The sequence below is a fragment of the Salinivibrio sp. EAGSL genome (assembly GCF_013366455.1).
In the GTDB taxonomy this organism is placed as follows: Bacteria; Pseudomonadota; Gammaproteobacteria; order Enterobacterales; family Vibrionaceae; genus Salinivibrio; species Salinivibrio costicola.
The window spans coordinates 56,688-225,198 of the sequence record NZ_JABWMG010000001.1 but is presented as its reverse complement, the minus strand read 5'-3'; the positions used below and the strand labels follow the sequence as shown (position 1 = coordinate 225,198).

136 protein-coding genes, 3 tRNA genes and 4 pseudogenes (1 of these 143 running past the window's edge) are annotated in these 168,511 nt (G+C 48.7%); 80 read left to right on the top strand and 63 right to left on the bottom strand.

Features of this window, described 5'->3' with window-relative positions:
- Positions 1–253: 253 nt before the first annotated feature.
- Complete coding sequence (locus tag HLG76_RS01010; protein WP_175992910.1) at positions 254–2,155, bottom strand: bifunctional UDP-sugar hydrolase/5'-nucleotidase; 1,902 nt, start codon at positions 2,153–2,155, stop codon at positions 254–256.
- A 315-nt stretch (positions 2,156–2,470) separates the two neighbouring features.
- Here HLG76_RS01010 and HLG76_RS01005 point away from each other — a divergent pair, with 315 nt between their 5' ends.
- A complete protein-coding gene (locus HLG76_RS01005; RefSeq protein WP_175992909.1) occupies positions 2,471–4,207 on the top strand; it encodes a methyl-accepting chemotaxis protein in 1,737 nt (578 codons plus the stop codon).
- A gap of 251 nt (positions 4,208–4,458) precedes the next feature.
- Here the strand turns inward: HLG76_RS01005 and HLG76_RS01000 are convergent, their stop codons facing one another.
- The 4 genes from HLG76_RS01000 to HLG76_RS00985 form a co-directional block, all read right to left on the bottom strand.
- A complete protein-coding gene (locus HLG76_RS01000; RefSeq protein ID WP_025744670.1) occupies positions 4,459–5,355 on the bottom strand; it encodes a DMT family transporter in 897 nt (298 codons plus the stop codon).
- Between the two features lie 169 nt (positions 5,356–5,524).
- A complete protein-coding gene (locus HLG76_RS00995; RefSeq protein ID WP_175992908.1) occupies positions 5,525–6,007 on the bottom strand; it encodes a DUF2780 domain-containing protein in 483 nt (160 codons plus the stop codon).
- 103 nt (positions 6,008–6,110) lie between these two features.
- On the bottom strand, positions 6,111–7,715 hold the full coding sequence (locus HLG76_RS00990; protein ID WP_077669059.1) for an ABC-F family ATPase: 1,605 nt from the start codon (positions 7,713–7,715) through the stop codon (positions 6,111–6,113).
- Between the two features lie 186 nt (positions 7,716–7,901).
- Positions 7,902–9,389: a carboxypeptidase M32 gene (locus HLG76_RS00985; protein ID WP_175992907.1), complete on the bottom strand. Its 1,488-nt coding sequence runs from the start codon at positions 9,387–9,389 to the stop codon at positions 7,902–7,904.
- A 110-nt stretch (positions 9,390–9,499) separates the two neighbouring features.
- Here HLG76_RS00985 and HLG76_RS00980 point away from each other — a divergent pair, with 110 nt between their 5' ends.
- Positions 9,500–10,069, top strand: coding sequence for a gamma-glutamylcyclotransferase family protein (locus HLG76_RS00980; RefSeq protein WP_077460591.1), 570 nt, complete (start codon positions 9,500–9,502; stop codon positions 10,067–10,069).
- Positions 10,070–10,168: 99 nt separating this feature from the next.
- Here HLG76_RS00980 and HLG76_RS00975 read toward each other — a convergent pair whose 3' ends face one another.
- Both HLG76_RS00975 and HLG76_RS00970 read right to left on the bottom strand, forming a co-directional pair.
- Positions 10,169–11,182, bottom strand: coding sequence for an outer membrane beta-barrel protein (locus HLG76_RS00975; RefSeq protein ID WP_077577205.1), 1,014 nt, complete (start codon positions 11,180–11,182; stop codon positions 10,169–10,171).
- 314 nt (positions 11,183–11,496) lie between these two features.
- Complete coding sequence (locus HLG76_RS00970) at positions 11,497–12,198, bottom strand: DUF2786 domain-containing protein (RefSeq protein ID WP_175992906.1); 702 nt, start codon at positions 12,196–12,198, stop codon at positions 11,497–11,499.
- A 229-nt stretch (positions 12,199–12,427) separates the two neighbouring features.
- Here HLG76_RS00970 and HLG76_RS00965 point away from each other — a divergent pair, with 229 nt between their 5' ends.
- Together HLG76_RS00965 and HLG76_RS00960 are read left to right on the top strand one after the other, a co-directional pair.
- Entirely contained in the window at positions 12,428–14,794 is a 2,367-nt protein-coding gene (locus HLG76_RS00965; RefSeq protein WP_175992949.1) for a DNA polymerase II, read from the top strand.
- 99 nt (positions 14,795–14,893) lie between these two features.
- On the top strand, positions 14,894–15,157 hold the full coding sequence (locus HLG76_RS00960; RefSeq protein ID WP_077679058.1) for a DUF1289 domain-containing protein: 264 nt from the start codon (positions 14,894–14,896) through the stop codon (positions 15,155–15,157).
- A 227-nt stretch (positions 15,158–15,384) separates the two neighbouring features.
- On the opposite strand, the gene HLG76_RS00955 is transcribed toward HLG76_RS00960, so the two are convergent.
- The 4 genes from HLG76_RS00955 to HLG76_RS00940 all read right to left on the bottom strand — a co-directional run bounded on the left by HLG76_RS00955 (position 15,385) and on the right by HLG76_RS00940 (position 19,128).
- Complete coding sequence (locus tag HLG76_RS00955; RefSeq protein ID WP_077660710.1) at positions 15,385–16,110, bottom strand: complement resistance protein TraT; 726 nt, start codon at positions 16,108–16,110, stop codon at positions 15,385–15,387.
- A gap of 223 nt (positions 16,111–16,333) precedes the next feature.
- Positions 16,334–16,615, bottom strand: coding sequence for a 50S ribosomal protein L25 (gene rplY / locus HLG76_RS00950; RefSeq protein WP_021023262.1), 282 nt, complete (start codon positions 16,613–16,615; stop codon positions 16,334–16,336).
- A gap of 140 nt (positions 16,616–16,755) precedes the next feature.
- On the bottom strand, positions 16,756–18,555 hold the full coding sequence (locus tag HLG76_RS00945) for a DEAD/DEAH box helicase (protein WP_175992948.1): 1,800 nt from the start codon (positions 18,553–18,555) through the stop codon (positions 16,756–16,758).
- 111 nt (positions 18,556–18,666) lie between these two features.
- Positions 18,667–19,128: a GNAT family N-acetyltransferase gene (locus HLG76_RS00940; RefSeq protein WP_077575970.1), complete on the bottom strand. Its 462-nt coding sequence runs from the start codon at positions 19,126–19,128 to the stop codon at positions 18,667–18,669.
- A 286-nt stretch (positions 19,129–19,414) separates the two neighbouring features.
- On the opposite strand from HLG76_RS00940, the gene rsuA reads away from it, so the two are divergent.
- The 7 genes from rsuA to HLG76_RS00905 all read left to right on the top strand — a co-directional run bounded on the left by rsuA (position 19,415) and on the right by HLG76_RS00905 (position 28,106).
- Positions 19,415–20,107: a 16S rRNA pseudouridine(516) synthase RsuA gene (gene rsuA, locus HLG76_RS00935; RefSeq protein WP_077460585.1), complete on the top strand. Its 693-nt coding sequence runs from the start codon at positions 19,415–19,417 to the stop codon at positions 20,105–20,107.
- A gap of 260 nt (positions 20,108–20,367) precedes the next feature.
- Positions 20,368–21,576 carry a Bcr/CflA family multidrug efflux MFS transporter gene (locus tag HLG76_RS00930; protein ID WP_077460584.1) on the top strand — a complete coding sequence of 403 codons (1,209 nt, stop codon included), beginning with the start codon at positions 20,368–20,370 and terminating at the stop codon, positions 21,574–21,576.
- Positions 21,573–22,238, top strand: coding sequence for a DUF2913 family protein (locus HLG76_RS00925; RefSeq protein WP_077575971.1), 666 nt, complete (start codon positions 21,573–21,575; stop codon positions 22,236–22,238). Before HLG76_RS00930 ends, HLG76_RS00925 begins: the two co-directional genes overlap by 4 nt.
- An 88-nt stretch (positions 22,239–22,326) precedes the next feature.
- Positions 22,327–23,703, top strand: coding sequence for an MATE family efflux transporter (locus HLG76_RS00920; protein ID WP_021023256.1), 1,377 nt, complete (start codon positions 22,327–22,329; stop codon positions 23,701–23,703).
- Between the two features lie 147 nt (positions 23,704–23,850).
- The gene (locus tag HLG76_RS00915) at positions 23,851–24,522 is read left to right on the top strand and encodes an ABC transporter ATP-binding protein (RefSeq protein ID WP_021023255.1); all 672 of its coding nucleotides are present in this window, start codon (positions 23,851–23,853) and stop codon (positions 24,520–24,522) included.
- Positions 24,503–26,977, top strand: a complete 2,475-nt coding sequence (locus HLG76_RS00910) for an ABC transporter permease (RefSeq protein WP_175992905.1) — start codon at positions 24,503–24,505, stop codon at positions 26,975–26,977. Before HLG76_RS00915 ends, HLG76_RS00910 begins: the two co-directional genes overlap by 20 nt.
- Positions 26,978–26,987: 10 nt before the next feature.
- On the top strand, positions 26,988–28,106 hold the full coding sequence (locus tag HLG76_RS00905; protein WP_175992904.1) for a lipocalin-like domain-containing protein: 1,119 nt from the start codon (positions 26,988–26,990) through the stop codon (positions 28,104–28,106).
- Here the strand turns inward: HLG76_RS00905 and cra are convergent.
- On the bottom strand, positions 28,103–29,116 hold the full coding sequence (gene cra / locus HLG76_RS00900) for a catabolite repressor/activator (RefSeq protein WP_077460580.1): 1,014 nt from the start codon (positions 29,114–29,116) through the stop codon (positions 28,103–28,105). The genes HLG76_RS00905 and cra overlap by 4 nt on opposite strands.
- A gap of 483 nt (positions 29,117–29,599) precedes the next feature.
- Here cra and fruB point away from each other — a divergent pair, with 483 nt between their 5' ends.
- From fruB to fruA, 3 genes are read left to right on the top strand one after another with little or no spacing between them, the layout of a single operon-like run.
- Entirely contained in the window at positions 29,600–30,790 is a 1,191-nt protein-coding gene (fruB, locus tag HLG76_RS00895) for a fused PTS fructose transporter subunit IIA/HPr protein (protein WP_021023251.1), read from the top strand.
- On the top strand, positions 30,787–31,743 hold the full coding sequence (pfkB, locus tag HLG76_RS00890) for a 1-phosphofructokinase (protein WP_077679051.1): 957 nt from the start codon (positions 30,787–30,789) through the stop codon (positions 31,741–31,743). The genes fruB and pfkB overlap by 4 nt, the downstream gene beginning before the upstream one ends.
- A gap of 27 nt (positions 31,744–31,770) precedes the next feature.
- Complete coding sequence (gene fruA, locus HLG76_RS00885) at positions 31,771–33,507, top strand: PTS fructose transporter subunit IIBC (protein WP_175992903.1); 1,737 nt, start codon at positions 31,771–31,773, stop codon at positions 33,505–33,507.
- 71 nt (positions 33,508–33,578) lie between these two features.
- On the opposite strand, the gene HLG76_RS00880 is transcribed toward fruA, so the two are convergent.
- The 4 genes from HLG76_RS00880 to HLG76_RS00865 form a co-directional block, all read right to left on the bottom strand.
- Positions 33,579–35,027: a glyceraldehyde-3-phosphate dehydrogenase gene (locus HLG76_RS00880; protein WP_175992902.1), complete on the bottom strand. Its 1,449-nt coding sequence runs from the start codon at positions 35,025–35,027 to the stop codon at positions 33,579–33,581.
- 410 nt (positions 35,028–35,437) lie between these two features.
- Positions 35,438–36,124, bottom strand: coding sequence for a DUF3334 family protein (locus tag HLG76_RS00875; RefSeq protein ID WP_077575979.1), 687 nt, complete (start codon positions 36,122–36,124; stop codon positions 35,438–35,440).
- 128 nt (positions 36,125–36,252) lie between these two features.
- The gene (locus HLG76_RS00870) at positions 36,253–37,743 is read right to left on the bottom strand and encodes a response regulator (protein ID WP_175992901.1); all 1,491 of its coding nucleotides are present in this window, start codon (positions 37,741–37,743) and stop codon (positions 36,253–36,255) included.
- A complete protein-coding gene (locus tag HLG76_RS00865; RefSeq protein WP_175992900.1) occupies positions 37,740–39,437 on the bottom strand; it encodes a histidine kinase dimerization/phospho-acceptor domain-containing protein in 1,698 nt (565 codons plus the stop codon). Before HLG76_RS00865 ends, HLG76_RS00870 begins: the two co-directional genes overlap by 4 nt.
- Before the next feature lie 436 nt (positions 39,438–39,873).
- On the opposite strand from HLG76_RS00865, the gene HLG76_RS00860 reads away from it, so the two are divergent.
- The 3 genes from HLG76_RS00860 (at position 39,874) to nagK (ending at position 42,032) form a co-directional block, all read left to right on the top strand.
- Positions 39,874–40,218, top strand: a complete 345-nt coding sequence (locus HLG76_RS00860; protein WP_021023245.1) for a DUF3802 family protein — start codon at positions 39,874–39,876, stop codon at positions 40,216–40,218.
- A gap of 30 nt (positions 40,219–40,248) precedes the next feature.
- Complete coding sequence (locus tag HLG76_RS00855; RefSeq protein WP_254877575.1) at positions 40,249–40,992, top strand: tRNA-uridine aminocarboxypropyltransferase; 744 nt, start codon at positions 40,249–40,251, stop codon at positions 40,990–40,992.
- 137 nt (positions 40,993–41,129) lie between these two features.
- Positions 41,130–42,032, top strand: a complete 903-nt coding sequence (gene nagK, locus HLG76_RS00850) for an N-acetylglucosamine kinase (RefSeq protein ID WP_175992899.1) — start codon at positions 41,130–41,132, stop codon at positions 42,030–42,032.
- A 98-nt stretch (positions 42,033–42,130) separates the two neighbouring features.
- On the opposite strand, the gene HLG76_RS00845 is transcribed toward nagK, so the two are convergent.
- The 4 genes from HLG76_RS00845 to HLG76_RS00830 form a co-directional block, all read right to left on the bottom strand.
- On the bottom strand, positions 42,131–43,210 hold the full coding sequence (locus HLG76_RS00845; protein WP_077669071.1) for a ketoacyl-ACP synthase III: 1,080 nt from the start codon (positions 43,208–43,210) through the stop codon (positions 42,131–42,133).
- A gap of 121 nt (positions 43,211–43,331) precedes the next feature.
- Positions 43,332–44,702 (bottom strand): DASS family sodium-coupled anion symporter, encoded by a 1,371-nt coding sequence (locus HLG76_RS00840; RefSeq protein ID WP_021023242.1) that lies wholly within the window; start codon positions 44,700–44,702, stop codon positions 43,332–43,334.
- A gap of 250 nt (positions 44,703–44,952) precedes the next feature.
- Positions 44,953–45,546 (bottom strand): ElyC/SanA/YdcF family protein, encoded by a 594-nt coding sequence (locus tag HLG76_RS00835; RefSeq protein WP_338012826.1) that lies wholly within the window; start codon positions 45,544–45,546, stop codon positions 44,953–44,955.
- Positions 45,547–45,732: 186 nt separating this feature from the next.
- A complete protein-coding gene (locus HLG76_RS00830; protein ID WP_021023240.1) occupies positions 45,733–47,424 on the bottom strand; it encodes an NAD-dependent malic enzyme in 1,692 nt (563 codons plus the stop codon).
- A gap of 373 nt (positions 47,425–47,797) precedes the next feature.
- On the opposite strand from HLG76_RS00830, the gene HLG76_RS00825 reads away from it, so the two are divergent.
- Positions 47,798–48,535, top strand: coding sequence for an ABC transporter substrate-binding protein (locus HLG76_RS00825; RefSeq protein WP_021023239.1), 738 nt, complete (start codon positions 47,798–47,800; stop codon positions 48,533–48,535).
- A 71-nt stretch (positions 48,536–48,606) separates the two neighbouring features.
- Here HLG76_RS00825 and HLG76_RS00820 read toward each other — a convergent pair whose 3' ends face one another.
- The 3 genes from HLG76_RS00820 to HLG76_RS00810 all read right to left on the bottom strand — a co-directional run bounded on the left by HLG76_RS00820 (position 48,607) and on the right by HLG76_RS00810 (position 51,897).
- Positions 48,607–49,089, bottom strand: coding sequence for a YajQ family cyclic di-GMP-binding protein (locus HLG76_RS00820; protein ID WP_021023238.1), 483 nt, complete (start codon positions 49,087–49,089; stop codon positions 48,607–48,609).
- Between the two features lie 53 nt (positions 49,090–49,142).
- On the bottom strand, positions 49,143–50,198 hold the full coding sequence (locus tag HLG76_RS00815) for a 3-deoxy-7-phosphoheptulonate synthase (RefSeq protein WP_021023237.1): 1,056 nt from the start codon (positions 50,196–50,198) through the stop codon (positions 49,143–49,145).
- Positions 50,199–50,427: 229 nt separating this feature from the next.
- Entirely contained in the window at positions 50,428–51,897 is a 1,470-nt protein-coding gene (locus HLG76_RS00810) for a YdiU family protein (protein WP_077460568.1), read from the bottom strand.
- A 158-nt stretch (positions 51,898–52,055) separates the two neighbouring features.
- On the opposite strand from HLG76_RS00810, the gene HLG76_RS00805 reads away from it, so the two are divergent.
- Positions 52,056–52,895, top strand: a complete 840-nt coding sequence (locus HLG76_RS00805; protein ID WP_077669076.1) for a S1 RNA-binding domain-containing protein — start codon at positions 52,056–52,058, stop codon at positions 52,893–52,895.
- A 191-nt stretch (positions 52,896–53,086) separates the two neighbouring features.
- Here the strand turns inward: HLG76_RS00805 and HLG76_RS00800 are convergent, their stop codons facing one another.
- The 3 genes from HLG76_RS00800 to HLG76_RS00790 are packed head-to-tail and all read right to left on the bottom strand — an operon-like array spanning position 53,087 to position 58,750.
- Positions 53,087–55,723 (bottom strand): PqiB family protein, encoded by a 2,637-nt coding sequence (locus HLG76_RS00800; protein ID WP_175992898.1) that lies wholly within the window; start codon positions 55,721–55,723, stop codon positions 53,087–53,089.
- Positions 55,686–56,945: a paraquat-inducible protein A gene (locus HLG76_RS00795; protein WP_158075496.1), complete on the bottom strand. Its 1,260-nt coding sequence runs from the start codon at positions 56,943–56,945 to the stop codon at positions 55,686–55,688. Before HLG76_RS00795 ends, HLG76_RS00800 begins: the two co-directional genes overlap by 38 nt.
- 2 nt (positions 56,946–56,947) lie before the next feature.
- Positions 56,948–58,750: an ABC transporter ATP-binding protein gene (locus HLG76_RS00790; RefSeq protein ID WP_077669078.1), complete on the bottom strand. Its 1,803-nt coding sequence runs from the start codon at positions 58,748–58,750 to the stop codon at positions 56,948–56,950.
- 76 nt (positions 58,751–58,826) lie between these two features.
- Between HLG76_RS00790 and HLG76_RS00785 the strand changes: the two genes are divergently transcribed.
- The 4 genes from HLG76_RS00785 (at position 58,827) to HLG76_RS00770 (ending at position 62,900) form a co-directional block, all read left to right on the top strand.
- Entirely contained in the window at positions 58,827–59,285 is a 459-nt protein-coding gene (locus HLG76_RS00785) for a GAF domain-containing protein (protein WP_077575989.1), read from the top strand.
- Positions 59,286–59,399: 114 nt separating this feature from the next.
- A complete protein-coding gene (gene proQ, locus HLG76_RS00780) occupies positions 59,400–60,056 on the top strand; it encodes an RNA chaperone ProQ (RefSeq protein WP_021023230.1) in 657 nt (218 codons plus the stop codon).
- 17 nt (positions 60,057–60,073) lie between these two features.
- A complete protein-coding gene (gene prc, locus HLG76_RS00775; protein WP_175992897.1) occupies positions 60,074–62,116 on the top strand; it encodes a carboxy terminal-processing peptidase in 2,043 nt (680 codons plus the stop codon).
- A gap of 127 nt (positions 62,117–62,243) precedes the next feature.
- Positions 62,244–62,900 carry a hypothetical protein gene (locus HLG76_RS00770; protein WP_077460561.1) on the top strand — a complete coding sequence of 219 codons (657 nt, stop codon included), beginning with the start codon at positions 62,244–62,246 and terminating at the stop codon, positions 62,898–62,900.
- 70 nt (positions 62,901–62,970) lie between these two features.
- Here the strand turns inward: HLG76_RS00770 and pncB are convergent, their stop codons facing one another.
- Positions 62,971–64,143: a nicotinate phosphoribosyltransferase gene (gene pncB / locus HLG76_RS00765; RefSeq protein ID WP_077669081.1), complete on the bottom strand. Its 1,173-nt coding sequence runs from the start codon at positions 64,141–64,143 to the stop codon at positions 62,971–62,973.
- A gap of 363 nt (positions 64,144–64,506) precedes the next feature.
- Here pncB and pepN point away from each other — a divergent pair, with 363 nt between their 5' ends.
- The 9 genes and pseudogenes from pepN to rmf all read left to right on the top strand — a co-directional run bounded on the left by pepN (position 64,507) and on the right by rmf (position 79,532).
- Positions 64,507–67,116 (top strand): aminopeptidase N, encoded by a 2,610-nt coding sequence (gene pepN, locus HLG76_RS00760; RefSeq protein ID WP_175992896.1) that lies wholly within the window; start codon positions 64,507–64,509, stop codon positions 67,114–67,116.
- 107 nt (positions 67,117–67,223) lie between these two features.
- Positions 67,224–67,442 carry a DUF2835 domain-containing protein gene (locus HLG76_RS00755; protein WP_021023225.1) on the top strand — a complete coding sequence of 73 codons (219 nt, stop codon included), beginning with the start codon at positions 67,224–67,226 and terminating at the stop codon, positions 67,440–67,442.
- A gap of 205 nt (positions 67,443–67,647) precedes the next feature.
- Positions 67,648–72,467: pseudogene (locus HLG76_RS00750) on the top strand (NAD-glutamate dehydrogenase).
- A 66-nt stretch (positions 72,468–72,533) separates the two neighbouring features.
- Positions 72,534–73,547 (top strand): quinone-dependent dihydroorotate dehydrogenase, encoded by a 1,014-nt coding sequence (gene pyrD, locus HLG76_RS00745; protein WP_077460557.1) that lies wholly within the window; start codon positions 72,534–72,536, stop codon positions 73,545–73,547.
- A 139-nt stretch (positions 73,548–73,686) separates the two neighbouring features.
- Positions 73,687–74,241, top strand: coding sequence for a cell division protein ZapC (locus HLG76_RS00740; protein WP_021023222.1), 555 nt, complete (start codon positions 73,687–73,689; stop codon positions 74,239–74,241).
- Between the two features lie 648 nt (positions 74,242–74,889).
- Positions 74,890–77,021 (top strand): annotated as a pseudogene (gene rlmKL / locus HLG76_RS00735) (bifunctional 23S rRNA (guanine(2069)-N(7))-methyltransferase RlmK/23S rRNA (guanine(2445)-N(2))-methyltransferase RlmL).
- Positions 77,018–77,272, top strand: coding sequence for a glutaredoxin family protein (locus tag HLG76_RS00730; RefSeq protein WP_077460555.1), 255 nt, complete (start codon positions 77,018–77,020; stop codon positions 77,270–77,272). The pseudogene rlmKL and the gene HLG76_RS00730 overlap by 4 nt, the downstream one beginning before the upstream one ends.
- The gene (locus HLG76_RS00725; protein ID WP_175992895.1) at positions 77,259–79,181 is read left to right on the top strand and encodes an ABC transporter ATP-binding protein; all 1,923 of its coding nucleotides are present in this window, start codon (positions 77,259–77,261) and stop codon (positions 79,179–79,181) included. Before HLG76_RS00730 ends, HLG76_RS00725 begins: the two co-directional genes overlap by 14 nt.
- A 180-nt stretch (positions 79,182–79,361) precedes the next feature.
- A complete protein-coding gene (rmf, locus tag HLG76_RS00720; RefSeq protein WP_077460554.1) occupies positions 79,362–79,532 on the top strand; it encodes a ribosome modulation factor in 171 nt (56 codons plus the stop codon).
- 223 nt (positions 79,533–79,755) lie between these two features.
- On the opposite strand, the gene fabA is transcribed toward rmf, so the two are convergent.
- Together fabA and HLG76_RS00710 are read right to left on the bottom strand one after the other, a co-directional pair.
- On the bottom strand, positions 79,756–80,274 hold the full coding sequence (gene fabA / locus HLG76_RS00715; RefSeq protein WP_108742866.1) for a bifunctional 3-hydroxydecanoyl-ACP dehydratase/trans-2-decenoyl-ACP isomerase: 519 nt from the start codon (positions 80,272–80,274) through the stop codon (positions 79,756–79,758).
- 65 nt (positions 80,275–80,339) lie between these two features.
- Positions 80,340–81,995 (bottom strand): Lon protease family protein, encoded by a 1,656-nt coding sequence (locus HLG76_RS00710; RefSeq protein ID WP_077679761.1) that lies wholly within the window; start codon positions 81,993–81,995, stop codon positions 80,340–80,342.
- A gap of 187 nt (positions 81,996–82,182) precedes the next feature.
- Between HLG76_RS00710 and matP the strand changes: the two genes are divergently transcribed.
- Complete coding sequence (gene matP / locus HLG76_RS00705) at positions 82,183–82,632, top strand: macrodomain Ter protein MatP (protein ID WP_077460551.1); 450 nt, start codon at positions 82,183–82,185, stop codon at positions 82,630–82,632.
- Between the two features lie 29 nt (positions 82,633–82,661).
- Positions 82,662–82,952, top strand: coding sequence for a DUF3634 family protein (locus tag HLG76_RS00700; RefSeq protein ID WP_021023215.1), 291 nt, complete (start codon positions 82,662–82,664; stop codon positions 82,950–82,952).
- A 285-nt stretch (positions 82,953–83,237) separates the two neighbouring features.
- On the opposite strand, the gene HLG76_RS00695 is transcribed toward HLG76_RS00700, so the two are convergent.
- Both HLG76_RS00695 and HLG76_RS00690 read right to left on the bottom strand, forming a co-directional pair.
- Complete coding sequence (locus HLG76_RS00695) at positions 83,238–85,349, bottom strand: ATP-binding protein (RefSeq protein ID WP_077679631.1); 2,112 nt, start codon at positions 85,347–85,349, stop codon at positions 83,238–83,240.
- A 5-nt stretch (positions 85,350–85,354) separates the two neighbouring features.
- Positions 85,355–86,545 (bottom strand): FIST signal transduction protein, encoded by a 1,191-nt coding sequence (locus tag HLG76_RS00690; protein WP_077679630.1) that lies wholly within the window; start codon positions 86,543–86,545, stop codon positions 85,355–85,357.
- 168 nt (positions 86,546–86,713) lie between these two features.
- Between HLG76_RS00690 and HLG76_RS00685 the strand changes: the two genes are divergently transcribed.
- Positions 86,714–87,250, top strand: coding sequence for a hypothetical protein (locus tag HLG76_RS00685; protein ID WP_158009949.1), 537 nt, complete (start codon positions 86,714–86,716; stop codon positions 87,248–87,250).
- Positions 87,251–87,337: 87 nt separating this feature from the next.
- On the opposite strand, the gene HLG76_RS00680 is transcribed toward HLG76_RS00685, so the two are convergent.
- On the bottom strand, positions 87,338–87,757 hold the full coding sequence (locus HLG76_RS00680; protein WP_175992839.1) for a hypothetical protein: 420 nt from the start codon (positions 87,755–87,757) through the stop codon (positions 87,338–87,340).
- Between the two features lie 277 nt (positions 87,758–88,034).
- On the opposite strand from HLG76_RS00680, the gene ccoN reads away from it, so the two are divergent.
- The 11 genes from ccoN (at position 88,035) to ttcA (ending at position 98,093) form a co-directional block, all read left to right on the top strand.
- Positions 88,035–89,462 carry a cytochrome-c oxidase, cbb3-type subunit I gene (gene ccoN, locus HLG76_RS00675; RefSeq protein WP_077460527.1) on the top strand — a complete coding sequence of 476 codons (1,428 nt, stop codon included), beginning with the start codon at positions 88,035–88,037 and terminating at the stop codon, positions 89,460–89,462.
- Between the two features lie 13 nt (positions 89,463–89,475).
- Positions 89,476–90,087, top strand: coding sequence for a cytochrome-c oxidase, cbb3-type subunit II (gene ccoO, locus HLG76_RS00670; RefSeq protein WP_077460526.1), 612 nt, complete (start codon positions 89,476–89,478; stop codon positions 90,085–90,087).
- A 12-nt stretch (positions 90,088–90,099) separates the two neighbouring features.
- Positions 90,100–90,282: a CcoQ/FixQ family Cbb3-type cytochrome c oxidase assembly chaperone gene (locus HLG76_RS00665; protein WP_077460525.1), complete on the top strand. Its 183-nt coding sequence runs from the start codon at positions 90,100–90,102 to the stop codon at positions 90,280–90,282.
- A complete protein-coding gene (ccoP, locus tag HLG76_RS00660) occupies positions 90,282–91,262 on the top strand; it encodes a cytochrome-c oxidase, cbb3-type subunit III (protein WP_077647425.1) in 981 nt (326 codons plus the stop codon). Before HLG76_RS00665 ends, ccoP begins: the two co-directional genes overlap by 1 nt.
- Positions 91,263–91,327: 65 nt before the next feature.
- Positions 91,328–91,813, top strand: coding sequence for a FixH family protein (locus HLG76_RS00655; protein ID WP_021023206.1), 486 nt, complete (start codon positions 91,328–91,330; stop codon positions 91,811–91,813).
- Positions 91,814–91,815: 2 nt separating this feature from the next.
- Positions 91,816–94,188: a heavy metal translocating P-type ATPase gene (locus tag HLG76_RS00650; RefSeq protein WP_077679627.1), complete on the top strand. Its 2,373-nt coding sequence runs from the start codon at positions 91,816–91,818 to the stop codon at positions 94,186–94,188.
- 10 nt (positions 94,189–94,198) lie between these two features.
- Positions 94,199–94,411 (top strand): cbb3-type cytochrome oxidase assembly protein CcoS, encoded by a 213-nt coding sequence (gene ccoS / locus HLG76_RS00645; protein ID WP_077661177.1) that lies wholly within the window; start codon positions 94,199–94,201, stop codon positions 94,409–94,411.
- Entirely contained in the window at positions 94,398–95,072 is a 675-nt protein-coding gene (locus tag HLG76_RS00640) for a sulfite exporter TauE/SafE family protein (RefSeq protein ID WP_077576005.1), read from the top strand. The genes ccoS and HLG76_RS00640 overlap by 14 nt, the downstream gene beginning before the upstream one ends.
- Positions 95,073–95,136: 64 nt before the next feature.
- Positions 95,137–95,886 carry an FNR family transcription factor gene (locus HLG76_RS00635; RefSeq protein WP_077460521.1) on the top strand — a complete coding sequence of 250 codons (750 nt, stop codon included), beginning with the start codon at positions 95,137–95,139 and terminating at the stop codon, positions 95,884–95,886.
- 148 nt (positions 95,887–96,034) lie between these two features.
- The gene (gene uspE / locus HLG76_RS00630) at positions 96,035–96,982 is read left to right on the top strand and encodes a universal stress protein UspE (protein WP_021023201.1); all 948 of its coding nucleotides are present in this window, start codon (positions 96,035–96,037) and stop codon (positions 96,980–96,982) included.
- A gap of 181 nt (positions 96,983–97,163) precedes the next feature.
- Positions 97,164–98,093, top strand: coding sequence for a tRNA 2-thiocytidine(32) synthetase TtcA (gene ttcA / locus HLG76_RS00625; RefSeq protein ID WP_021023200.1), 930 nt, complete (start codon positions 97,164–97,166; stop codon positions 98,091–98,093).
- A 121-nt stretch (positions 98,094–98,214) separates the two neighbouring features.
- Here the strand turns inward: ttcA and HLG76_RS00620 are convergent, their stop codons facing one another.
- Complete coding sequence (locus HLG76_RS00620) at positions 98,215–98,865, bottom strand: DUF2987 domain-containing protein (protein WP_175992894.1); 651 nt, start codon at positions 98,863–98,865, stop codon at positions 98,215–98,217.
- A gap of 29 nt (positions 98,866–98,894) precedes the next feature.
- Complete coding sequence (locus HLG76_RS00615; protein WP_077661173.1) at positions 98,895–99,719, bottom strand: hypothetical protein; 825 nt, start codon at positions 99,717–99,719, stop codon at positions 98,895–98,897.
- Between the two features lie 272 nt (positions 99,720–99,991).
- Here HLG76_RS00615 and potA point away from each other — a divergent pair, with 272 nt between their 5' ends.
- From potA to HLG76_RS00595, 4 genes and pseudogenes are all read left to right on the top strand, one after another.
- Positions 99,992–101,107 (top strand): spermidine/putrescine ABC transporter ATP-binding protein PotA, encoded by a 1,116-nt coding sequence (potA, locus tag HLG76_RS00610; protein ID WP_025744391.1) that lies wholly within the window; start codon positions 99,992–99,994, stop codon positions 101,105–101,107.
- Positions 101,094–101,947 (top strand): annotated as a pseudogene (potB, locus tag HLG76_RS00605) (spermidine/putrescine ABC transporter permease PotB). Before potA ends, potB begins: the two are co-directional and overlap by 14 nt.
- Positions 101,944–102,714 carry a spermidine/putrescine ABC transporter permease PotC gene (potC, locus tag HLG76_RS00600; RefSeq protein WP_077460517.1) on the top strand — a complete coding sequence of 257 codons (771 nt, stop codon included), beginning with the start codon at positions 101,944–101,946 and terminating at the stop codon, positions 102,712–102,714. The pseudogene potB and the gene potC overlap by 4 nt, the downstream one beginning before the upstream one ends.
- A gap of 62 nt (positions 102,715–102,776) precedes the next feature.
- Positions 102,777–103,820, top strand: coding sequence for an extracellular solute-binding protein (locus HLG76_RS00595; protein WP_077679624.1), 1,044 nt, complete (start codon positions 102,777–102,779; stop codon positions 103,818–103,820).
- Between the two features lie 45 nt (positions 103,821–103,865).
- Here the strand turns inward: HLG76_RS00595 and cobB are convergent, their stop codons facing one another.
- Positions 103,866–104,582, bottom strand: a complete 717-nt coding sequence (gene cobB / locus HLG76_RS00590; RefSeq protein ID WP_021023193.1) for a Sir2 family NAD+-dependent deacetylase — start codon at positions 104,580–104,582, stop codon at positions 103,866–103,868.
- A 132-nt stretch (positions 104,583–104,714) separates the two neighbouring features.
- Between cobB and HLG76_RS00585 the strand changes: the two are divergent.
- A pseudogene (locus tag HLG76_RS00585) lies at positions 104,715–105,478 on the top strand (DUF3581 family protein).
- A 105-nt stretch (positions 105,479–105,583) separates the two neighbouring features.
- Here the strand turns inward: HLG76_RS00585 and HLG76_RS00580 are convergent.
- On the bottom strand, positions 105,584–106,486 hold the full coding sequence (locus HLG76_RS00580; RefSeq protein WP_077460515.1) for a LysR family transcriptional regulator: 903 nt from the start codon (positions 106,484–106,486) through the stop codon (positions 105,584–105,586).
- Positions 106,487–106,664: 178 nt separating this feature from the next.
- On the opposite strand from HLG76_RS00580, the gene HLG76_RS00575 reads away from it, so the two are divergent.
- Both HLG76_RS00575 and dld read left to right on the top strand, forming a co-directional pair.
- Positions 106,665–108,356: an L-lactate permease gene (locus HLG76_RS00575; protein WP_175992893.1), complete on the top strand. Its 1,692-nt coding sequence runs from the start codon at positions 106,665–106,667 to the stop codon at positions 108,354–108,356.
- 99 nt (positions 108,357–108,455) lie between these two features.
- The gene (dld, locus tag HLG76_RS00570) at positions 108,456–110,267 is read left to right on the top strand and encodes a D-lactate dehydrogenase (RefSeq protein ID WP_175992892.1); all 1,812 of its coding nucleotides are present in this window, start codon (positions 108,456–108,458) and stop codon (positions 110,265–110,267) included.
- Positions 110,268–110,297: 30 nt separating this feature from the next.
- Here dld and HLG76_RS00565 read toward each other — a convergent pair whose 3' ends face one another.
- The 3 genes from HLG76_RS00565 to hrpA form a co-directional block, all read right to left on the bottom strand.
- Complete coding sequence (locus HLG76_RS00565) at positions 110,298–111,152, bottom strand: DNA ligase (RefSeq protein ID WP_077576011.1); 855 nt, start codon at positions 111,150–111,152, stop codon at positions 110,298–110,300.
- Positions 111,153–111,298: 146 nt separating this feature from the next.
- Positions 111,299–111,934 carry a murein L,D-transpeptidase catalytic domain family protein gene (locus HLG76_RS00560; RefSeq protein WP_254877531.1) on the bottom strand — a complete coding sequence of 212 codons (636 nt, stop codon included), beginning with the start codon at positions 111,932–111,934 and terminating at the stop codon, positions 111,299–111,301.
- A 181-nt stretch (positions 111,935–112,115) separates the two neighbouring features.
- Positions 112,116–115,952, bottom strand: coding sequence for an ATP-dependent RNA helicase HrpA (gene hrpA / locus HLG76_RS00555; protein ID WP_254877591.1), 3,837 nt, complete (start codon positions 115,950–115,952; stop codon positions 112,116–112,118).
- Between the two features lie 228 nt (positions 115,953–116,180).
- Between hrpA and HLG76_RS00550 the strand changes: the two genes are divergently transcribed.
- Entirely contained in the window at positions 116,181–116,645 is a 465-nt protein-coding gene (locus HLG76_RS00550; RefSeq protein WP_021023185.1) for a TerB family tellurite resistance protein, read from the top strand.
- A gap of 13 nt (positions 116,646–116,658) precedes the next feature.
- On the opposite strand, the gene btuD is transcribed toward HLG76_RS00550, so the two are convergent.
- The 6 genes from btuD to pheS form a co-directional block, all read right to left on the bottom strand.
- A complete protein-coding gene (gene btuD, locus HLG76_RS00545; RefSeq protein ID WP_021023184.1) occupies positions 116,659–117,462 on the bottom strand; it encodes a vitamin B12 ABC transporter ATP-binding protein BtuD in 804 nt (267 codons plus the stop codon).
- The gene (gene btuC, locus HLG76_RS00540) at positions 117,462–118,460 is read right to left on the bottom strand and encodes a vitamin B12 ABC transporter permease BtuC (RefSeq protein ID WP_254877528.1); all 999 of its coding nucleotides are present in this window, start codon (positions 118,458–118,460) and stop codon (positions 117,462–117,464) included. The genes btuD and btuC overlap by 1 nt, the downstream gene beginning before the upstream one ends.
- Positions 118,461–118,549: 89 nt before the next feature.
- A complete protein-coding gene (locus tag HLG76_RS00535; RefSeq protein WP_175992890.1) occupies positions 118,550–119,581 on the bottom strand; it encodes a succinylglutamate desuccinylase in 1,032 nt (343 codons plus the stop codon).
- Between the two features lie 170 nt (positions 119,582–119,751).
- Complete coding sequence (gene ihfA / locus HLG76_RS00530) at positions 119,752–120,048, bottom strand: integration host factor subunit alpha (RefSeq protein WP_077460508.1); 297 nt, start codon at positions 120,046–120,048, stop codon at positions 119,752–119,754.
- 403 nt (positions 120,049–120,451) lie between these two features.
- Positions 120,452–122,854: a phenylalanine--tRNA ligase subunit beta gene (pheT, locus tag HLG76_RS00525; protein ID WP_175992889.1), complete on the bottom strand. Its 2,403-nt coding sequence runs from the start codon at positions 122,852–122,854 to the stop codon at positions 120,452–120,454.
- Positions 122,855–122,873: 19 nt separating this feature from the next.
- Positions 122,874–123,857, bottom strand: a complete 984-nt coding sequence (gene pheS, locus HLG76_RS00520) for a phenylalanine--tRNA ligase subunit alpha (RefSeq protein WP_025744396.1) — start codon at positions 123,855–123,857, stop codon at positions 122,874–122,876.
- 310 nt (positions 123,858–124,167) lie between these two features.
- Between pheS and HLG76_RS00515 the strand changes: the two genes are divergently transcribed.
- Both HLG76_RS00515 and HLG76_RS00510 read left to right on the top strand, forming a co-directional pair.
- A complete protein-coding gene (locus HLG76_RS00515; protein ID WP_077460506.1) occupies positions 124,168–125,196 on the top strand; it encodes a lipoate--protein ligase in 1,029 nt (342 codons plus the stop codon).
- A gap of 322 nt (positions 125,197–125,518) precedes the next feature.
- A complete protein-coding gene (locus tag HLG76_RS00510; RefSeq protein WP_175992888.1) occupies positions 125,519–126,907 on the top strand; it encodes a peptide MFS transporter in 1,389 nt (462 codons plus the stop codon).
- A 196-nt stretch (positions 126,908–127,103) separates the two neighbouring features.
- Here the strand turns inward: HLG76_RS00510 and rplT are convergent, their stop codons facing one another.
- From rplT to thrS, 4 genes are all read right to left on the bottom strand, one after another.
- On the bottom strand, positions 127,104–127,457 hold the full coding sequence (rplT, locus tag HLG76_RS00505) for a 50S ribosomal protein L20 (RefSeq protein WP_025673305.1): 354 nt from the start codon (positions 127,455–127,457) through the stop codon (positions 127,104–127,106).
- 36 nt (positions 127,458–127,493) lie between these two features.
- The gene (gene rpmI, locus HLG76_RS00500; protein ID WP_025673304.1) at positions 127,494–127,688 is read right to left on the bottom strand and encodes a 50S ribosomal protein L35; all 195 of its coding nucleotides are present in this window, start codon (positions 127,686–127,688) and stop codon (positions 127,494–127,496) included.
- A 95-nt stretch (positions 127,689–127,783) separates the two neighbouring features.
- Complete coding sequence (gene infC, locus HLG76_RS00495; RefSeq protein WP_077460504.1) at positions 127,784–128,329, bottom strand: translation initiation factor IF-3; 546 nt, start codon at positions 128,327–128,329, stop codon at positions 127,784–127,786.
- Positions 128,330–128,332: 3 nt separating this feature from the next.
- Positions 128,333–130,261: a threonine--tRNA ligase gene (gene thrS, locus HLG76_RS00490; RefSeq protein WP_077576016.1), complete on the bottom strand. Its 1,929-nt coding sequence runs from the start codon at positions 130,259–130,261 to the stop codon at positions 128,333–128,335.
- 252 nt (positions 130,262–130,513) lie between these two features.
- On the opposite strand from thrS, the gene hutC reads away from it, so the two are divergent.
- From hutC to HLG76_RS00425, 13 genes are all read left to right on the top strand, one after another.
- Positions 130,514–131,218 (top strand): histidine utilization repressor, encoded by a 705-nt coding sequence (hutC, locus tag HLG76_RS00485; RefSeq protein ID WP_025744397.1) that lies wholly within the window; start codon positions 130,514–130,516, stop codon positions 131,216–131,218.
- Positions 131,219–131,337: 119 nt separating this feature from the next.
- A complete protein-coding gene (gene hutI / locus HLG76_RS00480) occupies positions 131,338–132,588 on the top strand; it encodes an imidazolonepropionase (RefSeq protein ID WP_175992887.1) in 1,251 nt (416 codons plus the stop codon).
- Entirely contained in the window at positions 132,585–133,637 is a 1,053-nt protein-coding gene (gene hutG / locus HLG76_RS00475; RefSeq protein ID WP_175992886.1) for a formimidoylglutamase, read from the top strand. The genes hutI and hutG overlap by 4 nt, the downstream gene beginning before the upstream one ends.
- Positions 133,638–133,639: 2 nt before the next feature.
- Positions 133,640–135,328 (top strand): urocanate hydratase, encoded by a 1,689-nt coding sequence (gene hutU / locus HLG76_RS00470; RefSeq protein ID WP_077576018.1) that lies wholly within the window; start codon positions 133,640–133,642, stop codon positions 135,326–135,328.
- 10 nt (positions 135,329–135,338) lie between these two features.
- Positions 135,339–136,871 (top strand): histidine ammonia-lyase, encoded by a 1,533-nt coding sequence (hutH, locus tag HLG76_RS00465; RefSeq protein ID WP_021023668.1) that lies wholly within the window; start codon positions 135,339–135,341, stop codon positions 136,869–136,871.
- Between the two features lie 136 nt (positions 136,872–137,007).
- Positions 137,008–137,877 (top strand): fructosamine kinase family protein, encoded by an 870-nt coding sequence (locus tag HLG76_RS00460; protein ID WP_175992885.1) that lies wholly within the window; start codon positions 137,008–137,010, stop codon positions 137,875–137,877.
- A gap of 35 nt (positions 137,878–137,912) precedes the next feature.
- Positions 137,913–138,566: a hexitol phosphatase HxpB gene (gene hxpB, locus HLG76_RS00455; protein WP_175992884.1), complete on the top strand. Its 654-nt coding sequence runs from the start codon at positions 137,913–137,915 to the stop codon at positions 138,564–138,566.
- A 136-nt stretch (positions 138,567–138,702) separates the two neighbouring features.
- Positions 138,703–138,906 (top strand): CPXCG motif-containing cysteine-rich protein, encoded by a 204-nt coding sequence (locus tag HLG76_RS00450; protein ID WP_021023665.1) that lies wholly within the window; start codon positions 138,703–138,705, stop codon positions 138,904–138,906.
- Positions 138,907–139,166: 260 nt separating this feature from the next.
- Positions 139,167–140,537 (top strand): MATE family efflux transporter, encoded by a 1,371-nt coding sequence (locus HLG76_RS00445; RefSeq protein ID WP_175992883.1) that lies wholly within the window; start codon positions 139,167–139,169, stop codon positions 140,535–140,537.
- Positions 140,538–140,651: 114 nt separating this feature from the next.
- On the top strand, positions 140,652–141,656 hold the full coding sequence (locus HLG76_RS00440) for a DUF3080 domain-containing protein (RefSeq protein ID WP_175992882.1): 1,005 nt from the start codon (positions 140,652–140,654) through the stop codon (positions 141,654–141,656).
- A gap of 147 nt (positions 141,657–141,803) precedes the next feature.
- Positions 141,804–141,880 (top strand) — tRNA-Val (locus HLG76_RS00435).
- Between the two features lie 64 nt (positions 141,881–141,944).
- Positions 141,945–142,021, top strand: a tRNA-Val gene (locus tag HLG76_RS00430).
- A gap of 13 nt (positions 142,022–142,034) precedes the next feature.
- Positions 142,035–142,111 (top strand) — tRNA-Val (locus tag HLG76_RS00425).
- 136 nt (positions 142,112–142,247) lie between these two features.
- Here the strand turns inward: HLG76_RS00425 and HLG76_RS00420 are convergent.
- The 3 genes from HLG76_RS00420 to HLG76_RS00410 all read right to left on the bottom strand — a co-directional run bounded on the left by HLG76_RS00420 (position 142,248) and on the right by HLG76_RS00410 (position 145,493).
- Positions 142,248–143,072, bottom strand: a complete 825-nt coding sequence (locus tag HLG76_RS00420; RefSeq protein ID WP_175992881.1) for a Cof-type HAD-IIB family hydrolase — start codon at positions 143,070–143,072, stop codon at positions 142,248–142,250.
- Between the two features lie 60 nt (positions 143,073–143,132).
- A complete protein-coding gene (locus tag HLG76_RS00415; protein ID WP_077676792.1) occupies positions 143,133–143,606 on the bottom strand; it encodes an NYN domain-containing protein in 474 nt (157 codons plus the stop codon).
- Positions 143,607–143,744: 138 nt separating this feature from the next.
- Complete coding sequence (locus tag HLG76_RS00410) at positions 143,745–145,493, bottom strand: formate--tetrahydrofolate ligase (protein WP_175992880.1); 1,749 nt, start codon at positions 145,491–145,493, stop codon at positions 143,745–143,747.
- A 220-nt stretch (positions 145,494–145,713) separates the two neighbouring features.
- On the opposite strand from HLG76_RS00410, the gene HLG76_RS00405 reads away from it, so the two are divergent.
- Positions 145,714–147,054 (top strand): AarF/ABC1/UbiB kinase family protein, encoded by a 1,341-nt coding sequence (locus tag HLG76_RS00405; RefSeq protein ID WP_175992879.1) that lies wholly within the window; start codon positions 145,714–145,716, stop codon positions 147,052–147,054.
- Between the two features lie 32 nt (positions 147,055–147,086).
- On the opposite strand, the gene HLG76_RS00400 is transcribed toward HLG76_RS00405, so the two are convergent.
- On the bottom strand, positions 147,087–148,028 hold the full coding sequence (locus HLG76_RS00400; RefSeq protein WP_175992878.1) for a Gfo/Idh/MocA family protein: 942 nt from the start codon (positions 148,026–148,028) through the stop codon (positions 147,087–147,089).
- 135 nt (positions 148,029–148,163) lie between these two features.
- On the opposite strand from HLG76_RS00400, the gene HLG76_RS00395 reads away from it, so the two are divergent.
- Positions 148,164–148,496, top strand: coding sequence for a DUF3392 domain-containing protein (locus tag HLG76_RS00395; RefSeq protein ID WP_021024518.1), 333 nt, complete (start codon positions 148,164–148,166; stop codon positions 148,494–148,496).
- 140 nt (positions 148,497–148,636) lie between these two features.
- Positions 148,637–149,908 carry a DASH family cryptochrome gene (locus HLG76_RS00390; protein ID WP_077461161.1) on the top strand — a complete coding sequence of 424 codons (1,272 nt, stop codon included), beginning with the start codon at positions 148,637–148,639 and terminating at the stop codon, positions 149,906–149,908.
- 74 nt (positions 149,909–149,982) lie between these two features.
- Here HLG76_RS00390 and HLG76_RS00385 read toward each other — a convergent pair whose 3' ends face one another.
- The 3 genes from HLG76_RS00385 to HLG76_RS00375 form a co-directional block, all read right to left on the bottom strand.
- Positions 149,983–150,630, bottom strand: coding sequence for a triacylglycerol lipase (locus tag HLG76_RS00385; RefSeq protein ID WP_175992877.1), 648 nt, complete (start codon positions 150,628–150,630; stop codon positions 149,983–149,985).
- Positions 150,631–150,708: 78 nt separating this feature from the next.
- Entirely contained in the window at positions 150,709–152,079 is a 1,371-nt protein-coding gene (locus HLG76_RS00380) for a YjiH family protein (RefSeq protein ID WP_241827346.1), read from the bottom strand.
- Between the two features lie 347 nt (positions 152,080–152,426).
- Positions 152,427–153,269, bottom strand: a complete 843-nt coding sequence (locus tag HLG76_RS00375; protein WP_021024514.1) for a hypothetical protein — start codon at positions 153,267–153,269, stop codon at positions 152,427–152,429.
- A 202-nt stretch (positions 153,270–153,471) separates the two neighbouring features.
- Between HLG76_RS00375 and HLG76_RS00370 the strand changes: the two genes are divergently transcribed.
- The gene (locus HLG76_RS00370; protein WP_021024513.1) at positions 153,472–153,807 is read left to right on the top strand and encodes an HI1450 family dsDNA-mimic protein; all 336 of its coding nucleotides are present in this window, start codon (positions 153,472–153,474) and stop codon (positions 153,805–153,807) included.
- Between the two features lie 111 nt (positions 153,808–153,918).
- On the opposite strand, the gene emrD is transcribed toward HLG76_RS00370, so the two are convergent.
- The 5 genes from emrD to HLG76_RS00345 all read right to left on the bottom strand — a co-directional run bounded on the left by emrD (position 153,919) and on the right by HLG76_RS00345 (position 158,472).
- On the bottom strand, positions 153,919–155,130 hold the full coding sequence (emrD, locus tag HLG76_RS00365; RefSeq protein WP_021023755.1) for a multidrug efflux MFS transporter EmrD: 1,212 nt from the start codon (positions 155,128–155,130) through the stop codon (positions 153,919–153,921).
- A 191-nt stretch (positions 155,131–155,321) separates the two neighbouring features.
- Positions 155,322–155,783, bottom strand: a complete 462-nt coding sequence (locus HLG76_RS00360; protein WP_175992876.1) for an isoprenylcysteine carboxylmethyltransferase family protein — start codon at positions 155,781–155,783, stop codon at positions 155,322–155,324.
- Positions 155,784–155,888: 105 nt separating this feature from the next.
- Positions 155,889–156,494, bottom strand: coding sequence for a GTP cyclohydrolase II (gene ribA / locus HLG76_RS00355; RefSeq protein WP_021023753.1), 606 nt, complete (start codon positions 156,492–156,494; stop codon positions 155,889–155,891).
- A 141-nt stretch (positions 156,495–156,635) separates the two neighbouring features.
- Positions 156,636–157,193, bottom strand: coding sequence for a sugar O-acetyltransferase (locus HLG76_RS00350; protein ID WP_077670086.1), 558 nt, complete (start codon positions 157,191–157,193; stop codon positions 156,636–156,638).
- A 4-nt stretch (positions 157,194–157,197) separates the two neighbouring features.
- A complete protein-coding gene (locus tag HLG76_RS00345) occupies positions 157,198–158,472 on the bottom strand; it encodes a patatin family protein (RefSeq protein ID WP_236719571.1) in 1,275 nt (424 codons plus the stop codon).
- A 798-nt stretch (positions 158,473–159,270) separates the two neighbouring features.
- On the opposite strand from HLG76_RS00345, the gene HLG76_RS00340 reads away from it, so the two are divergent.
- The 5 genes from HLG76_RS00340 to HLG76_RS00320 all read left to right on the top strand — a co-directional run bounded on the left by HLG76_RS00340 (position 159,271) and on the right by HLG76_RS00320 (position 164,474).
- Positions 159,271–160,758 (top strand): sodium-dependent transporter, encoded by a 1,488-nt coding sequence (locus HLG76_RS00340; RefSeq protein WP_175992875.1) that lies wholly within the window; start codon positions 159,271–159,273, stop codon positions 160,756–160,758.
- Positions 160,755–160,856, top strand: a complete 102-nt coding sequence (locus HLG76_RS00335; protein ID WP_021023748.1) for a MetS family NSS transporter small subunit — start codon at positions 160,755–160,757, stop codon at positions 160,854–160,856. The genes HLG76_RS00340 and HLG76_RS00335 overlap by 4 nt, the downstream gene beginning before the upstream one ends.
- Positions 160,857–161,051: 195 nt before the next feature.
- On the top strand, positions 161,052–161,771 hold the full coding sequence (locus HLG76_RS00330) for a response regulator (RefSeq protein ID WP_021023747.1): 720 nt from the start codon (positions 161,052–161,054) through the stop codon (positions 161,769–161,771).
- Positions 161,761–163,209 (top strand): ATP-binding protein, encoded by a 1,449-nt coding sequence (locus HLG76_RS00325; RefSeq protein ID WP_175992874.1) that lies wholly within the window; start codon positions 161,761–161,763, stop codon positions 163,207–163,209. Before HLG76_RS00330 ends, HLG76_RS00325 begins: the two co-directional genes overlap by 11 nt.
- Entirely contained in the window at positions 163,209–164,474 is a 1,266-nt protein-coding gene (locus HLG76_RS00320; RefSeq protein WP_077576033.1) for an ABC transporter substrate-binding protein, read from the top strand. Before HLG76_RS00325 ends, HLG76_RS00320 begins: the two co-directional genes overlap by 1 nt.
- Positions 164,475–164,502: 28 nt before the next feature.
- Here HLG76_RS00320 and HLG76_RS00315 read toward each other — a convergent pair whose 3' ends face one another.
- Together HLG76_RS00315 and HLG76_RS00310 are read right to left on the bottom strand one after the other, a co-directional pair.
- A complete protein-coding gene (locus HLG76_RS00315) occupies positions 164,503–165,243 on the bottom strand; it encodes a DeoR/GlpR family DNA-binding transcription regulator (protein ID WP_077646747.1) in 741 nt (246 codons plus the stop codon).
- A 46-nt stretch (positions 165,244–165,289) separates the two neighbouring features.
- On the bottom strand, positions 165,290–166,057 hold the full coding sequence (locus HLG76_RS00310; protein ID WP_175992873.1) for a glycerophosphodiester phosphodiesterase family protein: 768 nt from the start codon (positions 166,055–166,057) through the stop codon (positions 165,290–165,292).
- A gap of 277 nt (positions 166,058–166,334) precedes the next feature.
- Here HLG76_RS00310 and ugpB point away from each other — a divergent pair, with 277 nt between their 5' ends.
- Positions 166,335–167,639, top strand: coding sequence for a sn-glycerol-3-phosphate ABC transporter substrate-binding protein UgpB (gene ugpB / locus HLG76_RS00305; RefSeq protein WP_175992872.1), 1,305 nt, complete (start codon positions 166,335–166,337; stop codon positions 167,637–167,639).
- 57 nt (positions 167,640–167,696) lie between these two features.
- Positions 167,697–168,511, top strand: partial view of a sn-glycerol-3-phosphate ABC transporter permease UgpA gene (gene ugpA, locus HLG76_RS00300; RefSeq protein WP_175992871.1) — the 5' portion only. It continues 67 nt past the right edge of the window; the window shows 815 of its 882 coding nt (coding positions 1–815); the start codon lies at positions 167,697–167,699; its stop codon lies off the right edge, out of view.

Here is a 168,511-nt window from a genome sequence, read left to right as displayed (position 1 = left end):
TCGGAACAGCCACTTTTGGCCCGATGATACCATTGGCGTAGGTGACACAAGCCCCGGCACGGTGTTGGATATGTGCAAATTGCCAACGGGCGCCTGTCACGATCAGGGGTTAATAGTTGGCTCCGATGTCGGATGGCGCCAGTTGCACTGCGCCAGTTGCACTGCGCACGGCTTATATCGTGATAATTCTTGATCATGGGCTGGGGTGTATGCGGCCGGCGTGTTACCGACCGCATAAGCTATACCTGCGAGCCTAGTTCAGCGCGTTGATAATGACGATTTCTCGTTCAAGGTTTTCTTTCTCTGTGCCTGTTGCCGTAGCGAGTTTTGCTTCACGAACGGCCAGTGCTTCGGCTTTTTCTTCTTTGGTGTTAAAATGTAAGCCTTTTACGTTGATCGCCGCAACGTTGGTATAACGCCCGTCGTCGCTACTTGGTACATCAATTTGCTTGCTGTTGACCAAATCTTTAATGATATTGCGTGTGTTAGTGTCAATATCTAGACCTTTTAACTGCCAGCGAGCCATAGGTTTGCCGGTATAAACGCCACCTTTTTCCTCTGTTAGATAGCGAATAGTCATATTTCTGATGGTACCTTCTTCTTCACCATAAGCTTGTTCTGAGTCGAACAGCACCGGAAAATCTTTTCCTTCTAACGCGCCACCTGCTTTGGTCAGGTGCCCCATTCGATAACTATTCATCCCGAGGTTTATCTCGGTTGTATTGGTAATTGGCTGTCCATCAGCAAAGGCTAAATCTGTTATGCGTTTTCCTGCCGGTTGAGTAAGATCAATGGTATAGGTGACTCCCGCAAAAAAGTCATTGGTTGAGTATTTCGATGCGCGACGTTCAGGGTTAAAGCTATAGGTGACATCACCCGGTTTGACTGAGTTGAAATAGTCAGCGGACCATTCCATATATTTGCGTAGATCTGCCCCGGTCATTTGATAGACAGTAATTTCGCCGCCAGCATATTGATAGTTATAGGCGATATCTTTTGCTTTAATCGGACCGACGTTTAGCTCGGCATTGTCATTATCAATTTGCAGAGCAATCACGTTGGCTTTTGGTGCATAGAAAAAACTGGCTTCTTGGAACAGTGCACTAATGCCAGTATCTTGAATGTGAACTTGCGGGATCCCTCGGATCTCATTCTGGGGGACCAAATCCACCCCTCTTAATTCCGCGACTTCGCGGTTTGCCATCGCACGAAGGCGTTGGTGGTAAGGCTGGTACAAGGTTTCCATTTCTGGATCTGACGCTGTGCCTTTAATTTTATAAGTAAAACTATCTTTGTTAACCAATGTGTATTGACCGTTTTTTTCCTCAAACGAGAGATCAATACGAGATAGAGCACGACCGTATTTATCCGGCTCAGTCACGATCACACCATTAACAACTGCTTTATCAATGCGAGTATGCATATGGCCGGCGACAATCGCATCAAGTTCTGGATTGGCATTGGCAATATCTGTGACCCCGGTATTCGCAATGTCGTTTTCATTATCCAGGCCCATGTGGGCGACTAAGATAAGAGCGTCGACATCATTTTTGAGTGTCTCGACCACTTTTTTAACTTCCAGTGAAGGGTTGGTAAAGGTCACGCCTTCGAGTCGCCCGGTGCCTTCGGCAAAGACTTGTGTCATCGGTGTATCCATACCAATTACACCCACTTTGATGCCATTTCGCTCGATGATGGTATGAGCGGGTAAAAAAGGGTTGCCGTCAGGTCGTTTAATATTGCCGCCGAGTGATTGTCCCTCAAATTGATCGAGCGAGCGCTGCAAAACATCCAAGCCAAAATCAAACTCGTGGTTACCCATGACCCATACATCATAATCCATTTGGTTAAAACCAAGCATCATTGGACTTGTCGCTTCACCCTTAAACGTCTCGACAAAGTTACCTTGAATGGTGTCACCCGCATCGACCATGATGACGTTTTTGTTGGTGCTACGAATATCCGCTACCTTGGTCGCGATCTGGCTCAAACTGCCACGCATATTGAGTTTGTCTGCCGCGTAATCCCATGGCATGAAATGGCCATGTAAATCTGATGTGCCAAGGATAGTGACATTATGCATATCCCCATCAGCGGCAAGAGTGGGGAACGAGAGTGAGAGCATGATCAGACTAGCGAGTGCGTTTTTTTTCATCAGAGAGTACCTGTTTAAAAAGTTAGGCGAACCTTAAGGGAAATGAGCACTACATAGAGTGACTAGAGTCATGCTTTTGGATTGTTAATATCAGTGTGTTACATTTTTATGAGATGTTGCACGCTTTCAACAATATCAGGGATAGAACAATGCCTGTGACAACGAAGATCATGCTTTAATTTTATATTAATCAGATGCTTGAGGTTTTTTTGTCTTTTTCTTTTATTTTTCAAAGCCGATGAAATGATTCTGTCCTACGCTGAAATTGAACAATTTTAAGTAGATATAAATGTGATAGAGGCGGTAGGAATGGGTATGAACATCAATAACACCATGAAATTAGTATTTTTTATTATTGGTGCAGGCATTGTGGTGAGTTTTTTTACGATCGTTCAGCTTAATGGCTTGATGAATAAAGTCGATGAAATGGCCCAGATCCGATACGAGTCTTATCAAACGGCCGATGAATTAAGACAAAGCTCTGATGACTTAACGCGTCTGGGTAGAACTTACACAGTTACCGGCAATGAAAAGTATGAAAAAATGTATAACGATATTCTAGCCATTCGTAACGGTGAGAAACCTCGGCCTGTTAACTATCATACGATCTACTGGGACTTAGTGTTAGAACATGGTCAAAAACCTAAACCAGATGGCCAAGCTATTTCGTTAAATCAACGGATGAGAGATTTAGGCTTTACCGAGAAAGAGTTTGATTTACTCAAAAAGGCTCAGGCCAATTCTGATGGGCTGGTGAATATGGAAGTCAAAGCCATGAACGCGGTTAAAGGACTATATCCGGACAGCAGCGGTAATTATACCGTTCGAGGAGAGCCCGACAAACAAATGGCGATTGAGCTATTGCATAGCTCGCAGTATCACCAAGAAAAAGCAAAAATCATGAAACCCATCGAAAGCTTTTTTATTGCGTTGGAACAGCGAACGGATGCACAGTTCAACGAGGCAGCATCTAGTGTCAAAAAAACGGTGCTCATCGGCAATATCTCGTTAGCAGTGGTGATCGTAATTGCGATTTTGGGATACATCATCACGAAACGAACGGTTGTTAATCCAATCGATAGGATGGCATCCACGCTAAAAAAAGTAGATGATAATTCAGATCTTACGTTGCGAGTCGACGATAGTAAAAAGAATGAAATTGGAACCATTGGTAATACTGTTAATAAAGTTATCGGAAGTTACTCATCGACGATTAATAAAATTAATGACGTTAATCATATGATCGCTCAGATTACGGATAGTTTGGTCGATATTACCAGTAAAAATGCCAAAATATCTAACCAGCAAAACCAAGAGCTCGAGATGGGTGCCACGGCCATGGAAGAAATGACCTCCGCCCTTGCCACGGTGGCGGAGAACACCTCCATGGCAGAAAAGTACGCAGGTAGTACTGAGAAAGAAACCACCACTAGTAAAGATGTGTTCGATAAAACCATGGTCGAGTTTGGCAGTTTAGAAACTGAATTCAAAAAGACATCAGAGGTGATCCAAGAGCTTGCCGATGAATCCACTAATGTGGGTAATGTGCTTGATGTGATTAAAGGCATTGCAGAGCAAACTAACCTCTTAGCGCTAAACGCAGCCATCGAAGCGGCGCGAGCAGGCGATCAAGGTCGTGGCTTTGCGGTTGTGGCCGACGAGGTGAGATCTTTAGCGCAACGGACACAAAAATCTGCTGGAGAGATTGAAGAAATGATCGGTGGTTTGCAAGGTAAGGCGGAACAATCAACACAGACTATTCGTGTTAACGCAGATAAGATTGCATCGACACGTGACAATATGACCACCGCAAACGAATCGCTTGGCACGATCAAAGAATCTGCGATAGAAATCCATCGACTGAATTCATCGATTGCATCGGCCACGGAAGAACAGCTTTCTGTCAGTGATGAAATCTCGAGCAATTTATCAAACATAAAAACCTTATCAAGCGATATGCATGAAGCGATTGATCAACTGGGCCCGATTGTGTCTGATTTAAAAGATAACGTTGACGCATTGAACGGTGCTATTCAGGATATTCGTACCTAATTGACAGGCGATGACTGTTAACCGGATTGCTCGAGTGAGCAATCCGGTTTTGTCCAAACGCTCATACGTTCTCTCATTGCAATGAGATCTACCGACAAACACTGACACACTCGTACATTCTCACGACAGCCTTTTTTCTACTTGGTGATTATAGTCAGCCTTCTTTAACGCGTTTTTGCCTGATCAGCAAACCAAAACTGGCCTCAAATGAGGCCAGTTTTGCTCGTATTAAACCTTTGAATGTGCAAGTGTTATACGATACGTCGCCGAAAGATGCGATGACCAACGGCATTGAATAATGCGCCTGCCACAATTAATCCACCACCGAGATAGGTCCAAATTGAGGGCACTTCATTAAAGATCCATACCCCAAGCAAGGTTGAGAACACAATTTGTATATAGGCATAAGCAGACGCTTCACCGGCTTGTTGGGTTTGCATGGCTTTGGTGAGTCCATACTGGCCAACCTGGGTAAATACACCGACTAAAACCAATAGCAATGTGAGCGATAAACTTGGCATCACGAACTGTGGCCACATCAGCACGGTCGCGACGGGTAGGGCAACCATGGGAAAGTACAAAATAATTACCGAGCTGTCTTCGGTGCGGCTGAGTTTACGCACAATCACATAAGCCATTGAGCTGCCTAATGCCCCCAGAAGCGCAATAATCACGCTAAACGTGGGCAAGGCCTCCGCAATATTACCGTTAAGGTTAGGTTGCACCATCACGTAAAGCCCGATTAAACAAAGCGCAATACACACCAACGTGGCGCCTTGTAATCGCTCTTTGAGTAACACCAACCCAAGCACAGCAGTAAACACCGGGTGAGTGTATTGCAAAACAGTGGCTTCGGCTAAGGGTAAAGTCGTGACCGCATAATACACACACATCAGCGCGGCTGTACCGAGTACACCACGCAGCAACAGGAGTTGCTTATTGTTACCCCATACCGACAGGCCTTTACGTTTTACATCGGTGTAGCTGATGATGAGCGACACCAGTGCTCGGGCGGCGACAATCTCAAATACCGGGATACCATTGACAGCCACGTATTTCACACAGGCGGACATCAAGGCAAAGCCAAGCGCAGACAGAAGCATAAAGCGGATCCCAACTGGGATCGCAGAGAAAGAGAAGGCAGGCATAATCATACAAACTTAAACAACAGGGCGACTATGATAACGCGTCTCGGTGCGCTTTGCTTGATGATTCGATAAATAAACGCGCGTCAGCGATTGCCGCGCGTTGTCGTTGTTTAAACTGCCGAGGCATGCGGCGACGGAGTGATTTAATCGGTGTTTAAGTAACGTCGCGCTATGGCCAAAGTTGGGTTAGCGAGCTTAGCAATCCATCGCTCGCACCTTGTTGGCCCAAATAGTCGAGCACAACCGGCACAAACTGCTTTAACGTGGTCGCGTCGATACCAAGTTTTTCTGCTGCACGATACACATCACCCATTGAACCGATGCCACCCGCACTCGCATTGTCTCCGAGTAATGACGAAAGCGACGATAAATCAGGGCGTAAACTTGCAAGCTCTTGTTGATCGCTGCCGGTGAGGCCATTCGCTGCCATGGTGAGTAAGGCCCCGGCGCCACCTGTTGCTTGAGCTGGGCTCACATCCACTTGTTCAGTGATCGATTTAACGAGCGGAGATTGGCTCACCTCATCACCGGCAAATTGGGTTGCCATTTGCGTCATCACATCAGTGGTTTTATCGCCCTGGCCGAAAAGGGCATAGCTCGGAGTGGTAAGAAGAAGACTGGAAAGCGTTAACAGTGTGGCCGCGTATTTCATGATCCCTCGCTTGTTATAAAGAATAAGCACGTTACTCTAGGTATAGCGGGACTTGCCGCTGAATGGAAGCCAATCAGCGGCAAATTCAGGCTCAGTCTTATGATCAAGCCACCGCACGTACTTTTTCTAAGTGGGCGAGATACTCATCGTAACTGCCGTTAAAGTGGATCAATTGCTGGTCTTTGATCTCAATGATATCGGTCGCCAATGAGGAAACAAATTCACGGTCGTGGCTGACAAAAATCAAAGTGCCTGGGAATTGCTCTAGGCCTTTATTGAGTGATTCGATGGCTTCCATATCCATGTGGTTGGTGGGTTCATCCATCACAATCACATTGATATCTTGCATCATCAGCTTGCCGAACATCAGACGGTTTTTCTCGCCCCCTGAGCAGCTTTTGGCTTTTTTGTTCACATCATCTGCTGAGAACAACAAGCGACCCAAAATGCCACGAACAATCAAATCATCATGCTTGGCCGTACGCCATTGCGACATCCACTCAAACACGGTGAGATCGTTATCAAACTCGGCACTGTTATCTTGCGCACAGTAACCAATGGATGCGTTTTCTGACCATTTAATTGTGCCTTCGCTTTGCGCAAGCTCGCCCACTAAACAACGCAACAGGGTGGTTTTACCCACACCATTTTCGCCAATAATCGCCAGGCGCGATCCTGCTTCAAGTAAAAAGTGACCGTTTTTAAATAAAGGTGTCTCGTCAAAGGTATGACCAACCTCGCGTAATTCGACCGCTTGACGGTGGAGCTTTTTGCTTTCGGTAAATTGAATGTAAGGGTGCACGCGACTGGACGCTTTGACTTCATCAAGCTGGATCTTTTCCATGCGTTTGGCGCGTGAACTGGCTTGCTTAGCTTTAGAGGCATTAGCACCAAAGCGATTTACGAAGTCTTGCAGCTCACTGAGCTCCGCTTCTTTTTTCGCGTTGCTCGACAACAGTTGCTCGCGTGCTAAGCTAGATGCGGCGACAAAGTCATCGTAGTTGCCTGGATATACACGTAGCTCGCCAAAGTCGATATCGGCCATGTGGGTGCACGTGGCGTTCAAGAAGTGACGATCGTGAGAAATGATAATCATGGTGCACTGGCGCTGTTGCAGCTCACCGGCCAACCAGTTGATGGTATGAATATCCAAGTTGTTGGTCGGTTCATCCAACAGCAAAATATCAGGATTCGCAAACAAAGCCTGGGCAAGCAGCACCCGTAATTTCCAACCCGGTGCCACTTGCGACATCAGGCCAAAGTGCAGCTCTTCTTCAATCCCCGCTTGCAGCAGAATATCGCCAGCACGGCTCTCGGCGGTATAACCGTCCATTTCCGCGAACTGGCTTTCTAGCTCTGCGACGGCCATGCCATCTTCTTCGCTCATTTCCGGCAAAGAATAAATGCGCTCACGCTCTTGTTTGATTTCCCACAGCTTGCGATCGCCCATCATCACCGCATCAATCACTGAGTATTGCTCATAGGCAAATTGATCTTGGCTAAGCTCGCCCAAGGTTTGTCCTGGCGTGATGGACACATTGCCTGCGGTAGGCGTGAGCGCGCCACTCATGATTTTCATCAAGGTGGATTTGCCACAGCCGTTGGCTCCGATCAATCCGTAGCGGTTACCGTTACCAAATTTGGCAGAGATGTTTTCGAATAGCGGCTCGGCACCAAACTGCATGGTGATATTGGCGATTGAAATCAAAAGACGTTCCTAGCGAATGTGCTCAACCAGGGCGTGTAGTCATGCCAACAAAGCATCTGACTCACGGCCAAGCGAGGAGGGTGTAAAGATAAATATGACTGAGCGCGCATTGTACAGAAGTGTGATTGAATTAACAGATTAACCTGAAAAAACCAAGGCCAATATCGCTGGCCTTGGGGACACGGATTACAAATACCGCCCTTGAATATACTCGCGGAAGTGGGCGGGGTTGAGGGTTTCGCCGGTGGCATCCTTGAGTATGTTATCGGTTGAGGTAGTGCTGGCGCGTTGCCAGATATGTTGGGATAACCAATCAAAAATGGGCGACAGGTTACCGCTGGCGATAATGCCATCCACATCCAGTTGCTGGCGCATTGCTTGCATCAATTGCGCGGCATACAGGGCACCCAAGGTATAGGTGGGGAAGTAGCCAAAGCTGCCATCGGTCCAGTGAATGTCTTGCATGCAGCCGTTTTTATAGTTGCCGGCGGTGCTGAGGCCAAGGTATTGCTGCATGGCGTTGTCCCAACGCTCAGGAATATGATCAACTTCCATGTTGCCACTGATCAGATCGCGCTCGATGTCATAGCGCAGCATGATGTGTGCCGGATAGGTGACCTCGTCGGCATCGACACGAATATAACCGGGCGCGACTTGCGTTAACACGCGGTGGAAATTCTCGACATGAAAGGCGGGATCGTTTTGGCGGTTAAAGGCAGATTTAGCATGCTGACAAATCAAGGTAGCAAATGCTTCACTGCGGGCCAGCTGCATTTCAAAAAACAGGCTTTGGCTTTCGTGCACGCCCATCGAGCGCGCTTGGCCCACTGGTAAGCCTGCCAGGTCCTTAGGCAACCCTTGTTCATAGCGCGCATGGCCGGTTTCGTGGATCACGCCCATTAATGCCGAGGTAAAATCTTGCTCGTCGTAGCGGGTGGTAATGCGCACATCAGTGGGCACGCCGCCACAAAATGGGTGGGTGCTGACATCGAGACGACCCTGTGCAAAGTTAAAGCCCAACTGCTGCATCACCTGCTCACCCAAGGCTTTTTGTTGTGCTTGGGTAAATGGCCCTTTGGGCATAAGGGGCGGCTGTTGCGCTTGCTTGTCGACTACCGCCTGGATGGTCTCCGGTAGCCATGCTTTAAGCGCACCAAATACCTCATCGACACGATCAGCGGTCATTCCTGGCTCGTAGAGGTCGAGCAGGGCATCGTAAGGCGCACAACCGTTTTGGTCCGCACGAATATGGGCTTCTTCGCGCGTCAAGGCCACCACTTCTTTTAAATTTTTGGCAAAGCCTGCCCAATCGTTATCTTGACGTTGTTGGCGCCAAGCATGCTCGCATTTGGCACCCGCTAAAGATTTGGCTTTGACCAAGGTGTCAGGCAATACGCTGGCTTGCTGCCACTCGCGCTTCATCTCTGCCACGCTCGCTTTTTGCGTCGGTGTCAGTTGCTCCAATTTATCGTCCAGCTCTGCTAACCAGTCACTAAGCTCAGGTTGGGTGCTTTGTTGATGGCAATAAAGCGCGAGCTCTGCCATCGCGTCGGCACGGGCTTGATTCCCTCCATCTGGCATCATGGTGGCTTGATCCCAACCGCAGATTGCGGCAAGGTGCTGAAAATGTGACAGCCGTTTGAAGTGGGCTTCGAGCTTATTGAGTGGTTCCATGATGACTTCCTTGTTAACAACATTGCCGGATATTCTGGCAATTTGTATGAAAAAAGCAAGGCAGCCACTACCGTTCTGTCAGGTTATGCAATAAAGGAGTTTGCAACGTCATGTATCTATTTGGGTACGGGAGTTTAATGAATCCGGCGTCACGGGCGCTGACCGGTGAATCTGGATGGACGTGCCCGGTTACCGTGACCGGGCTAAGTCGTCATTGGAGCAATGTCAGTGAGGCGTTTATTTCGCCTTTGGTGGTGTTACAAGGTGAAGGTCAATGTAATGGGGTGCTGGTCAGCATCGATCCACAGTCATTGCCCGACTTTGATCGCCGAGAGGCAGGCTATCAGCGGTTACAGTTAGCTGAATCAAACATCACTCTGCCCGAAGACGTGACGCTTGATGGCCCCGTGTACGTATATGTTGCCGATACGCAGCGTACCCCAGACGTAGACAAGCCGATTGCCCAATCCTATGTCGATACGGTCATGGCAGGCTGTTTACGCTACTCAGCGGATTTTGCCCGCGCGTTTTTAACCACCACTCAGGGATGGGAAGGCGCTTATCATAACGATCGCGCCGAGCCAAGGTATCCACGGGTGGCAGGAGTGAGCGATCAAGATAGAGTAGACATCGATCGGTTGATGCAGGCGCACTTGACCGCTTTTACAGCGCGCGGTTAATCTGTCATTGATTGTTCATGACAAGAAAAGGCCACCGACAATGCGGTGGCCTTTGCGTATTTATATTTGCATATTTATATGATGCGATCGTCGATGTGATTAATTCACTTCCACATAAACGAACTCTGGCGAAGTGACTTCCACGCGGCGGTTTTTCGCACGACCGTCGGCAGTCTCGTTACTGGCGGTTGGCGCTGACTCGCCTTTGCCCATCACGGTTAAGCGCTCAGCCGCAATGCCCGCGTCTAAGAAGACATCCGCAACGACTTGTGCACGCTCTTCAGAGAGTGTTTGGTTATAAGCGGCAGGCCCTTGGCTGTCGGTATGACCCACAATCGTCGCTGTGGCTTCTTCATGCTTAAGCAACCGGTCAACTAATGGCTGCAAGGAGGCGACCGCTTGCTCAGATAACGTTGCCTTATCAAAGCCGAACATTTCGGTTTCGCCGGCCTCTGAGAGAACAATTGATTGCGGCTCGGCAACCGGCTCTGGCTCTTGAACGGGCTCTGGCTCTGCCATAACTGGCTCTTCAACCATTGCTTCAGTCATTGGCTCACTGGCGGTGCGGCCAAAGTGATAGGTCATCCCGACGGTGACGAGGTTATTATCAACGCTTGAGAAATAGCCATCATCCATATCATTGATGTGTTGGTATTCTAGGCGAAGGTTGAGTTTATCGGTGGCTTGGTGATCAACACCGATCGCGCCCATCAACGACACATCGTCGCGATCACCGGCATTGCTGTTAAAGTTCCACATCGCGCCGCCCACTTTCCCGTACAGTGCGGTATCGGGCTTAACGTGATACGACAATTTGGGGGCAAGTGTCAGCGCGGTGAGATCGCCCGATGCTTTACCAAAGGTATCGAATTCAGTGTCAAAGCGACCTAAATAATCATAGGTGCCTTCAAGCGCAAACCAGTCATTGAAATCATAACCAGTAATGATACCCGCCCCGAGCTCTTGATCACCACAGTCGGTGTCAGACACACAGCTATCTTCTAAAAACGACGGCCCAATACGACCCCCCATGTAAAGACCACTGTCTTGCTGTGCATAAGCTGCGGGTGCGACGGCCAGTAAGAGGCCGAGACCTGTCACGACTTTTTTCATGCCACTCTCCTAATTAAGGATATGAAGTATCTTATTTTACGCATTGTGAATGCTTGTTATTGAGTCACCTTAGACCATGCGATCGCAACTGCCAGCGAGTTGGGCAGACGGAACATAGATAATGTGACATGGATCCTAGGCTAGACCTGAGAAGCGTGTAACACAATAGGCGACAAGCGATTTGACCATGATTTGACGTATTTAACACAAGTGTCTTATTGGTGGGAAAATGCTGACAGAGGCCGGACAAATCGCCGGCCGTTTTCACGTGATGAGAGAGTATTAAAGGGGCGTTGGTTATTACAGAATTGTGGTTATGATTTTGTGTTACCTGTTAGGCGCTTTTGTGGGCCTTGACCGCTTACAGGGCGACTAACTGAAATTTCGCGGCCCTTTTTCATGCCACGTTCGTAGTCATCGGTCATTGCCGCCATGGCGTCTTTGAGTTGCTGCTTAAATGTCTCTCGGTCAATGTTGGCGAACTCTTTATCAATATAGCTTTTGATCTTATCGTCGCTGTCTCGGGCATCAAGCTGTGGCAATTTGTCGAGCGCCCCCTCAAGCCAGCCCGTCGTGAAGGACTGAACACGGCGGGTGACTTGTTGGGTGCTGGTGCCTGAGCCTGCGAAGCTGTGACGAAACTGGCCAATATGCTCATTCATATCGCGATACACCACATCAAATGCAAACGCCGCGAAAATAGCCCGGTCGGCATCACCGATAAATTCAGCCTGCTTGAGCCCTTTGTGGTTGACCAATACACACTCGACGCCAAAGCGACTATTGATGCCGCGGATAATTTTTAAGATCGATTGGTTAATAGACGCTGGCAATAGCTTCTCAGAGCGCGTTTTACCCATACTGATGAAGTCAATGTCGTCCTGATCGAGACCATGCTTCCGCATCAGCCGCTCGGCCATTTTAATCGCTTGCGCCGCCTCGTTGACATTGGCGGAATTGCTGAGCTCTAGACATTTAGCAATTTTTTTGAGCGCTTTGCTTTTCGGATCTGACATTCATACTTCCCGATAACGAACAAACGCGCATTGTATCGCGTCCGCAAGCGACAACAAAGGCGAGATTATAATGGGCGTCTCGGCGGAGCACGTTGTTTGGCGGTCACGCGTGTAAAAAGAGGGCCAAAACTGTTTATCTATACAGTAATTAGCCACGTTTGTTACACTGTCCTTATCATTCACACGATCCATATCGATAACGCCTGTGACTTCATCGACTGCGCCCTATATGCAGCAAGGGTTTGTGATCACGCGCCAGCAGCGTGATTGGGGCCATACCTCAACCATTGTTTTATGGCTTTCCACGCCAGAAGGCCCGATCAAACTCTGTATTGACGATCAGCACAGTGTGTTTTTTGTGCCGTTGGAAGAAAAAGCGCGGGTGGAGGCGCTATTACCTGCTATCGATCCCAATGCCTATTGCAAACCGGTACCGCTAACAACCTTCCAACATACGCCTGTTGCAGCCTGTTATTTCACCAGTGTTAAACGTGCCCGAGAAGGCCAGAAGGTGATAACGGGGGCCGCTATTGCGCTTTATGAAGGGGATTTACGCTTGGCCGATCGTTATCTGATGGAGCGCTATATTTGTGGCAGCTTGTTGTTTACCGGTCAGGCCCGTCAACGTCAGGGCTACCTAGAAGTGACGCAAGGCAAAGCGAAGCAAGCAGACTATACGCCCACGCTTCATCATGTCTCGTTGGATATCGAGTGTTCACAAAAAGGTCAGCTTTATTCGGTGGGGTTAGACAGTGAAAAAGACAGTCGCGTGATCATGGTCGGTGCGCCTCAGAACGATGCCCCGGCGTGGATAGAGTGGGTGGATAACGAAGAGGCTTTATTGGTCGCCCTGGAGCGTTGGTTCGCACAATACGATCCAGACGTAGTGGTGGGCTGGAATGTGATTGATTTTGACTTTCGCCTATTGGTTAAACGCGCGCAACGCTACCAGCGTGATTTACGCCTTGGTCGCGGCGGGGAACGCGCTTTTTGGCGTGATGGTGGTAGCAATAAGCCGGGCTTTATCAGTTTAGCCGGGCGGGTGGTGATTGATGGGATTGATGCGCTAAAAACCGCGACGTATGGGTTCCGATCTTGGGCGCTAGAGGCGGTTGCACAAACGTTATTAGGCGAGGGGAAAGCGATTGATGATCCGCATGATCGTATGGCCTCGATTAATCGCATGTTTCATCAGGATAAAATCGCGCTTGCGACTTATAATTTACAAGATTGCCGTTTGGTTAACCGAATCTTTGATCACACTCACTTACTCGACTTTTTAATCGAGCGCTCGCGCTTAACCGGGGTAGAGCTCGATCGCGTGGGCGGCTCGGTAGCGGCATTCACTAACTTATTTTTACCGCGTTTGCATCGTTCCGGTTATGTCGCGCCTAATCTAGCCAGCGAAGGGTGGATCGCGAGCCCTGGTGGTTATGTGATGGACTCCAAACCCGGCTTATATCACTCAGTGCTGGTGTTGGATTTTAAATCGCTGTATCCCTCGATTATTCGTACCTTTCTTATTGATCCGCTTGGACTTATCGAGGGGTTAAAAGCACAAGAGGCCGGTCAGGAAGCCGACACGGTCCCTGGGTTTCGAGGCGGTGTTTTTCATCGAGAAAAGCACTACTTACCGGCATTGATTGATGAGTTGTGGCAAGCGCGTGATCGGGCGAAAAAAGCCGGTGAAAAAGCGTTTTCGCAGGCAATTAAAATTATCATGAATTCCTTCTATGGCGTGTTGGGCTCATCGGGGTGCCGTTTTTTTGATCATCGCTTGGCATCATCGATTACCATGCGCGGGCATGAGATTATGAAGACCACTCGTGAGTTGATTGAAGCACAAGGCTTTGAGGTGATCTACGGTGACACAGACTCTACCTTTGTGTCATTGGGGGGAGAAAAAGCAAGCGAGGACGCCGATGCCATCGGGCGAAAGCTTGTTAGCCATGTGAATCAGTGGTGGTCTCAACACTTGCAGGAAACCTATGGTCTCGAATCCTTGCTGGAAATTGAATACGAAACCCATTATCAACGCTTTTTAATGCCCACCATTCGTGGGCAAGAAACCGGGAGTAAAAAGCGTTATGCAGGACGGATCGTCAATCCTGATACCGGCGAGTCTCATTTGGTCTTTAAAGGGTTAGAAACGGTAAGGACGGATTGGACACCATTGGCGCAACAGTTCCAGCAACAGCTTTATCAACGTGTGTTTGATGGTGATGATGTCGATGCTTTTATTCGCGATGTGGTCGCCTGTACGCAACAAGGGGAGCGTGATGCCGAGCTGGTGTATCGTAAACGGTTACGACGCCCGATTGCGGAGTATCAGAAAAATGTGCCACCGCACGTGCGTGCCGCGCGGCTGGCTGACAGTGAAAATCAAAAACGTGGCCGCCCTGAACAGTACCAACGGGGGGGGTGGATTGAGTATGTGATCACGGTTAATGGGCCTGAGCCGTGTATGTATCGGTGTAGCCCGATGGATTATCAACATTATATTGATAAACAGCTTAAACCGATTGCTGATGGCATCCTGCCGTTTATTGGTAAAGAGTTCGACACCTTGGCGCTACCGCAATTGGGGTTGTTCTAAGCACGCTTGATCGTTTGTCTTGTTCGGGCAGTTTTTAACGCGCGACTTGCAATTGTGTCTGCCACCCGCTTGAATGAAAGAATCAGCAGGGAGGATGACGTGGAACAGCTCGATTTCTTCGAGGTGCCGAGTCCGTGCAAAGGCATCTGTCAGGTCAATAACAAAGGTTACTGCAAAGGGTGCTTTCGCAGTCGCGATGAGCGCTTTTATTGGTATGACTTTACCAACGAGCAAAAGCGCAATGTGGTTCGCTTATGCCACCAGCGTTATTTGCGCATTATGCGTGCCAAACGCCAACAGACACAGGAAACCGCCTTAGAGCCGGAAACTCTTCCACATCAGCCTTCGCTGTTTGATGAATGACGATTTAGCAGAAATAGCTTTAGCTTGTGCGAATATCCGAATCTCGTGTTACCAATACACTCGCTTTTATATGATTACCTAGTTATTTAATTGACAGTGATATTACTTACTGGAATAAAAGCGACGGAGATTGTAATCGTTGGTAAGAGGATAGTGTAGGAGTTGCTTTGAGTTGCGTTACGTCAATAAAGAACGAGCGCTCTTCATTGAAGAACGCTCGTGCTAAATTATAAAAGACCACTAATTGATTGTGTTAGTCCTTTTTTCAGTTCTGGTTCTGCTTCAGCGAACTCTAGGTTGACTTTATTGGCAGTAGAAAGCACTCGTGTTTGATAACGTTTCCACTGCGTTTTCTCCGTAGATTTTACTACCTTCTTGCTGCTTGAGCCTTGCGCAAGTTGAGAATCAAGAGCCTCAGTAACTACGACACCATCAGATGCGCGCTCAGAAATCTGTAGGTCAGTGATCATTGAGTAATAGACATCTTCGACCATTGCATCAGCGACTAGGCCAATAGCCGCGCCCGCCAGTGATGCTGCGCCTCGACCTGAACCGCCACCAAATTGAGCTCCTGCTAAAGCACCACCAACAGCGCTACCAAAACCTTGAGATAAAAAGTTTTCACTTTCACGCAGGTCAGCTTTACCGACTTGTAAAATATTTGCCTGAATCATGTAATGGGCTTTGCTTGGATCTTCTAAAACCTTATATCCACGGCTTTCAATTTTTGTTTTGATATCAGATTTTATATCAAGGTTGGGCTTGTCTGAGGTATTTCTAATTTGTAGGAATACTGTGCGTTTTGATGGAGCAACTGGATCGAGAAAGACGGTATCGCTCATTTTTGTCTGTACGTCAAGATTACGCTTTTTAACAAGCGTATTTGTTGCGGAGCACCCAGTAAGTACGAGTGTCAATGACATTAATGCGGCAAGAAAGATATTTTTTTTCATGGTGATAGATAGTGTTTATATAAAAAGGGACACTATCCTAATCAACTTATTAGGCAAATTGGAATCTTTCTATTACATTTGCTTTCTGTTTGGTGATCGAGGTCATGTATTTTTGACACCAAAATGACATATCTGTTTTTTTTGAAAATGTCATGGTGGTTAAAATATAAAAAAGGCGCCCCTGAGGACGCCTGATCTCATTCCATCTTTATCGACACAGCGATTAGATGCGGATGAAGTCCATGTGTTCAACTTTTGGCTTGAACGGGTGACGTTGGATGTCTTGTGGCTTCACTTTTACTTCTTGGCCATCAATAACCAGGATGATGCCTTCGTAGAATTCAGGCTTATCCATTTGGTTAACCACAACAGGGTGGTTCAGTGCGATAGATACAGGCTCTTGGTTGCCACCGTAAACAATCGCAGGGAATTTTTTCTGATGACGTAGGCGGCGGCTCGCACCTTTACCCTTTTCTGTACGTACTTCAGCTTCGAATTTAAACATAATTAATAACTCTCTTTAGAGTGAAAAAATAGCACTGAGCGTAGCGACCTAACTCAGTACCCAAAAACGAGCGCGGATAGTAGCACTGGTTGCGCGCGAAAACAAGCGTCATCGGTGCGCAGAAGGCCTGCTTGCGCGTGTTAGTCGGCTTCTGCAAAGGCTTGCCCACGACTTTGTGCCAACATCGCCTGCAATCTGTCTTGGCTAATAAAACTATCGACATCAAAGATCTTCTGGCGCAGATGCCAAAAACGGCCTTGTTTGCGTGCAATGACAAAATCAGGCGGACGAAATCGATGTTGTGACGCTGTCACTTTAGTGGGCGCGGTATCGGTGAAGGGACGATGGCGATCGACTAAATGTGGGCGAACAAACCGCGCTAAAAAGTCGTGTTTCTGTTTCTTGGTCGCAAGTGGCCAGACTTCATGTAAATCGTTGCCATCGTTGGTGTGATAGGTCACTTTTAATTGCGGTTTTTGGTAGCGGTTTTTGCCCGCTGTGAGGGTCATATCGGCACACGCCACCACAAGTGCGTCTTTGAGTTTGAGTGCCTCACGCAGTTTTTTATCTGGATCGATTAACGGTGCGTCGCATTGGTGGCAGCGGCGGGCGGCAATATCGTTATCGGCGCCGCATTCATCGCAAAATTTAGCGCGAAACCGATAGCCGCAGATTTCACGCTCCCCGGTCTCGTCTTCAAAATACCCTTGGCATTGGCGACCGTAATGCTCAAGTAAAAAGCCATTGTCATCCAGTTTGCCCCAAAAGCTATTGTTAAACCCGCACGCAGGGCAAGGAATGGTGACTAACTCGCTGTCGCTATCGGGTTTAGGCATACCAATTTCGGGCTGATACAGGTCGTAAACATTGCCGGCATAATCAAGGATAAGACAGTCTTTTTTTCCGGGCGCTAATCGCAATCCACGACCGGCTATTTGCTGATAAAGGCTCACTGATTCCGTGGGACGTAATATTGCAATTAAGTCCACATGAGGGGCATCAAACCCCGTGGTGAGAACGGAGACATTGACCAAGTATTTCAGTGCTTTTTGTTTAAACGCCTCAATAAGACGATCTCGTTCAAGGCCAGGGGTGTCGCCGATGATCAGCGCGGCGCTGTCTTTAGGAAGATAGGTGATGATTTCTTTGGCATGGTTGACAGTCGCAGCGAAAATCATCACCCCTTGGCGCGGGCGCGCATACTCAAGGATTTGTTCGACAATTTGCGGGGTGGCACGCGGGGCATTGGCGACGACCTTATCGAGATCCGCTTCACGGTAGTAGCCGCTGGCAGTGCGTGAGACTTGTGAAAAATCATAGCTAAGAAGCGGTGCATCCAAAACATGGGCCGGGGTTAAAAACCCTTCATCCAAAAGATGGCTGATGGGCAGTTCGAAGACGCAATCGCGAAAAAAACGGGTGTCAGTGGTGCGGACTTTACCACTAGTGTGGTACTGATAAATCCAATCTTGTCCTAACCGATATGGCGTAGCGGTTAACCCGAGTACTTTTAGACCGGAATTGACATGTTGTAGGTGCTGAATAACACGACGATAACTGCTGTCTTCGTTGTCAGGAACGCGGTGGCACTCGTCGATCACCAGCAGCGAGAATTGGTCGGCAAAGGCGTCGAGGTTGCGCACGACCGATTGTACCGAGGCGAACACGACCTTTTCATTTGATTCCTTGCGTCCTAAACCAGCGGAGAAAATACCGCCGGTGAGCCCATAGCCTTCATACTTGGCGTGGTTCTGCTCGACAAGCTCTTTAACATGCGCCAAGACCAGAACTCGGCCTTTGGCAATACGCGCTAATTCAGCGATTACCAAACTTTTCCCGGCGCCCGTGGGCAGAACTGCAACGGCAGGCGATGTATGACGGCGAAAATAGTGCAGGACGGCTTTAACAGCGTCAGACTGGTACGGACGTAAGGTATACATAATCAAAAAACGGCCTAAGTGAGACCGTTTAGTTTACTGACTTGTTCGCTCAGGTACAGACTATTTATACCCAACCGATAAATTTATCCCTAACCGATAAATCACGGTCCATTATAGCCGTTTCGTGAAAATACAATGCTGACGGCGTGGTTGGTAATCAAACTGCTCGTAAAACAGGCGAGCGCCTTTGTTACCAATGTTCATTTCTAAAATCACGGCCACACACTGCCTTGTTTTGGCTTGCTTTTCTACCTCAGGGATCACTTGCGAACCCACGCCTTGACGGCGCCAGGTTTGCTGAATGAAAAACTGATCGATCACACCGACGCTGCCGCCATTTTCGACACTAAAACTATAGGCTAAGACGATAAACCCGATCGTATCCGTTCTTCCTTCGTGCTCAACATCAATCAGAAATACATCGCCACGCTCGGGTTGTGACAATAGTGTGTTAAAGGTAGAAACCACCGGCTCGCGATCAAACGGCAAGGCCTCATGCTCATGTTGTTCGCGCGAAAGTGTGAGTAAGGTTTCCAGTGTATCGACGTCAGGGCGGCGAAGAGAGACAATCATGGTGTTTCCTTTTTATCACTGATTGGTCAAGACGACCGTATCATACTCGCCAAGCCGGTAGGCTCAATCTCGGTGCGTTTTTCGATTAGCACGATGTGACAGACTCGGCGTCTCAACAAAAAGCGTTTGGTAGTGCTTGCATTATGACTAACGCATGTCACTGACAATGAGAGTGAGTGTATCTTATTGCTTTCAGTTTTGCCGCCAAATCTAGTAAAACTTGATCTGTGTCTTCGTGGCGATGTGACGTATAATCGCCGCAAACATAGGTGTAATGAATGGTAATATGCGGATAGATAAATTTTTATGTGAAACCCTAGGGGTAACACGAAAGCAAGCTGGCCGAGTGCTGAAAAGTGAAAGCGTCACCATCGATGGTGAGATCGTAAAATCTGGCGCCATCAAAGTCGGTAAAACCGCGGATGTGCAATTTGAGGGACGATCGTTAACCTTGTCTGGCCCACGCTACTTTATGATGCATAAACCTGCGGGCGTGGTGTGTTCACACGAAGATGCCTTTAATCCCACGATATTTGTTTTGCTCGATGAAGTGAACGCAGAAAAGCTGCATATAGCGGGTCGCCTGGATGCAGACACAACAGGCTTATTGTTACTGACCGACGACGGCCAATGGTCTCACCGTATCACGTCACCCAAGCATCAGTGCACAAAAACGTACCGGGTGTGGTTAGCCGATCCGATCAGTGAAGATACGGCGAGTCAGTTTGAGCAGGGTGTGATGTTACGCAGTGAGCAGCAAGCGACATTGCCCGCTAAGCTCGAGCAGGTGGGTGAGTATGAAGCCTTATTGACGATTCAAGAGGGTAAATATCATCAAGTGAAACGTATGTTTGCCGCAGTCGGTAACAAAGTAGACGCTTTGCATCGCGAATCTGTGGGTGCGCTTGAGCTCGATGACACGCTCGAGCCTGGCGAATATCGCCCTCTCACCGATGAAGAAATTGCCTTGTTGGCATAATCTTGTTGGCATAATTAAGTGTGACACCTTAGATCCCACCTAGGGCAACGATCGACCCGAAAGCACAGTTCTCGCTGTGCTTTTTCAATGTGAGCGAAGTAATTTTTTAAGCGGGTTTTGAACATTGATTTTAAAGACTGGTGTTAAAGATTGGTGATGAAAAGAAAGACATTCTTTCCCACTACGCAATAATAAATTGTTACACTTTGAACAAGCTCACGTTATTTCCCTTTTTCCTGTCTTTCACGTTAAGGAGTGTTATGTCGCAATCATCGGCTGTTACGTCGTCCCCAGCGCAGTTAAGTTGGCTGTTAATCCTGGTGCTTGGGGCCATTGCTGCATTGACCCCATTGGCGATCGATATGTATTTGCCCGCCATGCCGGCCATTGCCGCGGATTTAAACGCGCCCAGTAGCGCGGTAAAGTCGACGCTGGTGGCCTATACCGCTGGCTTTGCGATTGGACAGCTTTTCCACGGCCCAATTTCGGACAGTTATGGTCGTAAACCTGTGATGCTTGGTGGCGTTGCGCTCTTTTTTATCTGCGCTGTGGTCAGTGCGATGGCCCAAGATATTGATGTATTAATGATTGCGCGTACCACACAAGGCTTTGCCGGTGCAGCGGCGGCGGTGATCATTCAAGCCTTGGTGCGCGATATGTTCGAGCGCGAAGAGTTTGCGCGTACCATGTCGTTTATTACGTTGGTGATGACGATTGCACCTTTGGCAGCGCCAATGATTGGCGGTTATCTGCTGACTTGGTTTGACTGGCGTGCGATTTTTTGGGTCCTGGCAGGATGGGCCTGCTTTGTGACCTTGTGCATTATTTTTCGGATCCCCGAAACGTTACCGCGAGAAAACCGTCCGCCCATGCGGATTGGTGCCTCGTTGCGTAACTATGCCCGCATGCTAAAAACTCCCTTTGCGGTAGGGATGATCTTTTGTTCTGGGTTCTCGTTTGCTGGGATGTTCTCGTTTTTAACCGCGGGCTCGTTCGTCTATATCGACTACTATGGCGTCAGCGCCCAGATGTTTGGCTATCTTTTTGCGCTTAATATCGTTTGCTTGATTGTGATGACGTTTATCAATGGGCGCTTGGTCCGCAAAATGGGATCACATTGGATGCTGCGGCTCGGGTTGGGTATCCAGCTGGTGGCGGGCATTGCCATTGCTGTTTTTCAATGGTTAGACATGGGGCTTTGGGGCACGGTGATCCCGGTGATGACGTATGTCGGTGTGATTTCAACCATCGGCAGTAATAGTATGGCGTGCTTGCTGGCGTGCTATCCACAAATGGCAGGTACTGCATCATCTCTGGCGGGTACCATGCGTTTTGGTATTGGATCTCTAGTCGGTGCAGGCGTTGCCGTGGTCTCTGATGGAACACCTTGGGGGATGATTGGCGCCATCGCGATTTGTGCGATACTCTCTGCCGTTTTCTACTGGACGCTAGCACGTAAAGAACCATGAGTTATGTCATCACCATTCAAACCGTTATGGCTGCGGCCTTCGATGAGTTAGCTGCCGCCATCGATGCTAAAAAAGTGGCTGATGCGCCAGCCGCTCGCGAGGTGTTTTTAGGTCGTTGGGTGGCGCAAGCGGTTAAGAAACAGCGTTTTCACCACAGCGTAAAAGCGGATTTGCAACGTTGGACGCAGCGTGCCCGTAGTGCCGGCACTCAAGCCGGATTAGAGGCCGAATTTCGACACATTCAGCAACTCTATACGCAGTGGTTTCCGGTCGATGAGCCGGCAAGCCCGGTCCAGCATGCCCAATTACAACAGATGATTGATAGTGCCCGCGAGGCGGGTTGGATGCTGCACACCCAGACGCCGATTGATCGAAAGGTCAAGATTGTCTCTGAAGGACAGCATTCACTGGTGGTATGTCCTGAGGCAACTCAGGCGGCATTCAATGCAGAAGGGCACTTAGCTCATCCTCTTAGCATTTATGTGCGTGGACCAGAAATTGATGTAATGAATTGGGCGCATCAAGCCAAACTGGCACCCACGAAAGTCACGGCCTATAAGTCGATCGTTAAATATCATGCTGAATATCGACTTTGGCCCGACAATCATGCGGATTGCTTAATGGTGATGCCGCGGCAATCTATGGTGAAAGAATACCGCTGATGAGCATTGAGAAACCGTCTGAGGGCGGTTTTTTCTTGTTTGAAAGCCACGTAAACTAGGCGCGTTGCCTTATCGGTTGGAGTCTGTTGTGAGCGCTGTTTCTCGTCCTTTTTTTGATGTGGTGTTTTTAAAACGCTTACTGTTAATTGCCATTCCCATTGCCCTCCAAACCATGATGTTTTCCAGCCGCAGTTTGGTCGACATCCTGATGGTCGGTCAGTTAAGTGAGGCTGATGTCGCTGCGATTGGGATTGCAGGGAAAGCAATGTTTGTTTCCACCCTGTTAATTTTTGGGGCGATGACCGGTGGCTCTATGTTGGTCGCGCAATACTGGGGCGCGGGCGACAGGCAAGGGTTTCGAGAAAAAATTGCGCTGACCGTGACCCTAACTAATGCCACTGCGGCGTTAAGTGCCTTTGTTTTTTGGGTCTATGCGGACGTCATTATTGGCTTTGCCAGTGATAACCCAACGGTGATTGCCTTGGGGCAAGACTACTTGCAGATCGCGGGGTTATCGCTGTTTTGCTTGGCCAGTGTGTCAGGGCTGGCGGCGGGGCTGCGTGCCATGCATAAACCGGGGATCAGCACTTTTTTTAGTGGCGTGGGGATCAGTGTGAATATCCTACTCAACTGGGTGTTTATCTTTGGTCACTTCGGCGCGCCAGAGCTCGGATCAAAAGGGGCCGCAGTGGCAACGGTTCTCAGTGGTATTGTGGAAGTTGTCGCCTTGTATACCTATTTGTACCGTCGCCAACACCTTGTTGCCTTTTCCCTTGCTGAATGGCGCACGTCGCTCTCACTGGTGGCAGTAAAACGCTTTTTGGCGCTTTCTTTGCCGACTGCGTTTAACTTTTTAATGTGGTCGTCCGGCTTGTTCATTTACCACGCCATTATTGGTCATGTGAACGAAGCAGGGCTAGCCGCGATAGCGGTGATCACTCCGGTTGAGTCGTTATCGCTCTCTTTTCTGATTGGCACAGCCAATGCTGCCGCTGTGTTAGTGGGGAACAACCTGGGTGCTAAACAAACCGACACCGCCTATCATCAAGCATGGCAAGTGGCGGTGTTTAATTTGATTGCAGGCGTCTTTATTGCCGCAGTGATGCTGCTGATTAAACCTTGGGTCTTGGGGTTTTTCCCCGCATTGACTGGTGAAACGGCACAAATTACTGAATATTTCTATTGGGCAATGTGTGCGCTGATTGTGGTTAAAACCATCCCAATGGCGATGATCGTCGGTGTGCTGCGTGCCGGTGGTGATGTGCGCTACTGTCTGGGGCAAGACTTTGTTGCGCAGTGGTTGATCGGTATTCCCGTGGTGCTCGCTGCTGCCGTGGTGTTTGAATGGCCGGTTTATTGGGTCTATGCGTTATTGGCGACAGAAGAAGTCGTCAAATGGGTCGGCTCTGTCATTCGGGTTAAATCGGGCGTATGGCTAAACTATCTTGTCGATGATGCCCGTTGATTGAAAAGAAGACGCAATGGGAAGCTGTCTACCTAGTTTTGCCCTTTTCTCAGCCTCTTAATTGGGGTACATTGCCAAATTAGTCAAACAGTGTGACCTAGTTCTCGTTTATTGCTGTTTTAAAACACTATGAGGGTGTGCATTGGCATGTTAGCAATTAAAGCGCTGTGCAAGGGATATCAGGACGGGGGCGATTTTCATCCTGTGCTTCAAGGCGCGGCGATGTCGCTGTCTTCCACCAGCCAGCTTGCGCTGATGGGAGAGAGCGGCTCAGGCAAGAGTACCTTACTGAACTTAATTGCTGGGTTGGATAAACCCGACAGCGGTGAGATCTGGCTGGATGATACCCCTTTACACGCGTTAACCGAACGAGCGCGTACTCAGTTCCGTCGTCAGAACATTGGTCTTATCTTTCAGCAGTTCAACTTGCTTCCTACGCTATCGATTGCCGACAACATCCGCTTTTGTCGCCAGTTAAAAGGGCTCAAAGACGATGCGAATTTATGGCGGCAAATTGTCTCTCAGCTTGATTTAATGCCGCTATTAAATCGATACCCGGAAGAAGTGTCAGGCGGGCAGCAACAGCGTGCCGCGATCGCCCGTGCTTTATACATGGCCCCCAAATTATTGTTGGCCGACGAACCTACCGGTAGCTTGGACGAGCGCAACGCGGATGCGGTCATGCGTTTGCTAACCACGTTGACACGTCAGCAAGGCTCGAGCCTTTTATTGGTCACGCACAGTGATACGGTTGCCAGCTACTTACAGGGCAGCATTGGGCTGCAAGGAGGCGTGCTCAGTGTTCGGGCCCGTCGCTAATGCACTATGGGGGCACTATCGCCGCCATCCTTTTCAGATTTTGCTGGTATGGCTAGGGCTAACCCTTGGGGTCGCTCTGCTTGTTGGCGTGTTATCGATTAACCAACACGCCCAGCAAAGCTATCGGGAAGGTGCCAAGCTGTTTAGTAATCCTTATCCGTTTAGCATTCATCACACCCAGCGGACCCAACGTGTGCCGCAGGCGTTTTATATTGATTTACGCCGGGCAGGCTTAACGCAGTGTGTTCCTGTTGATCGCTTGCAAGTCGTGACACCGTCACTTGATGATCTCAATCTTATGGGCGTTGATACCATTGCCATGTTGCCGCTGTTAGCTGAACGTGGCGGTGATAACGGGCGTGCAAACAAGGGGATATCACCGGTCAATGCAATCACGCCGCCTTATCCGGTTTATGTTGGTGAGGCGATGGCGAACCATAAAGGCTGGAAAGATGGGCAAATGATTGATCTGCTTGATTATCCAGCTATTGGCCCCTTGCGAGTACTCGACAACGATGCCCTGAGTATGGGGACGTATTTAGTTGCCGATATGGCGTTGCTACGTACCTTGTCCTCACACGCCGGTATCGCCGACATCCTGTGTGGGTCTTTAACGCAAGCGGAGCGCCAGCAGATTCGCAATGTGTTACCACCTGCACTGACATTGACCAAAACACAGGCCACACAGTTAGGGCCGCTCACCCGTGCTTTCCATCTTAATTTACTTGCCATGGGATTACTGGCTTTTGTGGTGGGCCTGTTTATTTTCTATCAAGCGATTTCGCTTTCAATGACACAACGGCAACCGCTGGTGGGGGCGCTACGCCAACTCGGTGTTGATGGACGTCAACTCTCTGGGGTTATGCTTGCTGAGATTCTCGTATGGGTTGTGCTTGGCGTGATGAGTGGCAATGTGTTGGGCTTGATGCTAGCCAATCAATTACTCCCTGCCGTCGCTACCACCTTGTCTGACTTGTATGGCGCTGATATTGACTTGGTGATGCATTGGCAATGGCAATGGGGATTGGCGAGTCTGTTGCTCGCGATCTTAGGGGCGATGATGGCATCAGCCTGGCCGCTGGTGCGCTTACTTAACACATCGCCGGGGCGCTTATCCCAAAGAATGACACTAATTCGAGGGACACACCAAGAGTATGCGGTGCAAGCGATCATCGCGATACTATTGGGCGTAACAGCTTGGGGCGTGTCTTACTGGGAAAGTAGCCAATGGCAAGGCTTTACGCTGATCGCATTAACCATGTTAAGTGCCGCCCTAGCGTTGCCCTATGCCTGTGGCTGGTTGTTTCATACCTTGGCGCGCGGCTATGCGGGCGCACGTTGGCGTTGGTTCTTTACCGATGCGGCGGCCAGTTTAAGCTACCGAGGTGTTGCCGCGATGGCCTTTATGCTTGCTGTTTCTGCGCATATAGGTATGGAAACCATGGTGGGGAGCTTTCGCACCAGCACCGAAACTTGGCTGCAGCAACGGTTAGCCGCGGATGTGTATGTTCGACCCGGCAATGCTTTGCTACCCAGAATCGAATCCTGGCTTGAACAACAAGAAGACGTGTCGCAATTTTGGGCCACTTATCGACGTGAGTTGGTCGCGCCCCAAGGACGCCTTGAGGTGTTATCGGTTGGTGATCGAGCGCTAGAAAAGCAATCGTTAGCCGTCAAATCGGCCCAACCCCAATATTGGTCACAATTACACCAGCAACGTGCGGTACTGTTAAGTGAATCACTCGCCGCTAAATTTGACGTAAGTGTTGGTGAGATGGTTAATCTGCCCGCACCGATGGGCGAACGCTGGCACGTGGCAGGGATCTATTACGATTACGGTAATCCTTACGGACAGTTGGTGGTTTCAACGCATGGTGAGGCGGGCAAATGGCTAGCTCAAGGACGTCCATCGTTGGCGGTAGTACTCGATAAAGAAGCCCCAAGTGATCATTTTGTTGATCAAATGAATACACGGTTTAGCCTGAGCAATGGTCAGGTGCAAAATCAAGCCGACATTATGCGTTATGCCATGCGCATTTTTGATCGAACGTTTACTGTCACCGAAAGCTTGTGTGTGTTGATGTTGATCGTGGCGATTAGCGGCTTGTTTTTCGCAACGTTAGCCACGGAGCTATCGCGGCAACGCCAGTACAGCTTGTTGCGTTATTTGGGCCTATCAGGGCGAGAGCTCATTGCTCTTGGGGGCGGGCAATTGGTGATCCTTGGGTTAGTCAGTGCCCTTATCGCGATCCCGCTTGGCTTGGTGTTAGCGAGCATGTTAATTCATGTTGTTCTCAAAGCGTCCTTTGGTTGGACAATGACTATGAATTTTTTCCCAATGACGTATGCAACGACCATTAGCCTTTCAATGCTCGCCTTGATGGTGGCCGGGGCGTGGCCGGTTTACCGTATGCTTAAGCGGACAGCCGCCGCGTCGTTACGTGATGCGCAATAGGAGAGTCGCCGTGAGATCAAGTCAGCGAAAGTTAAGCCCTATTGGCCGTGTAGTGTTTGGCTTAATCGGAGTGATGGTGTTGGGGGTCTTGATTGGGTTGGGAAAACAGTCTTCATCGTCGACCGACTTAGCGGATGGCTTTGATGTGTTTGGCCAACAAGATGGCTTTGCCGCTGTTACGCCTGATTATACACCTCTTTATCCGCAGGATATGGCCTCTCATCCTGCATTTGCCACGGAATGGTGGTATTTGACAGCCACACTGACGGATAATGCGGGACAAGAATACGGTGTGCAATGGACCCTATTTCGCCGTGCGCTGAGTCCTCGCCACCAAACAGGATGGGCAAACCAGCAGCTTTATATGGCGCATGTTGCTATTACGCGTGCCGATCAACAGTGGGAAGCCGAACGTTTTGCCCGTGGTGGTATTGGTCAGACTGGCGTGACACTGTCACCATTTCAGGCTTGGCTGGATGATTGGCAATGGCAGGGGGGCGAGCAACCTTTACCGGCGCAAGTTCGTGCATCATGGTCCGATAAGGATGCAACATTGGGGTTCGCACTCCAGGTGGCTGACGGTGGCTTGCGCGTGAAACAGGGCGAGCAAGGATACAGTATTCGCCATGCCAATGAGCCGTCAGCGTCTTATTACTTTTCTCTGCCACAATTGATCATTGAAGGTCAGCTTATCATCGACGGTGAGACAATACCCGTTTCGGGAAAAGGGTGGTTCGATAAAGAATGGTCTAGCGGTGCGATGGCATCGGATCAAAGCGGATGGGATTGGTTCGGGCTTAATTTAGACGATGGTCGCGCGTTAATGGTCACCCAAATCCGAGGCAGTCAGCCCTTTATGTTTGGCTCATTAACGTATCCAAATGGGCGCATTGTGGCCTTAGCGCAATCGGATATTCGGATGTTACCTATTAGCCATGCCAAAATGCGCGAGGGGATCAGTTTGCCGATAGCCTGGCAGATACAAGTACCAGACGAAGGGATTAACATCACTACGCAGCCACTCAATGCGCAAAGTTGGATGGCGCTGAGTGTGCCGTATTGGGAAGGGCCAGTGCGCGTGCAAGGAAGCGCAACAGGCCGCGGGTTTATGGAAGCGACGGGCTATTAATTGAGGCCAACCCAGGCCTGGGTTTGATGTGGGCGCCATATTGGCTGACGCTCGACGGTAATCACGCCAGGCTGGTTATCGCCTTGAGCGGCAGACACCGCAAGGCTTAAGGCAGCATCACTGATCGCTTCAAATTGCTGCGGCAAAGACTGCACACCAAAAGGCAGAAAGTCTAAAATACGGCTATCACCAAAAGTGGCGAAATACAGGGCTGTGGGGGCGATACCGGTCTGACGAATCGCATCCAGCACACCCTCGCAAAGGGTAAACGATGTCGTTAAAAGCGCATCGGGTAAATCCCCAGCGTCTATCCATTCGGTCATTAATCGCTGTCCTTCTGAACGGCTAAAGGCATTGCCATAGCGTACTTGTCCCTCGACGTGCTGTGCGTGTAATGCCTGAAAAAAACCTTGCTCACGATCTTGAGATATCGCCAGAGCCGGTACTGCACCGATTAACCCAGCTTGATAGACATCGGTTGGGCTGATCAAGCGATCCGTCAGCTGATAAGCCCCTTTCGCATCGTCCGTTAAAACGTTGGCAAATTGTGTGGCATCTAAGCCACGGTCAATCGCGATAATCGGGGTGCCTTGCTGCTGTAGTTTCGGATAAAAGGCATTATCGGCCGGTAAACAAGAGGCCACAATTAAGGCATCAATCTTTCTGGATACTAGCGTCTGTGCAACCGTTTTTTCTCGCTCAGGATCGTCGTCTGATCCCGTAATAATCACCTGATAACCCTGATCATGCGCCTTGCGTTCAAAGAGTTTGGCTAACGTTGCATAGCTGGTATTAGCAAGATCTGGAACCACTAAGCCCAGTGTATGGGTCGTGCCTGCTCGTAATGCCGTCGCTGCGCGGTTAGGTTGATAATTATGTTGCTCGACCACCGCCATCACGCGTTGACGTGTTTGCTCGCTGATCCGGTAACGGTCGGCTTTACCATTAATCACATAACTGGCTGTTGTGCGTGACACCCCAGCAAGGCGGGCTATTTCATCTAGCTTCATAAACGAATCCTTAGTGCGCCGATCGTTATTGATGGCTTTGTGAATGCGATCAAAGTTTGCACATACCCGATCAATAATAGGCTTGCATTATAAGCTAAAACGATTCAGCCTTAAAGCTGAAAGGTTTCAGCTTTGGATGTAAATCGCGTCACCATCACACGAATGTTATTTATTGCGTCGTGTTTCGATAATCGTGGCTAGAATGAATCGACAGTAACGATGAGATTCATTTCATCGATAACGCGGGTAATTGCCGCCAAAAGCTGAAACGATTCAGCCAAATGGTATAGCGAAAGACTGTACACAAAAAAACATTATTAGGGTCTGAAGTAACGTGAATGAAGACCAATCCCTGATCCCGATATACCGTCATGACAGCGTGGTCTGGCGTGACAAAAACGATTAACCCGTGCACTTGGCACTGACCCTTTGCACTTGGCATTGCCCCTTTGCACTTGGCATTGATATAAGAGGAAAGCCCTCATGCTGGCACTTAACGCACAAGATATTCATATGCAGCAACATGCTGCCTCCAAGCAAGACGCGATTAAAGCCATTGCCGGTTTGCTGACGCAAAAAGGACTGGTAGAGGCCGGCTATCAAGACGGCATGTTAGCGCGAGAAGCACAAACCAGTACCTATTTGGGCAGTGGGATTGCCATTCCACACGGCACAACCGATACCCGTGATCAGGTTAAACAAACGGGGGTGCAGGTTTTTCATTTCCCTGATGGTGTGGATTGGGGAGACGGAAATCTTGCTTATGTGGCCATTGGTATTGCCGCTAAGTCTGATGAGCACCTTAGTATTCTACGCCAGTTAACCCGTGTGCTATCTCAAGAGGGCGTTGAGGAAGCATTGCAAAAGGTTGAGCGTGCTGAAGAGGTCGTTGCGATCCTCAATGGTGAAACAACCGGCGCACAAAGCCTAACCTTTAAACCAGAGATGATACTGAGCGGCTTTCCAGCTTCAGACATGACTACCCTCCAAGCGGTGGGAGCCGGCCTGCTCAAAAACCATCATTGTATCAATCACGAGGGCGTGAGCCAGTTAGTGGCAGGCAATCCTATTCATTTGGGTCAAGGGCATTGGCTGCTTGGGGTTAATCAAGGCGTTGAACAAACAGGCGTATCCGTTGTGATGCCAGCAACGTCATTGACGCATCACGCGCAGTCTGTCAATGCACTTTGGTGCATAGCAGCGAATAATGCGGCCCATCTTCCTGTCTTGAAAACCTTAACGCAGTGGAAAGCCGACGATCAATTGGCGACCTGTATTGATCTCTCGCCACAGGCGCTGGTTAACGCATGCAGTCCCCAGACGTCAACAGGGGCATCGCCAGCGGCGGCGTCGACCGATGAACGTCAAAAAGCGACCGATAAAGCGATTCAAGAAGGTGAAAACGGTACATTTACCATCACCAATACGCATGGTTTGCATGCACGTCCAGGGGCAATGTTGGTCAACACTGCGAAAAAATTTGATGCGGATATTCAAGTTGCCAATGCGTCGACCCAATCAGACTCGGTCAATGCGAAGAGCTTGATGAAAGTGATTGCCTTAGGGGTAAAACATGGCCATCAGTTGCACTTTACCGCGCAAGGTTCGGATGCAGCGCAGGCGATTTCTGCACTCGGGAATGCCATTAAAGACGGATTAGGAGAACACGCATGAGTGCCATCTTAACCGTCACCTTTAATCCAGCTCTCGATATGACAGGAAGTGTCGGGGTATTGCAACCGGGTGATGTCAACTTGGTGCAAAACTATACCCTGCATCCTGCAGGAAAAGGCGTCAATGTTGCACGTGTGTTAAGCGATTTAGGGGCCACTGTGTCGGTCTCTGGCTTTCTCGGTGCAGACAATCAAGACCCATTTTCCCAGCTTTTTGCTGAACAGGGCGTTGCCGATCACTTTTTGCGCGTGCCAGGGGTAAGCCGTACCAATGTCAAGCTGGTAGAAAATACAGGCCGGGTAACGGATTTAAATTTTCCCGGCATGGCGGTAGACCCGACCCATATTGATGCGTTGACCGAGACCTTGCACGCACTGGCACCAAGCCATGAATGGATCGTATTGGCGGGCAGTTTACCGCCAGGTGTCACCACTGAACAGCTGGTGATGTGGATTAGCACCTTGCGAGAAGCGGGCAAAAAAGTGGTCGTCGACACCAGTCAACACGCGCTTCGTGCTGCCATTGATGCAACGCCTTGGTTGGTTAAGCCCAATGAAGCGGAGTTAGCACAGTGTCTTAATGAATCTATCAGTAATGAGCAATCTGTTTTATTAGCGCGTGGTGAACAGCTCTTTAACCAAGGGATCGCTAACGTGGTCATTTCGCGTGGGGTCGATGGGGTATTGTGGCGCGATCATCAAGGCTGGTTAAAAGCCGTAGCGCCGGCCCAGCAGGTGGTGAGTACCGTTGGTGCGGGGGACTCCTTGGTCGCGGGTCTGGTCTCTGGCTGTCAAGCTGGGCTGAGTAAAGAAACGGCACTTCGCCAAGCCGTTGCCATATCGGCGCTTGCCGTCACTCAAGTGGGAGTGGGGGTGAGCAATCATGAAAACGTGAATCAATTATCCGAACAAATCAGCGTGTCGCCTGTTGAGTTGTCAGTGCATGCGCAATAAAACCAATCCATAAGTGGGGTAGAAGGTATGAATCTGGTCATTGTTACGGCATGCCCTAGTGGTGTCGCCAATACCGTTATTGCGGCGGGGCTTCTCGAGCAAGCCGTCGATGCAAAAGGATGGACGGCACAAATAGAGTGTCAGTCGAGTGTCCAATCGACAAAAGTATTGTCAGCCGCAGAGATAGAACACGCCGATCGCGTGCTGCTCGTTGGCGATCCGAAAGAGACGGCGCGCTTTAATGGTAAACCTGTTTACCAGGCAAGCCTTGATGAAGTCATGGTGGACGCACAGGCCGTGTTGACGGCGGTATCGAATCAGGCCCAGCCTTATGAGGCTTCCGTATCCAGTGAAAGTGGTGACAAACAGCCGGTTCGTATTGTCGGGATCACGGCTTGTCCGACGGGCGTTGCCCATACCTTCATGGCCGCTGAAGCGATTGAAGAAGCCGCGAAGGCGAAAGGGTATCAGGTTAAGATCGAGACACGTGGCTCGGTGGGGGCGAAAAATAACTTAACTGATCAAGACATTGAACAAGCGGATCTTGTCTTTATCGCGGCGGATATTGAGGTCGATCTCAGTCGCTTTGCCGGTAAACGTTTATATAAAACCAGTACTGGGAGCGCGTTGAAAAAAGCGGCACAAAGTTTGGATGATGCTTTGGCGAACGCCCATGTTCACCAAGCCGGACAAACTAATACCGCGAATAGCACTGCAAACCAAGGTGAACGGAGTGGCGTTTATAAACACCTTATGACCGGGGTGTCACACATGTTGCCTTTGGTTGTGGCCGGGGGGTTAGCCATTGCGCTCTCGTTTGTGTTTGGTATTGAGGCGTTTAAAGAAGAAGGGACGCTTGCAGCGGCCTTAATGGAAATTGGCGGTGGTAGCGCGTTTGCGCTGATGGTCCCGGTACTGGCGGGCTTTATTGCCTTTTCTATCGCGGATCGTCCGGGCCTGGCACCCGGGCTTATCGGTGGTATGCTTGCAGCCTCAACAGGCGCGGGCTTCTTAGGGGGTATTCTGGCTGGTTTTATTGCCGGTTACAGCGCTAAGTTCGTTGCGGACAAAGTCAGCTTACCGGCTTCAATGGAGGCGCTCAAACCCATATTGGTGATCCCGTTATTGGCCAGTTTATTTACCGGTTTGGTGATGATCTATGTGGTAGGTGGCCCCGTTTCGGTGGCGATGGAAAGTCTAACAACCTTCTTGCAAAGCATGAATTCAACCAATGCCGTCATCTTAGGCGTGTTACTCGGCGCCATGATGTGCTTTGATCTCGGTGGCCCGGTGAATAAAGCCGCGTATACGTTTGGCGTTGGATTGATTGAAAGTGGTACCTACATGCCAATGGCTGCCATTATGGCTGCAGGCATGGTGCCGGCATTAGGAATGGGTTTATCGACTTTCCTTGCCAAACGCAAGTTTAACGATGCCGAACAAGAAGCAGGTAAAGCGTCATTCGTTTTAGGACTGTGCTTTATTTCAGAAGGCGCGATTCCGTTTGCAGCGAAAGACCCGATGCGTGTTATTCCATCGTGTATTGCCGGTGGCGCATTAACGGGGGCGATCTCAATGTTGATTGGCGCGAAATTAATGGCGCCGCACGGTGGCTTGTTTGTCTTGCTCATCCCAAATGCGATTAGCCCTGTCTTGCTTTATCTCGCCGCCATTACGGCCGGTACCTTGGTGACAGGTTTAGTCTATGCGTTGATTAAGCCGGTGAGCCAAGCATCACCATTAACGGCAACCCAGTCGTCTTAGTCAGACCTAAAACGCGCACGTAAAAAAGGCCCTTGATGGGCCTTTTGTTGTTTATGATAACGCTGTGTTGTTTATGATAACGATTCCGGCTGAGGGACCACAGGATAGCGAACTCCCATCATTTGCTCCATACAATGGATGACCTGACAGCTGTATCCAAACTCGTTGTCATACCAAATGTACAGTACGCAGCGGTTACCCTCGGCAATCGTCGCCTGGCTATCTACCACGCCGGCAAAGCGAGACCCAATCAAATCACTCGAGACGAGTTCGGTGGATTGGGTATAATCGATTTGGCCTGAAAGCGGCGAGTAGAGCGCGACGTCTTGCAGGTACGCGTTGATTTCATCTTTGCTGGTGGCGTGATTGAGGTTGAGGTTTGCAATCGCCATCGAGACATTCGGGGTTGGGACACGCACTGAGTTGCCAGTGAGTTTTCCTTTTAGTGCCGGCAATGCTTTTGCTACCGCGCTTGCTGCGCCCGTCGACGTCAGTACCATGTTGAGTGATGCTGAACGACCACGTCGATCGCCTTTGTGGTAGTTGTCTATTAAGTTTTGATCATTGGTAAACGAATGGACGGTTTCAATATGACCACTATCAATGCCAAATTTATCCTGCATGGCTTTGAGCACTGGGGTAATCGCATTGGTGGTGCAACTGGCGGCGGAGATAATTTTGTCATCGTGACCAATGACATCATGATTGACACCGAACACCACATTTTTAAGCGCGCCCTTACCTGGGGCGGTTAGCAAGACTTTGTCTGTCCCTTTGCTATCAAGATGCTGACCGAGTCCTTCTTCATCACGCCACATCCCCGTATTATCGACCACTAAGGCATGGTGAATGCCATACTGGGTATAGTCGACCTCAGTTGGGTTATTGGCATAAATGACTTGAATGAAATTACCATTGGCGATCAGAGCATTACGGGTCTCATCCACAGTAATGCTGCCATTAAATGGACCGTGCACCGAATCACGACGCAATAAGCTGGCGCGTTTTTCCAAATCGCCTTCTTTGCCACCACGGACCACTATCGCACGTAAACGTAATGGATAGCCTGGCCCACTTTTCTCAACCAGTAGACGTGCGAGTAACCGGCCAATACGGCCAAAACCATAAAGCACCACATCTTTGGGCTCGACGCTGTTGCCAGTGCCGATTAAGTGATTCAATTGGCTATGAAGAAAATCAGTAATCCCATGCTCACTGTCATGTGATTGCCAGTACGTCCACGCCAGCTGGCCAATATCAATTTTACTCGGGGCCAGGTCGAGTTCGGCCATCGCTTCGATTAAAGGGAGGGTTTGGCTCGGGGCTAATGTGTCGCCAGTGTAACGACGTGCGACGCGGTGAGCTTTAATAATATCAATGGTACTAGCGTTGATAAGCTGACGGCCAAAGAGTTGAATCTCTACGCCTTTTTGGCGATAGAGCTGGCTCAACAGCGGATACATGGTTTCAGAGTGAGTTTGACTGGTTTGCCAGTCGAGTAGGTAGTGTTCTGGACTCATGAATCGACCTTTTCACGAATGATTGTGGGTGGGCAGGGTGCCCAGTAGGGTAATGGACTGATCATTGCCAGCCTTATTATTTTGTTGCGCAGTCTAAATGACCCAGAATTATTCACCTACTAAAAATAAGTCCTAAAATTCAACCACTCATATACGATTAAGAACGATAAGAACGAGTAATAGAGCGGGAAGGTTGTGATCAATGTTGTAACTTATATGAAACAAAAGCGATAAATTCAATATTATTGTGAGCGGGAAAAGATGAAATGTTATTTTGTTTTTTGTCGAAAATTAAGTGGGTAAAACACAAAAAAGTCGCGAACAAGCAACAATAATGGCTACTTGTTCACGAATTGAGGCGTAACTCGCTGATTTTTAAGTTCGATGTTAATTTATATGGGCGTTCGTGCTTAGATCCCGAGTTCATCTAACAAGTCGTTACTGCCATTGTCTTTCTTTTCATTTTTATCGTTAGATTTTCCTTCCAGCTGACGCACGGTTTCTGCCTCTAAAATAGAATCCGGGTCGACTTCTTCGCCTTCTTCAAAATCTTGCAGCTGAATGAATTCAGTGCGTTCCATCGCGAGTTCTAGATAAAAAATATGATTATTTTCGGTGGTAAAGCTGACCCGGCGCGCTTGAGGTTTATCAATATTGCTGTCGACAGACACGGAGATATTTTTGTTCACCGCCATCATCTTCGGCTGGTTTTGCGTGATAGACGTCTGAATTGAGCGCTTAATCTTGCCTGTGAAGTCACCGATGATTTGGTTCATCAGTTCGCCAAGTACATCACCGACTTCATCCGCTGTATGTTGAGTGGCAAGCTCTTCTTCGGGGATCCCCATATGCTGCATATAGTTGCGATAAATCTCTAACGCCGCTTGTGAGGAGAAGTTAATCACGACGAGTCCCGAAAAGCCGCCATCAAATAATACAAAGCACCCGATATCCGGCTTAAGACTGGTTTTGACTATTTTTTGCACCATTGCGGCATGATGCACGGGAGAGTCCGTGGCTTTGGTTAACACTGCTGTGGCAGATTGACATAGTTTGAGCAGGATGTCCTCGGAGGTGACAACTTTGGTTTTTCTCATTATTCACTACCGTTTTGGTTGCTGATACTTACCTTGAGTGTGGCACCGGAACGCGAGGTTTGTACACCGATTTTCTAGATATTCGGATAAGGGATCACACCGATTCACTATTTTTGATGTTGGACACATTAAGTCTCAAGCGTGTCGAGCGCACGAGTCAGACGTATGATCGCCGTTTGCATCTGCGCTAACGCTTTGACAAGTGCTTGTGTGTCCTGTGTGTTGGCAGCATGTTCGGCGTCAAGGCACGCTTGATGCAATTCTGTTGCGCCAATACTGCCTGTCGCGGACTTCTGTTTATGTGCTGTGTCTTTGATATCTTGCCAATCTGTAAACGGCGGCGCTAACTGGCTCAGCGTGTTGATGCTCGGTAAACTGCGCCGGCGAAATATCGCAATGATATCAAGATAAGCGTGTTTCTGGCCGGCGTAGAGTCGTTCGATAACACTTAAATCTAAAACGGTTGGCGAGCTCTCGTGTTGCACAGAGAGGGTAGACGTTTCCTCTTGCGCCTTGTCGGTGGTTGAATGGGAACCTTGGTGAAGCCAGTGACTTAAGCGGCTTTCGAGCTGCTCTAAGTCAATGGGCTTGGTGATATAATCATCCATACCCGCTGCAAAACAACGTGCGTCTTCACCACTGAGTGCATTGGCAGTAATAGCGATAATAGGGACGTATCCCGTGGATGACTGCTGCTCTCTCAATGCGGCTGCGAGTGCATAACCATCTTTATTGGGCATATGGCAGTCTGTTAAGACCAGATCAAAGCGCGTGCTTTGGTAAGCCTGCAATGCTTGTTCACCATCATCAACCATCACAACGTGATAACCGAGATAATGGAGTTGTTGTGTCAAAACGCGTTGATTAGTGGGGTTGTCTTCGGCAACCAGTATATGTCCACGTATCGATTTGCCATGGCGCTCTCTTGCTTGCATATCGGGGATAATATTTAGCTCGAGAGATTCCCCCAACATGCTAACCTCTGGGCTGTCTAAGCCTAAACACACACGGATCCCATGCACTAAGCGGCGATAAGTGAGCGGTGAGGCAAAAAGCTCGACCAGGTATTTGTTAGGATGGGTATTCAGTGACAGCTTCTCTCGTAGCGCAATGATGTGTTTCACCCCAAGCGCATCAAAACGCGTCTCGTCACTTGTATCTTGAGTGATCAAGAGAACATGTCTGGCAGCGACAAGCGCAGGCGTGCTTGACGCCTCCTTTTGTAGGATAAGCGTCTCGTTTGGATTAGCTGTCGCATGTGCAATACCTAAATGATTGAGATAGAGGTTGATGGCGTGTTTTAGCTCGCCGTCGGGTAAATCAAGGTAAATAAACAGTGTGTCGATATCGTCACGACTAAGTGGCGCAGGATGAGGTGCACCCAATCTGTCAGTGGTGTAACTTAAGCGAACTTGAAATTCGGTTCCTTTATCCTGTTCACTCTCAACCGTTATCTCACCATCGAGTAAATCGATAATATTTTTACAAATCGCCAACCCGAGTCCGGACCCACCATACTCACGCGTTGTGGATGATTCCGCTTGGTTAAAGGGTTGAAATATGGTGTCTAATTTGTCGGGGCTGATGCCTATACCATTATCCGCTATTGTGACGTTCAATCCTGTTTTTCCGGTGTGCCTGTGTCGAACGGTGTGATTTTGACATCGACTTTTCCCAGCTTGTCACGGTGACTGCCAGAAAACTTAATTGCATTGCCCACAAGGTTATAAAGGACCTGTTTAAGCCGGTTAGGATCGCCAATCAGTGAGTCAGGCAGTTCAGGATCAATAAATAGTGACAATGTCACATTTTGTTTTTTGGCATTGTGGCTCACCGTGTCCATCACTTGATCAACCGTTTCAGAGAGAGAAAAGGTAACCTGCTCCAGCTGCAGTTTTCCTGATTCGGTGCGGGAGAAATCAAGAATATCGTTAATAATCGAAAGCAATGAAAGGGCTGATTCTCTTACTGTGCTCAGCAACCCGTGTTGGGATTGGGTTAGCGAAGAGCGACGCAGTAGATCCAACATCCCGATGACCCCGTTCATGGGGGTGCGTATTTCATGGCTCATGGTGGCAAGAAACTGCGCTTTAACCCGAGATGCACTTTCAGCTCGTTCCTTTTCTGCTATCAACTGCTCACGTGCTTGGTTGCGCGAGATAATGTGGGCTCGGAATATCACTAAGCTCTGCGCAATCTTTCCGACTTCATCGGTTCTATCTTGAAAATGACTAGACGGTGGTGTCATGTCACCCGCGACCAGTCGCTGCATCGAATCTGCCAGCGCGGCGATTGGCTGAGTAAAAGACTGATAAATATAAAAATACATGCCGCTACTGACAAACAAAATAAATAACAATAAATAGCCAAGATTCAATTGATTGGAATGAAGAATAGATTGTAAGTCGGTCATTGAGCGGGTAACTTCATTACCTGTGCCTTGTGCAAAACGGGAAAGTGCATTCTCTAGCGCATGATACTCATGATCGCTGAGCGTGCGCACTGCCTTCATGGCAGCGACTTTCGCGTTCGGTTGGTAATTGTTAAAAATGGCAATACCGCTGCGCTTAAAGCTAGTAAAATGATTGTTTAATCGCGCAATTTTTTTTAGTGAGGCAGGGTCATTAAGCTCGAACTGTGTTAATGACAAATATTGCTCAAAGGTAACCATATCTTCCATAAAGTATTGACGGCTACTCGTGCGACCTTCTAAATACTGATTTAGCTCGGTAAGCATATCGCCGTTTTCATCGACGAGCTCGTCAAGGTATTGTAATACCGCTAAGTTGTCAGGTTGCTTTAACTCCTGGGTGGCTTTGAGTTCGGCAACGAGGTTATCAATTGGGCGAGCGACATCAATGGATAATCGCATCAATTGCTTGCGTGCCCATTGCTCAGCCACCGGATCAAACTCGGTTAATACTTTTTGATGTGCGATGCGTTGAAAGCGTTCGTAGAGTTGACTGACTTTTTCGAGTTGTTGTTTTTCATCGGGTTTGATGGTTTTTAGTTCTTTTAGCGCGTTTTCAAAGTCTTGTTGATTCTCTAGAAACACTGATAGCGATTCGTGCCGTCCCATGACATATTTAAGCATGCTAGCATTCATGTCGCTCACCGAACGTAGCATCTGCATCGTAATAATGGCGCTGGGAATTTCGTGATGGGTAGCGCGCTCTACATCACGATTGACACGCTCTTGCATGATATAGCTTGAAACCGATAATCCGAGCACCATCAGCGTGATAAACGTCATGATTAATCCGATTTTGCTGACAATGCTCTTACTAAATGGGCGCGGACGGTTTACCTTCATGGTTTTTTCCTACATCCTTGTGAGCGATTGATTCGGGCGTATCCGTGAAAACAGCTCAGTGTGTGGTTTATTTTCATCACTGCAAACCAAAGCTATACTGCAAAGAAGAGTGGGTCAGCAGTTTGCATGAGTAAAGTGTGGCATGGATAAGCAAGAAAGGCTTACCGTTCACAGTTTTGCCACTGTATGTACACGAGCAATAAGCCAGTACGTGTTATTGCGCATGCTATCTTATACTATAAGGCGTGTGGAATCGTATGTAAGGTGCATCGAATAGTACAAGATGCATCGAATCGTATAAAGTGCATGGAAACAGTATAAAGCACGTGATGTGCTGTGAAGCGTGACTCGCTTTCTAATTTCGTCCTCTGGGGGCGCACATCGCGGATGTTCGCGATACAATAGCGATATATGAACAGTCTAAGGACAAGTAACCATGGTAGTAGATTCAGACGGGTATCAGGCACTGATCGAGCACTTTGCGTTCAATCTCACCGTCTTTGAGCAACCCGGTGAAGCCATTGGCGATGAAACCATTGCAGATATCGTGCACGATCTCGTCGCCTCTAACATCATGACCATTTGTGAGCAGAACCCTGGGCTCTCATCCGCGTTAAGGTTTACCATACTCCGTGAAGCCGATCGTGTGGTTGAAGATATGGAAGAAGTCTTAGCCGGGCGATGGGAGCAACCTGTCACGGCGGAGCAAGTGGGCTTTTTAGAAGAGTATGTGGCGCTAGTCAAAAATTTATTTGATGGCGCCATGGTTGAATTTCGTTAGTACTCAGCCACTAATAACCTAGATACTTTGATGTCAAAAATAGCGATGTCAAAAATAGAGCAGAATCACGCGATTCAGCGCCTTTATAAAGCACGCCTCTCGCGTGCTACCCGCCCTTATCTAGCCCGTGGTGCCGGGGTTGATCGTTGTCAGCAGTGCATGCTAGTTCGTCATTATTGTATCTGCGCCCACCGAACGGCTCACAAGACACACGCCGCTTTTATGCTGCTGATGTATGACGATGAGGTCTTGAAGCCAAGCAATACCGGCCGGCTGATTGCTGACTGTATCGCCGATACCTATGCGTTTATTTGGTCACGAACAGAGCCGGACCCTGAGATGTTAGCGATTCTGTCCCATCCCGATTATCAACCTTTTGTGGTTTTCCCGTCTCAATACACGACGCCTGAGCGTGTCGTGAGTGTCCCGACTGTGGGCGTGTCAGGTAAACGTCCGCTGTTGATTATTATCGATGGGACCTGGCGAGAAGCGAAAAAGATTTTCAGAAAGAGCCCTTGGCTTGATCGTTTTCCGGTTTTAAGTATTCAACCTCAGGCATTATCACGCTATCAAGTGCGTGATGCTCACGGCGAGAATCAGCTTGCAACAGCAGAAGTGGCTGCAGAGGCACTGATCGCAAATCAAGAGCAAATGGCAGCCGCATATTTGAATCAATGGTTTGATGTATTTAGCGAGCGCTATATGGCAGGTAAACGACAAAAGGCGTTGCCAGAGCGAGACGCGTTGTCCCTGCTGCTTCATCGTCAGGCTTAATGTGAAAGACACAAAAATGCCGATGGCTAACGTTTGGTTAAAAAACTACGAAACTTGGCCAGAATCACGGACTTGAGGCTATTTTTGGTGGATAATCTGGTTATATAACGACAAACAAACACGAAGGTGACTTAGCCATGTATTACGGCTTTGATGTGGGCGGCACAAAAATTGAGTTCGGCGCGTTTGACAAACAACTCAATCGTATTGCGACCGAACGTCATCCAACCCCCACGCAGGATTATGCGGCGTTGGTTGAAACCATCGTCCAATTGGTAGAAAAATACGATGTTAAATGGGGAGAGCAGGGAACCATTGGTATTGGTATTCCTGGCTCACAAGCAGAAGATGGAACGGTTTTAACCGTCAATGTGCCTGCAGCCAATGGACAATCGCTACGTGCAGATTTAGAAGCACGCCTTGGTAGAGAAGTCCGTATCAGTAATGATGCTAACTGTTTCGCGTTATCGGAAGCCTGGGATGAGCAAGCGCAGTCGGCGAAAACAGTCTTGGGTTTAATTCTTGGCACTGGCTTTGGTGGTGGTTTAGTCATTAACGGTAAGGTGATTAATGGTAAAAACCAGATGGCTGGCGAGGTTGGTCATATGCGGATGCCGATTGATGCTTGGTTGCGTCTTGGTGATCACCCACCGATGTTTGATTGTGGATGTGGCAACAAAGGATGCTTAGATAATTACCTATCAGGGCGCGGATTCGAACAATTGTATGGCCACTTTTATCAGCCTCTATCAGCGATTGAGATTATCGAAAACTACCGAGCGGGTGAATCCGATGCAGTGGCATTTGTAGCGTGCTTTTTTGATGTGTTGGCAATGTCTTTAGGCGGTATTTTAACTGCGTTCGATCCTGACATGGTTGTGCTTGGCGGCGGCTTATCTAATTTTGATGAGCTTTATGACGCCATTTCCGAGCGCTTACCTCAGCATTTACTGTCAGCGGCAAATGCGCCTGATATAGTCAAAGCACAGCATGGCGATGCGGGTGGAGTGCGTGGCGCGGCATTCTTGCATCTGACTTAATGGCTCAATGAAACTAACCTAATGCCTCAATGAAACCCTGCTAAGAAAAAGCCGACATCTTGATTGTCGGCTTTTTGACTCTTAGCCTTCGCGCGTCGCTACTTGTTCGACTTTTGACAGTGATTAATTGCGTCGTCTAATAGCTCGAGTGCCGTTTTATCGGTGGGTGGTAGGTCTGCATTTGATTGCGCGATAGGTGTGGTTCGCTCACCCCAGCGAATCAGTCCTGCGCCCCAGGTAAGCCCAGCGCCAAATGCCGCGGTGAGCAATTGACTGTGCGGCTTGACGACGCCTTGTTCTACCGCTTCGCACAAGGCGATAGGAATTGTTGCGGCAGACGTATTACCGTAATGCTGGATATTGATAAATGCTTTATCCAGTTCAATACCGGCATGCTCACACAAGGTTTCAATAATCCGTTTATTCGCCTGATGAGGAACAACAAGATCGATATCGTCGGCGTTAAGTTGATTGCGGGCAAGCACTTGATTTGCCGCAGAGCCCATACCTTTCACCGCGCGTTTAAAAATATCGCGACCGATAAAGTCAAACGAAAAATGCCCATTGTCGGGATCAAAACGATCCATAGCGGTGCCAAATGCCGGGATGGCTAATACGTCTCTTCCTGCTGAATCACATCCGAGTTGCGCATCCAACAAGCCTACTTCTTGATCGCTTTTGCTCACCACGACTGCCCCCGCTCCGTCACCGAATAACACGGCGGTATCGCGTTTGCTCCAATCCAAGTACCAAGTAAGGTGTTCTGCACCAATAATCAGTGCGTGCTGGTAATGGCCAGCTTGCAACATTTTGGTAGCCGTTTCTAATCCATAAAGGAATCCAGTACAGGCGGCATTCATATCGAAAGCGGCTGCACGTAGGGCGCCAATATTTCCTTGAACCTTTGAAGCGATGTTAGGAATTAAGGTATCTGGCGAGCATGTCGCGACAATCAATAAGTCTAACTGGCTCGCGTCGATACCTGCAGCCGCCAGGGCTCGATGGGCAGCAACGGTTGCTAAGTCCGAGGTTTCTACATGACTCACTCGACGCGCCTCGATGCCAGTGCGCGAGCGGATCCATTCATCATTGGTTTCTAAAATGGTGCTGAGGTCATCATTACTCAACACAGCAGGCGGGAGACATTTACCCCAGCCAGTAATTTCTGCAAATGCCATAGTCGTTTACGGGTTATTAAGCGTTGCGCTAGTGTAAACCTGAAACTCAATTGAAACAATTTTGATAGACGAGAAGACGCGAAAAACACTACCTGGCGCAAATGCCAGGTAGTGAGCGAGATTACCAGAATAAACGGGTAAAAATGGCAAGAACCACAATACAAACAAGGTTTAAGTACATACCAACCCGCATCATATCACGTTGTTCAATATGCCCAGATCCAAACACAATGGCGTTAGGAGGGGTGGCAACGGGAAGCATAAAGGCACAGGATGCTGCAATGGCAATTAACGCCGATAGTGCCACGGGGGACACGCCTAAGGCTTCTGCAATGGTCGCGAAGACGGGAACTAACAGTGCGGCGCTGGCGGTGTTACTGGCAAACTCTGTGAGGAATATAACAAACGCGACGACACCAAGCATGGTAAAGAACAACCCGGAGCCGGTCAGCGCGCTACTGAGGTGATTCGCCAAGAATACACTGGTGCCTGTTTCTTTGAGTACGTTGCTTAAGCAAATACCGCCACCGAACAATAATAGAACGCCCCAATCTGCGGTTTTTTCCACTTCCTTCCACTTTACCACTCGGGCAGCACCCAGTAATACGATCGCAGACAGCGCGACGATCGAGTCAAATTTACTGAGACCACCGAGCATGGCATTTAAGGGTTTACTGAAGATCCACGCCGACACCGTAAGCGCAAAGATAGCAATGGTTATTAAACGTGGCGTGGTCCACTCAAAACCGCGTTTGTCGGCATCAAAGCTGTAGTTAAGATTCGGTTTGGTTAAAAAATACAACACAACAACAGCCACTGGCAGTAGGATAAGCGTGACAGGCAGTCCGAGCTTCATCCAGTCTGCGAAACTCAACCCAGCTTCTGCAGCGGCGATGGCATTTGGTGGGCTACCGACAATGGTCGCGATGCCACCGATACTGGCACAGTAAGCAATCCCTAACAGAACGAAAACATAGGTGCCATGATCTTTTTGATTATTCACCTTATGTAAGATACCGAGTACCAAAGGAAGCATCATTGCTGTCGTGGCTGTATTACTGATCCACATCGATAGACCGGCGGTGACACCAAAGAGCATCATGACTGCCACTGACATTTTTCCTTGGGCGATGGTTAATACTTTATTGGCAATCGCTTGATCGAGCCCTTGAGCTTGCAATGCCGCCGCTAATGCAAACCCACCTAGAAACAGAAAGATAATAGGATTAGCAAAGTTTGACAACGCCGCCGGTGTTTCAAACACACCGAGACCCACTGCCATGATCGGCACCAATATCGCTGTCATGCTGACATGGATGGCTTCGGTGAGCCAAAGCACGGCGATAAAGACCAGTAAGCTGAGGCCAGTTGTTACGTCGGCGGCAAAAGGTAAGCTGTGATATAAAACGAAAAACAACGCAATATCAGCCAATAAAATCCAGGCTTTTCGATCGAGCTTCCAGGAGTGTAAATAAAGGGATTGCAGGTTCATAGGGCGTCCTTTTACAAACGTTATCAGGTATTGTACTCATTTATAATATTTGTGTGATTCGCTTGATAACGGGGATTTATAAGCAAAAACAAGGCATAACAGTTTACCAAGCGATGGCTAATATACGCTTTATTGGTCAGGGTGTTAATCGATTGCAGGCAGGTTTTTAAACAAATGATTAAAACAATGTAAAAATTGTGATTCGGGCAGCATCGATGGCAGAACGCTTGGTCATAACGTCAGAAGGGAGTTATCGGTTTGAGAGGCCATCTATCGGTGCTTTAGGTCCGGTAAATTTTGGTTTCACATTGAGAATAAAACTGTCTAGTACCGCTTTAGTGCGTGCCAGTATTTCTCTGGCGCGGATCTTGGTACCGGCCCAGCCTCTGGGGCTTGGTACCGCGTAACAGATGGCATCAATATCGTTTACATCCGCAAGAAACAGCGCACGTTCACAATGAAATTGCTGCGTGATGACGGTAAAACGAGCAAGACTAAAAACCGTCTTGGCGCGAACAACGGAATCGAGTGTCCGAAAGCCGGCATAGTCAAGATGGATCGCCTCTTCCGCGATGCCCCTCTCGCGTAAATCTCGTTTCATCGTCCAGGGTTCGTTATACGACCGATGAGCGTTGTCGCCGCTAAGAAGCAGGTGGTCAATCTTTCCTGCATGATAAAGCGCCTCAGCCGCTTCAATGCGATAGGTGTAATAAGGATTTGAGGTTTTGCCGATATATTTACTGGTGCCGAGTACGAGCCCCACTTGTCTTTTGGGCAAGACATCGACATCTTTATAGACACGCCCTTTGGCGTTAAGCGTGATTGCGATATCGCTAGCCGCCATGAGAATAACAGTAAGGGCTGTGAGTATAGCCGATGTGATTATCGCCTGACGAACGAGGCGCCGGAGAGCCATGGTGCGTTGTATCCCTTTTTTGACGGACAGCACTCGATAATAGCGGGTGCGGCAAGTAGATGGAATGGTAGCAAAAAAAGCGCCTGAGTAGGCGCTTTTTCTGTCAGTCTTTGGTTAAAATGAGGTGCGTTTGTAAGCGCGGTATTCAGGTGACCAAAAACTCTCCTCGATGCGCTTTTTCAGTGCCTCATCAGAGAGCTCGGCGGCGACGCCTTCAACAATCGCTTCTTTAGCCACCTCAAACGCAATGCGTTTTGATACTTGGGTAATATCCTCCAACGGTGGGAGCAGGGCGCCGATCCCTCGCTTCGCCAGAGGAGAGCATTCGGATAGTGCTCGCGATGAGGCCATTAGCATGCCATCGGTAACACGAGAAGCCCCGACGGCTAATACGCCAAGCCCGATGCCTGGAAAAATATAGCTGTTGTTACACTGTGCGATGGGGAAGGTTTTGCCATTATCTAAACGGACGGGCTCAAATGGACTTCCTGTGGCAACTAGCGCTTGACCATCGGTCCAACGCAAAATATCAAATGGCGTCGCCTCGACCCGGCTCGTGGGGTTAGATAAAGGAAAAATAATAGGGCGTGGACAGGTGGCATGCATTTGTTTAATGACATCTTCAGTGAATAACCCTGGTGCCCCCGATACGCCGACGAGCACGGTGGGTTTCGCGTTTCGAACCACGTCTAATAGTGAGATGTTGCTATCTTCTAGCTGCCACTCCGCTAGTGCCTCGCTTTTTTGTACCAGCTTTTGTTGGAAGTCGAGCAAGTTTGGCATTGCATCGACTAATAGACCCCAGCGATCGACCATATACACGCGTGAGCGAGCTTGTGCATCTGAAATGCCCTCCGCGACCATTTGTGCAATGATAGCTTCTGCAATACCACAACCGGCAGAGCCCGCGCCTAAAAAGGTGATCCGCTGTTCAGACAACTTGGTGCCAGCCGCTTTACACGCGGAAATTAATGAGCCCACGGTGACTGCTGCCGTCCCTTGGATATCATCATTAAAGCAGCACACCTTGTCTTTATAGCGTTCTAGGATTGGCATGGCATTTTTTTGCGCGAAATCTTCAAATTGGATCAATGCTTCAGGCCAGCGGCGCTGTACTGCTTGGATGAACTCTTCAATAAATGCATCGTACTCTTGGCCGCTAATCCGAGTGTGGCGCCATCCCATATACATGGGATCGGAGAGCCGTTGTGGGTTATTAGTTCCTACATCCAGAACAATGGGAAGCGTATAAGCCGGACTGATCCCACCGCACGCGGTATAGAGCGATAGCTTTCCGATAGGGATGCCCATGCCACCGATCCCTTGGTCGCCTAATCCCAGAATCCGTTCTCCATCGGTGACCACTATCACTTTGACATTGTGACGAGACGCATTGTTTAAAACATCATCAATACGATCGCGATTTGGATAAGAAATAAATAACCCGCGTCCGCGGCGATAAATATTGGAAAAGTTCTCACACGCCGCCCCAACCGTGGGGGTATAGATGATAGGCATCATTTCGGTGATGTGGTTCGATACCAGTCGGTAAAACAGCGTTTCGTTGGTATCTTGAATATTTCTAAGATAGATATGCTTATCGATATCGTTTTCGAAGCGTTGGTATTGCTGATAGGCGCGCTCGGTTTGTTCTTCAATGCTTTCTATCGCGTCTGGCAATAATCCTTCAAGGTTAAAGAACTTACGCTCTTCAACACTGAATGCGCTGCCTTTGTTTAATAGTGGCGTTTCTAGCAGAGCTGGCCCCGCGTAGGGGATATAAAGAGGACGTTTTTGATTATTCATGAATGATCAGACTCGATGGTTCTTTTCGTTGGGTCGATGACGAATGTTGGGCGTTATCATGTGCCTTCGTGGCGTTTTTATGTCCTTTGCCGAACGCTTTTTGTGCGTTAGGTAGCGATAGCCCCAGGCGATTTGCAATAAAGGGTAAAGTTTAGGCATGAATGGTGACCTAATTCAACTTTTTTACCTCAATGTGCGGTGTGGGTATTAGCAAAGTTGCGCAAGAGAAGAGCGAGGGGTCTACACTTTGCCTGTAGGCCACAACGCAGTGCGGTTTAAACTTGCTACTCGGTGACCGACAGCAATTGATTGAAAGCTAATAATAAAGATGTTGGCTGTACACATTTAATGGAAGGTAAAAAGAGGTAGTCCAATGAAGTCACTTATTGCCGCCAGCTTGCTGGTTTTTTCGACCACGACTCTCGCTGCTAATTTAAGCGATTTAGATTATATTACAGAGGTGTATCCCCCGTTCAATTATGAAGAGCGTGGTGAGTTAAAAGGGATTGCCGTTGATTTTCTAGAGGCTGCGACTAAGGCGGCGGGTGAGCCAATTAGCCGTGATCAAGTGAAATTGCAACCGTGGGCGCGTGGTTATGCGACCGCGTTGTCTGAACCCAATACGGTCCTTTTTTCAACCACACGCACCGCAGAGCGTGAAGATAAGTTTAAATGGGTTGGGCCCATTACCGATACCAAAGTGGTGGTTTGGGCGCCAAAAAGCAAAGAGATAACAATCAATAACGCGAGTGACTTTGCTGACTACAAAGTTGGCGTGGTACGAGATGATGTGGGTCAACACCTATTAGAAACGATGGGCGTTGGCAAGAAATCAATTCGTTTATCCCCGAAACCGGACTTGTTGGCAAAACAATTAGCCGCTGGGCGGATAGATATGTGGGCTTATGAAGAAAATGTGAGTGCGTATATCATGAGCCAGAGTAATATCGATACCAGCCAGTTTGAGGTGGTGCATGTGTTAAATGAATCACAGCTTTATTACAGTCTAAGTAACAATACACCAGACAGCTATGTTGAAAAACTGCAAGCAGGCGTTGACCAGGCGATCATGGATGGCACGCTCGATGAGATAAAAAATAACTACAAGTAGCGCGGGGCATCACAAAGAATAAAAACGGGCGCTTCAGGCGCCCGCTTTTAGATAGTTCGAGGCTTAAACCGTTAGTCGCGGAAGTTCTCAAACTGAAAAGGTTGCTCAAAATCACTGTCTTTGATCAATTGAATTACAGCCTGTAAATCGTCGCGTTTCTTACCGGTAACACGGACTTGCTCACCTTGAATTTGCGTCTGGACCTTCATCTTGGCATCTTTGATCGCTTTGGTGATCTTTTTCGCTACTGGCGTCTCAATGCCATTTTTGAACTTCACCTGTTGTGAAAAGCTCTTGCCGGAATGGACCATTTCCTGAATATCCATCGCGCGTGCATCAACGCCACGCTTGGCCAAGTTGCTGCGAAGCATATCCATCATTTGATTCACTTGAAAGTCAGCCTCAGCAATCACTTTTACCGCTTCTTTATCCAAGTCAAAATTGGCTTCCACACCACGAAAATCAAACCGTGTTGCCAGTTCACGATTGGCATTATCAACGGCATTTTTGAGTTCCACTTTGTCAATTTCAGACACAATATCAAATGAAGGCATAGTCTCATCCTAGTTAGGGGCATGCTCTGGACATGCCCATGTTCAATCAATGGTTATGTATTTTTTCGCGCCATGACAGCGTTGGCAAGTTGAGCCAAAACCTTTTCGGTATCTTCCCAGCCGAGACAAGGATCGGTAATCGACTGACCATAGGTGCGTGAATCGGCACTCCCCATTGCTTGATTACCTTCTTGTAAAAAACTCTCAGCCATAATGCCAGCGATCGCTTGCTCGCCACCATGGATTTGCGCGGCAATGTCTGCACACACCTCTAATTGACGACGGTGCTGCTTTTGGCAATTACCATGGCTAAAATCAACCACAAGCTTGGTAGGTAAGCCAAAACCTGCCAGCGTGTTCGCGGCTGCCTGTACATCATGCGCGTGATAATTCGGCTGGTGTCCGCCGCGCAAAATAACATGGCCGTCAGGGTTGCCGGCAGTGCGATAGATTGTCATGGCGCCATGTTTGTCCGGCGAGCAGAACAAATGCGATTCACGGCTCGCACGAATCGCGTCGACGGCAATAGTAATATTACCGTCGGTGCCATTTTTAAACCCAACAGGGCTTGAGAGCGCTGACGCCATCTCGCGATGAATTTGGGATTCGGTCGTTCGAGCGCCGATCGCGCCCCAGCTAATTAGGTCAGCAATATACTGACCGGTAATCATATCGAGAAACTCGGTCGCCGTCGGTAAACCCATTTTATTGATATCGAGCAGTAACTCACGCGCGGTGAATAGCCCCGCACGAATGTCGCCGCTACCGTCGAGGTGGGGATCGTTGATCAAGCCTTTCCAACCGACAACGGTGCGCGGCTTTTCAAAATAGGTGCGCATCACCACCAATAATTGATCTGTGTATTGATCGGCTAGGGTTTTGAGCTTTGCTGCGTAATCACGGGCCGCGGCTGGATCGTGAATCGAGCAAGGGCCGACGATCACGAGTAGTCTAGGGTCTCGGCCATTGAGAATATCGCTAATCGCACGTCGTGCGGTGGTTATGTGGTGAGCAACACTGTCAGTAACGGGGTGGGCAGCTTCCACCTCTGCAGGCGTAGGCATGGTATCGACCACACGGGTTCGAAGCTCGTCGGTTTTCAGTGGCATAGAGGACAGCCTTCCTCACATTTTTATCTGTTGCGAAGCCAGTAAGATAGCAAAAAAAGCGGCCTGTGAAAGCATCAATGTGATATCTGTTGGATTTTTTCTTCCAGAGCGGCAAGGTGTCACGCCTACCAACAGGTTACGCGTGACGATGATTGACGGATTGAATGAAGGTTATTATGTTACCCTGTCACTCAATCCCTTGATCAATCTGTGTGTTTAATACTCAGCACTAGGATGAACAACTCAAGGTGAGATCTTTGTCTTCTTCCGCGGGCCGTTGTGCGAGATGGGCCAATGCCGGATGTGCATCAAAGGGAGCGGCTAATACAGTGATAAGATCGTGCGTAGGTTGCATGTTACCTTGTTCTGCGGCATCAATGGCTTGCTGAGCCAGAGAGTTACGCAAAATAAATCCAGGGTTTGTTGCTCGCATACGGTTTAGTCGTTCAAGCGAATCAAGATGATGGATACGTTGATGGTAATCGCTTAGCCATTCACTCAAGCTGTCGGTATCGGCAATCATGTCTGAAAACTGACTGAGGCTTGGTGCGGTGAGTAGGGCGTCGTTTTCAATCTCGCTGAGCCGGCGAAAGAAAAGGGTATAATCGACACCTTCGCTCTCAAGCAATGAAAAGAGCGCATTAAATAAATGGCTATCACCCTGCTGTGCGTCCGATAAGCCCAATTTATCACGCATTGCTTTGCTGTATGCCACTTGCAAATGATGTTCATAGCCGCCAAGAATGTCGTTGATCACCGCGCTGTCGAGAAGTGGCGTGAATGCGTAACCCAATGCGGAGAGGTTCCAAAGTCCAATGGCGGGTTGTTGGTTGAAGGCGTAGCGTCCGGTGTGATCCGTATGATTGCAAATATTGCTGGGATTGAAATCATCTAAAAATGCGTAGGGGCCATAGTCAAAGGTTTGGCCCAGGATCGACATATTGTCGGTATTCATCACGCCATGGTTAAAACCAACGGCTTGCCATTGAGCGATCATTCCAGCGGTGCGCTCGACAATTTCTTGCAGCAATGCCGCATACGGTTGCTCGGCTTTGGCAAGTTCAGGGAAATGACGCGCAATTACATAGTCGGCCAGTGTACGCAGCGCGTCATGTTGTTGGCTAAAAAATAAATACTCAAAATGACCAAAACGGACATGGCTTTCTGTCACCCGCAATAACGTTGCTGCGGTTTCCATTCGCTCACGCATGACGGGCGTGTCGCTCGTGGCCATGGCGAGGGCGTGCGTGGTTGGGATGCCAAGTCCGCGCATTGCTGCACTGGCTAAGTATTCACGGAGCGTTGATCGTAACACGGCCCGACCATCACCATGGCGACTATAAGGTGTTTTACCGGCCCCTTTTAGATGCCAATCCCACAGTGTGCCGCTGTTATCACGCCACTCGCCCAGTAATACGCCACGCCCATCACCGAGCGCTGGATTGTATTGACCAAACTGGTGCCCCGTGTATTTCATGGCAAAAGGCGTGCGGCCGGCCAAGGGTTGCTCTGCCGATAATAACGCGCGAAAGGTATCGCTTTTGATGTCTGCATCGGTTAAGCCGAGTTTTTCCGCCAAGGTGGCGTCATAGGTTAAAATTCGCCCGTTATCTAGCGGCGTTGGTGTAACGGACTTACCGAATGCGCTGCCCAACTGGCTAAAACTAAACCGAATGTGTTCGCCATTAAATACTGCCATGTTTCCCCCTTATTTGCTTTAGCCAGCCTAACAGGGTTACGACGACTAACAAGAGACAGAAAGTAAGGGTATTTTTTCTGCGACGCGTCGGATCAACAACGCATCTTACGTGCAAATTGCGTATACTTGGGGGCATTATTTTTTATCGTGTTGAGACAATGATTAAACTAGGCCAATTTAATACGCTTACTGTGGTCAAACAGGTAGACTTTGGGGTGTTTCTGGATGGAGATGACTACGGCAATATTCTCCTCCCCAAGCGTTATGTACCGCAGAATACTCAGCTTGGCGACGACCTTGATGTGTTTATTTATTTCGATTCTGAAGATGACATCATAGCGACCACCGAAACGCCTTATGTGCAAGTGGGTGAGTTTGCATCCTTGCGTTGTGTTGGGGTGAACTCAGTGGGCGCGTTTGTTGACTGGGGGTTGAGTAAAGACTTGCTGGTGCCATTTAGTGAGCAACGCACGCGTATGGAAGAGGGCAAACCGTATGTTGTGCGCGTTTATACCGACAATGCATCAGGGCGCATTGTGGCGAGTCGTAAATTTAATAAGTTTATTAGCGACGCACAGCCCAAAATGCAACAGGGAGATAAAGTCACGGTACTGATCACGGATAACACCGATCTGGGCTATAAGTGTGTGGTCGACAATCAACACTGGGGACTGATTTATCGCGCTGAAGCGTTTGGTAAGTTGTTTATTGGCAAAAAACTCAGCGCCTACGTCAAACATGTACGCGACGATGGCAAAATGGATTTATCGCTACAAAAACCAGGTAAAGCCCGGGTCGATGAGTTAGGCGATAAAATCTTACGTACGCTGGAAAACAAAGACGGCTTCTTACCGCTGAATGATAAAAGTTCGCCTGATGCTATTTTTGCTTTGTTTCGTACGAGCAAGGCAACCTTTAAAAAGACACTGGGTGGCTTGTATAAGCAGCGACAAATCCGGATCGAACACGATGGCATTTACTTAACTAAGTTCGATTAACATGACAAAAAAATGCCCGGTACGTCCTGTTCCGGGCTTAGGGAAAAGGCTCATTGGAGCCCGATGCCAATTTAACTTTGTTTATTATAGTGTAGTTTGTCATTAGTGATTTTCCAGCGCATGAAGAAAATAATGCGGGCGTGGAAATGAAGATAAAAGGGTATCGCGACAGACGCGCGATACCCTGGGGATCATGGCTTGGGAATCCTTGTCCGCCACGCTTTCCATGCGGTTTTTCCTTCATCATGGAGTAAAAAATGCTGTTGATCCTGAGCGATAGGCTGAAGCGGCTTTTCCTCAGGGGTTGAGAAAGCAATCCCGCCTTTTAGCAAACTATCAATGGTTCCGCTTTTTAAATCGGCACCGGTTAATCCTATCGAGACATCCACGCCTGATTGATTCCAAAATACAGAGTTCTCGCGTACTAAATAGGCATAGTCGGGAGCAATGTGTAACTCGAATAAAACGCGATCAGCGAGTTCACCCAGTGTTATTTTAGCGACAGTGCCTACTTCTATTTCTCGATACAACACAGGCGTACCTCGGGTCACTGAATGGCGCGCATCGCTTTCTAATATCAAAGTGAGTCCTTGCGGATACTTTGGCGTCTCATGCAGGACAAACTGCTGGGAAAACTCACCTTGGCCGGGCTCGACGGAGATATAAGTTCCAAATAAAGAGTCTAAGTTTTCGGTCTTGGTCAGACTTAGTACAGGTTGCGTCAACCAAAAGTAACTCCCTTGACGCGCCAATGCGCGTTTATATTTCGGGTAGACCCTTGCCTGTATACGCACCTTCTCCTGGCTGAAATCTGGCGACATGTCGATCACTTCACCCACATCGACGCCTTGATAGCGAATCGCACTGCCTACTTTTACCCCATTGGCTTGGTCGACTGTCAGCATAATATCAACACCATATTGGGCTGCGTCTTGTTTGGAAGGGTAGAGCTTCCACTCTCCGTTGCGTTGATTACTGATCCCCGGCATGTCGCCAAACGCGATGCCACCATTGAGTAGCGAACGGACCGAGCCTGTATTAATTTCAACGCCACGTAAATTGGCTTTGATATCCAGTCCGGATTGGTTCCAAAACACTGTATTGCGATGAATTAAGTGCTTGTAGCGGTTATTGATAGCGATGGCGATGGTGACGCTCTGACCGTTTAATTGGTAACCCTCCACTTGACCGACAATAAAGTTACGATACATCACGGGGCTACCTTCACTGATACTGGGTAAGCGGTCAGCGACAAGCGTAAAGCGCGTTTGGCCTTGTGCGCTTTGGTTGGCATGTTTTGCTTGAATGGATGACGTGTAAAGCGGATAGGTATCGTTGGCGCCTTTCGCCCCCTCGCTGGTGAAGCTAAGCGCCGGATCGGCAATTTGTTCCATTGCAGGCACAACCACGTCGAGCCCTTTACCCGTTAGCTCACCAGTAATGCCGCCAAGGATGAAAAATTGCGATGCTTGTTTTACGAGGTGACGATATTGCGGGTCGATCACCACATCTATCGTAACATTGTCACTTTCATTGAAGCCGATATGGTCAATAAAGCCGACCTCTATGCCGCGGTGTAACACTTTTGTATGTTGAGAGAGCCCATAGGCATCGTCTGCGGTCAGGGTGACGGTTAAGGCATTGTCTTGTTGTTTACGTTGTTGATGGCGGTTGGCAGCGGTGAATAGATGGTCCGATGTAACGGAATCTGCGTCCGCAGAACCTGGCTCAATCGATAAATAATTGCCAAGTACGAGGTTACCGATGTTTTTCAAGCCATCAAAGCCAATTTGTGGTTGCTCGATTTTTATACGCGTGTCTTTGTTCAGTAGCCAGGTCATACTGGGATCGAGTTTGGCGGTGGCGATAGGACCAGGATAATTGTCTGTGATCTCAATACGCGTAATTTCACCCACTTCTAATCCTTGGTAGGTGATCCGTGTGCCTCGGCCCGGCAGACCGTGATCAGCGGGTAAAGAGATGTTTAATGTTTGCCCCCGCGCGGCATGCGCGAGACTCGAATACAATTGAAATGGCTGATTCGCATCCGAACGAGGGCTGTTATCGGGAGAGTCGAACGCAATGCCTCCCGCAATTAAACTTGCCACGCTATCTAATTCGAGTTCAACGCCAGAAGCATCGATTCGTGTTTTAAGCCCACTGACCGACCAGAAACGTGTCTGCTCTTTTAGTAAGTGTGCGAATTGGGGTTCAATCAACGCCGAGAGCGTCACGCCTTGCGCGTCACTGTCGAGCCGATAGCTATAAACCTCGCCGACTTGAATTTTACGGTAATAAAGGGGAGAGCCGACATTAAGAGAACCCAGGGTCGGTGCTCGCAGTTTCACCGTCGTCCCCGCCTTTTCGGCCATATCTGTCGGTGGCTCGTCGCGTGCGGTAAATGTCAGGCGAGGCTCACCTTTTCCTGGCTGCAAAGCAATGTAGTTACCGGATACTAAGGTTTCTAAGCCACTGATCCCAGTGATGGAGGCGCGAGGCTTGACCAGCCAAAATTCTGTCCCGGAAGTTAAAAGCTGTGTGGCTTCTGGATAGATATTGGCATCGACATAAATACCATCAAGATCGTCAGCCAAGGTAATATTGCGCACCTTGCCGACCTCCAGCCCTTGATAGCGGATAATGGTCCGCCCAGCCTCTAATCCTTGTGCATCACTAAAAAGAATCTGGATCCGTTGCCCGGCTTCATTGATTGACTGAAACACCAACCATGCGGCTAAACCTAGCGCCAGTATAGGGAGTATCCATAGTGGAGACAGGCCATAGGTGGTTTTAATTATCGGTGAGGGTAGGTCTTGTTTGTCGCTCATGATGATCCCATATCAAACGCGTATCAAGAAATTCGGTGGCGAGCATGGTTAATACCACGACAATGCCAAACGCGATGGCGCCCGGCCCGGGGGTAAAGTCCATAATGCGACCACGATCAATTAATGCCACCATAAATGCAATGACGAATAAGTCCATCATTGACCATTTTCCGATCCACTTAACCCCACGATATAGCCACATATGCTGACGAGGTGTAATGGCAGTGCGGCGCCGAAAACTGATTAGTATTAATCCTAGCCCCAAGATCTTGGCCACTGGAACGATGATGCTGGCGGTGAAAATGATCACGGCAATACCAGGCATGCCATTATTGATTAAGCTCGCCACCCCAGAGAAGATGGTGTCTTCAAGCCGAATACCGTTAGAAAATAAAATTGAGATCGGATACACGTTGGCTGGAAACAAAAAAATACTGGCTGTGATCAAACATGCCCATGTCTTTTGCTCACTGCGAATGACACGCCGATAAAGAGGCTGGTGGCAGCGCTGGCACGCGCCTTGGTCTGCGGTCTGTGTTAAGCCACAGTGACCACAACGAATGAGTGTGGACGTGTTATCCGATGGTGTCGCAGCTAAAGAAAATGTATCCCAGTATCTTTGTGTATTCACTCTGACCAGCAGCACAGAGAGCAAGATCTGGATAACCGCGTAACAGGCGAGGCCGATGGAGAAATGCAGGGAGGCATAGTCTTGAATTTTAAAACAAGCGATGGCCAAACTGACCATCAAAACATCCGCCATGACCCAATGACGACTATGGTCAACTACCTTGACCGCAAGACGAAAGCACCGAATCGCTTGACGTCGTCGTGCAAGGTGTAAAGTGAGTAAAGCGCTGGTAAAGATAAGTGGCCCTAGAGAGGCACAAATCACCACGAGCGCAGCCACAAAAGGAAAGTCGGACCAAAGGCGTACAGCACCAGTCAATACGGAGGCGTTGATCGTTGAGCCTAATAAATCTATCGATAGCAAAGGTTGGAGATGGGCTGGCAAGAAAAGGATAAGTATCGTCAAGGTTAACGCGATTTCACTATTAAATGATAAGCGTCGACCCTGTGCGAGTTTGGTCGCGCAGCGTGGGCAAATGGCAAGATGGTCATAACCCGTTTGACAGCCTTGTAGCACCCGATCACAACCCGGGCACCTTATCTGACTTGGATAAGATGCCGACAGGGTGTTGTCTGGTGGTTGCGTTCTCACGATTATTTCCCTGCTACCTGTTGGAGTTGTCCATATAAGGTTTGATAAACACCGGGTGCATTCACCAGTTCGGTGTGTGTCCCTTGTTGACTGACCTGACCTTCATCGAGCACATAAATCAGATCGGCTTCTTTAACCGCTGACAGCCGATGTGCAACAATCAGTGTCGTACGACCAGCTAAAAAGGTTTGCATTGCTTGATGCAGTGCGCGTTCAGTGGCGGTATCGAGTGCCGAAGTGGCTTCATCTAAAATCACCAGTTTAGGGTCGCCGAGCAGCATACGCGCAATTGCAACACGCTGGCGCTGACCGCCTGATAAGCGCACCCCTTGGCGTCCCAGTGGGGTCTCTAAGCCTTGAGTCAGCTGATTCACGACATCGCCCAGCTGTGCGCGCTCCAACGCTTGCCAGAGCGTCGCATCATCAAACTTACGCCCCAGACTTAAATTATTTCTTAAAGTATCATTAAACAGTATGGGCTGTTGCAATACCACGGCAATTTGATGACGAAGCGCATCCATATTGATGTCATGAATGGAATGGCCATTAAAGCGAATATCACCCTGTTCTACAGGGTAGAGCCCTAACAACAGCTGAATGAGGGTTGATTTACCGCCCCCACTTGCGCCGACGAGGGCCACGCGTTGTCCGGCTGGGATCTGCATGGTGAGACCATCGAGAACCGCTTTGTCATCATCATACGCAAAGTGAAGATTATCTATCTCAACATCGATTGCTTGCGGGTTCTCCCTCCCTGAAACGAGCTCGCCTGGATCGATCCCCTCTGGACGCCGAGTTTCTTCGGGTAATTGCAAGACCTCGTTAATCCGAGTCATCGCTGCTTTGGCGCTATACCACGCAAACTGGATCCCGAGTAGCTCTTGAACTGGCCCGAGCATAAACCATAGATAGCCAAACACGGCAAACATCAAGCCGATAGAAAGATCACTAAAAAAGACCATGCCCATCGCGACCGCGCGAAAGAGTTCAAAGCCGACTAAAAACATTAAGAACGAAAGACGACCCGCCGCCTCAGATTGCCACGCGTATTTATCGGCGCTCACTTTAATATCATTTGCACTGTCATCAAGTTGCTTTAAATAGGTCCGCTCTCGGTTAGCGGCGCGAAGTTGATATAATCCGTCTAGGGTATCGACCAGTCGCTGTTGGAACTGTTCAAAGGCTCGGTTTTCGCGCGTTTTAAGGTGTTTTACGCGTTGGCCGAGGGCACGACTCAGCGCCACCACAATGGGATTAATCAATAAGATAAACAAGCCTAATCGCCAGTCAATCCAAAGCAAAACCACCGCTGTCCCGGTGACAGTGAGGATCCCGATAATAAATTTACTCAGCGTGGTCCCGATAAACTTATCGATGGTTTCCACATCGGTGACAAGGTGAGAAGTCAGTCCGCCACTGCCACGAAGTTCGTACTCTCGCATGCTGATACGGCCGAGTTTTGCAATCAGGTGCTGACGGATTTTATAGGTGATGGCTTTACCCACCAGCGTAAATTGGCGACCTTGTAAGATGTTCAACCCTTGGCTGATGGTGCGCATCAATACCACGATCACTAAGACGGCAGCGATATAGTACGCAGCCTGTTGCCAGCTTTGTGGCAGTATTGTGTTAAGTACCGACAGCCCCCAATCGGGTTTGTCGAGTAGCACCTCGTCGACCAACAATGGCATCAATAGCGGAATTGGCACACTGATGAGCGTGGCAGCAATGGCGACCACGTTTGCCCAGATTAGCCGCGTTCGATGAGGTCGTGCTTGGTCAAGAAGCCAGCGCCAAGTGATCATAAATCAAGATACTCAATTGAAATGTCTTTAGATTCTTTCTATTGTAATGGTCTTGTTGATTGAGATGCAGTGATTTATGGAAAACAAAGCGGATTTTTATCGTTTGTTAACGCAACAAGCGGTGGCTTTATGTGAAGGTGAGCCTAACCTTATCGCTAAGCTTGCTAATGTGAGCGCCTTGCTAAATAGCCAACTTGACGATATCAACTGGGTGGGATTTTATCTTGATGACGGTGACGAGTTAGTGCTTGGACCATTTCAAGGCCAACCCGCGTGTGTTCGTATTCCTTTTGATAAAGGTGTATGCGGTGCGGCTTATCGACAAGATATTGTCATGCGAGTTGAAGATGTCCATGCTTTTGAAGGACATATCGCCTGTGATGCCGCCAGTAACGCTGAAATTGTTCTGCCAGTGCACGTCAACGGACAACGGCATGCGGTACTCGATATTGATAGTCCAAGTATCGGTCGATTTGACCAAGAAGATGAGCATGGGCTGGCTACCTTGGTCAAAGAAATGCAAAAACACTTATGATTTCGCCAATCTTGGTAGTTTTTTAATATCAGGTATCTATAATACGCACCACTTTCATACTTAAATACACGTAGATACGCTGCTGCAGTTTGCTGCAGCAGGCCAGGAAAAAACATGGAAAATACTGAAAAGCTCGCGAACAGCAAAGAAGTCATTGCCTATATTGCTGAACGTTTCCCTAAATGTTTTACTGTTGAAGGCGAAGCCAAGCCATTAAAAATTGGTATTTTTCAAGATCTTGCGACTCGTCTTGACGGCGATCCCAAGGTAAGCAAAACCCAATTGCGCGCCGCGCTTCGTCAGTACACGTCTTCCTGGCGTTATCTGCACAGCGTGAAACCCGGTGCGTCACGCGTCGATTTAGATGGCAATGCGTGCGGCGAGTTAGAGCAAGAGCATATTGATCATGCGGCTCAGGCTCTAGCAGAAAGCAAAGCACGGGCCGCTGAGCGTCGTAAGCAACAACAGGCGAAAAAAGCGGAGTCTCAGGCGAAAAACGGTGAAAAAGCGCCAGCCAAAGGCAAAAAAGCGGCAGCGCAATCGGCAAAAGGCCGTACAAGTAAACCAAAGCCCGCTAAAATGACTAAGAAAGAGAGTGAGCCACGTCGCGAACTCAGCGCCAACGACGTTGTCGTAGGCAAAGACGTAAATGTGAACATGGGCAATGGTAATTTACCTGCGACCATTGTTGAAATTAATAAGGATGAGGTGCGGGTTCGCCTAACTAACGGATTAACCATGTTAGTAAAAGCGGAGCACCTCAGCGCCTAAAGGAGACTCCTCGACGCATGTTTTGTCGACGCCGCGTTTCGGCGATTGCTGCCAGCCTCATGCTGGCAGCATCTGCCCAGGCCGTAGAGGCCGATTTTCAACTCAGTGAGTTACCTTCACTCTCTGCAGAACCTCAACACGAAACCGCTTCTAAGCGGGTAACATCTCGTTTTACCCGATCGCACTACAAGCAGTTTACGCTCGATGACGCGTTCTCAGCGGCTATTTTTAAACGCTACCTTGAAACGCTCGACTACAACCGTGTCTTTTTGACTCAGGATGATGTCGACACGCTATCGCGTTGGGAAGATCGTTTAGATGACCAATTAAAGGCGGGTGAAACAGAAGCCGCGTATGCGATTTATAACCGGGTTCTCAAAAAGCGCTTTGAACGCTATCAGTACGCTTTAAAAGTACTCGATAAACCGTTTGATTTTTCCACAGATGAGAGCATGGTACTGGATCGTACTGAGCGACCATGGGCGGCAAATCAAGCGGAGCTTGATGCGATTTGGGACAAGCGAGTCAAAAATGACGCATTGAACTTACGCCTCACGGGGAAAGAGGATGATGCGATCCGCGACACCCTAGGGAAACGGTATAACAGTGCGTTAAAACGCCTCACACAAAGCCATAGTGAAGATGTGTTTCAAGTCTACATGAACGCCTTCGCCCGTGAGGTTGATCCGCATACGAGCTACTTATCTCCCCGTAATGCCGAACAATTTCAATCGGAAATGAACCTGTCTCTTGAAGGGATTGGTGCCGTTTTACAGGTCAAAAACGAATATACCGTCATTCGTTCTCTGGTTGCTGGTGGCCCTGCGTCCAAGTCAAAACAGTTGTCACCAGGTGACCGCATTATTGGTGTTGGCCAGGAAGACGAATCGGTTGTCGACGTTATTGGCTGGCGTCTGGATGACGTGGTGGAACTGATCAAAGGCCCGAAAGGGAGCGAGGTTCAACTCAAAATTCTTCCTGAAGGCGCTAATGCTAAAAGTTACAACGTCACGTTAACCCGCGATAAAATTCGTCTTGAAGATCGTGCGGTGAAGTCGGAAGTGATCGCGCGCGGCGAAGATAAAATTGGTGTACTCACGGTACCGGGGTTTTATGTCGGCTTAGCCGATGATACCAAAAAAGAATTGGCAAACTTACAAGAGAAAGATGTCAGTGGCATCGTTGTCGATTTACGTAATAACGGTGGCGGGGCGCTGAGTGAAGCAACGGCGCTCAGTGGTTTGTTCATCGACAAAGGCCCGATTGTGCAAGTAAGAGACAGCTACGGTCGAGTGAAAGTCAACGCCGACAGTGATGGCAAAAGCTATTACGATGGTCCAATGACCGTGCTGATAAATCGCTATAGTGCCTCTGCGTCGGAAATTTTTGCCGCTGCCATGCAGGATTATGATCGAGCGGTAGTGATTGGCGAACAATCGTTTGGTAAAGGAACAGTGCAACAGCATCGTTCGCTCAACCATATTTACGATTTGTTCGATAACCCACTGGGTTACGTGCAATATACAATCCAAAAGTTTTATCGCATCAGTGGCGGCAGTACCCAAAATAAAGGTGTCGTACCTGACATTGCGTTTCCATCGCCTGTATCGCCTGATGAAACCGGTGAAAGTATGGAAGACAATGCATTGCCTTGGGATCGTATTGAAAAAGCGGATTATCAGGCACAGTCTTTGCCTGAATCAGTGATTGATACCCTCGCGCAACGTCATCAAGCAAGGATTGCTGACGATCGAGAGTTCGGTTTTATTCGTCAAGATATCGCGCGCTATCAAAAAGAGAAGGACGACAATACCTTGTCTTTAAATGAGAAAGTACGACGTCAAGAGATGGATGACGAAGATGCAGACCGCTTAGCGCGTTTAAATGCACGTCAAGAAGCCATGGGTGAGCCTCGCTTCAAGTCACTCGATGATGTACCTAAAGAGTATGAAGAGCCCGATGCCTACCTAGACGAAGCCGCCAGTATTACGCGAGATCTGGTTAATCTCACGACATCGCTTAACAAGTCATCTCTTAACGAGTCATCTCTTAACGAGTAGTGCGCCCGAAAAAGACACGACTGTGATCACTACAAGCCTGGGTCATCCGACCTGGGCTTTTTTTCACTCAAAATGAGAACTAGGTCTAATCTTAGTAATAAGGCATCACCATCAGTAGGGGGAAGGTATGCGTTATTTCTACGGGATCACACTTGCCATGTTTATGGCATGGCCAGTGCATAGCGAGGATTTAGGGCGCTTTGACGTTCCTTTGCTGCTGGGGCAATGGTACTGGTTTAGTGAAGCAAGCGAAACATCAACCCCTCATCCTTATAAAGCAATTAATATCTCCTTTAACTCCCACTATGAATTTCGTATCGATATGTTACGTCGTAACGGAAAGCTGGAAACAGCGGCCGGCCAATATAGCGTTACTCAGCAAACACTGAGGCTTTATGATGAGAATGGCACGGATCAGGTACATGCTTATCAACTGAATCATCACCAGTTGCAATTACAGGGGGCTATCTTTACGAAGTTGCTTCCAGACAACCTGAGTGGTTTGTGGCGTTCAAACAGTATTGAAGGTGATGATGTTAGCGAAGACGTAGACGGTGTGTCGCTAAAGTTGCGTCCAGACTTTTTGTTTGCGATGCAAGTAAGAGGCGATAGTGGCCGTTCAGTGACCCATCGAGGCGTCTATTTGGTCGAGGGGGATCACTTAATGTTGATTTACAAAGAAGGGCGTCACTCGTCGCAATACCAACTGGCCGCTGATACTTTGCGATTAACCAATGATGTATTTGGTATGGAAGCGGTATTACAACGGCAACGCCAAGAATAGCAGTGTCAAGAATCGTTTAGCCCGTAAAAGTTGGTTATCGTCATGGCATTTTACGGGCCCAATCCGTGATTCACGGCGACAAATTAAATGCGGCCTTTAGCGCCGATAAATGCGCCTCGTCCTTACAAATCGCCTTGTTCGGTTCATCCGATATTTTGGCTACGGGTTTGCCTTGGCAGCTGGTCAGCTTGATCACCACATTTAGTGTTTTCACATTGGGTAGATCACAAGTCAGTTGTGTGCCAATCCCAAACGACGTACTCGCCTTACCCGCAAAGTGTTGATAAATATGAATGGCTTTAGCCAGTGTCAAGCTATCTGAAAAAACGAGTGTTTTATCTTTGGGATCGATATGGTGGTGGCGATAGTGCGCAATGGCTTTTTCGCCCCAGATGATGGGATCGCCGCTGTCGTGACGTAAGCCACTGAATGCCTGAGATAGAGACGCATCAAGATCGCGCAAAAAGGCATCCATATTGATACAGTCGGTAAGGGCGATCCCAAGACTATTCGGATACTCGCGTAGCCATACATTAAGCGCGAGCTGTTGAGAATCTGCTAGATCGCCCGCCAGTTGTTGGTGGGCTTGAAACCACTCATGCGCTTGTGTGCCAACCGGAGGAAGCCCTAGCTGCTTTGCTAACCAGCAATTCGAGGTCCCCTTTAGCGGTGGATAAACGGCGTGTAAACGCGTGACGATAGCCTGATGGACATCGCGCGAAAAACGACGGCGTGTACCAAAATCAACCAGATGAAAGTCATCCGAGTAGCCATCGGCCGGTAAGTGTGCCAGTTTGTCGTCAAGGCGCGCTAAGGCATCCGCGACTCCCAATTCTGGATAGCAAGCGCGATTGCGTAGCTCACAGATAATCGCAAGCAGTGGCACTTCCCACAGAATAACGTCACACCATGGCCCATCGATATGCACAGCAAGTTGCCCCTCTTCAATGGACACCGTCACCTGTTGAGGGTTGAGCTGGAAGTGCGAGAGGTAGGCGAGAAAATCAGCCTGATACAAATCTAACGAGGAGAGATAATCAATCTCGTCCGCTTGGAAACGGAGTGTCCCCATGTGGTGAATATGGTCGATAAGCTGTTCGCGCAGATAGGCAAGGTTTTCATCACTGCGGCAATAAAAGTCCGCACTGACATGAACGTCAGGGTAATGATGAAAGACAGCCTGCTGCATATTCAGTTTATAAGCATCAGTATCCAAAAGCGATGTGATGATCGGATTGTGCATGCGTGAGGAACGCCTTACGGGTTACAAAACGAAATTGGCTTCATAGTACCGTAATTTTCAAAAAATTTAACCGTCGTCACATTATATTTCCGCATGGATTGGCAGGCTTCGTTGACATTTTGTTGCGCTTTTAACCACTACCGTTTGTTTTTAGTACAGCGATGTGTCTTTGTCTGTCTCCCATTGAGCGGGCGTTAATCCTTTGTCGCCATCGCGTTAAATGTAAACGCAAACATTTGATAACAAACTGTTAAACCTATAGTCATCTTTGCTCAGCCGCGGTATGGTATGGCATGCACATCGTCCTAAAGGCGAATGAATACAATTCGTTGGCTGAGGTACACCCGATAAAAAGGAAATAACATGTCTCAACAACCTACCGCCAAATACCGTGATGACTACCGCGCACCGGACTTTACTATCACGGATATCAATCTTGAGTTCGATCTTGATCCGAATAAGACCCTGGTGACAGCAGTCAGTCAGGTAAAACGTCTTAATGAACGCGCGACGGATCTCGTACTCGATGGTGATGATCTGACTCTGGTGCGCCTGGATATTAATGGTGACACCTGGACGGCATACAGCGAAGAAGCGGGTAAATTGATTATTCGCGATGTCCCCGCCGCCTTTACTTTGACCATTCAAACCCAGCTAGATCCGGAGAATAACTCTGCGTTAGAAGGGTTATACATTTCTGGCGGTGCGTACTGTACCCAGTGTGAAGCAGAAGGCTTCCGTCGTATCACCTACTACTTAGACCGTCCTGATGTACTGGCGCGATTTACCACCAAAGTGATTGCGGATAAAGCGGCGTACCCTTATTTGCTTAGTAACGGTAATAAAATGGCGGCGGGTGATCTTGATGACGGCCGTCACTGGGTTGAATGGCATGATCCTCATGCCAAACCAAGCTATCTATTCGCCTTAGTGGGCGGTGATTTTGATGTCTTGCGAGACACGTTTGAAACGCGCTCAGGGCGCAATGTCGTGTTAGAAATATTCGTCGATAAAGGCAATTTAGATCGTGCCGACCACGCCATGGTGTCACTGAAAAACGCCATGAAGTGGGACGAAGAGCGATTTGACTTAGAATACGATCTCGATATCTACATGATTGTTGCCGTCGACTTTTTCAATATGGGCGCGATGGAGAACAAAGGCCTAAATATCTTTAACTCCAAGTATGTGCTTGCCAATGCAGAGACGGCAACCGATACCGATTATCTGGGTATTGAAGCGGTGATTGGCCACGAATACTTCCACAATTGGACAGGCAACCGTGTTACCTGTCGGGATTGGTTTCAACTTAGCCTCAAAGAAGGGTTAACGGTTTTCCGTGATCAAGAGTTCTCCTCTGACTTGGGGTCACGCTCCGTCAACCGCATCAGCAATGCACGCATCGTGCGTGGCCCGCAATTTGCTGAAGATGCAAGCCCTATGTCTCATCCAATCCGCCCTGAAAAGGTGATTGAGATGAATAACTTCTACACCCTAACTGTGTACGAAAAGGGTAGTGAAGTCATTCGTATGATGCACACCATTCTCGGTGAATCTGCTTTCCAAAAAGGGATGAAGCTGTATTTTGAACGCCATGATGGTACCGCATCGACCTGTGATGATTTCGTCCAAGCGATGGAAGAGGCATCAGGCATTGATCTTACCCAGTTCCGTCTGTGGTATAGCCAGTCAGGTACACCGGTGCTGACCGTTTCATCCACCTATGATGCGGCTACCAAGCAACTGGCGCTGCATGTGGCACAGCACACGCCGGCGACGGCTGATCAGCAAGAAAAGCAGCCGCTGTATATTCCGCTTGATATCGAAATGTACCGTCAAGATGGCAGTGTGATTGAGTTACAGCGTCACGGAGAGTCGGTTTCTAACGTATTGGCGGTCACACAAGCAGAGCAAACCTATCTGTTTGATCATGTCGATGAGCAACCGGTCCTATCGCTACTACGCGAATTCTCAGCACCGGTTAAACTCGAATATGATTATCAGGACGATGAGTTGGCGTTCTTATTGCAGCACGCTCGGAATGACTTTGCGCGCTGGGATGCGGGCCAAAGCTTACTGGCTAAGCATATCAAAGCGAATGTAGCGCGTGTGCAAGATGACCAACCGATCGATGTGCCCTTATCCGTAGTTGATGCCTTCCGTGGTGTGTTGCTGAGTGACAATACCGATCCTGCCTTGATTGCTGAAGTGCTCAATTTACCTTCAGAGACAGAGGTAGCAGGTTGGTTTGAAACGGTCGACGTGGATGCTATTCACCAAGTGATGGCAGCGTTTAAACAGCAGTTTGCTGATCATATGGTGGATGAGCTTGCCGCTGTGTATCGTCAGTATGCACAAACGGATTATCAAATCACACACAAAGCGATGGGTGAGCGTGCCTTGCGTAATGCCTGTTTGAGTTACTTGGCCCATACAGAAAATGGCAATGGCTATGTTGAGCAGCATTATCAAGAAGCGCACAATATGACAGATACCATGGCAGCCCTGAGCGCAGCAAACAGTGCACAATTGCCTTGCCGAGAGCCGCTGATGAAAGGCTTCAGTGATCAGTGGCAGCATGATGGGTTGGTAATGGATAAATGGTTTATGCTGCAAGGCGCCAATCCAGCCGATAATGCGTTAGAGCAAGTAAAAGCGCAAATGTCGCACCCAGCATTTACGTTGAAAAACCCTAACCGTATACGGAGTTTAATTGGTGCATTTTGTAATCGTAACCCGGCACGTTTTCATGCTAAAGATGGTGCAGGGTATCGATTCTTAAAAGAGATCTTGGTGACGTTAAACCAGTCTAACCCGCAAGTGGCGTCGCGCTTGATTGATCCACTATTGAAACTGGCGTATTACGACTCAGCGCGTCAACAGCAAATGCGTAATGTACTGCAAGAGCTCGCCGATATGGATAACTTGGCGAACGATTTGTATGAAAAAGTGGAAAAAACACTTGAGCAGTAACCAATAAGTTGGGATAAAATCAAGACGTACGACAAGTGAACCTCAAAAGCCGCCTGGTTGGGCGGCTTTTTAACGAATAAACTTATGAGCGGATTAAAAAGTGAACCATGGAGTACTTTTTTAGCGTCTATATTGCCTATTCTGAGTATCAGCATTACTACAGTGGTGCAGCTGCGAATGTGGTTGTGACCACGGACCAAGGGCTGCGCTTACAAATCCCGGCGTCTCGCTTTCGACCTTTTCTTTCACAGCTTGGCATTAGGGGGCGTTTTAAACTGACGACGGACGCGCACCACCGCTTTCAATCGTTAATGCGCGTTGCTTAATAGGCGTTGGTTAAAGCCTCATCCAATCTCTAATTAAATAGCCACACCAGTCACATTCTCGCGAAAATCGCGTAAATCCAGCCGTTTATCTATAACGTTTTTGCTATCCAAGCCTTACACTAGACAGTGCGTTTGTTAACGCAATGTTTACCTCTGATGACGACTCACAATGATAATGTTCTAAAAAGGACAACGGAGTGCCAGAATGACCTCGCGTGACCCTATAGTACCAGTGTTACTTGAGAAGGTTTATCAACTCATCGCTGATAAACTCGATGATCCTCAACAACCACTTGTCGATGCGTTAGCCAAAAGGATATTGGGTCAAGTATCTGATGACGATTTGCAGGAACGCAATGAGTCAGATCTTTATGGTGCAGTAATGAGCTTATGGCACCATCTCAACACGTTTGAACAAGATAAAGTCTTTGTTAAAGTTTTTAACCCAAGCCTGAGCGGAAATGGATGGCAATCAACCCATACGATTGTTGAAATCCTCGCCCCAGATGCCCCCTTCCTTGTCGATTCTGTGCGTATGGCCCTTAATCGCTTAGGTATCACAACGCACTTGATGCTGAATAGCCCGATCAAAGCGCGCAAGAATGAGCAGGGGGATGTGGTCAGCATTGGCAGTGAGGACGGCCAATTCCAAAGCACGTTCCATATTGAAATCGACAAGATGTCAGATGACTCAGAGATGGCAGCACTTGAATCTGAGCTCTCTGAAACCTTGACCGATGTCGTAATGGTGGTGAACGACTGGAAGCCAATGCGCGCGCAAATGCTTGAGCTATTAGCATCATTAAAAGAGACTCAATTACCGATTGATGATGAGCGCCGCCAAGAAGCTGTCGAGTTCCTAAGTTGGATCACGGACAATAACTTTACCTTTATGGGCTACAAGTGCTTTGACCTGGTTCCGGTTGAAGGCGATTACGAGCTTCGCGCGAGCAGTGACTGTGACGCACTAGGTTTAGCTAAAAAGCACAAATCCCCCCAGGCTCTGCGTTTATCCGAAATGCCTGAGTCAGCCCGAGCAGAAGCGCTGAAAAAAGAGCTGTTAGTGCTTACCAAAAGTAATGCGAAATCTCGGGTTCACCGTCCGGCTTATGTCGATTATATCGGGATCAAAAAGTTTGATAGCAACGGTAATGTGATCGGCGAGCACCGGTTTACTGGGCTCTATGCATCGTCTGCTTATAACCAGTCGACCGCTAGCATTCCGGTGCTGCGTAATAAAGTACGCCGTATCCTTGATAACAGCGGTTTTTATCGCGAATCACACGCGTGGAAAGCGTTGGCTAATATCCTAGAAAACTACCCGCGTGATGAACTGTTCCAAGCGACAGAAGACGAAATGCGCAATGTGGGAATGGGCGTGGTACAAATGCAAGACCGCGACATGCTCCGTGTATTTGTGCGTCGTGATCCGTTTGGTCGTTTTTTCTCGTGCATGGTGTATATCACCCGAGAGCGCTATAACACCGAGTTCCGTCGTCAAACCCAGCGTATTTTTCAGCAATACTTTGGATCAGATCAGACGGTTGAATTTACCACTTTTTTCTCGGAAAGCCCGCTGGCGCGGACGCATTATATTGTCCGAGTGGAAAATAATAACTTCGATATTGATGTGAAAAAAATCGAACAAAACCTCACAGAGGCAGCGTCATCGTGGGATGATCGTTTACAAGAAGCCGTGATTGCTAATTTTGGTGAAAATCGTGGTACACCGATCGCGAAACGGTATTTGCGTGCGTTTCCGCGTTCCTACAAAGAAGCGATGTTACCAGGGTCAGCAGTGGCGGATATTGAGCGCCTAGAAGGGCTCAGTGATGACAATAAACTCGATATGTTGCTCTACAGGCCGCAAGAAGTTAGCCATCAATCTAATGCCATTAGCCTAAAGCTTTTCCAAAAGGGGGAGCCGATCCATTTATCGGATGTGATGCCGATGCTAGAAAATCTAGGGCTGCGTGTGATCGGCGAATCGCCTTATGAGGTTGAAACCAGCCAGGGGGATGTGTATTGGATTCTCGACTTCTCTATGTTGCACAGTGCGGGAGCAGCGTTTGATCTTGGTAATGCGCGTGATCGTTTCCAACATGCATTTGCCGACATTTGGCATGGCCGCTTGGATAATGACGGTTTTAACCGCTTGGTATTAAACGCGGGGTTATCCGGACGAGAAGTCACGATTCTACGCGCCTATGCTCGGTATATGCGCCAGATTGGCTTTCCTTTCAGTCAGGCGTATATCGAGGATACATTAGCTTCGCACCCGCATCTTGCTGGGTTCTTGGTCAGGTTGTTTAATCGACGCTTTGACCCTGCGGGTAAGCAAAACAAGCGAGAACGAGATGCGATTATTCACGAGATTGAAGAGGCACTCGACAATGTTGAAAGTTTGGATGATGACCGTATTATTCGTCGATACATGGAAATCATGCTCGCGACCATGCGCACAAACTTTTTCCAGAAAGATCCGGACAATGGCCAAGACAAACCCTATCTATCGCTAAAACTGCAAGCATCGGATATTCCGGATATGCCTAAGCCGGTTCCCGCGTTTGAGATCTTTGTTTACTCCCCCGATGTAGAAGGGGTGCACTTACGCGGTGGTAAAGTCGCGCGTGGTGGACTTCGTTGGTCCGATCGCCAAGAAGACTTCCGTACCGAAGTCTTAGGCTTGGTGAAAGCGCAGCAGGTCAAAAACACCGTGATTGTGCCAGTCGGGGCGAAAGGGGGCTTTGTCTGCAAGCGTCAACATCAGTTAACTGAGCGGGATGCGATCATTGCTGAGGGTAAGCGATGCTATCGAATCTTTATCCAAGGGTTACTTGATATTACCGATAACATTGTCGAAGGCACCTTGACGCCGCCTGACCATGTGATCCGTCATGACGACGATGACGCCTATTTAGTCGTCGCGGCAGATAAGGGAACGGCAACTTTCTCTGATTTAGCGAACAGTGTCTCAGCGCAATATAACTTTTGGCTGGGAGATGCTTTTGCGTCCGGTGGCTCGAATGGGTATGACCACAAAAAATGGGGATTACGGCCGCAGGTGCTTGGGAATCGGTAAAACGCCACTTCCGTGAAATTGATATTAACTGTCAAACCACGGACTTTACCTGTGTCGGCATTGGCGATATGGGCGGCGATGTGTTTGGTAATGGCATGCTGCTTTCCAAGCATATTCGCTTAGTCGCAGCGTTTAACCACATGCATATCTTTATTGATCCCGATCCAGATGCCGCGAAAAGCTGGGAAGAGCGCCAACGTCTCTTCAATTTGCCGCGGTCAACTTGGGAAGACTACGATACTCAGTTGATAGCCAAAGGTGGGGGGGTGTTTTCTCGCCGCGCGAAATCAATCACCTTAACGCCGGAGATACAAAAGCTGCTCGGCACCCGTAAGCAGACGATGGCGCCTAACGATCTGATTAAACAGATCGTAAAAGCCAAGGTTGATCTGCTTTGGAATGGCGGTATCGGCACCTATGTTAAGTCATCGAGCGAAACCCATACCTCGGTAGGTGACCGTGCTAATGATGGTTTGCGTGTCAACGGCAATGAAGTGGGTGCTCGTATCATTGGTGAGGGCGGTAACCTTGGCATGACCCAATTAGGGCGAATTGAGTATGCGCTTAACGGCGGTCGAGTGAATACCGATTTTATTGATAATGTCGGTGGTGTCGATTGCTCGGATAACGAGGTCAACATCAAGATCCTGCTTAATGGGCTGGTGGCGGCCGGTGATCTGACCATGAAAAAGCGCAATGAGTTGCTGGAGCGAATGGAAGACGAAGTGTCTGACATCGTGCTCGAGGATGCTTATAGTCAAAGTGAGTCGATCTCTGTCACCCATAACCAGCAGGCCGCTTTGTTAAAAGAGCAGATTCGGTTTATTCACTATTTAGAGAAAGAGGGTAAGCTCGATCGGGCGCTTGAATATCTGCCAGACGATGAAACCTTGTCTGAACGTAACTTGCGTGGCACCGGTTTAACGCGCCCAGAAATTGCTGTATTGGTTGCCTACGGTAAAATGGTTCTCAAAGAGCAGCTGGTTGTTGATGATGTCACGCAAGATGCTCACTTCGGACAGCTACTCCCTAGTTACTTCCCTAAAGAGTTACAACGTCACTATAGAGGCGAGATGGAATCTCATCCACTGCGTGGTGAGATCATTGCCACCGCACTGGCGAATCAAATGTCGAATGACATGGGTTTTAACTTTGTGACCCGCATGCAAGATGAGACCGGCGCCAGTGTGAGTGATATTGCTAAGTCTTATGCCATTGCCAGAGAGGTGTTTGGTTTTGAGCAGCTATTTGATGATGTGCGCGAGCTCGATAATCATGTGAGCGCCAAAGTGCAGTATGACATCATATTCCGCTGTCGCCGAATGTTACGCCGTGCAACCCGTTGGATGTTACGTAACAAACGCAAAGGAGAGAGTATTGAGGCTCAAGTTGGCTTTTATCGTCCCGCATTGCAAAACTTGGTGGATCACCTCGATCAGTATTTGGTTGAGGGTGAGATCACCGAGCATGATCAACAAGCGGAGGCATTGATAAAAGCGGGTGTACCTGATGCGCTTGCGAACAAGGTTTGTCGCCTGACGAGCGTGTTCTCGGGATTAGATCTTGCCCAAGTGTCAGAACAACTCGACAAGCCATTCGAGCTAGTGGCGCGCTTGTACTATGTACTGGGTGATCGTTTATCACTGCACTGGTTCTTGAAGCAAATCAATAACCAGCCGGTTGATAACCACTGGCAAGCGCTTGCCCGCGCCTCGTTCCGTGAAGATCTTGACTGGCAACAGCGCTTATTGACCGCTCGCATCGTTTCAGAGATGGATTCACAACACGATGCCGAGACAGGGTTAACGCAGTGGATGGATGATCATGCTGTAATCCTGAGCCGTTGGCAAAGCATTGTCGATGAGTTCAAAGTCGGTTCTATGCATGAGTTTGCCAAGTTCTCTGTCGCGCTGCGTGAATTGTCGTTACTAAATTTAAATTGAATTAGTGCGCCAATAACGCAATAATCTAGCCCCGTTTATAACGGGGCTTTTTTATTAGGAGGGATAATGCTATACCGCCTCGCCAGACCGGCTATCTTTCAGTTAGATCCAGAAAAAGCACACGACTTAACCATCAAAACGCTTTCCCGTTTCCATCACACACCGCTTCGCTTTTTATACTCTCAGCATCTTCCTCCTCGCCCAGTGACTGTCATGGGACTGCATTTTACCAATCCAGTAGGCTTAGCCGCAGGGTTAGATAAAAATGGTGAGTGTATAGAAGCGTTTGGCGCCATGGGGTTTGGCTTTGTGGAAGTGGGGACGGTTACCCCACGCGCCCAACCAGGTAATGATAAACCGCGCCTCTTTCGCCTTAAAGCGGCGGAAGGAATTATTAACCGAATGGGGTTTAACAATCATGGTGTTGAGGCCCTGATTGAAAACGTGAAACAGGCGAAAAATTTTACGGGTGTGCTCGGTATTAATATCGGTAAAAATAAAGATACACCCATTGAGCAGGGCACCGATGACTACATTGCCTGCATGCAAAAAGTATATCCGTATGCTGATTATATTGCGGTTAACATTTCCTCACCGAACACTCCCGGGTTACGAAGTTTGCAATATGGCAACATATTTGACGAGTTGCTCAGTGCGTTAAAAAAGGAACAAGGTCAATTAGCCGAAACACACGGCAAATATGTCCCCCTTGCAGTGAAGATTGCACCTGATTTAAGTTGTGATGAGATCCAACACGTCGCTGATAGTTTGGTTCGCCATAACATTGATGGCGTGATTGCGACCAATACGACGTTAGAGCGTTCGCTGGTGGATGGGATGCCGCACTACCGTGAAGCTGGTGGATTAAGTGGCCGGCCGGTACAGTTGAAAAGTACGGAAGTGATTCGTCAACTTCATCGCGCACTCAATGGAGCAATGCCGATCATTGGCGTTGGCGGTATTGACTCAGTGACAGCGGCACGTGAAAAGTTGGAGGCTGGAGCTGATTTAGTGCAACTCTATTCAGGACTTATTTATCAAGGTCCAGGCTTAGTGAAGCAAATCGTTCGTCATATTTAATTTAAAAAATAAAGTCTTAAGGCGAAAAGGGGGAGGGTTTCTTCCCCTTTTTTTTTGCCCTCAACCCATTACACTTCAGTCAATGGCAGTCTTGATATCGCCAGACCCCCAGTTTTTGAGTCTTCGCGGGAGCTGAAGTATGTTAAAACCTAACAATGCATGGAGATGGTATTTCGATGATGCATCGACATCACTGATGCTCGATTTGGGTGATGACATGGTTTTTCGCGTGGCGATCAATGCCAAACATCTCATCCCTGATGCGTTCTCGACATCACCATTTTCAGTTGAGGACGCATCGCTTTTTCAGTATCTGACAGATCCTCTGTCATTACTGTCACTGTCCGGGCCGCGCAGGGCAGAGCTTGCTTTGAACGCAGTGGCAGCCCATCGCTTCCACAAACCTGTGCTACCCAAAAGTTGGTTTTTTGAGACGCAACAAGAAACGATCGCCGCACCCGAGTGGGGGCAGATTGTCGAACTCACGAGCCAAACCGGGGACAGGGCGCCATTTATTATTATAGAAAACGCCGGTTCAGCCTCGCTATGCATGCTCGCTCGCGAAGCCGATTTTGAACTGAGCGCAAATAAAACCATGGCGTTTTGTGGTGCGATTAAAGTAATGAACGACCGGCTATCGCAATCTAAACACCAAACTAATAGCCAAAAAGGTCGCTTTGCGTTAGTGGGCTGAGTGGCTTTCACTCAGCTCACGTTTTCTTTTATCCAACCTTTCCCCTAGATTTGACGTCACTATTCCCACTTCTTTTTGCGCGATTAATGTTTCTGATACCAAACAGGTGCGTCTAAAACCTGTGATCTCTCTTCACGTTTGAGCAAAAAACGTGCACCAATAATGTCTAAAATTGGGTATTTTCGTCGCGTTTTTATCCGCTTTAACGGCAAATCTTTACCGCTTTTTCCTGTTTTACAGCAACAATTCTTTCCTTAACTGCCGCCTGGTATATACCAGTTTTTTAGGGTCTAACCTAATTCCTAGTGGGAAATAATCGAATTCTACACGCCTATCAACCCGCCATAACTCGCCTCTCAAGGCAAAGTGAATGCTTACACGTTATATTTTCTAACGCTTCATGCTAGACGTGGCGCGCCTTGATTAGGTCGTGTTTCCACCAGGAAACGTAGTCAGTCAGGGTTTGCTGAGATAGGATTCCTGAGGGAAACAATAATCATCGAATGATTGATTCTTTACAGAAACACTGGGGTGGCGATTAATTCACCATTCAACGGAGATTGTTTCGCCTTGGGTCAACGGGGCGGGTCAGATTGATGTATAATCGGCGCCATTATGACAACCACGCCCAGAGGGTGTAGAGACTCAATGAAACACTATCTCGCTATAACCGCTCGAGGTCTCGAGCATTTGTTGGCTCAGGAGCTTGAACAGCTTGGTGCATCCAGCCTTAAGCAAGTCCATGCCGGTGTAAAATTTAAAGCCGACGATTCCACGCTTTATCAATGTTGTTTGTGGAGTCGGGTTGCATCCCGTTTTGTGCTGGTGCTGGGTGAGTTCGCGGTTCGCGATGATATGGATTTATACCTTGGCGCTACGGCGATTAATTGGCCGGATCATTTCCATTCCAGCCAGCGGATAGCGGTTGACTTTAACGGTACTAACCAAGAGATTCGCAATAGCCAATATGGTGCCCTAAAAGTCAAAGATGCGATTGTCGATAAATTTGAAAAAGCCAATCTGCCACGGCCAAGTATTGATCGTGAGCAACCAGACTTACGCATTCACATGCGCTTGTCGAAAGATAAAGGTGTGCTCGGTATTGATATGGTTGGCAGTGGTTTGCACCAACGAGGATATCGTACTCAGGCAGGGGCGGCTCCTTTACGCGAAACCCATGCAGCAGCGTTAGTGTTACGCAGTGGGTGGCAAAGCGGGCAACCTATGATGGATATCATGTGTGGTTCCGGAACGCTTCTGATTGAAGGGGCGATGATTGCCGCGAATGTCGCTCCTGGGCTTAAGCGCAAACGTTGGGGCTTTGAATCACTGCTTGGTTTTGATGACGAGGCTTTTAAAACGATCAAAGCAGAGGCGAGCGTTAAAGCTAAACGCGGGGTGAGCCAATGCCAAACGCGTTTTTATGGGACAGACAATGATGCACGTATGATTGAGACGGCCGGGCAAACGCCCGACGCGCGGGTGTCGCAGAATTGATCGAATTTAATGTCGCAGATGCCACTGAGGTGGTCCCGCCAGAAGACTTCACCGGAGGGCATATTATCTCAAACCCCCCTTACGGTGAGCGTTTAGGCACGACGCCTGGACTGATTGCGTTGTACACGCAGCTGGGTGACCATCTTAAGCTCGCGTTTGCAGGTAACACTGTCTCTTTATATTCCGGCTCGGACGAGCTGCTTAGTTGTCTGCGGATGCGTGCCGATGACAAGTTTGCACTGCGCAATGGCGCCCTTGATTGTGTAATGAAAACGTATGCCATTACCGCACGTGGCGTGAAAGAGGCAGGAGATGCAGCCCCGACGGTTGACGTTGCTCCTGACTTTGCTAATCGGCTCCGTAAAAACATGACAAAATTGGATAAATGGGCGAAAAAAGAGGCCATCGAGTGTTATCGACTCTATGATGCTGACCTGCCGGATTACAAAGCCGCGATTGATCGCTATCGCGACTTTTTAGTGATCCAAGAATATGCGGCACCTAAGACGATCGCCCCAGAAAAGGCACGTCGGCGATTGCTGGATATGGTGCGTGCTGCCATTGCTGTCACAGGTGTTGATGCGAATAAAGTTGTGCTCAAAACGCGTGAGAAGCAAAAAGGTAATAATCAATACCAAAAGCTGTCAGGTGCCGCGCATACTATGACCGTACAGGAATACGGTGTAACACTTGAGGTTAATCTTTATGACTACCTCGATACCGGCTTGTTTCTCGATCATCGCTACACACGTCGACTAATTGGCGAGAAAGCGGCTGGAAAAGATGTACTTAACCTGTTTGCTTATACGGGAAGTGCATCGGTACATGCAGCGGTCGGTGGTGCACGGTCAACTACCACCGTGGATATGTCGAAAACGTATCTTGCGTGGGCTGAGCGCAATATGAAGCTTAACGGAATGGTCGGGCGTCAGCATCAGTTTGAACAGGCCGACTGCTTGCAGTGGATAGAGCAATCGGACCAACAATTTGATCTTATTTTTGTTGATCCACCGACTTTCTCTAACTCGAAGCGGATGCAGACAACCTTTGACGTGCAACGCGATCACATCGATTTACTATTGGCTCTCAAAGCACGGTTGCGTCAAGGGGGCGAAATTATTTTCTCTAATAACAAACGCCACTTTAAGATGGATCTTGAGCGATTGGCCGATGCCGGACTTAATGCAGAAAATATGAGTAAGCGTTCGATCCCAGAAGACTTTGCACGTAATCCCCATATTCACAATTGTTGGATTATTCAGCATCAGGACGTGGTTGCATGACACTCGTGTTATTCAGTACCGAAGGCTGTCATCTGTGTGAGCAAGCCTGGTCACTTTATCAATCACTCGGTTATCAAACGCCACTTGCAACCCAAGATATTGCCTTTGACGATACGCTCTTTGAGCGTTACGGCGTCACTATTCCGGTGATTGCAATTCGCAATCAAGCAGGAGAGGTGAGCGCAGAGTTAGGCTGGCCGTTTGATCACATACAACTACAAGCTTGGTTATCGCAACATGGCATTAATTAAAATTACCGCTGCGCAGTTAGCGTATGGCGACAATCCATTGTTAGACAAAACAGACTTCATTCTTCAGCCTGGAGAGCGTGTTTGTTTGGTTGGACGTAATGGCGCAGGCAAGTCTACGTTGATGAAGGTCATCGACGGACAAGTGCAACTTGATGATGGCACTATTCAAAGTCAATCCGAGCTTAAAGTCTCACGACTGGAGCAAGATCCACCTCGAGATAGCCCAGGTTCCGTGTTTGACTATGTCGCGGAAGGGCTTGCCGATGCGGGCGATAAGCTTAAGCAATACCATCAACTGATCGCAACGATCGAAACCGATCCTAGCGATCGAAACATCGCCGAGCTGGCAAAGGTACAAGAAGCGCTAGATCATGCCGATGCATGGCGCTTTGATAACCAAATTATGGTGGTTCTTGGTGCCCTTGGGCTGGATGGTAATACCGCGCTCAACGCGTTGTCAGGTGGCTGGCAGCGCAAGGCAGCATTAGCCCGGGCTCTGGTTTGCGAGCCCGATGTATTGCTCCTCGACGAGCCGACTAACCATCTTGATGTATCGACCATTCTGTGGTTAGAGCAATTTTTGAAAGACTTTCGGGGCGCGATCGTATTTATCTCACACGATCGTTCGTTCATCGGCGCCATGGCAACACGCATTGTCGACTTAGATCGCGGTAAGCTGACATCCTGGCCGGGGAATTATCAAGCCTACCTTGATGGTAAAGAAGAGGCACTACGGGTTGAAGCTGAGCAAAACGCTGAGTTTGATAAAAAACTGGCCCAAGAAGAATCATGGATTCGTCAAGGTATTAAAGCACGTCGTACTCGTAATGAGGGAAGGGTGCGAGAACTGAAAGCGTTACGTCAAGAGCGCGCTAACCGCGTAGAGTTACAAGGTAACGCCAACTTGCAACTGGATGATGCAACGCGTTCAGGAAAAATTGTTTTTGAAGCTGAAAACGTGACATTCACTTATCAAGATGAACCGTTAATTAAACCGCTGAGCTTTACGGTGATGCGTGGTGATCGCATCGCGCTTATCGGCCCCAACGGATGCGGAAAAAGCACACTGCTAAAACTGATGCTCGAGACGCTGACGCCCGACAGTGGCTCTTTACATGTTGGCACCAAGCTGGATGTGGCCTACTTTGACCAATACCGCGAAAAACTCGATCCGGAAAAGACCGTGATTGATAACTTGGCGGGCGGGAAAACAGAAGTGGAAGTCGGTGGGCGTAAGCGCCACGTGATGGGGTATCTGCAAGATTTCTTGTTCCATCCACGACGTGCACAAACCCCGGTAAAAGCCCTATCGGGAGGAGAGAAAAATCGCTTACTGTTAGCCAAACTGTTCCTCAAGCCTGCGAATCTCTTAGTGCTTGATGAGCCAACAAACGATTTGGATATTGAGACGTTAGAGCTGCTAGAAGACTTACTCTCTCAGTTCCAAGGAACCTTGTTGTTAGTCAGTCACGATCGACAGTTTGTTGATAATACGGTGACCCACAGTTGGATATTTGAAGGGGACGGCACGATCAATAAGTTTGTGGGCGGCTATCACGATGCGCAGCAACAACGTGAACAGTACCTCAAAGCGATTACCCCAAATGATAAATGTACTCCATCAAACCGTCACGCTGATACGGAACAAAAGACGGCAAAACCGAAAAGTAAACCGCGGAAGCTTTCGTACAAATTACAGCGTGAATTGGAAGGTTTACCTGCGCAGCTTGAAGCATTAGAAAACGAAATTGAAGTCTTGCAATCAGAGATGAATGATCCTGATTTTTTCTCGAAAAGTCAGGAGATTACTCAGCCTAAACTTACCCGATTGGCAGAGGCGGAACACGAGCTTGAGCAAGCGTTTGAACGTTGGGAAGCCTTGGAGGCAATGCAACAAGAGAGTGAGTGACGGTGTCACTTTTGGGGGGAGATGACTCACAGTTTGTCTTTTACAGCAGCGATAGTGCTTGATTAAAAAATGTTCATGATCGAAGCTGTAGTTGATGCTTCATAAAAACGTCATGGACGGGAGCATTCTTGCGAATAGCAAGCGCAGCATTGAACAAGATGGAATGAAGAGGGCGACCCTATGAAAAGACAGAAGCGAGATCGTTTGGAACGCGCACAGTCAAAAGGCTTTCAAGCGGGAGTAAACGGTCGATCGTCTGAGATATGTCCTTACCAACAAACTGATGCAAGAAGCTACTGGCTTGGCGGGTGGCGCGAAGGCAGAACAAGTAAATCAGAGATGATGAAGTAGTCCATTTCCGTAATATGTTTGGCCTTATCATTAGATAAGGCCTTTTTAATACCCACCTAACGCACTATAACTTTATATGTATAATCCTATTTCATTAATTACCTATATGAAAATTCTGAAAATCATTATCACGTTAACGTAAGTCTCGAAAGGGAAAGGGAAAATTAACGGGGGAGAACAAATAAAAGTAAAGCCGGCGAAGGCACCGGCTTTACTGAAACGCTTAGAATGCCGATGTGTCTTGGAATAGACCGACTTTTAAATCTTTAGCGACGTAAATCTCTTTATCATCGACAAAGACATGGCCATCACCAACACCCATTACCAGTTTGCGATTAATTACACGCTTCATATGAATCTCATAACGAACGCGTTTAGCAGTAGGGAGAACTTGGCCTGTGAATTTTACTTCGCCAACCCCGAGGGCTCGGCCTTTGCCTTCGCCACCGATCCAGCCTAAGAAAAAGCCAACCAGCTGCCACATCGCATCCAAACCCAGACAACCAGGCATAACAGGGTCACCAGGGAAATGACAATCGAAAAACCATAGATCGGGATTGATATCCAATTCAGCGACAATTATGCCTTTATCAAAGTCACCGCCTTGATCGGTAATGTTGGTGATACGGTCCATCATCAACATGTTAGGGGCAGGAAGCTGTGGACGTCCTGGACCAAAAAGCTCACCTTGGCTCGATGCGAGTAGATCATCGCGATTATAGGAATTTTGGCGTTTCATTATATCTAAACTGCTCCTTATTCAATTGCGAGCAGTTTAGCGTACACGTGTACGCCAAACAACTCGGATCAGTACTGGCCAAACCAGTTTTTTATGCGTTTAAACAAACTGTTGCAGCTTTGTTTTTCATCAGTATGAAAATGATTTATTCGATTAGATATTTTTCTTAGTAATGTCTCGTCTTCTTCTCCTGAGAATGGGAGACCCGTCACAAGAGGTAGAGCCTGCTCGACATCATCTACCGCCCAAATATGAAACTGTCCGGCTTTTATGGCTTCAACGACATCATTGCGTAAACAAAGGGATGATAGATTCGTTTTCGGCAACACCACACCTTGCTGGCCAGTTAATCCTCGGTGTGCGCAAACTTGATAGTATCCCTCAATTTTTTCGTTGATTCCGCCAACGGCCTGAACGCGGCCAAATTGATCGACGGCTCCCGTTATCGCAATGGCTTGATTAATCGGTTGTTGAGAAAGGGCGCTGACAAAAGCACACAGTTCGGCCAATGACGCACTGTCTCCATCGACCTCGCTATAAGATTGCTCAAACACAATGGATGCCGAGTAAGGCAAGGGATCATCAAGATTTAGAGCCACGCTCACAAAGGCTTGCATAATCATCATTCCTTTGGCGTGAATATTGCCGGCTAATTCCGCTTTGCGCTCAACATCGGCAATATCACCGTCGCCAGAGTGAACCACACATGATATCCGAGCTGGCTCGCCGTAACTCAATGGATGACCGGGCACCTCAATCACAGTGAGACCATTGATTTGACCAATATGTTCACCGCGAGTATCAATAAAAACTTGTCCTTTGTGTATGTCTTCAATGGCACGCTCTGGCAAATACGCAGCTCGCTGATAACGGCGCGTAATGGCCGCATCAATCGCATTGCCGTCTAATACCTCATCGACCGTCATCAGTGATTCAGCCAATAATTGATGATACCAAATAGGACAAAGTGGCATACGTAACTGATCTTCACTTTCTCGTGCACCCGCTTGGAGTAAACGCACCAGCGCGGAGTCGGAGACACTTAAAGCGGTCAGTGTGGTGACAATACCTTTTAACCAAGAAAAGTAGGGCGTGATATTACTTGCGTTGAGCTCAATGTCTTGTTCATACTCAGCATAAGCAGATAAGCCATCGTAAAGGTCAGGCTCGTTGGTTTCAAAATCGGCCAGCCACTGCCTATCGCCAACCAATACCAGTCGAACATCAAGGCTTTCATCGGGTAATTCGGTTATTTGATCGGGACGCGCTGTTTGCCAAGCCAGATTACCTGTCGATAAAAATTGCTTCAGACGCACCCAAACACGAGGTTGTTGCAAAATATCGGCAACTTTTAAAATTAAAACGCCACCGTTGGCTTGATGGAGTAAGCCCGATTTTTTTTGTGACGCTGTCACATTTTTATTATTATCATAAGCAAACCCGAATAGCGTCGACTCTGTAACGGCCTCACCAATTAAAACAGGCGAACTCGGGCATTTTGCGACTAGCTCATCCCGATATGCATTAAGATAGTGTGGAAGATCAGCAGACATGACGGTCAGGCAACGTGTCGGGCACGAAGATGACATCAACCACTGCAGAGCCTGGGTTAAACGTGACTGCAGCGACAGTAGCGTGGCGGCCTCTAAATACTCAAACTGTGCGATGTCTGGGGAAAACTGAGAATAATGTGGTTTGGCATCACGCCAATCAACTTCATGCATGTCTATGATTACTGACTAAGATTAGAATGGTTAAAGCATAAAGGATAACACACTACGGTAATAAAATGGCGCCATAACGAAGGGATAAATAACCAACGGGTAGGGTGCGTATCTAGGTGTGTGATAATTGAACAGGCAGCGAGTTAGTGTTACGCTGTCACTCATTGGCGTGACTGAAGCTTGGCATATGAAATATCAACAACTCGAAAACCTTGAAGCAGGCTGGAAATGGGCCTATTTGGTAAAAAAATGGAAAGATGGTGACGCTGTCACAAAATACATCGACGCAGACGAGGCAAATACTGCCGTTAATGCGTTGCTGGCCCTTGAGCATGAACCCACGCGAGTTGAACAGTGGATTGACAAGCACATGGCGCCATCATTAGATAAAAAACTCAAACAAGCCATTCGTGCCAAGCGAAAACGCCACTTTAATGCTGAGCAAGAGCAAACGCGTAAAAAGTCGATCGATTTAGACTATCGCGTATGGGAAAAGCTGTCGCAAAAGGCCCATGAGCTTGATGCGACCTTGTCTGACACGATTGAATATTTGTTGTCTGAGGCTAACCGCTCAGAAAGTGCCAATAAGCAAGTGGATACGCTAAAGCAAGATCTTAGCAACTTGCTGGATATGTAAAACCTTTTATCAATAAGTGAGCATGCAGTATGGGCTACTTTTTACTGATTTCTTTTGCCATATTTCTCGCATTTATGTTGATCGACCGGCCATTGCTGGTGATAGCATTTAAGGATGGCCAATTAGTGCGTCATAAAGGCAAAGTACCGAAAGGTTTTTTACATGATTGCCAAGATATCGCTAAACGTCATCCGTTTACGGGGACAGTAAAGGTATATAGCAATCGGTTTAAGCCCGCAAAAGTCGTGCTGTCGCGCAGTATTGATCATCGTACTCAGCAACGAATTAAAAATGTGTTCCCGCATCAGTCATTCAAATAATTACAATGCACACATTGAGCATTGAGGCAATACGGCCTGAATGGCTCAAACCAGACATGACTAAAAAATGACTCATTTACACTCCCAACATAAGTACGCATTATATAGATTATGTTAAATATAGTATTAGATAAGGTTTCTATGTGGGGTCATGCTATCGCGCACTGCTCTTTTTGGTTGCCATTGAACGTAATTAGCTATTTACCATAAAATAGCTAATTACTACTTCCTTTAATCGTCATTATTCCAACATGTTTGGTCTAATTCGATTCAACTCAGCGGTAATTAGTGATCAGAAAGCGTTAACGGCTGATGCGTGTAAAGCACCGCACTCAGACTCGCTGCTCGCACTGGCTTAGTGACAAAGTCGTTCATGCCAGCCCGAACACAGCGTTGCTTGTCCTCGTCCATGGCATTGGCAGTTAAAGCAATAATCGGCTGCTTAAAGCCAGATGCGCGTAACGCTTTTGTTGCGGCAATGCCATCCATGACTGGCATCGACATATCCATTAAAACAATATCAAATTCAGTCTGCTTTACATGCTCTAGCGCTTCTTCGCCGTTTGATGCAAGCACCACAGTGTGGCCTTGCTTTTCTAACATCAAACGCACAACCATCTGATTGGCGCGGCTATCTTCAGCGACTAAAATCACCATAGGTTGCACATTGCCTGCCGGTATCGCCGGCGTTGGCTGATGTTTTTCGGCATCTTGTGGGGTCGCAACAATAGGCAAGCGAACACAAAAGTCTGTGCCTTGGCCAAGCTCACTGTCTACATCGATACGTCCACCCATCATCTCAACCAGTTTTTTACAGATGGATAAACCAAGGCCTGTTCCACCAAACCGACGAGTAATGCTGCCGTCTGCTTGGGTAAAGGGATCGAAAATGCGTCCAATCTGGCTTTCATCAATGCCAATTCCCGTGTCTTTTACCCTCAGGATCAGTACATCACCATCCGTATTAAGTGACACTGTCACACCACCTTGGTCGGTGAACTTTAACGCGTTGGCTATTAGGTTAAGTAAAATCTGAGTAAAGCGATTCTCATCCATATAAAGCGTATCAGGGACAGAGGGAGACACTGATGCGGATAAATGGATACGTTTTTTATCGGCACGATCAATGAGCTGTTGATAAACGTTAGTGACACAGTCACTTGGCTTCATCAACGAGGGAGAGAGGGAAAAGCGATTTGACTCAATTTTAGATAAATCAAGCACATCACTGATTAATGTCAATAGCAGTTGAGCGGATTTATCCATCTGCCCTACCCACTCTTTTTGCTCTAAGGTTAGCCGCGAATGTTGTAGTGCATCAATCAAGCCCAATACCGCATTTAGCGGCGTCCGTATTTCGTGGCTCATTACAGCAAGAAACTGTGATTTGGCATTATTGGCCAGTTCAGCCTGACGACGCGCTTGTTGCAGCTCGACAACGCGACGCTTGGTGGCGGTAATATCTTTGGCGGTGCCGCGATAGCCTGACAATTGCCCTTTTTTATTGTAGCAAGGTCGGCCAGAGAGGCTCACCCAGTAGTCATGCGCACGAGATGCAATATGCCACTCAATGTCACTAAAAGATTCTTCGCGGGATATAAGCTGTTCAAGCTGTGCTTTTAGTTCTTTATCTGATTTTATTTTCGCCAGCAATGCCTCGGCATCAATATGGATATCTGTATTAGGCGAAGATAGATACGTGAGCTGAAACGCATTATCAAGCTCCCAAAACCAGTCACTTGCTGTTTGTGCAAAATCCTGGAAGCGTTGACGACTTGCATTAAGCTCCTGGGTTCGGCTACTGACAAGCGCATGCAAGCGGTGTCGATAGTCGATATCCATAATGGTCCGCTCGATCAATGGACGAAATCGATCGACGACCTGCTGAGCTTCGTTATTGAACGAATCACGACGATGTGAAAATAAAATCAGCATGACTTCGCTGTCATTGACCGTTAAGCCGCTGATCAGTGCTGTACCTTGAAGATAACTGGCATATTGATGGGTTAAGCAGTGAAGCTCTTTGATCATGCCTGGCTTATAAATAGCAACCGTCTCTCCTTTTACACAACGGTGAAACACGTCCCCTGTTTGCCACGTTACCGTTTCTAGCAATCGCTCCGTAGACACTAAACAGCGAAACGCATCTTCCGTTTCACGATTGCGACTCAGCGCGACCGCACTATCAAAACTCACATAGCGATGAATAACGTCGAGCAATGACGCAAAGATATCTGTCTTCGATGTGGCTTCTGTCATAGCAGAAATGGCAGACAGAATTGCATCGTTCTCTTCTCTTAGCCGTTTTTCTCTGGCCTCAACGCGGCTGAGTTCAAATAAGGTTTCTTGCAACGATTCAGAGTCTGAACGTTCAGAAGCCGATAAGCGTTTCGACATCTTGATTAATCCTTATGAAATAGCACAGCCGAGATCATTAAGTTACCGTGAGATAACTCTCCCCCTTTAAAGAGCCCTTGCTCGCCAAACGTAAAGGGGCATACAAAAGGAGCGTTATACAAGGCCGTATTAATATTCTCAGCCACTTGGTCAAGGCGATCTTTTACATGCAACATGCATCCAGCGCAGTAGATCGCTAATCCACCCAGAGGCTCAGGCTGACACAGTGCATGATCATTTGCTGACTCCACTACTCGACTGGCTCGCGAAATGAGCCCCTCGCTGGTTCCCGACATAAAATAGACAGTTTGGCCAACCTCAAGCTGAGAAAATAACTCCATATGACCTTGCGCATTAATAAATGTCGGATGCGACAATGTGTAGTATGGCAAACCATGTATTGTGCCGGTTTGAGTGCCTAGCGGATAAAGCGTGGATTGAGAGAAAAGCGAATCTGTAGGATCAAGAGTCAATCCAGTTTCTGACTCGTACCAGCGTTTATACACTTCGGCAGCAGGTTGATGATTTAAGCTCACCAATGCGCGACCACGCACATCCGTCACCGTCGCATGCCTTTGAGTCGGCGCGTAGCCAGAATGGAACGAGTAACTGACCCGAGCTGAGGGATAAAAAACGCTGATCGCGATGCCGGACGTTGCTGTTTCCTTGTGATCGAAAATAGCCCAGTTTCCACCGACTGTTTCTGCCGCTGCCGAACCACCGATGACGGGAACAGATACGCCTAGCTCTTCTCGGATTGCCGATAAGGTTGCCTCTTCTTCACCAGGCGTGCTGTGCAACGCAATCAATTTGGGTAACTCGCCGCATCGCCCACTTTCTTCAATCGCTTGAGTCAGTGCCATACGCGCCGAGTCGCGCACATGGCGGTGTGCTTGATGGGAGACCAAGGCTGAGCCATAACTCCCTTTATCATCACTGCATGCCCAGATAGCTGCCGCAGGACCGCTGGTACATCCATTTTGGGTCATCACGCCATAACACGTAGAACAGCCGATGAGTGGTACGCCCGGAAAAAGACGATATAAGGTACGTTGAAGCGCTTGAACGTCATAATGCTCAGTAAAGTAGATCATCAAAAGCTTAGGCGTACTGATACGCGTTTTGATGGTGCGCGCCAATGCATAGGCGGCTTGTACTGCGTCATCAGCTTGAGTTCGTGCCGTTGCTATCTTCATGTCACCGTTACGTTGATAGGAATATGAGTGTATGACAGTGCTAATGATACATGTATCAAGCGATCAATTCATTGTTCTCGGTGGCTGAAATAGATTCTAAACTGACGTATCCTATACGCCCTTTATATCAATTGAGCGTTGAACATGGATTGTCGACCCGTTGCGCTATTGGGTGGCGCGAGCACTTTAGGCGCCACGATTGCTTATCAACTTGCCGCTCAAGGCTATACCCCCATTATTATCGATCACAATCAGGCCTCTGCACTTGATATCGTTGCTCATGAACCTAGAGTTCGATTTAAATCAGTTCCGGCGCTTACCGTCGACGCTCTTACCGCTGCCTTATCGCAAAGTGTATCTCAACTTGCACCGCTAACTGGCGTAGTTCAGGTTGCCAAAGACGGTGAACGGTACATGCGACTGTTGGGGTATCCAGTTTTAGATCAATTTTGTCAAGCTGACGCGGCTTGTGTCATGATTTCTCCACATGGGGGGCTAATAAAGCCCCGTCTCGATGACATACCGGACACAAACTTCTTGCAACGGATTAACAGTGTCACTTTCTGGTTGGATCACAATTTTAACAGTGGTGATGAAACATTATCAGTGCGTGAAAAGTGCGAAGTTTTATCACCACTGGTTTGCTTTCTTTTAGGGGAAGAATCAAAACGCATTAATAATCAAGTTTTTAGCGTTAAACTGTAACTGTGTAAATATAAAAACCATCATAAATAAGCATTTTCTTTAGTAATAAAGCACTGCATCGATAAATACGATATAAACCGCACTTATTTATCCTTTTTCTGGGTAATTAAATTTAAATTGATACCGATCAAAGACAACGTTAAATATACCCATATCGGTAGGGAGATCGTGACGAGACCATTGCCAATTAGTCCGGTATCCTTCCCCTTCTTGAACCTGCTTTATGCTGAGCTCAGGTGATTGCTTCCCCTTTTGATCCCAGTACGCGGAGTGAGGTTTACTCTCTGAAACTAAAGAAAAATATATAGTGTCATTCTTCCTTACCCATTCATACGCGACTTTTTCTTGAGATTGTGATGTGCCACAAAAACCAGTCGCATCCTTACAATCTATAATTGTCAGTCCTTGCGTATAAATGACCGTGCGCCAAAAGAAGGCGATCACTAAAAGTGTAAGCATAACGATAATTTGCGCTAATCGCCCGCGAGTGAGTTTTTCTGCTGCCATGTGTGGCTTTCTCCATGTTACAGAGGTCAAAGTTTTATCAGAAAGGGAGGTAAGCCTCACGAAGTGTGTGGGTTAGCCCCTGTTTTTTAACCAGTATCTACAGTATGATTCTGGTCGAAAATGCCATTTTTACAAAGAAATAGCAACGGAGTGTATAAAGCGGTTAAAAACCGTACGCAGCCGAGCGATTTAGTAAAAAAGGTATGTTAATAGACGAAGCGGAGGCTTCGTCCGTATCAAACGTGAGTGTAGTTAACCAAAAGTGGAAGCATGCAATATGAGCCAAGTTAAGCAGCTTGAACAAGACTACAACTACCGCGTTGTCCGCCAATTTACTCTAACAACCATTTTGTGGGGTATTGTGGGCATGGCGGTAGGTGTACTTATTGCCGCTCAGTTAGTGTGGCCTGCACTGAACTTTGATGTTCCGTATTTGACGTACAGCCGTTTGCGTCCACTGCATACTAACGCAGTGATTTTCGCATTCGGCACCAGTGCGCTGTTTGCAACGTCGTATTATGTTGCACAACGTACTTGTCAAACACGGTTATTCGGAGGGAAGTTAGCAGAGTTCACCTTCTGGGGTTGGCAAGCCATTATCCTTTCAGCAGCTATCTCGCTGCCAATGGGATACACCACCTCCAAAGAGTACGCTGAACTAGAGTGGCCAATCGATATCGCCATTGCGGTGGTATGGGTGGCATACGCTATCGTGTTCTTTGGCACATTAATTAAGCGTAAAACCTCGCACATTTACGTTGCGAACTGGTTCTTCGGTGCCTTTATTCTGACCATTGCTGTCTTGCATATCGTTAACAGCATGGCAATCCCAGTTTCACCGATGAAGTCTTACTCCATTTATGCCGGTGCAGTCGATGCAATGGTACAGTGGTGGTATGGACATAATGCGGTCGGGTTTCTATTGACTGCTGGCTTCCTGGGTATGATGTATTATTTCGTTCCCAAGCAAGCTGGTCGTCCTGTTTATTCCTACCGTTTGTCTATTGTCCACTTCTGGGCGCTGATCTCACTGTATATCTGGGCGGGACCTCACCACCTTCATTATACGGCTTTGCCTGACTGGACTCAGTCGCTGGGTATGGTGATGTCGCTGATCTTATTTGCGCCTTCTTGGGGCGGTATGATTAACGGTATTATGACCCTCTCTGGCGCATGGCATAAACTACGTTATGACCCGATTCTGCGTTTCTTAATCGTGTCCCTGTCCTTCTATGGTATGTCGACGTTTGAAGGGCCGATGATGTCAATCAAAACGGTGAATGCGCTATCGCACTATACCGATTGGACGATTGGCCACGTACACTCTGGTGCGCTCGGCTGGGTTGCGATGGTGTCAATCGGCTCTATCTACCACTTGATTCCAAAACTGTTTGGTCAAGAGCGTATGTACTCCGTTTCACTGGTAAACGTACACTTCTGGCTAGCCACCATTGGTACCGTACTTTACATCGTCGCGATGTGGATTTCTGGTGTCATGCAAGGCTTGATGTGGCGCGCAGTGAACACGGATGGCACATTGACGTACAGCTTTGTGGAGTCATTAGAAGCCTCCTACCCGTTCTATTTTGTCCGCTTTATCGGTGGTGCAATTTTCCTATCAGGCATGTTCTTGATGGCTTACAACGCATATAAAACGATTCGTGCGCCGGAAGCTAGCTTGAAATCGCTTGAGCCTGCGGTGTAAGGAGGACGATTAAATGAGTTCAAATCGCCACGAGATAGTAGAAAAAAACACAGGCTTGCTCGCGATCTTAATCATTGTCGCCATTAGTTTTGGCGCCTTAGTGGAAATCACACCACTGATTTATCAAGAGCAAACCACTGAACCGGTTGATAACCTTCGTCCGTATACAGCCTTAGAGATGGAAGGACGTGATATTTACATCCGTGAAGGCTGTAATGTTTGTCACAGCCAAATGGTTCGTCCATTCCGGGCCGAAACTGAGCGCTATGGTCACTACGGCGTTGCAGGTGAAAGCGTGTGGGAGCATCCATTCTTATGGGGTTCTAAACGTACAGGTCCTGATCTCTCCCGTGTTGGGGATCGGTATTCTGACGAATGGCACCGCGTTCACTTGATTAACCCACGTGACGTCGTGCCTGAATCGAATATGCCTGGTTTCCCATGGCTAGCAGAAAATACGCTAGACGGAGAGACAACGGCTGCGAAGCTTGAAGTGTTCCGCGATCAATTTGGTGTGCCATACACCGATGAAGATATTAAGAACGCAGAAGCCGCGGTTAAAGGCAAAACGGAGATAGAAGCGTTGATTGCTTATCTTCAGTCACTAGGTCACGCAATGAAGTAATAAGGAGGGCCTATGGATATCGGCACCTTTCATAGTATTTGGACCGTGGTCCTATTTGTTAGCTTCATTGGGATCGTTGTTTGGGCTTATAGCAAACGTCGCAAAAAACACTTTGATGAAGCGGCTAACCTGATTTTCGACGAAGAAGAAAAGGGTCAGGATAAGCCCAATAACAAGACAGGAGATAATCGCTAATGAGTACGTTTTGGAGTATCTTCGTAACAGTCATCGTACTCGGCACGATTGCTGGCTGTGCTGCCCTTATCATTTGGACGACCAAAGATAAAATGGGCGTCGCAGAGGGCGATGACATGGGTCACGACTACGATGGTATTCGTGAGCTGAATAACCCACTTCCCAAGTGGTGGTCATACATGTTTTGGGCCACATTGGTATTTGGTTTGGGGTACCTCATCCTTTACCCGGGGTTAGGTAACTTTGCTGGTGTATTAGGTTGGAAGAGCTCTTACCAAAATGTTAGCAACGTTGATGAATCACGCGAGTTAATGGCGAAGGCACAAGAAGCTCAGCACATTAACCAATACGCGATGGAACTCGACGCTGCAGACAAAGTGTTTGGTGAGGCATTCCGTCAACTCGCTTATCAAGAAGATGGCAAGTCACTGCGTCCGATAACACAAATTGCGCGCAATGAAGAAGCCTTAAAGGTTGGCCAACGTTTGTTTAGCCAAAACTGTGCTGCTTGCCATGGGTCGGATGCACGAGGTCAAGCCGGCTTCCCTAACCTAACGGACGATGCTTGGCTATACGGTGGTGAACCTGAAACCATCAAAGCCACTTTGCTCCACGGCCGAAAAGGCAATATGCCAGCTTGGCTAGATACCATGGGTGAAGAGGGTGTCCAAGAAGTTGCCGCTTACGCGTTAAGTTTGTCAGGCCGTAAAGTCGACCCGCAAATGGCTGCAAAAGGTAAAACCCGATTTGTGGTATGTGCCGCTTGTCATGGAACAGATGGTAAAGGTAACCCTGCTTTCGGTGCGCCGGACTTAACCGACAACATCTGGCTATACGGTGGCTCACGTCGAGCGGTGGAACAAACCATTCGTGGTGGCCGTCAAGGTGTTATGCCCGCATGGGAAGCGCATCTTGGCGAAGAAAAAATTCAGATACTCTCTGCCTATGTATGGCGTTTGAGTAATCCTGAAGTAGAATAGAGACTTACGTATAAACTGGCCCCTGCTTGCAGGGGCTTCCTAATGCTCATCCCAAGGAGCTTCAGATGATAACCCCCTGGTACAAGCAGTTTTGGCCTTGGTTCCTTATCGCCCTACCAGCGACTGTCGTCGTCGCGAGTCTATCTACCTTTGCGTTATTTCAAAAAAATGCGGTTTCTCTTGTTGCGGAAGACTATTACAAGAAAGGAAAAGCCATTAACCTTGATTTATCGAAGTTGAAAGTCGCAGACCAACTTGGTATTTCAGCGCAACTGTCAGCGACTGAAGACGCAATTGCCATCGCACTTGATAAAGGGCAACTTGACACATTTCCGACGCTGAAAGTTCACATACAACATCGTACCTTAGAGCGTAAGGACGTGAATGTCATGGTAAACCCAAATCAAGCTGGTATTTATCATATCGATTTGGCCGAGCCTATGTCCGGCCCTTGGTTTATAGAACTGGCGTCGTTTGACAAACAGTGGAAGGTCAACGGTCGTATTAATTTCCCTCTCTCGAATACCCTGACGTTAAGCGGTAAACAATAACCATGACTACTCCCTGTTATCACTGTGGTGATCCTGTTTTAACAGGCGACACCTTCCAAGTCGTGATCTTCGATAAACCTCGCCTTATGTGTTGCCCTGGCTGCCAGGCTGTGGCAACCACTATCGTAGACAGTGGTTTGAGCTCTTATTATCAGTATCGTACCGAGAACGCGGATAAAGCAGAGTTGGTGCCAGAAGAGCTTAAATCACTGACTTTGTATGATAACCAAGATATACAACAAGAGTTTGTTCGTGATGTTGCCGATCAAAAAGAAGTCCCTCTTTCATTAGATGGCGTTTCTTGCGCGGCCTGTGCATGGCTGATTGAAAAACAATTGCAGAGAACCAAGGGGGTTACCCATATTCAAGTTAACACCACCACCAACCGTGCCCTGGTTCGTTGGGATGATAGCGAAACATCACTGAGCACAATACTCACACGCATTCATCATCTTGGGTATAAAGCAGCCCCTTTTGAAGCGGATAAGCAAGAGCAGCAATACCATCGTAATATGAAACAATATCTCTATCGGTTAGGGATTGCTGGCCTCGCGACAATGCAGGTGATGATGTTAGCGGTGGCAATGTATTTCGAAGTGTTTGGCGATATGGATGAAACCTTTCGCAACTACTTCCGCTGGATTAGTCTTATCTTTGCCACCCCTGTTCTACTTTATTCCGCCTTACCTTTTTACACTAATGCATGGCGTAATCTAAAAGCCAGAACGCTCGGTATGGATGTCCCCGTTTCGATTGCCCTACTCTTTGCCTATTTCTCGAGCTTATACGCAACGGTAACAGGTAAAGGTGAGGTCTTTTTTGAATCGGTGGCAATGTTCACCTTCTTCTTATTGTTGGGGCGCTTTTTAGAAATGCGCGCCAGGCGTACAGCGGCAGCAGCCAGTGCCAATTTATTGAAATTGGTGCCGAAGATGGCACGTCACCTTACTGGTGAAACCGTTCCGGCCAACAGCTTAAAGGTCGATGATCACGTTCGGGTGTTACCGGGAGAGCCTTTTCCCGCCGATGGGCGAATCCTGTCAGGCAAAACATCAGTAGACGAAGCCATGTTGACCGGAGAGTCGTTGCCACAAACCAAACAAAGCGGTGATACCGTGTATGCCGGCACCATGAATGTTGAGGGCAATGTTGACATCACCGTCATTAATAACCATAAAGAATCGCTCGTCGCGCACATTGTTCGCCTACAAGATGAAGCACAGATGGCAAAGCCCAAAGTCGCTGTTTTGGCGGACCAAATTGCGCGTTATTTTGTCGCTGCTATTCTCATTATTTCTGCATCGACGTGGCTCTATTGGCACTTTTCTCGACCTGATGATGCTTTTTGGATCATGCTGTCGGTGCTCGTTGCAACCTGCCCCTGTGCGCTGTCGTTAGCGACACCTACCGCGTTGACCTGCTCGACGTCAACATTTGGTCAACTCGGCATTATGTTGCGTCGAGGACATGTCTTAGAAACGTTAACCAAAGTGAACCGATTAGTGGTCGATAAAACCGGCACATTAACCGAAGGCACCGTGCAGATCAGTACGATTGAGATCAACAGCGACACGTTGACAGAGCAACAGGTGATCAATATTGCCGCTAGCCTGGAAGCGTTCGCCAATCACCCGATAGCGAACGCATTTCAGGCTCGGGCCACGGAAAAAGTCAACGTCGGCGCTGCCGATAATCATATCGGGCAAGGCGTGAGTGGTACTATCGATGGCCAATATTGGCGCATTGGTAAAGCCAGTTTCGCGTTATCAGACGGGGCTGAAAGCTACCAATCGTATCCGGTCATACTCAGCTGCGATAACAAACCGGTCGCGGCATTCTCGCTTATCGACCCCATCCGGCCCAGTAGTGCCAGATTACTTGCCGCGTTCAAGGACGCGGGCATCCAAACGACAATGTTAACCGGCGATCAGTCACGCAATGTCAAACAAGTCGCTGATGAGCTCGGTATAGACTCTGTTGTATCTGGCGTGTCTCCTCAAGGCAAACTGTCATATCTTCAAAGCCTTGATAGTCGTACAATTACCTTGATGATCGGTGATGGTGTTAATGATGCGCCCGTTTTAGCGGGTGCTCATTTATCCGTTGCCATGGGAGGCGGAACCGATATCGCGAAGTCATCCGCCGATATGGTACTTCTTGGTGATGATTTAGAAAAACTGCTAACTGCAAGACGTCTTGCTCAACAAACGCGACGGATCATTCGAGAAAACTTAGCCTGGGCATTGGGCTACAACGTGACCATTTTGCCTTTGGCTGTCATGGGCTTTGTCGCGCCATATGTTGCTGTGGTCGGAATGTCTGCTAGCTCCATTATTGTGGTGTCTAACTCGCTGCGCCTGCTCAATAAAAAATAAGGATAGCGTTATGGCTAGTTTGTACATCTTGATTCCGATTGCGATCATGCTGGTGTGTGTCGCCGGCGTCGTCTTTATTTGGGCGGTAAAATCCGATCAGTTTGAAGATCTTGAGCGTCAAGGCTCTTCTATTCTTTTCGATGAAGAAGAACCAGAGAAAAAGCCCACTCCTCAGTCAAATGACGCTGATAACACTGACTCTTCACATCATGACAAACGTTGATTTTATCGGTGCATTAGGGATTGGCTTGCTCGGCGCTGGCCACTGCCTCGGTATGTGTGGCGGTGTCGCAGCGGCCATGTCCTTCGGGGTGCCTGCTGAGCGTGCCAAATGGCCCTATATTCTTTTGTACAATTTAGGCCGGATAACCTCTTATATCGTAGCGGGCACACTCATTGGGGGCGCAGTTGCCTCGTTGCTCGCGCTCTCTGACCTCACTCACCACCTTGCCGTATTGCGACTTTTTGCCGCAGTAATGATGCTATTGCTGGCCGCTTATATGGCGCAATTATGGAATGGTCTGAGTTATATTGAGCGTATCGGTAGCAAGCTCTGGCGCTATATTTCGCCTCTTTCTTCTAAGTTGATGCCGTTGCGCTCTCCCCTCTATGCCTACCCTTTTGGTGTGGTGTGGGGCTGGTTACCCTGTGGCCTTGTCTATTCAGCACTCAGTTGGGCTGCCGTTGCGGGAAGTGCGTCTGGCGGCGGATTAGTTATGCTAGGGTTTGGGCTCGGAACGCTACCGGCAATGTTAACGGTTGGCGCGTTTGCAGAACGAATTAAACCAATACTGAATAATCGTCTAGTACGCTTGACATGTGCCATAATGTTGGCAGTTTATGGCCTCTACACCTTACAAGGTGCATTGAAACTCCTTATATAAGGTCGACCTAGCACACGATAATGGTGTAATATGTTAATTGACGTTTTCAAAATCAGGCAGGTGTATGGTGTCGAATAAGATCATCACTCGGCGGGTTCAGTCTGGTGGCTGTGCGATCCATTGTCAGGATTGTAGTATAAGCCAGCTTTGCATTCCCTTTACGTTAAATGAGCAAGAGTTGGATCAACTGGATAGCATCATTGAGCGCAAAAAACCTATTCAGAAAGGCCAAGAATTGTTCAAAGCCGGTGATAATCTTCGAGCGCTCTATGCGATACGCTCAGGAACGGTTAAAACCTATACCATCACTGAACAAGGTGATGAGCAAATTACGGCTTTCCATCTCGCAGGCGATTTAGTTGGCTTTGATGCCATTAACGATAATGAGCATCCAAGTTTTGCTCAGGCGTTAGAAACATCGATGATTTGCGAAATCCCCTACGATACGCTCGACGATTTATCTGGCAAGATGCCAAAGCTTCGTCAGCAAATCATGCGACTAATGAGCAACGAGATAAAAGGTGATCAAGACATGATCTTGCTTTTATCGAAGAAAACAGCAGAAGAGCGTTTAGCCGCTTTCCTGTATAGCCTTTCAAAACGCTTTGCACAACGTGGGTTTTCACCGCGTGAGTTTCGACTAACCATGACTCGTGGTGACATTGGTAACTATCTGGGTCTAACGGTGGAAACCATTAGTCGTCTATTAGGCCGTTTCCAAAAATCAGAGATTCTCGCGGTAAAGGGTAAATACATTACAGTGTTAGACTTAGAAGAGCTGGCACGCCTTGCTGACGAAGAGTGTTTGGTTTAAGCCTACTTTGGGTAAATAAGTTGTTAATAAATGGCGCTTTAATGCGCCATTTCTCTTTTTTGCTATCGGAACCATGAATTATTTCGCGCTACCCGGTCAACTAGGTTAAAGTGACAGTAACCGATGCATCTGTGCAAAGGAGGCAGATATGTCCAGGTACAGCAACCTTCTCGTCGTTATTGATCCTTCCCAAGAACAACAACCCGCGTTATCACGTGCGGTCACGCTCAGCCAACGAAGTGATTCTGCGGTTAAGCTTACGCTCTTTCTCGCCATTTACGACTTTTCCTATGAAATGACCTCGATGCTTTCGTCTGATGAACGACAAGCCATGCGTCAAGGTGTCATGCACCAGCGTGAAGAATGGATGAATGAGATCATTCAGTCCCACAATGCACAAGACTGTGAGATTGAAAAAGTCGTCGTTTGGCACAACCGTCCTTACGAAGCGATTGTCGAGCGCGTACTCAGTCATCAGCATGATCTTGTCGTCAAAGCGACGCACAAGCACGACACGCTAGGTTCAGTGATTTTTACCCCAACGGACTGGCACTTACTCCGTAAATGTCCCAGCTCTGTGTTATTGGTAAAAGAGCATGGTTGGCCGGATAAAGGTAAAATTGTTGCGTCCGTTCACGTGGCTTCAGAAACAGAAACCCACGCCGAACTCAACGACAAATTAGTCGATGAAGGCAACGTGATGAGTGCGATGCTGGGCGCTGAGCTACACCTTGCGAACGCCTACCCAGCAACACCGGTGAATATTACTATTGAGCTACCTGACTTTGATCCTAGTGCTTATACCGATGCCGTCAGAGGCCACCATCTCACCGCCATGAAGGCACTGCGTCAGCGCCATCACATCGAAGAGACGCGAACCCATGTTCAAGAAGGCTTGCCAGAGGATGTCATTCCTAATATCGCACGAGAGTTAGATGCAGAGTTGGTGATCCTAGGAACAACTGGCCGCACTGGACTATCGGCTGTCTTTATCGGCAACACAGCAGAGCATATGATTGATCAGCTCGACTGCGATCTGCTTGCGATCAAGCCTGATGGATATATCAGCCCGCTCGATCCCCGAGCCAACGACTAAGTCATTGTCACCCGCCCATACAACAGGCAGTGCAGCTCACCGCCTGTTGTTGGCTGTCTTGTTTATATTCATCCCGCCTTTATAGTGACTAGCATTTATAGTCAAAATCCGTATCATACCCGCCATTCATGCACACTGGCAGCTTAATGCGTTTAGACTGCCTGACAACGCGATAGTACTTATGAGCACGCAAGAGCTGAGCAAAGCACAAAAATACGGGTTTAATAAACTGCAAAAGCGCATTCGCCGGAATACAGGTCAAGCCATTGCAGATTTTAATATGATTGAAGATGGCGACCGCATTATGGTTTGCCTTTCAGGCGGGAAAGACAGCTACACCCTGCTTGATATGTTGCAAAGTCTGCAAAAAAGTGCCCCTGTCTCGTTCGAGTTAATCGCCGTTAACTTGGATCAAAAACAGCCCGGCTTCCCTGAGCACATTCTCCCCGAGTATTTAGACGAATTAGGGGTCGAATATAAGATTATCGAAGAAGATACCTACTCGATTGTTAAAGAAAAAGTGCCAGAAGGAAAAACCACGTGCTCACTGTGCTCGCGTCTGCGTCGTGGCATTCTATACCGCACAGCGAAAGAGTTAGGTGCTACCAAAATAGCGCTTGGACACCATCGTGATGATATTCTGGAAACGTTGTTTTTAAATATGTTTTACGGTGGCAAACTAAAAGGCATGCCGCCCAAGCTCGTCTCCGATAATGGCGAACACGTTGTGATTCGTCCACTGGCCTATTGTCGCGAAAAAGATATAGAACGTTATTCAGAGCAGAAAGCGTTCCCTATCATTCCTTGTAACCTGTGCGGATCTCAGCCTAACTTGCAACGCCAAGTGATCAAAGACATGTTACAGGGCTGGGACAAACGTTACCCGGGACGCATTGAAACCATGTTCCGCGCGATGCAAAACGTGGTGCCCTCACACCTTGCCGATGCGACATTATTCGACTTTAAATCAGTCGCAGCAGGCATGGCTTATGAAGGTGATGGCGATACCGCATTTGATAAGGAAAGTTTTACTGACCCGGCGCCTGACTCAGAAGCGGTCGTTGAAGTAGACCCTGAATTATCACTCGATATTGTCAATCTCAAGGCATAAGATCACAATGTGATCACTGAATCACAAAAGCGCTCACTGGTCTAGTGAGCGCTTTTTTCTTTCCCTGATCGTTCGAATTTAACCGCTCTTAGCGTTAACAACCTCTAAGATCAGCAAGCAGTTAACCGTTTTTCGGGAGCCAAGGCGATACTTTAATGGGTGCCTCAGGCAGAGTTAATTTAACCTCTTGCCCAAGGCCGCTAGCATCAATGATAGCTTGATGATCATCAATGGTATAATCCTGCCCTTCACTGCTGGTTATTTTCCCTGTCGCCGAGGGCGAAAAATGGATCACCACCCCCTGCGTTTTAGGCATAAACCAAGAGGCAAACATCCCACCCAGGTTTTCCATCATGGTATCCATTTGTGGTAGCCAGTCGCGAATTTGTTGGCTGGTTAGCGTCTTTCCGACCGGCTTATCCACCAACACTTGGAATGAAATATCACAATTTAGCGTTGACGGTGTTTCAACAAAGACATCGGGATTCACTTTACGCAGCTGGTTATCCAACGGCAACGGCAACGCTTGCGAGGCAGGAATGGTAAATTCCTCATAATGCTCTTTTTTTCGCATCCAAGCTCGTGAGATGGGACAGACCTGACCAGAATCCGCTGATACCATAAAGTACGCCACACCGATATCAGGGTGACCCTCTTCGGTATTGTGCTTTAGTTGGGTAAAGAGTTTGCTATAACTAAAACGGTATGTCTCGGCACTTGCAGGGAAACTGATCATCCCCAATAGCGCCAATACACTGATTACTTTTTTCATCGATACTCCACATACGGGCTTAGCGTGGTTCAGGCATCAAATGTATCCTGGCCTGACGAGGGTGATGACGCGTTTGATTTGTCGGGATTATTCTCGCTTTTTGGTGACACGGTCACTTCGACCCCTACGCCAAACATTTCTCGGTAAATCACGCCTTTAACATTGAAAAGGAAGGGTAACGCCCAAACCAATGCAAAGCCAGCCGTGGCAAAAGAAATGAGAAATAGCACACCCACCACCGCATAAATGGTTGCCATCTGAAACAGCTTTTTGTTTACCGCGCGGAAAGACACACTCAAAGCTTTCATGGGTGTGACACGCTTCTCGCAAATTAATAACGGCGCCATGGAAAAAACCATCGCAACATAAAGGCTAAGCAGCGGAAAAATCAAACTCGCGACACTTTGCAGCGTAGCGGACAAACAAATCACCACAGTGACGGGTAATGCGAAAGCTAACCCTTTTAGCAGATGACGAGGCTTGGAACGAAAGCCGATCGCATGGCTAAGTCCCATCAAACTTGCCCCAGCATATAAAGGTGCAATCAACACCTCTGACGTGAAGTTAGCTAGCCACACGGAGGAGATCATATCGGTGGTAAGCTCCCGTTGCCCGACAAGCGCCTCAAACAAATGCGAGGGTGCGCCCAGCAACAAAGTAAGCATTAGCATTAGAATACCAATTTGAGTCGCAAATAAGCCCAGCGCCGCGGGTAAGAAAGACCAGAAGTGTTTTAAGGTCTGCGAGAAAGCCTCTTTAATGATCTCAAACGGATCGAGGCGGTAACGGCCATTCAGTGCGGTTTCTATCGACCCGCCCATGTGTATCGCATTATCGTATTCTTGTTGACTCATAATCGTTATCTATCATGACTGATGCACACAGTATATCTGACTGTCGCCCATAGCTAAAAATCATTCTGACGAATCCGGGAAAAATAACCCAAAGTTGTCTGTGTGAGCACTGAAAAGCGTCAAGGATGCTATCCACGCCAGTCATGAAAGGAAATGCATTAAATGGGGAGAAAAATTGCTTTAACTTCGACTTGTGCGCGTCTATTATGCGCCGTCTGTTTTATGGGTACGTATGTACAAGACAATTTGCCAGGTAGAGAGAGAACGAACCATTGAATCACACCCATCTATCTCACAAACCGGTTGTCGAGCTGGCGTCATTAACCAAAAGTTTCGACGGCAAAGAAATTATTTCCCGCTTCAATTTAAGCGTGAATGACGGTGAATTTCTCACCATTCTCGGTCCTTCGGGTTGTGGTAAAACAACCGTATTACGCTTAATTGCGGGGCTTGAGGACGCTGACAGCGGCCAGGTTATCATTGACGGTCAAGATGTCACCGATTTGCCTGCCGAACAACGCAACGTCAACACTGTGTTTCAAAGCTATGCCTTATTTCCCCACATGAGTGTGTTTGAAAACGTGGCATTTGGCTTACGTATGCAAGGTGTGAACCGCAATGAGATCGAACCGCGTGTGATGGAAGCACTGCGCATGGTGCAGCTGGACCACTATGCCTCACGCAAGCCCCACCAGTTGTCAGGCGGTCAGCAGCAGCGTATTGCGATTGCGCGTGCTGTGGTGAATAAACCAAGCGTCTTACTGCTCGACGAATCGCTCTCTGCACTCGATTATAAACTGCGTAAGCAAATGCAAATGGAGCTCAAGCAGCTTCAGCGTAAACTCGGCATTACGTTTATCTTTGTCACCCATGATCAAGAAGAAGCGTTGTCGATGTCTGACCGTATACTGGTCATGCGTGAAGGCGAAATCGAACAAGACGGCTCACCACGAGAGATCTATGAAGAGCCAAAGAACTTGTTTGTCGCCCGGTTTATTGGCGAAATCAATGTCTTTGATGCCACCGTGATTAAACGCATCGATGAAAACCGCATTTGGGCCAGTATTGAATCCCGTGAGTGCGAGGTATTCTGCAAGCTTGATGTGAAGCCTGACGATAAGGTCAAGGTATTGCTGCGCCCTGAAGACATTCGCCTACAAGAAATTAGCGATGATGCGGAGCCTAACGGTATTGTCGGCTACGTACGCGAGCGTAACTATAAAGGCATGACCCTGGATTCAGTACTCGAGCTTCCGTCAGGGCAAACCGTGATGGTCAGTGAGTTTTTTAATGAAGACGATCCAGATGTTGATCACTCTCTGAATCAAAAAGTCACCTTGACCTGGGTAGAGAGCTGGGAGGTGGTATTGGCCGATGAAAAAGCTTAATCTTCAAACAGCCATTATTGGTTTGGTGGTCGGCTGGTTGTTGGTATTTGTTTTTTTGCCCAACCTAATGATCATCGTCACCAGTTTTTTAACCCGCGATGACGCCAATCTTATCGAGATGACGTTCACGCTGAGTAACTACGCAAAACTTCTCGATCCTCTCTACGCTAAAGTGGTGTGGCATTCCTTCTACATGGCAGCGTTAGCGACGCTGATTTGTCTGCTTATCGGCTACCCGTTTGCCTTTATTGTTGCCAAGATGCCCAAAAAATGCGTCCAATGATGCTCTTTTTAGTCATTGTGCCATTTTGGACTAACTCATTAATCCGCACATATGGCCTCAAAATCTTTCTGGGCACGAGAGGGTTACTCAATGAAAGCCTAATGTGGCTTGGGATCATTGAGCGCCCTATCCGTATTATGTACACCGAATATGCGGTCATGATCGGTCTCGTTTATATCTTGCTGCCGTTTATGATTCTGCCGTTGTACTCCAGCATTGAAAAACTGGACAACAGCTACTTAGAGGCGGCACGCGATCTGGGCGCCAACAAGTTACAATGCTTCTTGCGCGTGATCTTACCACTTACTACGCCAGGCATTATTGCCGGTAGTTTACTGGTGATTCTTCCAGCCCTCGGCATGTTCTACGTCTCTGACTTATTAGGTGGGGCGAAAAACCTATTGATCGGTAACGTGATTAAGAGCCAAATCCTCAATGTTCGCGATTGGCCATTTGGTTCCGCGGCCAGTATTTCTCTGACGGTGCTCATGGGGCTGCTGCTATTTGCCTATTGGCGTGTGGGGAAATGGATGAATCGTAAGGAGGCATTATCATGAATCGCTTTGTTAAAGGCAGCTTCCTCTCTTTGGTTTATGCTTTTTTATATATCCCAATTCTGATTTTGATCGTTAATTCGTTCAACGCGAGCAAGTTTGGGATGAGTTGGAAAGGCTTTACTTGGCAATGGTATGAAGAACTTGTAAATAATCATAGCCTGATGCAAGCCGCGGGGAACTCACTGACCATTGCTATTTTTTCTGCTAGTGCGGCCGCTATTATAGGTAGCTTAACCGCGGTAGCACTGTTTCGTTATCGCTTTCGCGGCAAGCAGTTTGTCAATGGTATGCTGTTCGTGGTGATGATGTCGCCCGATATCGTGATGGCTATCTCGCTGTTGGCGCTCTTTATCTTAATGGGCGCACAATTAGGATTTTTGACCTTGCTGCTGTCACACATTACTTTTTGCCTGCCGTTTGTAGTAGTAACGGTTTACAGCCGCTTAAATGGTTTTGATGTCAAAATGCTTGAAGCCGCACGTGACTTAGGCGCGAGCGAATGGGTTATTTTGACCAAAATCATCCTACCGCTTGCCGCTCCCGCGGTTGCAGCGGGCTGGTTACTAAGCTTCACCTTGTCACTGGATGATGTCATCGTCAGCTCTTTTGTCACCGGGCCAGGTTATGAAATCTTGCCGCTCAAAGTTTACTCCATGGTAAAAGTCGGCGTGTCGCCAGAAATTAACGCCCTTGCCACCATTATGCTGATTGTGTCACTCGTACTGGTCATGTGCTCACAATGGCTAGCCAAAGATCGACTAAAATAATCCATTCCCCAGGGCAGTTGACAGGTCAGCCGCCCTCCTTTTTGTGTTACGAGGAGCTCACCATGGTTAAATGGTCCCCCTTTTTTGCGCTTACCCTGTTCGGTGCATTACTCACGTCTACCGCGACCGCCGCGAACAATGATGTTTTGTATTTCTACAATTGGTCTGAATATATCCCTAATTCGGTTATCGAAGATTTCACCGATGAAACGGGTATTGAGGTGATGTACTCCACCTATGAGTCAAACGAGACCATGTATGCCAAACTGAAAACGCATCCTGAGGGCTATGATCTTGTGGTGCCGTCAACTTACTATGTCGCTAAAATGCGTCAGCAAGGCATGCTACAAAAAATCGACAAATCGCAACTCCAGCATTTTTCAGGTCTGGATCCGGTTAACTTGAACAAACCTTTTGATCCTAACAATGATTATTCTGTGCCCTATATTTGGGGAGCGACAGGTATCGGCGTTAACACCGACTTTATGGACAAAGCCGATGTCTCGAGCTGGGCTGATTTATGGGATCCCAAATGGCAAGGCCAACTGTTGATGATGGATGATGCCAGAGAGCTATTTCATATTGCCCTGCGAAAACTCGGTTACTCTGCCAACACCACAGATCCGGAAGAAATAAAAGCGGCCTATCAGTCACTTAAAGCGTTGATGCCTAATGTATTGCTCTTTAATTCTGATTTTCCGGCTAACCCGTTTTTAGCCGGTGAAGTCACCTTAGGCATGCTTTGGAATGGCAGTGCCTACATGGCACGTCAAGAAGGCGCATCGATCGACATGGTGTGGCCAGAAGAAGGCGCAATTTTTTGGATGGATAGCCTCGCGATTCCAGCGGATGCTAAAAACGTCGATGCCGCGCATAAAATGATCGATTTTCTCTTACGTCCGGAAAACGCCGCTAAGCTTGCCCTGCAGATAGGTTATCCAACGCCAGTGAAAGCCGCCTATCCGTTATTGCCTGCCGCGTTTAAAAATAACCCGCAAATTTATCCACCACAGTCGGTGATGGCTGCCGGCGAATGGCAAAACGATGTAGGTGACGCCAACCGACTTTATGAAGATTATTTTCAACGCTTAAAAGCCGGTATGTGATCCCGCGTGCTGTTCTAGACTGTCAGGGGCAAAGACGCCCCTGATTTATCGCTCAAGCGCCAGTATCTCATCCACCAGCTCAGGCACTAAAGTGCTTGCTTTGCCGTAGCGCCGTTCATCAAACTCGCTCTCAACCGCACTGGGTTCGAGGTTGATTTCAATTGTATGCGCGCCATGCATTGCCGCTTCATGCACAAAGCCCGCTGCGGGATACACTGCCCCCGATGTCCCTATAGAGATAAACAAATCCGCTTTATTTAACGCCTCATGGATTTTCCCCATGCCCCATGGCATTTCACCAAACCAAACAACATGAGGCCGCAAAGGTGCCGGCATTTGACAACAGTGGCAGTGGTCAGAAACCGAAATATCACCTTTCCAATCAATGGTTTGCTGAGAGTGACTACAGCGTGCCTTTAATAGTTCACCATGCATATGAATAATATGATGGGTGCCAGCTCGCTCATGGAGATCGTCAATATTTTGTGTCACCACCAGCACAGAGGCATGAGTTGTTTTTTCCAAGTAAGCCAAGGCGTTATGGGCGAGGTTTGGGCTCACTCCCGACTGTAATTGTCGACGGCGATCATTATAAAACTGCTGCACTAACGTCGGATTGCGCTCAAACCCCTCAGGCGTTGCAACATCTTCAATGTGGTGTTCTTCCCACAAGCCATCTTGATCACGAAATGTTTTTATCCCTGATTCCGCTGATATGCCAGCGCCGGTTAAAATTACGATATGTTGATAAGGGAATGTCATACGCCTATCCTTGATAATTCATTAACCTACGCCATTTATACCACTCTCGCCTTTACCATTGAAGCATTGTGGTTTTAGACCTTAGTCGTTGACATAACTCACAAATAAGCGATGTAACGACTGGCTAGACCAATGCTTGGTACTGCTTGGGTTACAATGGCCGCTTATTTCTCGTATCTGTTACTCACTATGAATTTAGAACATTATTATTCTGAGCAAGATGGAAAACTGATTTTTACTCGCCAACAAGCGAGTGACTTTGCGAAACGCGTTGCCGGTGACTTTAACCCCATTCATGATACCGATGCGTCACGATTTTGTGTGCCGGGGGATCTGCTCCTTTCTATTTTGCTAGCAAAACGGGGATCAGTGAGGAAATTGAAATTCAGTTTAATGGCATGATCAGTGCCAACACCCCTTTAACTATCGTTGAAACAGATGAGGAAGTCACTGTCGTCGACGATGATCAAAAGCGCTACCTAACAATGACTCGACGCGGCGCGGTGCGTCATGATCAGGCATTGGCGACCGAAATAGCTACTCATTATGTTCAGTTTTCTGGCAAGAACTTTCCCCACATCATGGTGCCACTGATGCGTGAGCAACAGATGATGATAAACACCGATCGCCCATTGGTGATGTATGAAAAAATGAGCCTAGCATTCGACGATTTATCGATTGCCTCTGCGCAAGTCGAGCTCTCCGATTCAGCAATGCATGTCAGCGGAAAACGAGGAAAAGTTGAGCTCGCCTTTGATTTTATCGTTAACGGCCAACGAGTCGGTCACGGATGCAAGACCATGGTAGCCAGTGGATTACGCCCCTATTGCGAAGCGGCAATTCAAGACCTGGTTGAGCGATTTAATCAGCGAAAGGACGCTTACAGCACCATATAGCCCCGTGACTTTATAGTGTCCTATCGGCCCTGAAGCTCGCTAATCAGGGCCACTCACAGTGATGAAATCGCCCAGTGAATACTGATTCCCTAGAAGCCGTGCCAACTAGAAGCAGTGCTGAATAGCCAAATACTTATTGCGAATATGCTCAATCAATAAGCGTACCTTTTTCGGCGGTTGACGTGTAAACGGATAAACCGCGTAAATCCCAAGTTTTTTTCCCACTTGATCAGGGAACAGATCAATCAAATCCCCTTCGATTAAATCGTTATACACCAAACAGCGCGGCACATAAGCGATCCCATGACCACTCAACGCTCCCTGGCGCAATGCAATCGGGTTATCCGTAGACAGATTACCTGTCACTTTGATGACTTGATTTTTATCCTCGCCTTTAAACTCCCAATCACTCGCACCTGTGGTCTGATACGCGTATTGCAAGCAGTTATGCTGTTTAAGCTCAATGGGGTGCTGAGGCCTGCCGTGGCGAGCAATATAGCCTGGTGCTGCACATACGACCCACTGAGAATCGAGAATATGGCGAGCGATAAGACTCGAGTCTTCCAAGTACCCTGTACGGATCACTAAATCGAAGCCTTCATCAATCAAATCGACGAAGCGGTTGTTCAAAGACATATCAATATTCAAGCCGGGATATTGACCACAAAACTCAGCGACCGCTTCGGCTAACAATAACTCACCCGAGATTGTCGGGACGGATATCTTTATCTGCCCAGTAATCGCTTCTCCAAGTCCTGCAACAGCATCAAACGCTTCATCAGCGGCCTGCTTCACAGTTTTTGCACCTTGGTACAAGGTACGCCCTGCATCAGTAAGGGTCAGTTTGCGCGTTGTACGGTACAAAAGCTGCACGCCTAAGCCTTCTTCAAGCTTTTTAACACGTTTGCTAACTACGGAATTTGTCAGGGAATTTATTTCCGCGACCTTACTAAAAGAACCATACTCAACAACTTGAGCAAAAAGAACGAGATCATCTGTTTTAGGCATATTGTGTCAGTAATGGAAGTAATTATTTTCATTATTTCCATATATCAGAGAAATGTAAACGCGTAATGTCACACCTTGTTAACATTACGTCACCGAGCTGTCAGCAAAATAACAACACATGAGTGACGCCACTTTTTTACGTGATTTAACGGAAGAGACGCCTAACTAAGGAATACTTATGACAGATACCCTCTACGCCCTCGTTGCGTTCTCACCCATTGTGGTGGCTGCTATTTTACTGGTGGGGTTAAACTGGCCTGCCAAAAAGGCGATGCCGGTTGCCTTTATCATGACAGTCTTGATCGCACTATTCCAGTGGCAAATGAGCGCAGCCCGCGTATCGGCCTCTATTGCCCAAGGACTCATTATCACCGCCGCTGTCCTGTGGATCGTGTTTGGTGCCATCCTTTTACTTAACACGTTAAAGCACACAGGCGCGATCACCGTGATTCGAAATGGTTTTACCACTATCTCGGACGACAGGCGAATACAAGCCATTATCATCGCTTGGTGTTTCGGCTCTTTTATTGAGGGAGCATCTGGGTTTGGGACACCTGCTGCAATTGCCGCGCCACTCTTGGTTGCCATCGGTTTCCCTGCGCTTGCAGCGGTAGTGGTCGGCATGATGATCCAGTCAACCCCTGTGTCATTCGGCGCCGTGGGGACCCCCATTATCGTCGGGGTTAATAAAGGATTAGACAGTCATGCTATTGGTCAGACCCTCACCGCCAACGGCAGCGATTGGGCCACCTACTTGCAGGCAATTACCACGCAAGTCTCGTTTATTCATGCGGTGATCGGCACCCTTATGCCGCTGCTCATGGCTATGATGCTGACCCGTTTTTTTGGAAAAAATAAAAGCTGGAAAGAAGGCTTGGCGGTCGCGCCTTTTGCGATTTTTGCTGGTTTAGCCTTTACGGTTCCCTACGCGCTCACCGGCTGGCTGCTCGGCCCGGAGTTTCCATCACTACTCGGCGGGCTCGTCGGTATTGTGCTGGTCACGATAGCCGCCCGGAAAGGATTTCTTGTTCCTAAGACGCAGTGGGACTTTGATGATGAATCCACGTGGCCGACACATTGGCTAGGATCATTAAAAATGGACCTTAAAATCCAAGATAAACCCATGAGCATGGCAATGGCTTGGACGCCCTATATACTATTAGCTGTCTTCTTAGTGATTAGCCGCGTCAGCCCAACCGTTAAAACCGCACTCACGGATGTGAGCTTAAGTTTCACCACTCTGTTTGGTGAAACGGGCATTAATGCCGCCATTCAGCCTTTATATCTCCCTGGGGGCATTCTGGCATTTGTGGCCTTACTCGCCGTCTTATTACAAGCTCGTCAATTAGCCCCACTAATGACAGCTGCACACGAGTCGAGTAAAACACTGATCGGCGCCGGCTTTGTCTTGGTCTTTACGATTCCAATGGTGCGTATTTTTATCAACTCAGGCGTGAATGGTGCCGAACTCGTCAGTATGCCCGTGATGACCGCACGATTTGCCGCTGATCTGGTCGGCGATGGCTTCCCAGCGCTGAGTGCAACAATTGGCGCATTAGGCGCATTTATTGCCGGTTCAAACACCGTTTCGAACATGATGTTTAGTCAATTTCAGTTTGAAGTCGCACAGACCCTGGGCGCATCGACGGTGGTTGTCATTGCTCTACAGGCCGTTGGCGCGGCAGCTGGCAATATGATTGCAATACACAACGTCGTCGCCGCCTCTGCAACCGTTGGCTTACTTGGGCGAGAAGGCGCGACGCTCAGAAAAACGATTTTACCCACGCTGTATTATTTAGTCGCGGCCGGCATTATTGGCATTATATTGGTGAACATACTGCAATTTGCTGATGTGCTCACTGTAGCGTAATCTCAATCCATCAGGCCGAGCGTCTCTCGGCCTGCCTCACCACAAGCGGGCCAGCTAGGCTGACCCCAGCCTTTGTAAACATGAAGGAAAGGAACGCTTATGAATACCCCATCACGTTTGTCGTCAACCCAGCAGCAAACTTTTCTCTCGACGTTGACGGACATCGTGGGCAAAGACAACCTCCTTACCGATAAAAGCCAAACCCAGCACTATCGCATGGGGTGGCGCTCTGGGGGCGGATCGGCACTGGCCGTGATCTTTCCAACCTCGTTAGTGATGCAATGGCGCGTGCTACAAGCTTGTGTTGCAGCCGATGTGGTCATGATTATGCAAGCGGCTAATACGGGGTTAACCGAGGGCTCTACGCCCAAAGGGGATGACTATGATCGTGATGTCGTTATTATCAACACCACCCGCCTCGACGGATTACAATTGATTGATGATGGCAAGCAAGTGATCAGTTTCCCTGGCACCACACTGCATCACTTAGAGAAAACGTTGCGTCCCCACCATCGAGCGCCTCACTCGGTCATCGGCTCGTCGTGTATTGGCGCCTCAATTGTCGGCGGCGTGGCGAACAACTCAGGGGGAGCGCTAGTGAAGCGTGGCCCAGCTTATACGGAATATTCGCTGTTCGCGCAACTGACTGAACACGGTGAATTAGTACTGGTCAACCATTTAGGTATTGCCCTGGGTGACGACCCAGAAACCATACTCTCTCGCGTTGAAAAAGGGGATTACCGTCGCGAAGACGTTGTGTTTGACGACCGTAAAGCCTCCGCCCATGACTATGAGCACATCTTGCGTGATGTCGATGCCGACAGCCCTGCTCGTTATAACGCAGATAAACGTCGCCTGCATGAAGTAAGCGGGTGTGCCGGTAAACTCGCTGTGTTCGCTGTGCGACTAGACACCTATCCTATCCCCGAGCGCGAGCAAGTTTTTTATCTGGGTACCAATGATCCAGGTGTCTTCAATACGCTGCGTCGACGTGTACTGTCTGAATTGTCGCATTTGCCAGAGGTCGGTGAATACATGCACCGTGATGCCTTTAATATCGCCGAGCGTTACGGAAAAGACGTGTTTCTCGCGATTGGGCAACTGGGTACCGATTCAATCCCCAAGATGTTTGCCTTAAAAGCCCAGATCACCGCCTGGTTAGACAAAGTACCGCTGCTGCCTAAGTCCTTACCCGACAAAGTGATGCAGTATGCCAGTCAATTATTTCCTCAGCATTTACCCAAACGCATGTTGGCATTTCGCGATCGATATGAGCATCACTTGATCGTGAAAGCCTCTGACGAGAGCATTAATGAGATATCCGCCTTTTTAAGCCGCTTTTTTGCCGAGCACCCAGACAGTGACTATTTTGCCTGTAATGCGGATGAAGCCAAAAAAGCGATGTTGCATCGTTTTGCCGCCGCCGGTGCAGCGATCCGCTATCACATTATGCACCACCGGGATAGTGAAGACATTTTGGCTCTCGACATTGCACTAAAACGTAATGAAACCGAATGGCAAGAACACTTGCCCGAAGAGATTGAACAAAACATAGTGACAAAGCTCTATTACGGCCATTTCTTCTGTCATGTGTTTCACCAAGACTATGTGATCAAAAAAGGCGCAGACGTGGCAGCAATCAAAGCTAAGATGCTGGCGCAATTAGAAACCCGCGGCGCGAAATATCCGGCAGAGCATAATGTGGGACACCTTTATGCGGCAGAGCCCGATTTAGCCAACTTTTATCATCAGCTTGATCCAACCAACAGCTTCAACCCTGGGATCGGAAAAACCGGCAAGAAAAAGTACAGCACCGATTGCCAATGTCTTGACCATCAATTGCGGCACCCAACCTCGGATACCGCGACCAAGACAGCAACGTCCGGCTCATCGACAACCGCATCTCACTAACCGCCGAACAACAAACGAGTCAAGTCGCGCCTAGAGCGCGACTTTTTCTCGTATAAAACGGGCAAAACGTGGGATCCCTTTATCCGTCACGCCGTTATAACGTACGACAATGGTCTGTCCCTGCTCGGGCGGGCGTTGGCGCTGTTGATCGGTAAAACCAGAGCCAACGTTAAACACAGTGCCATCCGCCATCTGCACTTGGAGTGATCCCATCATTCCGCTCAAACGTCCCTGCCCCGGATTCATTCCCACCACAGACACATCGACTTCTTGGTAAGCCTTAAGCTTGACCAAGCTATCAACGCGCGCGCCAAGGTATAAACTCTCTGGATGATGCAGCATCAGCCCTTCGCCACCCGCGTCGGTGATTTGAGCCAAGCGATCGGCCAGTGCTTGGTCATTGGCCACCGGCTGCTGCTCAACCCACTGGATCACGTCGCCTCCTTGCTCGGCCAGGCGTTTTAATGCCAGATAGCGCTCAGCAAAGGGGCCTGGATGTTGTGGAAGATCGAACACGTAAAAACCAATACGTTGCCAGTCACTGTCATTTGGCGTCTTATCAAGCACCGTTCGCAATACGGTTTGAAATTCACCGCGCCCAGCCCATAACTCCCCATCAAGGGGCACATTAGGCAAGGCTGCCAGAAACGATTGCGGTGCATGAATGGGGTTCCCCTGGCGCGTCAACAATTCCGTGCCGGTCCAGTAGGCCCGAATGCCGTCTAGCTTCTCACTCGCCCAAAAGCCTTGATAGCTTTGTGACGCTAACTGCCCATCCACGCCGTGCATCAATGCCGGTGCCGATGGAGCACTCAATGATATGGCCGGGGATAGCACACAAGCAGAAAGCAAACCAATACTGAGCCGGTTAATATATCGCATCATTGTCCTCCTTATCGCATAAGGCTAAAGGCTAACCAGAATCTAAGCCTAAGCGGTAAAAGGAAGATGATTTTGGCAGTAAGCTAGCAACAGTTATTGTTCGGTAGTGAGGTTTGCAATGCATCGTGATAACTGACTCGCGGGCTTTTTTATGCCTGGTGGGAAAAGGCATAGATGAAGGTGCCATTTTTGATCACATCAATCACACGAGATGATATATCAGTGGGTAATGCCGGGCATCCCCAACTTCGTCCAAGACGACCGCTTTGCTCAATCATGGCGGGATTGGCGTAGTCAGCACCGTGAATCACAATTGCCCGTTCACGCGCCTTATCATTCAAACCTTCAGAGAGGCCATCTAAGCGTAGCGAATAGCCGTGTTTGCCGTGATACGTTTCCGCAGCACGATAAATGCCGAGGGATGTTTGTCGCGAATTGACGCGATTAGAAAACGTCTTGGCATACAGATTCCCGCTATTCTTGCCATGCGAGACGTACGAACGAAAAAGGATATTGCGCGTTTTGACATTAATCACCCAAAAGCGTTTCTCGGTCGACGGCTTACCATAATCAATCAACGTCATCACAGGCTTGGCACTGTGATGCTGGGAAAAGTGACGGTAGGCATCGGCAAAAGCGTGATAAGACACTTCTCCTTCAAGGTGAAGGGATTGATATAGCCCACTGACGTCATCTTTAAAGCTGGCCAATACGGGATGAGAGATGCTCAATGTAAGTAAGCCCAACAGCCCAAGTCCCCAAGAGGGAAGAATGAATCGCATCATGATGTGCTCCTTGTTTTGCCACTGCAATACAGGCTATCTAGTTAGCGTGCCTGTATTGACAAAAACAAAAACCGTGCCATCAAGACACGGCTTCATTAGCTATTGATAGTTAAGTAATTTAATCAGCTCACCGCAGACCGACGTACACGCGCAAGTCGACGGTGGCAGAAGGTTGCCACAATTAAAGCGCAGCCATTGCGTTTTTGATCCGCTTATCAGACACCGGGTACGGGGTGCCCAGTTGCTGAGCAAAGTAACTCACGCGTAGCTCTTCAATCATCCAACGAATCGCCTTCACCTCATCAGGCACCGGCTTTCCTTTTGGCAGCTTGTTATACAGCGTTTTATAGTCGTTCATGACCGACTCTATCTTGAGCATATGGTTACGATCGCGCGTCGGATCGACGGGTAATTTTTCTAGTCGACGCTCTATCGCCTTCATATAACGCAAAATATCCGGCAGCCGCTCCCAACCACAGTCGGTGGCAAACCCTTTGTATATCAAGCCTTCCAATTGCGCTTTAATATCAGACAGAGCAAATGCCATCGACAAATCTACTTTGCCTTTCAGTTTTTTGTTGATAGTAAACGCATGCGTCAGGATTTGCTCAACGTGCTGAGCAATGTCGACCACTGTATCGCCTAGCTCTGCACGCACGGTTTCTTTTAACGACTCAAACTCGGCCTCTTCCCAAGTAAGGCCGCCGTGCTGAGCAATTAATTTATCGACGCCACAAGCAATACAATCATCGATTAAATCCAGCACACGCCCATAGGGGTTAAAGTACAATCCCAGCTTTGATTTGTTGGGTAAATGTGCATGAAGATATTTAATCGGCGATGGCACATTGAGTAAAATCAACCGGCGCTGTCCGGCCTGCATCGCTTTTAGTTGCTGATCTTCCGTTTCAAATAAGCGAATCGCGACGCTGTCTTTTTCATCCACCAGCGCCGGGTAAGCCTTGACTTCAAAGCCATGTTTTTTTTGCTGATAACGCGATGGCAAACGGCCAAAGTGCCATTGCGTGATCCCTTGCTGCTCAATGTCATCATCTGCCACGTCCGACAAGGTGGCCTGAACCTGATCTTTGAGTGACACTTTAAGCGCGTTCAGATCTTCGCTTTCCGCGAGGGTTCGATTTTTATCATCGACGACGCGGAACTGCATCCGCAAATGCTCTGGCAGTTGGCTGAAGTTCCAGCTTTCACGCGCAATCGTCACCCCTGACATCTGCTTAAGGGCTTTTTCCATACTATCTAGCAAAGGCGCCTCTAGTGGCGTCACGCGCTGTAAGATTGCATCGGCATAGTTGGGGGCCGGGACAAAGTTACGACGTAACGGCTTAGGCAAGGATTTGATCAATGCGACAATCAGCTCATGACGCAGACCCGGCACATGCCAATCAAAGCCCTCTTCAGATACCTGGTTGAGAATCGGTAACGGAATATGCACCGTGACCCCATCATGATCTTGCCCGGGTTCAAACTGATAACTGAGCTTGAGTTTGACGTTATCTTGATACCAAACGTTGGGATAGTCTAACTCGGTGACATGGCTCGCATCACCTTGCAGCAGCATGGCTTTTTCGAAATTCAGTAAATCGGGATCGTCCTGACGGGCTTTTTTCCACCAGCTATCAAAGTGACGACCACTGACCACACTGTGATCGAGACGCTGGTCATAAAAATCAAACAAGGTGTCATCGTCTGCCAAAATATCGCGGCGACGCGATTTAAGCTCTAGCTCTTCCACCTCCGCAAGCAGCTTTTGATTTTGACGGAAAAAGGCGTGCTTAGTCTGCCAGTCGCCTTCAACCAGCGCCGAGCGAATAAATAGTTCGCGGCTGAGCACAGGATCAATCGGGCCATAGTTTACTTTGCGGCTGGCAACAATCGGGATCCCGTATAAGGTCACTTTTTCGCTTGCCATGACCGCCGCCTGCTTCCGAGACCAATGCGGCTCACTGTAGGTGCGCTTAATCAGATGCTGCGCCAAGGGTTCGACCCACTCGGGTTGGATCCGCGCGGCAATTCGCCCCCATAATTTGGAGGTTTCGACCAGCTCGGCCACCATCACCCATTTAGGCTGTTTTTTAAATAAGCCCGATCCAGGAAAAATATGGAAACGTGCATTGCGGGCACCTTGGTAATCGTTCTTCTCTTGGTCTTTTAAACCAATATGACTCAACATGCCGGCGAGTAAAGCCATATGCACAGCCTGATAGTTTGCCGGCTCTTGGTTAAATGCGCTGTTTTGCTCTTTCATTACCTGGGTAATTTGGTAGTGGACATCTTGCCACTCTCGTACACGCAGGTAGTTGAGGTAGTCTTTTTTACACTGCTTGCGGAACTGGTTATTCGACAGCAATTGTTGCTGCTCTTTCACGTAGCCCCACAGATTGACATACGCTAAAAAGTCGGATTCTTTATCGGCAAACCGGCGGTGCTGCTCATCGGCTTGTTGCTGTTTGTCCGCCGGACGCTCACGCGGATCTTGAATCGCCAGCGCGGCAGCAATCACCATCACTTCATTGAGTGCCCCATACTTAGGCGCTTCAATCACCATGCGCGCTAAACGCGGATCAATCGGAAGCTTGGCCAGGGTTTTGCCCACTCCCGTCAGCTGACGCTTGGAGGCCACTTGTCCGGATTTAATTGCCCCCAGCTCTTCGAGTAAGCGCACACCGTCTTTAATGTGACGGCTATCAGGTGGCTGAACAAACGGAAAGGCTTGAATATCACCCAGACCAAGCGCCGTCATTTGCAAAATCACCGACGCCAGATTGGTTCGAAGAATTTCCGGATCGGTAAACTCAGGTCGACCTAAAAAATCGTCTTCGCTATAAAGGCGAATACAAATCCCTTCTGACACACGCCCGCAACGGCCCTTACGCTGGTTGGCACTGGCTTGCGAAATTGGCTCAATGGGCAACCGCTGTACCTTGGTGCGGTAGCTATAGCGTGAAATGCGCGCCGTACCCGGATCAATCACATACTTGATCCCCGGGACCGTCAACGAGGTTTCTGCGACGTTGGTGGCCAGTACAATCCGTCGCCCAGAATGAGATTGAAAAACACGATTTTGTTCGCCGGCAGAAAGCCGAGCATAGAGCGGTAAAATCTCGGTATCCCGTAACTGGCGACGTTGCAAGTGATCGGCCGTGTCACGAATTTCTCGCTCACCATTCATAAAGATCAGAATGTCGCCTGGCCCTTCGGTGCAAAGCTCATCGACGGCTTCGCTAATCGCTTCAAGCTGATCGCGGTCGCTTTCATCGTCTTCAGCCAACGGACGATAGCGCACGTCAACCGGATAAGTGCGGCCAGACACCTCAATCATGGGGGCATTGTTGAAATGCTTAGAAAAACGTTCTGGGTCGATAGTCGCCGAGGTGATGATGACTTTTAAGTCGGGACGCTTTGGCAGCAACTCGCGCAAATAGCCGAGAATAAAGTCGATATTGAGGCTACGTTCATGCGCTTCATCGATGATAATGCAGTCATACTGATTGAGATAACGATCATGCTGAATTTCTGCCAACAAGATCCCGTCAGTCATCAGCTTTACTTGAGTCGCATCTGACACCTTGTCGTTAAAACGCACTTTATAGCCGATACTACGGCCAAGCTCGACATCAAGCTCATCGGCAATGCGAGAAGCAACAGAGCGCGCCGCCAAGCGACGTGGCTGCGTATGACCAATGGTCCCTGCAACACCCAGCCCTAATTCCATACAAATCTTGGGTAGCTGAGTGGTTTTACCCGATCCCGTTTCACCGGCAATAATCACTACCTGATGGTTGGCAATAGCCTCGGCAATATCGTCTTTTTTCTGACTAACGGGCAATGCCTCAGGATAACTAATGGTGGGCGTGCTCGTTTGTCGCGATAAGACGCGCTGCATGCTTTGCGCCATATCCGCGGCGATTTGATCGTAAACGGCCTGTTTGGCATCGTTTTTATTGATTTTCTGCGCACCGTAAATGCGTTTTTTAAAGCGAAAACGGTCTTGCAGCATACAATCGTTTAAGGCTGCAAATAGCGTGTCTGGCGTGTTGTGATGACGTGAACTCAAGGCGATTCCTGCTTACTGCTTAATCTTTTAAGGCGTTTATCAGTGTCACAGCCGATAAATAAGGTTGATTGGTGTCGCATCCTATCACAAAGTAAAAAGAATCAAACCTGCATAGGATTCGCGCCGTATTCTATGACAGACCGAAATGACTTCGCAGTAGGGAGAAGCGTCATGCTTAAACAGCTATTTAGTAAATTAGAATCTGCCTTTGCGGCCGATCTGGGGCAACAGGGCGATCAAGCAGGCTTATCACGGCATCAAGCGATGGCTGGCCTGCTCAGTGAAGTCGCCATGGCGGATCATGATATTGATGAAAGGGAGAAGGAGACCAAGAAAGCACGGATCTGCCAACTTTTATCGCTTGAGAGCACGCAAGCTGAATCGTTACTTGAGCAAGCACGACAACACAGTGAGCATGCAACGTCACTCTATGAATATACCGATAAATTACGCGATCTCGACCCGCACACACGGATTTTGCTTATCGAAGCCATGTGGTCGGTGGCTTACGCCGATGAAAACATCGACCCCTTAGAGGAAGCCGTGATTCGAAAAACGGCCGAGCTACTTTATGTCGATCATGCTGACTTTATTCGCGCCAAATTAACGGTTATCGACAACGATGAACGTGACTAGCAACGCGTGGTAGTTAACTCGTTCGCGCACGCATAATCACGGGGCCATTTACCGTGGAGACTTGCTCAAGCGGGGTCGCAAACACCTCTGAAAGTTGGCGATCGGTTAACACCTGCCCAGGGCGCCCAGTGGCAACAAGGCGTCCCTGGTTAAGCAATAATACCTTATCGGCATGTACCAATGTCCGGTTGAGATCGTGATTCGCCATCACAATCGCAATGCCATAAGTTGCTGCCATCATGCTAATTTCTTGGTAGATGATTTCTTGTTGTGCCACATCAAGCCCAGTTGCCGGTTCATCCAGTAATAGCAGACACGCATGAGGGTTAAGTGACGGCAACACTTGCAACAAAGCGCCGGCGAGACGAACACGTTGCCACTCTCCTCCGGACAAGCTATCAATGCGCCGATGGAGTTTATCGGAAACAGCTAAACGCGAGGCGATATGATTCACCGCCTCATCACGTGCGCTGCCAGCCATTCGCTGTAAGCTTTGTCCTTGTAAGCTTGGTCTTGGTAAGCTATCAAGCACCAGATTAAGGTATTCAAACACCCCCATGACGAACGCCGGACGTTGATGCTGCATCAGGTAGCCGCGCCACTGCGCCAATGTTTGCCGGGTTTGACCGCCGAGACGTTGGCTATTGATCGCGATGTGACCAGCTTCTGGCATCTCTAATCCCGAGAGAAGCTGTAACAAGGTACTTTTGCCACTGCCATTAGGCCCAATTAAATGCACCACCTGCCCGGCTTCAACGGATAGGGAAAGGGGAAAAAGCCTCGGCGGCAAACTCACATCTTGCGCATGAACCACCATTACCCTACCCTCACTAACATCCAAATAAACAAAGGTGCACCAATCACACTGGTTACCACGCCGACAGGTAACTCCGCCGAGGGAATAATAAGCCGTCCAATGGTATCCGCACAGACGAGCAATAATGCGCCGGCAAGCGCCGACATTGGCAACAAGTAGCTATTACGGCTGCCCAACCATAAGCGCAAATAATGCGGCACAATTAGACCAATAAAGCCGATCACACCGGCCGTCGCAACCGATACCCCAACCAGTATGCTCACGAGCACAATCAACTGCCAACGCAGCCGATGAGTATCAAGTCCCAATTGCTGTGCTTGTTGGTCGCCAAGCATGAGTTGATCGAGTTTTTGCCCGTAGCGCCATAATAGCGCAATACAAGGTAACGTTATCAATAATATCGCAACATGCTCTAAACGCATGCCCGATAGCGATCCCATTAACCAAACCATTAATTGGCGTAGGTTAAAGTCGGTGCTGAAATAAAATGCCAATGTCACTCCCGAGCCGGCTAAGATGCTCAGGGCAACCCCCACCAATAAAATTCGGGACGTGGCTAATGCCCGGCGTGCCAACATCACCAATATCAAGGTAAAGGCACTGGCGCCTAGCATCGCAGCAATCGCCATATGCGAGCTTGATGCCCACGTAGGTGCAAGCAGTAATAATAAGACGACCGCAATGCTCGCCCCACCGGAGATCCCAAGCACACCCGGCTCAGCCAAAGGATTACCCAGCAATACTTGCAAGCTGGCTCCCGCCATCGCCAGCGACGCTCCTATCAATAATGCAGCTAACACCCGAGGCAAACGCAGCTGGATCAGCAGTTGTTGCGCCAATGGCGAATCGGGCGCGAGCGGATTAATCCAGAGCTCTCCCACACTCAGCGCCACGCCACTGGCTAACAACAAAAGACAGGAAAAAAGACATAACGCGCGCCGCCAACGGATATGTTGGCGGGCGGTGAGTGATGACACTTGCATGGGTCGTTCGACCATCTATTTAGCACATAATAATGCAATGTACTTTACCGACTGAATCAACGGTTGAAAAGCGCTAACGCCCAGCGTGTGGCAAGAGTACGCAATTACGCTGATGTTGTCTTCACATACAAGGGCTGGTCGGCATCAGGGCGAAAAGGCGTGGCTAATAATCCAGCACGATGGCCAACCGGCACATTCGCATTGGGGAAGATCACGACCTCACCGTCTTGCTCAGCATGAATGCTCATGCCTTCATCCGTGGCTAAGCATTCACCTTGCTGAAACGGCGTAAAGTTCTTCGCCGAGGATGAAAACGTCAGCGCAAACTGCTCGGTGTGTTTCGTCAACGTGCGTGTTACTCGATAAAAACGCATGGGTGTCAGTGTCGAGGGCAACGCAGTCTCGCTAAGGAGCGTGCGTAATGTCTGATTAAGCGGTGCATACTCACGCATGTCGTTCTCATACAGTGGCGCAACACGCCCCATTTCTAAGGTCGCCGCCAAGGCATCATGATGGTTGGCGCTGTACCAGCTGAATGTGGGGGATGGCGATTGTGACAGAACACTCGCATCCATTTGCGCATCGTTGAGCAAGGCCGCCAGTGGGCGTACATCCGTCGCTTTAGACGTCGTGGGGATCACGCCAAACATATAGTGGAAAGAGTCGCGAATAGCGCTGTGTAAATCCAAGTGCCAACGCTGCATTGACGCGGGCTGCGCCGCAAAAAAGTCACTGACTGCTTGCTGTAGCTGGTTTGCCAAGTGGTGTTCTTCGTTTTTTTCTTGATTCCAGCCACCAAAAAGACGGTTCAAGTTATCTTCAATAAACCGGGTATGGGCTTTAATGGCTTCTGCATGACCAATAATGAGCAGTAACGGCACCGTCGGAATCAATGCGCCACTGAGAATATCGGCCAGCAACCCGTCAATCAGCTCAATCGGTGCGGTTTCATCGCCATGGATCCCCGCAGATAAGACCACGCAACGCGATACCGTGGGGTTGTCAGGTTGGATGCGCACCACACCGGGCATGTGGTGTGTGAAGGTCATAGACGACTGATGCCATTGGTCGGCTTGGAACGCGTGAGGCGCGGTCAGGGCGGCATCAATAAAGGCGCCTGGGCGTGCTGTCAGCATAATGCTTCCTTTTATTACAACTAGACAACAAAACGTTACAACGAGATAACCAATAACCCCAGTGTTTTATCCTGACAATGTGATCATGTATAGACAAATTAAAAAGCCGTGAACCAAAGGCACACGGCTTTCTATTGTGGTGCTATCACCACCGACAAGTTGATGTAGGCTTACTTTTCAACTTCTGCATTTTCAACTCGTGCTTTAAGTTTTTGGCCGGGTCGAAAAGTGACAACACGACGCGCCGTGATCGGAATATCTTCCCCTGTTTTAGGGTTTCGACCGGGGCGTTGATTCTTGTCTCGCAAATCAAAATTACCAAAACCGGACAGTTTGACTTGCTCGCCACTTTCAAGCGCTTTTCGTACTTCTTCAAAAAACACTTCGACTGTATCCTTGGCGTCCCGTTTGCTAATCCCGATATTTTCAAACAGGTTCTCAGCCAAATCGGCTTTCGTGAGCGCCATAGGTTTTCCCTCAAGAATTGTTTAACATATTGGCAATACCGCAGTATCGACACCGCCATTCTACACGTGGTCTACGCGTCTTTAGCCCTTGTATTTTAGGAACATTCGAAAACCACTTAAAAACAAGTGTATGCCAACTGGCTGATTTGCGCCAACTTTTTTACATGAAAAAAATAGCGCCATGTCCAAAAAATTGACCTTTTAAACCAATACGTTACACGTTTATCTGCCGGTACGTCTATAAATGGACAACCTCTGTGGTCGATATTAGACGCTTTTATCAATAATTGAACAATTAATAAACAAATATAGCGAATTTATTCAGTTTTTCAAACGCATAGATGTTAGGCCATTTAGGCATAAAAAAAGCAGCGTTACCGCTGCTTTTTTCACTTAAATGAGGCTAATCTCGCAAGACCACGCCCAGTTTTTCTGAGAGGTTGTGCACGACACCCGACACCGCGTCACTGATATCGGCCTCTTCTAGGGTGCGCTCATCCGATTGCAAAATAAGTGCTATCGCTAAGCTCTTCTTCCCGTCTTCTACCCCTTTACCGGTATACAGGTCGAAAAGTTGTGCATCTTTAATCAGCGCATTACCACTTTGCAAACACGCAGCGACTACATCACCTGATGCGAGCGACTCATCGGCAATCACCGCAATATCACGACGGTTTGCAGGGAACTTGGACAGACCGGCCGCTTCAGGAATAAAGCGCGTATCAATCGCTTGCCATTCCAGCTCAAACACCACGGTACGCCCATTTAAGCCAAACTCGCGTTCTAGCTCTGGATGTAGCGTACCAATATGGCCGACAACATTGCCATCAAACTCAATCGCTGCAGTTTGGCCTGGGTGCATCGCGGGATGAGAGGCTGACACAAAGCGGAAATCATTCAACTGACCGGTTAGCTCAAGCACCGCTTCCAGATCCCCTTTTAAGTCAAAGAAATCAACCGTTGCGCTGGTCAGACCCCAATGCTCTTCGCTACTTGGTCCGGCAATAACCCCGGCAAGCATCCGCTCTTGGCGAATGTTATCTTGACGTATGTCACCGCTCATATCGCCTTCAGGCGTGAAGCGTAAACCAAACTCAAACAAACGTACGCGCGGTTGTTGACGCTTTTGATTATAGGCCACCGTATTGAGCAAACCAGGTAATAAGCTTAAGCGCATCGCGGACATATCCGCCGAGATGGGGCTTGGCAGGATTAACGGCGCCACATTCGGCACAATCAACGCCTGTTGCTTGGGCTCAACAAAGCTATAAGTGATCGCTTCATGGAAACCACGGTCAACCAGAAGATCACGTACACGCTTGAGTGGCATCGCCGCTTCTTTATATTCGCGCATGGTGAGCGCAGCTTTCGGCGCACGGGTCGGAATATTGTCGTAGCCATAGATACGACCCACTTCCTCAATCAAATCTTGCTCGATGGCAATATCAAAACGCCAGCTTGGTGCCGTTGCTTCCCAACCTTGATCGGTGGTCGTCACCGCACAGCCTAAGCGGGTCAAAATGGCATCGACATCCTTGTTGTCAATAGCATGCCCGAGTAAACCATCGAGCTTGGTACGACGAAGTGTGACAGTGTCACGAACTGGCAAGGTGTTAGTGAACTCAGCCGTCACAATCTCGCCCGCTTCGCCGCCACAGATAGCCAGCAATAATTCAGTGGCTCGCTCCATCGCTGCGGCTTGCAGTGCCGGATCAACCCCGCGCTCAAAGCGGTGAGATGAATCTGTGTGTAGACCATAGCTACGTGCACGACCACGAATCGCTTCCGGGGCAAAAAAGGCTGACTCTAACAGAATATCTTGGGTTTCTGTGGTCACACCTGACTCTTGGCCGCCAAAAATGCCCGCCATCGCCAACGCTTTTTTCTCATCCGCAATAACGAGCGTTTGCGCATTTAGTTTGGCTTCATTGCCATCAAGTAAGGTCAGTGCTTCGCCTTCTTCGGCTAAACGCACCACGATGCCACCTTCAATCTTGCCAAGATCAAACGCATGCATTGGCTGACCTTGCTCAAGCATCACATAGTTGGTGACATCCACCACAGGATCGATAGAACGAATACCACTGCGACGCAGTTTTTCTTGCATCCACAACGGGCTCTGCGCATTAAGATCAACGTTTTTTACCACACGACCCAGATAACGTGGGCACGCTTGCGGCGCATCGATGCGCACCGATACTTTGTCTTCAATGCTGGCAGCAACAGGCGTAATGGTAGGCTCTGTTACATCGGTGCGGTTTAATACGCCCACTTCACGCGCCAAGCCACGTAGGCTCAAACAATCAGCGCGGTTTGGGGTCAAATCCACATCGATGGTGACATCGTTGAGTGCAAGATAATCACGGATGTCAGTACCAATCGGCGCGTCAGCGGGCAATTCGATAATCCCATCCGATTCCACATCGATACCCAGCTCGGTGAACGAGCACAACATACCGAATGATGGCTGACCGCGTAGCTTAGCCTTTTTGATTTTAAAATCACCCGGCAATACCGCTCCAACCATGGCTACCGCCACTTTTAAGCCTTGGCGACAATTCGGCGCACCACAGACAATATCCAGTAACTCATCGTTACCTACATTAATTTTAGTGACCCGCAGTTTGTCTGCGTCAGGGTGTTGACCACATTCTACCACTTCACCCACAACCACACCGCTAAACTCGCCAGCCACGGGGGCAATCTCGTCAACTTCAAGACCGGCCATGGTGATCTGGTGGGCAAGCGCGTTGGTGTCGTTTGCTGGATTTACCCACTCTCTCAACCAAGATTCACTGAATTTCATTATTACCTTGCCCCACTGATTACTTAAATTGTTTCAAAAAGCGCAGATCGTTCTCAAAGAACGCACGAAGATCATTCACGCCATAGCGCAACATGGTTAGGCGCTCAACCCCAATACCAAAGGCAAAACCTTGATATTCCTCTGGGTCAATGTTCACCGACCGCAGGACATTGGGGTGAACCATGCCACAACCTAAGATCTCTAGCCATTTGCCACCTTTACGGCGCACATCGACTTCCGCTGAGGGCTCGGTAAACGGGAAATAGGAAGGACGGAAACGTACTTCGAGATCTTCCTCAAAAAAGTTGCGAAGGAAGTCGTTCAAAATACCTTTTAGATCGGCAAAGGTAATGTCTTTATCGACCAGTAAGCCTTCTACTTGGTGGAACATGGGCGTGTGCGTTTGGTCGTAATCGTTTCGATAAACACGGCCTGGCGCAATAATACGGAATGGCGGTTTGCCGGCTTCCATGGTCCGGATCTGAACGCCCGAGGTATGGGTACGCAACATCAAATCAGGGTTAAAGAAGAAGGTGTCATGATCGGTACGCGCGGGATGATCGGCTGCGATGTTCAATGCATCAAAGTTATGGAAGCCATCTTCCACTTCCGGTCCAGCTTCCACCGAAAAACCAAGCTCACCAAAAAATTGCTCAATACGCTCAATGGTGCGCGTCACCGGATGCAACCCACCGTTTTCAATCCGGCGGCCTGGCAAGCTCACATCAATGGTTTCGGCGGCCAGTTTGGCTTCTAGCTCAGCACGTTCTAGTGCTTGCTTACGTTCAGCAATCGTCTGCTGCACGGTTTGCTTAGCCTGATTAATCTTCTGACCCGCTTCACGGCGTTCTTCAGGAGGCAATTTGCCTAAAGCCTGAAGCTGTGCGGTTAACTCCCCCTTCTTTCCTAGGTATTTTACCCGGACTTCATCCAATGCAGCCACAGAGGCAGCATCGGCCACCGCATTGGTTGCATTCGCAAGAATTTCTTCTAATTGTTGCATTGTTTCCTCGTCGACCCGTTGGGCAGTCCAAACCAGGTAGGTGCGTGACAATACCTGCTGACATCATGGTTTCACCCATTGTCTGAGCAAACTGACAGAGTCGTCTTGTTATACGCCTCAATGCCAATTGACTGAGAGAACAGGTAATAAATTGACCTTACATACTAATTAATGCCAAGACTAATGCCAAACGCTAAACGGCATTTAAGCCATTTTTCCTCGCCATCAGCTACCGGTTTATCCATTTTGTTGGCATAGATGAAGAGTTTGCTATGCTACGAGCCGAGATCTCGACGAATTTGGAGCCACTATGCAAGACAACAATCATCCTTTACGCGTGTTTGTATCCACCTCGACCCACCCTTGGTTTAATTTGGCGGTGGAAGATACGATTTTCCGTACCATGTCATCAGCGCAAAATGTGCTCTTTCTTTGGCGTAACGACAATACGGTGGTGATCGGGCGTGGTCAAAATGCATGGCGCGAATGCAACACTCGTAAAATGGAACAAGACGGCGTTGTGTTAGCCCGACGCCAAAGCGGTGGTGGCGCCGTGTTTCATGATCTCGGCAATACTAACTTTACCTTTATGGCCGGCAAGCCCGGTTATGACAAGTCGGTATCAACACAAATTGTGTTGAATGCGCTGAAAACACTCGGTATTGAGGCAACGGCCAGTGGACGCAATGATCTCACCATGGATACCCCTGAAGGCGCTCGCAAAATCTCAGGGTCAGCCTACAAAGAGACAAAAGATCGTGGATTTCATCACGGCACCCTATTGATTAATGCCAACTTGTCGCGACTGGGCGATTACCTCAACCCTGATCCCAAAAAGCTGCAAGCCAAGGGCATTACCTCTGTACGCGCGCGAGTAGCGAATATTTCCGATTATGTCCCGGAGATCACCCACCAAGCTCTGTGTGATGCGATCAAAGCTGCATTCTTTAACCACTATGGCAATACCGCTGAGATTGAATACATTTCTCCTGAGGTCAAACCCGATGTCGAAGGCTTTAACGCCATCTATGAAAAACAGTGCAGTTGGGAATGGAATTTTGGCAAGAGCCCACAATTTATGCATACGTTTGATGAACGCTTCGAATGGGGGGGCGTTGAGCTGCATTTAGATGTGAAAAATGGCGAAATAGCCGACTGTCAGCTATTCACCGATAGCTTAACGCCAGGGCCGATAGAAATACTGGCAAGCCAGTTGATCGGGCAAACCTATCACTCGGAAACACTCTATCAATTTGTCACCAATCAGGCAGAAGTCGATCCAAGCCACCAGGCCATGTATCAGGATATTGCCCTTTGGCTGCGCCACGCTCTCGCTTGATAGGCACACATTAACAGTGACCCCCATCACATAATTCCCTCTGTTTTTGATCCCACGCAAAGACGCAAGCAGCTGTCACGTCACTATAGGTGGCAGCTGTTCAGTGCGACAAAATTTCATTATTCGGATAAAACCCATCATTAATGACGGCATTATTGCTTGAATAATAGTTTTTAATTTTGATAAAAAAGCATTAATCTAGTTTTACATATTTTGTTACAAACTGTAGCGAGGTGATCTTTCCAACAAACGTTTCGGCAATGTACTGCACGCCGATTGAAGAAATGCAGGCCCAACAAAACTCACGAATAATTAGATAGTTATGGAAAACCAAAAAACAATACTCGGTCACCCTCGGGGACTTTTTCTACTCTTCGGCACGGAACTATGGGAGCGATTTTCCTACTACGCCATGCGTGCCATTTTGGTATTATACCTCACCGATCAAACCATCAACGGTGGTTTAGGTTGGTCCACCAAAGACGCGCTAGAGCTGTATGGCTATTACACCGGCCTCGTTTATATCACGCCACTCATCGGCGGTTGGTTTGCCGATAACTTTGTCGGTCAGCGTCGAGCCGTGATTCTAGGTGGTGCCTTAATGGCCATCGGTCAATTTACTCTGGCCTTCCCTGCTCACCAATATGGCTTAGATACGGTACATACTTTATATGCTGGCTTAGCCATACTGATTGCGGGCTCTGGCCTATTTAAACCCAACATCTCGACGATGGTGGGTGACCTTTATCATGAAGGCGATCATCGTCGTGATGGTGCGTTTACCATCTTTTATATGGGCATCAACATTGGCTCATTATTAGCCGGCTTTGTTGCGGGCACAGTGAGCAGCGCTTACGGCTGGCAATATGGCTTTTTTGCTGCCGGTATTGGTATGGTGATCAGCTTGATTATCCAGCTAACCATGGCCAACGCTTGGCTAGGTAATATCGGTCGTGTTCCCGCGGCACAACAAGCACGAGATGCCAATCATTCTAAGACCAATGCACCATTGACCAAGCAAGAAATCGATCGTCTTAAAGTCATCTTATTGATGGGTTTGTTCGTGATCATTTTCTGGGCTGGCTTTGAACAGGCTGGCGGGTTGATGAATATTTACACCCAGGAGTACACGGATCGCATGGTGGGTGGGTTTGAAATCCCAGCGGCATGGTTCCAGTCACTCAACCCCTTCTTCATCATTATCTGTGCGCCTATAGCGGCATCATTGTGGGTGCGACTGGGTTCTAAAGAGCCTAGCTCACCGGTCAAATTTGCCATGGCGTTATTTATGCTGGCGCTTGGTTTTTTGTGCATGATCGGGGCCGTGTTAGAGCAAGGCGGCGACACCACGGTGAAAACCTCGATGTTCTGGCTAGTGGGCGCGTTCTTCTTCCACACGTTAGGCGAACTTTGCCTCTCTCCAATTGGCTTATCGCTGGTCACCAAACTCGCACCACTGCGTTTGGCCTCTCTAATGATGGGCGCCTGGTTTGGCTTTAACGCGATTGCTAACTATGTTGCAGGTATTATTGGTTCGCATGTGGGTGACTATGGTGCCATGGCGATCTTCGGTGGCATTGCCGCGACAGCAGCGATTTCAGGTCTGATCTTGCTGACTCTATCCGGTACGTTGATCCGCTGGATGCACGGCGCTGAATCCAATGCTACGCCCAGTGAAGAAATCGAGCAACAACAAGTACAAATTGCCTAACCCCTATGGTGATAGTTAAATTAAAAAGAGGCCGATTGGCCTCTTTTTTAATATCACATCCCCTTCGATGCTCAATCCCTGCTCTAACAATGCTTTTTTTCAGTAAGGTAGTTGGGGGTTCAATTATATAGGCAGGCATGAATAGCAAAAAGGAGAGCCGAAGCTCTCCTTTTTTAGCAATTCTTTACTGTAAAACTTACAGTGAAGCTTTCGCTTTTTCTACCAGCACAGAGAATGCTGCTTTGTCATATACCGCGATATCGGCAAGGATCTTACGATCGATTTCGATAGATGCCTTTTTAAGACCGTTAATCAGACGGCTGTATGACATACCGTTTTGGCGAGCCGCTGCGTTAATACGCGCGATCCACAGTTGACGGAATTGACGTTTCTTGTTGCGACGGTCACGATAAGCATATTGACCTGCTTTCGTTACCGCCTGAAAAGCTACGCGGTAGACGCGTGAACGCGCACCATAGTAACCTTTCGCCTGCTTCATTACACTCTTGTGACGTGCACGAGCTTGTACACCACGTTTTACGCGAGCCATTATCTCTCTCCTAAACTAAATTATAAAACTAAAAACTTATGCGTATGGCAGCATGCGAGCTACTTGCGCGTTTTCGCACGCAGGCAGAACAGCATTTGGACGCAGCTGACGCTTGTTCTTAGTAGTACGTTTAGTCAAGATATGACGCTTGGTTGCACGCTTGTACTTAAAGCCACCAGCAGTTTTCTTGAAACGCTTAGCAGCACCTTTGTTGGATTTCATCTTAGACATGATGATAACTCCGCATTGTGTTAATAATATAGCAATTTGGCGAACAAAGCGGCTGCACCTAACAGGCGCAGCCGCTTGTTACTTGGAAGCCAGAATTACTTCTTCTTTGGGGCCAGGACCATGATCATTTGACGGCCTTCGATGCGAGTCGGGAAACTTTCTACTGAAGCGATTTCAGCAGTGTCTTCCTTCAAGCGGTTCAGCACGTCAACACCGATGCTTTGGTGCGCCATTTCGCGCCCGCGGAATCGGATAGTGACCTTGACCTTGTTGCCCTCTTCAATGAAGCGAACCAGGTTGCGTAGTTTTACCTGATAGTCGCCTACATCTGTGCCAGGACGGAATTTAACTTCCTTAACCTGAATAGTCTTTTGCTTTTTCTTCTGCTCTTTCGCAGCTTTACTCTTCTCGTAAAGGAATTTGCCGTAATCCATGATACGACAAACCGGCGGCTCAGCGTTCGGACTGATCTCAACCAAGTCAAGAGTCGCCTCTTCTGCTTTGGCGAGTGCTTCATCAAAAGGGACGATACCGAGTTGTTCGCCGCTGTCATCAGACAATCGAACTTCTTTGACACCACGAATTTCGTTGTTTAGACGATGAGCGTTTTTCTTTGCCGGGGCTTTTCTTGCGCCTTTAATACCTTATTCCTCCACAATATTGAGTGTTCGATCTTGCACTTCTTGCTGCAATTGAGCAAGGAAGTCATCAATCTTAATTTTACCCAAATCTTTACCTTTACGGGTACGTATTGCTACTTCGCCAGCTTCCATTTCCTGGTCACCACAAACGAGCATATACGGTACACGCTTCAAAGTGTGTTCGCGGATTTTAAAGCCAATCTTCTCGTTTCTCAAGTCCGCAGAGGCTCTAAATCCAGCTTTTTGCAGTTTTTTCGCAATCTCTTGCGCATAATCTGCTTGTTTATCCGTGATATTCATCACCACAGCTTGCTGCGGTGATAGCCACGTTGGGAAGTGTCCAGCGTATTCTTCAATCAGAATACCGATGAAACGTTCCAACGAACCGAGGATAGCACGGTGAATCATCACAGGTGTGTGACGTTCGTTGTCTTCGCCTACATACGTGGCACTTAAGCGCTCAGGAAGCGCGAAATCTAGTTGTACTGTACCACATTGCCAAGCACGATCCAGGCAATCATGTAACGTAAACTCAATCTTAGGCCCGTAAAACGCCCCCTCACCTTCTTGAATTTCAAACGGAATATCCATCGCCGTTAAGGCTTCGTGCAAGGCTTTTTCTGCACGATCCCACATCTCGTCAGAGCCAACACGCGTTTCTGGGCGTGTGGAAAGTTTGACTTCGATGTTGTTGAAACCAAAGGTTTGGTACGTCTCGTAGACCATTTCGATACACGCACTGACTTCTTTTTGTACCTGTTCTGGGGTACAGAAGATATGCGCATCGTCTTGGGTAAAGCCACGCACACGCATTAAACCATGCAGCGCACCGGATGGCTCATTACGGTGACAACTACCAAATTCTGCCATACGCAGCGGTAAATCACGGTAAGACTTTAACCCTTGGTTAAAAATCTGTACGTGACCTGGGCAGTTCATTGGCTTAAGTGCATACTCACGGCTTTCTGACTGGGTGGTAAACATGTAATCAGCATATTTGTCCCAGTGGCCAGAGCGCTCCCACAACACGCGGTCCATGATCAACGGACCTTTCACTTCTTGATAGTCGTATTCGGTCAACTTCGCACGGATAAATTGCTCAAGCTCACGGAAAATCGTCCAGCCATTGTGGTGCCAGAATACCATCCCAGGCGCTTCTTGCTGCATATGATACAAATCAAGTTGCTTACCCAGTTTACGGTGATCACGCTTCGCCGCTTCTTCTAAACGCACCAGGTGTGCTTTCAGTTGCTTTTTATCAGGAAAGGCGGTGCCGTAGATTCGTTGCAGCATCTTGTTGTCGCTGTTACCACGCCAATACGCGCCAGCCACGTTCAAAATTTTAAAGTTTTGACAAAAGCTCATGTTCGGTACATGTGGACCACGACACATGTCGATGTATTCTTCGTGGTGATACAAGCCCGGACGGTCATCGCGAGAGACATTCTCGTCCAAGATTTCAATCTTGTACGGTTCACCACGTGATTCAAAGGTATCACGTGCTTCTTGCCAGCTGACCGTTTTCTTCACAACCTGATACTTGGTTTTTACCAGCTCTTTCATGCGTTTTTCAATTGCATCCAGGTCATCCTGGGTGAGCGAGCGATCCATATCGATATCGTAATAGAAACCACTGTCGATGGTTGGGCCAATCGCCATCTTGGTATCAGGGAAAAGTTGCTTAATCGCATGCCCTAAAAGGTGCGCACACGAGTGGCGAATAATCTCAAGCCCATCATCGTCTTTTGCGGTGATAATTTCGAGCTGTGCATCGTGCTCAATCAAGTCACACGCATCAACGCGTTTGCCGTCAACACGGCCCGCAATACAAGCTTTAGCGAGGCCAGGACCAATGTCATTGGCAACGTCGTAGGTTGAAACTGGGTGGTCAAAAGAACGCTGACTGCCGTCAGGGAGAGTAATTAGAGGCATTGATAACAATCCTTCTCAGTGGTGCCACACACCAAGTGGCACATGAACGTGTATTTTGCGATTAGTAAGTAACCGCACAGTGTGAGTAGGGTTTTGATTATGAAGATCCGACATTTGTGATGCAAGTCATCCCGTCAAGAATTTCTTCGCCGTCCAACGAATGATTCACGAGTATCGCCCTATCATCCGCTTGATTTTGCACTAGACTTCAGCAATGCTGATTTGTATACACAATAATGACAGGAACAATCTATGGCCAATGCGCCCCGCTATCAACAAATTAAAACCTTTATTCAAGAGAAAATTGAAACTCGGGTTTGGCCTGTGGGGACACGTATTCCGACCGAATACGAATTATGCGATCAATTTGACGTCAGCCGCATGACGGTGAACAAAGCCGTACGCGATTTAGTCGCTGAAGGCTTACTGGAGCGCACACCTAGATTGGGGACGTTTGTCACTGAGCCCAAAGCCGAATCCCCATTAATGGATATTCGTAATATCGCCGATGAAGTTAACGCTCGCGGGCAAACTTATCACAGTGATATTCGCACATTGAAACGCATTTCTGCACCGGCTGATGTTGCTATGCGCTTAGGCGTTATGGTGGGTACCTCCGTCTTTTATAGTGAGATTGTTCATTACGGTGATGCGATCGCGTTGCAACTTGAACAGCGCTGGGTCAATCCGGCTTTGGCGCCCGACTACTTAGCGCAAGACTTTAATCAAACCACCCCAAACGAGTATTTATCAACGGTTTGCCCAGTGAATACCATTGAGCATACAGTCGAAGCCATTCAAGCGAGCTCGACCATTCAGCAAGCCCTCGCGATGCGATCAGACGAACCCTGTTTATTATTACACCGTCGGACCTGGAGCCAACAAACCCTCGTCAGTGCCGCCTTGCTGTACCATCCAGGATCGCGCTATAAGCTCACATCGAGAACGGATAGATAACTTCATTTAGATCGAACCGATCACAATTTTTTACCGTTCTTTTACATTCCCTCTTGTGTCTGCCACTTTATTTGTCTATACATTTGTATAGACATTTAATGAGCGGTAAGGCCATCATCATGAGACACCTATATACCGATGCAAAACTGGTCACGATGGCCAGCGATATCCACAATAGCGACGGCTACCAATGCCAAGACCATAGCGCGATTGCGGTTGAAAACGGCAAAATTGTTGCACTTGGCCAAGATGCCGAGCAGCTTGACTGGCCCAAACAGTCGTTAAACGGAAAATTGGTGACACCCGGACTCATTGATAGCCACACTCACCTTGTTTTTGCGGGCAATCGCGCGGACGAGTTTGAGCAGCGCCTCAATGGCGTGCCTTACCAAACCATAGCTGAACAAGGCGGCGGAATTCTCTCCACAGTGAAAGCGACGCGGGCGGCGAGTGACGCAGAATTACTTGCCCTCGCTTTGCCACGTGCCGAAGCTTTAATGCGTGACGGTGTCACAACAATTGAAATTAAATCAGGCTATGGGTTAACCCTCGACGATGAGCTAAAAATGCTTCGGGTGGCGAAAGCTATCGAGCAGCATTTACCCGTGAATGTCTCTACGACCTTGCTCGCCGCTCATGCTATACCGCCGGAATATCAACACGATGCGGATCATTACATTGCGCATATCTGTCAATCCATTATCCCGGCCGCGGCGGAGCAACAGCTTGCTGACGCCGTGGATGTGTTCTGTGAAAACATTGCCTTTAGCGTCGACCAGGCCGAAAAAATCTATGCGGCTGCCAATGCTCATGGACTCAACATTAAAGCCCATACCGAGCAATTAAGCGACCTGGGCGGCAGTGTGGCGGCGGCCAAAGCCGGGGCCTATTCGGTGGATCATATTGAGTATTTGTCAGAGGCTGACACCCAGATTTTGGCCGAATTTGGCACTGTGGCAACCCTGCTTCCCGGCGCGTTTTACTTTTTACGTGAAACCCAAATGCCACCGATTGAAGCATTACGTGAACATCATGTCCCCATTGCGATCGCCACTGACTTCAACCCCGGCACCTCGCCCTTTGCCTCATTGACGCTCATGATGAACATGGCTTCCACCTTATTTGGCCTCACGCCAAAAGAGAACCTTTACGGCGTCACCCGTCATGCCGCCCAAGCACTGGGCTTAACAAACAAAGGTCAAATCGCGGTTGGGTTTGATGCCGATTTTGCCGTTTGGCAGTGCGACACCCCAGCCGAGCTCAGTTATATGGTCGGCACGGCGCCCTTAGTCGGAAGAGTGGTCAACGGGGTCTGGTATCCCGCAACACCGACTCCGCAGAGCACGCCCCACCAGGAGAATCAAGAATGAAACATCTTCCTGCTGATATGACCGTGTGGCAAGGACGCATTGATCCAGAAGATGGGGAGCGCGGTCTGCGTTTGCACCAAACCATCAGCGCCTACGATAACAGCGTCGAACAGCCGCCAGGTGTCGTGATCTATGGGTTTGCCTGCGATGAAGGGGTAGCGCGTAATCAAGGCCGCCTCGGTGCAGCCCTTGCCCCTGAAACGCTGCGACAAGCACTGGCAAACCTCGCCTGGCATAACAGTCATCCGCTTTATGATGGCGGAACCGTAGTATGTGATGACTCAGATCTGGTATTGGCCCAGCAAGGATTAAGTCAGCAAATCCATCGTTCGTTGCCACAGCACCGGGTCTTAACCCTAGGCGGCGGCCATGAAACTGCATGGGCGAGCTTTCAGGGCTTATCCCGTCATTTGACACACTCCCGTGTCAACGACCCCGCGCAGCCGCCTAAGATTGGTATTATTAACTTTGATGCTCATTTTGATTTGCGCACGCCACAAGGGCGCAGTCACGCCGGCAGCTCAGGCACACCCTTCGCACAAATCGCCCAATATTGTGACAAAAAAGGTTGGCCATTCCACTATGCCTGCCTTGGCGTAAGCCGCACCAGCAATACCCAAGCGCTGTTCGATAAAGCCGAGCAACGCCATTGCTGGGTAGAAGAAGATATCAATATGCAGGTAGACGCATTACCGGCGTTAAAAGCGCGATTAACCCAGTTTATTCAAGGCTGTGATTATCTCTATCTTACTGTCGATATGGATGTGTTTCCCGCTAGTGTCGCGCCTGGAGTGAGCGCCCCTGCAGCTTACGGCGTGCCAGTCGCGGTGATTGAGCCGTTAATTCGGCACCTGTTTACCGTTGCGCAGAAGCAACACATTCCCGTCCCTATTTGCGATATCACAGAAGTAAACCCCCATTATGACCGCGACCAGCAAACCAGTCGCTTAGCCGCGCGTATGGCGTGGACCATGATTCACACAGCTTGTCCGCATCAATCTTGTCCGCAGCAAGCAGGCTCGCATCCCATCATCGATCAAGGAGAATAACCATGACGGACCCACGTTTCGATTCACGTACCGTGAAAGCCCCCACCGGGCCTGAGCTTAATGCAAAAAGTTGGTTAACCGAAGCGCCGCTTCGTATGCTGATGAATAACCTACACCCTGACGTGGCCGAGCATCCTAATGGTTTGGTGGTCTATGGTGGCATTGGCCGAGCTGCCCGCAATTGGCAATGTTTCGACAAGATTGTCGAGGTACTAAAACGCCTGAACGACGATCAAACCTTGCTGGTGCAATCCGGCAAACCGGTGGGTGTCTTCCCCACCCACAAAGATGCGCCACGTGTATTGATTGCCAACTCCAACTTGGTCCCGCATTGGGCAAACTGGGAACATTTTAACGAGCTCGATAAGCAAGGGCTGATGATGTACGGCCAGATGACGGCAGGCAGCTGGATTTACATTGGCTCGCAAGGCATTGTGCAAGGCACCTACGAGACGTTTGTCGCGGTGGCGAAACAACACTTTAATGGCGACGCCAAAGGCCGCTGGATCTTAACTGGCGGTCTGGGGGGCATGGGGGGCGCGCAGCCACTCGCCGCGACCATGGCAGGCTTTTCTATGATTGCGGTTGAATGCGATGAAAGCCGCATCGATTACCGCTTACGTACGGGGTACGTCGACCGCAAAGCGACATCCTTGGACCAAGCACTCGGCATGATTGAAGAAGCAAAACGACAAGGCAAGCCCGTGTCGATTGGCTTATTGGCCAATGCAGCCGATATCTTCCCAGAGCTGGTGGAACGTCATATCACCCCCGATGTGGTCACCGACCAAACCTCGGCCCACGATCCCCTTAACGGTTATCTGCCGCAAGGCTGGACCATGGAGCAAGCCGCGGCACAGCGTAAAGACAACGAAGCCGAGGTGGTCAAAACCGCGAAAGCCTCGATGGCCGTACAAGTTAAAGCGATGCTCGATCTGCAAACACGCGGCGCTGCAACCTTGGATTACGGCAATAACATCCGTCAAATGGCGCTAGAAGTCGGTGTCAATAATGCTTTTGATTTTCCAGGATTTGTACCGGCATATATTCGTCCGTTATTCTGTCAAGGCATTGGTCCGTTCCGCTGGGTGGCGTTATCTGGTGATCCAGAAGATATCTATAAAACCGACCAAAAAGTGAAAGAGCTCATCCCTGATGATCCGCATCTCCACAACTGGCTTGATATGGCCAAAGAACGTATTCAATTTCAAGGTTTACCTGCCCGTATCTGCTGGGTTGGGGTCAAAGATCGTGCACGCTTAGCGCTTGCCTTTAACGATATGGTAAAAAATGGCGAGCTCAAAGCGCCGGTCGTTATTGGCCGTGATCATCTTGACTCAGGCTCAGTCGCAAGTCCCAACCGTGAAACCGAAGGCATGCTGGATGGCTCTGATGCCGTGTCAGACTGGCCATTGCTGAACGCCATGCTCAACACGGCATCCGGTGCAACCTGGGTATCATTGCACCACGGTGGCGGTGTCGGCATGGGCTTTTCTCAGCACTCAGGCGTGGTGATTGTGTGTGATGGCTCCGACGATGCGCATCAACGAGTGGCGCGAGTACTCAGAAACGATCCGGCCACCGGGGTGATGCGCCATGCCGATGCCGGCTATGACATTGCCATTGATTGCGCCAAAGAAGAACAACTCGATCTGCCGCTGCTGGATTTACCTAACCAGCCGCTGCGCTAAGGAGAGCAAAATGACCACACTGACATTACAACCGGGCGAACTCACCCTTTCCCAACTGCGGCAAGTAAGCCGTGAATCTGTACAGATTGCTTTTGCGGATGGCATTGAAGCCACCATGAAAGCCAGTACCGACACCGTCGCCGACATCCTCGCTCAAGACCGCGTCGTATATGGCATTAACACAGGGTTTGGCTTGCTGGCTAATACTCGGATTGAATTAGACGATTTAGAAACCCTGCAACGCTCAATCGTGCTCTCTCATGCCGCTGGTATTGGCGAGTTTATGGATGATGCCACCGTGCGTCTTATGATCGTACTGAAAATAGCCAGCTTGGCGCGCGGCTACTCCGGGATCCGCTTCGAGGTCGTAAAAGCACTGGCAGCGCTGGTTAATCACCAGGTATATCCTTGCATTCCCAAAAAGGGCTCAGTCGGCGCCTCGGGCGATCTTGCACCATTGGCACATATGAGCACAGTACTGCTCGGCGAAGGCCAAGCCCGGTACAAAGGGGAAGTCATTTCTGGAGAGGCTGCACTCAAAATTGCGGGCCTATCGCCCATCACTCTTGGACCAAAAGAAGGACTCGCGCTGCTCAATGGCACGCAGGCTTCTACCGCTTTTGCGCTTGAAGGCTTGTTTGAAGCCGAAGATTTATACGCCGCGGCCACTGTCTGTGGCGCATTATCGGTAGAGGCCGCGCTTGGTAGCCGCCGGCCGTTTGACCCACGGATTCATGCCGTGCGTGGCCATCAAACGCAAATGGATGCCGCTGCCGCTTACCGTCACTTGCTGGGCGAAAGTAGCGACATTGGCAACAGCCATCAAAATTGTGAAAAAGTGCAAGACCCCTACTCATTGCGTTGCCAACCACAAGTGATGGGCGCGTGCTTGCAACAAATTCGCCATGCCGCTGACGTGCTCACCACCGAGGCAAATGCCGTATCTGACAACCCGCTCGTGTTCCCAGACGATGGCGATATTATTTCCGGCGGCAACTTCCACGCCGAGCCGGTCGCGATGGTAGCGGATAACTTAGCCCTCGCAATTGCCGAAATCGGCAGCTTATCAGAACGCCGCATGGCCTTACTGATTGATAGCAACTTGAGTAAACTCCCGCCATTTTTGGTCAACAACGGCGGGGTCAACTCCGGCTTTATGATCGCCCAAGTCACCGCTGCTGCACTGGCAAGCGAAAATAAGACCTTGGCTCACCCGGCATCTATCGATAGCTTGCCCACGTCTGCCAACCAAGAAGATCATGTCTCCATGGCGACTTTCGCTGCGCGTCGCTTGCATGACATGAGTGCCAACACCCGCGGCATTTTAGCCGTTGAGCTACTTTCGGCCAGCCAAGGGATTGATTTTCGCGCGCCCAATAAAACCTCTCAGCGCTTAGAGCAAGCCAAAGCCGAGTTACGCGGCGTGGTGCCGTTTTACGATAAAGACCGCTACTTTGCGCCTGATATCGAAAAGGCCAATGCGCTGGTGCAAACCGGTACTTATAACCGACTAATGCCCTCTGGCTTACTCCCCAGCCTGTAAAGTATTTACCCGCAAAAACGGCTCCTTATGAGCCGTTTTTTATTCAATTTGCCGCCATCTCCACAGAATACCAAAGCTAAAATAGACTAATATGTAGGCAGTTACCTCCCCTCACCTCGATGTAACGGAGTCGCTTATGTGGCATGCACTGTCTCTACATTTATCCGAACAGCTCGATATTGATTTTGAGATCAGAGAAAAAACCGCCATCGGCGGTGGCGACATCCACGACGCCTATTGCATTAGCGATGGGGGCGAGCAGCGCTTTTTCGTTAAAATCAACCAGCGAGAATGTCTGCCCGCGTTTGAGGCCGAGGCCGAAGGTCTACGCCAACTGGCAATGAGTGAGCACATTCATGTTCCGCGGGTGTATTTTGTTGGGCCGGTAAAAGACAATGCAGCATTAGTACTCAATTTCCTACCCATTAAATCGCTCGACGATACCCAAGCCTATTTATTCGGTCAGCAACTGGCGCGTCATCACCGCTGGGGAGAGCAAGTCGAATACGGATTCGATGACGATAACTTCATCGGCACCAGCGAGCAAAGAAACAGCTGGCACCGCAAGTGGTGTCACTTCTTTGCTGAGCAACGAATTGGCTGGCAACTACAACTAGCAGCGGAAAAATCACTGCATTTGGGCGACATTGATACCATCATTCACGGCGTCAAAGCGCAACTGGCTAACCATCGCCCCAAACCTGCACTCCTCCATGGCGATCTGTGGTCAGGCAATGTCGGTTTATCCGTCAAAGGCCCAGTACTATTTGATCCGGCCTGTTATTGGGGCGATCGCGAAGCCGATATCGCCATGACAGAGCTATTCGGCGGTTTCCCGCAAAGCTTTTACAACGGCTACCAGGCTGAATGGCCATTAGACGAGGGTTATCAACAACGAAAAGATATTTATAACCTTTATCATGTGCTCAACCATGTCAATTTATTCGGCGGCCCCTACCTTGCACAAGCCGAACAATTGCTGACAAAACTCACACTCACGGTGTAGGATGCCAGACACACACACTGAGATAGAGGTTGGCGATGTTATCTGCCGCAATATTTGATATGGATGGCCTATTGGTCGACTCAGAGCCGTTCTGGCAACGGGCGCAAATTGATGTATTGACCGAGCTCGGCGTTTCTATCAGTTTACAAGATACGCGTGATACCACAGGCGTGCGGATTGATGAAATTGTGAAACACTACGCAAGTACCCAGCCTTGGCAGGGGCCATCGAATGCTGACGTGCAAGCGCGAATCGTCGCACGCGTGGTTGAGCTGGTTAAAGATGAAAAACCCATGATGCCCGGCGTTAAAGACGCGTTGCAAATTTGCCGTCAAGCTGGCTTAAAAATCGGTCTGGCCTCATCGTCTCCACTGACCCTAATCCATCCGACATTGGATGCGCTAGGGCTTAGCGACGCATTTGAAATTGTTGAGTCGGCGGGGGATTTAAAATACGGTAAGCCCCACCCGAAAGTGTATCTTAATGCTGCTAACGCCCTGGGCGTCGAGCCCGACGCTTGCGTCGCCTTTGAAGATTCCTTTACCGGCTTACTTGCGGCTAAAGCCGCCTCGATGAAAACCATTGTGGTGCCGGCCGCGCATGAGTGGGAAGATCCTCGCTTTGTGATTGCCGATCAAAAGCTTGCCAGCCTAAAAGCTTTTAGTGCAGATAATCTTTCGTCGCTGTAGCGATCGTCTCCTGGGTGGCATTAAGCGCGTACAGTGGTTAATGCCACCTTTTAGAGCAGCGCTCATCATTTATCCATCTTACGATCCTCATCTATACTGACAGTAACCGCTTTGTCATAAAAGAAGGGCTGTGACGATGGATGATATAACTGACCGGCTAGTAAGCTGCCCGCACTGTGGACACCGTATTGATCTCACACTGGATCTCAGTGGCGGCAATCAAGAGTTTTACGAAGATTGTCCCAACTGCTGTAATGCGGTGCACTACAACATGCAAATCGACGAGTTACATAAAACCGTTAACTTATTTGTCGATGCGGATGACGAGCAAATTTTTTAGCCACGCACCCTATAACGCCCACTGAATGCAGCGCCATAAATCAGTGTAACGTTATCACCAAGTGCAAACACAAAGCTAACCGACGCGACTCGTATCAGGGTCGCATTGTCTTGATGGGCTATTCTTTGTGTCATCATTGTTTGCTCTCGTTCGGGATGCAAAATTGACACGGCTTTTGCTTCCTTTTCGCGCCTCCTGGCACGTATAATTGCGCGCAATCGATTCCTCCCTCCCTTTCACTTAAACATGTTGAGGCCAACGTGCAGCAATACCACGATGAAGCAAGAGCCATTATTCGGCTCAGTGTGCCTGTTTTTATTGCCCAAATAGCGCAAACCTCGATGGGGTTTGTCGATACCGTCATGGCGGGCGGATATAGCGCCACCGATATGGCCGCCGTGGCGGTTGCCTCGAGTATATGGATGCCAGCCATCTTGTTTGGGATTGGCCTGCTAATGGCCATGGTCCCTATGATTGCGCAACTTAATGGGGCGAGCAAAGCCACTGCGATCCCGTTTCAATTTCAGCAAGGTCTGCATATGGCATTGCTGTTGAGCATTCCCATTGGGCTTATTCTTTATAAAGCCGGTTTTATTATTAATCTCATGGATGTGGAAGCAGCGCTAACTGAAAAAACCATCGGTTACTTACATGCGGTAATCTGGGCGGTACCGGCTTTCTTGGTGTTCCAATCCATTCGTAACTTATGCGAGGGAATGTCGCTCACCATTCCCGCAATGGTCATTGGCTTTATCGGGCTTGCGGCAAACATTCCACTCAACTGGATGTTTGTATACGGCAAACTCGGCGCGCCAGAGCTCGGCGGCGTGGGGTGTGGTGTCGCTACCGCGCTGGTGTATTGGATCATGGCTATCCTTATGGCGTTATATGTGACAGTGAGCAAAAAACTCAGTGGTCTTCAGCTTTTTGCCTCGCTTTACGCGCCAGCACTCAAAGAGCAAATCCGCCTCTTTCGACTCGGGTTCCCAGTCGCTGCTTCGCTGTTTTTTGAGGTGACCTTATTTGCGGCGATTGCCATTTTAATCGCACCACTTGGCTCGATTACCGTCGCAGCGCACCAAGTGGCCATTAACTTCTCCACCATGATTTTCATGTTACCCATGAGTTTGGGTGTCGCCGTCAGTATTCGTGTCGGCCACCTGCTGGGCAAGCGCACCACCGAGGGAGCAGGCAACTCCGCCAAAATTGGGATTTGGCTGGGGGTGAGCACAGCCGTTATTACCGCGCTACTGACCGTTTGGCTGCGCGATCCAATTATCGCCCTGTATTCCGATAACCCAGACGTGGCAACGTTGGCGTCATCACTGATGTTATTGGCCGCGGTGTATCAGATCACCGACGCCATTCAAGTGGTCGCGGCTGGTGCCCTGCGTGGCTACAAAGATATGCGTGCCATTTTCCAGCGCACTCTGATCGCATACTGGGGTTTGGGCTTGCCGCTTGGCTATGTACTCGGAGTGACAGATTGGCTCGTCCCAGCCATGGGCGCGCATGGGTTTTGGATAGGCATCATCATTGGCTTATCCAGTGCCGCGGTACTACTCGGGTTACGCCTACGCTGGCTGCGTCAGCAATCTCCTGAATTCCAACTGGCCATGTCAGAACGCTGAATGGGCTGTCGCCACCACGTGCACACAGGTAAAGTTCAACCAGGCGATCGTTCATCCGATCGCCTGCGTAAATGGTATGATTGATACGTCAAGAGCTTAGCCACGAGATAAACCATGCGCGGACTCAAAACAACCTTACTGCTCGTTACCTTACTCGGATTAGGTGGGTGCCAATCTGACGATCCGGCCAAAGACATGATGGCTGATTATTACCAACGTTTAGGCAATGTGCTTGATGCACCGACGCCCGACTTTACCACTCCAGCGGTGCCGCCGTTGCCACGCAAACGCGATCTAGTCCAGCCACTTGAAGCACTACGAATGGGCGTACTTGATGCCTACGAGCTGCGTCAGTGTGGCTTGTTTAATCTTATCGCCGAGCACAACTCATCCCTCGGCAAAGTCGCCGATCGCTTTCGCCAACTCGATTACGAACTCAATTTTATTGACACCGCCCAACGGTGTTTACCGCAAGTCAAAGATCCGAGCATTCACACTGAGTTAGAACAGGCACTGGCACTGAAACGCCAACAGCGCGACACCGTAATCTGGAATACCTTGGCTGATAGTGATGCCTGGCGCGGGCAGCTGAGTTTACCGGCCTATACACTCCCCATTGATCTTCCCGCACATAGTAATGCCGTCAGCACCATTGATCAGTTTAGCCATTTACTCAACCACCACCCGGTAGCCAACGAATCGGTCACCGACTGGCAAGAGAGCATTGAAAAGCAACGCATTCTTGGCGCCCTATTTGTTAGCTTGAGCTATCACACCGCTTGGCTTAACCAAACCAGTGCACTGATCGCCAATCACCAAGAAAAAGTCCTGTGTGGCGGCAATTTTGATACGACCCGCCTAGAGCGCCTACAAACCGTGTTTTATAAATTTTACGTCGGCGATGTTCAGCCGTATTTAGCCCGTGTCGATGGCCTTTATCGTGATATTGCGCCAGCGTTGACCCGTTTTGCTACGTTGCAAACACCGGATGCGTTTAGCGCGTATAAAAACGCCTATTGGCAGGGAGAGGCTTACCGCCAATACAAAGACGCGATCAAGCACCATGCAGATGTATGGCAGCAACTTTTCCAACGCTGTGACGTCAAACTGGGGCAATAGCGACGTAGCGAAGCGACTGAAAAAGCGAAAATATCGCCACTTTGATGATCAAATCGCCAAACAAACGCGAATGTACAAAAATATGCGTTGAAGCGCTTGCGCGATAAAGATGAACTCGCTACTATTCACCCCGCTTTCAAGCACTGTGCGTCCGTAGCTCAGCTGGTTAGAGTATCGCCTTGACATGGCGGGGGTCGGTGGTTCGAGTCCACTCGGACGCACCACTTGGCTTGATAGCAAATGGTCAATCGCTTCAACATCGCGGTGGCTGTTCTAAAAAAATGGTATGCGTCTGTAGCTCAGCTGGTTAGAGTATCGCCTTGACATGGCGGGGGTCGGTGGTTCGAGTCCACTCAGACGCACCAAATTTTGAAATACGCGTCCGTAGCTCAGTTGGTTAGAGTACCGCCTTGACATGGCGGGGGTCGGCAGTTCGAGTCTGCCCGGACGCACCACTTCAAATTATCCCCTTCTTTTTTTAGTATCTTGATACATTCTCTTTCGACGCATAAAAAATAAACGTCATGTATATGTTTACGTAGATATAAAAGGCCTGCTTTCTAACAAGCCTTTTTAAGTTGTAACCTACAATTATGCCACTGAGCTATCTACCGCTAAGACAAACTTTTCGATTGCTTTAGCGATACCGTGGTTATCGTTACTTTCGGTAATATAATCCGCGATTTGCTTGGTTGCTTCCATCGCATTGGCCATGGCAATTCCAAGACCCGCATATTCCAACATCGCATGGTCATTTTCTGCATCGCCCATGCAGATCACTTCGTCGGGGTGAATACCTAAGTGTTCTGCAATTGCAGCGACCCCCGCCCCTTTATGACTTGCCGGGTTTAGAAATTCAAGGAAGAAGGGCGCACTTTGCACCACCGTAAACTCCTCGCGCAGCGCTGCGGGTAAAGCACTGATCACTTCATTTAACTTGCTTGGCTCCGCCACCATCAACACTTTAATAATGGGGTGATCATCGCTTAGAGTCTCGAAATCCATCACGGTGATATCAAGCCCGTTGATGTTGGCCTCAATGTCGGTATACGGGTTGAGCGCAGGGGTGATCAATCCGTGCTCGGTACTAAAGGCATGCACATAGGCACCTAATGCTTCAGCATGTCGAGCGAGCGCTTTGGCAGCTTTACCGTCTAGCCCCTTTTGCAAGATCACCTCGTCAGTCCCCACGTTTTTCACCATCGAGCCGTTGTAATACAGCACAAAGTCTTTATCTGAATGAATATCCAACTCATCCAGCTTAGGTTGCATGCCTTCAAGCGGACGGCCAGATGCCAACACCACGGCCACCCCTTTGTCACGCGCGCGGGCAATGGCCTGTTTGTTTTCAGCCGATATTTCTTTATCGCTGTTTAACAAGGTGCCATCCATATCTAGGGCGATTAATTTGTACATCGTCAACTTACCTCAACATCAAATTCAAAACGGAATGGATTCCCTCAGCCTTAATCGGCTCTACAGCAATAAGCTATCGTCAATGGGAATAAAGCGATCAACGCTATTCACGAGGGAGTTGGCACTTAACGCAGGCACTCCAAACACGAAGGCTTCGGTATGATAGCGCTCGCGAATTTTGTTCATCAGCAAATCAAAGTCGCCATCACCAGAGAGCAGAACCACGGTATCGACATCCGACGCAGCTTCCATCACATCAATGGCAATGCCCACATCCCAATCGCCTTTGGTGCTACCATCGGCGCGTTGAATATAAGGTTTGAGCTTCACGGTAAAGCCAATGTGCCGCAGCGCATCTTGAAATTTGATTTGCTGATCATCATCACGACGAATGGCATAAGCATACGCGGTAACCACTTCACCCATTTGGCTCAGCGTGTGCCACAACTGGCGATAGTTAAACTGGCGCCCGTAGGCTTGGCGTGTGGTGTAGTAGATATTTTGAACGTCGACAAAAACCGCGATTTTTTTCAAGTCAGGCTCACAGTCGGTGGGAGAATTGAAGCCAAAGAGGATACCACATCAGGCTACCGTGACGACAATCACAAACGTGGCCGCGTCTAGCAAAAACAAAAAAGCCGCTGATAACAGCGGCTCTCGCGAGGGGCACCATTAACTCAACCCAACAATATTACCCTCATCATCGAGGTCAAGTTTCATAAACGCCGGTTTTTCCGGCAATCCGGGCATGGTCATCACATTGCCGCATAAGGCATAGACAAATCCGGCACCGGCACACAATTTCAACTCGCGGATCGGTACATCAAACCCTTGCGGCGCGCCTTTAATCGTGCCATCCGTTGAAATTGACAGCGGCGTTTTCGCCAAACACACAGCTAAATCATCAAGGCCTTGTTGCTTAAATTGTTGCAGCTGCTGCTTAGCAACATCACTGAGCGTGACACTCCCTGCACCGTATCCGACTTCAGCCACGGCCATCAGCTTTTCTTCTAAGCATTGATCGGCTGAATACAAAGGCCTAAAGGTCGAAGGAGCGGCACATTGAGCCATGACTTTCTTTGCCAGTTCACGCGTGCCCTCGCCGCCGTGAGCAAAGCCCTCACTGACGGCAACTTGTACCTGGTTGGGTAACGCCTCGATCATGGCTTTTAATGTCGCAAGCTCAGCATCGCTATCTTGCGGGAAACGGTTGATTGCGACCACCGCCGGCACACCATATTGATTTACATTGTTGATGTGCCACTTCAGGTTTTCAAACCCTGCCACCAATGCTTCATGATCATCCACAAAAAGTGATTCTGGTAGTGGTTGCCCAGGCAAAAAGTTATAGTGCGTTGAGTTGGCCTTTAAGCCACGTAATGTGGCCACAATCACCGCGCAGTCTGGTGCTTTACCGGATGCTTGCGCTTTGATGTTACATGCCTTCTCAAATCCCATGTCTGAGCCAAAGCCCCCTTCGGTGACGGTGTAATCACTCAGCTTAAGGGCAATGTTATCGGCAATAATCGACGAATTACCATGGGCAATATTGGCAAAGGGGCCGGCATGAATTAGCGTCGGCACGCCCTCTAAGGTTTGCATGAGCGTGGGTTCAATTGCCGCTTTCATGCTTACCGCCATCGCCCCCGCCACTTGCAAATCTTCGGTGGTGATCGGCTCACCGGCATGACTATAAGCCAACACAATGCGGCCAATGCGCTGACGTAAGTCACGAAGATCGCTTGCCAGCGCCAGAATCGCCATTAACTCAGAAGCTGCTGAGATATCAAATCCGCCCTCTCGCTCATAGCCATTAATGGTTTTTCCCGGCTCATTTTTGCCCACAGTAACCATGCGCAAGGCGCGATCGTTATGATCCATCACCCGCTTCCACACCACGCGATTCGGATCGATGTTTAACGCTTTTAGTCCGCTTCGAGCTTCAAAATCGTCATAGCCCAAGCGCTGCTCGTGATAGATGCGCGCGTCAATCGCGGCAGCGGCCAAATTGTGTGCAGCAGTGACGGCATGAATATCACCGGTTAAGTGCAGGTTTAGCTCTTCCATCGGGGCCACTTGTGAATAACCGCCTCCAGCCGCGCCGCCTTTGACCCCAAATACCGGCCCCATCGAAGGTTGACGAATACAAGCGGTCACGGATTGGTTGAGTTTCGCTAACCCTTGCGCCAGGCCGATGGTGGTCACCGTTTTACCCTCGCCCAGCGGCGTTGGGGTAATAGCGGTGACCACGACCAACTTGCCAGTTTGATTAGGCGCGAGGCGCTTCAAACAATTGAGAGAGACTTTGGCTTTGTGGCTGCCTTGGGTTTCAAACTCGGCTTCAAGCAAACCGGCTTGCTTGGCAATGGTAGAAATGGAAGTCAGTGTGGTGTTACGACAGATTTCGACATCAGATAGCATGAAACCCTCTCAATAGAGTATAAAATAATCACGTAAACGTTTGCGTAAAAATGATACCGCTAAAATGACCATTGTAAAGCGAAAGAATACTTGCCGTAAGCGCCCTTTTTGATTTTTATCCCGCCTTACTCGTTCCCACGCAGGAGCGTGGGAACGAGTAACCGAAGCCTCACCAAACCATTCCTCGATTTATACCGTACACTTAGTGGGTGATAAGGAGATGGTTATGAAAAGCAGCAAGGTTCCGCATGGTAAATGGTCTCGTTTTGGGGCGTTGGCTTCAATAGCCGGGCGAGTGGCGTCGAATGTTGCGTGGGAAGGCACGAAGCAGTTTGCGCAGGGAAATCGGCCAAGTCGTAAAGATTTGGTGATGTCACCGGCCAATATTGCCCACGTGGCCGATAAATTGGCAGATTTACGCGGCGCGGCGATGAAGGTGGGTCAACTGTTGTCGATGGATGCGGGCGATTTGATCACGCCAGAGCTCAGCGATCTGCTCGCGCGGTTGCGTAATCATGCCACGCCCATGCCGCCAGCACAGCTTAAAGCCGTTCTTAACGAACAATGGGGCGACAATTGGCAAGCAGAATTTACCCATTTTCGCTTCTCTCCCATCGCGTCAGCTTCCATTGGTCAAGTGCACGAAGCGTATACCGATGCCGGTGACAAAGTGGCAGTGAAGGTGCAATATCCACGCATCAAAGACAGCATTGATAGCGATGTTGACAATGTCATCACTCTGCTGCGTTTGAGTGGCCTTATCCCCAAAGAGGCGAACTACCAAGCTTTGCTCGATGAAGCCAAGCAACAGCTGCATGACGAGGCCGATTACCTGAAAGAAGCGCAGTCGCTTATCCGGTTTGGTACCCATTTAAAAGACGCTGACGGCTTAGTGGTGCCTAAAGTACACTCAGCTCTTACCTCGGATCGCATTCTAACCATGAGTTATATGGCGGGTGAACCCATTGAGCAGCTTGACCGTGCTTCAGAAGTGGTACGCCAGCGGGTGGTAAGTCGTTTGTTCCAATTGCTGTTTGAAGAGGTGTTTATGTTTGGGGAGGTGCAAACCGATCCGAACTTCGCTAACTACTTGTATCAGCCAGACACGGGCCGCGTGGTATTGCTCGATTTTGGCGCCACGCGTCAGTATGCACCGACGTTTACCGATGGCTATCGCAAGCTGTTTTTGGCGGCGATAGAAAAAGATAATGCAGGGATTGAAGCGGCGCTGACTCAGATTGGCTTTTTTGCTGAGCATATTTTACCCGAGCAAAAGGCCAGCGTGCTTGAGCTGGTGAACACCGCTTGTGAGCCCATTGCTGCCGATGCGCCATTTGCGTTTGGGCAAGCAGACTTAGCCACGCGTTTACGTAATCGCGGCGTTGCCTTGAGTATGGAGCAAGGCTATTGGCATACGCCGCCGGCCGATGCGTTGTTTTTGCATCGTAAAATTGCGGGCTTGTATTTACTGGCCGCGAAGTTGGATGTCACCTTAAATGTGCGTGCATTGTTAATGCCCTATTTAACCGGCGAGCCACAGACTGAGACAGCGCAAGTTTAATCCCGCTGCGCGCCGGGAACGGTATGTTCGGTTTAGTCACTATCGCGCAATGCGTCGCAGTACACCACAAGATCGTCGGCGGTCCAATGGGTTGAGACGTTACGCTGAGTCAGTGAGGTTTCAACCCAGCCTGCGCTGACCACCTCAAACCAGTGAGTTAGCATTGCCTCAAATCCTTTGCTCGCCTGCATACCGGTCCAATCTGGGAGGCTAAGTTGAGTGATTACGTTGTCTTGCATGCGTTCGCCTCGGGTAAAGCCATCAAAGAAATAGCACTCATTACGATACGCAGCGGCAATGGTTTCTTTGGTGGCACCGTATTGGCGATTCATGCTGGCTTCAAACAAGCTATTATCACGGTGCCAGCGCACATCTAATCGGCCGAGTAACCCTTCACCAAATTGCGCGAACACGTCTAAATCATCAATACTCATGTCGCCATGTACATTAATACTGTCGAGCGGATGAATAAAGTCATCAAAAATAAAGCGGCGTGGTGTATCAGGCAGCGCATGGCGGTGTTTTTCCCAGCGCAACGATAACAACGGTGTGCCTAACTCATCTTCCGGACGCTGATCGTTCAGATGGGTGTTTAACAGTGGCAAATAACGGCGATTAAACCCGACAAACAACGGCGTTTGGTGTTGCTCAGCCAAGTTAAATAAGGTTTCAACGTCTGCGCCTGAAGGGGCAACGGGTTTATCAACAAATACCGGCACGCCAGCTTCGAGGCAGGGACGAATCAAGGCCGCATGCGAGTCGGTCGCGCTATGGATCATCACCCCATCCACACCAAGCGCCAAGCATTCATGGATGTCGGTGGCCATGTTCGTCACCCGATATTGATGTGCGAGCGCAGCCAACTTTTGGCTATCACGGCTACACAAGACCCAATCTAACCCTGGCCAATTGGCCAATAAGGGTAGATACGCTTTTTGGGCAATGTCGCCAAGCCCGATCGATGCGATCTTCATGCTTTCTCCTTACGTCGTGGCGCAGCCAGCTGTAGCCCAACCGGATGCGGCCCAACCGAGTGCGGCCTCAGTCAGCGCTGGAAGTCGCCAGCAGAAATCAGTAACCTAGCCGCATTCTACACAGTGTTTATCATTATGAATATTTTAATCTCTTGGCTCTCTCAGGCCGGTGCGTGGTTAACGCCTTGGCTAAATGATATTGCGATGGCTATTGTCGCGTCGCTTTTGGTGGTGTTTGGTAATGACATTAACCGTACCCTACGCCGTTTATTAACCGGACACCATTTTATTGTTCGTACTCTGGTATTTGTGGCAATCAATGCTTTTGGTTACGGCGCTTTCATTATAGCGGTGTCGCCGTGGCTTGCGGGTAAAATGCGTGGATGGCCTGATCATTGGCTGTTTGCCGGCTTAGTGGCGACCTTTATCTTTATCGGGATGTGGGCGCAGCGTCAGCGCCAAATCTAACCGCCCGATAGCCCAGCCCCCTTCCCTGTGATGCCCAATCATCCACTTTCTCGTATGGCTGTTTAATTACTAAGCAGCCATACTGTGTAAGCAATCCGATACTGGTATCACAGCGTATTGGTGAGAAAAAGGAGATTTGTATGCAACGTGGACTCATGTGGTTTCGCCACGACCTTCGAATACACGACAATCCTGCGCTCGCTAATTTGGCCTCAAGCTGTGACACGCTGACCTGCGTGTTTGTGATTGATCCGAGCTGGTCACGTGCAGATCATTTTCAAAGCAAGCATTTGGGCCCTCAGCGCGAGGCATTTTTGTGGCAAAGCTTAACGGAGCTGCACCGCGCCTTAGATGCCATGGGGCAAAAGCTGATTATTCGTACGGGCAACCCGCTGGAAGTGGTGGCGAACCTTTGTATGGATCATGAGTTTGATCTGATTGGCGTCACCGACCACCCTGGTACGCGTGAGCGCCATCAGGTAGACACCTTAGTCAGCCGCTTTCCGCAGCGGGTGGTGGTGTCCGATGCGCATACGCTGTTTACACAACACCAGTTGCCGTTTGATTTACCTGATATCCCGCCAACGTTTACGCAGTTTCGTAAAGCGGTCGAAAAGAAAGGGATCCAACCGCGATTACCCTTGCCGGTGCCTGAGTCATTACCGGCGCCCTTGGCTGGCATGACATCTGAGCCGGCACCACTGTCCGACCGTCGGATTTCCCCGTATCAAGGCGGTGAAATTGCCGGCCGCGCCCAATTGAATCATTTCTTATGGGATACGCACCGGGTCCAGCGTTATAAAGAAACGCGTAATGGTCTTGATGGGTGGGCGTTTTCTTCGCGTTTATCGGCTTGGCTGGCCAACGGTTGCTTGTCGGTACGTTGGGCGGCCGCGGAGTTAAACCGCTATGAGCGCAATGTCGAGCAGAATGAATCGACCTATTGGTTGTATTTTGAGTTGTTATGGCGCGAATATTTTCAGTGGATGCTGTATCACTACGGTGCGCGCTTTTTCCGCTTTAAAGGTATCGCCAATAAACGTCCTCTAACCACGTTTTATGCTGAAGCCTTTATGGCATGGCGCGAAGGCAGTACCGATTTCCCGATTGTGAATGCCGCCATGCGTCAGTTAAAACACACTGGGTGGATCTCTAACCGTAGTCGCCAGTTAGTCGCCAGCTGTTTAATTCACGAGCTTGGGATCGATTGGCGTTATGGCGCGGCGTATTTTGAGCAGCAGCTGATTGATTTTGATGTGGCGGCCAACTATGGCAATTGGCAGTATTTGGCGGGTGTAGGGGCTGATCCCCGCGGCAGCCGCCGATTTAATCTCGACAAGCAAGCCGCGCAATACGATCCTGATGGCAGCTTTGTCGCCAAATGGCTAACCAATGAAGAGCCCTTATATTGATGGTGAGGATAATCCGATACTACCCCTTTATTTACCAAGTTACCCATTTATTTACCTAGTAAAGCGTCGTTCGCTTAGTCTCTCGGCTCGCCGGCTTTTTCGCAGGCGGGTCGGTAGCTATCAATAATCGCGCTCACTTTATCGCTCACCCGGCGTGAGAATAATAAGGCAATGTGGGTAACCGGGTACACATCGTGGCTAGTCATGCCTTCGATTTTTGTTTCTTCAACCAACACGGTGCCATCACAGACTTGTTTTTTTAACAGCATAGCCGCGGGGCCGAAAGGACAATCTCCGGCGAGGCTGTGTAACGGTGGCAAGTCGATCCAAGGGGTAACGGTATCTGGGATCAACAGGTGCTCACTACGTTGAAATAACCAGCCGCCCCACCCAAGGTCACCAAATAAGCGGGCAAGTTGAGCACCTTGGTGCGGAGTCCCTAGGGTGATCACCGCACGAACGTTTATCGTGCCAGACGAGAGGCGCTCGGTTTGGCGCTCAAGGTAGCGTCGAATAATCAGCCCACCCATTGAGTGACCAATAAGAATGGCGGGCGCTTGGCCAATAAACGCATCAATTTTAGCGTTTATCTCATCGAAGTCTGGGTTCAAGGTGTTATACGAAAGATTCAGCACCTGATGGCCCTGTTTTTCCAGCCGCTCACACAGGGGGATCAAAAAGATGCCGTGCATGTATAAGCCGTGCAATGTCACAATTTTCATCCCGTCTCCCTTTTTAAAAAACGCCTCACCCTTCATCGAGTGAGACGTCATTGTGTTTTACTCGCGCTCTATCATCCGTTAGAAAATCAAATGGGCGATACCTGCAACAACGGGAAGCGTCACCAGGGTACGCAAAATAAAGATCACAAACAGCTCCCACAGTTTTACTGGAATCTTACTGCCGAGCAAGAGTGCACCTACTTCGGAGATATAAATCAGCTGAGTGACCGACACGGTGGCAATCACAAAGCGGGTCATTTCGCTTTCAATGTCTGCCGCTAGAATGGCCGGGATAAACATATCAGCAAAGCCGATCACCATGGTCTCGGACGCCTTCACCGCATCAGGAATGTGCAGCAATTCAAGCAGTGGTACAAAGGGTGCGCCGAGAATACTAAAGACGTCGGTATATTCTGCGACCATCAGTGCCGCGGTTCCGATTGCCATCACCACAGGCAAGACACCGAGTACCATGTCGACAGCGTTTTGGGCGCCCTCTTTGAGCACGCTGTTCACCGAGCGGATTTTCTCGGCACGGTTGAGGGCACAATGCAGGCCATAGCTTAACGTAGAATACCCTTCTGGTAATGTTTCCTCGTCACCTTGTCGCTCTGAGTTATCGATTAACGCATCTTTTTTCCAGCATAAAGGAGGCAAACGTGGCACCACTATTGCCGCCGCAATCCCGGCTAAACATACAGTGAGATAGAACCAGGTAAACATATGCATCAAATTAACTTGTGCAATCACCACCAAGCTAAAACTGATCGATACCGCTGAGAAGGTGGTGCCGACAACCGCCGCTTCTCGCTGGGTGTAAAAGCCCTGCTCATACTGTTTACTGGTCATCAAAATGCCGACACTACCGTCGCCCAACCAAGACGCCGCACAATCAACGGCCGAGCGCCCCGGCAAACCAAACAGTGGGCGCATGACTTTGGTGAACACCGCGCCCAATAACTCCAATAAACCAAAGCTGGTTAGCAGTGGTAACAATAAACCGGCAAAAATGAATACCGAAAGCAAGGTAGGCAGCAATTCATTAAGCACAAACGCCCCGGTGGTTTCGCCCATGATCACTGGCGTACCGATCCCATAAAACGCCATGATGACAAAAACAGCGCCAAATATACGAGTTGCCAACCAAATGGGGGTTACGTTGAATAAGCCATTAAGGAAGCCATGGCGTGTGATCACGGCAGGTTTGGTCAAGGTAACCAATACTGAAACAACGGCACTCAACACCACTAAGGCAGTGACGACCGCGGTTGCACTATTACCTAACAAGTCCAACACAGTGCTGGCCATCACCGCAATAGGGATAGTGACACTGTCGCCGAAAGTAATGGGTGTCATGAAAAACAGCAACCCAAGCAGCGATGGGATCGCGAACATCAGAATATTTCTCGTCGAAGGTGCCTTCTTGGAGAGTGTGTCAGTTTTTTGCATACGTCTGAATCCTGAATTTTTATTTATCTCACAGCGAAAACCAACCACTTTGGCGATTAATTATTCACTCACTGTGGCTGACTGGCATGCAGATTATCGAATCACACATAGGATGTAAATAACTATTTAGTCATAAATACTGAATAAATACATCGCAAAAGTCGATTCGCCATGCCATTTTCTGGTTTTATAGTTCAACAAACTCTCTTTTGTGAAAAGTTTGTTACACCGTTTTATTGACCAAGATCAGATTCTGTTACTCATTTGTAGGGTATGAGGTGGGTTAGCTCACAGAATAAGCCCAAATATAATCAACCGATAAGGCGCAAACTTGCCTTCAATGCCTGTTAACCAATTTTAAAGTCAATACGGGCATATTCTTTGATCAACCAATCACCAAAGTCATTGAGGAGGGTCATAACAGCACGTTTTTTTACAGGTTTGCGTTCTAGTAGTATAAAAAGTCGCTCAATTGCGGTTTTCTGGGCAGGATAATGTTTGATAAATGCGTCGGCACACTCTTCTAATGACTCACTCCAACGTGCTTCTTTATGCATAACTAACCCAAATGCGGCGCGTATTAAGGTATCGGCGATCGATTGTGCGACGTTGAGCTGGGTATTCCAAGTTGTCGCGGCGGTCACCTTTTGCTTGGCGCGCGCAAGCTTTTCCGATACGTCTGGATTCATGGCTTTTGCCACTTCCCAACTGGCTTCGAACAAGCCAAAACTAAGAGAGAGATCTTGTCCATACAGGCAAATCGCTCTGTGCTTAAAAAAGAAGCCCCAATGGAAGACTTGCGACAGATCGCTAACGTGTGACACTGTCACTATATCGATATGGCAATCACTGATCACTTTGCTATGGCTGGTTTTCAATCGCCACAACAAGGTATTTAACGCATTAGATTGATCAAGCGTTAACGCCTGTTGGCACACAACGGTCAGTGATAACACCGTTTCTTTGACGACCGCACGGCGCCAGACAATATCACCACTGATATACACACTGTGAAGCCGCTTGCCAAGCAGAGCACGCAGCTGTTTCACCGCTTTGATCATCACGGGAATAAATTCAGATTGGAATGGCGCGCGCCGATCGGGCTCGGGTAAATACGCGGTTCGAGATTGCAACTGAGTCACGACTTTTACACACGGTTGAACAGGCGCGCTATTGTTGGTCATCTGCATTAACAAATCAACGCTCTAACAACGGCTCTGCTTCAATTTTAGTCAGTCTCTGTGATAATCACCAGAGTGGTTCGCTGTGCATGGTTTAGGGGGTGCCATACGAATCTCTAGAGCCATGCCCCACTCTTGGCGTTTTTGATCGCTGAGATGCCACCTTGCGCATGTTATAGTGCGACCATGCACACCCCAACGAGAGATAATTATGACGCAACACAACCTGCTTAACTTAGAGGATATAATCGAGACCGCGTTTGATATTTTTGCCGAAATGGCCCCCGACAACTTGGAGCATGACGATTTGCTGCTTTTTGAATCTCGGTTTGAAGACGAAGGCGGTGCGATTGTGGTCGAAGTTAATAGTGATTGGCCTGAACACGTGGGCGCTGATATAGATTTATCTCAGTGTGCAGAAGTGCAAATTGGACTGGCCGGCGACGAAGTGCTTAAACCTGTATTCGCGCGCATGCTGATTAGCCGCGATATCGATAATAAATTCTGCCATATGCTGTGGAACCGAAACGGAAAGCAGTTGCATTAATGTCCTTACACTTATCTTGAGGCTCTCAAGCACATTCAAACTTAGCCGTAACGGCAGCCCTTTCACTGCCGTTATTGTCGGTTTTGCGGGTAATCACGATATTCTGACCGATTAATGCGCGGTGAGCGAAGCGTGATCATCGCCATGAGTTTCTGCGTGATAGCTGATGAATAGCCCGATCGTGGCGAGTGTGCCGAGTATCAGCATGATCGCCCCCAGAGAGAGTTGACTTGCCACGCCCAACTGACTTGCCACCAAGGTGACTACCCCTGCCAAAAGGTTTTGTGTACCGCCTAAAATCGCGCCGGCGGTTCCGGCATGATGAGGGAACGGGCTAATTGCACCGGTGCTTGCTGCGGGAAACAGAATCCCTGCTCCGGCAAAGTAAACACAGCCACCGCCAATCAATGCATAAAGTGACACCTCGCCCATTAGGCCAGGTAAGGTGATCAATCCTGCCCCCATCAGAGCGAGGACGCTGCCCAGTGCCAACGTGGCATAATAGCCCAGGCTGTCGGCGAATCGGCTCGATAGTCCCGCCCCCACTAAGTAAGCAGGAAGTGGTACCACAAAAAGCAAACTAATCATACGCGGTGATAGCGCCATGGTATCGGACATAATCACACCTGCCGCTGCTTCAAACAGAGAGACACCGGCAAACACAGTCACGAGGCAAAGCAGATAGCCTCTAAAGCGACGTGAGCCCATAACATGGCGGTAACGTGTACCAAAGTGACCGGGTTGACGTGACTCACGTGGCAATGTTTCGGTAAATCGCAGCGTCATGATCGCATACACGGCAATGCCTAGTAGGAGCAAGAAAAAGTAGCTCGCGCGCCAGTTTAATGCTTCGGTTAAAAATCCCCCGAGTAGCGGCGCAAGTAAGGGAGAGAAAATCAGTCCCATACTGACAAGGCTATTAGCGCGGTGCAGTTTAGCACCAGAAAAACAGTCTCGCGGGAGTGTACGCGCCATGGCGCCGCCACAGCCAATGCCAGCACCTTGAACGACGCTGCCAATCAAAAAACCGTTAAATGAGCTCACCAGTAAGGTTACGCCTGTACCCACTAAAAATAGTACCAGGCCGGCCAATATCACGGGTTTACGCCCTACTCGGTCAGACACGGCACCATAAATGAACTGCGATAATCCGTACGGAATCAAATAACAGGCCATGACTGCTTGTAACCGTGACGGTGACACCGCAAAGTCCGTCGCCATCACGCCAATAGAAGGTACATACATGGTTTGGGTCATTTGCCCAACCGCTGCCAACATCACGATCAATAGCAATAGCTTGCCCATAGGCATTGCCGAGGACATACCAACACTCCTAAAAATTATTATGCGAAATAAACATTGAAAAACGAAACAAGATTGAGGTTAAGGACATAACCTCCGAGAACACCTTGTTTACGGTGAGGGAATGATAGGCTTTGCAGGCAAGGTAAGCAATCGACGTTTAGCGTCACCACCCCGATTCTTTATTATATTAAAGATTAGTTTATCTAATCCTAAATCCAGCGACGCACCTGTGCTTTGTAGGCTTCAAATTCATCGGGCCATTGGCTCAACAAGCGGTACTCTTCGGCAGGAATAAATGTGGCAGACAAGTAAGCCATAAAAGCAGGGATCATCCCCCAACACCATAGCGCATTAAAGTAGAACCCGGCGGCAACAATGATCAATATCATCGCCAAGTACATTGGGTTACGGCTATAAGCGTAGATGCCTGTAGTGACCAGCGCGGAGGGGGCTTGTAGCGGATCGACAGTGGTGTGATGACGATGAAACGCCCATTTTGCCGCCAGCAATAGCCCTAAGGCAACGACAAACGGTGCAATCGCCCAGCTGGGGCTGCCTAGCTTAATATCAAAAGGAAAGTAATACGTTAATGCAAGCCCGCCGCCAATTGCCGCTAACATGGCAATGGGAGGTAAAGGGGGAAAGAGATAACGCCAAGCCGGTACACGCATAACTCGTCCTTGAGTGATGACTGATATAATAGCGAAACTCTAACCAAAAAAGGCAGCCACTGTCACTGCCTTTTTGCCAAATTACGAGGCGTTAACGCTTAATATTCAGTCTTGCTCAAGATTGAGACGATGCTTGCCGTGTTCGATCTTGGCTTTCAGATAATTACGGTTACCATCTTTAAGGTGGGCTTTGGTGCCAATCACTTCTTTTAAGGTGATACCTGCGGCTTGTAATTCTTCGATTTTTTTCGGGTTATTGGTCACTAAGCGGATGCAATCAATATTAAGCGCTTTGAGCATTTGCGCCGCTTCGGTAAACTCTCGCAGATCGTCAGCAAAGCCAAGGTGATTGTTGGCTTCGTAAGTTGTCATGCCTTCGCTTTGTAACTTATAGGCGTCTAACTTATTGTACAGACCAATTCCTCGTCCTTCTTGACGGAGGTACAAAATAATCCCGCCATCTTCACCCATTTTATGGATAGTTTCTTCAAGTTGTTCGCCGCAATCACAGCGTGAGGAGTGAAAGACATCGCCGGTTAGGCACTCAGAGTGCATACGTACTAGCGGTGGATTAGCCGTGTGATCGGCCTGCTTAAAGATCAGCGCGACGTGCTCTTGTTCGGATTGTAATCCATGGAAGGAAAGGATCTCTGCGGGGATCTCGCTTCCCACCCCGACTTTCAACGGCACTCGGGCCCTAACTTTAACCATTATGCGTTTATCTCTTACTGCTGATACCCGATTCAGGGCGCTAACATTACTACACCCACGATCGGATGCCAATGAGAAGATGTTATAATATAACACAAAAGGGTTATGTTATAACATTATATATTCAGATATTGAGTGTGTTTATTGTAACCGGCGCACCACAACGGCAGGATTACCCGCGACAATAGAGAAAGGCTCAATGTCTGTATCCACGACAGATCCTGCTTCAATCACGACCCCCTCACCGATTGCAATGCCCGCTTTAATCACCGTATTGCCTTCAATAATGACGTTGTTACCAATAATCACATCTTGAGAAGACTCACACTCACCACGGGCAATATCTAGCGGTAATACGCGATGGCGGGTGGTATAGATCCCAACGTTCGGGCCAATGCTGACATTATCGCCAACGCTGACATGCGCGCCATCTAGAATCGTGCAATTGGGCCCGACACTGACATTACTGCCGATACTAATATTCATACCGTAATGACAAAAGAAGGGCGCATCGATTTCGACGTTGTCACCGATATGCGCAAACAGTTTAGTGGTGACCACATTTAAGCTGGAGGCATCCTCTGGATCCAGTCGATTAAATTGTTGGCACAGTCGGCGCGCCGCATAACGAAACAACGTCAGTTCCTCATCGGCAGGACAGTACGGCAAGCCTCGCTGCATTTTTTCAAATTCCGTCATCCACCTATCCTTGATGCGGCATGGGAGCCGAGGTCGACTCAAACTCTGAGTTATCGACCGATGACAAGGCCACCAGCGCATCGCCATATTGATCTAGAAACTGATTGCCCAATGTTAGGCCCAATTGATAATCCGCCTCCAAGGCTTCAGATTTGCTCAACAACGCACTGCTTTGCAGCGGCTCATTCGGCGCAATTTGTAGCACTTGCGCACGCGCAGGTGGGTTGGCCAAAAACTGTAGCTCACTTTGATAGCTTTGATAGTGGGTGGTGAACATTTTCAGCATGTCGGTACTGAGTGGCTTACCCGATAGCGATTGTAGCCGATAAATGGTGTCACCACCGAACAGCCAGCGTCCGCCATTTTGCATCGCCTTCTCTCTCATACTGTCTTTCACTCGACTGACCCACTGCTCTCGGCTCGACTTATAGCGTTCCGATAACTCTCCTAACTGCTTACTCAGCTCTTTTTGAAAGGTTTCAAACCGCGCTAGTCGATATTTTTCTTCAAAGTTAGTGAGGTAATCCGCGATTTTAAATTGGGGTTTGTGGGTTTCAAATCGTGCTCGCAGTGTTTCAAGAAAGCGACCGCTATCATCGACGCGTTTTTCCTGTTCTACATCAGGCTCTGTACGGATCACCACAATGATATCCGCGCCGCGCGCAAACGCTTCTTTCGCTGGGATTGCAGCAGTTACGCCACCATCGACGTACCGGTGTTCGTTGATATTAACCGGGTGTGGATACAACAGTGGAATGGCACAGGTTGCCTTAAGCGCATCAGGCCAATTATCTTCTGTGAGCGAGAAAAAGGCAGGTTTCAAGATATCGACATCGGTTGCACACGCATAGGCATATCGATTTTGCAGGTGACGACGTGCCGTCTCCATGTCCAATGCCGTCTCTTTTCCGGGTAGCGCGGTCTCTAGTGCCCAATCAAGATCCATATGATGCTGACGCCGCACATACTTCATTAAGTGGAAGAAGCGTTCTTGGGTCGTCAGCTGGGTAATAAATCGGTAGCCATATTGGTATTGTTGGCAGACATACGCGCTCATATTGAGCGCCCCAGCGGACGTACCATAATAGTGCTCGAACGGATCAAAGTGGCGAGTCAAAAATGCGTCGATGACACCCGCCGTAAAAATACCGCGCTGCCCACCTCCTTGCAGGACCAAGGAAATTCTTTGCGGTCGCGAAGGCTGGCTCTTATTTAAACCGATAGCCTGCGTATCGGCCGCAAACATCTTAGGTTGTACGGCTTGCTTGCTGTCTACCACACTCGCCCCTTACGAGCACACTCACGTTATGCATCTGTTTTTATTGAACGATGCCGCATAGTCTAACGCGTCGTGTAACGCTGCGCTAGCGCTTACCCCGTTACGGATGAGTGAGCGTGTTTCAGTAAGCATCTAACCTGACACTTATCTACATTGTTCACTTTTACCCCATCACTGCCACCGCAGCGAAGGTAAATATCATGCCTAGCGCACAACCTGCGGTGATTAACGCGTAGCCCAATGTGGTGTTCATCGCCTGACTCCTTACTGTTTACGTTTTTAATTTTGTTACCGGGTTAGCTGGTTCGCTAGTTAGCTCACCAACAGTATAAAACCTGGTTAAGTGTGCGCCTTTATGGGCTGCAATTCTGCTATCAGGATCATGTTTCATCACGCTGTGGCACAATAAAAGCGCTTGTTAATGCTGTTTTTTTCGTCAATTAACGTGCACCACCAAATAACCATGAATCACCACCTATTGATAAAAAAGATAGTTCTTTTCACTAGAGAACAACAAAATTTTATCATCAACAACTGCCAAAGCGTCATCATTGCAGGTTAACCCCCATCTTTTTGCTAACTTGTTGGTTTTAAGGCTATTGATTTAGTCTCTTGCTGTGCTTAATGTGCAATGACTGCCCGCTTTAGATAAAAAAATCAACATTCGGGCAACAGGACGTTAAAAATCAATATTGCGGGAATGTGCTATTTCTTTCATATCGGCCAAAAAACGCAGCATCACAACACTGCGGGCTTGGATAAGCGCAAGAAGGGCAATTCGCAAAGGAGTAAGTAGATATGCAAAGAGAACAATGGGGCTCACGGGCTGGGTTTATCCTCGCTGCCGTTGGGTCAGCAGTCGGCCTAGGGAATATTTGGCGATTCCCCTATATGGCGTATGAGAACGGTGGCGGTGCCTTTTTTATCCCTTACCTTTTCGCCATGCTCACTGCCGGTATTCCATTTATGATCATGGAGTTTGGTTTAGGGAAAAAATTACGTGGCTCATCGCCCGTGGTTTTCTCAAAACTCAACACCAAGTTTGAGTGGCTCGGTTGGTTCCAAGTCTTGATTGCTGCAACGATTGGGATCTACTACGTCGCGGTCATTGGTTGGGCCATTTCGTACTTTGGCTTCTCATTTGGACAAGATTGGGGCACAGATACCAACGCCTTCTTCTTTTCAGATTACCTAAAGCTGGGTGAAAACTCGCCCACTAATTTGGGTGATTGGCAATGGCATATTGCGATTCCGATGATCATTGCGTGGGCAATCACGTTTGCTGCCGTATTCCGTGGCGTAAAAGGCGGGATCGAAAAGGCGAGCAAAATCATGATGCCACTGTTGTTTATCATGGTGCTGCTGCTAATTGGCCGTGTGGTGATGTTACCGGGCGCGCTTGATGGGCTTAACTACTTGTTTTCGCCAGACTTTAGCAAACTGACAGATGCCAGTGTTTGGTCCGCTGCTTACGGGCAGATTTTCTTCACTCTCTCTGTCGGCTTTGCCATCATGCTCGCTTACTCAAGCTATTTACCTGAGAAATCGGATGTGAATAATAACGCCTTAATGACGGTGTTGATTAACTGCGGCTTTTCGATTGTCGCGGGTGTGTTGATCTTCTCTATTCTCGGCTACATGGCCGCCGAACAGAGTAAGGGCATCACTGACGTCGTCAGCGGCGGTGTCGGCTTGGCCTTTGTCACTTTGCCAGCCGCAATTAATCTGTTGCCTATCCCTTATATTTTGGGTCCCTTGTTCTTCTTAGCGCTGGTGGTGGCAGGCTTAAGCTCGCATATCTCGATCATCGAGGCGGTTACATCATCGATCATGGATAAGTTGAATGTCACACGTCAAAAAGCGGCAATCGCGGTTTGTGGTGTGGGCTTTGTGGTCTCAATGGCGTTTGCTACCAACGGTGGCTTGTTGCTGCTTGATTTAGTCGACTACTTTGTCAACAACGTTGCATTGTTAACCAGCTGCTTGCTTGAGCTAATTGTCGTAGGCTGGCTAGTGAAACTGTCTGACATCCGTCAATACGTGAATCGCGTATCTGAATTTAATGTGGGACAGTGGATGGAAATTTGTATCCGCTTTATCAGCCCGATTATGCTGGCCGTGATCTTGGTGAAAAACCTGATTGATACCTTTAACGACGGCTATGGTGGCTATGCGCAGTTCGAGCTACTAACCCTCGGTTGGGGCTTGGTGGCAGCCATGCTGGTTGTTGGCATTATTGTTAACAGCACAACCACACCCGCTCGTAATATGGAGACAGACGCATGACAACAGGTGCAATCGTAATGATGCTTATCGGTTTAGCGGTAACATGGGGCGGTGCCGCTCTGTGTATTCGTAAAGCGATGCAAAGTAATAGTGAATAAACATGTGAAGCGCCTGCTGCAAGTAGGCGCTGTTTTGACAACACAAACACGCCTAACAGCCCTCAAGCTCGATATCGCTTGGGGGCTTTTTGTTAGTCGCTGATTAATTACACAAACTGCGGAGTTGTTTCTAGCATCTTAGTCACAAAGCACCGATAATGGACCGATCAAAATAGCAACGAGGACAAAAGCACTATGGCTTCAGCCAAACGCATCTTGGTGGTGGATGATGATGTTGAGATTCGTGAACTTCTTCAGGCTTATCTGGCGAAAGCCGGTTATGACGTAGTCACCGCGCAAAATGGTCATGAGATGCAATCTAAGCTGGCCGTGCAGTATCCCGACTTAATTCTTTTAGACGTCATGCTTCCGGGTGATGACGGCTTTACCTTATGTAAACGTATCCGCAAAGACTCGGGTGTCCCCATCATTATGCTCACGGCGGTGTCGGACGAGACGGATCAAATTGTCGGACTTGAGTTGGGCGCGGATGATTACATTGCAAAACCCTTTAGCCCTCGCCAACTGATTGCACGTATTCGCGCGTTACTGCGCCGTACTCAACAGTTACAAGAAACAACCTTGTCACGCCCAAAAGCAATCCGCTTTGGTCAGTGGCGTCTTGAGCCAGCCACGCAGCAGCTGCATCATGTTGTCACTGGGATGGAAATCGAGCTGTCTGCCTCTGACTACGCACTGCTCATGCTCTTTATCGACCACCCGCACCAGCTACTGGATCGTAACGCCATTAGTCAGGCGACACGCGGGCGAGATGCCCAAGCGCAAGAGCGTGGTATTGATGTTCAAGTCAGCCGTCTGCGTCAACGCTTACGCGATACCAGTAAAGCGAACCTAATTAAAACGGTACGTGGTGCAGGTTATATGTTTGTTGCCGAGATCCAGTATGAATCATGAATGGCTCGAAAAACTGATCCCACGCTCTCTGCTTTCCAGAACACTGCTGTTAACGCTACTATCGGTGGTCTTGGCACAAGGGATTGCGACATCAATCTGGTATACTCAGTCGAAGCGAACCCAGCTAGAGGGATTAGAATCCGCATCGGCGAGTTTAGCCAACATGTTTGCATCAACTACCACCTTTTTTCAGTCTTTACCCGTGGCGTATCGTCATGTCGCATTGAATCAGTTGCGTAATATGGGTGGCACGCGGTTTTTTGTTTCATTCAATAAAGAAAAAATTCACATCACGCCGATCGAAGACACGCAAGCCAAGCAGGTTGCTATCGATACCGTATCAGGCATTCTTCATCAACAACTGCCGGCGTTAAACACCATCGAGGTTAATTTTTCTCGCCCTGAAACATTGCGGGTGCTGAATAACGATATTTTATTGCAAGATTTACCCAAGTCTTGGGCACATCACACCTTAAGCTTAGAGCCACTCAATCCACCTATTCTGGTGGTGCAAATGGAGCTTAAAACCGGTGAGTGGGTTTATATCGCTGCCCTACTTCCTGCGCCCTATGTGACCCTCGACGATACGCTGATCACCGCCGATCAAGTGGTCTTTATCGTGGTCATTACCGCTTTGCTGCTATTTTTTACCTACATCTTAATTCGTCAACAAGCTCGGCCGCTAAAGCGATTAGCAAAGGCCGCTAATTTATTCAGTACTGACATTGAGCAACCCCCGCTTAGAGAAGAAGGCGCGGCTGAAATTGCGATTGTGACCCGAGCTTTCAACCGGATGCAACGACGCTTACAACGCCATCTACGCGAGCGGGAAACCCTTTTTCGCTCGATGTCGCATGATTTAAAAACCCCTATCACGCGGTTACGCCTGCGCGCGGAGCTGATCGACGATGAGGTACAAACGGCAAAATTAAATAAAGACTTGGACGATCTTGAAATGATGGTGAAAGGCGCGGTTCAAACCGTGCGTGATACCGATATTCACGAGAATATGGCCGCGATTGATGTGATCGACTTTTTAGCGATGATTGTTGAACCCCACAACCAAACCAGAATGCGGGTGCAGATTGAAAGCGATGCCGTGCCGCCATTTACCTGTAAACCGCTCGCGTTTAAACGTTGCCTATCCAATTTAATTGATAACGGGGTTAAGTATGGCGACAAAGTAACCATTTATGTTATGGACGCGGCGCACACCTTAGATATCACCTTGATCGATGAAGGCCCTGGTATTCCAGAAGAAGCGCTCACGTCAGTGTTCGATCCCTATGTGCGCTTGCATGATGACAGTGACGGCTCGGGCTTAGGCCTTGGGATCGCCAGAGATATCATTCATGCCCATGGTGGTGATATGGTGCTCAGTAATCATCGTGAGGGTGGATTACAAGTTGATATCAGTTTCCCGCGGGTAGAAGAATAATGCGTCGAACAACACGATTTTTATCGGGTGCGCTGCTTGCGTACAGTTTGTTAGCCTACAGCGTTAGCGCCGCTGCAAGCAAGGTTGAAGTGCTTCACTGGTGGACCTCAGCCGGAGAGGCCAAAGCCGCCTCGGTATTACGTCAGGGCATGGAGCGACAAGGCTATCAATGGCAAGATTTTGCGGTAGGAGGTCGCGCTGGGATCAGTGCGATGAATACACTGAGAATTCGTGCGATTAGTGGCAATCCACCTTTGGCCGCACAAATCAAAGGCCCAGAGATCACGGAGTGGGCGAGACTCGGTTTTTTGCGTAATCTTAATAATATTGCTGATGCCGAGCAGTGGGAAGCCAAGATCCCTGCGCCACTTAGAGATGTGATGCAGTATCAAGGCAATTACGTCGCCGCGCCCATTAATATCCACCGAGTAAATTGGCTATGGATTAACTTACGTGCGTTTGAGGCCGCGGATGCTGATATCCCGACCGACTTTGATAGCTTTTTTACTGCGGCAGATAAACTTAAACAGGCAGGCTATGTTCCCCTTGCCCTAGGCGGAGAGCCCTGGCAAGTGGCGACGCTGTTTGACAGCTTGGCCCTGTCCGTCATGGGACCACAACTTTATCAGCGGGCGTTTCTTAATTTCGAACGCAACGCATTACTGAGTGACGGCGTCATTGAAGCGTTCCGTTTACTCGCCAAAATGCGCAAATATGTCGATGACAAGGGTCAAGGCCGAAACTGGAGCGATACCACGCAGCTGCTGATTAATAATCAGGCAGGCATGCAAGTAATGGGAGATTGGGCGAAAGGTGAATTTTTCGCAGCTAATCAGCAAGAAGGCAAGGCGTTTACCTGTGTTGCCGTCCCTGGCACTAAACACGCGTTTAGCTATAACGTCGACAGCTTTGTGTTTTTTAAACCCAACAATGAAAACGAGCGGCAAAGCCAGGCGGATATAGCGTCGTATTTATTGACACCGCAATTTCAACGCGATTTTAATCGTTATAAAGGCTCTTTGCCGATCCGATTTGATGTGCCATTGCCTGAGGATGATCATTGCGCCCACGCATCGCGCGATGCGTTTCTTTATGCGCAAGAACACGGCACCTTAAGCCCGAGTATGTCACATGGACTGTCGACCACACGCTATGTGCAAAGTGCCATTTTTGATGTGATTGACGAGTTTTTCTACGACCCGAAGCAAACCCCGCGTGAGGCCGCAGAAGCACTCTATCGGGCGATCTTATCGGCGCAAGCATGATCACACCTTGCGGTCTAACTCGCCATGATTAAAACGCACAAGGAACAAAGGCAATGTCACTGGCAAGCTCAGTGTGGTCAGTGAACACATAGTCAAATTGCTTGAGCGTTTTCACTTTCACCGGCGCACTGCGCTGCCATTTTGAACCATCAGCCACCAGCCAACGCGCGGTGGCGGCTTCCAACATGGTGTCACTGACATCGGCTTCATCCGGGGAAAACTCGCAGGCCCACCCTTCTTCACTCACCGCCGCACAACCAATAATGGCAATATCGGCTTGAAAGCGGGATAAAAACTGAATCACCGAATGGCCCACCATATCTTGATCGTTGGCCCGTAACTTTCCGCCGGCCAGCCAAATTTCCAGGTCAGAATTAGCGCCGAGAATGTGGGCGATTTGTACGTTGTTGGTTATCACCCGAAGATCACGTCGGGTGAGTAGCTGTTCGGCAATCGCCGAGACGGTCGTGCCAATGCCCAACATCACGGTGGCCCCGTCAGGAATACGCTCGGCGACAGCCTGCGCAATCGCAGTTTTAATCCCACGATGGCGTTCAAGCCGGCGCTGATAGTCACTGTTTGCCTGTGCGGAGGGCATATTGATCCCACCATGATGACGACGGGCGAGCCCCAACGCACAAAGCTGATTAATATCGCGACGGATAGTCTGCGTAGTCACGGAAAAATGCGCGGCCAAGTGGTCAGTTTCTAAATGTTCGACATCGGCTAATTGGCTGAGAATATCTCGCTGTCGCCAGTTTAATCCCAAATCGTTAGTCACCAACACTCCCTCCTTATTTTTCAATTTGTCGATATCAACTTATTGATAAATAACGCTCAGGGGCGTCGGTGATCATCATGTCCACTCCCCACTCCCATAAAGGTGCCACGGCGTGCGGATCGTTAGGGGTGTAACACTTCAATGCTAAACCTGAATCTTTAACGGATTTTGCTTTCTCTTGGGTGAGGTGGCGATAGTTGCAGTGAATGCTAAGTGTGGCTAAATCGCGAAACTCATGCCAATTATCAGGGATGGTTTCCCATAAGATCGCCCGGGCGAGGCTCGGTTTTTGATCGCGACAATACCGCAACGCATCCAAAGAGAAAGACGAGATTAAGATCTGCCGCTCATTCACAGGGCTTGTCGATAAACAATCAAATACCGCGTCGCATAATGCAGCAATATCGGTATCGGCATAGGTTTTTATCTCAAGGTTAAGGTGCAGCTCATCGTGATGAACTTGTGCCAATACGGCCGCTAATGTCGGCACTCGTTGTTGAGCAAAATCAGCTGAAAAGTGGCTTCCCGCATCCAATTGCTGTAAATCGACTAAGGCAGTGTCTTTCAACGCCCCTTTCCCATTCGTGCACCGGGATAACGTTTGATCATGAAAGACTACAGGAATGCCGTCTTGGGTTAATTGCACATCTACTTCCACCCAACTTAAGCCGAGTTCACGCACGCGGGCGATCGACGCTAACGTATTTTCAGGCGCTTGAGCGGCGACACCCCGGTGACCACATAATTTCTGAGGTGATACCGGAGTAGATGATAAAACTGACTTTTCGGGCTCGGTTTTCATATGAACATCTCTTTATCTTAAATATATCTATTGTAAGCCAACCAGGACTTCATTTCTCCCCGTTAAAGGTGACAGATTTGCTACATTAATATTACCTTTAATTTCATGCTTTTCATTCACAGAACACGCTTTAATTAACATATTTTTCACGACCAACGAGATCGCGGTCAAAAGTCATACAATTGTCATCTCCCTTTTCGGTGAGGTTCATATTATGTTCATTTTTGTTCATTAAGTTGCCAGATGAACATTACCCCATCCTCAAAAGGAGTGACGCATGAAAACCCAACGCTTAACCGCGCTTTCTTCGGCCTTGTTGTTGGCCTCGTTTTCCGCCAACGCTGCAACCGAAATTGAATGGTGGCACGCAATGGGCGGAAATCTCGGTGAAAAAGTGAATGAAATGGCCGAGAAGTTCAATGCCAGTCAGGACGACTACACAGTGAAGCCCGTTTATAAGGGCAACTATACCGAAACCATGACGGGGGCGGTCTCTGCCTTCCGCGCCAACAAACAACCTCATATCGTGCAAGTGTTTGAGGTAGGAACGGCGACCATGATGTCTGCAAAAGGCGCCATTTACCCAGTGTATGAGTTAATGCAAGACGCCAAAGTACCGTTCGACCAGTCTGATTATCTCTCTTCTGTGACCGGCTACTACTCAGACGAAAATGGCAACATGTTGTCTATGCCATTTAACAGCTCAACACCGGTGCTTTATTACAACAAAGATTTGTTCGCCAAAGCGGGGGTGACACCACCTAAGACTTGGGAAGAGGTCGAGCAAGTATCAGAAAAGCTTCTCGCCAATGGCACCCAGTGTGGCTTCACCACCGGCTGGCAGTCTTGGGTACAAATCGAAAACCTCGGCGCACGTCATAATACCCCGATTGCCACTAATGATAACGGCTTTAGCAGTGTGGATAACGAAATGCTGATTAACCAATCACCTTTCGTTGATCACATCGCCAAAATGGCAGACTGGCAACAAGCTGGGATCTTTGAGTATGGCGGCCGTCGCTCTGACAGTGCACCACTTTTTTATAGTGGTGAGTGTGCCATGTATATGAACTCTTCAGCATCCTATGCGGGCGTGCGTGAGAGCGTGAAAGACTTTGAGTTTGGTGTTGCCAAGCTGCCTTACTGGGATAAAGCCGTTGAGCAGCCAAGAAATACGATTATTGGCGGCGCCACGCTTTGGGTTCTGCAAGGTCATGAATCAGAAGAGTACAAGGGCGTTGCTCAGTTCTTCTCGTTCTTGTCAAAACCAGAGATCCAAGCTGATTGGCACCAATTTACTGGCTATCTGCCGATCACTCACGGTGCGTATGAGCTAAGTAAAAAGCAAGGCTTTTACGCTGAGAACCCGGGGACAGATGTCGCGATTAATCAGATGACAGAAGTGGAGCCCACCCCTGCATCGAAAGGTATTCGTTTGGGTAACTTCGTGCAAATTCGCGATGTGATCAACGAAGAGCTTGAAACTGTCTGGTCGGGTGATAAGTCAGCGCAAGAAGCGTTGGATGAGGCCGTTGAACGTGCGAACGGATTGCTCGCTAAGTTTGCTAAAGCAAACAAATAATTACGCCTTGTATTATGGAGCGGTGCGCTGAGCCCGCTCTTTTTATTGAGAAAGTCTATGTCCAATAAACCCACATTTAACCACAGTGCGTTTCCCATTTTATTACTCGCACCGCAACTGCTCATTACGCTTGTTTTCTTTATTTGGCCAGCAGCACAAGCGGTCTGGCAGTCGATGCTACTTGAAGATCCTTTTGGGCTCAGTACCGAGTTCGTCGGTGCTGACAATTTTATCGCACTCATTGGTGATACAAGCTATTACAGTAGCTTTTTCACTACGCTGTTTTTTAGTTTTTCAGTCGCCGCTATTGCTCTTCTCTCGGCATTAGTGCTCGCGGTGATGGCCGATCGTGTGATCAAAGGCGCGACGGGCTATAAAACCTTATTGGTTTGGCCTTATGCGGTTGCTCCCGCTGTCGCTGGGGTGCTCTGGCTATTTATGTTCAACCCCACCGTGGGTGTACTGGCCCATGCGCTTGAAGCCATTGGGCTCGATTGGAATCCCTTTATTCATTCTGGGGATGCCATGACCATGGTTATTATCGCCGCCACCTGGAAGCAGATCAGCTATAACTTTTTGTTCTTTCTTGCAGGGTTACAGTCGATCCCACGATCATTGATTGAAGCGGCCGCGATTGACGGGGCTGGACCGGGGAAACGGTTTGTAACCATTATTTTCCCGCTGCTGTCACCCACGTCATTCTTTCTCTTGGTTGTTAACTTGGTATACGCCTTCTTCGAAACGTTCGGCGTTATTCACGCCATGACCCAAGGCGGGCCAGGTCAATCGACAACCACGCTGGTTTATAAAGTTTACGCCGATGGTTTTGTTGGGCTCGATATGGGCTCATCCGCGGCCCAGTCGGTGGTGCT

Excerpts from the sequence above, each read along its gene's own strand:
- HLG76_RS01010 (WP_175992910.1), bottom strand. The coding sequence starts at position 2,155 with ATGAAAAAAAACGCACTCGCTAGTCTGATCATGCTCTCACTCTCGTTC.
- rsuA (WP_077460585.1), top strand. The coding sequence starts at position 19,415 with ATGCGGATAGATAAATTTTTATGTGAAACCCTAGGGGTAACACGAAAG.
- HLG76_RS00450 (WP_021023665.1), top strand. The coding sequence starts at position 138,703 with ATGGATGATATAACTGACCGGCTAGTAAGCTGCCCGCACTGTGGACAC.
- rmf (WP_077460554.1), top strand. The coding sequence starts at position 79,362 with ATGAAAAGACAGAAGCGAGATCGTTTGGAACGCGCACAGTCAAAAGGC.
- rplT (WP_025673305.1), bottom strand. The coding sequence starts at position 127,457 with ATGGCTCGCGTAAAACGTGGTGTACAAGCTCGTGCACGTCACAAGAGT.
- HLG76_RS00310 (WP_175992873.1), bottom strand. The coding sequence starts at position 166,057 with ATGAAAACCGAGCCCGAAAAGTCAGTTTTATCATCTACTCCGGTATCA.
- HLG76_RS00980 (WP_077460591.1), top strand. The coding sequence starts at position 9,500 with ATGTATCTATTTGGGTACGGGAGTTTAATGAATCCGGCGTCACGGGCG.
- HLG76_RS00420 (WP_175992881.1), bottom strand. The coding sequence starts at position 143,072 with ATGTACAAATTAATCGCCCTAGATATGGATGGCACCTTGTTAAACAGC.
- HLG76_RS00350 (WP_077670086.1), bottom strand. The coding sequence starts at position 157,193 with ATGACGGAATTTGAAAAAATGCAGCGAGGCTTGCCGTACTGTCCTGCC.
- potC (WP_077460517.1), top strand. The coding sequence starts at position 101,944 with ATGAATCGCTTTGTTAAAGGCAGCTTCCTCTCTTTGGTTTATGCTTTT.
- HLG76_RS00335 (WP_021023748.1), top strand. The coding sequence starts at position 160,755 with ATGACAACAGGTGCAATCGTAATGATGCTTATCGGTTTAGCGGTAACA.
- HLG76_RS00855 (WP_254877575.1), top strand. The coding sequence starts at position 40,249 with ATGTCAAAAATAGCGATGTCAAAAATAGAGCAGAATCACGCGATTCAG.
- HLG76_RS00730 (WP_077460555.1), top strand. The coding sequence starts at position 77,018 with ATGACACTCGTGTTATTCAGTACCGAAGGCTGTCATCTGTGTGAGCAA.
- HLG76_RS00800 (WP_175992898.1), bottom strand. The coding sequence starts at position 55,723 with ATGAGCGACAAACAAGACCTACCCTCACCGATAATTAAAACCACCTAT.
- prc (WP_175992897.1), top strand. The coding sequence starts at position 60,074 with ATGTTTTGTCGACGCCGCGTTTCGGCGATTGCTGCCAGCCTCATGCTG.
- HLG76_RS00945 (WP_175992948.1), bottom strand. The coding sequence starts at position 18,555 with ATGTATACCTTACGTCCGTACCAGTCTGACGCTGTTAAAGCCGTCCTG.
- HLG76_RS00825 (WP_021023239.1), top strand. The coding sequence starts at position 47,798 with ATGAAGTCACTTATTGCCGCCAGCTTGCTGGTTTTTTCGACCACGACT.
- HLG76_RS00650 (WP_077679627.1), top strand. The coding sequence starts at position 91,816 with ATGACTACTCCCTGTTATCACTGTGGTGATCCTGTTTTAACAGGCGAC.
- HLG76_RS00785 (WP_077575989.1), top strand. The coding sequence starts at position 58,827 with ATGGAAAACAAAGCGGATTTTTATCGTTTGTTAACGCAACAAGCGGTG.
- HLG76_RS00390 (WP_077461161.1), top strand. The coding sequence starts at position 148,637 with ATGCAACGTGGACTCATGTGGTTTCGCCACGACCTTCGAATACACGAC.
- ccoO (WP_077460526.1), top strand. The coding sequence starts at position 89,476 with ATGAGTTCAAATCGCCACGAGATAGTAGAAAAAAACACAGGCTTGCTC.
- HLG76_RS00665 (WP_077460525.1), top strand. The coding sequence starts at position 90,100 with ATGGATATCGGCACCTTTCATAGTATTTGGACCGTGGTCCTATTTGTT.
- uspE (WP_021023201.1), top strand. The coding sequence starts at position 96,035 with ATGTCCAGGTACAGCAACCTTCTCGTCGTTATTGATCCTTCCCAAGAA.
- HLG76_RS00815 (WP_021023237.1), bottom strand. The coding sequence starts at position 50,198 with ATGCCACTGAAAACCGACGAGCTTCGAACCCGTGTGGTCGATACCATG.
- HLG76_RS00620 (WP_175992894.1), bottom strand. The coding sequence starts at position 98,865 with ATGAAAAAAGTAATCAGTGTATTGGCGCTATTGGGGATGATCAGTTTC.
- HLG76_RS00405 (WP_175992879.1), top strand. The coding sequence starts at position 145,714 with ATGGTTATGAAAAGCAGCAAGGTTCCGCATGGTAAATGGTCTCGTTTT.
- HLG76_RS00880 (WP_175992902.1), bottom strand. The coding sequence starts at position 35,027 with ATGAGTCCAGAACACTACCTACTCGACTGGCAAACCAGTCAAACTCAC.
- ccoP (WP_077647425.1), top strand. The coding sequence starts at position 90,282 with ATGAGTACGTTTTGGAGTATCTTCGTAACAGTCATCGTACTCGGCACG.
- matP (WP_077460551.1), top strand. The coding sequence starts at position 82,183 with ATGAAATATCAACAACTCGAAAACCTTGAAGCAGGCTGGAAATGGGCC.
- HLG76_RS00995 (WP_175992908.1), bottom strand. The coding sequence starts at position 6,007 with ATGAAATACGCGGCCACACTGTTAACGCTTTCCAGTCTTCTTCTTACC.
- hrpA (WP_254877591.1), bottom strand. The coding sequence starts at position 115,952 with ATGCTGCAAGACCGTTTTCGCTTTAAAAAACGCATTTACGGTGCGCAG.
- emrD (WP_021023755.1), bottom strand. The coding sequence starts at position 155,130 with ATGTCCTCGGCAATGCCTATGGGCAAGCTATTGCTATTGATCGTGATG.
- HLG76_RS00560 (WP_254877531.1), bottom strand. The coding sequence starts at position 111,934 with ATGATGCGATTCATTCTTCCCTCTTGGGGACTTGGGCTGTTGGGCTTA.
- btuD (WP_021023184.1), bottom strand. The coding sequence starts at position 117,462 with ATGGTGGTTCATGCGCAAGATGTGAGTTTGCCGCCGAGGCTTTTTCCC.
- HLG76_RS00385 (WP_175992877.1), bottom strand. The coding sequence starts at position 150,630 with ATGAAAATTGTGACATTGCACGGCTTATACATGCACGGCATCTTTTTG.
- HLG76_RS00680 (WP_175992839.1), bottom strand. The coding sequence starts at position 87,757 with ATGGCAGCAGAAAAACTCACTCGCGGGCGATTAGCGCAAATTATCGTT.
- HLG76_RS00440 (WP_175992882.1), top strand. The coding sequence starts at position 140,652 with ATGCGCGGACTCAAAACAACCTTACTGCTCGTTACCTTACTCGGATTA.
- HLG76_RS00770 (WP_077460561.1), top strand. The coding sequence starts at position 62,244 with ATGCGTTATTTCTACGGGATCACACTTGCCATGTTTATGGCATGGCCA.
- HLG76_RS00740 (WP_021023222.1), top strand. The coding sequence starts at position 73,687 with ATGTTAAAACCTAACAATGCATGGAGATGGTATTTCGATGATGCATCG.
- HLG76_RS00690 (WP_077679630.1), bottom strand. The coding sequence starts at position 86,545 with ATGAAGATAGCAACGGCACGAACTCAAGCTGATGACGCAGTACAAGCC.
- HLG76_RS00325 (WP_175992874.1), top strand. The coding sequence starts at position 161,761 with ATGAATCATGAATGGCTCGAAAAACTGATCCCACGCTCTCTGCTTTCC.
- HLG76_RS00340 (WP_175992875.1), top strand. The coding sequence starts at position 159,271 with ATGCAAAGAGAACAATGGGGCTCACGGGCTGGGTTTATCCTCGCTGCC.
- fruA (WP_175992903.1), top strand. The coding sequence starts at position 31,771 with ATGAATCTGGTCATTGTTACGGCATGCCCTAGTGGTGTCGCCAATACC.
- HLG76_RS00330 (WP_021023747.1), top strand. The coding sequence starts at position 161,052 with ATGGCTTCAGCCAAACGCATCTTGGTGGTGGATGATGATGTTGAGATT.
- HLG76_RS00925 (WP_077575971.1), top strand. The coding sequence starts at position 21,573 with ATGAGTTATGTCATCACCATTCAAACCGTTATGGCTGCGGCCTTCGAT.
- HLG76_RS00655 (WP_021023206.1), top strand. The coding sequence starts at position 91,328 with ATGATAACCCCCTGGTACAAGCAGTTTTGGCCTTGGTTCCTTATCGCC.
- HLG76_RS00370 (WP_021024513.1), top strand. The coding sequence starts at position 153,472 with ATGACGCAACACAACCTGCTTAACTTAGAGGATATAATCGAGACCGCG.
- pepN (WP_175992896.1), top strand. The coding sequence starts at position 64,507 with ATGTCTCAACAACCTACCGCCAAATACCGTGATGACTACCGCGCACCG.
- HLG76_RS00915 (WP_021023255.1), top strand. The coding sequence starts at position 23,851 with ATGTTAGCAATTAAAGCGCTGTGCAAGGGATATCAGGACGGGGGCGAT.
- HLG76_RS00975 (WP_077577205.1), bottom strand. The coding sequence starts at position 11,182 with ATGAAAAAAGTCGTGACAGGTCTCGGCCTCTTACTGGCCGTCGCACCC.
- HLG76_RS00380 (WP_241827346.1), bottom strand. The coding sequence starts at position 152,079 with ATGCAAAAAACTGACACACTCTCCAAGAAGGCACCTTCGACGAGAAAT.
- HLG76_RS00360 (WP_175992876.1), bottom strand. The coding sequence starts at position 155,783 with ATGCGTGTACCGGCTTGGCGTTATCTCTTTCCCCCTTTACCTCCCATT.
- HLG76_RS00985 (WP_175992907.1), bottom strand. The coding sequence starts at position 9,389 with ATGGAACCACTCAATAAGCTCGAAGCCCACTTCAAACGGCTGTCACAT.
- HLG76_RS00515 (WP_077460506.1), top strand. The coding sequence starts at position 124,168 with ATGCAAGACAACAATCATCCTTTACGCGTGTTTGTATCCACCTCGACC.
- pheS (WP_025744396.1), bottom strand. The coding sequence starts at position 123,857 with ATGCAACAATTAGAAGAAATTCTTGCGAATGCAACCAATGCGGTGGCC.
- hxpB (WP_175992884.1), top strand. The coding sequence starts at position 137,913 with ATGTTATCTGCCGCAATATTTGATATGGATGGCCTATTGGTCGACTCA.
- HLG76_RS00565 (WP_077576011.1), bottom strand. The coding sequence starts at position 111,152 with ATGATGCGATATATTAACCGGCTCAGTATTGGTTTGCTTTCTGCTTGT.
- hutC (WP_025744397.1), top strand. The coding sequence starts at position 130,514 with ATGGCCAATGCGCCCCGCTATCAACAAATTAAAACCTTTATTCAAGAG.
- hutH (WP_021023668.1), top strand. The coding sequence starts at position 135,339 with ATGACCACACTGACATTACAACCGGGCGAACTCACCCTTTCCCAACTG.
- HLG76_RS00965 (WP_175992949.1), top strand. The coding sequence starts at position 12,428 with ATGCAGCAAGGGTTTGTGATCACGCGCCAGCAGCGTGATTGGGGCCAT.
- hutG (WP_175992886.1), top strand. The coding sequence starts at position 132,585 with ATGAAACATCTTCCTGCTGATATGACCGTGTGGCAAGGACGCATTGAT.
- HLG76_RS00865 (WP_175992900.1), bottom strand. The coding sequence starts at position 39,437 with ATGAAGGTAAACCGTCCGCGCCCATTTAGTAAGAGCATTGTCAGCAAA.
- hutU (WP_077576018.1), top strand. The coding sequence starts at position 133,640 with ATGACGGACCCACGTTTCGATTCACGTACCGTGAAAGCCCCCACCGGG.
- HLG76_RS00810 (WP_077460568.1), bottom strand. The coding sequence starts at position 51,897 with ATGGCAGTATTTAATGGCGAACACATTCGGTTTAGTTTTAGCCAGTTG.
- HLG76_RS00395 (WP_021024518.1), top strand. The coding sequence starts at position 148,164 with ATGAATATTTTAATCTCTTGGCTCTCTCAGGCCGGTGCGTGGTTAACG.
- HLG76_RS00875 (WP_077575979.1), bottom strand. The coding sequence starts at position 36,124 with ATGAGAAAAACCAAAGTTGTCACCTCCGAGGACATCCTGCTCAAACTA.
- HLG76_RS00970 (WP_175992906.1), bottom strand. The coding sequence starts at position 12,198 with ATGTCAGATCCGAAAAGCAAAGCGCTCAAAAAAATTGCTAAATGTCTA.
- HLG76_RS00940 (WP_077575970.1), bottom strand. The coding sequence starts at position 19,128 with ATGATTGTCTCTCTTCGCCGCCCTGACGTCGATACACTGGAAACCTTA.
- HLG76_RS01000 (WP_025744670.1), bottom strand. The coding sequence starts at position 5,355 with ATGCCTGCCTTCTCTTTCTCTGCGATCCCAGTTGGGATCCGCTTTATG.
- HLG76_RS00550 (WP_021023185.1), top strand. The coding sequence starts at position 116,181 with ATGCTTAAACAGCTATTTAGTAAATTAGAATCTGCCTTTGCGGCCGAT.
- cra (WP_077460580.1), bottom strand. The coding sequence starts at position 29,116 with ATGAAGCTAGATGAAATAGCCCGCCTTGCTGGGGTGTCACGCACAACA.
- hutI (WP_175992887.1), top strand. The coding sequence starts at position 131,338 with ATGAGACACCTATATACCGATGCAAAACTGGTCACGATGGCCAGCGAT.
- HLG76_RS00615 (WP_077661173.1), bottom strand. The coding sequence starts at position 99,719 with ATGAGTCAACAAGAATACGATAATGCGATACACATGGGCGGGTCGATA.
- HLG76_RS00820 (WP_021023238.1), bottom strand. The coding sequence starts at position 49,089 with ATGCCTTCATTTGATATTGTGTCTGAAATTGACAAAGTGGAACTCAAA.
- ugpB (WP_175992872.1), top strand. The coding sequence starts at position 166,335 with ATGAAAACCCAACGCTTAACCGCGCTTTCTTCGGCCTTGTTGTTGGCC.
- HLG76_RS00320 (WP_077576033.1), top strand. The coding sequence starts at position 163,209 with ATGCGTCGAACAACACGATTTTTATCGGGTGCGCTGCTTGCGTACAGT.
- proQ (WP_021023230.1), top strand. The coding sequence starts at position 59,400 with ATGGAAAATACTGAAAAGCTCGCGAACAGCAAAGAAGTCATTGCCTAT.
- HLG76_RS00725 (WP_175992895.1), top strand. The coding sequence starts at position 77,259 with ATGGCATTAATTAAAATTACCGCTGCGCAGTTAGCGTATGGCGACAAT.
- rpmI (WP_025673304.1), bottom strand. The coding sequence starts at position 127,688 with ATGTCTAAGATGAAATCCAACAAAGGTGCTGCTAAGCGTTTCAAGAAA.
- HLG76_RS00805 (WP_077669076.1), top strand. The coding sequence starts at position 52,056 with ATGATTAAACTAGGCCAATTTAATACGCTTACTGTGGTCAAACAGGTA.
- HLG76_RS00595 (WP_077679624.1), top strand. The coding sequence starts at position 102,777 with ATGGTTAAATGGTCCCCCTTTTTTGCGCTTACCCTGTTCGGTGCATTA.
- HLG76_RS00510 (WP_175992888.1), top strand. The coding sequence starts at position 125,519 with ATGGAAAACCAAAAAACAATACTCGGTCACCCTCGGGGACTTTTTCTA.
- rplY (WP_021023262.1), bottom strand. The coding sequence starts at position 16,615 with ATGTTTAAATTCGAAGCTGAAGTACGTACAGAAAAGGGTAAAGGTGCG.
- ccoS (WP_077661177.1), top strand. The coding sequence starts at position 94,199 with ATGGCTAGTTTGTACATCTTGATTCCGATTGCGATCATGCTGGTGTGT.
- HLG76_RS00580 (WP_077460515.1), bottom strand. The coding sequence starts at position 106,486 with ATGCCTAAAACAGATGATCTCGTTCTTTTTGCTCAAGTTGTTGAGTAT.
- nagK (WP_175992899.1), top strand. The coding sequence starts at position 41,130 with ATGTATTACGGCTTTGATGTGGGCGGCACAAAAATTGAGTTCGGCGCG.
- pfkB (WP_077679051.1), top strand. The coding sequence starts at position 30,787 with ATGAGTGCCATCTTAACCGTCACCTTTAATCCAGCTCTCGATATGACA.
- fruB (WP_021023251.1), top strand. The coding sequence starts at position 29,600 with ATGCTGGCACTTAACGCACAAGATATTCATATGCAGCAACATGCTGCC.
- HLG76_RS00860 (WP_021023245.1), top strand. The coding sequence starts at position 39,874 with ATGGTAGTAGATTCAGACGGGTATCAGGCACTGATCGAGCACTTTGCG.
- HLG76_RS00930 (WP_077460584.1), top strand. The coding sequence starts at position 20,368 with ATGTCGCAATCATCGGCTGTTACGTCGTCCCCAGCGCAGTTAAGTTGG.
- HLG76_RS00535 (WP_175992890.1), bottom strand. The coding sequence starts at position 119,581 with ATGCTGACAGCACGCCCAGGCGCCTTTATTGATGCCGCCCTGACCGCG.
- ccoN (WP_077460527.1), top strand. The coding sequence starts at position 88,035 with ATGAGCCAAGTTAAGCAGCTTGAACAAGACTACAACTACCGCGTTGTC.
- btuC (WP_254877528.1), bottom strand. The coding sequence starts at position 118,460 with ATGGTCGAACGACCCATGCAAGTGTCATCACTCACCGCCCGCCAACAT.
- HLG76_RS00755 (WP_021023225.1), top strand. The coding sequence starts at position 67,224 with ATGGAGTACTTTTTTAGCGTCTATATTGCCTATTCTGAGTATCAGCAT.
- HLG76_RS00835 (WP_338012826.1), bottom strand. The coding sequence starts at position 45,546 with ATGGCGGCTAGCGATATCGCAATCACGCTTAACGCCAAAGGGCGTGTC.
- HLG76_RS00635 (WP_077460521.1), top strand. The coding sequence starts at position 95,137 with ATGGTGTCGAATAAGATCATCACTCGGCGGGTTCAGTCTGGTGGCTGT.
- HLG76_RS00700 (WP_021023215.1), top strand. The coding sequence starts at position 82,662 with ATGGGCTACTTTTTACTGATTTCTTTTGCCATATTTCTCGCATTTATG.
- HLG76_RS00790 (WP_077669078.1), bottom strand. The coding sequence starts at position 58,750 with ATGATCACTTGGCGCTGGCTTCTTGACCAAGCACGACCTCATCGAACG.
- HLG76_RS00955 (WP_077660710.1), bottom strand. The coding sequence starts at position 16,110 with ATGAAAAAAAATATCTTTCTTGCCGCATTAATGTCATTGACACTCGTA.
- HLG76_RS01005 (WP_175992909.1), top strand. The coding sequence starts at position 2,471 with ATGAACATCAATAACACCATGAAATTAGTATTTTTTATTATTGGTGCA.
- HLG76_RS00840 (WP_021023242.1), bottom strand. The coding sequence starts at position 44,702 with ATGAACCTGCAATCCCTTTATTTACACTCCTGGAAGCTCGATCGAAAA.
- HLG76_RS00410 (WP_175992880.1), bottom strand. The coding sequence starts at position 145,493 with ATGCTATCTGATGTCGAAATCTGTCGTAACACCACACTGACTTCCATT.
- ttcA (WP_021023200.1), top strand. The coding sequence starts at position 97,164 with ATGAGCACGCAAGAGCTGAGCAAAGCACAAAAATACGGGTTTAATAAA.
- thrS (WP_077576016.1), bottom strand. The coding sequence starts at position 130,261 with ATGCCTCTAATTACTCTCCCTGACGGCAGTCAGCGTTCTTTTGACCAC.
- pheT (WP_175992889.1), bottom strand. The coding sequence starts at position 122,854 with ATGAAATTCAGTGAATCTTGGTTGAGAGAGTGGGTAAATCCAGCAAAC.
- HLG76_RS00575 (WP_175992893.1), top strand. The coding sequence starts at position 106,665 with ATGACAGATACCCTCTACGCCCTCGTTGCGTTCTCACCCATTGTGGTG.
- HLG76_RS00830 (WP_021023240.1), bottom strand. The coding sequence starts at position 47,424 with ATGAATAATCAAAAACGTCCTCTTTATATCCCCTACGCGGGGCCAGCT.
- ihfA (WP_077460508.1), bottom strand. The coding sequence starts at position 120,048 with ATGGCGCTCACGAAAGCCGATTTGGCTGAGAACCTGTTTGAAAATATC.
- pncB (WP_077669081.1), bottom strand. The coding sequence starts at position 64,143 with ATGCACAATCCGATCATCACATCGCTTTTGGATACTGATGCTTATAAA.
- ribA (WP_021023753.1), bottom strand. The coding sequence starts at position 156,494 with ATGGTTAAAGTTAGGGCCCGAGTGCCGTTGAAAGTCGGGGTGGGAAGC.
- dld (WP_175992892.1), top strand. The coding sequence starts at position 108,456 with ATGAATACCCCATCACGTTTGTCGTCAACCCAGCAGCAAACTTTTCTC.
- HLG76_RS00640 (WP_077576005.1), top strand. The coding sequence starts at position 94,398 with ATGACAAACGTTGATTTTATCGGTGCATTAGGGATTGGCTTGCTCGGC.
- cobB (WP_021023193.1), bottom strand. The coding sequence starts at position 104,582 with ATGACATTCCCTTATCAACATATCGTAATTTTAACCGGCGCTGGCATA.
- pyrD (WP_077460557.1), top strand. The coding sequence starts at position 72,534 with ATGCTATACCGCCTCGCCAGACCGGCTATCTTTCAGTTAGATCCAGAA.
- HLG76_RS00710 (WP_077679761.1), bottom strand. The coding sequence starts at position 81,995 with ATGCATGAAGTTGATTGGCGTGATGCCAAACCACATTATTCTCAGTTT.
- HLG76_RS00695 (WP_077679631.1), bottom strand. The coding sequence starts at position 85,349 with ATGTCGAAACGCTTATCGGCTTCTGAACGTTCAGACTCTGAATCGTTG.
- HLG76_RS00375 (WP_021024514.1), bottom strand. The coding sequence starts at position 153,269 with ATGCAGATGACCAACAATAGCGCGCCTGTTCAACCGTGTGTAAAAGTC.
- HLG76_RS00460 (WP_175992885.1), top strand. The coding sequence starts at position 137,008 with ATGTGGCATGCACTGTCTCTACATTTATCCGAACAGCTCGATATTGAT.
- HLG76_RS00845 (WP_077669071.1), bottom strand. The coding sequence starts at position 43,210 with ATGGCATTTGCAGAAATTACTGGCTGGGGTAAATGTCTCCCGCCTGCT.
- HLG76_RS00400 (WP_175992878.1), bottom strand. The coding sequence starts at position 148,028 with ATGAAGATCGCATCGATCGGGCTTGGCGACATTGCCCAAAAAGCGTAT.